This window comes from Kribbella sp. NPDC050241 (genome assembly GCF_044459685.1).
Lineage (GTDB): Bacteria > Actinomycetota > Actinomycetes > Propionibacteriales > Kribbellaceae > Kribbella.
Genome location: NZ_JBITJE010000007.1, coordinates 1 through 223,943 on the forward strand (window position 1 = coordinate 1; position 223,943 = coordinate 223,943).

220 protein-coding genes and 1 riboswitch (1 of these 221 running past the window's edge) are annotated in these 223,943 nt (G+C 68.2%); of the genes, 91 read left to right on the plus strand and 129 right to left on the minus strand.

Annotated elements, in window-relative coordinates; genetic code table 11:
* Nucleotides 1-96: 96 nt before the first annotated feature.
* Nucleotides 97-567, minus strand: coding sequence for an ALF repeat-containing protein (locus tag ACIBG5_RS28955; RefSeq protein WP_396394625.1), 471 nt, complete (start codon nucleotides 565-567; stop codon nucleotides 97-99).
* Nucleotides 568-1,514: 947 nt separating this feature from the next.
* On the opposite strand from ACIBG5_RS28955, the gene ACIBG5_RS28960 reads away from it, so the two are divergent.
* From ACIBG5_RS28960 to ACIBG5_RS28975, 4 genes are all read left to right on the plus strand, one after another.
* On the plus strand, nucleotides 1,515-2,348 hold the full coding sequence (locus ACIBG5_RS28960; RefSeq protein WP_396394626.1) for an aminoglycoside phosphotransferase family protein: 834 nt from the start codon (nucleotides 1,515-1,517) through the stop codon (nucleotides 2,346-2,348).
* 173 nt (nucleotides 2,349-2,521) lie between these two features.
* Nucleotides 2,522-3,232 carry an META domain-containing protein gene (locus tag ACIBG5_RS28965; protein WP_396394627.1) on the plus strand — a complete coding sequence of 237 codons (711 nt, stop codon included), beginning with the start codon at nucleotides 2,522-2,524 and terminating at the stop codon, nucleotides 3,230-3,232.
* A 190-nt stretch (nucleotides 3,233-3,422) separates the two neighbouring features.
* Nucleotides 3,423-3,977, plus strand: a complete 555-nt coding sequence (locus tag ACIBG5_RS28970; protein WP_396394628.1) for a hypothetical protein — start codon at nucleotides 3,423-3,425, stop codon at nucleotides 3,975-3,977.
* A 73-nt stretch (nucleotides 3,978-4,050) separates the two neighbouring features.
* On the plus strand, nucleotides 4,051-4,233 hold the full coding sequence (locus tag ACIBG5_RS28975; protein ID WP_396394629.1) for a hypothetical protein: 183 nt from the start codon (nucleotides 4,051-4,053) through the stop codon (nucleotides 4,231-4,233).
* Here the strand turns inward: ACIBG5_RS28975 and ACIBG5_RS28980 are convergent.
* Nucleotides 4,230-4,667 (minus strand): MarR family winged helix-turn-helix transcriptional regulator, encoded by a 438-nt coding sequence (locus ACIBG5_RS28980; protein WP_396394630.1) that lies wholly within the window; start codon nucleotides 4,665-4,667, stop codon nucleotides 4,230-4,232. The two genes, ACIBG5_RS28975 and ACIBG5_RS28980, sit on opposite strands and share 4 nt — an antisense overlap.
* 70 nt (nucleotides 4,668-4,737) lie before the next feature.
* Here ACIBG5_RS28980 and ACIBG5_RS28985 point away from each other — a divergent pair, with 70 nt between their 5' ends.
* Entirely contained in the window at nucleotides 4,738-5,187 is a 450-nt protein-coding gene (locus tag ACIBG5_RS28985) for a hypothetical protein (protein ID WP_396394631.1), read from the plus strand.
* A gap of 80 nt (nucleotides 5,188-5,267) precedes the next feature.
* Here ACIBG5_RS28985 and ACIBG5_RS28990 read toward each other — a convergent pair whose 3' ends face one another.
* On the minus strand, nucleotides 5,268-7,619 hold the full coding sequence (locus tag ACIBG5_RS28990; protein WP_396394632.1) for an arylsulfatase: 2,352 nt from the start codon (nucleotides 7,617-7,619) through the stop codon (nucleotides 5,268-5,270).
* Nucleotides 7,620-7,758: 139 nt separating this feature from the next.
* Here ACIBG5_RS28990 and ACIBG5_RS28995 point away from each other — a divergent pair, with 139 nt between their 5' ends.
* Together ACIBG5_RS28995 and ACIBG5_RS29000 are read left to right on the plus strand one after the other, a co-directional pair.
* Entirely contained in the window at nucleotides 7,759-7,932 is a 174-nt protein-coding gene (locus ACIBG5_RS28995; RefSeq protein WP_165555453.1) for a hypothetical protein, read from the plus strand.
* Nucleotides 7,933-8,081: 149 nt separating this feature from the next.
* A complete protein-coding gene (locus tag ACIBG5_RS29000; RefSeq protein ID WP_396394633.1) occupies nucleotides 8,082-9,449 on the plus strand; it encodes a chloride channel protein in 1,368 nt (455 codons plus the stop codon).
* A 150-nt stretch (nucleotides 9,450-9,599) separates the two neighbouring features.
* Here the strand turns inward: ACIBG5_RS29000 and ACIBG5_RS29005 are convergent, their stop codons facing one another.
* Both ACIBG5_RS29005 and ACIBG5_RS29010 read right to left on the minus strand, forming a co-directional pair.
* The gene (locus ACIBG5_RS29005) at nucleotides 9,600-10,103 is read right to left on the minus strand and encodes a pyridoxamine 5'-phosphate oxidase family protein (protein WP_396394634.1); all 504 of its coding nucleotides are present in this window, start codon (nucleotides 10,101-10,103) and stop codon (nucleotides 9,600-9,602) included.
* Nucleotides 10,104-10,128: 25 nt separating this feature from the next.
* Nucleotides 10,129-10,956 (minus strand): methyltransferase domain-containing protein, encoded by an 828-nt coding sequence (locus ACIBG5_RS29010; protein WP_396394635.1) that lies wholly within the window; start codon nucleotides 10,954-10,956, stop codon nucleotides 10,129-10,131.
* A gap of 126 nt (nucleotides 10,957-11,082) precedes the next feature.
* Between ACIBG5_RS29010 and ACIBG5_RS29015 the strand changes: the two genes are divergently transcribed.
* Nucleotides 11,083-13,989 (plus strand): AAA family ATPase, encoded by a 2,907-nt coding sequence (locus tag ACIBG5_RS29015; protein WP_396394636.1) that lies wholly within the window; start codon nucleotides 11,083-11,085, stop codon nucleotides 13,987-13,989.
* A gap of 4 nt (nucleotides 13,990-13,993) precedes the next feature.
* Here ACIBG5_RS29015 and ACIBG5_RS29020 read toward each other — a convergent pair whose 3' ends face one another.
* Nucleotides 13,994-14,761, minus strand: a complete 768-nt coding sequence (locus ACIBG5_RS29020; protein WP_396394637.1) for a phytanoyl-CoA dioxygenase family protein — start codon at nucleotides 14,759-14,761, stop codon at nucleotides 13,994-13,996.
* Nucleotides 14,762-14,845: 84 nt separating this feature from the next.
* Here ACIBG5_RS29020 and ACIBG5_RS29025 point away from each other — a divergent pair, with 84 nt between their 5' ends.
* Genes ACIBG5_RS29025 through ACIBG5_RS29035 form a run of 3 tightly spaced genes read left to right on the plus strand, consistent with a single transcriptional unit; the run spans nucleotide 14,846 to nucleotide 17,385 of the window.
* Nucleotides 14,846-15,589: a helix-turn-helix domain-containing protein gene (locus ACIBG5_RS29025; protein ID WP_396394639.1), complete on the plus strand. Its 744-nt coding sequence runs from the start codon at nucleotides 14,846-14,848 to the stop codon at nucleotides 15,587-15,589.
* A 55-nt stretch (nucleotides 15,590-15,644) separates the two neighbouring features.
* The gene (locus tag ACIBG5_RS29030) at nucleotides 15,645-16,301 is read left to right on the plus strand and encodes an RNA polymerase sigma factor (RefSeq protein WP_396394640.1); all 657 of its coding nucleotides are present in this window, start codon (nucleotides 15,645-15,647) and stop codon (nucleotides 16,299-16,301) included.
* The gene (locus ACIBG5_RS29035) at nucleotides 16,294-17,385 is read left to right on the plus strand and encodes a CU044_5270 family protein (RefSeq protein WP_396394641.1); all 1,092 of its coding nucleotides are present in this window, start codon (nucleotides 16,294-16,296) and stop codon (nucleotides 17,383-17,385) included. The genes ACIBG5_RS29030 and ACIBG5_RS29035 overlap by 8 nt, the downstream gene beginning before the upstream one ends.
* A gap of 53 nt (nucleotides 17,386-17,438) precedes the next feature.
* Here ACIBG5_RS29035 and ACIBG5_RS29040 read toward each other — a convergent pair whose 3' ends face one another.
* Nucleotides 17,439-17,936 carry a DUF1269 domain-containing protein gene (locus ACIBG5_RS29040; RefSeq protein ID WP_396394642.1) on the minus strand — a complete coding sequence of 166 codons (498 nt, stop codon included), beginning with the start codon at nucleotides 17,934-17,936 and terminating at the stop codon, nucleotides 17,439-17,441.
* Between the two features lie 340 nt (nucleotides 17,937-18,276).
* On the opposite strand from ACIBG5_RS29040, the gene ACIBG5_RS29045 reads away from it, so the two are divergent.
* Nucleotides 18,277-18,897 (plus strand): nucleotidyltransferase domain-containing protein, encoded by a 621-nt coding sequence (locus tag ACIBG5_RS29045; protein WP_396394644.1) that lies wholly within the window; start codon nucleotides 18,277-18,279, stop codon nucleotides 18,895-18,897.
* 65 nt (nucleotides 18,898-18,962) lie between these two features.
* Here ACIBG5_RS29045 and ACIBG5_RS29050 read toward each other — a convergent pair whose 3' ends face one another.
* Nucleotides 18,963-19,373 (minus strand): VOC family protein, encoded by a 411-nt coding sequence (locus ACIBG5_RS29050; protein ID WP_396394645.1) that lies wholly within the window; start codon nucleotides 19,371-19,373, stop codon nucleotides 18,963-18,965.
* A gap of 36 nt (nucleotides 19,374-19,409) precedes the next feature.
* Nucleotides 19,410-21,305, minus strand: coding sequence for a DNA primase (gene dnaG / locus ACIBG5_RS29055; RefSeq protein WP_396394646.1), 1,896 nt, complete (start codon nucleotides 21,303-21,305; stop codon nucleotides 19,410-19,412).
* A gap of 64 nt (nucleotides 21,306-21,369) precedes the next feature.
* On the opposite strand from dnaG, the gene ACIBG5_RS29060 reads away from it, so the two are divergent.
* Both ACIBG5_RS29060 and ACIBG5_RS29065 read left to right on the plus strand, forming a co-directional pair.
* Nucleotides 21,370-22,095 (plus strand): hypothetical protein, encoded by a 726-nt coding sequence (locus ACIBG5_RS29060; protein ID WP_396394647.1) that lies wholly within the window; start codon nucleotides 21,370-21,372, stop codon nucleotides 22,093-22,095.
* The gene (locus ACIBG5_RS29065) at nucleotides 22,035-22,820 is read left to right on the plus strand and encodes a TolB family protein (protein ID WP_396394648.1); all 786 of its coding nucleotides are present in this window, start codon (nucleotides 22,035-22,037) and stop codon (nucleotides 22,818-22,820) included. The genes ACIBG5_RS29060 and ACIBG5_RS29065 overlap by 61 nt, the downstream gene beginning before the upstream one ends.
* Here the strand turns inward: ACIBG5_RS29065 and ACIBG5_RS29070 are convergent.
* From ACIBG5_RS29070 to ACIBG5_RS29080, 3 genes are read right to left on the minus strand one after another with little or no spacing between them, the layout of a single operon-like run.
* A complete protein-coding gene (locus ACIBG5_RS29070; RefSeq protein ID WP_396394649.1) occupies nucleotides 22,817-24,064 on the minus strand; it encodes an NAD(P)/FAD-dependent oxidoreductase in 1,248 nt (415 codons plus the stop codon). The genes ACIBG5_RS29065 and ACIBG5_RS29070 overlap by 4 nt on opposite strands.
* Nucleotides 24,065-24,074: 10 nt before the next feature.
* Complete coding sequence (locus ACIBG5_RS29075) at nucleotides 24,075-25,301, minus strand: deoxyguanosinetriphosphate triphosphohydrolase (RefSeq protein ID WP_396394650.1); 1,227 nt, start codon at nucleotides 25,299-25,301, stop codon at nucleotides 24,075-24,077.
* Nucleotides 25,302-25,333: 32 nt separating this feature from the next.
* Complete coding sequence (locus ACIBG5_RS29080; RefSeq protein WP_396394651.1) at nucleotides 25,334-25,939, minus strand: RibD family protein; 606 nt, start codon at nucleotides 25,937-25,939, stop codon at nucleotides 25,334-25,336.
* A 72-nt stretch (nucleotides 25,940-26,011) separates the two neighbouring features.
* Between ACIBG5_RS29080 and ACIBG5_RS29085 the strand changes: the two genes are divergently transcribed.
* Together ACIBG5_RS29085 and ACIBG5_RS29090 are read left to right on the plus strand one after the other, a co-directional pair.
* Complete coding sequence (locus ACIBG5_RS29085) at nucleotides 26,012-26,560, plus strand: helix-turn-helix domain-containing protein (protein WP_396394652.1); 549 nt, start codon at nucleotides 26,012-26,014, stop codon at nucleotides 26,558-26,560.
* Nucleotides 26,557-27,819 carry an MFS transporter gene (locus ACIBG5_RS29090; RefSeq protein WP_396394653.1) on the plus strand — a complete coding sequence of 421 codons (1,263 nt, stop codon included), beginning with the start codon at nucleotides 26,557-26,559 and terminating at the stop codon, nucleotides 27,817-27,819. The genes ACIBG5_RS29085 and ACIBG5_RS29090 overlap by 4 nt, the downstream gene beginning before the upstream one ends.
* On the opposite strand, the gene ACIBG5_RS29095 is transcribed toward ACIBG5_RS29090, so the two are convergent.
* The gene (locus tag ACIBG5_RS29095; protein ID WP_360455782.1) at nucleotides 27,759-28,385 is read right to left on the minus strand and encodes a TetR/AcrR family transcriptional regulator; all 627 of its coding nucleotides are present in this window, start codon (nucleotides 28,383-28,385) and stop codon (nucleotides 27,759-27,761) included. The genes ACIBG5_RS29090 and ACIBG5_RS29095 overlap by 61 nt on opposite strands.
* Before the next feature lie 84 nt (nucleotides 28,386-28,469).
* Here ACIBG5_RS29095 and ACIBG5_RS29100 point away from each other — a divergent pair, with 84 nt between their 5' ends.
* Complete coding sequence (locus ACIBG5_RS29100; protein WP_396394654.1) at nucleotides 28,470-29,324, plus strand: alpha/beta hydrolase; 855 nt, start codon at nucleotides 28,470-28,472, stop codon at nucleotides 29,322-29,324.
* On the opposite strand, the gene ACIBG5_RS29105 is transcribed toward ACIBG5_RS29100, so the two are convergent.
* Nucleotides 29,289-30,815, minus strand: a complete 1,527-nt coding sequence (locus ACIBG5_RS29105) for a helix-turn-helix domain-containing protein (protein WP_396394655.1) — start codon at nucleotides 30,813-30,815, stop codon at nucleotides 29,289-29,291. The genes ACIBG5_RS29100 and ACIBG5_RS29105 overlap by 36 nt on opposite strands.
* A gap of 174 nt (nucleotides 30,816-30,989) precedes the next feature.
* On the opposite strand from ACIBG5_RS29105, the gene ACIBG5_RS29110 reads away from it, so the two are divergent.
* Entirely contained in the window at nucleotides 30,990-32,204 is a 1,215-nt protein-coding gene (locus ACIBG5_RS29110) for a hypothetical protein (protein WP_396394656.1), read from the plus strand.
* A gap of 40 nt (nucleotides 32,205-32,244) precedes the next feature.
* Here the strand turns inward: ACIBG5_RS29110 and ACIBG5_RS29115 are convergent, their stop codons facing one another.
* The 3 genes from ACIBG5_RS29115 to ppdK all read right to left on the minus strand — a co-directional run bounded on the left by ACIBG5_RS29115 (nucleotide 32,245) and on the right by ppdK (nucleotide 36,144).
* Nucleotides 32,245-32,523 carry a muconolactone Delta-isomerase family protein gene (locus tag ACIBG5_RS29115; RefSeq protein WP_360455770.1) on the minus strand — a complete coding sequence of 93 codons (279 nt, stop codon included), beginning with the start codon at nucleotides 32,521-32,523 and terminating at the stop codon, nucleotides 32,245-32,247.
* Between the two features lie 136 nt (nucleotides 32,524-32,659).
* A complete protein-coding gene (locus ACIBG5_RS29120; RefSeq protein ID WP_396394657.1) occupies nucleotides 32,660-33,454 on the minus strand; it encodes a class I SAM-dependent methyltransferase in 795 nt (264 codons plus the stop codon).
* A gap of 38 nt (nucleotides 33,455-33,492) precedes the next feature.
* Nucleotides 33,493-36,144 carry a pyruvate, phosphate dikinase gene (gene ppdK / locus ACIBG5_RS29125; protein ID WP_396394658.1) on the minus strand — a complete coding sequence of 884 codons (2,652 nt, stop codon included), beginning with the start codon at nucleotides 36,142-36,144 and terminating at the stop codon, nucleotides 33,493-33,495.
* 318 nt (nucleotides 36,145-36,462) lie between these two features.
* A riboswitch (cobalamin riboswitch) is annotated at nucleotides 36,463-36,689 on the plus strand.
* A gap of 91 nt (nucleotides 36,690-36,780) precedes the next feature.
* Between ppdK and metE the strand changes: the two genes are divergently transcribed.
* Nucleotides 36,781-39,036 (plus strand): 5-methyltetrahydropteroyltriglutamate--homocysteine S-methyltransferase, encoded by a 2,256-nt coding sequence (gene metE / locus ACIBG5_RS29130; RefSeq protein WP_396394659.1) that lies wholly within the window; start codon nucleotides 36,781-36,783, stop codon nucleotides 39,034-39,036.
* A 45-nt stretch (nucleotides 39,037-39,081) separates the two neighbouring features.
* On the opposite strand, the gene ACIBG5_RS29135 is transcribed toward metE, so the two are convergent.
* The 4 genes from ACIBG5_RS29135 to ACIBG5_RS29150 form a co-directional block, all read right to left on the minus strand.
* Complete coding sequence (locus tag ACIBG5_RS29135) at nucleotides 39,082-41,040, minus strand: VWA domain-containing protein (RefSeq protein ID WP_396394660.1); 1,959 nt, start codon at nucleotides 41,038-41,040, stop codon at nucleotides 39,082-39,084.
* A 1-nt stretch (nucleotide 41,041) separates the two neighbouring features.
* Nucleotides 41,042-42,439: an ATP-binding protein gene (locus tag ACIBG5_RS29140; RefSeq protein ID WP_396394661.1), complete on the minus strand. Its 1,398-nt coding sequence runs from the start codon at nucleotides 42,437-42,439 to the stop codon at nucleotides 41,042-41,044.
* 62 nt (nucleotides 42,440-42,501) lie between these two features.
* On the minus strand, nucleotides 42,502-43,779 hold the full coding sequence (locus tag ACIBG5_RS29145; protein ID WP_396394662.1) for a serine hydrolase domain-containing protein: 1,278 nt from the start codon (nucleotides 43,777-43,779) through the stop codon (nucleotides 42,502-42,504).
* A gap of 9 nt (nucleotides 43,780-43,788) precedes the next feature.
* Nucleotides 43,789-44,505 carry a Clp protease N-terminal domain-containing protein gene (locus tag ACIBG5_RS29150; protein WP_396394663.1) on the minus strand — a complete coding sequence of 239 codons (717 nt, stop codon included), beginning with the start codon at nucleotides 44,503-44,505 and terminating at the stop codon, nucleotides 43,789-43,791.
* Nucleotides 44,506-44,580: 75 nt separating this feature from the next.
* Between ACIBG5_RS29150 and mug the strand changes: the two genes are divergently transcribed.
* Entirely contained in the window at nucleotides 44,581-45,081 is a 501-nt protein-coding gene (gene mug, locus ACIBG5_RS29155; protein ID WP_396394664.1) for a G/U mismatch-specific DNA glycosylase, read from the plus strand.
* Nucleotides 45,082-45,154: 73 nt separating this feature from the next.
* Complete coding sequence (locus ACIBG5_RS29160; protein WP_396394665.1) at nucleotides 45,155-45,415, plus strand: hypothetical protein; 261 nt, start codon at nucleotides 45,155-45,157, stop codon at nucleotides 45,413-45,415.
* Nucleotides 45,416-45,641: 226 nt separating this feature from the next.
* On the opposite strand, the gene ligD is transcribed toward ACIBG5_RS29160, so the two are convergent.
* The 14 genes from ligD to ACIBG5_RS29230 all read right to left on the minus strand — a co-directional run bounded on the left by ligD (nucleotide 45,642) and on the right by ACIBG5_RS29230 (nucleotide 59,380).
* Entirely contained in the window at nucleotides 45,642-46,616 is a 975-nt protein-coding gene (gene ligD / locus ACIBG5_RS29165; RefSeq protein ID WP_396394666.1) for a non-homologous end-joining DNA ligase, read from the minus strand.
* Nucleotides 46,597-47,739, minus strand: a complete 1,143-nt coding sequence (locus tag ACIBG5_RS29170; protein WP_396394667.1) for an aminotransferase class V-fold PLP-dependent enzyme — start codon at nucleotides 47,737-47,739, stop codon at nucleotides 46,597-46,599. The genes ligD and ACIBG5_RS29170 overlap by 20 nt, the downstream gene beginning before the upstream one ends.
* On the minus strand, nucleotides 47,736-48,584 hold the full coding sequence (locus ACIBG5_RS29175; RefSeq protein ID WP_396394668.1) for an acetylxylan esterase: 849 nt from the start codon (nucleotides 48,582-48,584) through the stop codon (nucleotides 47,736-47,738). The genes ACIBG5_RS29170 and ACIBG5_RS29175 overlap by 4 nt, the downstream gene beginning before the upstream one ends.
* A gap of 3 nt (nucleotides 48,585-48,587) precedes the next feature.
* Nucleotides 48,588-49,514, minus strand: a complete 927-nt coding sequence (locus tag ACIBG5_RS29180; RefSeq protein WP_396394669.1) for an acetylxylan esterase — start codon at nucleotides 49,512-49,514, stop codon at nucleotides 48,588-48,590.
* A gap of 400 nt (nucleotides 49,515-49,914) precedes the next feature.
* Entirely contained in the window at nucleotides 49,915-51,255 is a 1,341-nt protein-coding gene (locus ACIBG5_RS29185; protein ID WP_396394670.1) for a hypothetical protein, read from the minus strand.
* 147 nt (nucleotides 51,256-51,402) lie between these two features.
* Nucleotides 51,403-51,786 (minus strand): PPOX class F420-dependent oxidoreductase, encoded by a 384-nt coding sequence (locus ACIBG5_RS29190; RefSeq protein ID WP_396394671.1) that lies wholly within the window; start codon nucleotides 51,784-51,786, stop codon nucleotides 51,403-51,405.
* An 11-nt stretch (nucleotides 51,787-51,797) separates the two neighbouring features.
* On the minus strand, nucleotides 51,798-52,718 hold the full coding sequence (locus ACIBG5_RS29195) for an NAD-dependent epimerase/dehydratase family protein (RefSeq protein WP_396394672.1): 921 nt from the start codon (nucleotides 52,716-52,718) through the stop codon (nucleotides 51,798-51,800).
* Nucleotides 52,715-53,311 carry a dihydrofolate reductase family protein gene (locus ACIBG5_RS29200; RefSeq protein ID WP_396394673.1) on the minus strand — a complete coding sequence of 199 codons (597 nt, stop codon included), beginning with the start codon at nucleotides 53,309-53,311 and terminating at the stop codon, nucleotides 52,715-52,717. Before ACIBG5_RS29200 ends, ACIBG5_RS29195 begins: the two co-directional genes overlap by 4 nt.
* Before the next feature lie 18 nt (nucleotides 53,312-53,329).
* Nucleotides 53,330-54,628, minus strand: a complete 1,299-nt coding sequence (locus ACIBG5_RS29205) for an FAD-binding oxidoreductase (RefSeq protein WP_396394674.1) — start codon at nucleotides 54,626-54,628, stop codon at nucleotides 53,330-53,332.
* Nucleotides 54,629-54,683: 55 nt separating this feature from the next.
* On the minus strand, nucleotides 54,684-55,547 hold the full coding sequence (locus ACIBG5_RS29210) for a helix-turn-helix domain-containing protein (RefSeq protein WP_396394675.1): 864 nt from the start codon (nucleotides 55,545-55,547) through the stop codon (nucleotides 54,684-54,686).
* Nucleotides 55,548-55,790: 243 nt separating this feature from the next.
* A complete protein-coding gene (gene dusB / locus ACIBG5_RS29215; protein ID WP_396394676.1) occupies nucleotides 55,791-56,912 on the minus strand; it encodes a tRNA dihydrouridine synthase DusB in 1,122 nt (373 codons plus the stop codon).
* A 3-nt stretch (nucleotides 56,913-56,915) separates the two neighbouring features.
* Nucleotides 56,916-57,608 carry a hypothetical protein gene (locus ACIBG5_RS29220; RefSeq protein ID WP_396394677.1) on the minus strand — a complete coding sequence of 231 codons (693 nt, stop codon included), beginning with the start codon at nucleotides 57,606-57,608 and terminating at the stop codon, nucleotides 56,916-56,918.
* A 1-nt stretch (nucleotide 57,609) separates the two neighbouring features.
* Nucleotides 57,610-58,995: a glycine--tRNA ligase gene (locus ACIBG5_RS29225; RefSeq protein WP_396394679.1), complete on the minus strand. Its 1,386-nt coding sequence runs from the start codon at nucleotides 58,993-58,995 to the stop codon at nucleotides 57,610-57,612.
* Between the two features lie 94 nt (nucleotides 58,996-59,089).
* Nucleotides 59,090-59,380 (minus strand): antibiotic biosynthesis monooxygenase family protein, encoded by a 291-nt coding sequence (locus ACIBG5_RS29230; protein ID WP_396394680.1) that lies wholly within the window; start codon nucleotides 59,378-59,380, stop codon nucleotides 59,090-59,092.
* A gap of 33 nt (nucleotides 59,381-59,413) precedes the next feature.
* Here ACIBG5_RS29230 and ACIBG5_RS29235 point away from each other — a divergent pair, with 33 nt between their 5' ends.
* On the plus strand, nucleotides 59,414-59,722 hold the full coding sequence (locus ACIBG5_RS29235; protein WP_396394681.1) for a DUF6703 family protein: 309 nt from the start codon (nucleotides 59,414-59,416) through the stop codon (nucleotides 59,720-59,722).
* Between the two features lie 64 nt (nucleotides 59,723-59,786).
* Here the strand turns inward: ACIBG5_RS29235 and eboE are convergent, their stop codons facing one another.
* Together eboE and ACIBG5_RS29245 are read right to left on the minus strand one after the other, a co-directional pair.
* Nucleotides 59,787-60,938 carry a metabolite traffic protein EboE gene (eboE, locus tag ACIBG5_RS29240; RefSeq protein WP_396394682.1) on the minus strand — a complete coding sequence of 384 codons (1,152 nt, stop codon included), beginning with the start codon at nucleotides 60,936-60,938 and terminating at the stop codon, nucleotides 59,787-59,789.
* 111 nt (nucleotides 60,939-61,049) lie between these two features.
* Entirely contained in the window at nucleotides 61,050-62,219 is a 1,170-nt protein-coding gene (locus ACIBG5_RS29245; RefSeq protein ID WP_396394683.1) for a YibE/F family protein, read from the minus strand.
* A gap of 181 nt (nucleotides 62,220-62,400) precedes the next feature.
* Here ACIBG5_RS29245 and ACIBG5_RS29250 point away from each other — a divergent pair, with 181 nt between their 5' ends.
* From ACIBG5_RS29250 to ACIBG5_RS29280, 7 genes are all read left to right on the plus strand, one after another.
* Nucleotides 62,401-63,390: a metal ABC transporter substrate-binding protein gene (locus ACIBG5_RS29250; RefSeq protein ID WP_396394684.1), complete on the plus strand. Its 990-nt coding sequence runs from the start codon at nucleotides 62,401-62,403 to the stop codon at nucleotides 63,388-63,390.
* On the plus strand, nucleotides 63,387-64,151 hold the full coding sequence (locus tag ACIBG5_RS29255) for a metal ABC transporter ATP-binding protein (protein ID WP_396394686.1): 765 nt from the start codon (nucleotides 63,387-63,389) through the stop codon (nucleotides 64,149-64,151). Before ACIBG5_RS29250 ends, ACIBG5_RS29255 begins: the two co-directional genes overlap by 4 nt.
* Nucleotides 64,148-65,152: a metal ABC transporter permease gene (locus ACIBG5_RS29260; RefSeq protein ID WP_396394687.1), complete on the plus strand. Its 1,005-nt coding sequence runs from the start codon at nucleotides 64,148-64,150 to the stop codon at nucleotides 65,150-65,152. The genes ACIBG5_RS29255 and ACIBG5_RS29260 overlap by 4 nt, the downstream gene beginning before the upstream one ends.
* A gap of 61 nt (nucleotides 65,153-65,213) precedes the next feature.
* A complete protein-coding gene (locus tag ACIBG5_RS29265; protein ID WP_396394688.1) occupies nucleotides 65,214-65,609 on the plus strand; it encodes a Fur family transcriptional regulator in 396 nt (131 codons plus the stop codon).
* Nucleotides 65,610-65,668: 59 nt separating this feature from the next.
* Nucleotides 65,669-66,148 (plus strand): MerR family transcriptional regulator, encoded by a 480-nt coding sequence (locus ACIBG5_RS29270; RefSeq protein ID WP_360455681.1) that lies wholly within the window; start codon nucleotides 65,669-65,671, stop codon nucleotides 66,146-66,148.
* Between the two features lie 77 nt (nucleotides 66,149-66,225).
* Complete coding sequence (locus tag ACIBG5_RS29275; RefSeq protein ID WP_396394689.1) at nucleotides 66,226-67,200, plus strand: aldo/keto reductase; 975 nt, start codon at nucleotides 66,226-66,228, stop codon at nucleotides 67,198-67,200.
* Nucleotides 67,201-67,284: 84 nt separating this feature from the next.
* The gene (locus ACIBG5_RS29280) at nucleotides 67,285-67,773 is read left to right on the plus strand and encodes a GNAT family N-acetyltransferase (RefSeq protein ID WP_396394690.1); all 489 of its coding nucleotides are present in this window, start codon (nucleotides 67,285-67,287) and stop codon (nucleotides 67,771-67,773) included.
* Here ACIBG5_RS29280 and ACIBG5_RS29285 read toward each other — a convergent pair.
* On the minus strand, nucleotides 67,770-68,864 hold the full coding sequence (locus ACIBG5_RS29285; protein WP_396394692.1) for an S-(hydroxymethyl)mycothiol dehydrogenase: 1,095 nt from the start codon (nucleotides 68,862-68,864) through the stop codon (nucleotides 67,770-67,772). The two genes, ACIBG5_RS29280 and ACIBG5_RS29285, sit on opposite strands and share 4 nt — an antisense overlap.
* A gap of 227 nt (nucleotides 68,865-69,091) precedes the next feature.
* On the opposite strand from ACIBG5_RS29285, the gene ACIBG5_RS29290 reads away from it, so the two are divergent.
* The 4 genes from ACIBG5_RS29290 (at nucleotide 69,092) to ACIBG5_RS29305 (ending at nucleotide 72,736) form a co-directional block, all read left to right on the plus strand.
* The gene (locus ACIBG5_RS29290; RefSeq protein ID WP_396394693.1) at nucleotides 69,092-69,970 is read left to right on the plus strand and encodes an ABC transporter ATP-binding protein; all 879 of its coding nucleotides are present in this window, start codon (nucleotides 69,092-69,094) and stop codon (nucleotides 69,968-69,970) included.
* A complete protein-coding gene (locus ACIBG5_RS29295; protein ID WP_396394695.1) occupies nucleotides 69,967-70,776 on the plus strand; it encodes an ABC transporter permease in 810 nt (269 codons plus the stop codon). The genes ACIBG5_RS29290 and ACIBG5_RS29295 overlap by 4 nt, the downstream gene beginning before the upstream one ends.
* A 98-nt stretch (nucleotides 70,777-70,874) precedes the next feature.
* Nucleotides 70,875-72,095 (plus strand): sensor histidine kinase, encoded by a 1,221-nt coding sequence (locus ACIBG5_RS29300; RefSeq protein ID WP_396394696.1) that lies wholly within the window; start codon nucleotides 70,875-70,877, stop codon nucleotides 72,093-72,095.
* Nucleotides 72,092-72,736 (plus strand): response regulator, encoded by a 645-nt coding sequence (locus ACIBG5_RS29305; RefSeq protein ID WP_396394697.1) that lies wholly within the window; start codon nucleotides 72,092-72,094, stop codon nucleotides 72,734-72,736. Before ACIBG5_RS29300 ends, ACIBG5_RS29305 begins: the two co-directional genes overlap by 4 nt.
* Here the strand turns inward: ACIBG5_RS29305 and ACIBG5_RS29310 are convergent.
* On the minus strand, nucleotides 72,729-73,547 hold the full coding sequence (locus ACIBG5_RS29310) for an isoprenyl transferase (RefSeq protein ID WP_396395014.1): 819 nt from the start codon (nucleotides 73,545-73,547) through the stop codon (nucleotides 72,729-72,731). The two genes, ACIBG5_RS29305 and ACIBG5_RS29310, sit on opposite strands and share 8 nt — an antisense overlap.
* Before the next feature lie 150 nt (nucleotides 73,548-73,697).
* Between ACIBG5_RS29310 and ACIBG5_RS29315 the strand changes: the two genes are divergently transcribed.
* The 5 genes from ACIBG5_RS29315 to ACIBG5_RS29335 all read left to right on the plus strand — a co-directional run bounded on the left by ACIBG5_RS29315 (nucleotide 73,698) and on the right by ACIBG5_RS29335 (nucleotide 77,174).
* A complete protein-coding gene (locus ACIBG5_RS29315; protein WP_396394698.1) occupies nucleotides 73,698-74,108 on the plus strand; it encodes a hypothetical protein in 411 nt (136 codons plus the stop codon).
* Between the two features lie 37 nt (nucleotides 74,109-74,145).
* A complete protein-coding gene (locus ACIBG5_RS29320; RefSeq protein ID WP_396394699.1) occupies nucleotides 74,146-74,823 on the plus strand; it encodes a PIN domain-containing protein in 678 nt (225 codons plus the stop codon).
* A gap of 213 nt (nucleotides 74,824-75,036) precedes the next feature.
* Nucleotides 75,037-75,639, plus strand: coding sequence for a hypothetical protein (locus ACIBG5_RS29325; RefSeq protein ID WP_396394700.1), 603 nt, complete (start codon nucleotides 75,037-75,039; stop codon nucleotides 75,637-75,639).
* Between the two features lie 557 nt (nucleotides 75,640-76,196).
* A complete protein-coding gene (locus tag ACIBG5_RS29330; RefSeq protein ID WP_396394702.1) occupies nucleotides 76,197-76,631 on the plus strand; it encodes a hypothetical protein in 435 nt (144 codons plus the stop codon).
* A 156-nt stretch (nucleotides 76,632-76,787) separates the two neighbouring features.
* Nucleotides 76,788-77,174, plus strand: a complete 387-nt coding sequence (locus tag ACIBG5_RS29335; protein WP_396394703.1) for a hypothetical protein — start codon at nucleotides 76,788-76,790, stop codon at nucleotides 77,172-77,174.
* Nucleotides 77,175-77,773: 599 nt separating this feature from the next.
* On the opposite strand, the gene recO is transcribed toward ACIBG5_RS29335, so the two are convergent.
* Genes recO through ACIBG5_RS29350 form a run of 3 tightly spaced genes read right to left on the minus strand, consistent with a single transcriptional unit; the run spans nucleotide 77,774 to nucleotide 80,367 of the window.
* On the minus strand, nucleotides 77,774-78,541 hold the full coding sequence (gene recO / locus ACIBG5_RS29340; protein WP_396394704.1) for a DNA repair protein RecO: 768 nt from the start codon (nucleotides 78,539-78,541) through the stop codon (nucleotides 77,774-77,776).
* 12 nt (nucleotides 78,542-78,553) lie between these two features.
* Complete coding sequence (locus ACIBG5_RS29345) at nucleotides 78,554-79,381, minus strand: SDR family oxidoreductase (RefSeq protein ID WP_396394706.1); 828 nt, start codon at nucleotides 79,379-79,381, stop codon at nucleotides 78,554-78,556.
* Complete coding sequence (locus ACIBG5_RS29350) at nucleotides 79,378-80,367, minus strand: aldo/keto reductase (protein ID WP_396394708.1); 990 nt, start codon at nucleotides 80,365-80,367, stop codon at nucleotides 79,378-79,380. The genes ACIBG5_RS29345 and ACIBG5_RS29350 overlap by 4 nt, the downstream gene beginning before the upstream one ends.
* A 189-nt stretch (nucleotides 80,368-80,556) precedes the next feature.
* Here ACIBG5_RS29350 and ACIBG5_RS29355 point away from each other — a divergent pair, with 189 nt between their 5' ends.
* From ACIBG5_RS29355 to ACIBG5_RS29365, 3 genes are read left to right on the plus strand one after another with little or no spacing between them, the layout of a single operon-like run.
* Nucleotides 80,557-83,658, plus strand: coding sequence for an FtsX-like permease family protein (locus ACIBG5_RS29355; RefSeq protein WP_396394710.1), 3,102 nt, complete (start codon nucleotides 80,557-80,559; stop codon nucleotides 83,656-83,658).
* The gene (locus ACIBG5_RS29360) at nucleotides 83,655-84,491 is read left to right on the plus strand and encodes an ABC transporter ATP-binding protein (protein WP_396394711.1); all 837 of its coding nucleotides are present in this window, start codon (nucleotides 83,655-83,657) and stop codon (nucleotides 84,489-84,491) included. Before ACIBG5_RS29355 ends, ACIBG5_RS29360 begins: the two co-directional genes overlap by 4 nt.
* On the plus strand, nucleotides 84,488-85,150 hold the full coding sequence (locus tag ACIBG5_RS29365; RefSeq protein ID WP_396394712.1) for an ABC transporter ATP-binding protein: 663 nt from the start codon (nucleotides 84,488-84,490) through the stop codon (nucleotides 85,148-85,150). The genes ACIBG5_RS29360 and ACIBG5_RS29365 overlap by 4 nt, the downstream gene beginning before the upstream one ends.
* On the opposite strand, the gene ACIBG5_RS29370 is transcribed toward ACIBG5_RS29365, so the two are convergent.
* From ACIBG5_RS29370 to leuA, 9 genes are all read right to left on the minus strand, one after another.
* Nucleotides 85,109-85,408, minus strand: a complete 300-nt coding sequence (locus ACIBG5_RS29370; RefSeq protein ID WP_396394713.1) for an SAV_915 family protein — start codon at nucleotides 85,406-85,408, stop codon at nucleotides 85,109-85,111. The two genes, ACIBG5_RS29365 and ACIBG5_RS29370, sit on opposite strands and share 42 nt — an antisense overlap.
* A 75-nt stretch (nucleotides 85,409-85,483) precedes the next feature.
* Nucleotides 85,484-86,941 carry a GNAT family N-acetyltransferase gene (locus ACIBG5_RS29375; RefSeq protein WP_396394714.1) on the minus strand — a complete coding sequence of 486 codons (1,458 nt, stop codon included), beginning with the start codon at nucleotides 86,939-86,941 and terminating at the stop codon, nucleotides 85,484-85,486.
* Nucleotides 86,942-86,990: 49 nt separating this feature from the next.
* On the minus strand, nucleotides 86,991-88,847 hold the full coding sequence (locus tag ACIBG5_RS29380) for an ABC transporter substrate-binding protein (protein ID WP_360447365.1): 1,857 nt from the start codon (nucleotides 88,845-88,847) through the stop codon (nucleotides 86,991-86,993).
* 64 nt (nucleotides 88,848-88,911) lie between these two features.
* Nucleotides 88,912-89,115, minus strand: coding sequence for a hypothetical protein (locus tag ACIBG5_RS29385; RefSeq protein ID WP_396394715.1), 204 nt, complete (start codon nucleotides 89,113-89,115; stop codon nucleotides 88,912-88,914).
* Entirely contained in the window at nucleotides 89,115-90,173 is a 1,059-nt protein-coding gene (locus ACIBG5_RS29390) for an ABC transporter ATP-binding protein (protein ID WP_396394716.1), read from the minus strand. Before ACIBG5_RS29390 ends, ACIBG5_RS29385 begins: the two co-directional genes overlap by 1 nt.
* Complete coding sequence (locus ACIBG5_RS29395) at nucleotides 90,170-91,279, minus strand: ABC transporter ATP-binding protein (protein WP_396394717.1); 1,110 nt, start codon at nucleotides 91,277-91,279, stop codon at nucleotides 90,170-90,172. Before ACIBG5_RS29395 ends, ACIBG5_RS29390 begins: the two co-directional genes overlap by 4 nt.
* A 14-nt stretch (nucleotides 91,280-91,293) precedes the next feature.
* Nucleotides 91,294-92,199 carry an ABC transporter permease gene (locus tag ACIBG5_RS29400; RefSeq protein WP_396394718.1) on the minus strand — a complete coding sequence of 302 codons (906 nt, stop codon included), beginning with the start codon at nucleotides 92,197-92,199 and terminating at the stop codon, nucleotides 91,294-91,296.
* 4 nt (nucleotides 92,200-92,203) lie between these two features.
* A complete protein-coding gene (locus tag ACIBG5_RS29405) occupies nucleotides 92,204-93,256 on the minus strand; it encodes an ABC transporter permease (protein WP_396394720.1) in 1,053 nt (350 codons plus the stop codon).
* Between the two features lie 330 nt (nucleotides 93,257-93,586).
* Complete coding sequence (leuA, locus tag ACIBG5_RS29410) at nucleotides 93,587-95,260, minus strand: 2-isopropylmalate synthase (protein WP_396395015.1); 1,674 nt, start codon at nucleotides 95,258-95,260, stop codon at nucleotides 93,587-93,589.
* A gap of 342 nt (nucleotides 95,261-95,602) precedes the next feature.
* Here leuA and ACIBG5_RS29415 point away from each other — a divergent pair, with 342 nt between their 5' ends.
* Nucleotides 95,603-96,271: a response regulator transcription factor gene (locus ACIBG5_RS29415; RefSeq protein WP_396394721.1), complete on the plus strand. Its 669-nt coding sequence runs from the start codon at nucleotides 95,603-95,605 to the stop codon at nucleotides 96,269-96,271.
* Nucleotides 96,268-97,560, plus strand: a complete 1,293-nt coding sequence (locus ACIBG5_RS29420; RefSeq protein WP_396394722.1) for an ATP-binding protein — start codon at nucleotides 96,268-96,270, stop codon at nucleotides 97,558-97,560. Before ACIBG5_RS29415 ends, ACIBG5_RS29420 begins: the two co-directional genes overlap by 4 nt.
* On the opposite strand, the gene ACIBG5_RS29425 is transcribed toward ACIBG5_RS29420, so the two are convergent.
* Both ACIBG5_RS29425 and ACIBG5_RS29430 read right to left on the minus strand, forming a co-directional pair.
* Entirely contained in the window at nucleotides 97,546-98,796 is a 1,251-nt protein-coding gene (locus ACIBG5_RS29425; RefSeq protein ID WP_396394723.1) for a DUF1501 domain-containing protein, read from the minus strand. The genes ACIBG5_RS29420 and ACIBG5_RS29425 overlap by 15 nt on opposite strands.
* Nucleotides 98,797-98,813: 17 nt before the next feature.
* Nucleotides 98,814-100,121: a DUF1800 family protein gene (locus ACIBG5_RS29430; protein ID WP_396394725.1), complete on the minus strand. Its 1,308-nt coding sequence runs from the start codon at nucleotides 100,119-100,121 to the stop codon at nucleotides 98,814-98,816.
* Nucleotides 100,122-100,234: 113 nt separating this feature from the next.
* On the opposite strand from ACIBG5_RS29430, the gene ACIBG5_RS29435 reads away from it, so the two are divergent.
* The 3 genes from ACIBG5_RS29435 to ACIBG5_RS29445 all read left to right on the plus strand — a co-directional run bounded on the left by ACIBG5_RS29435 (nucleotide 100,235) and on the right by ACIBG5_RS29445 (nucleotide 102,592).
* Entirely contained in the window at nucleotides 100,235-101,065 is an 831-nt protein-coding gene (locus ACIBG5_RS29435) for an EamA family transporter (protein WP_396394726.1), read from the plus strand.
* 54 nt (nucleotides 101,066-101,119) lie between these two features.
* Nucleotides 101,120-101,536: a PPOX class F420-dependent oxidoreductase gene (locus ACIBG5_RS29440; protein ID WP_396394728.1), complete on the plus strand. Its 417-nt coding sequence runs from the start codon at nucleotides 101,120-101,122 to the stop codon at nucleotides 101,534-101,536.
* A gap of 66 nt (nucleotides 101,537-101,602) precedes the next feature.
* On the plus strand, nucleotides 101,603-102,592 hold the full coding sequence (locus tag ACIBG5_RS29445; protein WP_396394729.1) for a GNAT family N-acetyltransferase: 990 nt from the start codon (nucleotides 101,603-101,605) through the stop codon (nucleotides 102,590-102,592).
* Nucleotide 102,593: 1 nt separating this feature from the next.
* Here the strand turns inward: ACIBG5_RS29445 and ACIBG5_RS29450 are convergent, their stop codons facing one another.
* From ACIBG5_RS29450 to ACIBG5_RS29480, 7 genes are all read right to left on the minus strand, one after another.
* On the minus strand, nucleotides 102,594-103,106 hold the full coding sequence (locus tag ACIBG5_RS29450; RefSeq protein ID WP_396394730.1) for a hypothetical protein: 513 nt from the start codon (nucleotides 103,104-103,106) through the stop codon (nucleotides 102,594-102,596).
* Between the two features lie 111 nt (nucleotides 103,107-103,217).
* Complete coding sequence (locus ACIBG5_RS29455; RefSeq protein ID WP_396394731.1) at nucleotides 103,218-103,883, minus strand: GNAT family N-acetyltransferase; 666 nt, start codon at nucleotides 103,881-103,883, stop codon at nucleotides 103,218-103,220.
* Between the two features lie 25 nt (nucleotides 103,884-103,908).
* Nucleotides 103,909-104,838: a GTPase Era gene (era, locus tag ACIBG5_RS29460; RefSeq protein WP_396394732.1), complete on the minus strand. Its 930-nt coding sequence runs from the start codon at nucleotides 104,836-104,838 to the stop codon at nucleotides 103,909-103,911.
* Complete coding sequence (locus ACIBG5_RS29465) at nucleotides 104,822-105,157, minus strand: cytidine deaminase (protein ID WP_131350068.1); 336 nt, start codon at nucleotides 105,155-105,157, stop codon at nucleotides 104,822-104,824. Before ACIBG5_RS29465 ends, era begins: the two co-directional genes overlap by 17 nt.
* Nucleotides 105,158-105,184: 27 nt before the next feature.
* Nucleotides 105,185-106,489, minus strand: coding sequence for a hemolysin family protein (locus ACIBG5_RS29470; RefSeq protein ID WP_396394734.1), 1,305 nt, complete (start codon nucleotides 106,487-106,489; stop codon nucleotides 105,185-105,187).
* A gap of 7 nt (nucleotides 106,490-106,496) precedes the next feature.
* Nucleotides 106,497-106,982, minus strand: coding sequence for an rRNA maturation RNase YbeY (gene ybeY, locus ACIBG5_RS29475; RefSeq protein WP_360447331.1), 486 nt, complete (start codon nucleotides 106,980-106,982; stop codon nucleotides 106,497-106,499).
* Nucleotides 106,979-107,905, minus strand: a complete 927-nt coding sequence (locus tag ACIBG5_RS29480) for a PhoH family protein (protein WP_360447387.1) — start codon at nucleotides 107,903-107,905, stop codon at nucleotides 106,979-106,981. The genes ybeY and ACIBG5_RS29480 overlap by 4 nt, the downstream gene beginning before the upstream one ends.
* On the opposite strand from ACIBG5_RS29480, the gene ACIBG5_RS29485 reads away from it, so the two are divergent.
* The 3 genes from ACIBG5_RS29485 to ACIBG5_RS29495 all read left to right on the plus strand — a co-directional run bounded on the left by ACIBG5_RS29485 (nucleotide 107,904) and on the right by ACIBG5_RS29495 (nucleotide 109,886).
* On the plus strand, nucleotides 107,904-108,068 hold the full coding sequence (locus ACIBG5_RS29485; RefSeq protein WP_360447329.1) for a hypothetical protein: 165 nt from the start codon (nucleotides 107,904-107,906) through the stop codon (nucleotides 108,066-108,068). The genes ACIBG5_RS29480 and ACIBG5_RS29485 overlap by 2 nt on opposite strands.
* 172 nt (nucleotides 108,069-108,240) lie before the next feature.
* Complete coding sequence (locus ACIBG5_RS29490) at nucleotides 108,241-108,750, plus strand: SigE family RNA polymerase sigma factor (RefSeq protein WP_396394735.1); 510 nt, start codon at nucleotides 108,241-108,243, stop codon at nucleotides 108,748-108,750.
* Nucleotides 108,747-109,886, plus strand: coding sequence for a Gmad2 immunoglobulin-like domain-containing protein (locus ACIBG5_RS29495; RefSeq protein WP_396394736.1), 1,140 nt, complete (start codon nucleotides 108,747-108,749; stop codon nucleotides 109,884-109,886). The genes ACIBG5_RS29490 and ACIBG5_RS29495 overlap by 4 nt, the downstream gene beginning before the upstream one ends.
* A 71-nt stretch (nucleotides 109,887-109,957) precedes the next feature.
* Here ACIBG5_RS29495 and ACIBG5_RS29500 read toward each other — a convergent pair whose 3' ends face one another.
* From ACIBG5_RS29500 to ACIBG5_RS29520, 5 genes are all read right to left on the minus strand, one after another.
* Nucleotides 109,958-110,674 carry a 16S rRNA (uracil(1498)-N(3))-methyltransferase gene (locus tag ACIBG5_RS29500; protein WP_396394737.1) on the minus strand — a complete coding sequence of 239 codons (717 nt, stop codon included), beginning with the start codon at nucleotides 110,672-110,674 and terminating at the stop codon, nucleotides 109,958-109,960.
* Nucleotides 110,675-110,721: 47 nt separating this feature from the next.
* Nucleotides 110,722-111,864 (minus strand): molecular chaperone DnaJ, encoded by a 1,143-nt coding sequence (gene dnaJ, locus ACIBG5_RS29505; protein WP_360447321.1) that lies wholly within the window; start codon nucleotides 111,862-111,864, stop codon nucleotides 110,722-110,724.
* Nucleotides 111,865-111,893: 29 nt separating this feature from the next.
* Nucleotides 111,894-112,916 (minus strand): heat-inducible transcriptional repressor HrcA, encoded by a 1,023-nt coding sequence (gene hrcA, locus ACIBG5_RS29510; RefSeq protein WP_396394738.1) that lies wholly within the window; start codon nucleotides 112,914-112,916, stop codon nucleotides 111,894-111,896.
* A gap of 119 nt (nucleotides 112,917-113,035) precedes the next feature.
* Nucleotides 113,036-114,139 (minus strand): Gfo/Idh/MocA family protein, encoded by a 1,104-nt coding sequence (locus ACIBG5_RS29515; RefSeq protein ID WP_396394739.1) that lies wholly within the window; start codon nucleotides 114,137-114,139, stop codon nucleotides 113,036-113,038.
* Complete coding sequence (locus tag ACIBG5_RS29520) at nucleotides 114,124-114,765, minus strand: ThuA domain-containing protein (RefSeq protein WP_360447317.1); 642 nt, start codon at nucleotides 114,763-114,765, stop codon at nucleotides 114,124-114,126. Before ACIBG5_RS29520 ends, ACIBG5_RS29515 begins: the two co-directional genes overlap by 16 nt.
* 162 nt (nucleotides 114,766-114,927) lie before the next feature.
* On the opposite strand from ACIBG5_RS29520, the gene ACIBG5_RS29525 reads away from it, so the two are divergent.
* The 3 genes from ACIBG5_RS29525 (at nucleotide 114,928) to ACIBG5_RS29535 (ending at nucleotide 118,567) form a co-directional block, all read left to right on the plus strand.
* Nucleotides 114,928-115,698 (plus strand): MBL fold metallo-hydrolase, encoded by a 771-nt coding sequence (locus ACIBG5_RS29525; protein WP_396394741.1) that lies wholly within the window; start codon nucleotides 114,928-114,930, stop codon nucleotides 115,696-115,698.
* A 118-nt stretch (nucleotides 115,699-115,816) separates the two neighbouring features.
* Complete coding sequence (locus ACIBG5_RS29530; protein ID WP_396394742.1) at nucleotides 115,817-117,352, plus strand: NCS1 family nucleobase:cation symporter-1; 1,536 nt, start codon at nucleotides 115,817-115,819, stop codon at nucleotides 117,350-117,352.
* A gap of 390 nt (nucleotides 117,353-117,742) precedes the next feature.
* Complete coding sequence (locus ACIBG5_RS29535) at nucleotides 117,743-118,567, plus strand: DUF3097 domain-containing protein (RefSeq protein WP_396394743.1); 825 nt, start codon at nucleotides 117,743-117,745, stop codon at nucleotides 118,565-118,567.
* Here ACIBG5_RS29535 and ACIBG5_RS29540 read toward each other — a convergent pair.
* The 5 genes from ACIBG5_RS29540 to ACIBG5_RS29560 all read right to left on the minus strand — a co-directional run bounded on the left by ACIBG5_RS29540 (nucleotide 118,542) and on the right by ACIBG5_RS29560 (nucleotide 126,052).
* Nucleotides 118,542-121,124, minus strand: coding sequence for a DUF3376 domain-containing protein (locus tag ACIBG5_RS29540; protein ID WP_396394744.1), 2,583 nt, complete (start codon nucleotides 121,122-121,124; stop codon nucleotides 118,542-118,544). The two genes, ACIBG5_RS29535 and ACIBG5_RS29540, sit on opposite strands and share 26 nt — an antisense overlap.
* Before the next feature lie 102 nt (nucleotides 121,125-121,226).
* Nucleotides 121,227-122,234 carry a LacI family DNA-binding transcriptional regulator gene (locus ACIBG5_RS29545; RefSeq protein ID WP_396394745.1) on the minus strand — a complete coding sequence of 336 codons (1,008 nt, stop codon included), beginning with the start codon at nucleotides 122,232-122,234 and terminating at the stop codon, nucleotides 121,227-121,229.
* A gap of 81 nt (nucleotides 122,235-122,315) precedes the next feature.
* Nucleotides 122,316-123,644: an extracellular solute-binding protein gene (locus tag ACIBG5_RS29550; RefSeq protein WP_396394746.1), complete on the minus strand. Its 1,329-nt coding sequence runs from the start codon at nucleotides 123,642-123,644 to the stop codon at nucleotides 122,316-122,318.
* Between the two features lie 207 nt (nucleotides 123,645-123,851).
* On the minus strand, nucleotides 123,852-125,057 hold the full coding sequence (gene hemW, locus ACIBG5_RS29555) for a radical SAM family heme chaperone HemW (RefSeq protein ID WP_396394747.1): 1,206 nt from the start codon (nucleotides 125,055-125,057) through the stop codon (nucleotides 123,852-123,854).
* A gap of 239 nt (nucleotides 125,058-125,296) precedes the next feature.
* The gene (locus tag ACIBG5_RS29560) at nucleotides 125,297-126,052 is read right to left on the minus strand and encodes an inositol monophosphatase family protein (RefSeq protein ID WP_396394749.1); all 756 of its coding nucleotides are present in this window, start codon (nucleotides 126,050-126,052) and stop codon (nucleotides 125,297-125,299) included.
* A 241-nt stretch (nucleotides 126,053-126,293) separates the two neighbouring features.
* On the opposite strand from ACIBG5_RS29560, the gene ACIBG5_RS29565 reads away from it, so the two are divergent.
* Nucleotides 126,294-127,100: a hypothetical protein gene (locus ACIBG5_RS29565; protein WP_396394750.1), complete on the plus strand. Its 807-nt coding sequence runs from the start codon at nucleotides 126,294-126,296 to the stop codon at nucleotides 127,098-127,100.
* Here ACIBG5_RS29565 and ACIBG5_RS29570 read toward each other — a convergent pair.
* Entirely contained in the window at nucleotides 127,097-128,623 is a 1,527-nt protein-coding gene (locus ACIBG5_RS29570) for a SulP family inorganic anion transporter (RefSeq protein ID WP_396394751.1), read from the minus strand. The genes ACIBG5_RS29565 and ACIBG5_RS29570 overlap by 4 nt on opposite strands.
* Before the next feature lie 187 nt (nucleotides 128,624-128,810).
* Between ACIBG5_RS29570 and ACIBG5_RS29575 the strand changes: the two genes are divergently transcribed.
* On the plus strand, nucleotides 128,811-129,143 hold the full coding sequence (locus ACIBG5_RS29575; protein WP_396394753.1) for a hypothetical protein: 333 nt from the start codon (nucleotides 128,811-128,813) through the stop codon (nucleotides 129,141-129,143).
* A gap of 19 nt (nucleotides 129,144-129,162) precedes the next feature.
* Here ACIBG5_RS29575 and ACIBG5_RS29580 read toward each other — a convergent pair whose 3' ends face one another.
* Nucleotides 129,163-129,651, minus strand: coding sequence for a GNAT family N-acetyltransferase (locus tag ACIBG5_RS29580; RefSeq protein WP_396394754.1), 489 nt, complete (start codon nucleotides 129,649-129,651; stop codon nucleotides 129,163-129,165).
* Nucleotides 129,652-129,761: 110 nt separating this feature from the next.
* Here ACIBG5_RS29580 and ACIBG5_RS29585 point away from each other — a divergent pair, with 110 nt between their 5' ends.
* Complete coding sequence (locus tag ACIBG5_RS29585; RefSeq protein WP_396394755.1) at nucleotides 129,762-130,523, plus strand: class I SAM-dependent methyltransferase; 762 nt, start codon at nucleotides 129,762-129,764, stop codon at nucleotides 130,521-130,523.
* Here ACIBG5_RS29585 and ACIBG5_RS29590 read toward each other — a convergent pair.
* The 4 genes from ACIBG5_RS29590 to ACIBG5_RS29605 form a co-directional block, all read right to left on the minus strand.
* Nucleotides 130,516-130,917, minus strand: coding sequence for a hypothetical protein (locus ACIBG5_RS29590; RefSeq protein WP_396394756.1), 402 nt, complete (start codon nucleotides 130,915-130,917; stop codon nucleotides 130,516-130,518). The genes ACIBG5_RS29585 and ACIBG5_RS29590 overlap by 8 nt on opposite strands.
* Nucleotides 130,918-130,922: 5 nt before the next feature.
* Nucleotides 130,923-132,296: a DUF4331 domain-containing protein gene (locus ACIBG5_RS29595; RefSeq protein WP_396394757.1), complete on the minus strand. Its 1,374-nt coding sequence runs from the start codon at nucleotides 132,294-132,296 to the stop codon at nucleotides 130,923-130,925.
* 36 nt (nucleotides 132,297-132,332) lie between these two features.
* Entirely contained in the window at nucleotides 132,333-132,608 is a 276-nt protein-coding gene (locus ACIBG5_RS29600) for a hypothetical protein (RefSeq protein ID WP_131350022.1), read from the minus strand.
* 67 nt (nucleotides 132,609-132,675) lie between these two features.
* Nucleotides 132,676-133,323: a TetR/AcrR family transcriptional regulator C-terminal domain-containing protein gene (locus ACIBG5_RS29605; RefSeq protein WP_396394758.1), complete on the minus strand. Its 648-nt coding sequence runs from the start codon at nucleotides 133,321-133,323 to the stop codon at nucleotides 132,676-132,678.
* A gap of 97 nt (nucleotides 133,324-133,420) precedes the next feature.
* Here ACIBG5_RS29605 and ACIBG5_RS29610 point away from each other — a divergent pair, with 97 nt between their 5' ends.
* Nucleotides 133,421-134,902, plus strand: coding sequence for an FAD-dependent monooxygenase (locus ACIBG5_RS29610; RefSeq protein ID WP_396394759.1), 1,482 nt, complete (start codon nucleotides 133,421-133,423; stop codon nucleotides 134,900-134,902).
* Nucleotides 134,903-134,923: 21 nt separating this feature from the next.
* A complete protein-coding gene (locus ACIBG5_RS29615; RefSeq protein ID WP_396394760.1) occupies nucleotides 134,924-135,463 on the plus strand; it encodes a DinB family protein in 540 nt (179 codons plus the stop codon).
* Nucleotides 135,464-135,479: 16 nt separating this feature from the next.
* Here the strand turns inward: ACIBG5_RS29615 and ACIBG5_RS29620 are convergent, their stop codons facing one another.
* Nucleotides 135,480-135,968, minus strand: a complete 489-nt coding sequence (locus tag ACIBG5_RS29620) for an NUDIX domain-containing protein (RefSeq protein WP_396394761.1) — start codon at nucleotides 135,966-135,968, stop codon at nucleotides 135,480-135,482.
* Nucleotides 135,969-136,134: 166 nt separating this feature from the next.
* On the opposite strand from ACIBG5_RS29620, the gene ACIBG5_RS29625 reads away from it, so the two are divergent.
* Together ACIBG5_RS29625 and ACIBG5_RS29630 are read left to right on the plus strand one after the other, a co-directional pair.
* Nucleotides 136,135-137,397, plus strand: a complete 1,263-nt coding sequence (locus tag ACIBG5_RS29625) for an ATP-grasp domain-containing protein (RefSeq protein ID WP_396394762.1) — start codon at nucleotides 136,135-136,137, stop codon at nucleotides 137,395-137,397.
* Nucleotides 137,394-138,614: an MDR family MFS transporter gene (locus tag ACIBG5_RS29630; protein WP_396394763.1), complete on the plus strand. Its 1,221-nt coding sequence runs from the start codon at nucleotides 137,394-137,396 to the stop codon at nucleotides 138,612-138,614. The genes ACIBG5_RS29625 and ACIBG5_RS29630 overlap by 4 nt, the downstream gene beginning before the upstream one ends.
* Nucleotides 138,615-138,791: 177 nt before the next feature.
* Here ACIBG5_RS29630 and ACIBG5_RS29635 read toward each other — a convergent pair whose 3' ends face one another.
* Nucleotides 138,792-139,550: an alpha/beta hydrolase gene (locus ACIBG5_RS29635; RefSeq protein ID WP_396394764.1), complete on the minus strand. Its 759-nt coding sequence runs from the start codon at nucleotides 139,548-139,550 to the stop codon at nucleotides 138,792-138,794.
* 227 nt (nucleotides 139,551-139,777) lie between these two features.
* Between ACIBG5_RS29635 and ACIBG5_RS29640 the strand changes: the two genes are divergently transcribed.
* Nucleotides 139,778-140,662, plus strand: coding sequence for an alpha/beta fold hydrolase (locus ACIBG5_RS29640; RefSeq protein WP_396394765.1), 885 nt, complete (start codon nucleotides 139,778-139,780; stop codon nucleotides 140,660-140,662).
* Nucleotides 140,663-140,671: 9 nt separating this feature from the next.
* Here the strand turns inward: ACIBG5_RS29640 and ACIBG5_RS29645 are convergent, their stop codons facing one another.
* The gene (locus ACIBG5_RS29645) at nucleotides 140,672-141,538 is read right to left on the minus strand and encodes a phosphotransferase (RefSeq protein WP_396394766.1); all 867 of its coding nucleotides are present in this window, start codon (nucleotides 141,536-141,538) and stop codon (nucleotides 140,672-140,674) included.
* Between the two features lie 128 nt (nucleotides 141,539-141,666).
* Here ACIBG5_RS29645 and ACIBG5_RS29650 point away from each other — a divergent pair, with 128 nt between their 5' ends.
* Nucleotides 141,667-142,182, plus strand: coding sequence for a hypothetical protein (locus ACIBG5_RS29650; RefSeq protein WP_396394767.1), 516 nt, complete (start codon nucleotides 141,667-141,669; stop codon nucleotides 142,180-142,182).
* A 5-nt stretch (nucleotides 142,183-142,187) separates the two neighbouring features.
* On the opposite strand, the gene ACIBG5_RS29655 is transcribed toward ACIBG5_RS29650, so the two are convergent.
* The 5 genes from ACIBG5_RS29655 to ACIBG5_RS29675 form a co-directional block, all read right to left on the minus strand.
* On the minus strand, nucleotides 142,188-144,011 hold the full coding sequence (locus ACIBG5_RS29655) for an AMP-dependent synthetase/ligase (RefSeq protein WP_396394769.1): 1,824 nt from the start codon (nucleotides 144,009-144,011) through the stop codon (nucleotides 142,188-142,190).
* A 143-nt stretch (nucleotides 144,012-144,154) separates the two neighbouring features.
* Nucleotides 144,155-146,920 carry a BTAD domain-containing putative transcriptional regulator gene (locus tag ACIBG5_RS29660; protein WP_396394770.1) on the minus strand — a complete coding sequence of 922 codons (2,766 nt, stop codon included), beginning with the start codon at nucleotides 146,918-146,920 and terminating at the stop codon, nucleotides 144,155-144,157.
* Nucleotides 146,921-147,011: 91 nt separating this feature from the next.
* Entirely contained in the window at nucleotides 147,012-148,037 is a 1,026-nt protein-coding gene (locus ACIBG5_RS29665; RefSeq protein WP_396394774.1) for an aspartate-semialdehyde dehydrogenase, read from the minus strand.
* A 193-nt stretch (nucleotides 148,038-148,230) separates the two neighbouring features.
* Nucleotides 148,231-148,416, minus strand: coding sequence for a tautomerase family protein (locus ACIBG5_RS29670; protein ID WP_393391369.1), 186 nt, complete (start codon nucleotides 148,414-148,416; stop codon nucleotides 148,231-148,233).
* Between the two features lie 53 nt (nucleotides 148,417-148,469).
* Nucleotides 148,470-148,613, minus strand: coding sequence for a hypothetical protein (locus ACIBG5_RS29675; protein WP_396394775.1), 144 nt, complete (start codon nucleotides 148,611-148,613; stop codon nucleotides 148,470-148,472).
* Between the two features lie 295 nt (nucleotides 148,614-148,908).
* Between ACIBG5_RS29675 and kduI the strand changes: the two genes are divergently transcribed.
* From kduI to ACIBG5_RS29690, 3 genes are read left to right on the plus strand one after another with little or no spacing between them, the layout of a single operon-like run.
* Nucleotides 148,909-149,745, plus strand: a complete 837-nt coding sequence (kduI, locus tag ACIBG5_RS29680; protein ID WP_396394776.1) for a 5-dehydro-4-deoxy-D-glucuronate isomerase — start codon at nucleotides 148,909-148,911, stop codon at nucleotides 149,743-149,745.
* Nucleotides 149,742-150,503 (plus strand): SDR family oxidoreductase, encoded by a 762-nt coding sequence (locus tag ACIBG5_RS29685; RefSeq protein ID WP_396394777.1) that lies wholly within the window; start codon nucleotides 149,742-149,744, stop codon nucleotides 150,501-150,503. The genes kduI and ACIBG5_RS29685 overlap by 4 nt, the downstream gene beginning before the upstream one ends.
* 32 nt (nucleotides 150,504-150,535) lie before the next feature.
* Entirely contained in the window at nucleotides 150,536-151,300 is a 765-nt protein-coding gene (locus tag ACIBG5_RS29690) for an IclR family transcriptional regulator (RefSeq protein WP_396394778.1), read from the plus strand.
* On the opposite strand, the gene ACIBG5_RS29695 is transcribed toward ACIBG5_RS29690, so the two are convergent.
* From ACIBG5_RS29695 to ACIBG5_RS29705, 3 genes are read right to left on the minus strand one after another with little or no spacing between them, the layout of a single operon-like run.
* Nucleotides 151,297-152,070 carry an ABC transporter permease gene (locus tag ACIBG5_RS29695; protein ID WP_396394779.1) on the minus strand — a complete coding sequence of 258 codons (774 nt, stop codon included), beginning with the start codon at nucleotides 152,068-152,070 and terminating at the stop codon, nucleotides 151,297-151,299. The two genes, ACIBG5_RS29690 and ACIBG5_RS29695, sit on opposite strands and share 4 nt — an antisense overlap.
* Entirely contained in the window at nucleotides 152,071-152,838 is a 768-nt protein-coding gene (locus ACIBG5_RS29700; protein ID WP_396394780.1) for an ABC-2 family transporter protein, read from the minus strand.
* Nucleotides 152,835-153,665: an ATP-binding cassette domain-containing protein gene (locus tag ACIBG5_RS29705; RefSeq protein ID WP_396394781.1), complete on the minus strand. Its 831-nt coding sequence runs from the start codon at nucleotides 153,663-153,665 to the stop codon at nucleotides 152,835-152,837. The genes ACIBG5_RS29700 and ACIBG5_RS29705 overlap by 4 nt, the downstream gene beginning before the upstream one ends.
* Before the next feature lie 131 nt (nucleotides 153,666-153,796).
* Here ACIBG5_RS29705 and ACIBG5_RS29710 point away from each other — a divergent pair, with 131 nt between their 5' ends.
* The gene (locus ACIBG5_RS29710; protein ID WP_396394782.1) at nucleotides 153,797-154,453 is read left to right on the plus strand and encodes a MerR family transcriptional regulator; all 657 of its coding nucleotides are present in this window, start codon (nucleotides 153,797-153,799) and stop codon (nucleotides 154,451-154,453) included.
* Here ACIBG5_RS29710 and ACIBG5_RS29715 read toward each other — a convergent pair.
* From ACIBG5_RS29715 to lepA, 4 genes are read right to left on the minus strand one after another with little or no spacing between them, the layout of a single operon-like run.
* Nucleotides 154,438-155,649, minus strand: a complete 1,212-nt coding sequence (locus ACIBG5_RS29715; RefSeq protein WP_396394783.1) for an MFS transporter — start codon at nucleotides 155,647-155,649, stop codon at nucleotides 154,438-154,440. The genes ACIBG5_RS29710 and ACIBG5_RS29715 overlap by 16 nt on opposite strands.
* Nucleotides 155,646-156,272 carry an MOSC domain-containing protein gene (locus tag ACIBG5_RS29720; RefSeq protein ID WP_396394784.1) on the minus strand — a complete coding sequence of 209 codons (627 nt, stop codon included), beginning with the start codon at nucleotides 156,270-156,272 and terminating at the stop codon, nucleotides 155,646-155,648. Before ACIBG5_RS29720 ends, ACIBG5_RS29715 begins: the two co-directional genes overlap by 4 nt.
* A 44-nt stretch (nucleotides 156,273-156,316) precedes the next feature.
* On the minus strand, nucleotides 156,317-157,222 hold the full coding sequence (locus ACIBG5_RS29725; protein WP_396394785.1) for an aminoglycoside phosphotransferase family protein: 906 nt from the start codon (nucleotides 157,220-157,222) through the stop codon (nucleotides 156,317-156,319).
* On the minus strand, nucleotides 157,222-159,108 hold the full coding sequence (gene lepA, locus ACIBG5_RS29730; RefSeq protein WP_396394786.1) for a translation elongation factor 4: 1,887 nt from the start codon (nucleotides 159,106-159,108) through the stop codon (nucleotides 157,222-157,224). The genes ACIBG5_RS29725 and lepA overlap by 1 nt, the downstream gene beginning before the upstream one ends.
* Nucleotides 159,109-159,222: 114 nt before the next feature.
* Between lepA and ACIBG5_RS29735 the strand changes: the two genes are divergently transcribed.
* Nucleotides 159,223-160,122, plus strand: a complete 900-nt coding sequence (locus tag ACIBG5_RS29735) for a hypothetical protein (protein ID WP_396394788.1) — start codon at nucleotides 159,223-159,225, stop codon at nucleotides 160,120-160,122.
* Between the two features lie 119 nt (nucleotides 160,123-160,241).
* Here ACIBG5_RS29735 and ACIBG5_RS29740 read toward each other — a convergent pair whose 3' ends face one another.
* Nucleotides 160,242-163,238: a S8 family serine peptidase gene (locus ACIBG5_RS29740; protein WP_396394789.1), complete on the minus strand. Its 2,997-nt coding sequence runs from the start codon at nucleotides 163,236-163,238 to the stop codon at nucleotides 160,242-160,244.
* 93 nt (nucleotides 163,239-163,331) lie between these two features.
* On the opposite strand from ACIBG5_RS29740, the gene ACIBG5_RS29745 reads away from it, so the two are divergent.
* Together ACIBG5_RS29745 and rpsT are read left to right on the plus strand one after the other, a co-directional pair.
* Nucleotides 163,332-163,784 (plus strand): SRPBCC family protein, encoded by a 453-nt coding sequence (locus tag ACIBG5_RS29745; protein ID WP_396394790.1) that lies wholly within the window; start codon nucleotides 163,332-163,334, stop codon nucleotides 163,782-163,784.
* A gap of 165 nt (nucleotides 163,785-163,949) precedes the next feature.
* Complete coding sequence (rpsT, locus tag ACIBG5_RS29750) at nucleotides 163,950-164,210, plus strand: 30S ribosomal protein S20 (RefSeq protein ID WP_360447226.1); 261 nt, start codon at nucleotides 163,950-163,952, stop codon at nucleotides 164,208-164,210.
* Nucleotides 164,211-164,423: 213 nt separating this feature from the next.
* Here rpsT and holA read toward each other — a convergent pair whose 3' ends face one another.
* Nucleotides 164,424-165,422: a DNA polymerase III subunit delta gene (gene holA / locus ACIBG5_RS29755; RefSeq protein ID WP_360447224.1), complete on the minus strand. Its 999-nt coding sequence runs from the start codon at nucleotides 165,420-165,422 to the stop codon at nucleotides 164,424-164,426.
* A gap of 73 nt (nucleotides 165,423-165,495) precedes the next feature.
* Here holA and ACIBG5_RS29760 point away from each other — a divergent pair, with 73 nt between their 5' ends.
* Nucleotides 165,496-166,059: an isochorismatase family protein gene (locus tag ACIBG5_RS29760; RefSeq protein WP_396394791.1), complete on the plus strand. Its 564-nt coding sequence runs from the start codon at nucleotides 165,496-165,498 to the stop codon at nucleotides 166,057-166,059.
* 57 nt (nucleotides 166,060-166,116) lie between these two features.
* Here the strand turns inward: ACIBG5_RS29760 and ACIBG5_RS29765 are convergent, their stop codons facing one another.
* From ACIBG5_RS29765 to ACIBG5_RS29775, 3 genes are all read right to left on the minus strand, one after another.
* Entirely contained in the window at nucleotides 166,117-168,570 is a 2,454-nt protein-coding gene (locus ACIBG5_RS29765; RefSeq protein ID WP_396394792.1) for a ComEC/Rec2 family competence protein, read from the minus strand.
* Nucleotides 168,557-169,480 carry a helix-hairpin-helix domain-containing protein gene (locus ACIBG5_RS29770; protein WP_396394793.1) on the minus strand — a complete coding sequence of 308 codons (924 nt, stop codon included), beginning with the start codon at nucleotides 169,478-169,480 and terminating at the stop codon, nucleotides 168,557-168,559. The genes ACIBG5_RS29765 and ACIBG5_RS29770 overlap by 14 nt, the downstream gene beginning before the upstream one ends.
* A gap of 150 nt (nucleotides 169,481-169,630) precedes the next feature.
* A complete protein-coding gene (locus ACIBG5_RS29775; RefSeq protein ID WP_393391328.1) occupies nucleotides 169,631-170,473 on the minus strand; it encodes a DegV family protein in 843 nt (280 codons plus the stop codon).
* Nucleotides 170,474-170,521: 48 nt separating this feature from the next.
* On the opposite strand from ACIBG5_RS29775, the gene ACIBG5_RS29780 reads away from it, so the two are divergent.
* Nucleotides 170,522-171,049 carry a pyridoxamine 5'-phosphate oxidase family protein gene (locus tag ACIBG5_RS29780; protein WP_396394794.1) on the plus strand — a complete coding sequence of 176 codons (528 nt, stop codon included), beginning with the start codon at nucleotides 170,522-170,524 and terminating at the stop codon, nucleotides 171,047-171,049.
* Nucleotides 171,050-171,711: 662 nt separating this feature from the next.
* Here the strand turns inward: ACIBG5_RS29780 and ACIBG5_RS29785 are convergent.
* From ACIBG5_RS29785 to ACIBG5_RS29805, 5 genes are all read right to left on the minus strand, one after another.
* The gene (locus ACIBG5_RS29785; RefSeq protein WP_396394795.1) at nucleotides 171,712-174,273 is read right to left on the minus strand and encodes an ATP-binding protein; all 2,562 of its coding nucleotides are present in this window, start codon (nucleotides 174,271-174,273) and stop codon (nucleotides 171,712-171,714) included.
* A 169-nt stretch (nucleotides 174,274-174,442) separates the two neighbouring features.
* Nucleotides 174,443-174,649: a hypothetical protein gene (locus ACIBG5_RS29790; RefSeq protein WP_396394797.1), complete on the minus strand. Its 207-nt coding sequence runs from the start codon at nucleotides 174,647-174,649 to the stop codon at nucleotides 174,443-174,445.
* A gap of 100 nt (nucleotides 174,650-174,749) precedes the next feature.
* Entirely contained in the window at nucleotides 174,750-175,169 is a 420-nt protein-coding gene (locus tag ACIBG5_RS29795; protein WP_396394798.1) for a secondary thiamine-phosphate synthase enzyme YjbQ, read from the minus strand.
* Between the two features lie 48 nt (nucleotides 175,170-175,217).
* Nucleotides 175,218-177,698, minus strand: coding sequence for a leucine--tRNA ligase (gene leuS / locus ACIBG5_RS29800; RefSeq protein ID WP_396394800.1), 2,481 nt, complete (start codon nucleotides 177,696-177,698; stop codon nucleotides 175,218-175,220).
* A 168-nt stretch (nucleotides 177,699-177,866) separates the two neighbouring features.
* Nucleotides 177,867-178,481 (minus strand): TetR/AcrR family transcriptional regulator C-terminal domain-containing protein, encoded by a 615-nt coding sequence (locus tag ACIBG5_RS29805; protein ID WP_396394801.1) that lies wholly within the window; start codon nucleotides 178,479-178,481, stop codon nucleotides 177,867-177,869.
* A gap of 81 nt (nucleotides 178,482-178,562) precedes the next feature.
* On the opposite strand from ACIBG5_RS29805, the gene ACIBG5_RS29810 reads away from it, so the two are divergent.
* The gene (locus ACIBG5_RS29810) at nucleotides 178,563-179,021 is read left to right on the plus strand and encodes a hypothetical protein (protein WP_396394802.1); all 459 of its coding nucleotides are present in this window, start codon (nucleotides 178,563-178,565) and stop codon (nucleotides 179,019-179,021) included.
* 4 nt (nucleotides 179,022-179,025) lie between these two features.
* On the opposite strand, the gene ACIBG5_RS29815 is transcribed toward ACIBG5_RS29810, so the two are convergent.
* From ACIBG5_RS29815 to ACIBG5_RS29835, 5 genes are all read right to left on the minus strand, one after another.
* A complete protein-coding gene (locus tag ACIBG5_RS29815) occupies nucleotides 179,026-179,910 on the minus strand; it encodes an LLM class flavin-dependent oxidoreductase (RefSeq protein ID WP_396394803.1) in 885 nt (294 codons plus the stop codon).
* Nucleotides 179,911-179,944: 34 nt separating this feature from the next.
* Nucleotides 179,945-180,844 (minus strand): helix-turn-helix domain-containing protein, encoded by a 900-nt coding sequence (locus tag ACIBG5_RS29820; protein WP_396394804.1) that lies wholly within the window; start codon nucleotides 180,842-180,844, stop codon nucleotides 179,945-179,947.
* Nucleotides 180,841-181,608 carry a phytanoyl-CoA dioxygenase family protein gene (locus ACIBG5_RS29825; RefSeq protein WP_396394805.1) on the minus strand — a complete coding sequence of 256 codons (768 nt, stop codon included), beginning with the start codon at nucleotides 181,606-181,608 and terminating at the stop codon, nucleotides 180,841-180,843. The genes ACIBG5_RS29820 and ACIBG5_RS29825 overlap by 4 nt, the downstream gene beginning before the upstream one ends.
* A 97-nt stretch (nucleotides 181,609-181,705) precedes the next feature.
* Nucleotides 181,706-183,475 (minus strand): GMC oxidoreductase, encoded by a 1,770-nt coding sequence (locus ACIBG5_RS29830; RefSeq protein ID WP_396394806.1) that lies wholly within the window; start codon nucleotides 183,473-183,475, stop codon nucleotides 181,706-181,708.
* Nucleotides 183,475-184,368 carry a hypothetical protein gene (locus ACIBG5_RS29835; RefSeq protein ID WP_396394807.1) on the minus strand — a complete coding sequence of 298 codons (894 nt, stop codon included), beginning with the start codon at nucleotides 184,366-184,368 and terminating at the stop codon, nucleotides 183,475-183,477. The genes ACIBG5_RS29830 and ACIBG5_RS29835 overlap by 1 nt, the downstream gene beginning before the upstream one ends.
* A gap of 143 nt (nucleotides 184,369-184,511) precedes the next feature.
* On the opposite strand from ACIBG5_RS29835, the gene ACIBG5_RS29840 reads away from it, so the two are divergent.
* Genes ACIBG5_RS29840 through ACIBG5_RS29850 form a run of 3 tightly spaced genes read left to right on the plus strand, consistent with a single transcriptional unit; the run spans nucleotide 184,512 to nucleotide 186,785 of the window.
* The gene (locus ACIBG5_RS29840; protein WP_396394809.1) at nucleotides 184,512-185,000 is read left to right on the plus strand and encodes a hypothetical protein; all 489 of its coding nucleotides are present in this window, start codon (nucleotides 184,512-184,514) and stop codon (nucleotides 184,998-185,000) included.
* Complete coding sequence (locus ACIBG5_RS29845) at nucleotides 184,997-186,148, plus strand: sensor histidine kinase (protein WP_396394810.1); 1,152 nt, start codon at nucleotides 184,997-184,999, stop codon at nucleotides 186,146-186,148. Before ACIBG5_RS29840 ends, ACIBG5_RS29845 begins: the two co-directional genes overlap by 4 nt.
* Nucleotides 186,141-186,785: a response regulator gene (locus tag ACIBG5_RS29850; protein ID WP_396394811.1), complete on the plus strand. Its 645-nt coding sequence runs from the start codon at nucleotides 186,141-186,143 to the stop codon at nucleotides 186,783-186,785. The genes ACIBG5_RS29845 and ACIBG5_RS29850 overlap by 8 nt, the downstream gene beginning before the upstream one ends.
* Here ACIBG5_RS29850 and ACIBG5_RS29855 read toward each other — a convergent pair.
* Nucleotides 186,782-187,777: an endonuclease/exonuclease/phosphatase family protein gene (locus ACIBG5_RS29855; RefSeq protein ID WP_396394812.1), complete on the minus strand. Its 996-nt coding sequence runs from the start codon at nucleotides 187,775-187,777 to the stop codon at nucleotides 186,782-186,784. The two genes, ACIBG5_RS29850 and ACIBG5_RS29855, sit on opposite strands and share 4 nt — an antisense overlap.
* A 164-nt stretch (nucleotides 187,778-187,941) precedes the next feature.
* Here ACIBG5_RS29855 and ACIBG5_RS29860 point away from each other — a divergent pair, with 164 nt between their 5' ends.
* A complete protein-coding gene (locus tag ACIBG5_RS29860; RefSeq protein WP_396394813.1) occupies nucleotides 187,942-188,556 on the plus strand; it encodes a hypothetical protein in 615 nt (204 codons plus the stop codon).
* A gap of 74 nt (nucleotides 188,557-188,630) precedes the next feature.
* Here ACIBG5_RS29860 and ACIBG5_RS29865 read toward each other — a convergent pair whose 3' ends face one another.
* Genes ACIBG5_RS29865 through ACIBG5_RS29885 form a run of 5 tightly spaced genes read right to left on the minus strand, consistent with a single transcriptional unit; the run spans nucleotide 188,631 to nucleotide 195,612 of the window.
* The gene (locus ACIBG5_RS29865; RefSeq protein WP_396394814.1) at nucleotides 188,631-189,647 is read right to left on the minus strand and encodes an ABC transporter substrate-binding protein; all 1,017 of its coding nucleotides are present in this window, start codon (nucleotides 189,645-189,647) and stop codon (nucleotides 188,631-188,633) included.
* Between the two features lie 26 nt (nucleotides 189,648-189,673).
* The gene (locus tag ACIBG5_RS29870; RefSeq protein WP_396394815.1) at nucleotides 189,674-191,956 is read right to left on the minus strand and encodes a glycosyl hydrolase family 95 catalytic domain-containing protein; all 2,283 of its coding nucleotides are present in this window, start codon (nucleotides 191,954-191,956) and stop codon (nucleotides 189,674-189,676) included.
* A gap of 6 nt (nucleotides 191,957-191,962) precedes the next feature.
* Nucleotides 191,963-193,624: an ABC transporter substrate-binding protein gene (locus ACIBG5_RS29875; RefSeq protein WP_396394817.1), complete on the minus strand. Its 1,662-nt coding sequence runs from the start codon at nucleotides 193,622-193,624 to the stop codon at nucleotides 191,963-191,965.
* Between the two features lie 48 nt (nucleotides 193,625-193,672).
* A complete protein-coding gene (locus ACIBG5_RS29880; protein WP_396394818.1) occupies nucleotides 193,673-194,617 on the minus strand; it encodes a carbohydrate ABC transporter permease in 945 nt (314 codons plus the stop codon).
* Complete coding sequence (locus tag ACIBG5_RS29885) at nucleotides 194,614-195,612, minus strand: ABC transporter permease (RefSeq protein ID WP_396394819.1); 999 nt, start codon at nucleotides 195,610-195,612, stop codon at nucleotides 194,614-194,616. The genes ACIBG5_RS29880 and ACIBG5_RS29885 overlap by 4 nt, the downstream gene beginning before the upstream one ends.
* 436 nt (nucleotides 195,613-196,048) lie before the next feature.
* On the opposite strand from ACIBG5_RS29885, the gene ACIBG5_RS29890 reads away from it, so the two are divergent.
* Nucleotides 196,049-196,822: a GNAT family N-acetyltransferase gene (locus ACIBG5_RS29890; RefSeq protein WP_396394820.1), complete on the plus strand. Its 774-nt coding sequence runs from the start codon at nucleotides 196,049-196,051 to the stop codon at nucleotides 196,820-196,822.
* Here ACIBG5_RS29890 and ACIBG5_RS29895 read toward each other — a convergent pair.
* Complete coding sequence (locus tag ACIBG5_RS29895) at nucleotides 196,819-197,556, minus strand: SDR family NAD(P)-dependent oxidoreductase (RefSeq protein ID WP_396394821.1); 738 nt, start codon at nucleotides 197,554-197,556, stop codon at nucleotides 196,819-196,821. The two genes, ACIBG5_RS29890 and ACIBG5_RS29895, sit on opposite strands and share 4 nt — an antisense overlap.
* Before the next feature lie 342 nt (nucleotides 197,557-197,898).
* Here ACIBG5_RS29895 and ACIBG5_RS29900 point away from each other — a divergent pair, with 342 nt between their 5' ends.
* Entirely contained in the window at nucleotides 197,899-199,173 is a 1,275-nt protein-coding gene (locus ACIBG5_RS29900) for an MFS transporter (RefSeq protein WP_396394822.1), read from the plus strand.
* A 68-nt stretch (nucleotides 199,174-199,241) separates the two neighbouring features.
* Here the strand turns inward: ACIBG5_RS29900 and ACIBG5_RS29905 are convergent, their stop codons facing one another.
* A complete protein-coding gene (locus ACIBG5_RS29905) occupies nucleotides 199,242-200,228 on the minus strand; it encodes a TerC/Alx family metal homeostasis membrane protein (RefSeq protein WP_396394823.1) in 987 nt (328 codons plus the stop codon).
* 603 nt (nucleotides 200,229-200,831) lie between these two features.
* Here ACIBG5_RS29905 and ACIBG5_RS29910 point away from each other — a divergent pair.
* The 5 genes from ACIBG5_RS29910 (at nucleotide 200,832) to ACIBG5_RS29930 (ending at nucleotide 203,582) form a co-directional block, all read left to right on the plus strand.
* Entirely contained in the window at nucleotides 200,832-201,065 is a 234-nt protein-coding gene (locus tag ACIBG5_RS29910; RefSeq protein WP_396394824.1) for a hypothetical protein, read from the plus strand.
* A gap of 13 nt (nucleotides 201,066-201,078) precedes the next feature.
* A complete protein-coding gene (locus ACIBG5_RS29915; RefSeq protein WP_396394825.1) occupies nucleotides 201,079-201,681 on the plus strand; it encodes a cell wall protein in 603 nt (200 codons plus the stop codon).
* A gap of 14 nt (nucleotides 201,682-201,695) precedes the next feature.
* On the plus strand, nucleotides 201,696-202,532 hold the full coding sequence (locus tag ACIBG5_RS29920) for a MauE/DoxX family redox-associated membrane protein (RefSeq protein ID WP_396394826.1): 837 nt from the start codon (nucleotides 201,696-201,698) through the stop codon (nucleotides 202,530-202,532).
* Between the two features lie 100 nt (nucleotides 202,533-202,632).
* Nucleotides 202,633-202,980, plus strand: a complete 348-nt coding sequence (locus ACIBG5_RS29925; RefSeq protein WP_396394827.1) for a helix-turn-helix domain-containing protein — start codon at nucleotides 202,633-202,635, stop codon at nucleotides 202,978-202,980.
* On the plus strand, nucleotides 202,977-203,582 hold the full coding sequence (locus ACIBG5_RS29930) for a mobile mystery protein B (protein WP_396394828.1): 606 nt from the start codon (nucleotides 202,977-202,979) through the stop codon (nucleotides 203,580-203,582). The genes ACIBG5_RS29925 and ACIBG5_RS29930 overlap by 4 nt, the downstream gene beginning before the upstream one ends.
* On the opposite strand, the gene ACIBG5_RS29935 is transcribed toward ACIBG5_RS29930, so the two are convergent.
* Nucleotides 203,575-204,099 carry an NUDIX domain-containing protein gene (locus ACIBG5_RS29935; RefSeq protein ID WP_396394830.1) on the minus strand — a complete coding sequence of 175 codons (525 nt, stop codon included), beginning with the start codon at nucleotides 204,097-204,099 and terminating at the stop codon, nucleotides 203,575-203,577. The two genes, ACIBG5_RS29930 and ACIBG5_RS29935, sit on opposite strands and share 8 nt — an antisense overlap.
* Before the next feature lie 39 nt (nucleotides 204,100-204,138).
* Between ACIBG5_RS29935 and ACIBG5_RS29940 the strand changes: the two genes are divergently transcribed.
* Entirely contained in the window at nucleotides 204,139-204,534 is a 396-nt protein-coding gene (locus ACIBG5_RS29940; protein ID WP_396394831.1) for a VOC family protein, read from the plus strand.
* On the opposite strand, the gene ACIBG5_RS29945 is transcribed toward ACIBG5_RS29940, so the two are convergent.
* The 3 genes from ACIBG5_RS29945 to ACIBG5_RS29955 are packed head-to-tail and all read right to left on the minus strand — an operon-like array spanning nucleotide 204,519 to nucleotide 206,585.
* Nucleotides 204,519-205,064, minus strand: a complete 546-nt coding sequence (locus tag ACIBG5_RS29945; protein WP_396394832.1) for a GNAT family N-acetyltransferase — start codon at nucleotides 205,062-205,064, stop codon at nucleotides 204,519-204,521. The genes ACIBG5_RS29940 and ACIBG5_RS29945 overlap by 16 nt on opposite strands.
* Complete coding sequence (gene sigJ / locus ACIBG5_RS29950; protein ID WP_396394833.1) at nucleotides 205,061-205,927, minus strand: RNA polymerase sigma factor SigJ; 867 nt, start codon at nucleotides 205,925-205,927, stop codon at nucleotides 205,061-205,063. Before sigJ ends, ACIBG5_RS29945 begins: the two co-directional genes overlap by 4 nt.
* A 43-nt stretch (nucleotides 205,928-205,970) precedes the next feature.
* On the minus strand, nucleotides 205,971-206,585 hold the full coding sequence (locus ACIBG5_RS29955) for a cupin domain-containing protein (RefSeq protein WP_396394834.1): 615 nt from the start codon (nucleotides 206,583-206,585) through the stop codon (nucleotides 205,971-205,973).
* A gap of 54 nt (nucleotides 206,586-206,639) precedes the next feature.
* Here ACIBG5_RS29955 and ACIBG5_RS29960 point away from each other — a divergent pair, with 54 nt between their 5' ends.
* Nucleotides 206,640-207,746, plus strand: a complete 1,107-nt coding sequence (locus tag ACIBG5_RS29960; protein ID WP_396394835.1) for an NAD(P)/FAD-dependent oxidoreductase — start codon at nucleotides 206,640-206,642, stop codon at nucleotides 207,744-207,746.
* A gap of 2 nt (nucleotides 207,747-207,748) precedes the next feature.
* On the opposite strand, the gene ACIBG5_RS29965 is transcribed toward ACIBG5_RS29960, so the two are convergent.
* Both ACIBG5_RS29965 and ACIBG5_RS29970 read right to left on the minus strand, forming a co-directional pair.
* Complete coding sequence (locus ACIBG5_RS29965) at nucleotides 207,749-208,354, minus strand: TetR/AcrR family transcriptional regulator (protein WP_396394836.1); 606 nt, start codon at nucleotides 208,352-208,354, stop codon at nucleotides 207,749-207,751.
* A 35-nt stretch (nucleotides 208,355-208,389) separates the two neighbouring features.
* A complete protein-coding gene (locus ACIBG5_RS29970) occupies nucleotides 208,390-209,394 on the minus strand; it encodes an NAD-dependent epimerase/dehydratase family protein (RefSeq protein WP_396394837.1) in 1,005 nt (334 codons plus the stop codon).
* 167 nt (nucleotides 209,395-209,561) lie between these two features.
* Between ACIBG5_RS29970 and ACIBG5_RS29975 the strand changes: the two genes are divergently transcribed.
* On the plus strand, nucleotides 209,562-210,008 hold the full coding sequence (locus ACIBG5_RS29975; RefSeq protein WP_396394838.1) for an iron chaperone: 447 nt from the start codon (nucleotides 209,562-209,564) through the stop codon (nucleotides 210,006-210,008).
* A gap of 3 nt (nucleotides 210,009-210,011) precedes the next feature.
* On the opposite strand, the gene ACIBG5_RS29980 is transcribed toward ACIBG5_RS29975, so the two are convergent.
* Nucleotides 210,012-210,239, minus strand: a complete 228-nt coding sequence (locus ACIBG5_RS29980; RefSeq protein ID WP_396394839.1) for a hypothetical protein — start codon at nucleotides 210,237-210,239, stop codon at nucleotides 210,012-210,014.
* A 211-nt stretch (nucleotides 210,240-210,450) separates the two neighbouring features.
* On the opposite strand from ACIBG5_RS29980, the gene ACIBG5_RS29985 reads away from it, so the two are divergent.
* Nucleotides 210,451-213,576 (plus strand): BTAD domain-containing putative transcriptional regulator, encoded by a 3,126-nt coding sequence (locus ACIBG5_RS29985; protein ID WP_396394840.1) that lies wholly within the window; start codon nucleotides 210,451-210,453, stop codon nucleotides 213,574-213,576.
* A 28-nt stretch (nucleotides 213,577-213,604) separates the two neighbouring features.
* On the opposite strand, the gene ACIBG5_RS29990 is transcribed toward ACIBG5_RS29985, so the two are convergent.
* On the minus strand, nucleotides 213,605-214,354 hold the full coding sequence (locus tag ACIBG5_RS29990) for an ABC transporter permease (RefSeq protein WP_396394841.1): 750 nt from the start codon (nucleotides 214,352-214,354) through the stop codon (nucleotides 213,605-213,607).
* Nucleotides 214,351-215,286 (minus strand): ATP-binding cassette domain-containing protein, encoded by a 936-nt coding sequence (locus ACIBG5_RS29995; protein ID WP_396394842.1) that lies wholly within the window; start codon nucleotides 215,284-215,286, stop codon nucleotides 214,351-214,353. Before ACIBG5_RS29995 ends, ACIBG5_RS29990 begins: the two co-directional genes overlap by 4 nt.
* Before the next feature lie 445 nt (nucleotides 215,287-215,731).
* Between ACIBG5_RS29995 and ACIBG5_RS30000 the strand changes: the two genes are divergently transcribed.
* Nucleotides 215,732-216,316, plus strand: a complete 585-nt coding sequence (locus ACIBG5_RS30000) for a dihydrofolate reductase family protein (protein WP_396394843.1) — start codon at nucleotides 215,732-215,734, stop codon at nucleotides 216,314-216,316.
* A 46-nt stretch (nucleotides 216,317-216,362) separates the two neighbouring features.
* Here ACIBG5_RS30000 and ACIBG5_RS30005 read toward each other — a convergent pair whose 3' ends face one another.
* Genes ACIBG5_RS30005 through ACIBG5_RS30015 form a run of 3 tightly spaced genes read right to left on the minus strand, consistent with a single transcriptional unit; the run spans nucleotide 216,363 to nucleotide 218,813 of the window.
* The gene (locus tag ACIBG5_RS30005; RefSeq protein ID WP_396394844.1) at nucleotides 216,363-217,844 is read right to left on the minus strand and encodes a serine hydrolase; all 1,482 of its coding nucleotides are present in this window, start codon (nucleotides 217,842-217,844) and stop codon (nucleotides 216,363-216,365) included.
* A gap of 16 nt (nucleotides 217,845-217,860) precedes the next feature.
* Nucleotides 217,861-218,295 carry a VOC family protein gene (locus ACIBG5_RS30010; protein WP_396394845.1) on the minus strand — a complete coding sequence of 145 codons (435 nt, stop codon included), beginning with the start codon at nucleotides 218,293-218,295 and terminating at the stop codon, nucleotides 217,861-217,863.
* Between the two features lie 32 nt (nucleotides 218,296-218,327).
* Nucleotides 218,328-218,813 carry a CGNR zinc finger domain-containing protein gene (locus ACIBG5_RS30015; protein WP_396394846.1) on the minus strand — a complete coding sequence of 162 codons (486 nt, stop codon included), beginning with the start codon at nucleotides 218,811-218,813 and terminating at the stop codon, nucleotides 218,328-218,330.
* A 64-nt stretch (nucleotides 218,814-218,877) separates the two neighbouring features.
* Here ACIBG5_RS30015 and ACIBG5_RS30020 point away from each other — a divergent pair, with 64 nt between their 5' ends.
* From ACIBG5_RS30020 to ACIBG5_RS30030, 3 genes are all read left to right on the plus strand, one after another.
* Nucleotides 218,878-219,558 (plus strand): hypothetical protein, encoded by a 681-nt coding sequence (locus ACIBG5_RS30020; RefSeq protein WP_396394847.1) that lies wholly within the window; start codon nucleotides 218,878-218,880, stop codon nucleotides 219,556-219,558.
* Nucleotides 219,559-219,662: 104 nt separating this feature from the next.
* Nucleotides 219,663-220,796: an FAD-dependent oxidoreductase gene (locus ACIBG5_RS30025; RefSeq protein ID WP_396394848.1), complete on the plus strand. Its 1,134-nt coding sequence runs from the start codon at nucleotides 219,663-219,665 to the stop codon at nucleotides 220,794-220,796.
* Nucleotides 220,797-220,965: 169 nt separating this feature from the next.
* Entirely contained in the window at nucleotides 220,966-221,352 is a 387-nt protein-coding gene (locus ACIBG5_RS30030; RefSeq protein WP_360447117.1) for an SHOCT domain-containing protein, read from the plus strand.
* Between the two features lie 104 nt (nucleotides 221,353-221,456).
* On the opposite strand, the gene ACIBG5_RS30035 is transcribed toward ACIBG5_RS30030, so the two are convergent.
* Nucleotides 221,457-222,125, minus strand: a complete 669-nt coding sequence (locus tag ACIBG5_RS30035) for a GPR1/FUN34/YaaH family transporter (protein WP_396394849.1) — start codon at nucleotides 222,123-222,125, stop codon at nucleotides 221,457-221,459.
* Nucleotides 222,126-222,537: 412 nt separating this feature from the next.
* Here ACIBG5_RS30035 and ACIBG5_RS30040 point away from each other — a divergent pair, with 412 nt between their 5' ends.
* Nucleotides 222,538-222,990, plus strand: a complete 453-nt coding sequence (locus ACIBG5_RS30040) for a hypothetical protein (protein WP_396394850.1) — start codon at nucleotides 222,538-222,540, stop codon at nucleotides 222,988-222,990.
* A 60-nt stretch (nucleotides 222,991-223,050) separates the two neighbouring features.
* On the opposite strand, the gene ACIBG5_RS30045 is transcribed toward ACIBG5_RS30040, so the two are convergent.
* A complete protein-coding gene (locus ACIBG5_RS30045) occupies nucleotides 223,051-223,515 on the minus strand; it encodes a DUF4395 domain-containing protein (RefSeq protein ID WP_396394851.1) in 465 nt (154 codons plus the stop codon).
* A 127-nt stretch (nucleotides 223,516-223,642) separates the two neighbouring features.
* Nucleotides 223,643-223,943 carry the 3' portion of a GNAT family N-acetyltransferase gene (locus ACIBG5_RS30050; protein WP_396394852.1) on the minus strand. The gene runs 287 nt beyond the window's last position, so 301 of the gene's 588 nt are visible here — the last part of the coding sequence; its start codon lies off the right edge, out of view; the stop codon is at nucleotides 223,643-223,645.

Sequence of the window (223,943 nt, forward strand, 5' to 3'; positions counted from 1 at the left end):
CCTGGCTCGACTTCTACAACAATCAACGCCGACACACCGCACTCGGCGGCCTCCCGCCAACCAGCCGACTGTCACCAACCTAGTGACCGAGTACAGCTAGACCTCGAACTGGCCGTGCTCCAGGAAGTACCGCGCCGCTTCCGGCGTACCTTCGTCGAGGGCCTGCTCTGCCGCCGCACGGACCGCCGCGCTGGTGGTCGGATCGGCGAGAATTCGGAAGATGGCGACCCTGTCGTCTTCGAACTGGGCGAGGCGGCAGCCGGTCTCCAGGAAGGCGCGCACGACAGTCGGTGTGCCGTCGTTGAGGGCCTGCTGCGCCGCCTTGTTGACGGCGCGGTCGTTGTACACGATGGCAAAGTGGAGGGTGGTAGCGACGGCGACCTTGTCGTCCTCGGCTTGGGCCGTCCAGCGGTCGGTCGTCAGGAAGTTGCGCTGGTCCTCGATGGTGCCGTCCATGGCCTTCTGCGCGGCGGCTTCGACCGCGCTGCCCGTGCTCGGGTCGCCGATAATGCGCATGATCGTGACCCGCACATCGTCGTCGGACATCTCGTCCACCGGCGTGGTCACGACGAACGTGTCCGTGGGCGCCTGGCAAGCGGTAGGGGCGCCGACCGAGCCGGCGGCAGACGCGGGGGTGGTGATCAGGAGCGCCGGCGTCAAGGCGATTGCCGCGACAGCCAGTGCAACCTTGGTTCGTCTCACTTGTTGACCTTCCTTGTAAGTGTTGAGAGCACGAGAGCCCTCTTGGCGATCATTGACAGGAAATCGATGCCTCGGCAAGTGAAATATCGCCAGGCGCCAAGCTGCAGAACGCGACTCCTTCAGTCCCAGAACAGGACCTCATAGCCGCCCTCGGGGTCATCCGTCCCGAGGAAAACTCGGCCTTGTTGTTGTCGCCGTCAACGTAGGCGCCGATGTCTCGAAACATGAAGCACTCCCCTTGCTTTCCGGATCTCGTTGCCACTTTCTTCGAGCCGGAAGGGTCGTGAGCGCAGAAGCGGCCACGGCCAGGGTTGGCTTTCTGAGTTTCACTCGCATTCCTCACGTCGAGACTCGGCTCGTCTGACGCTCAGTAGACGAAACAGCCTGGCAATCTGTGAGCCCACCCGCACGTGATCTGCGTCTCCCGCCCGCGGCAGCCCATGCTCCGGTCGGCCTTGGCCGGTCCGCGCACCGGGCTTCATGACGGTGCCGGGGCTGGTCGGTCAGCGGCCGACGGACCGTCCCCTGGCGAGCTCTCGAGGTTCACCGGCCAGCCAGCCCCGCTGCGAACCTCGCCATCACGCCGCCGCCCGTCCGCAAGACCCCGTCGGCACCACGGCAGACCGGCGCGCAACCCACCCACCAGGCACCGTAGCGAACCGAACACTGGGCACCCCCTCAGAATTCGTCTGCAACTCGACGGCCGACCCGCGTGCGACGGGTGGCGGACCACCGCTCGGCTAGGGTCAACGACTATGGCGATGACGTCACATGGTCCGGGGTCGGAAGTCGAAATCGTCTCTTCTGAGCCGGTGACCGGCGGTTTCAGTGATGCGCCGAAGTTCCGCCTTCGGGTTGCTCTGACCCGGTCCGGGCGACGGACCGAGCGAACGGTTCTGCTGAAGCAGACCTCACAGCTCGAGATCTCGGCGATACACGCAGCGGCGAGCGTGGCCGGCGCTGATGCCGTGCCGGAGATCATCGAGACCGGCACCAACGAGTCGGGTCCGTACCTGATGACCGAGTTCTACGAGGCGACGCCAGCAGCGGACGAGACCAGCCTCCCCGCGAATGCGATCGAGACGCTGGCCAGGGTCCACCTTCACTACCTCGACGCAGCGCCACCCGAGTCGGTGCCGGTCGTTGATGCGACCTGGTGGCGGACCAAGTGCGACATCTCGATGCAGCGACTCGCCGCGCTCCATCGACCCGTGCCGGACGAGCTGATCCCGCAAGTTGCCGCACTGCAACACGATCCCCGCATCACCAACCCCCTCGACCAGCTGCCTCGGACGCTCCTCCACGGTGACGTTCATCGGAACAACGTTCTCGTTGACGAGGATCAAAAGGGCCACATCATCGACTGGGGCGGCGCGCTCGTCGGCGCACCTGCCCTCGACATCGCGAACCTCGGCGGGCCGACGAGCAGCGGGTACCAGACCTATGTCGACACCTGGCGCCGCATCACCGGCCGACGCCCCGACACCGACCCAGGCTGGAGCAGCACCTATCTGCTCGCGGTCGTTTGGGTCAACATCAAGTACCTCGCCTTCGCCGCCAGGATCTACGGAGACACAAAGGCAGAGGAGATGATGAAGGCCGCACTCGATGCATTGAGCCAACTCGATTCGGTTCCCCAGGCGTGACGCGGACGAGATCAAGGCACTGATCCCCGCGACCGGGCTGGGATCTACCCGGTGCCAACAACGGTCAACGACGTAGGCCGCACCAACGGACTGAATGTCACGAGGCGACCCTGGCCGGTGTCCGGCCGCCCCGGGGGCTACCGGATGTGGAGAGGAGCCGAGCGTCCACCGCGGTGACGGAGGACGGCAATCCCAAGGACCTGGTCCCGAACACACGCATCCGGCTGGAGTTCGCCGAGCAGCCCAACCCGAACGAAGAGGGTCCGCGCGTGTATCACTGCTTCGGGGCGTACGCCGGGTGCAACCAGCTCGGCGCCTCTGCCGCAGCCGGTGAGCTGCTGGCCGACGGCAGGTTGTGGATCGACGGATACTTCGTCACCCAGCAGCGCTGCGAACCGCCACTCATGGTCCAGGACGAATGGCTGACAAGGTTCCTGGTCAGCAAGCCCAGCTGGCACTTGAACGACGGCCAGCTCACCCTCGCATCGGCCGGTACGGCGATCACTCTGCTGGACAGGAAGATCGCCGAACCCGACTTCCCGCTCGACGGGCGCAGGTGGAAGGTGGACACCGTCATCATCAAGGACGGCGATCTCCGCCAGTACCACCATGGGGCCGAGGAGGCGTGGATCACCTTTGACGGTGAGCGACTGACCGGCTGGACCGGTTGCAACGAACTCTCCGGCGTCGTCACCCGCACCAGAACAGAGCTGACCTTCACCGGCGTCACCACCACCGACCACGCATGCACAGGCGAAACTGCCGAGGTGGAGACCGCGATCCTGACCACCCTCAGGGCCACCGTCACCTACACCATCGACTACAACCGTCTAACCCTGCTGACCCCCGCCGGGACCGGCCTCGACCTCACCGCCAACCGCTGAGCCCGGGCCGAAGGCCCGCGGCTGTATCGGCCTAGTCGTGGCTCTACGCCCAGGCGGGTCGGCGTGGATCGATGGCCTCGGGGTGGTGGTGGGGATTGTTGGCTATCCGTGGGGTGGGTGGTGTCGAACGTTGGGCGATTCATTCGATCGACCGGTCGACCGATCCGCAGCTCCAGGGAAGGGAACAGTCATGCAATACACGCGCACATCCGGCCGCTGGCGGCGGGTGGTGAAACGGGTCGCCGCCGTGGCGGCCGTGTTGGTCCCGTTGGCGGTGGTCTCGGTCGTTACTGCTGGCCCCGCCCAGGCGGCGGCGTGCAGGACCAACGCTCACGTCTACCTGACCTCGGTGTACCCGTCCAGCTTCCGGTTCGAGAACCAGCCGGTGGACGGTGGCACCGACGACTACCAGATGTTCGCCGGGGACTGGACATCGCTGCGGGTCGGCGGCAACGGTCTGCGGCCGTACACCTCGGCGTTCTGGAACGTCGAAAGCAACGTCAGCGGGCGGTTCGTCTTCAACAGCGGGGTTGCCGGAGGCAACTGCGTCGCGAACGAGACGTACGTCAACCTTGCGAGGCACACGGTTGGAGGGGAGGTCTGGACGGTCCGCGCCAACTATCTGACCGGCAACTCGGGGCAGTTCATCCAGAACCAGGCGCACTTCCGCATCACCTTTGTGGACCCGCCCCCGCCTGACCCGTGGTACTGGCAACCGTGCTACTACGCCGAGGCGTGCTTCTGAGCAAGGAAGGGCATCTGTGTGAGCCGGGCCGCCGACCGGCTCACACCCAACAACCGAGCTGAGGAGGTTCAGCATGTCCACAACACCCGAGCACCGAACGATAGTGGCGATGCTGGCCGCGGGCAGCCCCGTTTGGTACGTCGCTGCAGTGATCAAGAGCGACCGGCACTACGTCTACACAGTTGGTGCACGACACGGTTATCCGGATCGTGCCGCGATGAGGCAGTCCCTCCAGCAATTGGCCGAGGCCGGCTAGATCTCTGCGTCGTATCCGACGAGTTCGATCAGCGCGGCCCGGAGAGCCTCCAGTCGATCCTCGCCGAGCTGGTAGGCCCAGGCGCGCTCGACAGTGCCCCCCGCCTTGTGGGACTTCGGTCGGATCGCACGCCCGGCCTCGGTGAGTACGACGAGCCACGCGCGCCGATCGTTGGGGTCCGGTCGGCGCTCGACCAGGCCGGCCGCGATCAGCTGCTCGACGCTCTGGGCCATGGTCTGCTTGCGCACGTTGGCCTTGGTAGCGAGCGCCTGGACGCTGACGCCCTCAGGCGGTACGAACGGGATCACTCGCGCGTGGGCCGCGGTGAGGCCGCCGACACCGAGCTTCTCGAGCTCCGCGTCCATCTCCGTGGACCAGCGCTGGTTCGCCAAGCGCAGCAGCAACCCGATGAGTGGTTGGGGATGCCCAGGCATATAGACAGTCTCCTGTCTTTTGGTTACGGTGGTGGACAGCTGCCTGTCTATCTTAGGAGGAACAACGACCATGAACGCACCGACACTCCCGTTCGGCACCGCGATGGCGCTGGCTGAGCGCAACCTGCGCGGTCCACTGACCCGGATCCTCACAGAGGAGGACCTCGAGCCCGGCGCGTGGTTCACGCTCAACGCCCTCGGCCTGCGGGGCGCTACCCCGACGAGAACCGTCAAGGAGCTGCTCTCCACCAGTGGGTACGACGGCCCGAGGGCCGACGCGCTGCTCGCGCGCCTCGCCGCAGGCGGACTCATCGAGGACCGCGACGAGCTGCTCCACCTCACCCCCGCAGGAGCCGAGCGCTACGCGGCCGTCCGTGACCGGATCGGCACGGCGAGCGGCCGGGTGTTCAGCCTCTTCGACCCGACCCAGGTCGAGACAGCCCGCGCCCTTCTGCAACAGCTCGCCGAGGCCGACCCGGCGACGATCGAAGCGGTCGCATTCGACGAGGCGCCGGCGTGAGAAACCCGCACGCCACACCACACGGTCCGCACCCCGCACCACACCGTCCGCTCGCTGCGCCGGCGGCCGCCAGGTAGTGGTTACTGGCGGGCCATTGCTGCGCGGAGTTCGCTTTCGCTGTCGGTGATGAGGTCGCCGGATATGTCGATGGTGACGGTTCGGAGGGTGCCGGTGAAGCGGAACGGGGACGGGTAGTCCGGCGTTACCGGGGAGCCGGGGTTGGCGCCGCAGGTGAGGGCACCGGGGTTGAGGATGAAGGGTGTCGTCACCGGTGCCTCGGCCTGGGCGACGAGGGTCTCGTCCACGTAGAGCTGCATCGTTCCCGGTGCTCCGCGGCCGTTCGCCATATCCGGTTTTCCGGTCGGCTCGAACTCGAAGCGCAGCTTGTGCGGACCGGACGGGAGCGCCTCCGGCGTGGACACCTTGTACAGGCCTCGGCCGACGTAGTTGTGCACGTAATGCAGCTTGCGGTCCTTGATGAACAGCGAGTATCCGCCGGCCGCGGTGCCCTGGCTCAGCAGAACTCCCTCGGCGCCGTCCTCGGGCAGGTCCACGTCTGCGGTGATGCTGTGCGGCCGGTTCAGCACCCGAGGGCCGGCGCCGAACGGGATCGACTGGGTGTTCGGCCGGTAGACGTACTTGTCCCGCGGTACGGCAGCCTGCGGCTTCTCGGCGACGAGCCGCGCGAGGCCGCTTCCGTCCACCGGCAGTACGCCGTACTTGCCGGCCTCGGCGTACCACATGCCGATGAGTGCGATGAGCTTGTCGCGGTGCTTGCTTGCGAGGTCGTGGTTCTCGGCGAAGTCGTCGGCCACGTGGTACAGCTCCCAGCCCGTCGAGTCGAGCTCGGTGAGCTTGTCCGCCGAGATGGGTTCACCGAAGCCTGCTCCGGCCTCGGTGAACGAGGGGCCGGGCCACGGGCAGACCGCTCGCCAGCCGTCGTGGTAGATGGAGCGGTGACCGAGCATTTCGAAGTACTGGGTGCGGTGCTTGGTCGCTGCGTCCGCGTCGTCGAACGTGTGCGCGAAGCTCACCCCCTGAAGCGGCGACTGTGTGATGCCCCGGATCGTGGCCGGCGGCTCGAGGCCGAGCGCGTCGAGGACGGTCGGCACCATGTCGATGAGGTGCGCGTACTGCGTTCGCACTTCGCCCCTGGCCTGGATGCCCTGTGGCCAGCTGACGATGAACGGGTCGGAGCTCCCGCCCCGGTAGGTCTCGCGCTTCCACCGGCGGAACGGCGTGTTGCCGGCCCACGTCCAGCCCCACGGGTAGTGGTTGAAGTGCTTGGGACCGCCGATCTCGTCGATGACCGCGAGGCTGTCCTCGAGGGACTCCGGGGCGTTGTTGAAGAACTGTGCCTCGTTGGTGGTACCGGTCGGGCCACCTTCGGCGCTGGCGCCGTTGTCGGAGATCACCATGACGATGGTGTTGTCGAGCTCGCCCTGCTCGCCGAGGAACTCCAGCAGGCGGCCGAGGTGGTGGTCGGTATGGCTGAGGAAGCCGGCGAAGACCTCCATCATCCGGCTGTACAGGCGGCGGGCCGGTGCGGGCAGGGACTCCCAGTCGGGTACGTCGGGGTCGTGACGAGACAGCTCCGCATCGGCAGGGACGATCCCCAGCGCCTTCTGCTCGGCGAACACCCGCTCCCGGTACGCGTCCCAGCCGTCGTCGAACTGGCCGGCGTACTTGTCCGCCCACTCCTTCGGGGCGTGGTGCGGCGCGTGGGTCGCGCCGAAGCACAGATGCAGGTAGAAGGGTTTGTCCGGATCGACCTGCTTCGCGTCGACGACGAACTGGATCGACCGGTCCACCAGGTCCTCGGTCAGGTGGTAGCCCTGCTCGGGCGTCGCCGGCGGCTCGACCTGGTGGTTGTCGTAGACCAGGTCGGGGTACCACTGGCTGGTGTCGCCGCCGAGGAATCCGTAGAACCGCTCGAAGCCGCGCGACAGCGGCCAACGGTCGTACGGCCCGGCCGCGGTCTCCTGGTTGCTCGGAGTGAGGTGCCACTTGCCGACCATGAACGTGCTGTACCCCTGCCCGAGCAGCATTTCCGACAGGAACCCGTTCTCGAACGGGACCACACCGTTGTACCCGGGATAGCCCGTCGCGAACTCGGTGATGCACGCCATCCCGTTGCTGTGGTGGTTGCGTCCAGAGACGATGCACGAACGGCTCGGCGAGCACAGCGCCGTGGTGTGCATGTTGTTGTAGCGCAGCCCACTGGCGGCCAGACTGTCGAAGTTCGGCGTCGCGATCGGGCTGCCGTAACAGCTCAGTTGGCCGAAGCCGGTGTCGTCGAGTACGACCATCAGCACGTTGGGAGCACCCGGCGTGGCACGGGTGGGCTTCGGCCACGCGGGGGACGACTCGTCCGCCGTTCTGCCGATCGTGCCGGTGAATCCGGTGCCGGCTTCGTACTCGTTCAGCGCCATCCGTGGCCCCCTCGCAGAATGTCCACCCACCTCATCCGAACGCCGCGCGCGTCACATCCCCCTCGTGGGGTGATTCCTCCGTGGTTGGCGGATGGGTACCTGAGTGCTACTTCCGCCCGATCGTTCGAAGGAGCACTCAATGTTCGCGATCATCGCCGCTGTGATCTTTGGGCTGGCACTCATCCTGGACTGGGCCAACGCCAGCGTGAGTGATGCGTTTACGCCTCAGACGCTGCTGATGGCCGGCCTGCTCTGCATCGCGCTGCATTTGGCCGGTGTCGGGGCCGGGCGTCGGTGGGGGCGGCGCCGCTGACCGTCGTACCGCTCCCGCCGTGCGGCGGTGAACGATCATCCGGCCGGGACGATGTGGCCGGGCGCCTCGACCACGGATCGTGAGGGAGTCTTCGGCGAGCTCAGATGGCGAGGCGGGCCGGGGTTGTTCTCGTCCGGGAGGCACGTGTCATGACCGACTCGCTACGCCCAGCGGCCGCATCGCGCGCGGCTGAGCCGCCGTCGGGCGGTCCACCGGCGATGGACCCGGCCACGGTCATCCGTTCGAAGCCGTATCTTTTCGCGCTGCTGCTCGCCGCGATCCTCGGCATTCCGATCTCGGCCGTCGCGTACGGTTTCCTCGCTCTGGTCAGCGCGATCCAGCAGGCACTGTTCGACGATCTTCCGCAGGAAATCTTCAGCGGAGGCGTACCAGCCTGGTGGCCGGTGCCCTGGTTGGTGCTGTGCGGACTGTTGACCGGGTTGACCATTCGGTATCTGCCCGGCAACGGTGGTCACTCACCCGCGTTCGGGTTCCAGACCGGTGGAGGTCCGCCGGCTGACAAGGAGCTCTTCGGCATCATCCTGGCTGCCTTGAGCACACTCAGTCTTGGCGCCGTCCTCGGGCCTGAGGCTCCCCTGATCGCCATCGGTGGTGGCCTCGCGGTGCTGACGGTGCATCTGGTCAGGAAGGACGCGCCACCGATGGCGCTGACGATCATGGCGTCGGCCGGTAGCTTCGCTGCGATCAGCACGCTGCTCGGCTCCCCCGTGCTCGGCGCGTTCCTGATCATGGAGGTCGCCGGCATCGGAGGTGCGACGCTGAGCTTGGTAGCGCTGCCGGGCTTGCTGGCCTCCGGGATCGGCGCTCTGGTCTTCGTCGGTCTGGACAACTGGACCGGGCTCGGCAGCTTCTCGCTGGCCCTCCCCTCCGTGCCGCCGGCGGTGGATCCGACGGTGGCCACGATGGCCTGGGCTCTGGCCATGGGCGCGGCTGGGGCGCTGCTGGGCTGGGTGATCCGCTGGATCGGACTGTCGCTGCGTGCGGTCGTGCACATGAACCGGGTGCTGGTGACGGCGACTCTCGGCCTTCTCATCGGGCTGATCGCCATGGCCTACCAGCTGATCTCCGACAACAGCTTCAATCAGGTCTTGTTCTCCGGCCAGGATGCCCTGCCCGCGCTGGTCGAAGACGCCGCAGACTACTCGGTCGGGGTGCTGATCCTGCTCGCCGTTTGCAAGTTGCTCGCGTACGGACTCGCGCTCAGCGCGTTCCGGGGCGGGCCGGTCTTCCCCGCCATGTTCATCGGTGCGGTGCTGGGGATCGCCGCGGCGGGTCTGCCCGGCATGAGTCTGGCGCCGGCGATCGGCATGGGCATCGGAGCGATGTGTACCGCCATGCTGCGGTTGCCGTTGACCTCGACCCTGCTGGCCACAGTGTTGCTCGGTACCGACGGTGTGTTGGTGACACCGCAGGTCGTGGTCGCTGTCGTGGTCGCTTTTGTCCTCACCAACGTGCTCCCGAATCCGGGTCGGCAACCGGCCGGACACCAGTCATGAAGGCCACCGTCGTACTGCCTGACCGCTACACCGTTCGTCCTCCTCAGCCCAGTGATGCCGAGGCGATGTTCGACATGCTGTCGGCGTACAACACGGCGAGCACCTTCAACGGTATGAGGGTACGTCGACCTTGCGGATGCGCGAAGGTCGTCAGGAGCTACCGGATTCCTGCCAGGCGACTTCGGCGAAGCTGAACAGTCGTTGCGGGGTCATCCGTAGCCAGGCCGTCGCCCAGTCCACGCTTCCGCCGTCGTTGCGGCGGCGCGTCAACTCCCACACGTCGTCCGGAACGGCGGTCAGCGCCTCGGCCGGCCCTTCCGTGAGCACCGCGGCGTGCGCATCGTGGTCACCCTCCAGGACAGACAGGGCCAGCCACGGATGCGCCTGCACGTTGCGGAGCCGGACCGCGCCGCCGACCGTGGGAAGCCAGAACGCCTGCGCGTAAATGGAGTACAGGGTCGGCGCGGCGTGTGCACGACCATCGGGCCGGGCGGAGGACGCGAGCGCGTAGCTCCGGCGCTCCAGATATCCAGCCAACTGGGGTCCGGTCATCCGTCGCTCCGGCGGGTACGCCGTACGCGTAGCCGACCCCGCCCGGTCGAACGACTCTTCCTGCAACCGCCCCAACCAGACCGCGAGCTCGGGATCCTCCACCCGCCGGATCCTATCGGGCGAGCAGTCAGGGTCGGGCCAGATAGGCGTAGTAGTTGCAGGCGGCGAAGAACGTGCCGTCGGCGGCCGAACGGCGTTGGTGTGCGAGCCACTCGTCGACCTGTGCTGCGGGTAGGAGGCCCTGCACGGCGATCAGTGGCGCGTAGGTCTCGGCCAGGTTGAGCATGAACGTGCTCGAACCGGTCTCCGCATAGACATTCGCCTGTGTGACAAGCAGTCGGAGTCCCGCCTTCGGCAGCAGGCGCGGGAGCTCGCGCATGACTCGTGCCGAGCTCATGATCATCGCCTCGAGCGCGGCTTCGACAGCCTTGCCCAGGGCCGGATCAGAGCAGTCGAAGGTGAGGGACGCGTAGTCGCCGTCGAAGACGGCAACGATGCCGTCGGGGCGAACGACACGCGCCATCTCCTTGAGTACTGCGAGTGGGTCGCGGACGTGACTGACGAGGGTGTGGGCGATGGCAGCGTCGAAGCCGGCGGTCGGGAGGTCGAGCTTGTGCGCATCGCCGACCGCGAACTGGACGCGGTCGCCCACGCCTTCGTTCGCCGCGAGCGTCTGGGCGACCGCGATGAAGTCCTGGCTCTGATCGACCCCCGTCACTGTGCCGGCGAATCCATCGCGGGAGGCGATCGCGCGGGACACGACGCCGGTACCGCAGCCGACTTCGAGGACCTCGGCCGTTCGAGACAGGTCCATCGCGTCGAGGTAGGCCTCTCGGTACGCCACGAACGTCGGATCCTTGCCGCGGAGCTCGAGCCGTTCGATGAAGCGCTCGACCGTCGCGGCGTCCTGCTCGTTGACGAACTGCATCGCGTCCCGAACCTGCTGTGTTGTCATCGCCCCTCCCCCACCGGCTGGCTCGTCCCTTCGATGCTCGCCCTCAGGCGGGGCCCGCACAATCGGAAGGTCCGTCCTACTTCCCGGCGACCGACGTCCTATCCCGGGCGCATACTCGAACTAGACATGGAGCCAGGACCGGCGTGGCCGAGGTTCGTGGGGCGGGCCGACGCCCTGCAACGCCTCGATGCGACGCTCGCGGCCGCGGCACGCGCTCGTGGCTCCACGGTCCTGGTCGAGGGCGAAGCCGGCATCGGCAAGACCCGACTCGTGTCGGAGCTGGGCGCTCGGGCGCAGCGGGCGGGTGCAACCGTACTGCGGGGGCGCTGTATCGATCTCGTCGGCAGCGGCATGTCCTACCTCCCTCTCGTCGAGGCGCTGTGGCCGCTGCGGGGATCAGCAGCGCTCGCGGGTTGCTCGCTTCCGGAGTTGTCGCGGCTTGTCCCGGAGCTGACGGAGCCGCAGACGGCTGCAGCTTCGGGCGGCCCTGACTCGCGGCTCCGACTGTTCGAGGAGACGCTCGCCCTACTCGAACACCTCGGCGCCGAAGCGCCGGTCGTCCTGGTCGTCGAGGACCTGCACTGGGCTGACCGATCAACGCTGGATCTCGTGTCGTTCCTTGCGCACGCCGCGCGTGAGCGGAGGCTGCTGCTGGTCGCGACGTACCGCAGCGACGAACTCGTCCCGGACAGCTCACTGCGACGCCTCGTCGGGGAACTACTGCGCGCGCGGGCCGCAACTGCTTTGGCGTTGGAGCCACTGGAACGTGACGAGCTTGCGCAACTGCTCGCCGGCACCGCGAAGGCACCGGTCCCGGCGGAGCTGGCGAACGAGATCTACGAACGCTCGCAGGGGAATCCGTTCTTCGCCGAAGAACTCCTAGCAGCTGCAGTCCGTGGCGAGCAGACGCTTCCCCGGGTACTTCGCGACGTACTGCTGCAGCGACTCGACGACCTCGACAGTGAGAGCCGCGCGCTCCTCCGCATCGCCGCCGCTGGGCGTGACGTCCCGTACCGGCTCCTCGCCGCGGTCGCAGGCTTGCCCGAGGAACGACTCGTCGAGGCGTTACGCAAGACGGTCGAGTACGACGTACTCGTGCCGGACCAAGCGGCTGGCTCTTTCCGCTTCCGGCACGCACTCCTAGCCGAGGCTGTCTATACGACTCTCTTGCCGGGCGAGCGCGAGGAGCTGCACGAGCGTCTCGCCCGTGCACTGCGCGCGCAGCCCGGTTCGACCGCGGCCGAGTTGGCGCACCACTGGTCGGCGGCCGGGAGACCCATAGAGGCGCTCCAATCGTCGATCGAGGCGGCGCTGGACGCGGAGGCTGTTTCCGGGCCGGCGGAGGCCCTTCAGCATTTCGACCGCGCGCTCGATCTGTGGGACCAGGTCGACGACCCCGAGTCCGTGACCGGGCACGACCTCGGCCGGGTGCTGACGGGGGCCGCCGAGGTCGCGTACTTCTCCGGCGCCGGCAAACGGGCTCCGGAGCTGCTGCAACAAGCGATCTCGCTGGCTGATGACGATGCGGAGCTCGGCCTGCTGTACGAACGGCTCGGCACGTACCTCCTTCCGGTCGGCGATCGCGACGGCGCGCGGGCGGCGTTCGAACGGGCGGTCGAGCTCGTTCCGGAGCAGCCGCCTTCCCCGCAGCGAGCCCGTGTCCTCTCCGCACTCGGCAATGCGCTGAGCCTGTCCTTGCGGCCCGTCGAGTCGCGCGCCGCCTGTGAGCAGGCGCTGGCAGTCGCCGCTGCGATCGGCGACGACTTACCCGCCCTCAGGGCGCTCGCCGTCCTCGGCCTGGACCTGCAACTCCTCGGGCGCGGCGCCGAGGGCATCGAGTGCCTTCTGGACGCCCGCCGGCGCGCGCGGGAGCGTGGCGCGGTGGTCGAGGAGCTGCGAACGTATGTGTTGCTCTCGGACGTGCACCTGATCGGCGGCCGGCTGCGCGAGGCGGCTCAGGACGCGCTCGACGGTGTTGCCAAGTCTCGCCGGTACGGGTACGAGCGGAGCAGTGGCATCGTCATCGCAGCCAACGCGGCAGAGGCGCTCCTCGGCTTGGGTGACTGGGCTCGCGCCGAGGAGGTACTCGATGCGGCGCTCCACCTGACCAGCAGTTTCCGGCCCGAGGGCGTGCACCTGATCCGCGCAGAGCTGGAGCTCCGGCGTGGCGCGTTTGCCGTCGCACGGCAGCACCTGGAAGCGGCGGGGCCGGCGGCGCTCGAGCCGCAGTTGACGGCGGCGTACTCCTGCCTCGTGGCGGAGCTCGCCCTGTGGGAACGGCGTCTGCAGGACGCGGCACGGGTGCTCGATGCCGAGCTGGGCCTCGACTCGCCGGGTGAAGTGAAGATCCGCGAGCCGAGGGTGTGCGCTCTGGCCATCCAAGCCGAGACGGACCGCGCGCAACTGGCGGCGATCCGCCGCGACACAGCGGGTGTCGACGACGCGCGCCGTCGCGCGAAGCAGCTGCTCGAACGCGCCCACCGCTCGGCCGCCGATGCAGCTGCAGTGACACTGGACGCGGCCGGCTGGCTGGCCATCGCCGAAGCCGAGCACTCCCGCGTCGAGGGCTGCGCCCAACCTTCGTTGTGGGAGGCGGCGAGCGCAGCCTGGGATCAGCTGGAGCGCCCGTACCTTGCCGCCTACTGCCGCTGGCGGCACGCCGAGGCGCTCGTCGCCGCCGGCGCTTCGCGAGCGGACGCGGCGGTCCCCGCCCGCGAAGCGCACCAGGTTGCGAGCAGGCTCGGCGCACAGCCGCTGATCAGGGAGCTCGAACTGCTCGCGCAGCGGGCCCACCTCGACCTCGCGGATCAGCCCGCGCTCCGCGACCAGGACGACGCCCTCGGTCTCACGGCGCGCGAACGCGAAGTACTCCGGCTGCTCGCCCGCGGCTACACGAATCGGGAGATCGCCGCCGAACTCACGATCAGCATCAAGACGACCAGCGTCCATGTCTCGCACATCCTGCGGAAACTCGACGTCTCGAGTCGCCTCGAAGCAGCACGGATCGCTCACCAACTGGCCGCCGAAGACTGACGACTCAACCGGTGCCGCTGACGTCGAGGATGAAGCGTTGCGCGGGACTCAGCCGCTTGTACGTCTCGACCCGGAGGTACGCCTGCTGGTCGAGCTGCTGGGGCAAGTGGCGCAGCGCGAAGTAGGAGTGCATCGCCCTGCGCGGCTTGTCGGTGCGGTTCAGGGTGCCGCCGTGCCACAGGTGGCTGTTGAAGACCACGACCGTCCCGGCCTTGCCGGTCAGCTGAATCTGCTCCGGGTGCTCGTCGCCCGGATTGGCCATCTCGTCTCCGGGCATGGTTCCGCGCCGATGCGACCCCGGTACGACGCGTGTCGCGCCGTTCTCCGCAGTGAAGTCGTCGAGCAGCCAGATCGAGTTGCACACCTCGTACGCGCCAGGCTCGACCGGGTGGCCGAAGTCCGCATGCAGACCCTGGTGCCCCTGACCAGGCAAGGCCGCGCGGCTGTTGAGGGACGACAACCTGAACACGCCGAGCACGTGCCGCATCGCGGCCAGGACGCGTGGGTGGCTGAAGCACACCTCGAACCTCGGGTCCTTGTTGACCAGGTCGGCGAGTCGGTCGGTGCCGTTCTCCTGGTGGACTTCCAGGCCCGCTCGATCGCCCTCGGCGGCGGTCAGCTCCGCCATCCGCTTGGTGAGCCCGGACACCTCCTCCGGCGTGAGGATTCCCTCCAGCGGGAGGAATCCGTCGCGGTCGAGCTGGTCCTTCTCGCCGTGCGTGAGTACGTCGTCGGTCACGCCGAGGTCGCGCAGTGCGGTCGCCATATCCATCCAAGCACTCCTTCCCAGATGCACGAATCGATGCCAGCATCGATGCGACGTATCAGGAAAACAATGCAGAAGGCGACTGCGGTTATGCACAAATCGCTTCGATTGCTCGGCGCCGGCGTACACACCGCCGGGCCGGGCAAGGACTATCCGTCGCACGCGCACACCTCGTGGGAGTTGGTGTACTACGTGCGCGGGCGGATCATCTGCCCGATCGGCGACGAGACGTACGCCGCCACGCCGGGGACCGTGCTGCTCACCCCACCGCGGACGTGGCACGCCGAGCTCAGCCGCACCGGCTACGCCAACCGCTTCCTGCAGGTCGACGCGGCTCCGCGCTGGCCCTGGCCACGCGTCTGCTTCGACGACGGCGACCGCAACCTCGGCCGGGTCTTCGATTCACTCGTACGCGAGAGCACGCAGCCCAGCGAAGACAGCGACCAGCTCTGCTCGTTGCTGCTCGGCGAACTCGACCTGCTGCTGCGCCGCGCGGCAGCTGCGCCGGTGACCGCGGCGGAGCAACTGGTCGCGCAGGCAGAGCGGATCTTCGAGGAACGCTTCGCCTCGGGAATCCGGATCGCCACGGTCGCCGCCGAACTCGGCATCTCGCCCTCGGGGCTGCGGGCATCCTTCGCACGGCTGCGCGGCACGAGCCCGAGTACGGCGCTGCAGCACGTACGGCTCCGGCACGCGCTGGGTCACCTCCGCAACTCCACGTTGCCGCTGCAGGCGATCGCAGACCTGACCGGCTACGACTCGGTCAGCCACCTCAGCCGCCACATCAAGGCCGCGACCGGCTCGGCCCCGGGCGCGCTCCGCACCGCCGACTAGGGCATGCTCTCCGGGTGGGCGGGAACCGATATCTGGGGATCGGGCAGAAGCAGGCGTGAACCGAATACAGACGGCCGCCTTCTCCCGAGAACGCCTGCCACCCGAACCGGGGCCACCGCCAGAGGCTGCCCTGAGGACCGATCCGGTCGGCCAGCGCACGGACGCCCAGCTCGTGTCCCTCAGCCGGCAGGACTTTGCCCTGCTGTTCGATCGGTATGCCGTCGCGATCCACCGGTACGTCGCCCGTCGGCTCGGCACGACCGAAGCTGACGACCTGGTCGGGCAGACGTTCCTGATCGCCTTCGAACGCCGGTACCACTACTACGAGTCCTCGGCGGGCGCGCTGCCCTGGCTCTACGGCATCGCCACCAACCTGATCCATCGACGGCGGCGAGACGAGGTCCGCCAGTACCGCGCCTACTCGCGCTCGGACCCCGGTGGATCGTTCGACGGCGCGGACATGCTCGCCGCCGAGGTTGCCGCCCGGGTCGACGCGCAGTCGGCCTCGCGCGCCCTGGCCGGAGTACTGGCCGGTCTGCGGCAAGCCGATCGCGACATTCTGCTGCTCTTCGCGTGGGAAGACCTCAGCTACCCGGAGATCGCCGCCGCACTCGACATCCCGATCGGGACGGTCCGGTCCCGACTGCACCGAGCCCGCCGTGCCCTGCGCGCGGCGCTCGGCCCCGACTTCCAGGAGAACCCTGATGAATGAGATCGACCTGCTCAAGCGGGTACGCGACGACGTACCCTCGCCGGATCCCATCGCACTCGCCCGCGCCCGTCAGCGTCTGCTGACCCCCTCCCCCGTACGCCGCTCCGTCGGCCGGCGCCGGGTGCTGGTGGCCGGCGCAGTGGCCGCGACGCTGGCCGTCGGCTTCCTGGTGAACGACGTCGTCATCAAGGACGGCGCCACGAAGCCCGGCGCGGTCGCTGACGCGAACACCTTCCTGGCCAACGCCGCCGAACTCACCAGCGCCAACCCGGACGCGCCGATCCCGCCTGGGCAGTACCGCCAGGTCACCCAGCGAAGCCAGGGGACGTGGAGATTCGGACCTCAGAACTCGTACGTCGGCACGCGCCTCGACGTGAGCGACTGGTGGATCTCAGCCGACCAGAAGCCGCCGTACACCGCGATCTCGGTGCTCAATGCAAAGAAGGAGTTCTCACCCGCAGCGGCCAAACAGCTCTGGAGCAAGATCGACCCGTTGAACATGAAGCCGGAGACGATCAAGTCGCCCTACGCCTGCGGGGTGCTCCCGAGCGGTGGCGGCATCCTTCTCCAGAAGAAGGGCTCGAAGAACATCTGCACCGGCAGCTGGTTGATGCCGTCTCCCGATTTCCTCGCCCGTCTGCCACGGGACACTGACGAACTGCTGGCGGCCTTGCGGAAGGGTGACGATCTCCCACGCGGTTTCCCGGCCCGCACTCCCCAGCGGGCGGACGAGGAGGCCTTCAACCGGGTCGCCACCGTCCTGGCTTCGGGAATCGCACCAGCCGACCTGCGGGCAGCCCTCTACCAGGCAGCCCGCAAGATTCCCGGCATCCAGCTCCAGGCCGACGCGGTGAACCTCGACGGGAAGGCCGGACGTGCGATCGGCCGGGTGCAGTTCCTGGGTGTGCGCCAGGAACTCATCATCGAACCCAGGACCGGCCAGTTCCTCGGCCTTCGCGAAGTCGCCACCATCACCGCACCCCCGAACGTCAACGGCGACCCGCAACCGCTGGTGCGTGGCGACGTAGTCACCTGGACCTCCGTCAGCACCCGAATCACGCCCACCCACCCCACGATCCGCTGACCCACTGGCACAGCTGACTCGGTAGCCTCGCTGCCGAGTCAGCTGTGCGTGGGTCAGCCGCCGAACATCTCGCGGAGGGCTGCTTCCTGTTCGGCGGAGAGGTTCGACTGGACGAGGCGGGCCGCTTTCTGGAGGCCGGTTGCTTCGAAGGTTGCCTGGACCTTGTCCAGGACGGCCTCGCTCGACATCAGGAACAGGGCCGACGTCCCGGGGGTGATCTGGTCGCGCGCGGACTTGATGAAGTCGTCCTCGATGCCTACATCGGCGAGCGATCCTGCGATGGCGCCCGATGCGGCTCCGATGGCGGCGCCGGCGAACGGCATCAGGAAGATCATCCCGAAGAGCATGCCCCAGAACATCCCGCCGATCGCGCCCGCACCGGTCAGACTGCGCAACTGCCGGGTCTTGGGCCTCTTCGCCTCCGGCTGCCACGACACCGACGCCGCGTCGTGCACCCTGATCAGCCCCTGCTTGGCCAACCCCTCCAGCGTGCCGATCGCTTGGTTGGCCCCGTCCCAGGTCGAGAACTTCCAGACGGTCAGTGTCGACATCGCGCGCCTCTCCCCTCCAGCTCCGGGTGATCGCTGCCAGCCTTCCGCCCTGATACCCCGATCGCCTCACCCCGCTCGGGTGACACCGTGCCCGCCGTCAGCCGAGGGGTTTGACCATGCGTAGGCGGCGATACAAGAGCACGCCGACGATTTCGTCTCCCGACCGGGCGATGAGGGCCGGGAGCTCGCGCGCCGATTTCACGTAGGCATCATTTGCTTCTGCCATGCCGAACCAGGCGGGCAGTTGACTCAGGAGCCGCGCAGTAGTGCTCGCCCGTTCGTCCGCCTCCACAGTCGCCGAGGGCGATGGGCGAACCTGAGGGGCGGTTACGCTCGCGGGATGTTGGTTGAGCCGGTGCGGTTGGAGTGGGGACCCGAGACGTGGGATGCGTGGCGGCCTGAGGAGATTTCCACGCTGCTTGCGGGGGTGGACGCGCGATGGTGTGTTGTGGGCGGGTGGGCGCTGGATCTGTTCCGGGGTCACCAGACACGGGCTCATGAGGATTTGGAGATCGCTACGCCGCTGTGGGAATTCGACGTACTGCGGGAGCGGCTGTCGGCGTACGAGTTCTTCGTGGCCGGACGCGAAGGGTTCTGGCCGGTCGACGGGGCCGGCGGGGCGTACTTCGAGTATCAGCAGACCATGGTGCGGGATCCGGCGAACGGGATGTGGCGCGTTGACGTGATGCGCTGCCCGGACGACGGCGCGAACTGGATCTGTGCTCTCGACCGCGCGGTTCACCGGCCGTACGACGAGTCGGTCGCGCACACATCGGACGGCATCCCGTATCTCAAGCCGGAGCTCGTCCTGCTGTTCAAAGGCTTGCAGACCCGCCCGAAGGATCAGGCCGACTTCGAAGCAAACGCGCCGCTGCTCGATGCAGACGCGCGCAGGTGGCTCGCGGAGGCGCTGATGGAGACCAAAGGCAGCGACCACCCCTGGATCAAGTCGCTGGAATGACCGCTTCCGGCTGCCGATGAACGGTGATTCGACGACGTACTGCGATTCCTTACCAGGCTCAAGGCTTAGTGAGATGTGGGCCGGACGCCGGTGATGGTGCCGTCGGGGGTGGTGGCGTAGAGGCCCTTGGACAGGTCGACGAGGACGAGTGAGTTGCCGAAGGGGTCGTGAACTACGGCGACCCGGCCGACCGGGATGTCCAAGGGCCCGGTCACGACAGTGCCGCCGTGGTCGGTGATGGTGGCGATAGCCGTGGGTACGTCGTCGACCAGCCAGTTGGGTTCGTACGGACTGGTCGTGGTCAGCACCAGTTCGCTGTCCCCGTCGGGGAGTTTGAGGCCCGCTTGGCCCAGGTCGTCGTTCCGCCAGAGGAGGCGGTGGCCGAGGGCCTCGACGTAGAAGGCAAGGCCCTCATCCAGGCTCGGCACCGGGACCTGTACGGCGTCGACTCGTCGCAGGAGTCCGTCATCGGGCATACCCCCAGCATGCGTCACGCGGCCAGGACTGAACCTTCAGAGCGCCCCGGAGATGGCCTTCTTGCGAAGGTCGGAACGGTAAGCCTCGAGCGCGATCAGCTCGCCGAACATCTTGTTGTAGTCGTCGGCTCGATCGATCGGGTTCGTCCGCTGCAGCTTCGACTTCAGGTCCTGGATCCGCCGAGCACAGGTCAACTCCTGCAATCGAGCCAGCAACGCCAACGCATAAGCCTCATCCGGTTCACGGCCCAGTCGCAGCGGGTCGACCGCGAGGGCGCTCACGACGGCGGCGGCCGGATCGTTGCCGATGGCATCGCGTACGGCGACCACCCACGCCTCAGCCGCGGGCGCGGCCGACGGCCCACCGGCCTTCGCCATCGCGGTCCGCACCGCGGCCAGCCACGGATGGGTGAAGTCGTGATCGTCCAACTCGTCGAACGTGACCCCGACCAGCGCGGGATGCTGCATCGCGATCTTCAGTACGTCCCACTCGATCACGAACCGCTGATCCCGCGGCGACGGGATGTCGACGCGAGGCGGCGGCGCGGCCTCAGGCTGCCCCACCGGAGCACGGCGGTCCCCGACCGGCTCCGGCCCTCGCGACGCAGCGCGATAAACCTCGGACCGGACCTGGTCGACCTCCATGCCGAGTTGCCCGGCCAGCTCACGGGTGAACGAGTCCACCTTCGACCGGTCGCGGATGCTGACCACCAGCTTCGCGGCCTCGCGCAGCGCGTCGATCCGCGTGTCCGCGCGGTCCAGGTCGTACTTCGACAGCACGTTGGTCAGCACGAACCGGTACAGCGGCACCCGCCGGCCGATCAGCTCCCGGACCGCGGCGTCGCCCTTCTGCAACCGGACATCGCACGGGTCCAGCCCGTCCGGCTCCACCGCGACGTACGTCTGCGAGGCGAAAGCCTGGTCGCCCGCGAACGCTTTCAGCGCGGCGCGCTGACCGGCCTCGTCACCGTCGAAGGTGAAGATCACCTCGCCGCGGAACTGGTCGTGATCCAGCAGCAGCTGCCGCAGCACGCGGGCGTGGTCGTCGCCGAACGACGTCCCGCAGGTGGCGACCGCCGTCTGCACCCCGGCCAGGTGACACGCCATCACGTCGGTGTAGCCCTCGACGACCACGGCCTGGCGGCCCTTCGCGATCTCGCGGCGGGCGAGGTCGACGCCGTACAGGACCTTGGACTTCTTGTAGATCGGGGTCTCGGGTGTGTTCAGGTACTTCGCTTCGATCCGGTCGTCATCGAAGAGCCGGCGGGCGCCGAACCCGATGACGTCCGACGACGCGTCCCGGATCGGCCACATCAGCCGGCCGCGGAACCGGTCGTACAGCCCGCGCTGACCGTCGGCGGACAGCCCGGACGCGACCAGCTCGGCGTTGGTGAAGCCGCGGCCACGCAAGTGCGCCGTCAGCGCCTCACCACCGCGCGGCGAGAACCCGACCCCGAAGTACACGGCCGCGTCCTTGTCGAACCCGCGCTGGTCGAGGAACTGCCGCCCGGCCGCCGCGTCGGAGGCGCCGAACAGTTGCTCCACGAAGTACTCCGCGGCGACCTTGTGCGCCTCGACGAGCCGCGGCCGCTGGTTCCCCGGACCGCGCTGGATCGGCGCGCCGGAGTCGTCGTACCGAAGCTGGATGCCGACCTTCGAGGCCAGCGTCTCGACCGCTTCGCTGAAGCTGATCTGGTCGATCTTCTGGATGAAGTCGATGACGTCGCCGCCCTCTTGGCAGCCGAAGCAGTAGAAGAACCCGCGCGCCGGGGTGACGTTGAACGACGGCGACTTCTCGTCGTGGAACGGGCACAACCCCTTCAGCGAACCACCGCCGGCGTTCTTCAAGGTCACGTACGAGCCGACGATGTCGTCGATCCGGGCGCGCTCGCGCACCAGCGCGATGTCCTCGTCCTTGATCCGGCCTGCCACCCCGTGAGTCTACGATCATCGGCAAGCACTCCCGGCCACGGGAGGACGAACTGGGGAAAAGTACGTGCGCCTTCTCGCTCTCGCCGCGGGGTACTGGGACAACACCAAGCAGCAGCAAACCGTCACCGCGGCCGCACTGGACGCGTTCCTGCAGGCCCGCAGCAAGGAGAGCATCGACTTCACCGTCGGCGTCTGCGCCCACCCGTACGACACGCTGAAGATCCCGGCCACGCAGTACGACGCGGTGGCCACGAACCTGATGCGGTTCCTCGGGCAGGACAACACGCTGCGGACGAACGACGGTCGCAAGATCCTGAACATCTGCGACGCCCGCGGACTCGGCGACGGCAGCAACGCGCAGGTGAAGCAATTCGTCGACGCGGTCCGGGCGAAGGCCCGCAGCCAGCTCGGCGAGGACATCTACGTGATGATCAACCAGGCCGGCTTCGACCCCGAAGCAGGTCGGCAACGCCGGGGCGGACGCGCCGTACTGCACGACCGACGGTCCGGCCGTCGAGAGCCGCTCGTACGCGACGTACCTGCAGGGTCAGCGAGCGTTCTACAGCCAGGCGCCCGGTGCGTACGGCCGCTGTGTCCGGCTGTGTCGCTGATCCGGAAGGCATTCCCCCGAGCTGATGACATAGGTTGGGGAACGTGCCACGAACCCTGCGCCCTGGTCAACGGTCCGAGCTCTACGTCGTCGACATCGCCACGGGCGAGCGTCGTCTGGTGCACAGCTCATCCACTCTGCTCTTCGAAGCGCCCAACTGGATGCCGGACGGGCAGCTGATCGTCAACGGCGACGGGCGGCTGTTCAGAGTCGGCAGTGAGCTGCAGGAGATCGACCTCGGCGGGGTGCCGGCGATCAACAACGACCATGTGGTGAGTCCGGACGGTACGACGGTGTACGTGTCGGCCGACGACGGTCACCTGTACGCCGTACCGTTCGACAGCTCAGGCCCGCGGCGGGTGACCAACGACCGCGGACCGGGCTTCCACCACTACCTGCACGGTGTGTCGCCGGACGGGAAGACGCTGGCCTACATCGGACTGGAGCAGGTCGACGGGCGCCGGATCGCCAACGTGTGGACCATCCCGGCCGCCGGTGGGGCCGACGTCCAGGTGACGAACGACGAGTACGCCGACGACGGGTCGGAGTACAGCCCGGACGGGAAGTGGATCTACTTCAACTCCGAGCGGGCTTCGACGACGCCGGGGCATGCGCAGCTGTTCCGCCTGTTGGTGACCACGGGTGAGGTCGAGCAGTTGACGTTCGACGAGCGGGTCAACTGGTTCCCGCACCCCGCGCCGGACGGGTCAGTGATCGCCTACGTCAGCTTCCCGTCCGGCACCTTGGGTCATCCCGCGGATGTGGACGACGTACGCCTGCGGCTGCTCAGCCCGGGCGAGGAGGTCCGTGAGCTCGGGACGCTGTTCGGCGGCCAGGGCACGATGAACGTGCCGAGCTGGTCGCCGGACAGCCAGTCCTTCGCGTACGTCGCCTACCCGCTCTAGACGTCCGCCAGCTCCACCGACGTGTCGGCGAGGCGGGCGGGGTCGACCTGCTTACCCGAGCGGATCAGGTCCTGGATGGTGTCGATCGTGTCCCAGTTGTTGACGTGCATGCCGGCCAGGACGTGCCGATCGTCGTCCAGCCAGAACGCGAAGTAGGCACCGGACTTCGGGTCGCCGCGCAGCACCACCTGGTACGACGTCCCGCGCGGAACCTCACCGGCGTACTCCATGCCGAGGTCGAACTGGTCGGTGAAGAAGTACGGGATCGCGTCGTGCGCGACGTCCTGGCCGAGCATCGCCTTGGCCGCCGCGACACCGCTGTCCTTCGCGTTCTGCCAGTGCTCCACCCGGACCAACCGGCCGAACAGCGGGTGGTCCCACCGCGCCACGTCTCCGGCGGCGTAGACGTCCGCCACCGACGTCTTCAGGTCGGAGCCGGTGACGATGCCGGAGCCGTTCTCCCGGGTCGCGACCTCGATGCCGGCTTCGGCGGCGAGCTCGGTGTTCGGCTGTACGCCGACGCCGACGATCACCAGGTCCGCCGGGATGACCTCGCCACCGGAGAGTCGTACGCCGGTGACCTTGTCGGTGCCCTCGAAGCCCTCGACCCCGGTGCCGAACCGGAACTGAACCCCGTGCTGGCGGTGGAACTCGGCGAACAACTCGCCGACCTCTTCACCGAGCACGGACGCCAACGCGGTCGACTGCGGCTCGACGACCGTCACCTCGGAGCCACGTTCCCGAGCGGCCGATGCCGTCTCGAGGCCGATCCAGCCCGCGCCGACCACGACGACTCGCGGCTTGGCGACGTACGCGTCGTCCAGCGCCTGCGACTCCTCGGCCGTCCGCAGGTAGTGGACCCCGGGCAGGTCACCACCAGGTACGTCGAGACGCCGCACGCGACTGCCGGTCGCGATCAGGAGCTTTCCGTAGGACACCTGAGAGCCGTCGTCCAGGGTGACGGTGTGGCCGGCGACATCGATGCTGCTGACGGTCTTGCCGAGCCGCAGTTCGATCTTGTTGTCGTCGTACCACTGCTGGTCGTGAAGTTGCGCGACCTCTGTCTCGTCCTTGCCGAGCAGCACCCCCTTGGACAGCGGTGGTCGCTCGTACGGCAGCCGGGTCTCGCTGCCGATCAGGACGATGCCTGCGGTCCAGCCGTCGTTCCGAAGCTCCTCGGCCGCGGTCGCACCTGCGAGACTCGCGCCGACGATGACAATGGGCTGCTGGTCTGCGTCACTCATACCCAGCAGATTAACCCTTCAACGACGTGTGCCAGGCAAGAGCTGACGGGTCGGTCAACGACGCGACCTGGTCGACGATGACGCGCAGCCGCGCGCCGTCGTCCGCGGCCTCGGCGAAGTCCGCGGCGAACGCGGTGTCGAGGTGCTGTGGAGCGGTCTTCCACAGGGCCTCGACAAGCTCGGTGAGCAGCTCGCGCTGGGTGGCGCGCCGCGCCTGCCGCTCGGGCGAGTTCAGCACGTGGAACATGCCGACGCCCTTCAGCAGGCCGATCTCCACCCGGATGCCGTCCGGGACGACCAGGTCCGCCTCGTAACGAATCAGCCGCGAGCGGCCGAACACCGCATGCGTCGCCTGCTCGGCGGCCGTGCAGAACCGGCCGATCAGCTGACTGGTCAGGTCCTTCAACCCGCCGAGCGCGCGCCGGCTGTCGTCGAACGGCGTCGCCGGCCAGTAGGCCAGCGAGGTCAGCCGGCGCCAGCCTGCGTCCAGTTCCGCATCCGTTGCCTCCGGCAAGTACATCTGCCGGACCGTCTGCCAGTACGTCGCCCGGTCCGCACCCACCTGCGCCAGGTCGATGTGGTGGGCAACGATCCCGTCCTCGACATCATGCACCGAGTAGGCGACGTCGTCGGCGAAGTCCATCACCTGCGCTTCCAGACACCGCTGCTCGCCGACGCCCTGGCGCAACCAGGTGAAGACGGCGAGATCATCGTCGTACACCCCGAACTTGCGCTCTCCGGCGCGGCGGGACCACGGGTACTTCGTCGCGGCGTCCAGCGTGGCGCGGCTCAGGTTGAGGCCGACGCTGCGGCCGGCCGCGTCGAACGTCTTGGACTCCAGCCGGGTCAGCAGTCGCAGCGTCTGCGCGTTCCCCTCGAAGCCGCCGATGCCGGCCGCCACCTGGTCGAGCGCGCGCTCGCCGTTGTGACCGAACGGCGGGTGGCCCAGGTCGTGCGACAGACAGGCCGCGTCGACGATGTCCGGGTCGCAGCCGAGCGTGAGGGCCAGCTCGCGGCCGATCTGCGCGACCTCGAGACTGTGCGTCAGCCGGTTGCGGACGAAGTCGTCGCTGCCGGCCGTCACCACCTGGGTCTTCGCCGCCAGCCGCCGCAGCGCCGCACTGTGCAGCACTCGCGCACGATCGCGAGCGAAAGCAGTCCGGCCCGGTCGTTTGACCGGCTCCGCCACCCAGCGCTCGGCGTCATGCTCGTCGTACCACTCGTGCTGCTTCCTCATCACCGCTCACAGTAGCGGCCGGCACCGACAGTTCAGGCGGAGACGCAGTACCGGAGCCAGACGATGCCACGTTCGAAGACCTCGGTGCCGGCATGACGTAGCGGCAGCCCTTCCAGCCCGCACCATCGCCGGCCGGATCCGACGACGACGGGGTGGACAAGGAGCGCGATCTCATCGACGAGACCGAGCTCGAGCAGTACGGCGATCAGCGTCCCACCGGAGTCGACGCGGACGGTCCTGGCACCGCGATCGCCGAGAACATCGAGCACCTCGGCCAGATCGACCCGGTCGTACCCGGTCACGAGTTCGCGGGTCGTCGCGTCAGGCGGCCGGGCCGGCGTCTGGTCGGCGTACAGGGCGAGGACATCGGACCAGTGGCCGAGCCGGCGTAGCCCCTCCCACTCGCGGACCCGCGCTCGGCTGTCCACGACGGCGAGCAGCGGCGCGGCCGGCCGTGGACCGGGATGCGGCGCGGCGCGAACCGCGGCCTCCTGCGCCAGGATCGTGTCCGCACCGACCAGCGTGACGTCCTCCTGCCACAACGTCGCCAGCGCGTAGAACCGCGCGAGGTCGGCGTCGAACCCGGACGTCCTACCGTCCAGCGACACCGCCACCTGAGCCACTACCTGAGGCCGCATGCCCCGAACGCTAGGAGCCGCCACCGACAACCGGCGTTGCAGAGACTCATTTGCAGAGACTACTCTGCAAGCATGCGACGAAGGATCGACGCCCGCAGTCTGCGCGGACTCGCCCACCCGCTGCGGATGAGAATCCTGGAGGCGATCGAGCTCGACGGCCCGGCCACCTCCACCAGCCTGGCGGCCCGGCTGAGCGAGAGCACCGGCACGATCAGCTGGCACCTGCGGCTGCTCGCCGAGCACGGCTACCTCGAGGAAGACGTCGAGCGCGGCACCAAGCGTGAGCGCTGGTGGCGGCTCGCGGCGCGGCAGACAGTCCTCGACCCGGGAGAGTTCCGCGACGATCCCGAGACCAGCGGCGCGTTGAACGTCTACCTGCGAGATCTGGTCGAGCGGTACTTCGACCGCGTCCGCGCGTACGTCGACGAGAACTGGCCCGGCGAGTGGCAGCACGCAGCCGCCCTCTCCGACTGGCGCGATCTGCACCTCACTCCGGATCAACTGCACAACCTCAACGAAGAGATCGCCGCGGTCGTCGAGCAGTACACCAGCACCGAACCCGCAGGCGAGAACACCGAGCGGGTGATCGTGCAACTGCAGTCCTTCCCGCGCAGATCATGAGCCTGCTCCGGCGGCACCGCGACTTCCGGCTGCTCTGGACCGGCGAGACGATCAGCCGGTTCGGATCCGCGACCTCGTCGGTGGCGCTCCCGCTGATCGCGATCTCGATGCTCCAGGCAACCACCTTCCAAGTAGGCCTGCTGACCGCGGCCGCCTGGGCACCCTGGTTGCTGATCGGACTGCCCGCCGGCGCCTGGATCGACCGGGTACGCCGCCGCCCGGTCCTGCTGGGTTCCTCGGCCGCATCGTTCCTGCTCTTCGCCGCGCTCCCCCTCGCCGCGTGGGCCGACGTACTCACGATCCACCTGCTGCTCGCCGCCGCGATCCTCGCCGGCGCCGCCGCGGTCGTCTTCCAGACCGCCTACACCGCCTACCTGCCCAACCTCGTCGACCCGGCCGACCACGCCGAAGGCAACGCCAAACTCCACGGCAGCGCTTCAGCCGCCCAGATCGCCGGCCTGGGCTGCGGCGGCCTGGTCGTCCAACTGGCAGGCCCGGCCAATGCACTGCTCGTCGACGCAGCAACTTTCCTGGTCGCCATCATGTGCCTGGCCGCGATCGGATTCCGGGAGCGCCGTACGACGTCCGGCCGCCAAGCCGGTGCGATCCGGGCAGGCATCGCGTTGGTGGCAAGGGATGTCTGGCTGCGGACTCTGACGATCTTCGGCGCGGTATCGAACCTCGCATTGATGGGCTACCAAGCCATCGTGGTCGTGTTCCTCGTCCGCGAAGCCGGCCTGACGGCGGGCACCGTCGGCGCGTTGGTGGCCGCCGCGACCAGCGGTGGGGTTGCCGGCGCCTTCGCGGGCCGTCGTCTCGCCGCCCGCTTCGGTACGGCGCGCGCACTGCTGATCTGTGAGCTCGGGCTACCGACCCTCGCCCTGCTCATCCCGCTGAGCAGCCTCAGCCCTTGGCTGTACCTGGCCGGTGGCTTCGGCGTCAGTCTCGGCGTCGTCGGCGGCAACGTCGTGAAGGCGACCTTCCTGCAGTCCTACTGCCCACCGGACCTGTTCGGTCGCCTGACCGCGACGAGTTCGTTCGTCAACTACGGAACGATCCCGCTGGGCGCGCTGCTCGGTGGAACCCTCGGCCAGACTCTCGGACTCGGGCCGGCGCTCTGGATCACGACCGCGGGAGTCCCACTCGCGGGCCTGGTCCTGCTCTGCTCACCGATCCGCCGGCGCCGCGATCTCCCCACTCACCACGGCAGCGTCGTACCTGCGGCCACGACCGACTCCAGCCGGGACCGGATGGCCTGACGAGCCCGGTCATACGCCTTGCCGTCGTCGTGCAGGATCGACGCGAAGTTGGCCGCCTCGTAGTACGCGTTCAGGTCGAAGGCCAACTGGTTGGCGTCGGCGTCCACCTCGCCGGCCTCGACGGCCGCCCGGACGGTCTCCTCGATCAGCTCCATCCACTCCACATGGACGTCGATGAGCGCGTCGTGCACGGCGCCGTCGCGGCCGGCGTACTCGTGCGACACCTTCTGGAAGAAGCAACCGCCCGGGAACACCCGGCTGCTCGAGTAGTGCAGCCAGGACTCGCTCAGCGCCCAGACCCGTCCGAGGCCGGGCTCGACCTCGAACGCCGGCGTCACCACCTCGTCGGCGTAGATCCGCCGCGCGGCCCGGATCGTCGCGAGCTGCAACTCCTCCTTCGACCCGAAGTGCGCGAACAGCCCGCTCTTGCTGATCCCCAGCTCGGTCGCGAGCCGCCCGATCGACAGTCCCTCGAGCCCGTCGACCGAGGCGATGTCGACCGACCGGCGCAGCACCGCGCGCCGGGTCTGGTCACCACGCACCAACCGCCCGTCGACCTTTTCCACGACTCACGATCCTAGTGCCGGTTGACGTCGAGCTTCGGACAAACTAATAATACGACCGTTCGTATAGTTTGTTGAGGAGGAGACATGAAGCAGTTGATCCGGGCCGGGCTGTCGGCCGTCGAGAGGTTCTCTCCCCGGTTGGCCGGGCGACTCGCGTTCGCGCTCTGGCGCCGGCCGCTGGGCCGCGGCCGGGTGCGCGAGTCGGAGCGGGCGATCCACGAGGCCGCGCGGGTCGAGGTCGTCGACGGCGTCGTCACCTACACCTGGGGTGACGGCCGCCGCCCGGTCCTGCTCGTGCACGGCTGGCGCTCACGCGCGTCGCGGTACGCCGGTTTCGTCGCCAGACTGCTCGAGCTCGGCTACAGCCCGGTCTCGTTCGACGCTCCTGGGCACGGCGAGACTCCCGGCCCGATCGTCTCGATCCTCGGCTACCAGCGCATCATCCGCGGACTGGAGGAACGCCACGGCCCGTTCGAAGGCGTGATCGCCCACTCCCTCGGCGTGCCGTTCGCCCTCTACGCCGTCCGCGAAGGCGTCGCCGCCCGGCGACTCGTCATGATCAGCGGCGTCGCCGAGTTCGGCTACCTGGCCGACACGTTCTGCCGCGAGCTCGGCCTCGGGCCGAAGACCAACAAGGCGCTCCGGCGGTCGATCGAGCGCGGGTACTTCGACGGCGACCAGCAGATCTGGGACAGGTTCTCGGTCGCGACCGCCGACGCGGACCTGCTGGTGATCCACAACGACGAGGACGACGTCGTGGATCCCCGGCAGGCACGGGTGCTGCTACGCGCCTACGGGCCGCGAGCGCATTTCCTGGCGACGACCGGCCTCGGTCACCGCCGGATCATGACCGATCCGGAGGTGATCACCGAGGCCGTCGCGTTCCTGCAGGACGCGCGCGGGTCAGATGTCGCGGAAGGTCTCGATCTGAGCGCCTAGCGAGTTGAGCCGGGCGGCCAGTTCCTCGTAGCCGCGGTTGATCACGTAGACGCTGCGCAGGACCGACGTACCCTTCGCGGCCATCATCGCGATCAGCGTGACGACGGCCGGCCGGAGCGCCGGCGGGCACATGATCTCGGCGCCGGAGAAGTGCGTCGGCCCCTCGACCATCACCCGGTGCGGGTCGAGCAGCTTGACCCGGCCGCCGAGCTTGTTCAGGTCGGTCAGGTAGATGGCCCGGTTCTCGTAGACCCAGTCGTGGATCAGCGTCTGCCCGGTCGCCGTCGCCGCGATCACCGCGAAGAACGGCAGGTTGTCGATGTTGAGGCCGGGGAACGGCATCGGGTGGATCTTGTCGATCGGCGCGTGCAGCTTCGACGGCCGGGTGGTCAGGTCGACCAACCGGGTCCGGCCGTTCTCGGCCAGGTACTCCGCGCTGCGGCTGTAGTCGAAGCCCATCTCCTCCAGCAGCGCCAGCTCGATCTCGAGGAACTCGATCGGCGCCCGCCGGATGGTGATCTCCGAACCGGTCACGACCGCCGCGGTGATCAGGCTCATCGCCTCGATCGGGTCCTCCGACGGCGCGTAGTCGACGTCCACGTCGATCTCCGGCTTGCCGTGCACGGTCAGCGTCGTCGATCCGATGCCGTCGATCGTGACGCCGAGCAGGTCGAGGTAGAAGCACAGGTCCTGCACCATGTAGTTGGAGCTGGCGTTGCGGATCACGGTCACGCCGTCGTACCGGGCCGCGGCCATGATCGCGTTCTCGGTCACGGTGTCGCCGCGCTCGGTCAGCACGATCGGCTTGCCCGGCGACAGTGCCCGATTCACCACCGCGTGGTACTCACCGCCGGTCGCCTTCACGTCCAGCCCGAACGGCCGCAGAGCCGCCATGTGCGGCTCGACGGTCCGGGTACCGAGGTCGCAGCCACCGGCGTACGGCAGCTGGAAGGTGTCCTCGCGGTGCAGCAGCGGGCCGAGGAACATGATGATCGAGCGGGTACGACGGGCCGCCTCGGCGTCCATGCTGCCCAGGTCGAGGTGGGCCGGCGGGACGATCTCGAGGTCGCCGGCGGCGTTCAGCCAGGTGGTCCGGACGCCGATCGAGTTCAGTACCTCGAGCAGCCGGTTCACCTCTTCGATCCGGGCGACCTTGCGCAGCGTGGTGCGGCCCTTGTTCAGCAGGCTGGCGCAGAGCAGCGCGACGCCGGCGTTCTTGCTCGACTTCACGTCGATCGACCCGGAAAGCTCCCGTCCGCCGGCGACGCGGAGGTGGACCGGACCGCCACCGAGAGAGACAATTTCAGAATCGAGGGCTTCGCCGATCCGGGCGAGCATCTCGAGGGTGAGGTTCTGATGACCCTTTTCGATCCTGTTCACCGCACTCTGGCTGGTGTTCAGTACTTCCGCGAGTTGCGTCTGTGTCCAGCCGCGATGCTTGCGGGCGTCCCGGATGAGATTTCCGATCCGGCTCAGGTAGTCATCGGTCATGGGCCGGACTTTATCTCACATGTGAGATACCTCTGCATCGACCCGCCGGTTGCAGCGTAGCCAATGTCACGCCGATGCTCACACCAGCCCCCGGACGGGCCCCTCACCGTCCGTCGAAACCGCCGCCGCCTAGAGTTACCCCAACTCCCGCCGCCACCCGGAGAGGACCAGCAGATGCCCGATGACACCTCCGCCGCGGTGGTGAACGAGTTCGAGGCGGAGTCGTGGCCGCTCGATGCGGCTGCGGACAGCCTGCACCAGGTGATCGACGGGTTCCAGAACGGTGACACCCGGCCGCTGGTGATCGGCGACGGCGAGCAGCCGGTGCTCGTGGTGCTCGCGGTCGCCGACCTGGCCGACTTCCGTGCCCGCGTCGCGGAGCTGCTCGCCAATCCGGTCGACGCCGGCTGGCTGCGGTACTACCTGCGCTCGAACTTCGACATGAGCTCGGAGCGGCTCGTCGAGTTGCTCGGCGTCGACGCCGAGCACGGCCTGTCGTCGCTGGCCAGCCAGGTGAACGTCGAGCAGGCCGCCGTACTGATGCCGGATCATCTGCGCCGGACCGAAGCCGGTGCGAACCCGCTGATGCTGATCGGCGACGGGATGATGGCGACGGCGGCGCTGGTCGCGTTCCCGGCGTTCCAGGTGCTGCTCGCGCTCGAGGGCGGGAAGGTCGACGACGACTCCTGCGCGCACGACGACGAGGAGAAGCCGACCACGCCGCTGGAGGTGCTGGCCGAGCGGCTCGGACCGGTGTCGACTCAGCTGGTCGCCCAGATCAACTCCGGCCGCGAGCCCGGCCTGCCGCGGTACGAGCTGCACTTCGAGGACGACCTGCTCGATCACCTGCGCGACCTGGAGGCGCGGGCGCAGAAAGCGCCCGGCGGCGGTGCGTACGACGAGCTGAACGCGCTGCTGCACCAGTTCGACGAGATGCGCAGCGGGCTGACCGAGGTCGAGGACGAGGAACTGGACGAGGCGCCGTACCTGGAGGCGACCGACCTCAAGGCGGCGTTCCCGGACCTGCGGGACAACTTCCGCGAAGGCTCCGACGATCCGTACCTCATCGGTCTCGACGGCCGTCCGCTCGCCGGGCTGATCACCTACGACCTGTACGAAGAGCTGCAGAAGGTCTCGGTGGAGCTCGACGGGACCGACGAGGCACCGGTGCTCCCGCTCCCCCAGCCGCGCTGGGAGAACGGGCCCCCGCTGCTGCCGTTCGATGCCGCGATCGAGGTCTGCGACGCGGTGATCGAGGACATCTCCAACGGCGAGGCGTCGATGATCTTCGTCGCCGACGAGGACGGCGAACCCGAGCTGGTCCTGGCGCCGTTGGTCTGGCTCTGGGCCTACGTCGACCACCTGGACCTCGAAGGCGCCGACATCTGAGCTTCCGCCCCTCGGCGTTCCGTGAGTGGGGAACGCGGGCTCAGCCCAGGGGGAAGAGGGGCTTCCACTCGGCGAGGGTGGCGATCTCGTAGATGTCGGCCGGGGTGTACGGGTCCTTCGCGAGGATCTCGCGGAGCTCGGCCTCGTCGGCGACGTCGTAGACGAGCAGCGCGCCGGTCTCGTCGGTGAAGGGTCCGGCGGCGACGAGCTTGCCTGCCGCCTTGAGCTCGGTGAGGTACTCGCGATGGGCCGGACGGACCTCCAGCCGGCGCTCGGTCTCGGCAACATCGAAGCGCAACTGCACGACATATTGGGCCATGCCGAAAACCCTACACGGCCTTGCCTGCAAAGGATTTGGTGCGGGAAGGGAGTCACGAGCCGCCACAGCGGCTGGTTCAGGTCAGACCCGAAAGTCGACGAGTGATCGCCCTTCCCGCCCGGATATTCTGACTACCTTACCGGCCGCAACGCAAGGGGTTGGTTAAGGAAATTACTGCGGACAGTTGAGTCACGTAACGCTTCGTGATCGAACCCCCGATCGCGTCGATCAAAGTGCCGATACACCCGTACAGTCCGTCACGCCGCTCCGCTGTCAAGGCCCGATGGCCGGAATACGATGACAAAAGCGCGAGGTATTCGGCCGTCGAATAGTCCGCCTCCCAGACGTATCTGCGGAACTCGGCAGGCCCGAATCTCCCCGACCTGTCGAACTCCTCGGAATCATCCGGTACGTCGTGCGCCGCCGGCAGACCGCCCTTCGCGGGATCGTCGGTGAACCGCTGATAACACTCGTCGGCGTCCACGAAGAACTGCTCGCTCCCCCCCGCGACGTGATGCGTCGACACCACCGCCAGCACCCCGCCTGGCCGCAGTACCTCCGCACACCGCGCCATTCGGGTCGCCGGGTCGAGCCAGTGGAACGCCGTCGCCGAGACGACCAGGTCGAACGTCCCGACCGGCAGGTCCCATGTGTCGAAGTCCGCGACGATCACCTCGACCTCAGGCAGCTTCCGTTGCGCGACCCGCGCCAGGTCAGGACTCAGCTCGACCGCGGTGACCGACCAGCCGCGCGCCACCATCGGCGCGGTCGCCTGGCCGGTGCCTGGACCGATCTCGAGCACGCGCGGCCGGGTCACCTCACCGAGGAGGGCGGCGAGGTCGTCGTACAGCTCGGCCGGGTAGGTCGGGCGGACGCGGTCGTACAACTCGGCGTCCTCGCCGAAGGTCCGGCGCAGCTGCTCCCGGCTCACGTCTGCAGGCTAGCGGTCGTGAGCCGGGAGTGACTGCTTTACAGTGCGGCGCGGCCGGCCTCGAGGCGGGCTACCGGGATGCGGAACGGCGAGCAGGACACGTAGTCCAGGCCTGCCTCGTGGAAGAAGTGGATGCTGTCGGGGTCGCCGCCATGTTCGCCGCAGATGCCGAGCTTCAGGTCCGGCTTGGTGGCGCGGCCGCGGTCGACGCCGGTACGGACCAACGCACCGACACCTTCCCGGTCGATCGACTCGAACGGCGATACCGCGAAGATGCCCTTCTCCAGGTAGCGGGCGAAGAACGCGCCCTCGACGTCGTCGCGGCTGAAGCCCCACGTGGTCTGGGTCAGGTCGTTGGTACCGAACGAGAAGAAGTCGGCCGCCTCGGCGATCTGGTCCGCGATCACCGCCGCGCGCGGCAGCTCGATCATCGTCCCGATCGGGATGTCCCACTCGACGCCCAGCTCGGCGATCACGCGTTCCACCTCGTCCCGGGCCAGGTGCAGCTCCTGGACCGCGCCGACCAGCGGGATCATGATCTCCGGTTGCGGGTCCTTGCCCTGCTGCTTCAGCTCGACGGCCGCGGACGCGATCGCCCGGACCTGCATCGCGAACAGCCCAGGGATGACCAGACCGAGCCGGACACCCCGCAGGCCGAGCATCGGGTTCTCCTCGTGCAGCCGCTCGACCGCCGCCAGCAGCGCGGCATCGTGACCCGGGTCCTGACCGCGCTCGCGGGCCAGCGCGACCTTGACCGCCAGATCCTCCATCGACGGCAGGAACTCGTGCAGCGGCGGGTCGATCAGCCGGATCGTCACCGGCTGCCCGTCCATCGCGGCCAGCAGCTCCAGGAAGTCGCCCCGCTGCAACGGCTCGAGCTCGGCCAGCGCCGCATCGCGATCACCGTCGTTGTCGGCCAGGATCAGCCGCTCGACGGCCTCCCGGCGCTCGCCCAGGAACATGTGCTCGGTCCGGCACAGCCCGATCCCCTCGGCCCCGAACCGCCGCGCCCGGGCCGCGTCGTCCGCGGTGTCCGCATTGGTCCGTACGCCGAGCCGCCGTACGTCGTCCGCATGCGTGATCAACCGGTGCACCGCGGCCACGAGTTCGTCGCCGGACTCGGGAGCCAGCGAACCTTCGAAGTACTGCACCACCGGGGACGCGACCACCGGGACCTCGCCGCGGAACACCTCGCCGGTCGTCCCGTCGATCGAGATCGTCTCGCCGGCCTCGATCACCGTACCGTGCACCTTGATGGTGCCCTGGGCAACGTTCACGTCGAGCTCCTCGGCGCCGCAGACACAGGTCTTGCCCATGCCGCGGGCGACCACGGCCGCATGCGAGGTCTTGCCGCCGCGGCTGGTCAGGATCCCCTGCGCCGCGATCATGCCGTGCAGGTCGTCCGGGTTCGTCTCGCGCCGGACCAGGATCACCTTCTCGCCGCGGTCCGCGGCCTCGACCGCGGCGGCCGAGGTGAACACGATCGTTCCGGACGCCGCACCCGGCGACGCACCGATCGCCTTGGTGATGAGATCGGTGTCCGCGTCCGCGTCGAACCGCGGGAACATCAACTGCGCGAGCTGCGCACCCTTCACCCGCTTCAGCGCCTCGTCGGTGTCGATCACGCCCTCGTCGATCAGGCTGGTCGCGATCCGGAACGCGGCCGCCGCGGTCCGCTTGCCGACCCGCGTCTGCAGCATCCACAGTTTGCCGCGCTCGACAGTGAACTCGATGTCGCACAGGTCGCGGTAGTGGCCCTCGAGCTTGGCCATGATCGCCATCAGATCGTCGTACGACGTCTTGTCGATCTGCTCCAGGTCCGCGAGCGGGACGGTGTTGCGGATGCCGGCCACCACGTCCTCGCCCTGCGCGTTCTGCAGGTAGTCGCCGTACACACCGGGCTGACCGCTCGACGGGTCGCGGGTGAACGCGACGCCGGTGCCGGAGTCCATGCCGAGGTTGCCGAACACCATCGAGCAGATGTTGACCGCCGTACCGAGGTCGGTCGGGATCCGCTCCTGCCGGCGGTAGAGGATCGCGCGCTCGGAGTTCCACGAGCCGAAGACGGCCTCGATCGCCAGGTCCATCTGGGTCCGCGGGTCCTGCGGGAACTCGCGGCCGGTGTGCTCGTGGACGGCCTGCTTGAAGGTCTCGACCAGGCGCTTCAGGTCGTCCGCGTCCAGGTCGAGGTCGTTGCGGGTGCCCTTGGCTTCCTTGGCCGCCTCGATCGCGTCCTCGAACACGTCGCCGTCCATGTCGAGCACAGTCTTGCCGAACATCTGGATCAGCCGGCGGTACGCGTCCCAGGCGAACCGCGGGTTGCCGGAGTGATGCGCGAGCCCGTTCACCGAGTCGTCGTTCAGGCCGACGTTCAGAACGGTCTCCATCATCCCGGGCATCGACACGGCCGCTCCGGACCGGACCGAGACGAGCAGCGGGTCGTCGGCCTGGCCGAGCTTCTTGCCCATCTTCTGCTGCAGTACGTCGACGTGGTGGTCGATCTCGTCGGCCAACTCCGGTGGCACCGAGCCGGTGGCCAGGTACGCGCGGCAGGCCTCGGCGCTGATGGTGAATCCGGGTGGCACCGGCAGGCCGAGGTTGGTCATCTCGGCCAGGTTCGCCCCCTTCCCGCCGAGCAGCTCCTTCATGTCCTTGTTGCCTTCGGCGAAGTCGTAGACGAGTTTCGGCACGATCACTCCCTGTGGTTCAGGCGGTGCTTCTGAGCGCGGTGAGGTGGCCCGCTGGCCCATCGACTCCAGTGGCGGGGGCGTTGCTCTCAGAGTAAGCCCAAAAACCAGTCCAGTTGAACACTGGTCTCACGATGCCGACGTGACTCTGCCCACAGGTCGAAGGCCGGAAAACCCTTCCCCCGTTGACAACGCAAGACAATCGGCACGTCCGCCAACGAAACCTTCCGGCGAATCGATCCCGGGGTTTCGTCGCGTCGACGGCGGGTACCGCGAGTGGTGTTCGTCTCGCCGTCCGGCGCGTCGCGGTGCCCGCGGGTTACGCTCGGCACTGCCGACGGTTCGCCTGGTCGGGTGGTCGACGACGAGGCGAGGCAAGAGGGAACCCGGTGTGAATCCGGGACTGCCCCGCAGCGGTGAACGGGAACGACAGCCGTCAGACAGCACTGGACGCCCGGCGTCCGGGAAGCGACGGCCAGTAGGCCGACCGGTCGGACCGACCGGACTGCCCGTGAGTCCGAAGACCTGCCGACGGTCCGCGCACCAGCCGGTGCGCGGTGGATCGGTGGTCTCGTGGGAGGACCCGTCCGGCGTCTCCGCGACCCCGCCGATCCCTGGCACGCTCGCGAGGAGAGAGACGTGAACACCATCAAGACAGTGCTGGGCTATCCGCGCATCGGCCCGGACCGCGAACTCAAGAAGGCCGTCGAGAAGTACTGGTCCGGCGACAGCGACGCGGCCGAACTGGAGGCGACCGCCCACCGACTGCGCGCCGACACCTGGCGCGACCTGGCCGGCCGCGGACTCGACGTTCTCCCCGGTAACACCTTCTCGTACTACGACCAGATGCTCGACCATGTGCAGCTGTTCGGGATCATTCCGGAGCGCTTCCGCGCCCTCGATCGCTCCGGACTCGACACGTACTTCGCGATGGCACGTGGCCACGCCGAGGTCGCGCCGCTGGAGCTGACCAAGTGGTTCGACACCAACTACCACTACTTGGTCCCCGAGCTCGCCGAGAACACGGTGTTCCGGCTCAACCCGGCCAAGCCACTCGAGGACCTGGCGGCCGCGCGAGAAGCCGGTGTGGAAACCCGTCCGGTCCTGATCGGACCACTGACCTTCCTGCTGCTCTCGAAATCCACAACTCCGGGCTTCGAGCCACTCAGCCTGCTCGACCGTCTCCTGGACGCGTACGCCGAACTCCTCGGCAGGCTCGATGCCGCGGGAGCCGACTGGGTGCAACTGGACGAGCCGGTCTTGGTCCAGGACCGCACACCGGCTGAGCTCGACGCCCTCCGTCGCGCGTACGACCGGTTGGCGAAGCTCACCGAACGCCCGCGTCTCCTGGTCGCGACGTACTTCGGAGATCCCGGTGCTGCCCTGCCGGTGCTGGCGTCCACCGCGGTCGAAGGGCTGGCGGTCGACCTCGTGTCCACTCCTGGACTGGTCGACCAACTGGCCGTCTTGCCGTCCATCCAGCGTAAGACCGTTTTCGCCGGGGTGGTCGACGGCCGGAACGTCTGGCGCACTCCCCTGGGTGAGGCGTTGTCGACCTGCGTGAAGCTGCTCGGCTCCGTCGGCCGGCTCGCCGTCTCCACCTCGTGCTCGCTGCTCCACCTGCCGTACGACGTGGATGCGGAGGACGAGCTTGATCCGCAGGTGCGGGCGCGACTCGCGTTCGCGCGGCAGAAAGTCGACGAGGTAGTCCTGCTCGGCCGTGCGCTCAGCGAGGACGAGCCCCGCGTACTGGTGAACCTCGACAATCCGTCCCGCGGCCCGTTGAACGACTCCGGCCTCGCTCGTGAGCAGGCGGTCCGCGACCGGGTCGCCGCGATCCGTCCCGAGGATCGGCAGCGAGCGCCGTACGACGAACGCCGGACCGCGCAGGAGTCGATCGGGCTGCCGGATCTCGCGACCACCACGATCGGCTCGTTCCCGCAGACCGCGGACCTCCGCCGAACCCGCACCGAACTCCGGTCCGGCCGGATCGACCAGGCGACGTACGACGAGCGGATGCGGGCCGAGATCGCGCGAGTGATCAGCCTGCAGGAAGAGCTCGGGCTGGACGTGCTCGTGCACGGCGAGCCCGAGCGCAACGACATGGTCCAGTACTTCGCCGAGCAGCTGGATGGCTTCGCGACCACCAGGCACGGCTGGGTGCAGTCGTACGGCAGCCGGTGCGTCCGGCCACCGATCCTGTACGGCGACGTGTCGCGACCCGAGCCGATGACCGTGCGCTGGGCGTCGTACGCGCAATCGCTGACCGAGCGGCCGGTGAAGGGGATGCTGACCGGGCCGGTGACGATCCTGGCCTGGTCCTTCGTCCGCGACGACCAGCCCGTCGCCGTCACCGTCGATCAGGTCGCGCTGGCCCTGCGGGACGAGGTGGCCGACCTAGCGTCGGCCGGGATCAGGATCGTGCAGGTGGACGAACCTGCGCTGCGCGAGTTGCTGCCGTTGCGATCGGCGGAGCAGCGGGCGTACCTGGACTGGTCGGTCGGTGCGTTCCGGCTGGCCACCGGCGGGGCGTCCGCCGAGATCCAGATCCACACGCATCTGTGCTACTCGGAGTTCGGTGCGGTGATCGCCGGGATCGACGGACTGGACGCCGACGTGACCACGATCGAGGCCGCGCGGTCACGCATGGAGATCCTCGGCGACCTGGCCGCCTGCGGATTCCGCCGCGGCGTCGGGCCAGGCGTGTACGACATCCACTCTCCTCGCGTCCCCAGCCAGGACGAACTCACGGATCTGATTGCCCGGGCCGTGGCGGCCGTGCCGGCAGACCGGTTGTGGATCAATCCTGACTGCGGCCTGAAGACCCGCGGCTACGACGAGGTGATCCCCGCGCTCCGGCACCTGGTCCAAGCGGCCCGGACTGCCCGCAGCTGAGTGGCCTTGCCGTGGGCACCTTGTTTGGTGCCCACGGCAACCGAGTCAGAGTTTGCGGCGGGTGCGGAGGTAGTCGCCTACTACGGCGGCGCCGAGGCCGTCGGGGTCGGGGGCCAGGACTCGGCCGCCGCTGCGGCGGGCCAATAGGTCGACGAAGGCGTTGAGGCGGGGGTCGTCGCCCAGGCGGAAGACCGTGAGCGACGCGCCGAGTTTGGCCAGGCGGTCCACCTCGAAGATCGTCTTGCGGAGCGTGGCCGGCTCGGGTGGGTAGGAGAATTCCGCCGTACCGTCCGGCTCGAGGTGCGCGGTCGGCTCGCCGTCGGTCACCATCAGGACCACCGGCTGCGCGTCCGGATGACGACGCAGATGACGGCCGGCCAGCAGCAGGGCGTGGTGCGCGTTCGTCCCCTGCTCCCAGGCGCCCTCCATCCCGATCAGCTGCGGCAACTCGACGACTCCGGCGTACCTCCCGAACGTGATCAGCTGGAGCGCGTCGTTGCGGTAGCGGGTCGAGATGAGCTGGTGCAGCGCGAGTGCCGTCCGCTTCATCGGCAGCCAACGGCCCTCCTGGACCATCGACCACGACGTGTCGACCAGCAACGCGACCGCGGCCCGGGCGCGGTGCTCGGTCTCCGCGATCTCCACATCAGCCACATCCAGCTTGACCGACCCACTGCGCGTAGCACTCCGCAGTACTGCGTTCCGCACGGTCCGAGGCACATCCCACGGCTGGGTGTCGCCGAACTGCCATTGCCGGCTGGAGCCACTCAGCTCCCCAGCCGCCCCGGCATTGGCGGCGTCGCGTTCACCCGATCCCCGAGCAGCCCGCAGTACGTCGGCCAGCGCGGTCTGCCCGAGCTGTCGCAGAGCCTTCGGCGACAACCGCAACGAACCATCGGGCGCTCGCTCGAGCAAACCCTGGTCGCGCAGCTGCCTCTCCAGCTCGGACAACCGGCGAGCATCCACCGTTGCCTCGTCGCCGAGCTGCCGGGTGAGCGCATCGAGATCGATGTCCTCGAGCCGCGCGCCCGGATACGACTGCGCCAACTGCTCGGCCAGCGCATCGAGCTCGGCGAGGTCGGACATCGCCCGCGCACCGTCGGCGAGACCGAGCGGGTCGTCACCACTCATCCGCTCCGACCCGGTCCAGTCCTCCCCCGGCCGCAGCGACTGCAGCTGGGCGTCCAACTGCGCCAGCTGCTGGGCGAGTTGCGGACTGCCGAACGCCTGCTGCGACAACTCCATCAGCTCGGCCCGCTGCTCGGCAGTCATCGAGTTCATCATCCGCTGCGCCGCGGCCGCCCGCTGCGCCAGTACGTCGATCAGTTCGTCGACGTTCTGCGGATTCTCCGGGAAGAACTCGCCGTGCTTGGCCATGAACTCGTCGAACAACTCCGGCACCTCGGGCCGGTCCTGCGCGTGCGCCGCGAGCAACGCGTTGAGGTCGGTGAGCATCTCGTTGATCCGCTCGACGTCCTCAGGCGTGGTCTGCTGCAGCGCCTCCTTCATGCCCTCGAACCGCGACCCGAGCAGCTCGCGCCCGAGCAACTCCCGGATCTCCTCGTACTTCTGCCGCGCCTCCGACGACTCCCACTGGTAGTTGGCCAGCTCCCGTACGGCGGCCGCCGTACCCGACGGGAGAGCGTCGAGCTCGGCCTCCTTGAACCGGGCGTCGTCGGACGGGTTCGGGAACAGTTCGCGCCGCTCGGCTGCCAGCGCCTCGTCCAGCAACCGCTGGACATCCCGCAGGGTGCCGTCGAGGTTGTGCCGCCGCTGGATCTCGCGGCGGCGCTCCCACATCCTGCGGGTGAGGTCGTCCAGGCCCTGGGTGTTCCGGGTGCCGCGCCGGAGAAGTTCCTCCAGCGCGGACCGCGGCGACGAGCCGTTCATCACGTCGCGGCCGATCTCATCCAGCGCGTCGCGCAGATCCGCGGGCGCCTTCAGTGGATCCGGCCCGTCGTGCCACGGCCCGTAGGACCAGCCTTCCGGTATGGACGCGGACATGTCAGATCCCGTAGATCGTCGTGTCGTTGTCGGCGTCCTTGGCCAGTCGTTTCGACAGGTACAACGCCTCCAGGGCGAGCTCGACCGCGGCAGCGATGCGGCCGGGTGACTCGTCCGGCTCGACGCCGGCGCGCGCGGCGACGTCGTGCAGAACCGGCAGCTCCGGCAGGGCGGCCAGAACGTCCCGGCCGGGCACTCGCTCACCGGTGGTGACAAGGTTGCCATCAGCAACAGCGTTGGCCAGCGGGCTGAGGTCGAGCCCGGCGAACCGCTCCCGTGCGGTGTCGGCGACCGAGCGACGCAGCAGGTACTCGAGCAGCTCGATCTCGCGCCCTTCCTCACCGGGCTCGAACTCGAGCTTGCCGCGTAGTACGGCGGGCACGGCCTCCAGATCGACCGGCCGCGCGACGGCCGGCTCCTCGCCGGTGATCGCGCTGCGCCGGAGCGCGGCGGCGGCGATCGTCTCGGCCGCGGCGACCGCGAACCGGGCCGACACACCCGAGCGCTGGTCGATCGATGTCGACTCGCGCAGGTGCCGGACGAACCGGGCCAGCACCTCGAGCAGCGGCTCGCCGACCTCGGCGGTGAACTCGGCCTCCTGCCGGATCACGTCCACCTCGGCGTCGATGTCGAGCGGGTAGTGGGTCCGGACCTCGGCGCCGAACCGGTCCTTCAGCGGCGTGATGATGCGGCCGCGGTTGGTGTAGTCCTCCGGGTTGGCCGTTGCCACCAGCAACACGTCGAGCGGCAGCCGCAGCGTGTACCCGCGGACCTGGATGTCGCGCTCCTCCATCACGTTGAGCAGCGCGACCTGGATCCGCTCGGCCAGGTCCGGCAGCTCGTTGATCGCCACGATGCCGCGGTGCGCCCGGGGCACCAGACCGAAGTGGATGGTTTCCGGGTCACCCAGACTGCGGCCCTCGGCAACCTTCACCGGGTCCACGTCACCGATCAGGTCGCCCACCGAGGTATCCGGTGTCGCGAGCTTCTCGGCGTACCTCTCGCTTCGATGGATCCAGGTGACGGGCAGTTCGTCGCCGAGCTCCGCGGCGCGGCGGCGCGACGCCGGCGTGATCGGTTCGAGCGGGTGCTCGGGCAGTTCGGCGCCCTCGATCACCGGGGTCCATTCGTCCAGCAGGCCGACCAGCGTGCGCAGCAGCCGGGTCTTGCCCTGGCCGCGCTCACCGAGCAGGACGACGTCATGCCCCGCGAGCAGGGCGCGTTCGAGTTGCGGAATCACCGTCCGGGTGAACCCGACGATGCCGGGCCACGGATCACGCCCGGCCCGGAGTTCTGTCAGCAGGTTGTCACGAATCTCGGCCTTGATCGACCGTGGGAGATACCCGGCGGCCCGGAGGTCACCAGCCTTACGAGGAAGTTCAGCAGGTGCACTAGTCACAGGTGAGACGTTAGCTCGCTCACCCCAAATCGCACCCCGAATATCTCAGCAGGCGGCCTCGCTCAGCGCTTGGGCGTGACCCGGCCGGAGGTGAAGACGTGACTCGGCGTGAACGTGGCCGGGACCCACGGATGCTCCGGCGCCTCGCGGGTGACGAAGTGATCGCCGTCCGCGGGCTCGGTCGGGCGCAGCTCGTACTCCTGCACAGGCTGCTCGGCGAACGACAGCCGGTCACCGGTGGCCTGATACGCCATCACCAGCGCGTCGTCGCGCCGTACGACGTCCAGCCGGACGCTGGCACGTTCGTAGCGGCCGACATGGCGGTCGTCCACCGGAGCGTCGGCCGGCTGCGGTGAGGCCGGGTGGCCGACCCCGGTGAAGTGCGAGAAGACCTCGGTGGCCAGCGGCTCGAACAGGGTCGTGCCGTTGCCGGAGTTGGTCAGCACGCACATGACCAGCCGTGCCTCGGGGTCTATCCGGAGGAACGCCAGCTGGGAGATCGTCGTACCGTCGTGGCCGAACAGGCCGCGGCCTTGCCAGTCATAGATCCGCCAGGCCAGGCCGAGGTTGCTGAAGCCGCCGACGCCACCGGCGTACGGGACCTGCGGCTCCTGCATCGACCGGTAGCGGTCGTCGGTCAGGTGCATCCGGGCGAACTCGAGCAGGTCGCCGGCCGACGCGGTGACTCCTCCGGCCGGACCGATGCTCCGAGGCAACTGCCACGTCTTGACCGGCGATCCGTCGGTGCCCAGGTGACCCAGCGCGGCGCGGTGCAGGATCGCCTCCTCCGGCAGCGTGACCGTCCTGGTCAGTCCGAGCGGCTCGACCAGCCGCTTGCGCAGCGACTCGTCCCAGCTGCCGCCGTCGAGCACCTCGATCAGCCTGCCGAGCAGCACGAACCCGGCGTTGCAGTAGGAGTACGCCGTACCTGGCTCGAACAACTGCTCGACGTCTGCGAGGAGACCGACGTACCGCTCGAGGCACTCGTCGCCGCGGCCGGTGTCGGTGAACACGTCGCCGTCGATGCCGCTGGTGTGAGTGAGGAGGTGACGGACGGTGATCCGCGGATCGATCGATGCCCCGGGCAACAACTTCACCACGGCGTCGTCCAGATCGAGTCGCCCCTCCGCGGCCAGCTGGACGATCATCGTCGCGGTCCACGGCTTGCTGACCGACCCGAGCTGGAAGAGCGAGTCCTCCGTCGTTTCGACCCCGGTCGACGCATTCAGCACGCCGTACGGCGCGATCGTCGTCTCACCGTCGTGCCAGATCCCGAGCACCGCCCCCGGAACCTTCGCCGTCACCGCCAGTTCACTCAACCGTGCAGACCAGTCAGGCATGCGCCCAACCTACTTCGATGCCTCCTCCAGCAGCGCACGGAGGGCAGTCCAGGCAGCGGTCTCATCGAAGTTCTCCGCCAGCAGGATCTTCGTCGCCAGGCCGGCCGAGTCCCGGTAGAACGCCAGCAGCAGGTGCTCGGTGCCGATGTAGTTGTGTCCCAGCGTCAGCGCTTCCCCGACCGCGCCGTGCAGCACGTGCGCGGTCCGTCGGGTGAACGGCGGTCGCTCGGCGTCGAGCGTCTTCGGCGGGTCGGTCGGCTCCTCCGCTGGATTCACCTCGTCGACGGCGGCGCGGACCCGTTCTTTGGTGATCCCGTGGTGCAGCAGGGCCTTCGTACCCAGCGACTCGGGCTCGGCGTAGAACGCGAGCAGCAGATGTTCGGTGCCGATGTAGTCGTGGTTGTCGCCGCGGGCCACGTCCGCCGCTGCCTTCACCACAGCCATCGCACGCTTCGTGTACCGGTTGAAGGCCGGCTTGCTGGTCCACGAGTCGGCGAAGCGCTTGTGCGCGGCCTGCTTGCTCACGCCGAGCACCGCGCTGATCTCGACCCAGGACTTGCCGGCGCCGCGGGCGCGGTCCACGAAGAAGCCGAGTGCGGCGTCGCCGGTGCTGGTCAGTTCACTGATCGTCGACGCCGCGGCGCCAAGCTGCTCGAGTTCGTCGTCGCTGCCGGCGTCCGCCTTGATCGTGTTGATGAGTTCCTGCAGGTCAGGTCCAGGAGTCATGCCGTCAACCTTAGGTTGACAATCGATTGGGCGTCAACCCTGGGTTGACGCGGCCTGGGCTGTACGGTTTGGCGCGTGCAACCTCTGCCGGATGTGATCAGTGACGGGCTGCGGGTGCTGTTCTGCGGGATCAATCCCGGGCTGATGTCGGCGGAGACCGGTCATCACTTCGCCCGGCCGGGGAATCGGTTCTGGCCGGCGTTGCACCTGGGTGGATTCACGCCGCGCCAGTTACGACCGGACGAGCAGGGTGAGCTCCTGACCTACCGCCTCGGGATTACCAACGTCGTCGACCGGCCGTCCGCGCGAGCCGACGAACTGACTCGTGCGGAGTACCTGGCCGGCGGGGAGAACCTGGTGAAGAAGGTCCTTCGCGTCCAGCCGGAATGGCTCGCGATCGTCGGCGTCACGGCGTACCGGGACGCCTTCGGCGAGCGGAAGGCTGCCATGGGCAAGCAGGACCGCATGATCGGGGACACCCGCGTCTGGATCCTGCCGAATCCGAGTGGGCTCAACGCGCACTACACCTTGCCGAAGCTCGCCGCCGCGTTCGCGGAACTCGAGCAGGTCAGTTGACAGGCCGCCTTACTGCTGCCCGACGCGACCCTGCCCGACTGACCTGACACCTGGGGTGGGCAGGATTGGGCCCATGCGTGCGAGCGAGCTGATCCAGTCCGTCGACAAGCTTCCGTACGGCGCGCGGCAGCGGGCGGCCGCACTAGCGGGCCGTCGGCTGAACGGGTCCGCGCTCCTCGATGAGCTGGCGCGCGGTGCGTCGTACGAGCGGACGCTCGGGCTGACCGTGGCGCAGGCGGCCGGGGACATCCCTTACGTGACCGCGTTGCTGCGGGACCCAGCTCCCTCGGTGCAGGCGCCTTCTCGGCAGCCAACCTGCTCCGCTACCGTCTGACGGCAAGCGAAGCCAACTGGTCCCCCGAGTCCCTGGCGAATCCGGCGACACAGCTCGTCCACGACCCGGACCTGGTCGCCGGCCTCCTCGCCTGGTCCCTGATCTCCACCGCCGGCCCGCGCTCCGGCTGGGCCCCCACCCGGCGCGCGTTACTCATTGCCCTGCGCAACCACCCGTCCACCGACGTACGTCAGCTCGCGCTCGAACTGACGACGGCGAGCGAGGATTAGTCCTCCTGCTCGGCCTTCTCCTTGGCCCGTTTGCGGCGTTTGCCTTCGTGCATGGCGATGACGCGGGCGATGGGGATGGCTCGGCCTTCCTCGAGGAGGTCTTCGGGGAGGGATTGGGGAGCTGGGAGTTGATCGGCCCAGCGGTCGGCGTCACCCAGTTGATCGACGGCGGTGCGGACGGTGAAGTCGCGCGGAGTGACCCGGTCCAGGTCGTCCCAGCCGACCGGGAACGATACCGGCGTACCGGGCCGGACCCGCGGACTGTACGCCGCGACCACCGTCGCCCCACCGGATCGCGTCGAGTCGACGAACACCTTCCCGCCCCGGTCCTCCTTGATGTACGCCGTGGTCGCGACGTCCGGGTCGATCCGCTCGGCCCGCGCCGCGATCGCCCGGGTCGCCGCAGCCGCATCCTCGATCGACACCGACTCGTCGATCGGCACGAACACATGCACGCCCTTAGCGCCGCTCGTCTTCACCGCACCCGACAGCCCTGCGTCGCTCAGCGCCTGCCGCACCAGGAACGCCGCCTGCACCGCCTTCGCGAACGTCTCGTCTCCCTCCGGCGGGTCGAGGTCGAGCACAAGATGCGTGATGCGGTCCCAATGATCCGCGCGCATCAGCGTCGGGTGGTACTCGACCGCGCGCTGGTTCGCGAACCACAGCAGCGTCCGCCGGTCGTCGCACAGCGCGTACGACACCTCCCGCTTGGACGCCTCCGCCCACACCGGCACCGTCTTGACCCAGTCGGGTGTGTACTTCGGCACGTTCTTCTGCATGAACTTCGGCTGCCCTGGCCGGATCCGGATCACCGACAACGGCCGCTCCCGCAACTCGAGCAGGATCCACTCGTGCACCGCGTCCAGATAGTCGACCAGATCTCGCTTGGTCGCGTCGGCCCCGTCGAACAAGGGCTGATCCAAGTTGGTCAGGTCGACGCCGTCCCGCGTCTCATCCGGCTTGCTCGCCATTCCCAGAGCTTAGAAGGCCGACAAGGGCTTCGAGAACCTTTTCCTCCTCGCCGGGTTCCATCGTCTGCGGGTTGAGTGCGATCGCGTCGTCGGGCAGGCGATAGGTGCCGACCGCGATCCGCGGGTCGCGGTCCCACAACGCCGTGACCAGGTCGTCCCTAGTCCAACCGGAGGTTGGCGACAATCGCACAACCGCTCGGCTGTGCGGCTGACCCGCCTCGCTCGGATAGCCGCGGGTGACGGTCACTCCCGGCAGTCCCTGCAATCCACGGATCCAGTTGTCGACAATCCGTTCGTAGCCGGCGAGCATCGCCGCCTCATCCTGCTCCAGCGTCCACTCGACCGCCGCGAGCAAACCGAGCAGTTCCTCCTTCCCGACCTTCATGCCGCGTCCGATGTCCTGGTTAGGCGATGCATGCAGCCGGCAACGGTCCACGATCCACCGGCGCCCCAGCACCAGGCCGCTGGCCTGCGGACCCCGTAGCCCCTTCCCACCGCTGAGGATCAGCGCGTCCGCCCCCACCTCTCGAGTGAATCGCCACAATGTCGACACCGGTGGGATCTGTGCAGCCGCATCAACTATCACCGGTACGCCAGCCTCCGCGGCGACGCCGATCACGTCTTCGACGGCAAGCGCGCCTGCCGCGAAGTGAGTTCCGGCGAACCACAAGACGCAGGCCGGCTTCCGAGCGAGTGCGGCCCGCAGGTCGTCGACCGACGGACCGATCTCGACGATCCGAGCCCCGGTCAGCTGGACGCCGTAGTCGTAGCCGTTCCGCTGCGAAGCGAACATCACCACCTCGGTATCGACCGGGAATGCCTGCGACTGATCGGTGATGCAGGCGGCAACGGTCAGTGTGATGGCCGCTGCCGCACCGCAGGTCACGTACGCCGCCTCGTTGTGCGTCAGCGCGGCCAGCCGCTCGCCCACGCGGGTGTGCAGTTCGTCGAGGTCGACGAAGTGAGCGGCCGCGTCGTTCATCGCCTTCAGAACCGGGGCCGGCATCAACGAGCCACCGAGCATGGTCAGCGTGGCGGACGCGTTGATCACCGGCCGCACCCCAAGCCCGCCGAGTGTGGTGGACGGACGGACCGGCGGATCTACCTCGAGCGGATCGCTCATCCGACCAGGAACCTTGACATCGGCCGGACCCCGGACAGCTCGGCCAACCACGCGTCGAGGAAGTCGTTGTCCGTCCCATCGAGGTGCGTCAGCTTGTAGACACCCACGGCAGGCAGAGCATTGATCAGCGACGCACACCAGTCCGGATCGTCCGCCGCGACCAGGCTCGTCGCGGTCACCGCAGGCGCGTGCCGGGTCGGATCGAAGTAGGACAGCGTGTTGTCGACAATCTGCACCGACGATCCGGCTCGGAAATGATCGTTGAGCTCCTCGAGCGGATACGAACTGGACCTCAGCCGCGCCTCCATCGCCCGGTAGAACAGCAGATCCGTCACCCGGAGCGCGGTGAAACCGGGCCGCCGCGCGGCCGTCAGCACGGCCAGGTCGTCGCCGGTCACCGCGACGCGCGCCGGATCGACCTCCGACAACCCCAGCAGGAACTCGGCCGCCCGAAGACAGTCCGCCGCGATCCCGCGATAGATGTACGACGCCGGATCGTCGATGCCCATTGTCAACAACCCTGGGTACGCCGCCGAGAATCCTTCGTCGGCCAGTCGCTGACCACGATGCATCAGACCGAACACGACGTACCGGCTCCGGTCGTTGGGGTGCGGTACGTGATTGACGCTGCCGTACCGCGGTGTCTGGAGCAGCGCGGGGAACGGGCCGTCACCGGTGGGGATGCTCAGGTGGCCGAAGACGCGGTACGGGCCTGTGCTCGTCAGCCGGACGGTGTAGCTTGTCGCCTCGTCGGTCGCCCGGGCCGGTACGACGTCGAGCACCGGACGAGCGGGTATTGCGGCGAGTTCCCTGTCCACCGCGGCCCAGTAGTTGTCGAAATCCATCAGTCACCGTCCCGGTTGCAGGTGCTCGGCAAGGAAGTCCTCCACGATCCGCATCACGCCGGGCAGCCCGGCGTGGTGCGCGCAGTGCGGGAAGGTGTGCAGCGTCTTCTCACAGGTCAGCGTCCGATGCAGCGTGAACCCGGTCTCCGGCGGGCAGACATCGTCCTCCAGCCCGAGGTACAGGAGCGTCGGCGCCTGCACCTTCGGCGCGAAATTGAGGCCGTCGTAGTACGCGACCGACTCCCGCACCCGATCCACGTCCTTGGGGTGCACTCGCAGGTACTCGTTGATCTCCTCGTACGGGTACGACCGGGTCAGCGTCGGCGCGGTCATGATCCCGCACAAGTACGGCGCTCCGGCCGCGACGGCCTTGATCGCGTCTGGTCGCAGCGCCGCCGTACTGATCCCGAGCCCACCGCCCTGGCTCGATCCCTGCAATCCGATCCGTGCAGTGTCGACTTCCGGACGACCGAGCAAGACGTCGACCGCCCGGACGACGTCGAGGTAGAAGCCGCGATACCCGTAGGTGTTGTGGTCGACGATGTTGTGCGTCAGGAGCCCCGGGTAGCCGGGGTTGAACACGTCGTTCGACCGGAGCTTGCCGCGTGGCGCCACCGCGAGGGCGGCGTACCCGAGCTCGGACCATTCCTTCGGGATCGTCGGCTCGGAGATGTAGCCGGGGATCGTCACCAGTGCCGGGTACGGCGCCGGCCGGTCGCGCGGGATGGTGTACCAGCCTGCGATCCGCAGACCGCCGAAGCTGGTGTAGCGCAGATCGTAGACAATCACAGTGTCCGTGGAGAGTGCCGGCATCTCGGTGAGCACCGGCTCCAGCGGGTACGACGCACAGTCCGCCAGGCCGGCCGCCCAGAAGGCGTCGAAGTCGTCCGGCAGTTCGACCTCGACGGTGGCGTTCTCAGGGTCTCTCAAGAGCATTCCTCTCGATGGGGGGTGCTGTGCAGAGCGTGCGCTGGGTGCTGGGTGCTGGGTGCTGGGTAGAGCGTGCGCCGGGTGCTGGGTAGAGCGTGCGCCGGGTGCTGGTTGCTCACACGCGTTGGGGTGCTTGCAGCGCGATGCCGTCGGAGGCTGTGAAAGGATCAGCCGCTCCGGGTTGAACCCGACGTACACCGTGCTGTCGTGGCCCAACTGGAACGGCGTCGGCACCCGGGCCTTCAACAGTTCGCCGTCGATCCTGACCGTGACGAGCACATCGGGTCCCAGCCCTCGAACTTCACACTGCCGTCGCCGGAACCACCTCCGGACTTGTCGTTCGAACAGGCGGACAGCAGGGGCGATGCGGCGGGTAGGGCGATGCGGAGCCCGGCAAGCTTCAGGATCTGGCGGCGGTTGAGCTCCATGGTTGGTGTCCCTTCAACGCTTGGGCGATGCGCAGTCGGTACAGACGACTCGGGCGTCCCTTCGGATGGTGCTGGGCGGTGCCCTCGACGCTCACCAGGCCGCCTGCGTCGAGGGTGCGGATCAGCCGGCGTCCGCTCTGATCCGTGATGCCAAGACGGTCGGCGAGCTCACCAGGAGAGATCGTCCGGCCTTCCAGTTCGTGGTCCAGGGCCGCCAGCCGGGAAACGGTGGCGGCGCTGAGCCCGACGGACTTCGCGAGCTGCTCGACGTGGTCGCCGTGCTCGCGGTAGGAGAAACTGAGCGCCTCGCGGACAGTGCTCGTCTTCGGGCCCATCGGCCCGATGATCACGCCGCTGTCCTCGATCAGATAGGCGCAAGGCTCGTCCTCCAACTCCGCCCGCACCGCGGCCTGCTCGGCGAGCAGCACGCAGTTGCGGGCAGACACGCCGACGCCGAAGCCTGCCGACACCTGCGCACCGAGCGCCGTAGCGGCCTCGGCGAGCGCGGGTACGGCGACCCAGTTGCGCGTCACGCGCTCGAACAGGGCCTTGTGGGCGAAGACGACGACGCCACGCCGGCCGCGATCCTCGATCCACGCGCCGGCGAACTCAGGGGTGTTCAGCAACAGGTTCATCAGGCCGACCCGGGCACGCTCCTCGTCGGGCGATCGCGAGATCAGGAACACGCCGGCCGCGAACCGTTGCGCGCTGGCCCGATCGGACTCGATCCGCAACGCGAGCTCGTGCAACTCGGTCCGGATCGTGGCCGGGACCGGCATACCGCTCATGATCGGGATCTGTCCGCGAAGCTGCTCGCGGACGGCGGCCCGGACGCTGATCACGTAGCTGCGATCGCCGAACCGCTCGTACGCCGAGCGGTGGAACTCGACGATGTCCTCGACGGACTGCGTCGGTGAGTACGGCAGACACTCGATCGCATCCGGATCCAGCTCGAGCGCGGTCGCCACCGCCTCGACCGCTTCCGCGGGGAACGTGTCGATGCTGACCGGCGTTCGACCCCAGCCGCGTTCCTGGGCGCGGTAGAGGGCGAGGGTCAGGTCGAGCGCGGACGAGCGGATCACGCCGACCGGCAGGCCAGGCGGGAGGAGTTCGCGGCTCTCGGTGTACGGGACCGGGCCGGCCAGGAAGCCGTCCACCCGGGTGCTGCTGAGGAACGCGGCGACCTTGGCGCGGATCTCGTCCTCGTGGTCGTAGCTGACCCACTCGAGGTCGACCCCGCGCAGCGTGCTGGCCGCGTCGCGGAACAGCTGCCCGTGCGTCGAGTGGGTCACGACCCCGATGACGATCGCCACGGCACTCCCTTTACGAACCAGGTTCGGAAATGACTCGTAAATCCGATGCCGTCCAACGTCCCTCGTGACCGGGCGTCAGGTCAAGAGATCAACAGAAAGAGATTTCACGGAGACGCAGGGTGATTCGCCGGAGCGGAAAGCGGGCCCTCACCCGATCCCTACAGCCTGGTGCTCGGGCTCGATGACGGCCACGACGCGCTCCTCGCCTCGGGGATAGGGTGCGCCGGCGTACTTGATGGCCAGATTGTCGACAATCTCCCAGGCCTCGTCGCCCTCGATCCATTCGACGACCCGGCCGCGAATGACGACCGGCTCGAACGGATTGTCGACAGGCGCGATGGACAGCGCCATCCGAGGGTCGCGGCGCAGGTTGCGTGCTTTGCGCATGGTCGGACCGGTGAACAAGACGATGCGGTCACCGCGGGCGCCGACGTACACGGGAGTGCTGTGCGGCGAACCGTCGGCGCAGATCGTGGCCAGGTGGGCGATTGAGGTGCCGTCGAGGACGCTGCGTACTTTCGGGTCAAGCATGGTGTTCTCCTTCAGCGAGAGCTTGCGGCGCGCCACGCGACGTAGTCGGCGACCGCCTTGGCGACATCGAAGGCCGGCTCGAAGCCGGTGTCGTTGGTGAGCCGGGTGATGTCGAGGTACGGGTCGTCGCCGGGACCGCCCTGCCGTCCCGGCAGGAGGTCGAGCTTCAGGCCGGGAGTGATCGCCTGCAGAGCACCCGCGAAGTCGCGGTTGGTGTACGGCCGGCCGCTGGACACGTTGTAGACGTTGTGCGGCAGGGTTTTCGCGGTCGTCAGGAGTGCGATCGCGCGGCCTGCGTCCGGCGCATAGCAGCAGTCTCCGCCGTCGTCGGCGTACAGCGGCTTCGGCTCCTCACCCCGGAGCACGGCGCTGATGTACGGCGGGATGTAGAAGAACGGTGTTTCCGGATCGACGAGCGGTCCCCAGATGGTCCCGATCCGGAGTACGACGGGCTGGGCCCCGCTGCCCTGGAGGCTGTGCATGGCGAGCGGCTCGACGGCCTTCTTGAACGCGATGACCAGGTGCGGCAGCTCTGTGGTGGGTAGGTCGAGTTCCTCGTGCCAGCGGGTTTCGGTCCGGCCGATGTACACACCGAGGCTGCTGGCGACGGCGCACCTGCGGACGCCCCAAGCGCGGGCGGCGTCGAGCGCATTGAGCAGACCAGTCGTGTCCGTGCGGAAGAAATCCACCGGGTTCTCGCCCGGAACGCTGCCCGCGAGGTGGACGATGTCGCTGATGTCGTGGCGGGCGCCGAGGGCGAGGAAGGCGTCCCGGTCGGTGACGTCGAGGGGTTCGACGATGACCTGGCCGGCGAGGAACGACGGGACCTCGGTACGGCGGTGGGTGGTGACGACGACCTCCTGTCCGAGGTCGAGGAGCGCACGGGCGGTGTGGGCGCCGATCATGCCGAGCCCGCCGGTGACGAGAATCATCGGACGACCTCGTAGTGCAGGTGGGTCACGCCGGGCGCGGGGATGGCCTCGAGCAGGCGGAGTTCCACGTGTTCGGGGAGTTCCTGGAAGAAGCTGCGCCCGGCGCCGAGCAGGATCGGCACCTGGTGGAGGATCACCTCGTCGACGAGGCCGGCCGCGAGCGCCGACGTCACCGCGCCGCCGCCCATGATGGCAACGTCCTTGTCGCCGGCGACCTCGCGTGCCGCGGCGACAGCGTCCTCGATCCCGGTCGTGATCAGGGTCTGACGCTGGTCGCTCATCCCCGGCACCGGACGGTGGCTGACGACGACGAGCGGCGCGGTCGGATGGGGTGCCCCGCCGTTGACCCAGCCGGAGTCGTCGTACGTGTTGCGACCGGCCAGGCTGGCGCCGACACGTTCGGCACTCGCGTCGAAGAACCGGACACTGGCCTCGCTCAGCTTGAAGCCGTCGAACACCTGGCTCGGTGTGTCCCCGTCGAAGTACCAGTTGAACAGCATCCCCCCGTCGCCGAGCCCACGCCCAGCGCCGGGATCGCGACCGGTGATGTAACCGTCGACCGAAACCGAGTGGGCACTGATGACCTTGCTCATGGCTGTCCTCCGTGGTGATCAGATGGCTTGCGGGAAGTCGAAGAATCGGTGCGGGTCGTAGGCGCGCTTGACCGCTGCGAGCCGCTGATAGTTGGCCGCGTGGTACGCCGACGCCCAGTCGTCGAGCGCGCTGTCGGGGAAGTTGGGGTAGACGCGGCCGGACCCATCGGCGTGCGCGGTCGCCCAGGACTCGTCGATCCAAGGATCGTCCGCGTCGCCGATGTGCTCGAGCAGGAAGCGCGTGCTGCGATGAGCGAACGCCGTCGCGTTGTCGACAATCCTGTTGTAGGCCCCGCCCATCGCGGTGAACGCCAGCTCCCGTCGGCCCGTGGTCGGAGAGAACTGGTCCAGGAGAGATGCGATGGTGCGGTCGGCCATCGAGTCGGAGAAGAACTCCGACCTCAACCGGGTGAGGCGTTCGGGTTCATCGAGTGGGTCGCCGAAGGTGCTCTTCAGGCGGCTGTACGGCAGGCCGGCGCGCAAGTCGACGGTCGCGGCCCGATCGGTGAACTGCTGCAACAGTTCCCGGGTCGTCGCCTCGTCGAGTGTCGAGGCGCCGAAGAGCGTCGCCTGGACGGGTACGCCGGGCTCGGACACCAGGGAGAGGTTGACGGTGAGTTCGTCCGGGGCGTCCGGTGCCCAGACTTGCCAGGCCGAGACCAGTTCCTCGAGAGCGATGTCTGACCAGTGCGCCTCGATGCGGGTGCTCATCGGCTCAGGAACTGTGTCGAACCGCAGTGACGTGACGACACCGAACTGGCCGCCGCCTGCGCCACGAAGACCCCAGAACAGGTCTGGTTCGTGGTCAGCGTCGCATTCCACGACGCTGCCGTCCGCGAGCACGACCTGCGCGCCGACGAGGCGATCGCAGGTCAGGCCGTACTTGCGCCCGAGCAGACCGATCCCGCCGCCGAGGGTGAGGCCCGTGATGCCGACGGTCGGACCGCATCCGCCCGGCACGGTTCGGTCGTAGGCGTGCAAAGCGGCGTACACCTGTGCCAGGCGGGCGCCGGCTCCGATCGTGGCGATGCCATCAGGTCCCACCGCGATGCCATCGAGGCCGGACAGGTCGAGCACGATCCCGTCCGTCGAGGATCGGCCCGCGAAGCAGTGGCCTCCGCCTCGTGGGGCGATGCGGTCTCCGGTGGTTGCGGCGTACTTGGTGATGCTGACGACGTCCGGGACCGAGCGGCACAGAGCTACGAGCCTTGGCCGGGCGTCCCGGTAGGCGGGGTGGAACGGGCGGCGGATCTCTTCGTAGCCCGCTGACCAGGGACTGAACAGCTCGCCGTCGAGTGCGTCGCTCCAGTCGGTCATGAGTCAGACGCTATGACCGGCCCACCGGCGGGGTCTTGAACAAATCGCGCACTGGTCAGACTCGGAGCGGCTGCCTCCGGGTAGCGAGGAACGGCTTGTACGACGCGGAGTGGTCGTGGCCGCACATGCACCGGTCAACGGTGCCGCCGAGGGGCTGGCTCGGGTTGAGGCCGAGGAGTTGGCTCGGGGTGAGGCCTGTCAGGCGGAGGCATTCCCGGCTGAGGTGCGCCTGGTCGGCGTACCCCGCGTCGATCGCCAGACCCGCCGTACCGTCCGCACCACGCCGGCCCGTGGGCGTGGCGCCGGCCTGCGCCAGCGCGAGAAACCCCTGGAACCGCAAGGTCCGTTGGAGCACCTTGGGGCTCATCCCGACCGCGTGCAGGCACCGGCGACGCAGCTGACTCGCGGAGAGCGCCAGATGGTTGGCCAGCGTGTCGATGTTGAGCGGGTGCCACGGCATCAACGCCTGCACCGCCTCGCCCACCAGCGGATCCACGCGCACCGCGGTACGAAACTCCTGCACGAGGTGGGCTTGCAACAACATGAGCGCTCGTTCGGGTGTGCCGGCTCGGGCCATCGCCTCGACGAGACGGTCCTCCAAGCTTCCCCACAGATCTACCAGGCTCACGCGCTGATCCACGAGATCGTCGAGCACCGTCGGCAAGGGCGGCGCCGTGCCCGGGTGGAACCGCACGCCCACGATCGTGGTGTGGGCGGGGATGACTTCGACCTCCGGACCAGTCAACGGGCCCACCAACTGCGGACGCCCACCAATCGGAAAGTGAATCTCCACGCCACCGGTCGGCAAATGCCGCTGCACGTACGCCGCTTCGCCGGTCCGCTGGATCCAGACCGTCCGCACCACACCCGCCAGCCCCGGCAACGGCGGCCGCTCGACGTAGGACTCCACAACGGCCATCTTGGCACTGAAACGGCCAACCACGACCGCCGTCAAGACCTTCGAACGGCATGCATGGTCACGACCGACCTCAACGCGCCCGCACACCGCGACGAGTCAGCAGAAGCCCCAAGCCCACACGACTTTCTGCCGAATCCTTGCCCTTTCGGGCATCACATCCGTTCTGCGGAGGACCTCCGGGCGTGTGACGAGCCGCGGTCCGCCGAAGGCGCCAATGCAGCCGCGGCCGGAGGCTGTGTCCTGTTAGCCGCCGGAGACGCCTAGTTCGGCTTCGGCCAGGTCGGCGGTGAGGCCGTCGGTGTCGTCCAGCCAGCCCTGTGGGAGGACGATGTGGTCGCGGGGACTGCCTTGGCGACCTCGGGGTGCGCCCAGTTCGGCGACCGGGAAGGGAACGCTCGGGTCGAGTTGGGCGAGCAGTTCGTCCAGCTGCGCCAACGACTCGACCATGCCGAGCGCGGCGCGGAGTTCGCCGCCGGCTGGGAAGCCCTTCAGGTACCAGGGGACGTGCTTGCGGAAGTCGCGCAGGCCGCGCGGCTCCCCCATCAGGTCAGCCAGCAGCTCACCGTGCCGGCGCATCACGACAGCGACCTCACCGAGGGTCGGCAGGTTCAGTGCTTCCCCACCGGAGAACGCGACCGCGAGGTCCCGGAACAGCCACGGCCGGCCAAGGCATCCGCGCCCGACGATGACTCCCGCGCACCCGGTCTCCGCCACCATCCGCAAAGCGTCGCCCGCCTCCCAGATGTCGCCGTTGCCGAGCACCGGGATGCTCACGTGCTCCACCAGCGAAGCGATCGCGGACCAGTCGGCCTGACCGGAGTACGCCTGCGCCGCCGTACGCCCGTGCAACCCGATCGCCGCGGCGCCCGACTCTTCGGCGATCCGGCCCGCGTCGAGGTACGTCTGGTGGTCGGTGTCGATGCCGATCCGGGTCTTCATCGTGACCGGTACGCCGTACGGCGTCGCGGCGTGGACCGCCGAGCGCAGGATCGCGCCGAGCAGGTTGCGCTTCCACGGCAGCGCGGCGCCGCCGCCCTTGCGGGTCACCTTCGGGACCGGGCAGCCGAAGTTCAGGTCGATGTGCGCGACGCCGTACTGATCGCACAACACCTGCACGGCACGACCGATGTACGTCGGATCGACGCCGTACAACTGCACGGAGCGGACCGTTTCCCGCTCGTCGAACGTGAGCATGTCGAGCGATTTCTGGTCACCCTCGACGATCCCGCGCGACGTGATCATCTCGCACACGTACAGCCCGGCGCCCTGCTCCGCGCAGAGTCTGCGGTACGCCGCGTTGGTGATGCCGGCCATCGGCGCCAGCACCACGGGTGTGTCGATCGTGAGGTTGCCCAGTTGCAGCATGACTCAGGCCTTCGCCACCAGCACCTGGCCGTTGCCGGAGATCTGCGCCTCGTACGGCTCGACCGCATTCGACATCGTGGTGACGTCGCAGGCGATCGGCTCGCCGGAATGCTTGACCACGGCAACATCAGCCATCGTGCAGGTCACCTTGGCCGCGTCGGGCGCCGTCCGCAGCACAGCGTCCACCACCTTGGCCTTCACGATCGCGACCGAGTCGGAGGTGAACTTGTACGACGCCGTGTACTGCTTCGCGTCGACCGTCAGCGTCCCGGTGTACGGCTTCCCGCCATACGTGACGGTGCACGTCAACGAGTGATTGCCAGGCTTCTCCACGTCGTCGATGCCCGGGCACTTCACCGTCGTGGTGGCGGACTTGCCGGCCGCGATCTGCGCCTGCTTGGCGATCGCGAACCGGATCCGGTCGGCCAGCGGCGCGTCGTTCGCCGGCTCGCCGGTCACCTTCGGCGTCGGCCAGGGCTTCGACGGTGTCGGCAGCGGGGTCAGCGCGGGCGTGGATGCGGTCGGGATCGGCGAGTTCGAGCTCGACTTGGGCGTCGACGGACCGGGGCTGTCGTCGGCCGCCTGCGGCTTGGAGTCCGAGCATGCGGCCAGCACGAACACCATCACCGCGGACAGGCCGAAGACCGTCAGTCCGAAGCGCAGGTGGTCACGACCGAGGAACCGCCGAGCCGCCATGTCAGCAGCCGACCAGGTGCTGGGCGAGGTAGCCGGTGACTTCGGTGAGGGCGACCCGTTCCTGTTTCATCGAGTCGCGCTCCCGGATCGTCACGGCCTGGTCGTCGAGGGTGTCGAAGTCGACGGTGATGCAGTACGGCGTACCGATCTCGTCCTGCCGGCGGTAGCGGCGGCCGATCGCACCGGCGTCGTCGAAGTCGACGTTCCAGTTCTTCCGCAGTTCGGCGGCCAGGTCCTTCGCCTTCGGGGACAGCTCGGCGTTGCGCGACAGCGGCAGTACGGCGGCCTTCACCGGCGCCAGCCGCGGGTCGAACCGCAGCACCGTGCGCTTGTCCACGCCGCCCTTCGCGTTCGGCGCCTCGTCCTCGGTGTAGGCGTCGAGCAGGAACGCGAGCACGTTGCGGGTCAGGCCGGCGGCCGGCTCGATCACGTACGGCGTCCAGCGCTCGCCCTTCTCCTGGTCGAAGTACGACAGGTCGGCACCGGAGTGCTTGGAGTGGGTGGACAGGTCGAAGTCGGTCCGGTTCGCGATGCCCTCGAGCTCGTCGAACTCCTTGCCGCCGAAGTTGAACTTGTACTCGATGTCGACGGTGCGCTTCGAGTAGTGGCTCAGCTTCTCCTTCGGGTGCTCGTAGAACCGCATGTTGTCCGGGTTCAGCCCGAGGCCGAGGTACCAGTCCCAGCGGGTCTTCAGCCAGTACTCGTGCCACTCCTCGTCCGAGCCCGGTACGACGAAGAACTCCATCTCCATCTGCTCGAACTCGCGGGTCCGGAAGATGAAGTTGCCCGGGGTGATCTCGTTGCGGAAGCTCTTGCCGACCTGGGCGATGCCGAACGGCGGCTTCTTCCGGGCCGTGCCCATCACGTTCGCGAAGTTGATGAAGATACCCTGCGCGGTCTCCGGGCGGAGGTAGTGCAGGCCCTCCTCGGACTCCACCGGACCGAGGTAGGTCTTCAGCAGGCCGTTGAACATCCGCGGCTCGGTGAAGGTGTTCTTGTTGCCGCAGTTCGGGCAGGCGATCTCGGCCAGCTTGACGTCGTCGGCGTCCTTGTTCTTGCGCCGGGCGTAGTCCTCGCGCAGGTGGTCGTCGCGGAACCGCTTGTGGCACGACTGGCACTCGGTCAGCGGGTCGACGAACTCCGACAGGTGCCCGGACGCCTCCCAGACCTTGGTCGGCAGGATCACCGAGGAGTCCAGGCCGACGACGTCGTCACGACTCGTCACCATCGCCCGCCACCACTGGGTCCGGACGTTGTTCTTCAGCTCCACACCCAGCGGCCCGTAGTCCCAGGCCGACTTGGTTCCGCCGTAGATCTCGCCGCACGGGTACACGAAGCCTCTCCGCTTGCTGAGGCTGACGACGGCATCGACGGTTTCCACGGGCACTTTTCGACTCCAGATAACGGGCACAGGTTGCGTACGAAGGGTCCAGGCTATCGGTCCGGGGTGGCCACCGTCGCATCCGGCCGAACGACCGCTGCTACGGCAGGAACTCGGGTACGTCGTCGTACGCGGTGGGCTCGTCGATCGCCTGGGACAGCAGCGGGACGGCGGCCACTTTCACCTCGTACGGCGACAGTGCGCGACGGTAACTGCCGATGTTCACCCATTCCATCGTCAAGGCGAGCAGTTCCGGGTCGTCCGCGTTCCGCCCGGCCCGGGCGGCGACGAACCCCTTCTGCTTCCCCAGCACCTCGACCGCGCCCCGTAGCCGCTCGAAAAACCCCGGCTGCTCCCCTGGTTCCACCCGGAACCTGATCACCACGAACACGAGGTCCACTGTAAGACCTGGAACAATGGGGAGATGAGTTCCCCCAGCGGTCAGCCGGAGAGTCCGCTCCGGCAGCGGATCACGAAGTTCAGTTACCCGTACGTGGCGAAGCTGCACGGGATGCCCACCCTTACCCTCCCCGCCATCACGCTGGTGCTGGCCCTGGCCGGAGTCTTCGCTCCGCTGGTGATCGCAATCCCGGCGCTGATCCTGCTCGCGCTGCTGCTGGCCTGGCTCGGGTTCCTGTCCTGGCCCGCCGTCGGCACCGGTCCGCGGTTCCTGCGCGTGTTCTCGATCCTCATCATCCTGCTCTTCGCGGTCTCCAAGATCGCCAGCAGCTGAGCCGGCATTTGGTCAGGGCACGGCCGGCCGATCGTTGCCGCGGGCACCTTCCTGCCCGCTGAGCTCAGCCTGAGGCCTCGAGTCCCAGGTCCAGCAGGTGTTTGCGAAGGCAGCCGAGTTCTCCCGCGATGCGTTCGGCCAGTTTCTGCTGCGTCCGTGGCATCCGCGGCCACGTGTAGACCTCCGACTCCAGATGGTGCGTCAACGGGTGACCACCACCAACGAGGCGGTTCAAGCAGTCGTCGAGTACGCCGTTCGTGCCGGTGAGCGGAGGCGGTAACGCCTTGTGCACAGGGACATGCGCATGCATCCGCCAGGCCGCATGACCCGACAACTGGTAGGCCAGCTCGACGTCGTCAACACCGGGACCGCACCACTCCCGGACCTGACGCAGGTACTTCGGATCACCCAGCTTCGCGAGCGCTCGACGCCCCGAGTAGTCGGACGGATCCGCGAGCTGGGGCGCCGCGGACAGCTGCGCCTTCACCACATCGATGCCCGCTCGCCACAGCGTTTCGAAGCCACGATCGGGTTCCTCGAACTGCACAGCCAGATGGCAGGTGTCGAATCCCAGTCCGATCGCCGATCCCCCGGCGTACGGGCTGGCATAGCGGGCGAGCCAGGCGGCGGCCTGGCCGAGCATCTCCAGGACGCAGCCCGGTTCGGGTTCGACCGCGATCCGGATCCGGCGGCCCGTGCGCGCCTCGGTCCGGGCGAGATGCCGCTCGACCCGGTCGAACGCCTCCCGCGCCGCGGCGTTGCGGGCCTTCGACCACGGCACCCGCCAGGCGAGCGGCAGCGTCGAGATCGAGCCGTACGCCGCATCGTCCGGGAGCAACTCGGCCAGGACATCGACCAGGTCGAGGGTGTAGCGGAGCCGCTCCGGCTCGGTCCAGTCCGGGCAGTAGACCCTGGTACCGACGATCTCCTCGGTGAAGAAGCTGTGCGGGATCCCGTTCAACGTGACGACTTCGAGCTGGTTGCGACCGAGCGCCCGGCGCAGCCTGTTGAGCGCGGCCGGCGAGTTCGCCAATCGGTCGGCCAGCGTGCTCGGGAACCACAGGCCGACACCGAGCACCGGCACGTCCAACTCCTTGCGAACCAAGGACGCGCAGCCGTCGAGACCGGCGATCACACCGTCCAGATCGCCGGCCGGATGGACGTTCGCGCAGTACCCCAGGTGAACGGCCGAACCGTCCCGATGCCGAAATCTCATCAGCACTCCTCACCCCGTTGCAGCCACGGAAGGTAGTTGCGAGCGGACTCTCCGTGACTTACTCAGCACTCTAGGAGCCTCGTGCTCCCGGGGGAAGAGGATGGTGCGCAGCTACACCGGTTCGTGAACGTGCTCGGGCTCGGTCGAGATCAGGTCGCGGGAACGATCGGCCACCGCCATCGCGGCCAGGGCCGTCGTGAGCGGGACCGCGGCGATGATGCCGAGGCTGCCGACCAGACCGCGAACGATCTCCATGGCCACCATCTCGGTGGAGATCACGTACCGGCCGGGAACGCCTTGGATCGCAAAGGTCATCAGCACCGGCAACGAGGCACCGGCGTACGCGAGCACGAGTGTGTTGACGACCGACGCGACATGGGCGCGGCCGATCCGCAGGCCCGCACCGACCAACTCACGCCGGGTCGCGGCCGGGTTCGCAGCGGACAGTTCCCAGACGGCCGCGGCCTGCGTGACGGTCACGTCGTCGAGTACGCCGAGCGCCCCGATGACGATGCCGGCCACCAGCAATCCCTTCAGGTCGACGCCGGGCACCAGGGCCTGCACCCCGGAGGCACCCTCCGACGCCAGTCCACTCAGTTGGCAGAACTTGGTGAAGAACCAGCCGAGCACCACGGTCAGACCCAAGGCCGCGATCGTCCCGGACAAGGCGATCGAACTCTCCGCGTTGATCCCATGCGTGAGGAACAGCGCGATCGCCATGATCACGGCTCCACCGACGACCGCGACCAGCAGGGGATTCGAGCCCTTCAGGATCGCGGGCAGGATGAACTGGGTCAGCGTGACCGCGGTGACCACCAGCGCGATCAAGGCCGCGAAGCCCCGCCATCTCGACAGCGCCACCACGGCGACCGCGAAGATCGCGGCCAGCAGGAGCAACGGCATCGTCCGGTCGTGGTCGACGTACTGGTAGCGCTGCTCGAGCGGGGCACCCTTCTGAATGCCGAGCATCAAGGACTGCCCGACCTCGATCTTCAGCGGAGCCTGGCCGGCCTTCGGCACTTGGACCGGCACCGACTTGCCCAGGTCCGGCCCGCTGGTCAGCTTCATCGTGGCCTCGTCGCACTGATCCTTCTTCTCGGCGCACGGCTTCAGCGCGGTGACCTCGCCCCTGGCCGAGTCGGTCTGGTACGACGCGACCTTCACGCCACCGCCGGGCCACATCACGATCATGGCGATCACCGCGGCCGCGAGAAGCGGCGCGAGGACCGCCGCGACCACAATGCGGACGCGCCGGGCGACGATCGCATCCGAGTCGACCACCGAGGTATCCACCACATGATCGCCATGGCCGTGCCCGTGACCATGCCCGTGACCCTGCGGAATATCGATCTTCCGGCGCCGGTTGGGACGACGGTCGGCACGGCGGCGTCCAACGCTGCGACTGGCCATGGATGAACTCCCTGTTTTGACAATCAGTTCCAACTAAATGAAAATGATTGTCATGAGATCTCGTCTTCGTGCTGTCATCGCCGGCGCCACTGCCCTGGCTGCCGTCACCCTGGCCGGATGCGGCGGCTCGTCCGCCAGCGGCTCTGCTGACGGCAAGCTCGACGTCGTGGCTTCGTTCTACCCGCTCGAGTTCATCGCCCGCACAGTGGGGGGTGATGCGGTGCACGTGACCACGCTGACCGCACCTGGTGTCGAGCCGCACGATCTCGAACTCACCCCCAAGCAGGTCGGCACGATCGCATCGGCGAAGCTCGTCGTCTACGAGAAGAGCCTGCAGCCGGCGGTCGACGAAGCGGTCGAGCAGAACGCCAAGGACGCCGGCTTCGACGTCGCCCCGGCGGCCAAGCTGGAGGCGACCGGCGCGGACTTCGAGGAGCACGAAGAGACCCAGGGCGCTGCCACGCCAGGTGACACGGTCACGCCGGCGGCCTACGTCGCCCCCGCCGCGCACTCCGACGACGCGCTCGACCCACACTTCTGGCTGGACCCGGTCCGGTACGCCGATGTCGTCAAGGCGGTCACCGACAAGCTCGTCGCCACCGACAGCGCCAACGCCGCGGGCTACCAGGAGCGGTCGAAAGCCCTGCTCGCCGACATCGGCAAGCTCGACACCGACTACAAGACCGGCCTGGCCAACTGCCGGCTCAAGACCTTCGTGACGAGCCACGAGGCCTTCGCCTACCTCGCGAAGCGATACGGTCTGACGATGGTCGGCATCGCCGGGTTCACCCCGGACGCCGAGCCGACCCCGGCCCGGATCAAGGAGGTCCAGGACATCGTGAGGGCACAGAAGGTGACCACGATCTTCTACGAGGAGCTGGTCAGCCCGAAGGTGGCCGAGACGATCGCCCGTGACGTCGGCGTGCAGACCGCCGTACTGAGCCCGATCGAGGGCCTGTCCGACGCGAACTCGCAGGAGACGTACCTGACCCTGATGCGGGAGAACCTGCAGGAGCTCCGGAAGGCGAACAGCTGCGCGTGACATCACAACCACCGGACTCCGCTCCGCCGGCCGTCCAGGTCGCCGATCTCTCGGTCGAGCTGGGTGGCCGGCTGATCCTGCGCGGCGTCGACCTGCAGATCCGCCAGGGCGAGGTGGTCGCCGTCCTCGGCACCAACGGCTCCGGCAAGTCCACCCTGATCCGGACCGTCGTCGGTCTGCTGCCCGCGGCCCGCGGACAGGTCCGCCTCTTCGGTACGCCGGTCCCCCGCTTCCGGCAGTGGAAGCGCATCGGGTACGTCCCACAGCGGATCACCGCGGCAGGCGGCGTACCGGCGACCGTGTACGAAGTGGTGTCGTCCGGACTGCTGTCGCAGCGGCGGCTGTTCACTCCGATGCACGCGTCCGGCAAGCAGGCAGTCGAGGACGCGCTGCGGATCGTCGACATGGCCGACCGGCGCAAGGACGCCGTCGCGGAGCTGTCGGGTGGGCAGCAGCAGCGGGTCCTGATCGCGCGAGCGCTGGTGTCCGACCCGGAGCTGCTCGTCCTCGACGAGCCGACGGCAGGAGTGGACCTGGCCAGCCAGCAGATCTTCGCCGACGCGATCCGGGACCGGGTCGCGTGCGGCACCACGGTGGTGATGGTGAGCCACGACCTCGGCCCGATGGACGCGCTGATCGACCGGTCCGTCGTCCTGCGCCGTGGCCGGATCGTGTACGACGGCCCGCCGCACGCCTCCCAGACCCACGCCCACGTCCACCACTCACACAGCGGCGACGAACCGGGGTGGCTCACCTCATGACCATGTTCCAACTGGAGTTCATGCAGCGGGCGCTGATCGCCGGGCTGCTCACTGGACTGTCCGCGCCTGCTATCGGCACCTACCTGGTGCAGCGGCGGTTGTCGCTCATGGGCGACGGCATCGGGCACATCGCGATCACCGGTGTGGCGCTCGGCCTGCTCACCGGCACCGCTCCGGTGTTCACCGCGGTCATCGTGTCCATCGCGGGCGCCACGGCGATCGAGCTTGTCCGCGCTCGCGGGAAGGCCAGTGGCGACGTCGCCCTCGCTCTCCTCTTCTATGGCGGCATCGCGGGCGGTGTACTGCTGATCGGCCTCGCGGGCCAAGGTGCCGCCACGCTGAACACCTATCTGTTCGGCTCGCTGACCACAGTCTCGTCCAGCGACCTGTACGTCGTCGTCGGACTGGCTGTGACCGTCCTGGTGGTCGCGATCGGACTAGGCCCGCAGTTGTTCGCGGTGTGCCAGGACGAGGAGTTCGCCCGGGTGACCGGCCTGCGGGTCCAACTGCTCAACCTGCTCATCGCAGTAATGGCTGCTGTCACTGTGACGGTGGCGATGCGGACTGTCGGCCTGCTGTTGGTGAGCGCACTCATGGTCGTCCCGGTGGCGACGGCACAGCAGATCACCCAGTCGTTCCGCAGTACGTTCGTCACGGCGTGCGTCATCGGTGTCGTCGCCTGTCTGGCCGGCATCATCACGTCGTACAACGCGAACGTCGCTCCCGGCGCGACCATCGTCGTACTGGCCCTGGCCGGGTTCGTGGTGGCGGCAACGGCCGGCACCCTGATCCGCCGCCGGCAGGGCCGGGTCGCGCCGCTGGCCGACGCGGAACCGGAGGTCGGCGTACCGGCACCGGAGCCGCATGTCGTGAGCGCCGGGCACCCACATGCGCACAATCCGCAGTGCGGCCACACCAAGGTCGAGCACGACGACCACGTCGACTATGTCCACGACGGTCATCTGCACGCCGCGCACGGTGACCATTGGGACGAGCACTGACATGAACGCCGACTTGCCGACTTCTGCGAGAATTGACGCGGACCAGAGAACAGGAGGAACGGTGGCCATCGGAACACGCTCGACCCGTCAGCGCGCGGCGGTAGCGTCGGCGCTCGACAATCTCGACGACTTCCGGACCGCCCAGGAGATCCACCAGGAGCTCCGGACCTCCGGTGAGGCCGTCGGCCTGACCACTGTCTACCGGACCCTCCAGGCGCTGGCCGACTCGCGGGAGGTCGACGTACTGCGGACCGCCGACGGCGAAACGGCGTACCGGCGCTGCTCCAAGGGTCATCACCACCACCTGGTCTGCCGCAACTGCGGCCGCACCGTCGAGGTCGAGGGGCCGGCGGTGGAACGCTGGGCCGACAAGGTCGCGGCCGAGCACGGCTACGCGGACATCAGCCACACGCTGGAGATCTTCGGCACCTGCGGGGACTGCCAGCGGCCTGCCTGAGCAGTGTGGGCCAGGTCACCTTTGCGTTTGAGCGCACTCTAAGGCGTACGGTCGAAGACATGACCACGACCGAGCTGACCGCACAGGAACGCTGGCAGGCGATCGCCGCTCACCACGGGGGCCCGGAGCCGATCGACGCCGACCTGTTGTGCCTGCTCGATCTGCCGGACGACCTGCCCGAGCGGATGACCATCGCCGAGGCCGCGGACGTCACCGGGCTCACCGCCCACACACTGCGGTACTACGAACGGATCGGACTCGTCCGCGTGGAGCGCGACGACACCGGCTACCGCAGCTACGACCGGCGGGCGCTGGCCCGGATCGTGTTCGTCACCAGGCTGCGCGTGTCCGGCATGCCGATCGGCACGGTCAGCCACTACCTCGACCTGGTCGAGGAGGGCGAGCACACGGGGCCGCAGCGGCTCGCCCTGATGGAGGAGCACCGGGCCAGGATCAAGCAGCAGTTGCACGATCTGCAGCTCGCGCTGGCGGTGACCGACTACAAGATCACCGTGTACGGCGGCACCGCCGAACCGTAAATCACCTTTTCGCCCGGCCGACGGACGCTCACGAGTCCTTCGGTGGGCGGAGCCATGCCAACTGTGGGAGCAGAGAGATGAAACTGGGAAGCACTGGAGCCGAGGTCAGCCGGCTGGGACTGGGCTGCATGGGAATGAGCTTCGCGTACGGCACCCCCGACGACCCCGAGTCGATCGCAACACTGCACCGTGCCCTCGATCTCGGCATCACGTTCCTCGACACCGCCGACCTGTACGGCTTCGGCGCGAACGAGGAGCTGGTCGGCCGGTCCATCGCCGATCGCCGGGACGAGGTGTTCCTGGCGACCAAGTTCGGCATCGTCGGCGATCCCCGCGCCGCCGCTCGCAGCGCCGTGAACGGCTCACCCGAGTACGTGCGGTCGTCGATCGACGCGTCGCTGTCCCGGCTCGGCGTCGACCACGTCGAGCTGTACTACCAGCACCGCGCGGACCCCGACGTACCGATCGAGGAGACGGTCGGGGCGATGGCGGAGCTGGTCGAGGCCGGGAAGGTGCGGTACCTCGGGTTGTCGGAGGCCTCGGCGGACACCATCCGGCGTGCGCACGCGGTCCACCCGATCACGGCGGTGCAGTCCGAGTGGTCGCTGTTCAGCCGCGACATCGAGGAAGCGGTGCTGCCGGCCTGCCGGGAGCTCGGCATCGGGATCGTGCCGTACTCGCCGCTCGGCCGCGGCCTGCTCACGGGCGCACTGCCGGCGGACCTCGCGGACGACGACTTCCGGCGTACGCTCCCTCGCTTCACCGGCGAGAACCTCGAGGCGAACCTCGAGCTGGTGGAGAAGGTCCGCGCGATCGCCCAGCGGTACGACGCGACGCCGGGCCAGGTGGCACTCGCCTGGGTGCTTGCACAGGGCAATGACGTGGTGCCGATCCCGGGTACGAAGCGGCGGCGCTACCTGGAGGAGAACTGGGCCGCGGTCGACCTGAAGCTCTCCGACGAGGACCTCGCCTCGCTGTCCGGGCTCACGCCGGCAGGCGCTCGCTACCCGGACATGAGCTGGGTCGGGCGCAGCACCGCACCGCGGGCCTGATAAACTGTTCTGCAGTAAGCCTTCCGTACCGGATCTTCTTCCGGCGGGAGGCTTTTCTGCGTTCTCACACCCTTGAGGAGATCAATGTTCGTACGGCGTGCCACCGCGGAGGACCGGGTCGTGATGGAGAGGTTGTGGCTGCTGTTCCGGCATGACATGTCCGAGTTCCAGGGCCAGCTGCCCCGGCCGGACGGGAGCTACCGGACCGAGTGGCTGGAGAAGGTGCTGAGCGGGGACCCGGAATGGGCCGGGTACCTGTTCACCGACGGCGAGAGCCCGATCGGCTTCTGCTTCATGCGGGCGCTGCAACAACCGGTGCACGTCCTGAACGCTTTCTTCATGGTGCGGCCGGTCCGGCGCAACGGTCTGGGACTGCGTGCGGTGCGGGACGTACTCGCACACCACCCTGGCCCCTGTGACGTCGCGTTCCAGGACAACAACGAGAAGGCCGTCCGCTTCTGGCAGCGCGTCGCCACCGCGGTCTCCGGCGACGTCTGGACCCAGGAGCGTCGCTCGATCCCGGGCAAGCCCGACGAGAAGCCCGACGTGTGGATCTCGTTCAAGGTGGCCTAGAACACGACCACCGAGCGCAGCACGTCGCCGTGGTGCATCTTGGTGAACGCGGCCTCGACCTCGTCCAGGGCGATCGTCTCGGAGACGAACCGGTCCAGTGGGAGGCGGCCCTGCAGGTGGAGGTCGATCAGCAGCGGGAAGTCGCGGCTCGGCAGGCAGTCGCCGTACCAGCTCGACTTGAGTGAACCGCCGCGGCCGAAGAAGTCGAGCAGCGGCATGTCGAGCGTCATGTCCGGCGTCGGTACACCGACCAGCACGACGGTGCCGGCCAGGTCGCGGGCGTAGAACGCCTGCTTCCAGGTCTCGGGCCGGCCGACCGCGTCGATCACCACGTCCGCCCCGACCCCACCGGTCAACTCCTGGACCGCCTCGACGACTCCGTCGTGGTCCAGGTCCTTGGAGTTGACCGCGTGGGTCGCACCCAGTTCCCGGGCCACCGCGAGCTTGCGCTCGTCGATGTCGAGGGCAATCACCTTCGCCGCGCCGGCGAGCCGGGCGCCGACTACGGCCGCCGTACCGACGCCACCGCAGCCGATCACAGCGACGCTGTCTCCGCGGCCGACGTTCCCGGTGTTGATGGCGGCGCCGAGCCCTGCCATCACGCCGCACCCGAGCAGGCCGGCTACCTCGGCCTTGGCGGCGGGGTCGACCTTGGTGCACTGACCGGCCGCGACGAGGGTCTTGTCGGCGAACGCGCCGATGCCGAGCGCCGGGCTCAGCTCGGTGCCGTCCTTGAGCGTCATCTTCTGCTTGGCATTGTGGGTGTTGAAGCAGTACCACGGGCGGCCGCGCAGACAGGCACGGCAGTTGCCGCAGACGGCCCGCCAGTTCAGTACGACGAAGTCCCCGGGCTCCACGTCCGTGACGCCCTCGCCGACCGACTCGACCACGCCTGCCGCCTCATGGCCGAGCAGGAACGGGAAGTCGTCGTTGATGCCACCCTCCCGGTAGTGCAGGTCCGTGTGGCAGACACCGCACGCCTGGACCTTCACCACCGCCTCGCCCGGGCCGGGATCGGGGATCGTGATCTCCTCGATCGAGACCGGCTTGCCCTTGCCTGCCGCCACTACTCCACGCACCGTCTGAGCCATGCCCAGACGCTAACCGGCTGCGGGTGGTCTCGTCATCTCACGGCGTGCCTAAGAACAGGACGTAGTCGTCTACGTATATTCCTCGTCACGCCTGATCATCACCGCTGTTTGCCCTCGCCGACCCACTACCTCCTGTCCGTAGGACACGGTCTGTCCACCGGTCGGGGGACAGGGAGTCCGCCGGGCGACGCTCCCGGGAGACGGGGCGCGGCCGGGAAGGTTGAGACATGCAGACAGACAACGCAGTGAGGGTGCGGGGGCTGGTGAAGCGGTACCCGGACAAGGTGGCGGTCGACGGGGTCGACCTGGACATCCAGCACGGTGAGGTGTTCGCCCTGCTCGGGCCGAACGGCGCCGGCAAAACGACGACCGTGGAGATTCTGGAGGGGTATCGCCACGCCGACGAGGGCGAGGTCAGCGTGCTGGGCACCGATCCGGCGCACGGGGGCCGGCAGTGGCGGGCGCGGCTCGGGATCGTGTCGCAGACCTCCCGCGACGAGGCCGAACTGTCCGTCGCCGAGCTGGTCCACCACTTCGCCGGGTACTACCCGAACCCGCGTGACCCCGACGAGGTGATCGCCGCGGTCGGTCTGGAGGAGAAGCGCCGTACCCGGACCCGCAAGCTGTCCGGCGGTCAGCGCCGCCGCCTCGACGTCGCGCTCGGCGTGGTCGGCAACCCCGAACTGCTGTTCCTGGACGAGCCGACCACCGGGTTCGACCCCGAGGCGCGCCGGCGGTTCTGGACGCTGATCGAGAACCTCCGCACCGAGGGCACCACCATCTTGCTCACCACCCACTACCTGGACGAGGCCGAGCACCTGGCCGACCGGGTCGCCGTGATCGCCGACGGCCGGATGATCGAGGTCGCGACCCCCGACACGCTCGGCGGGCGCGGCGCTCGGACCGCACGGGTCTCCTGGCTGTCTGTCGACGGGATGCGCGAGGTGCGCACCGATCACCCGACCGCCGAAGTCGCGCGCCTGATGGCCCAGTACGACGGCGAGGTGCCGGAGCTGCAGGTACGGCGGCCGAGCCTGGAAGACATCTACCTGGAACTGATCGGGGCGGTCGCGGCCGCTCCGGTCCTGGAAGGAGCGGTTCGATGAGCACGGCGTTGCCCTCCCCCCTCAAGATCGGCGTCTCGCGGACCCGCCTGGAGGTGAAGGAGTTCTTCCGGGAGCGGGAGCAGCTGATCTTCACGTTCCTCTTCCCGATCATCTTCCTCGGCATCTTCTCCGCCGTGTTCAGCGGCACCGACTTCTCCGGCGGCGTCGACGCGGCCACCTACTTCACCCCGGGAATGATTGCCTCCGGCATCTTCCTGACCAGCTTCCAGTCGCTGTCCATCGGCATCGCGATCGAGCGCGACCAGGACGTGCTGAAGCGGCTGCGCGGTACGCCGATGTCCTCCCAGTCGTACTTCATCGGCAAGATCGGCGTCGTCCTGGTCACCTCCGTCCTGCAGTTCGGGCTGCTGCTCGCGATCGCCGGACTGCTGCTCGGCGTCGACATCCCGAGCGAGCCGGAGAAGTGGCTGAACTTCGTCTGGATCTTCATCCTCGGTACGGCGTCCGGGTGCGTGCTGGGGATCGCGTTCTCCGTCGTACCGAAGTCCGGTCGGGCCGCGTCCGCGGTGGTGACGCCGGTAGTCCTGCTGCTGCAGTTCATCTCCGGTGTGTACTTCGTCTACAGCAGCCTGCCGGCCTGGATGCGCACGGTGGCGGAGATCTTCCCGCTGAAGTGGCTCGCGCAGGGCATGCGGTCGGTGTTCCTGCCGGACGGGTTCGAGGTGAACGAGCCGGGCGGTTCGTGGCAGCTCGGAACCGGTGCGATCGTGCTGTCGGTCTGGCTGGTGGTCGGCCTCCTCGTTGCCCAGCGCGTCTTCCGCTGGACCCGCCGGGACGCGGGCTGATGAAGCAGCAACCCGGTACGGCGTCGGCCCCGGTGGCCCGGCGCCGTACCGTGTCCGCCGGGGGCGCACCCCGTGTGTGGGTCCTGGTGTGGAGGAAAATGGTGACCGTGGATACGACGAAGCGGGTGGACCAGCCGGTCTGGACGCGCACGCTGGTCGGTTGGCACGTCGTGTTCTGGGTTCTGCTGGCGACGACGCTGGTGGTGTCCTTCACGGTCGACCTGAGCCCGGTCCGGCGTGCCTTCTTCGTCGGTGCGGTGGTGGTGCTCGGGGCGGCGTACCAGTTCATTGGGCTGCCCGCGATCAGGTCCCGGCGGCGGCTGCCGTCGCACACCTATCGATTGATCATGATCGCGTGCCTGATGGTGCTGGTCGGGCTGTTCCCGCAGTCGGTGTTCCTGATGTTCATCGTGTCGGCACAGATCTGGTTGCTCGGCGAGGACGTACGCGAGGGTGCGGCGTTCAGTGTGCTGCTGGTGATCGGGGTCGGCGCCGCGCAGCTGTGGAGCGCGGGGTGGGGCTGGGACACGTTCTGGGAGGTCCTGCCGTGGATGCTGGTCAGCCTGGTGGTGAGCCTGCTGTTCGGCATCTGGATCGAGAAGGTGATCACGCAGAGCGAGCAGCGGGCGGAGCTGATCGAACAGCTGGAGTCGGCCCGCGACGAACTGGCCGAGGCGCACCACAGCGCCGGCGTGATGGCCGAGCGGGAACGGATGGCCCGCGAGATCCACGACACGCTCGCGCAGGGCATGACCAGCATCGTGATGCTCGCCCAGGCGGCCGCCGTAGAGCTCCAGCGCGGCGGTACGGACGGAGCGGCGGCACGGTTGGCCGCGATCGAGGACACGGCCCGGGAGAACCTCGCCGAGGCCCGCGCGTTGGTTGCCGCGTTCACCCCGGTTGCGTTGTCGGAGGCAACGTTGACCGAGGTACTACGTCGGCAGGCCGAACGGTTCGCGGCCGAGACCGGTGTCGACGTACAGGTGTCGCTCGATCTGCCGGACGAGGAGGTCGCGGCGCTACCGCAAGCGCAGCAGGTCGTGCTGCTGCGGGCTGCTCAGGAGGCGCTGGCGAACGTACGGAAGCATGCGCGGGCGACACAGGTCCTGATCACGCTGGGGTTGTCCGACGGCCGGGTATGGATCGAGATCCGGGACGACGGGTCCGGGTTCGCGCCGGCAGCAGTGTCCGGGGGCTTCGGGCTGGCCGCGATGCGCGGGCGGGTCGAGGAGTCCGGGGGTTCGGTGCAGGTGGAGAGTGCGCCGGGCCGCGGTACCAGGGTCCAGGTGTTGATGCCGGCTGGTCAGGAGGACGTGTGATTCGGGTTCTGGTGGTCGACGACCATCCAGTGGTGCGGTCCGGGCTGACCGGCATGCTCTCCGTCACCGAGGACATCGAGGTGGTCGGCGAGGCCGGCGACGGTTCGGAGGCCCACGCGCTGGTCGAGTCGGCGCGGCCGGACGTCGTACTCATGGATCTGCGGATGCCCCGGACGGACGGGGTCACTGCCACCGGCGCGATCGTGTCCGGGTATCCGTCGACGCGCGTGCTCGTGCTGACGACGTACGACACCGACACCGACATCCTGCACGCGGTCGAGGCGGGCGCGGCGGGGTACCTGCTGAAGGACACTCCGCATGCCGATCTGCTGGACGGGATCCGGGCGGCGGCGCGTGGAGAGACCGTGCTCGCGCCTCCGGTCGCGGCGCGGCTGATGTCGCGGTTGCGTACACCTAGTACGCCGCCCGCCGCGCAGCCGTCACCGCGTGAGCTCGAGGTGCTGGCGGCTGTCGCGCGGGGTTTGAGCAACGCCGAGATCGGGCGGGAGCTGTACATCGGCGAGGCCACGGTGAAGACGCATCTGCAGCGGCTCTTCACCAAGCTCGACGTGGACGACCGGACTCGCGCGGTGACGGTCGCCTACGAACGCGGGTTGTTGCCTAACCCTCGTACTACTTGACGCTCGTGGGGTTGGCGCTCGTGGGGTTGACTTCGTTGGTGGGGTTGACTTCGTTGGGGATGGCGCCGCCGTAGCGGCGGTCGCGCTGGGCGTAGATCTCGATCGCGCGCCACAGGTCGCGACGGTCGAAGTCCGGCCACAACGTGTCCAGGAAGACCATCTCGGCGTACGCGAGCTGCCAGACCAGGAAGTTGCTCGTCCGCTGCTCGCCCGACGACCGGACGAACAGATCAACCTCGGGGATGTCCGGCGCGTACAGATGCCGCGCGATCGTCTGCTCGGTGATCCGGCCCGGCTTGAGCTTGCCCTCGGCAACTTCCACCGCGATCTTGCGCACCGCGTCGGCGATCTCGGCGCGACCGCCGTAGTTCACGCAGAACTGCAGCGTGATCGTGTCGTTGTCCTTGGTCCGCTTCTGCGCGTACTCCAGCTCGTCGATCACGCTCTTCCACAACCGCGGCCGGCGCCCCGACCACACCACCCGGACTCCCATCGCGTCCAGCTCGTCCCGCCGGCGATGGATCACCTCACGGTTGAACCCCATCAGGAACCGCACCTCTTCCGGCGACCGCGCCCAGTTCTCCGTCGAGAACGCGTACGCCGAGATGTACTTCACCCCGATCTCGATCCCACCCTTGATCACATCCAGCAGCGAAGCCTCCCCCGCCCTGTGCCCCTCCGTCCGAGCCAACCCCCGCTGCTTGGCCCACCGCCCATTCCCATCCATGACAATCGCCACGTGCTTCGGCACCAACTCCTTAGGCACCCCCGGCACCACAGCCCCCGACGGATGCGCCTCCGGCGCCACCACCACCTTCTCCCCCCGCGACCCCTCCACACCCCGACGACGACGACCAATAGGCGACATACCCCGATTTTCTCCTACCCGCTGGCCGCCGCCCCTGCAGGGGCCTGTGGATAACTCCCCGTCCGCCCGATCGAGGCCAATAGACTCGCGATCATGGATGCGATGCCTGGGCGCCCCGAGGTCTTTCTGTTGGAGGACGACGAACGGGTGGTCGTGCCTGGCGGACCCACGCTCGTCGGGCCGCACGGGGAACGCCGCGAGATCCCGGCCAAGGTGTACGACGTGATGCGGTTCGTCGAGGCGGCTCTGCTTCAAGGTCTGGCTGTTCAGGTCACACCGTTGCGGTCCGAACTGACGATCGACGAGGCGGCGGACGCGATCGAGATGGATCGCGACGAACTCCGGCTGTACGCGAGTCGCGGCGACCTTCCCATCCGGTCGTCCGAGTATGGCGACTGGGTCCGGCTGGCCGACGTACTCGCGTTGAACGCGCGCGTCAACACCGAGCGCGAGCAGGCGCTGCAGGCGATGGCCGAGGACGACGGCTCCGGCGCGGGCCGCTGACATCGCCAGGCGCCCTCGCGCGTTTCTCGATGCCAACGTGCTCCTGGGACAACTGACGACCGACATACTGCTGAGCCTCGCCTACGAGCGGCTGCTCGTGCCGAAATGGTCCGCTCAGGTCCTCGACGAGGTGAAGCGGAATCGACCGGCGGGAGTCACGGCGGAACGAATGGACGCCCGCTTCACCCAGATGAACAAGGCCTTCCCCGCCGCGCTGACCTCCGGGTACGACGCTCTGATGCCAGAGATGCACGCGGACCCGAAGGACACCCATGTACTCGCCGCAGCGGTGCACTCGCGGTCCAACGTCCTGGTCACCGAGAACCTGAAGGACTTCGACCCGCCATTAACTGGCCCGCACGCCATGAAGGTCGAGCGAACCTCAACCTTCCTGAACCGCCTCCTCGCCGAGAACCCGGACCGAGTCCTCGCCGCCCTGCACACAATGCTCCACCGCAACCGCCGCGAGCCACGAACCATGCCGGAACTCATCACCAAACTGGCCTCACAACACGACCTCAAGTCATTCGCCCACAACCTGAACTCCGTTATCCCGCCTCACCAACGCGCGGTGCCAGCCGAGGCCCCACTCGCGATCGCTCTCAACGAAACAACCCCACCAACGAGAGCGCCCCTCCATCCCACGACCACCCCCGAACCACACACCGCCCACCAACCGCCGTCGCGGATCCGCAACCTCAACCGCGGCCTCTGAGCACGTTCGTCGGGCAGCGACCAGCGAGTCACGCTGAGCGGTGCTGCTGGGGTGCCTGCGGACTTGTTCGAGCTCGAACCCAACCTGGCGCAAGCCTCCGAGACGCCCAGCCCCGCCTCACTCGCACCGTCCAGACACCTGTGGACAACTCCCCCGTCCGAACACCCTCCGTATGACACCCTTACACCAACAGCAACCCCAGATCGGAGCCAGATGACCCACCGACCGGCCCTCGGACCCGCCGCCGCAGCCATCTGCGCTCTCCTGGCACTAACCGCCTGCCAAGCCTCCCCCGAAGCCGGCCACCCCAACACCACCCCCACCTCCCCTTCCCCCACCCCAACGGCCCCTTCCACTCCTACCTGGACGCCGGAAGAGCAGCAGGCGATCACCGCCGCGACGACGCAGTACACGACGGCCCGCGCCGCGATCGACGCAGCACTCCACAGTCCATCGACAGCGAGCCGTGCAAATCTTCAGCAGGCCGGGGTCGGTGGTGAGTGGATGATCCAGGTCCTAGGCGATGTGAAGTTCAACCAGGACCGTGGTTGGTATCAGGAAGGCAAGGTTGCAGTGACCTCGCTGGCTGTCGCATCAGTCAAGCTTGATGCGTCACAACCCCAGATCCTGCTAAACGTTTGCCTGGACACGTCCAAGACGTCAATCCGCTACCAGACAACACGCAAGCCAGTGCCGGTAGGTCCAGGAAACGGAGACCGGCATAAGGCTCAAGCAGCACTGGTCTACGCGCCTCCGGCCGGTCAAACCAAGAAGATGTGGTTCCTCATCGACGAGAAGGAAGCGGGCGCGTGCTGACGTCCGTGGCCCGGCCGCTCGCGACGGTTGTCCTGCTACTGACGGCAATGTTCATACAGGGCGGCGCGGCCGCGGCAGGGAACGAGCTGCCGCCGAAGCCCCAGGGCGACTACGTACCGGTCTGCTATACCAACCACAAATGTGTATGGATTCTGCGTTCCGTCGCCGAGGGCAAACCCCCGGACACAATCCCTCCGGGTAAGAAGCCGGCTCAGAAGGCGAAGCCAGCCTGTCAGTTTGGCGGTGCTCTACAGGCGTGCACCTCGGCTCTAGGAAATTGGTCAAACAGCCAACAGTGCTACCTGCAGAGCCTCAGCCCTCAACCTCCGTTTAGCGACGCGCGTTGGCAGGGGCACACAGACGGAAGTATCTGGGGTTGTGTGCGGGAGCAGGGGTATGACCAGGGCCGACATTTGGTCACTAGGTGGGTGTGGCTGCCGGGCGAAGCCGACACTGTGGTGATTGATCCGGTTACGTTGGCTTATCGGGCGGTCGCGGCTATGCAGTTGGGTCCGCCTTTGGTGAAGTCGGCGCCTGGGGTGGGGCAGGTCGGGCTGGTGAATATGCCGGTGTGGTTGTGGGTGGAGAAGACGGAGAACACGTGGGGACCGATTGTGCGGAGTGCGAGTGTGCCGGGGTTGTCGGTGACGGCTACCGCGCATGTGAAGGCGGTCAACTGGGCGCTCGGGGATGGGAACACGGTTCGGTGTGAGGGACCGGGTACGCCGTACGACAAGGCGATGGGCATCAAGGACTCCCCCGACTGCGGGCATCGGTACAAGAAGACCTCGCGAGAGCTCCCGAAGTGCACCTACCCAGTCACCGCCACCGCGCAATGGGACATCACCTGGCAGAGCACGCTGGGCGACACCGGGCAGATCTCCATGACCCAGCAGGCCGGTACGCAACTGCGGATCGGAGAGGCAATTCCTGTGCTGGTTGATCCTGATGGAGGCGAGGTCGCGGCGCCGGCCAAGGGTGGCTGTGGATAACTCGGACTCTCGTTGCCGCGGAACGAATACATTCAGAGCATGAGTGGACTGCTTGGCGTTGACGAGCTTCGTGCGGATCTGGCTAGCGTACTGGCGAGATTCCGGGGCGGACGTACTCGGGCCTTCAGCTTTGGCGATGGTGAGCCGGAGGCCGTGATGCTCACGTACGAGGAGTTCGAGGATCTCGGCGGGGAGGCCAAGTTCGGGGCCCTGGGCGAGGCGGTGGAACCAGGTGAATTGGCGACGCGGTTGCGCGGGGTTGTAGAGGCCTGGCGGGGTGGGAGTGGGCTCCCCGTGGTGTGGGGGGAAGAGGGCGAGCCGGAAGCCCTCGTGATGTCGACCGCGCAGTATCGGGACTTGCGGGGGGATGACCAGCCGCCGGCAGGGGTGGTGGACGACCCGACCGTTCGCGTGTACGCGACTGAACCGCTGCCCGGCAGTCGGCCGCTGGATCTGGACGAGTGGGCGGCCAACGATCCGTTTACACGGGAGCTTCTCGACGAGATTCGGGCCGAGGAGAGACCGCCGAGTGATGAGCGGTGACACCAGGTACCTGATCGTCGGTCACGAGAAGTTCCACCGGGACCTGCACTTCCTGCGTCAGCAGGCGAAGGCTGGCGCAGGCTCCTACCGTCAGCTGTACCGCGAAGTCCTGCGCGAGATCGAGCGGCTCCGGGCCGGGACAGCGGACGGTCACCACGCACTCGGTTATGAGTCGGGGAAGGGTGATCTCCGGGACTGCGTGACGTCGTACCTTCAGTCGGTTCCGGAGCGGAAGGCTGACTACCGGCTGGTGTTCCGCGAGATCGGGCCGACCGCGCCCGGTGAGTTGCCACGGCGCGAGTTGCTGGCCGTCAAGGCGCGGGGAGGTCGGAACAACATCTATGCGCATGTTTGTGCTCGGCTGAATCGGGGTTCGTACGATCGGCAGCCGGGGCTTGACCGGTTTGGGGAGCGAGGGGCTGGGTCGGGTGGGAACGAGCTAGACCGGCAGGCGGAGTTGGATGTCAAGCGGGCTATTGCTCATGCGTGGGCGGGGCAGCAGCCGTTGAGGAGTTCGCGGCCGCTTGGTGTCGGCGGGCGGAGGGGCGGTTCTCCAAGCGAGGCGCCGGGGCGGCGGCCGATCGGGGCGCGGAGTGGGCCTACTGGGTGGCCGGGGTGGGAGCGGTAGGGCGGTCGGGGGTGAGGTCTAGGTGGGGGAGGGAGCGGAGTTGGTGGTCTTGGTGGTAGGTGAAGAAGGCGGCTATCAGGCCGGTGGCTTCTCGGCGGGTTCGGGGGTCGGCTTGGAGGGCGGTGGGCCAGTCGCCGGTGAGGAGGGCGGACAGGTGGGTGACGGTGGTGGGGGCCGGCATGGCTGAGGCCGGCGGGCGGCAGGAGGAGCAGACCATGCCGCCGGAGGCTGGGTTGAAGGCTCGGTGGGGGCCTGGTTCGCCGCAGCGGGCGCAGTCGGCGAAGGACGGCGCGTAGCCGGAGATCGCCAGGGAGCGGAGGAGGAAGGAGTCGAGGACGAGGCCTGGTTCGCGTTCGCCGGTGGAGAGGACGCGGAGGGCGCCGGCGAGCAGCAGGTGCTGCTGGGTGGCGGGTTCCTTCTCCTCGACGACGAGACGGTCGGCGGTCTCAAGGAGGACGGTGCCGGTGGTGTACCGGGCGTAGTCGCCGACGATTCCTTCGCCGTACGCCGCGATCGAGACGGCCTGGGTGACGACGTCGAGGGTGCGGCCGGTGGCGAGTTGGAGGTCGACGTGGCTGAACGGTTCGAGGCGGGCACCGAAGCGGGACGAGGTACGGCGGACTCCTTTGGCGACCGCGCGGATCTTGCCGCGGCCGCGGGTCAGCAGCGTCGCGATCCGGTCCGCCTCACCCAGTTTCTGGGTGCGCAGCACGATCGCCTCATCCCGATAGAGCGGCACGCGGTCAGTGTCTCATCCGGGGGCGACAATCTCCTCGAGGCCCATGGGCGCCCGCCCGGTGATGTCTTGGACGGCGGTGGAGATGTGACTGAGTTCGCCGCTGGCGATGGCGGCGTACGACGTGACCCAGCCGGCTACCTCCCAGGCGGGCGCACCGTAGCACTCGCGTGAGCGGTAGGCCTCGTCCAGGGTCTCGGGCTCGTAGCGGACCTTCCGGCCGAGCGCGTCGGACAGTACGCCGGCCGCCTCGGCCAGCGTGAAGGCGGAAGGACCCGTCAGCTCGTACGTGGCCCCAGCATGCGCCGAGTCCGCAAGGACGCGGGCCGCAGCAGCAGCCACGTCGTCGCGGGCGACTGCCGCGACCCGGCCGTCCCCCGCCGGACCCCGGATCACTCCGTCCTCACCGACGAACCCCGGTACGGAGTCCAGGTACAGGTTGTCCCGCAGGAACGTGAAGTCCACGTCCAGCGACCGGATGTGCTGCTCGGTGTGCCAGTGGTCGCGGGCGAAGGTGAACGTCGCCCCCGGTGCGGCTCCGGCGAACGACGTGTACACGATCCGCCGTACGCCGGCCGCCACCGCCGCATCGACCGTTGCCTTGTGCAACGCCACCCGATCCGCCGACTCCGTTGCGCTGAGCAACATCAGGGTGTCGACCCCGTCCAGCGCGTTCAGCAGTGCCGCGTGCTCGCCGTACGCCGCCTGCGCCACCTCGGCACCGGGGAGCGAAGGAGCCCGCGCCGGATCCCGCACGAGCAGCCGCTGGGGTACGCCGGAATCGGCCAGCAGCCGGGCGATCCGGGAACCGAGCTGCCCGGTGGATCCGGTGACGCCGATCACTTGCCCACCAGGTCCATCCCGCCGTCGGTATAGCGCTGCCCGGTCGCCGCATCAGCCGGGAACGCCGCGTCCAGAGCGGCGAGCTCATCAGCCGTCAGCGTGATGTCGGCGGCACCGAGGTTCTCGGCCAGGTACTTGCGCCGCTTCGTCCCCGGGATCGGCGCAACGTTGTTGCCCTGAGCAAGCAGCCACGCCAGTGCGAGCTGACCGGCGGTCACACCCTTCGCCGCCGCCAGCTCCCGGACCTTCTCCACCAGGTCCAGGTTGCGCTGGAAGTTCTCGCCCATGAACCGCGGCAGCCCGCGCCGCATGTCGTCCGGCTCGAAGTCGTCCGGCGACTTCAGTTGCCCGGTGAGGAACCCTCGCCCGAGCGGGCTGAACGGCACGAACCCGATCCCGAGCTCGCGCAGCGTCGGCAGTACGACGGTCTCCGGGTCGCGCGTCCACAGCGACCACTCGCTCTGGACGGCGCTGATCGGGTGCACCGCGTGCGCGGCTCGAACCGTGTCGCCGTTGACCTCGGACAGGCCGAGGTACCGCACCTTGCCCGCCTCCACCATCGAGGCCATCGCGCCGACGGTCTCCTCGATCGGGATCTGCGGGTCCTTGCGGTGCAGGTACCAGAGGTCGACGTGGTCCACGCCGAGCCGCCGCAGCGACGCATCGATCGCCTGCCGCGCGTAGCCGGGCGACCCGTCGACGACGTTCGGGAGCGCCGTGCCGCTCGCGGGCTTCTTGAAGCCGAACTTGGTCGCCAGCACCACCTGGTCGCGGCGGCCGGCCAGCCCGCGGCCGACGAGTTCCTCGTTCGCGCCGTCGCCGTACACGTCGGCGGTGTCGATGAAGGTGCAGCCGGCGTCGATGGCGGCGTGCAGGGTCGCGATGGACTCCGCCTCGTCCGTGGTCGCACCGTAGGACTGGGACATCCCCATGCAGCCGAGGCCGAGGCAGGAAACGGTCAGGTCACCGAGCTGGGATTCACGCATGTGCCGAACCTACCGTCGTCACCGGTTGCGTAGGGCAACCCCCCTCGGGCGATCACCGTCCGTGATCGCGTTCCTGCCTAGACAACAACTCCGTGACATTTCGCCACGGTCAGGCACACCCGCCGCCGCGTTCCGTATCTTCAGGCGCGAGCGAGCCGGGCGAGCGAAACACTGGGGGTGGCTGAACACATGTTTCTCCGGAGGGCGCTGCGGTATCGGTGGTCCCAGGCGCTGGTGCTGGCCGGCGTCAGCCTGCTGATCGGGACCTGCGCCGTGTTCGCGCCCTGGTACGCCCGGGCCGTCGAGCAGACCGTGACGACCGAGACCCTGACCGCGCAGCGCCTGACCGCGGCGTGGCAGATCGAGGGAGCGCCCCGCGGCCGGGCACAAGGCCCCGGCACCGATCGGCCGGAGAGCCTCGATCAGTTGGTCCCGTCCGACCTCAAGCCGCTGTTCTCGCCGCCCGTGCACGGCATCCACACCGACATCGGCTGGCGAGTCCAGCCGGCCGACGACGCGGTCGCGGGCCGGCTGATCTGGCGCGCCGGGTACTGCGAGCAGCTCGTGCTGGCCCAGGGCCGCTGCCCGACTGCCCCGAACGAGGTGATCGCCTCGACCGCGGACACCGGCACCTGGCAGTTCAAGGTCGGCACCGTTCTCACCGGCAAGTCGTCGGACGCCGGAGCCGGAGGGGGCCAGAAACTCACGGTCGTCGGCCTGTACAAGCCGAAGCAACCTCGGGCCGACTACTGGTTCGGCGCCTACCCGACCGGGCACTCCCGCAGGCCCGGCACCAAGGATCCTGGCTCCTCGGACTTCCTGTTCACTCCGCGTACGACGTTCGACGGGGACCAATGGTCGCCGCGGATGACCGCCGACACCGCGCCGATCCCCGGTGTGGCGCGGATCAACGACCTACCCCGATTGCAGAACGCCACGGTCACGGTGAACGGCAACGCGGTGGAGCAAGGCATCTACGCGGAAACCACGTCCGGACTCGCCTCACTGGTCGACCGGATCCAGAGTGAACGGAAACAGGCCACCACGATCATCCCGCTGATCATGGTGCAGGTCGCCCTGTTCGGTGTGGTCGTGCTGGCCCTGGCGCTCGGGGCTGTGGTCGACCAGCGGCGGCCGGAAATCGCTCTCGCACGTCTGCGCGGGTCGTCTGCCCGCCGTACCGCACGCTCGCTGTCCGCCGAGCTCGGGCTGCCTGTGCTGGTCGGTGGGCTAGCAGGTGCTCTCGGTGGGTTCGGACTGCTGCTGATCGTCCGGGCGACCTGGCTGCGCCACGGCTCCCCCCTCGAGTTGCCGTGGACAGTGCCGGTGGCGCTGGCCGTTGCCGTCGTCCTCTCGCTGATCGTGGTGGCGCTGCAGGTTCGCGGCGGCGTACGGCAGCCGATCTCGAGCCTGCTGCGTCGAGTGGTCCCACGACGGCGTGGTAGGGCGATCGGGGTGCTCGACCTGTGCGTCATCGTCTTCGCGGTGGCTGGTCTGGCGGCCGCGCTCACCGGTGACGGCCGTGGGCCACTGCCCGTTCTTACTCCAGCCCTGCTGGCGCTAGCGGTCGGGCTCACGTTCGCTCACCTCCTGCTGCCCATGGCAGGCCTGATCAGTCGGCAGGCCGCGCGACGCGGACGGCTGGGCCTCGCACTCGGTGCACTGCAGGTCTCCCGTCGGCCCGCGGTCACTCGCATCGTCGCAGCGGTCGCGGTGGCCGGCGGACTGGTCGCGTTCGCCGGCCAGGCGGCGTCGGTCGGCGACCACAACCGGGACACCCGGGCGGGCTACGAGACCGGAGCCGAAGCGGTACTGCGGATGAATGCCTTGTACCTGAACGAGTTCACCCGAGCGGTCGACCAGATCGATCCGGACCGGCACTGGATGACCCCTGTGGTCACGTCGCGACCGCCCGCACCGGACTCCCTGAAGTCGATGATGATCGAGCCGGACAGCTTCCGGCGGATCGCGTACCGCGGTGATCTGATGACCGATGCGGAGGGCTGGCAGACGCTGAAGGCACCCGCCGGGCTGAAGCCGATCGAGTTCCGCAGCTCTCAGCTCACCGTCACCGCCTCGACCGGTCCGATGAAGCCGCTCGCGGCGCAGACGGCGAACGGCACGCAGACGGCAACCGAGCCGCCGAAGTCGATCGTCCTGCGGGCGAACGTGGTGAGTCTGCGCAACGGGGGCCGCTACCTGGTCACCTTCCCGCCGATGCCGCTGGTCCCCGGCAAACCGCTCCAGTTGCGTGCGGCGGTCGACTGCCTGGGTGGCTGCCAGTTGCTCCGGCTCGGCATTGGTCGCGAACCACTCGACCAAGCCGGCGTCCAGGGCGACGTGACCATCAGCAACATCTCCAGCGACGACCACCCGTCCATCACGATCGGATCGCCGGACACCTGGCAACCGGTCCGGCAACTCGGCTCCGACCAAGGATCCGTCACCGCCAAGGCAGGCGGATTGTTGACAATCGCCGTGAAGAGCCTGGGCAACGACCAGTTCCTGCAGTACGCGACGGTGCCCGCGATGATCCCGGCGCTGGTGACGTCGGAGTTCCCGTTCGACGACGGCGCGAGCACGAGCCCCGCGATCGACGGGACACCGCTGACACTGGCCAAGGTCGACCGGCTGACGGGCCCGGTGGATCGCTACCCCGATCGCACCGCGGTGGTCGATCTCGAGACGGTACGGCGGCTGGCCGGGAGCGTCGACGAGGGCGGGACGGACTACGAGCTCTGGCTGAACGCGGACGGCCTGGCGTATGTCGACACGATCACTCAGAAGCTCAGCCAGGCAGGGTTCGCGGCCGAACTCGTCGACCGCCGGGCCGACCGGATCGCCTCGTACGGGCGATCGGCGAGTGCACTCGCGCTGCAGCTGACCCCGGTTGTTGGCATCGCGGGGTGGGCGCTGGCGCTCGTCGTACTGCTGCTGACCGTGGTGACGTCGTGGCGGTCGCGGGCACAGGACTACGCGAGCCTGCGGATCACCGGCGTACCGTCCAACACCACAGGTCGAGCTGCCAGGTGGGAGCAAACCGGACCGGTCGCGCTGGCTGTACTGCTCGGGTCGTTGTGTGGAGTGGTCGGCGCGCAGATCGCACTGCCGCTCATACCTCTGTTCGCTGACACCGGCGGGCCGATACCCCTGGAGCTCGCGACCAACTGGCCCGTCGCGCTGTTGCTGTGGATCGCCGGTACCGCAGTCCTCGCCGCAGCCACCCTTCTGCTCGGCACCGGGGTCAACCGACGCGCCGGCTACAGCCGGATCCGGGAGGAGCTGACGTGACTGGTCTGGCGATCAGTACGACGGGACTGGTGCACATCTACCGTGCGCACGGGCATGACGTCGCGGCGTTGTCCGGCATCGGGATCACGGTCCGCCCTGGTGAGCTGGTTGGACTGCTCGGTCCGTCTGGTGCCGGCAAGTCGACGCTGCTGCAACTGTGCGGCGGTCTGCTGACTCCGAGCGCCGGCCGGCTGCAGATCGGTGAGCACAACGTCGCCACGATGACCGAGGCCGAGCTGGACCGGATGCGCGCCGCCGACGTGGGCATCGTGCTGCAAGGCGCCGGCCGGAACCTCATCCCCTACCTGACGCCCACTGACAACATCCGCTACGCACAACGCGCCGCACCGCGCGGCCACGAGCTGCCGCAGCCGGACGACGTACTGCACATGGTGGGACTGCGCGAGCACGCCACTACGCCGTTGACGTCGCTGACTCCTGGGCAGATCCAGCTGTGCGCGGTCGCGGTCGGGATCGCGACGATGCCCGGTCTGCTGCTGGCCGACGAGCCGACCAGTCAGCTGGATCACCAGGCCCGCGACGAGGTGCTCGCGGCGATCCGGACGATCAACGCCGAGACCGGGATGACCGTGCTGCTGATCACGCACGACCCGGAGGTGGCGGCGACGCTGCCGCGGACCATCACGATCCGGGACGGGCGGATCGCGTCCGAAGGCCGGTCCGGTGAGGAGTACGCCGTGGTGGCAACCGACGGCTCGTTGCCACTCCCCCCGCACGTGGCCGAGCTGCTGCCGGCCGGGACGCTGGTGCAGGTGACCACCGACGACGGCGAGATCCGCCTCACCCCGATCGAGCAGGAGGGCCCACGGTGATCAACGTCGACAATGTGACGGTCGCGTACGGCGACTTGGTCGCGGTGGCGGACGTGTCGTTCACGGTGCCGCCCGGGTTCGTGCTCGCCGTCAGCGGGCCGTCCGGCGCCGGCAAGAGCTCGTTGCTGTGGGCAATCGCCGGCGCGGTGCCGGTGAAGTCCGGCCAGGTCGAGGTGGACGGGCTCGTCATCACCGACCGGCCGAAGTCTGCCGCGCACGGCGTCGTACTGATCCCGCAGGGCAACGGGCTCGCGCGGGTGCTGACCGCGCGCGAGAACCTGACCATCCCGCTGCTGGCCGACCGCAAGCCGAGCGGCGACGCGGAGCTCGAGGAGGTCGACCGGGCGATCACGTCCGCACTCGAGTCCGTCGGGCTCGCGGACAGCGGTGATCACCTGGTCGAGGAGCTGTCCGGTGGCGAGCAGCAGCGGGTCGCGGTTGCGCGCGGGATCGCCCAGCAGGGCAAGGTGATCCTGGCCGATGAGTCCACCAGCGAGCTGGACAGCACCAACCGCGAACGCGTCCTCGACCTGCTACGGGCTCAGGCCGACCGCGGCGCCGCCGTCATCATCGCCACCCACGACCCGAGTGTCGCCGACAGCGCCGACGGCCACGCGCTAATGGACGAAGGCCGGCTGAGCTGGGTACGACGGCTGTGAGCTTCCGACGTCGGGACCGACGAGCACCGGGTCGAGCTGGATCCTGGTGACGCCGAGCGGCGCGAGCACCTCGTGCAGCGTCTCCTCGTCCATCCGCAGCCACTCCTGCCGCGGTCCGGTCGCGGCCCGCAGGTGCGCCAGCGTCGTGAACGCGATGCCCACCCGCGGCCCCTCCGGCAACCGGCCGGTCTGCAGCGTCGCCGCCGCGCCCACCGACCGAACAGGAACAAACCAGTCATCACTATGTCGAGACTTCACACCTAGAAACTAGGCCGACCACAACCCCCGAATCCCGTGTCCTCACACGCTTCCCACAACTTCCGAACGTCGCTCTCACACGCCGAGCGCCAGCGGGATGGTGGGCGGGCCGTTGCGCAACACCGACTCCACCAGGCTGGGCAGGGATCGGGGGGCGAAGCGGTCCTCGGCGGCCTGGAGTTCGGAGAGGGTCCACCAGCGGTGGCCGTGGAGGTTCTCGGCCTGGAGTTCGGCTTCGGTGAGGGTCCCGCCGACGGTGAACGGGCCGGTGCGGATCAGGAAGACCTCGTTGAGGACACCGTCGTACCCAGTAGCGTGGCCCTCGGCAACTACCTCCTGGTGCCAGAGGTGCGGCGGGTCGTCCGGAGTCTCGAGACCGATCTCCTCCCGCAGCTCGCGGCGCAGCCCTTCGATGAGCGTCTCGTCCGCCTCCAGGCCACCGCCGGGGGTCGCCCACAACGGCCCGTCGTCGAACTCGAAGCGGACCAGGAGGATGCGGTCGTCCGGGTCGACGACGAGAGCGCGGGCGGCCGGACGCAGCCGCGGACAGGTGAGCTCGAGCTCGCGGTTCTGCTCGACCGACCGGAAACCGAAGCGCGCGTTGACCTTCTGCATCGGGGCGTTCGACAGTGCCGTCCAGGTGTGCAGGAAGCGCTGGGTGGTGCGATGTTTCGCCAACTGGTCGAGGTTCGCCAGCTTCAGGTGCGTGCCCAGGTTGTGCCCGCGGTGGTCCCGCAGTACCAGGGTGTCGTCCTGCTGGGCATGCTCGGCATCAGCCCGCGGCAGGTACATGAGCGTGTAGCCGGCCGGCGCACCGGACAGCGTGTGCGCCATCGTCACCAGCGCCAGGTAGTTCCGATCGACCCGCTGCTCGCTTGCCTGCAGCTTCTCGACCGTCCACGGCACGACCTCGCGCGTCATCCCGCCGGTCGGCACGTCCTCGTCCATTGCGGTGTGCAGATCGGCGTACGCCTGCTGATGTTCCGGCGGGCACACTCCCGCCCACGAGGTGAGCCGATAGCCGTCCAGCGTCCCGGCGGACCACCGCAGCTCGTCCAGGCGGGCCTCGTCGTACGGCAGGGGTACAACGAGATGGTCCTCGACATGCTCGACGGTGAACCCGAGTCGCTCAGCGAACGCACTGCCCGGCGACGACTCGCCCGGCACCCCGATCTCGGACTGGAAGATGGTCCGCCCGAGCTGCGCCGCGCGGGTCACGGCCCACTGCCACAGGGCCGTCCCGATCCCCCGCCGCCGATGCTGCGGCGGTACGTCGATCTCGACCTCGACGATGTCGAGGTTGTCGGTCAACCGATACTCGAACAGCATCGCGCCGAGCACCCGGTCGTCCTCGAAGGCGCCGACCGCGATCCGGCGCTTCAGCGGGCCCGGAGTGCGCAGCGAGAAGCCGAGCGCCTCCTGCCCGACCACGAGCGCGGCCTCGCGTCCCGCGACCACACCGGCCCGCAGGGCGTCGTACCACTCGTCGAACAGTGCCAGGTCGGCCGGGTCGATCTCGCGAACGATGATCACCCGGCCGACCCAACCAAACGAACGGGTCAGGCGCTAGTGATTAACCAACTCAGACCGGGGCGACCTTGCCTTGGTACATGTACATGATCACGAAGTTGTCGGCGTACGGCGCGTTCTTCAGGATCGGGTCGTCGTCCGCCGGGAACTTGGCGACCCGGGTTCCCTCCAGCGCCGGGTTGTTACCGTAGCGCTCCCACAGCGGGATGATCGGGAGCAGTTCGTTGAACGCCATCGCCGCGGCGGTGATGTTCTTCTTCTGCTCGTCGACGTTCAGGCCCTGGGCCGACTTGTCCACCACGGCCTGCAGGTCGATCGGACCCGCCGACGTGGTCTGCTTGAGCGGGAAGTTCATTCCCTTGCCGCCCTGGTTCGCCGCGATCACGTAGTTGAACGTGTACAGGTCCTGGACGAACGCGAAGTACGGGTGCGGGTGGTTCGAGGCGCCCCAGCCCTGGATGGCGATGTCGAACTTGCCGGCCAGGACGTCGGGGTTCAGCTGGGTGAAGGTGATGCCCCGCTTGGTGATGTTGAACCCGAACTTGTTCAGCTGGTCGGCCGCGTTGGTGGCGGCCGGGTTCCAGTCGGCGAACTCGGTCGGGAACTTGATGTCGTACGCGGCCGGCTTGCCCGCCGGCGTCTGCCACTTGTCACCGGACTTCTTCCAGCCGGCCTGCTGGAGCAGCTGGGTGGCCTTGTCGAGGTCCTTCTCGTAGGCCTGGAGCTTCTGCTGGTCGGCGTCGGTGATCCAGTCGGGGACGAGGATGTCGGAGAAGCCGGCCATGAACTTGCAGGGCTTGCCCGAGTCGCCGAGCGCGACGGTGCCGTTCTCGTTGCGGTCGAGGACGTAGGCGATCGCCTGCCGGACCCGGGCGTCGGAGAACTCCGGGCGAGTGGTGTAGTTGAACACCAGCGAGGGACCGGAGTACACCGGCGGGCGGAGGATCCGGAAGCCGTTCTGCTGGAACGTCTTCTCGCTGGCCACGGCGAAACCGTGGGTGGCGTAGTCGACGTCCTTGTTCATCACGACCGGAGTGATGTCGGAGGTCTCACCGTTGTACAGGACGACCTTGCTGAACCCGATCTTGTCGGCGAACAGGCCCTTGTCGTTCTTCACCAACGTCATCTGGGCGTTGGTCATGGTCTTTGGGTCGTAGTTGAACGGTCCCGACACGACCGGGTTCTCCGGCCGGAACTTCTGGAAGTCGGCGTTGACCTGCTTGCCCTCGCCGCTGTCCAGGCTGCCGTTGGCCTTGCGGAGCGTCTCGGCCTTGCTCGCCCAGTCCTTGTAGACCGAGTCCGGCAGGATCGGCGCGCGGAGGATGAAGCGCTCGAGGACCGTGGACGGCGTGCCGATGGTGAACACGACGGTGGTGTCGTCCTGCGCCTTCACGTCGGACAGGAACGTCCAGTCCTGCTGACGCATCAGCCAGCGCAGGTTGAACGTCGAGACGACGTCCTTGGCGGTGAGCGGCGAGCCGTCGCTCCAGGTCAGGCCGGACCGGAGCTTCATCGTGTAGGTCTTGGCCGTTTCGTCCAGCGTGTTGGACTCGGCCAGCAGGTACTCCCACTTCTTGTCGGCCCAGTAGTACATGCCGGCACTCGGGTAGATCAGGTCGAGGTACGGGCTCTGCTGCTGGATGCCGTCGAGGACGCCGGCGCCGAGGTTGAAGTGGCCCTTCGGCGGCAACTGGTAGGGGTACGCGCCGTGGAACTCCCCGGACTTCTTGGCGTCGTTTCCAGCGTCGTCCGGACTGCTCGGCGAACACGCCTCCAGCGACCCGATGCCGGCGATGCCGACCCCGGCGATGCCGAACAGCTGGAGCACATGCCGGCGGGAGACTGCGTTGGTCACGGCGCGCGCGCCGGACTCGTTGGTGCCGGGATCGTTGGTGCCGGTGGGACTCATCCTTCGTCCTTTCTGATCTGACCGCACGCCCATGTGGGTCAGGCACTACTGGTTTGGGGTACTGCTAACCGCCCTCGCGTTTCTCCCGCCGCCGCAGCACAAGGACCGCGGCGACGACGATGAGGCCCAGTAGCAGGCCCAAACACAAGGTGAACAGGGTGACGACGAACTCCGGTGTACCGGGCGTCAGCGTGAGTAACAGAACCCCGCTGGCCAGTACCAGGAACGCCGCCCAGCCGAGTGCCAGCCGGCCGATCTGCGGTGCCATCAGGCCACCGGCTCATCGCGGACCTCGGCATCTCCGGCTCCGTCGCGCGCCACCACGTGGCACGCGGTCGACTGACCGGGACGTACGGCGACCAGCTCGGGCACCGCACCGTCGCACAGGCCGCTCTCGAACTGCGGGCAGCGCGGATGGAACGAACAGCCGGCCGGCAGGTGGGCGAGATTCGGGATCTCCAGGCTGCGCAGCGATCCCGTGCCCTTGGTCTTGGTCAGGTCCGGATCGGGCTCGGGGATCGCGTCGATCAGCGCGCGGGTGTAGGGATGCGTCGGCGAGTTGATGAGCTGCGGTGTCGGCCCGAACTCGACGATCCGGCCCAGGTACATCACCGCGGTCTTGCCGTGCCAGCCGAAGTACTTCGCGATCGCCAGGTCGTGGGTGATGAACAGGAACCCGACCCCGAGGTCGTCGCGCAGCCGGCCGAGCATCGCCAGCACGCTGATCCGGATCGACACGTCCAGCATCGACGTGGACTCGTCCGCGATGATGATCTTCGGGTCCAGGGTCAGCGCCCGGGCCACCGAGATCCGCTGCCGCTGGCCACCGGACAACTGGTGCGGGTACTTCGACAGGAAGCTCTCCGGCGGGGTCATGTCGACCTTGGCCAGCAGCTCGGCGGCTCGCTCGGCGGCGGCCTTCGCTCCCTTGACCACGCCGTGCTTGAGCAGCGGCGCCGTCATCGTCTGCTGAACGGTCCGGGTCGGGTTCAGCGAGGCGTACGGATCCTGGTGGACGTACTGCACGCTGCGCCGGAAGTCGCGGAAGCCGTTCCGGTTCATCGACCAGATGTCGGTGCCGTCGAAGACCACCCGGCCGTCGGTCGGTCTGGCCAGGCCGGCCGCCATCCGCGCCGCGGTGGTCTTGCCGGAGCCGCTCTCGCCGACCAGGCAGAGCACCTCGCCGGGGTTGATCGACAGGTCGACCTGGTCGACCGCGCGGATCGGCCCGGCCTTGGTGTTGAACACCTGGCTGACCCCGTCCAGCGTCATCAACGGCGTACGCCCCTCGGCCGTCGCCGGCCGGCTTGTCTCCGTCGCGGTCATGAGGCGGTCCCCAAGTCGTCCTGCACTCTGTTGTCCTGCACTCTGTCGTCCTGCACTCTGCGTTCGAGATGCACGTCTTTGGAATGGATGCAGGCGACCTCGTGCCCGGAGCCCGGTTGATCGGTCACCGGGATCAGTGGCGGGTCGGTCTCCTTGCACTCCGCGGTGGCGTACCCGCACCGCGGGTTGAACTTGCAGCCCGGCGGCAGCGCGGCCAGGCTCGGCGGCCCGCCCGGGATCGACTCGAGATCCGGCAGGTCGCCGACGATCGGCGGCACCGCCTTGATCAGGCCGAGCGTGTACGGATGCCGCGGCCGGTAGAACATGTCCCGGACGCCGCCGGTCTCGACGATGCGACCGGCGTACATGGTGGCGACCCGGTCGGCGAGCTCGGCGGCCAGCGACAGGTCGTGGGAGATGAAGATCATCGAGAAGCCGAGCCGTTCGCGGACCTCGTGCAGTACGTCGACGATCGAACGCTGGGTGAGGATGTCGAGTGCCGTGGTCGGCTCGTCCAGGATCAGGACCTCCGGCTCGAGCAACAGGCTCATCGCGATCAGCACCCGCTGCCGCATTCCGCCGGACAATTCGTGCGGGTAGCAGTCCATCACCCGCTCCGGCTCCAGCCGCACCAGCTGCAGCAGTTCGGCGGCCCGCTCTTCGATCTCCCGTTTGCTGGCCTTGGTGTGCGCCCGCATCGTGTCGTACATGTGGCCGCGGATCTTCATCACCGGGTTGAACGCGTTCATCGCGCCCTGGAAGACCATCGCCGCGTCCCGCCAGCGGAACTGCCGCAGATCGCGCCCGTCCAGACCGAGGATGTCGATCTCGGCTCCGTCACCGCGGTTGAAGGTGACCTTGCCGGAAGCATGTCCCAGCCGTGGCAGCAGCCGCAGCAGGCCGAGCCCGAAGGTGGTCTTCCCGCAGCCGCTCTCGCCTACCAGCGCAAGGCTTTCGCCGGGGTACAGGTCGAGGTCGATGCCGCGGACGGCGCGCACGGTGGCGCCGGAACCGGTCCGGTACTCGACGTTGAAGTCGCGGACCGACAGCAGTGGCTTGCCCTGGCCGCCGCGCGCCGCGCGGGCGCTGGTTGTGTCCTGGGGCATCGAAGTCACCATGCTCACCGGTCCCGGAGACGCGGGTTGAGGATCTCTTCGAGTGATCTCGTCATCATCACCAATCCGAGCAGCAGCAGAATGATCGCGACGATCGGGCTCAGGATGAACGGCAGGCTGTCGTCGTTGAAGATGGCGCCCGCGATCCAGGCGCGGTTGAGCATGATGCCCCAGTTGGAGCCGGTCAGCGGCGCCAGCCCGAGCAGGTAGAGGCCGACCAGCGCGTAGATCGCGTTCGTCACGCCGATGATGAAGTTCATCAGGATGAAGCTGGCCATGTTCGGCAGGATCTCGACGAAGACGATCCGGATCGTGCCGAGGTCGAGCAACTTGGCCGCCTCGACGAACTCGCGTTCCTTCAGCGAGAGCACCTGGGACCGCACCGCCCGGGTCAGCACCGGCCAGCTCAGGACACCGACGAGGATGGCGAGCAGGATCGGCGAGTCCAGCTTGAACATCGCACCGAGCACCGCGAGCAGGATGATCGTCGGGACCGTGAGTACGACGTCGGCCGCCGTCGTGACCACGGAGTCGGTGCTGGCGCCCAAGTAGGCGGCCAGGGAACCGAGGACGATCGCGATGAAGGTCGAGATCGCGGCGGCGAAGAACCCGATGAAGATGACGGACCGGCCGCCGTCGATCATCTGGATCAGCACGTCCTTGCCCTCGTTGTCGGTCCCGAGAAAGTGCCCGGGCGACGCGAACGGCAGCAGGATCTCCTTGACGTTGGGCTCCACCTCGGGGGTGAAGAACGGCCCGATCGCGGTGATCAGCACCAGCAGCGCCACGATCACGAACCCGATGAAGCCGGCCGGGCTGCGCCGCAACCCATGCATGATGCCGGCGAAGCGGGAGACACCCGTCGTCCCGATGGCGGCGACGGCGCCGCCGGTGGCTGCAGCCTCGGTCATCTCGTCACCCCTGACCCTTGCCGGGGACCCGGACCCGCGGATCCAGCCGGCTGTAGAGAATGTCGGCGAGCAGGTTGGCCACCACCACGGAGATCGTGATGACCAGGAAGATCCCCTGCAGCACCGGGTAGTCGCGGCCCGAGATCGCGTTGTAGAGGCTGAACCCGATGCCCTGGTAGCCGAAGATCCGCTCGACGAAGATCGATCCTCCGACGACGAACCCGAGCGAGATGGCCAGCACGCTGAACAGGGGCAGTACGGCGTTGCGCCCGACGTACCCGGACCGGATCCGCGAGTCGGTCAGGCCGCGCGCGCGGGCGACCGTGACGTAGTCCTCGCCGAGGGTCTCCACCGTGGAGGATTTCATCACCAGCGCCCAGGACCCGACCGTGGTCAGCAGGTACGCCAGGATCGGCAGCATCGCGTGGTAGAAGATGTCGTTCAGGAAAGCCAGGCTGAACGACGGTTCCACCCCCGGTGTGTACGAGCCACGGGCCTCGGTCAGGTTGAAGACCTGCAGCTTCACCCCGAGGAAGACCACGATCAGGATCGCGAGGATGTAGTTCGGGATCGCGTGCAGGAAGGATCCGATCGAGCTCAGCGTGTGGTCGATCCAGCTCTCCCGGCGGTAGGCCATGATCATGCCGGCCACGATGCCGATCATGAAGCTGAGGATGGTGGCGACGCCGACGGAGAACAGCGTCCAGGGCAGGTAGGTCTTGATCACCTGCGCCACGGTGGTCCCCGGCGAGAGCAACGAGTTGCCGAAGTCGCCGTGCAGCAGGTTGAGCATGTAGGTGACGTACTGCTGGATCAGCGGTTGGTCCGGATCCAGCGAGAACAGGTTCTTGGCCTGTGCGGCAGCAGCCTCGTACGAGATACCTGTCTGCGCGATCTGGGTCTGGATGTAGGTGTCGACCGGGTTACCGGGCAGCAGCCTGACCAGGAAGAACGTTCCCGTCGTCACGATGAAGACAGTCAGCACGGCCTTGGCTAGTCTTCGCACCAGCCAGGAGTTGAAGAATCTCTTGGGGGCCGTGGGTTTCGGTTCATCCACCGGCCTCTCTATCAGCTTCGAGGCCGGAGTCTCGACCGCACCACTCACAGCTCACCTCCACGCGGGGTACCGACGGCGTGTCAACGCAGAAGCCGAATGCAGCCGTACTAACGCATGCTGTCTTGCATTCATCTGCGCGCAGTGTCGCTAGTTTGCGCAACCACATACACCGAGTCAACGGTTTCTTCGTACCCGAGGCCACGGTCACCGAATCGTGAGTATTCGGTTGCTCTGCGCACCGATTCTGACACCCTCAGTGCCGAAATTCGGTACGCCGCAACGCAAACGTCGCCCGCCACCCCTAGCGGTGGCGGGCGAACGTTTGATAAGTCAGCGAGTTGCGCGGTTGATCGCGGAGACGACGGCCTTCAGCGAGGCGGTGAGAATGTTGGCGTCGCGGCCGACACCCCAGTAGACCTCGTCACCGACCTCGCACTCGACGTACGCCGCGGCGAGCGCGTCGCCGCCCGCGGAGAGCGCGTGCTCGTGGTAGTCCAGCACCCGTACGTCGTACTTCAGCGGCTGGATCGCGTCGACGAACGCCGACACCGGGCCGTTGCCCTCACCGGACAGCTCGTGCGGAACACCATTGGAATAGACCTGAACGCGGAGCTGGTCGCCCTGCCCCTCACCGGACGACGAGTTGACGCTCAGCAGCGACAGCTTGCCGGGCGAGAGGTACTCGGCCGCGAAGATGTCCCACATCTGCTGCGGACCGACCTCGCCGCCCTCGGAGTCGGTGTGCTGCTGGATCACCCGGCTGAACTCGATCTGCAGCCGGCGCGGCAGGTCGAGCCGGTGCTCCGACTTCATGATGTACGCGACGCCGCCCTTGCCGGACTGCGAGTTCACCCGGATCACGGCCTCGTACGACCGGCCGACGTCCTTCGGGTCGATCGGCAGGTACGGCGCCTCCCAGGTGATCTCGGACACCGGCCGGCCCTCGGCCGCGGCCTGCTTGTCCAGCGCCTCCAGGCCCTTCTTGATCGCGTCCTGGTGCGAGCCGGAGAAAGCGGTGTAGACCAGGTCACCGGCGTACGGCTGCCGCTCGGGCACGCGCATCTGGGTGCAGTACTCGACCGTGCGGCGGATCTCGTCGATGTCGGAGAACTCGATCTGCGGGTCGATGCCCTGGCTGAACAGGTTCATGCCCAGCGTCACCAGGTCGACGTTGCCGGTCCGCTCGCCATGGCCGAACAGGCAGCCCTCGACCCGGTCCGCGCCGGCCATCAGGGCCAGCTCCGTCGCCGCCACCGCCGTACCGCGGTCGTTGTGCGGATGCAGGCTGATCGTGCTGTGCTCGCGCCGGGTCAGGCCCCGGCTGAACCACTCGATCTGGTCGGCGTACACGTTCGGGGTCGACATCTCGACGGTGGCCGGCAGGTTCAGGATGATCTCCCGCCCCTCCGCCGGCTGCCACTGGTCGCTGACCGCCTCGCACACCTCGAGCGCGAACTCCAGCTCGGTGCCGGTGAAGATCTCCGGGCTGTACTGGTACCCGAACTGGCAGTCGCCCAGCATGTCGTCGGCGTACTTCATCACCGTCTCGGTGCCGCGTACGGCGATGTTGAGGCACTCGGCCTTGTCCACGTTGAAGACGACCCGGCGGAACAGCGGCGCGGTCGCGTTGTAGAGGTGGATGGTCGCCTTCGGCGAGCCCTGCAGCGACTGGACGGTCCGCTCGATCAGCTCGTCCCGGGCCTGGGTCAGCACCGAGATCGTGACGTCGTCGGGGATGACGTCGTCCTCGATCAGGCTGCGGACGAAGTCGAAGTCGTACTGGCTGGCGCTCGGGAAACCGACCTCGATCTCCTTGTAGCCCATCTTCACCAGCAGGTCGAACATCCGCCGCTTGCGGGCCGGCGACATCGGCTCGACCAGGGCCTGGTTGCCGTCACGGAGGTCGGTGGACAGCCAGCGCGGAGTGCGGTCGACCGACCTGGTCGGCCAGGTGCGGTCCGGCAGGTCGATCGGCGGGAACGCCCGGTAGCGCCGGATCGGCATACCGGAGGTTTGCTGGACGGGCTTGGGCTGATTCTGCGGTGCCACGGGGGTTCTCCTCGGGAAGGTGTACTGCGGGGTCGTGAGGGACGACCGGCGTACGACCGAACTCCGCGGCGAGGGAACCGGCCTTGTCAGGCCTCGCCGCGGCAGCGAAGGAGGAGAAGCTGGTGCCGCATGATGCCAGTGAGTCTATGCACAACCACGCTCGGCCGTCGAACCGGGGGTCTCGATCGGCGAGACACGGAGCGTGACCGCGTTGTGCCGGACAGAGTGCTGAAGAAGTGCTGAAGATGTGCGTCCTGCGGTCCTTGGCGGGAGCCGTGGCGATGCAAGGATGGCCGGATGGCGGCGCGGGTGCTGGTGGTCGAGGACGCGGAACCGATCCGCACCGGCGTCGGTATCGCGCTGACCGAGGCGGGCCACACGGTGCGGACGCACGCGGACGGCGACGGCTTCGAACGGGAGCTGGCGGAGTGGCAGCCGGACCTGGTGCTACTCGATGTGATGCTGCCCGGCCGGGACGGGTTCGAGCTGCTGACGGTCGCTCGGGAGACGTCGAACGCGGGTGTGATCCTGCTGACCGCGCGTGACGGGGTCGAGGACCGGCTGCATGGGCTGCGGACCGGGGCTGACGACTACGTGGTGAAGCCGTTCGTTCTTGCCGAGCTGATCGCGCGGGTCGAGGCGCTGCTGCGGCGGATGGGCCGGCTCCGGACTGTCCTGGAGATCGGCGATCTGGCGGTCGACGTCGAGGCCGGGTTGGTACGGCGGGCCGGGCAGGAGATCGAGCTGACGGCGACGGAGTACAAGCTGCTCGCGTTCCTCGCGGGGCGCAGCGGCAAGGTGGTCGGCAAGACCCAGCTGCTGACCGCGGTCTGGGGGTACGACGATTACGCGGCCAACCTGGTCGAGGTGCATGTGAGCGCGCTCCGCCGGAAGCTGGAGGCACACGGGCCACGGTTGCTGCACACCGTCCGCGGTTCGGGCTACGTCCTGCGGCCGCCGTCATGAGGCCGCTGCGTACGGCGTCCTTGCGGGTTCGCGTGACGCTGACGGCGATCGCCGTACTGCTCGTCGTGCTGCCGGTGACAGGGCTGGTGGTGAAGGCGGTCTTCGACGCCCAGGCTGAGCGCAGTCTCGATTCGCTGCTGTCCGGGCGGGCGCAGCTGGCTCAGCAGCTCGCCCGGCAGAACGTTGCCCCGAGCAACCTCATACGGCGGATCGACGCGGACGGGGTCCGGGTCACGCTGATCCTCCGGTCGGGTCAGCAACTCGGTGCGCCACCGGTCGACCCGGGTGGGACGGTCCGGCAGGTGCGTGCAACGTTGCAGACGGGACAGCGGACGCGCGGCGCGACGTTGCTGTTGTCGGCGGACACGGCGTTGCTGTCGGACGCGAGCGCGCGACTCCGGACGGTGCTGCTGGTGTCGGGTGCGGCGGCGATCCTGATCACGGCGCTCGCGTTGATCATCGGGATGAGGTTCGCGCTGGCGCCGCTGGATGCGATGACGGGACTGGCGCGGTCGATCGTGGCGGGCCGGCGAGGTGAGCGGCTGCAGCCGGAGCGGGCCGACACCGAGCTGGGGCGTACGGCGGCCGCCTTCGACGAGATGCTGGACGCGCTCGAAGGTGCCGAGGGCTCGGCGCGCCGGTCGGAGGACCGGATGCGCGAGTTCGTCGCCGATGCCGCGCATGAGTTGCGTACGCCGGTCGCCGGGTTGCAGACCGCTGCGGAGACGTTGATCCAGCTCGGCCCTGAGGCCCCGGCCGAACGCCGCGAAGAACTCGAGCTCCTGCTGGTCCGCGAGTCCCGGCGCGCAGGCACTCTCGTCGCCGACCTCCTGGAACTCAGCCGCATCGACGCCGGCCTCCAACTCAACCTCGCCCAGGTCGACCTCCGCCACCTCGCCGAGGCCCAGGCCGCCCGCATCCGGCTGGTCGCGCCGGATGTCACCGTCCAGGTGACCGGGTCCGCGACGGTCAGCGGCGATCCGGAACGCCTGGCCCAGATCCTCGCCAACCTCCTCGACAACGCGCGCCAGGCAGGTGCGCACTCCCTGCACATCGCGGTCGCCCCGACCGGCTTCCTGGTGGAGGACGACGGCCCGGGAGTCCCGCCCGAAGTCCGCGAACGCATCTTCCAACGCCTTGTCCACGGCCCCCAGAGCAAGGGCGCCGGCCTGGGCCTCGCAATCGCCCGAGGAGTCGCCCGAGCCCATGGTGGTGATCTGACGGTTGGCGACCGCGCCGACGGTCGGCGCGGTGCTTGCTTCAAGCTCTTGCTCTCACACCCTCAGTAGGCCGTCGATGGTGGTTTTGTGGTCGGCGAGGATCTTGGCGGGTTCTGTGCCGAGGACGTCGCGGAGGACGGTGGCGTAGACGTCGCGGAAGTCGGTGGTCGCCTTCAGGTCGCCGTTGGAGAGGTCGGTGAGACTCGGCTGCTCGCCGAAGAAACCACCCGACACCTTGTCACCGACCACGAACACCGGACCCGCCGTACCGTGATCCGTCCCGTCGCTCCCGTTCGCCTGGACGCGCCGGCCGAACTCGGAGTACACGAGCACCACCGCGTTCTTCCCCCGGTCCGTCTTCCGCAGCCGTTGCACGAACGGCGTCACCGCAGCGTCCAGCTCGGTCAGCAACCGCTGCTGCGTCCCACGCTCATCCGCATGCGTGTCAAAGCCCCCGAGGGAAGCCGAGTAGGCCCGCGTCGGCACACCCGCCTCGATCAATCCCGCGATCAGTTCGAGCTGCGCCCCGAGCTGCGACGTACCGCCCGCCGATGCTCCCTGCGTGCGCTGCTCGTCCTCGTCTTCGTCCTTCTCGTGACCGGTGCGCACCGCCTTGCCGAGCACCTTCGTCGCGTCCTGCAAGTCCTGCACTGCCTTGGCCGCGCGCGCCTGCCAGTGCCCCTCCCCCGGACTCGGCTTGCCCAGCGCCGCGTACGCCGTACCGAGTGCACCCTTGGGGAGTGCCAGCCCACGCAACGGCAGCGACGCAGCCGCAGTGGTCTCGCCGGCCAGCAGCGGCGGAAGGGTGGGTTCGACCGACACGGCCCGGAGCGGATCAGCACCGGTCGCATCAAGCCAGCGGCCGAGCCATCCGGTCGGGACCGGCGACTTCGGTGACGCCGTCTGCCAGATCGCCATCGAACGGAAGTGGCTGCGATCCGGCTCGGGGTACCCGACGCCACGGACGATCGCCAGCCGCTTCTCGTCCCACAGACCCTTCAGGCCCTTCAGGCCCGGGTTCAGCCCGAGCCCGTCGCCCAGATCAAGCACCTCATTCTGCTCGTATGCCAGATCCGGGCGCGCCTTCTGGTACGCCGGATCGCTTGCAGGCACGACCGTGTTGAGTCCGTCGTTGCCGCCGTACAAGGTGATGACCACCAGCACGGACTGGTCGCTCGGCAACGGATTGTCGACCGCCGCGGCCATCAGGTCGGACCAGTTCACCTGCGTCGCCCCGACAGCCAGCGCTCCGGCTGCCGTCACGCCGCTGAGCGCCAGGAACCGCCTTCTCGTCAAGTTGTCCATCGGTCCTCCTCGGCCGCTCATCCGCTGACCACGTATTCGGGTGCGCAGGCGGCGAGTGCCGTCAGCTGCTTGGGGTCCTTCACGCCGGCCAGTGCCGTCTTGGTCCGCTCGGTCCAGGCATCGACACCGAGCAGGGTCGCGACCGCGGCCACTTTGTCCTTGGCGCCTTCCACTGTGGGGATCTCGGCCTGCTTCACCAGGTGCTGGGCCAGCTGCAGCCGGGTCACCCCGGCCGACGTCGTCAGCCAACTCGCACCAGCCGGCCAGCCGCCGACGCTCGGCGGACGGAACGGCAGCTGCCCCATGCCGCGGAGTCCGGCGAGCAGCTTGGTCTGCTCCTTCTCGGCGAGCTTCCCCGGCTGGATCCGCACGGCCCGCAGCAAGCCGGCCGCCCACTCCACCGGCTGCTTCACCAGCGCGGACTCCGGATCCCGGAACGCCGCCTCGGCAACCATTGCCGTCAGCAACGACCGTACGTTGCGCTCGGCGCCGTACGCCGTGGTCAGCCGAGCGATGGTCGCCGCATCCGGTGGCGTCGCCGACACCAGCCGGAACCACAGCCGCGCGATCACGAAGCCGGTCGAGGCGGGTTGCGCCAGCGCCAGCCCGGCAAATCCTTTGGCGTCGAAGTTCCCCGTCTTGCCGAGCAGCGTCTTCGAGCCCGAGTCAAACCGCCTCCGCTGGAACGTCGCGCCCTTCCCGTCGCGGCCGAGCACCCACCCGGTGAGGCAGCGCGCGCCCTGGGCGACGTCGGTCTCTTGATAGTGGCCGATGCCGAGCGTGAAGAGTTCCAGGTACTCGCGGGCCAGGTTCTCGTTCGGCGTACCTTTGCGGTTCTTCTGGCCGTCGAGCCAGCGGATCATCGCCGTGTCGACGACCATCGCCTGGGCCAGGTCGCCGAACCGGCCGAGCGCATGCGTGCGCTGCGTCTGGTTCTGTCCCAGCATCCACGCGGCGTTCCGGACATTCTGGTTGCTGGTCGCGAAGTGCCCGTGCCAGAACCAGGTCAGCCGCTCACTGGCCGTCCGGCTCGCGACCATCCGGTCCAGCCACCACACGGTCAGCTTCCGCTCCTGCGCCGCCCGCGCTTTCACGGCCGCCTTCCTCGCGTCCTTGTCCTTCTTGGCGTCCGGATCCTTCTTGCCCATCGGCGGCGGCGCGAGCCCCGTCGGCGGCGGCAGGGCGGCGGCCGCCGCGTCCGGCGCCGGACCCAGCAGTCGCCGCAGCGTCGCGTCGAACCCGGCCGTCAGGTCCCCGGCCGCCGGCCCGAATCCGAGCCGGTCGTTCAGCCGCCGTACCGCGGCCCGCTCGCTGATCTCGGTCATACCCCCGATCGTTTCCAGCCGGGTCCGCCCGGACCAGTCTCCGGCGGCTTTCTTCAGCCAACCCACAGGTGCGGGTAGACAGTGTCTATTGCTAGCGTGTAGACACTGTCTACGTGATCGCTCTCGGCCTCCTGACCGCATCCGCCTGCTGCCACGCGGCGTGGAACCTCCTGGTGAAGAAGACCTCCCAGACGGGTCCGGCGTTCGTCTGGCTGTGCGGTCTCGTCACCCTCCCGCTCTCGGTCGCACTCCTCATCTGGTCAGGCCTGCGCGGCAGCCTGGGGTCGGCCTGGTGGTCCGGTCTGGTGAGCATGCTTTTGCACACGACGTACGCCGTCACCTTGCAGAAGGCGTACGGCGCGGGCGAATTCTCGACGGTCTACCCGGTCAGCCGGGGCGTGGCTCCTGTCCTCGTGACGGTGGCAGCAATCCCATGGCAGGGATGGCCGGCAGCGAAGGCGTGGGGTGGCGTCGTATTGGTGGTGTGCGGCGTGCTCGTGATGGACGGGCTACGCCGCTACCGAAGGATGGCGCTCGGTCTCGGGCTGGGTCTCGCGGTCGCGACCTGCACTGCCGCCTACACGCTGTGGGACGGCTTCGCGATGACCTCGCTCGGCGCGAACCTCGTGCCGTACCTCGCGATAGCCAACGTGGCCCAGATCGTCGTGTTGTCGACAATCCTCGCGCCGCGTCGCGGCGAACTGCGTGCGGTGCTCGGCCACTGGCGGCAGGCGATACCGATCGCGATCCTGACGCCGGCGAGTTATGGGCTGGTGCTGCTCGCCCTGTCCTTCGCGTCCGTCGGCACCGTCGCGATCGGCCGCACCCTCAACGTCGTAGTCGGCGCGGTGGCCGGTCTCGTCGTACTCCGCGAGCGACTCAGCCTCACCCGCATCGCTGGTCTGACCACCGTCGTCGCCGGCGTCCTGATCGTCACCACCTGAGACGGATCAGCCCGAGTTGCCTTCAAGTGTGCTTGAAATCTTAAGCTCCTCGGTATGACACGAACTCTCGCGGACCGGATCGGCACTCACGGGCTGGGCGTCCTGGTCACGCTCAAACGCGACGGGCGGCCACAGTTGTCGAACGTCACCTATGTGTTCGACGGCGAACGGATCCGGGTCTCGCTGACCGACGGCCGGGCCAAGACGAAGAACCTGCGCCGCGATCCGCGCGCCAGCCTGTACGTCGACGGACCCGGTGGCCGCTCGTACGTCGTACTCGAGGGCAAGGCCGAGCTCAGTGCGGTGGCGGCAGACCCACACGACGCGGTCGTCGAGGATCTGGTCGACTACTACCGCACCGCGTCCGGTGAGCACCCGGATTGGGACGACTACCGCCGCGCGATGATCGGTGAGAAGCGCTTGATGTTCTCGATGGTCGTCGACCACGCCTACGGCATGCCGCAGCCCTGAGCGGGGAACTTCTCCACGGCGGATAAACCACTCGCGGTAACCGACGGCGTGGTGGACTCTGTGGGCGTGGAGATCACGAGACTGTCACCCGACGACGAGGCCGGGTGCATCGATGCCGTCGCCGTGCAGAACGCCGGCACGAAGCTGGACTGTCCGGAGATGCTGGACCTGACCCCACGAGGGTTCGCCAACATGCTGCGGTACGGCTGGGACATGAACCCCGAGCAGGCGTTTCTGGCCCGGGAGACCGACGGCACCGCGATCGGACTGCTGCTCGTGTCGGCTCCGTCGTACGACAACCTGAACCAGGTCTGGATCGACGTCAACGTCCATCCGGACCACCGCGGTCGCGGGGTCGGGTCCGCCCTGGTCGAGTACGCCGAGCAGGTGACCCGCGAGCTGGGCCGGAGCGTGGTCGGGTTCGGCGGGTACGACCTGCCGAAGGCGGAAGCGTTCGCCCGGCGGCACGGCTACGAGCAGAAGGCGATCGAGGTGAACCGTCGGCAGGACCTCGACGGCCTCGACTGGTCGAATGTGCAGAGCCTGTACGACGGCGCCGTCGCCCGCTCGTCGGCGTACGAGTTGGTGAAGATCACCGGGGCGCTGCCGGACGAGTTGCTCGACGGCATGGTCGCGGTGACCGAGTCGATCAACGACGCGCCGAAGGACGACCTCGACATGGAGGACGACGTCTACAGCCCGGAGCGGTTGCGGGCCTACGAAGAGGCGCAGATCAAGAGCGATCGGACCATCCGCCGGGTGATCGCCCGGGAGAAGGCGACCGGTGAGCTGGCCGGCCACTCGACCATCACGGTCGAGCGCGAGCGCCCGCACATCGGCATCCAGAACGACACGGCCGTGTCGCGCGACCACCGGGGCCATCGCCTCGGCGCGCTGCTCAAGTCCGCGATGCTCTTGTGGCTGCGCGACGAGGAACCGGCACTGAGCCTGGTCGACACCTGGAACGCCGAGTCCAACGACCACATGATCTCGATCAACGAACAGCTGAACTACCGCATCATCGCCCGCGTCTTCGCCTACCAGAAGACGCTGTAGTTCACGCCGGGTGGCCGAGCCCGAACAACCCGGCCACCCGGACCGTGAGCTCGTCCTCGGTGCGGCTGCCATCGACCACGATGCTGGTCAGCCCGAGCCGCCGCGTCTCCATCGCGACCTGATCGGTGAACCTCCGGTCCCGCTCCAACAAGTTGCCCAGGGCACGCTCCGGCGCGTTCGTCCGCCCGGCGATCGCCCACAAGGACCTCCGGTGCTCCACCGCCCTCCGCCGGAACTCCGGAGTCGGCAGCAACCAGAGACCCTGCCGCCGATCGGCCAGCAGAGGTTCGACCAGCGCGGGCAGCAGGCGGAATCCTTCCACCACGATCGTCTCCGGCGGCAACCGCAGCAGATCGTCGACGATGAGGTCGAACGCCTCGCCCCGGAACCAGTGGAACGTCTCGAGCATCGTCTCGGGTGACCGGCCCGCCCACCGCTCGTCCATGTCCATCGCGAGGAACTTCTCCAGGTACGGCGTATCCTCCGGCGCACTGCGGGCAGTGTGATCCGCCATCGCACGGTCGGTGTCGTAGAGCCGGACGCCGAAGCGTTCGACCAGGTGGCGGGACGGTGGACTTGCCGCCGCCGCTGCCGCCGCCGAGCCAGAAGACGTGGGACAGGTCGTTCACAGGGCCTGGACCAGGGTGACCTTCATGCGGTTGGTGAGGGTGAAGCCGAGGGAGTTGTAGAGGCGGATGGCGTTGGTGTTTCCTCCGCCGGTGTGGAGCATCGGGGTGCGGCCGGTCGCGGTGATGTGGGCTGCAACGGCGCGGATGAGGCGGGTGGCGAGGCCCTGGCCCTGGTACGACGGATGGGTGCAGACGGCACTGATCTCGGTGTGGTCCGGTAACGCGAAGCGGGTGCCGGCCATTGCGATCAGCTCGCCGCCGCGGCGGATGCCGAGGTAGGTGCCGAGCTCGATCGTGCGGGTGCGGAACGGCCCAGGATCGGTGAGAGCTACGAGCGCGAGCATCTCGGGTACGTCGTCCGGACCGAGCAGGACCGCCTCCGGGTCCTCGGCCGGGAGGTCTGCCGGCGCGACGAACTGCACCAGGTCGATGTGCAGGTCCAGCTTGAAGCCGTCAGGGATGGGGAACTCCGGGCGCATCAGCGCAGCCGTGGTTCCCGGGCCGAGCAGGACCGCCGCGTCGGCCCAGTCCTGCGGTGTCGGGTCGTCCGGCAGAGCGAGGAACGGCGCGACCGCGGGCGGATACCGACGGGCGTTGCCCAGGACCTCGGCGAAGCCGGCGTGCGGTCCGGTCAGAGCGGCGTACACAGGATTGGTCAGCACTCGGTCTTCCCCCACGACAGATTGATCAGAATCCCAGTTTGCGCAAGTGCTTCGCGTCTGTCTGCCAGTTTTTGGCGATCTTGACATGCAGGTCGAGGTACACCGGCGTACCGAGCAACGTCTCGATCTGGCGGCGGGCGGCGGCACCGACCTCGCGCAGGCGGGCACCCTTGTGGCCGATCACGATGCCCTTCTGACTGTCCCGCTCGAGGTAGATGTTCGCGTAGATGTCGAGCAGCGGCTTGTCCTCCGGCCGGTCCTCGCGCAGGCCCATCTCGTCGATGGTGACCGCGATCGAGTGCGGCAACTCGTCCCGGACGCCCTCCAGCGCGGCCTCCCGGATGAGCTCCGCGACCAGCGTCTCCTCGGGCTCGTCGGTGATGTCGCCATCCGGGTAGAGCGCGAAGCCCTCCGGCAGCAGCTTCACCAGTTCGTCCGCGACCACGTCGACCTGGAAGCCCGACGTCGCCGACACCGGGACGATCGAGGCCCACTCGATGCCGGCCGACTCCCCCAGCGCGGCGATCTCGGCCAGGTGCTCGACCATCCGGTCCGGCTCGACCAGGTCGGCCTTGGTGGCCAGCGCGACCTTCGGGGTCTTCGCGACCTTGGCCGCCTCGGTCACCAGGAACCGGTCACCGGGCCCGATCTTCTCACTGGCCGGCAGGCAGACGGCGATCACGTCGACCTCGGCCCAGGTGGCCTTCACCAGGTCGTTGAGCCGCTCGCCGAGCAGTGTGCGCGGCTTGTGCAGACCTGGCGTGTCCACCAGCACGAGCTGGGCGTCCGGCCGGTGCACGATGCCCCGGACCGCGTGCCGGGTCGTCTGCGGCTTGGACGACGTGATCACGATCTTCTGGCCCACCAGAGCGTTGGTGAGCGTGGACTTCCCGGCGTTGGGACGGCCGACGAAACAGGCGAAACCGGACTTGAACGGCTCAGGTGTGGACGACATCGCGGACCTCTCCGGTGCCTTGGGCAACTACTACGGGGATGGCGGCGCCGGCGAAGTGGCGGACCACGTTGACGTCGACGGACTCCGCGTCGGTGACCACCGCGGCGGCCTCGAGACCCTTCACACCGGATGACAGGGCCATCGCGACCGCCAGTTGCAGCGCGGTCAGCTCGACCGTGTCGAGCGCCACCGTGCAGGCGGCGTACGTCCGCCCGTCGGAGTCGCGCACGGCCGCACCCTCGGCCGCGCGGGTCCGGGCGCGGGTAGCGCGGGCGAGCGTGACGAGCTTGGCGTCCTCGGCCGAAAGGTCTGACAACACGTACTCCAAAGAAAGGGCGATCCGGGGTCAGGCGGGCTGGTGGTTCTGGTCCTGCGGCCGGGTCGCGGTCTCGACCCGTCGCACCAGCACAGTACCGACCTGGTTGCGGCGCCCCGACGGCCGCTCCGCCGTCAGCGACAATCCCTCGATCTCCACCTCGGCACCGGGGATCGGCACCTTGCCGAGCAGTTTCGCCATCAGGCCGCCGACCGTGTCGACGTCGTCGTCGTCCAGCGGTACGCCGAACAGTTCGCCGAGCTCGTCGATCGGGAGCCGGCTGGACACCCGGTACGCGCCGTCGGACAGCTCCTGCACCGAGTCCGGGTCCTCGTCGTACTCGTCGGTGATCTCGCCGACGATCTCCTCCAGGATGTCCTCGATCGTGACCAGGCCGGCCGTTCCGCCGTACTCGTCGACGACGATCGCGACGTGCATCCGGGCTGCCTGCATCTCGCGCAGCAACTCGTCGACCGGCTTGGAGTCCGGCACGTACATGCAAGGCCGCATCACCGACTCGACCCGCTCGGTCGACTCGGCCTGCGCGTTGTCGTAGACGCGGCGCATCACGTCCTTGAGGTAGACGACACCGAGGATGTCGTCCAGCGACTCACCGATCACCGGGATCCGCGAGTAGCCGGAGCGCAGCGCCAGCGAGGTGAGCTGACGCAGCTTCTTGTGCCGCTCGATGTAGACCATGTCGGTGCGCGGCACCATCACCTCGCGGACGATGGTGTCGCCGAGCTCGAACACCGAGTGGATCATCTGCCGCTCGCCGGACTCGATCACCGCGGACTTCTCGGCGTAGTCGACCAGCGCCCGCAGCTCCGCCTCAGTAGCGAACGGGCCTTCGGCGAAACCCTTGCCCGGGGTGAGCGCGTTGCCGAGCAGGATCAGCACCTTCGGCAGCGGGCCGAGCACCCGGGTCAGCGCCATCACCGGGCCGGCGGAGATGATCGCGAACCGGTCCGAGTGCTGCCGGCCCAGTGTCCGCGGGGCGACGCCGATGATGACGTACGAGACCAGCACCATCACCACGGCGGTGATCAGGACGTGCTCCCAGGTGACGTCGAAGACGTTCGACAGCGCCTGGGTGACCAGCACGATCGCGGTGATCTCGCAGCTCAGCCGGAGCAGCAGCAGCGAGTTCAGGTACCGCGGGGCGTCGGACAGCAGGTCCCGCAGCCGGACCGCACGGAGGTTCCCCCGCTCGACCTGCTCGTTGGCCCGGACCTTCGAGTACGACGACAGCGCCGCCTCGGCACCGGCGAACAATCCGGCGAGCAGCACGAGCACCGCGGCCACGATCAGCAGGACGAGGTCCTGGGAGCTCACCGGAACGTCACTCCTGTCCGGCCAACTGGTTCGCCGGCGCTCGCCAGGCTTCCAGCAGGCGGCCCTGCACTTCCCACATCTCCGCCTTCTCGGCCGGCTCGGCGTGGTCGTAGCCGAGCAGATGCAGGATGCCGTGCACGGTCAGCAGTTCCAGCTCGGCCCACGTGCCGTGCCCGGCCTTGGCGCCCTGGGCGGCCGCCACGGTCGGGCAGAGCGCGATGTCACCGAGATGACCGAGCGGAAGATCCGAGTCCTCGCCGTTGTCGGCGGAACCCGGCCGCAGTTCGTCCATCGGCCACGACATCACGTCGGTCGGACCGGGCAGGTCCAGGAACTCGACGTGGTACCGCGCCATCGTGTCCTCGTCGACCAGCTTGATCGACAGCTCACACTCCGGGTGCAGCCGCAGCGACGACATCACGAACCGGCTGAGCCGCATCAGTCCGTGCGCGTCGATCTCGACTCCGGACTCGTTGTTGACCTCGACGTTCATCTTCGCGGCTCGCCATTGCCTTCGTAGTTCTCGTAGGCGGAGACGATCCGGCCGACCAGCTTGTGCCGGACCACGTCGTGGGAGGTGAGCCGGCAGAAGGTCAGGTCCTGGACGCCTTCGAGGATCTCCTGGACGACACGCAGACCGGAGCTCGTGCCGGTCGGCAGGTCGACCTGGGTGACGTCGCCGGTGACGACCATCTTGGAGCCGAAACCGAGCCGGGTGAGGAACATCTTCATCTGCTCGGGCGAGGTGTTCTGTGCCTCGTCCAGGATGATGAAGGCGTCGTTCAGGGTCCGGCCGCGCATGTAGGCCAGCGGCGCGATCTCGATCGTGCCGGCCGTCATCAGCCGCGGGATCGACTCCGGGTCGAGCATGTCGTGCAGGGCGTCGTACAGCGGCCGTAGGTACGGGTCGATCTTCTCCGACAGCGTTCCGGGCAGGAAGCCGAGCCGCTCACCGGCCTCGACGGCCGGCCGGGTCAGGATGATCCGGTTGACCTCCTTGGCCTGCAGCGCCTGGACCGCCTTGGCCACCGCCAGGTACGTCTTGCCGGTACCGGCCGGGCCGATGCCGAACACGATGGTGTTCTTGTCGATGGCGTCGACGTACCGCTTCTGGTTCAGCGTCTTCGGCCGGATGGTGCGGCCGCGGCTGGACAGGATGTTCTGGGTCAGCACATCGGCCGGGCTCTCGGCCGTGGCGGACTTGATCATCGCGATGCTGCGCTCCACCGAGTCGGCGGTCAGCCCGTGCCCGGTCCGCACGACCGCGATCAGCTCGTCGATCAGCCGCTCGGCCAGGGCCAGCTCGGCCGGCTCGCCGTTGAGCGTGATCTCGTTGCCGCGGACCATGATGTCGGCGGCGAACTCCTTCTCGACGATGCGGAGGAACTCGTCCCGGGCTCCGAGCAGGGCCACCATGTCGATGCTGTTCGGCACGACGATCTTGTGCGACGCCTGTGCGCTGGTGGCGGTGCTCGATCGGGACAGCTCATCGCGTCCACGGCCGTTCGCGCGCGCCTCCGGTTCGATACTGCGTGGCCTGGACAGGCTCTTCCTCCTGATGCCGATGATCACTGACTGACTAACCCATGCTAGCCGTCTCCACTGACACCCTCACTTGTAATTCCCCGGAACACGCCCGAACCGCCCGAAACGAGGCCTGGCTGTTGTCAACCGGGGTGTGTTGTCAACCTGCAAGGGGGTCTCCGCGTCATCGTGTCGTGGCGCAACCAGCCGTGGTGTACGAAGAGTGCGTGACACATGAGTCCTCGTGGGATGCCGACGAGGCGTTGACGGCTGTCTACACGGCGCACTACACGTCGCTGGTCCGGCTCGGCACCCTGCTGCTGCGCGACACCGGTACGGCGGAGGAGATCGTGCAGGACGCGTTCGTCGCGATGCACGGCCGCTGGCACCGGCTGCGCGACCCCCACAAGGCTCTCGCCTACCTGCGCACCGCGGTGGTGAACCGCTGCCGCTCCCGCCAGCGCCACCTGGTGGTCGTCGACAAGCACACGCCACGCTCACTGCCGGACGCGCCGAGCGCCGAGCAGGCCGCGCTGCGGACGGCCGAGACCGACCGGGTAATCGAAGCGATGCGCACCCTGCCGGAGAAGCAACGCACCGTGATGGTGCTGCGGTACTACGGTGACCTCTCCGAAGCCGAGATCGCCGACACGATGGGCATCAGCCGGGGATCGGTGAAGAGCCACGCCGCGCGGGCGACGAAGTCGCTGCGCCAGCTCCTGGAGCAGAACGTATGAACGAACAGCCCAACGACTCGTTCGACGAGCTGATGCGGCGGTCCCTGCACGAGGAGGCCGACCGGGTCGAGCCGACCGACTCGCTGCCCGAGATCCAGGCCCGCGCCCGGGCCCAGCGCCGTACGACGTCCCGGCGCCCGTGGGTGCTGACCGCCGGCGCTGCAATCGTCGGCACGGCGGCGGTGATCGGCGCCTTCACCGTCCTCGACAACAACACGAACACCGCAGGTGACAGCGGCATCGCAGCCGGTCCCAGTACGTCGACCAGCGCCTCCGCATTGCCGTCGTCGACCACCCCACAGTCCAGCACCTCGCCGAGCCAGCCGCCGCCAGAGCCGCCGACGGCGCAGGCGACCTCGGTGCCGACGGATCGCCGCGGTACGCCGGAGCCGATGGTGAAGGGCACCCTCGTCCCGGTCTACTGGCTCGGCGACAAGACCGCGGTCCGTCCCCCTCCGGGAGCAACGACCAAGGCCACGCCGAAGGTCCGGCTCTACCGCACCTGGGCGAAGGTGAGTGGCCGGCCCGCCGTCGAGGCGGTCCGGATCATGACGTCCAAGCAGCCCGGCGACCCTGACTACTACTCCGTGTGGCGGGGCGCCGAGATCAACACCGTCACCAGGTCCGACGGCACGGTCACCGTCGACTTCAAGCGACTCCCGACGACGAAGCTCGACCCCGAGACCGCGGACGTGGCCGCCCAGCAGCTGATCTACACGGTGCAAGGCGCCCTCGACGACAGCAGCCAGCAGGTCCAGATCACCCAGGACGGCCAGGTCGGCACCCGGCTGTTCGGCCAGGTCGACACCAGTACGCCGCTCAGTCGCGCCCAGGCCGCCAACGTCCAGGCACTGGTCTGGATCACCTCCCCGGCCCAGGGTCAGTTGACCAATTCGATGGTCACCGTCGAAGGCACGGCCGCGGCGTACGAGGCGACGGTGAACTACGAGGCCACGAACCTGAAGACCCGCGAGGTACGGAAGGGCTACACGAACACCAAGGAGGGCCAGAAGTTCACGCCCTTCGCCTTCAACCTCAAGCTCACCCCCGGCCCCTGGCAGATCGAGGCCTTCCTCATCTCCCCCGCCGACGGCTCCACCACCGACGTCGACTCCAAAACCATCGAGGTCCGCTAGCAGGTTGTTCGCTCGCTAGCCGGTTCTTTGACGCCAGCGATGAAACAACCCGCCATCGGCCGGGTCGGTTGCTAGGTCCAGCGGGAGTGGGATAGGAGGGCGGCGGCTGCGGCTACGCCGGCGGTTGAGGTGCGGAGGACCGTGTCGCCGAGGCGGATGGGCTCGGCGGCGAAGGTGGCCAGCTCGGCCGGGGCGATGCCGCCTTCCGGGCCTATGACGATGACGATGTCGCCCTCGGTCGGGAGTTCGAGCGAGGCGAGCGGCGTCTTGGCTTCCTCGTGCAGTACGACGGGGAGTGCCGCGGCGGAAAGTAGTCGCGCGACCTCCGGCGTACTCGCGATGGGCTCCACGGTGGCGAACCAGGAGCGGCGGGACTGTTTGCTGGCTTCGAACGCCCAGGCCCGCCACTTCGCGTACGTCTTCGCGGACCGCTCGGGGTTGTTGCGGAACTGACTCCGCTCCGCGTTCCACGGGACGATCACATCGACCCCGACCTCGGTCAGCATCTCCACCGCGAGCTCGGCCCGCTCGCCCTTCGGCAACGCCTGCACCACCACCAACCGAGGCAAAGCCGCCGGCTCGTGCCCACGCTGCTGCACCGCCACGGTCACCCCGGCCTTGGACGCAGCCGTCACCGGGCCTTCGGCCCACGAACCACGACCGTCGGTCAACCGAATGCGCTCACCAGGGCCGATCCGCCGAACCACCGCCGCATGCCGGCCCTCTGCGCCGTCCAGCGTCAGTTCGTCGCCCACGAGTTCCGGCGCGAAGAAAACGGCAACGCCCACCAGCCCATCACCTTCCCGCGAGGCCGGCGGAGCCGGCCGAGCCTGTTTCAGTGGGCGCCGAAGGCGTCGCGGAGGCGACCGAAGACGCCCTTGTGGGCGGCTTGGACCTGACCCTGCGGACGCTCCTCGCCACGAGCCTCGGCCAACTGGCGGAGCAGATCGACCTGGGAGTCGTCCAGCCTGGTCGGGGTCTCGACGATCACCTGGACGATCAGGTCGCCGCGACCCGCGTGCCGCAGGCGCGGGACACCACGAGCCGTCAGCGTCATCGCCGTCCCGGACTGCGTGCCGGGCCGGATCTCCAGTGGCGTGGTCTCGCCCTCCAGCGTGGGCAGGTCGATCGTGGTGCCGAGCGCGGCCGCCGTCATCGGCAGCGTCACCGTGCAGTGCAGGTCGTCGCCGTTGCGGGTGAAGATGTCGTGCGGCTCGACCTCGATCTCGACGTACAGGTCGCCGGCCGGGCCGCCGCCGGGGCCGACCTCGCCCTGGCCGGACAGCTGCACCCGGGTGCCGCTGTCGACGCCACCGGGGATCTTGACCGTGACGGTGCGGCGGGACCGGACCCGGCCGTCGCCGGCGCACTCGACGCACGGGTTCGGGATCGTCGTACCGAAGCCGCGGCAGTTCGGGCACGGCCGCATGGTGCGGACCTCGCCGAGGAACGACCGCTGGGTGTGGGTGACCTCGCCGCGACCGTGGCAGATCTCGCAGGTGACCGGCTCGGAGCCCGCCGCCGCTCCCGAACCCGAACAGGTCGGGCACAGTACGGCGGTGTCGACCTTCAGCTCCCGGGTGGTGCCGAACGCGGCCTCGGCCAGGTCGATCCGCAGCGGGATCAGCGCGTCCTGGCCGCGCCGGGTCCGCGGCCGCGGCCCGCGGGTGGCCCCGCCGGTCTGGCCGAAGAAGGCGTCCATGATGTCGGTGAACGTGAAGGCCTGGCCGAAGCCCGCGCCGCCCGGGCCGGCGCCCGCGGTCGCGAACGGGTCACCGCCGAGATCGTGCAGCTGCCGCTTCTGCGGGTCGCTCAGCACCTGGAAGGCGCGGCCGATCTCCTGGAACTTGTGGTGGGCGTCCTCGGAGTCGTTCACGTCCGGGTGGTACTGGCGTGCCAGCTTGCGGTACGCCTTCTTGATCTCGTCCGGCGTCGCGTCGCGGCTGACGCCCAGGACGGCGTAGTAATCGGTGCTCATACTCCAGACCAGGGGTTGGGTTCAGTCATTTAGGAGTCCGCCAATATCTGGCTGACGTAGCGCGCGACGGCCCTCACGGCGCCCATCGTGCTCGGATAGTCCATGTGGGTCGGGCCGACGATGCCGAGCGTGGCCAGCGCCTCCGACTTTGACCCGTAGCCGGTCGCGACCACCGAGGTGGTGGCCAGTTCCTCGAACGGGTTCTCGTGCCCGATGCGGACCGTCAGGGTCTGCGGGTTGGTGGCCTCGCCGAGGAGCTTGAGCAGAATGACGTGCTCCTCCAGCGCCTCCAGCACCGGCTTCACGTTCCGCTCGAAGTCGTCGCCGTACCGGGTCAGGTTGGCGGCGCCGCCGACGGCGATCCGCTGCTCGCCGACCTCGTCGGTGAACGTCTCCAGCAGCGTCGTCACGATCGCCGCGACCAGTGGCCGGTCCGCCGGGGCGAACAGGTCGGTGACCGCGGCCAGGGACGTGGTGGCCTCGGTCAGCCGCTGCCCGGATAGTGCGGTGTTCAGCCGCGACCGCAGGTCGGCGATCAGTTGCTCGTCGACGTCGTTCGTCTGCTCGACGATCCGCTGCTCGACCCGGCCGGTGCTGGTGATCAGCACCAGCAGCAGCCGGCGCGGGGTCATCGTGACGACCTCGATGTGCCGGACGCTGGAACGGTTGAGCGACGGGTACTGCACGATCGCCACCTGGCGGGTGATCTGGGCCAGCAGCCGGACAGTACGGCGTACGACGTCGTCCAGGTCGACCGCGCCGGCCAGGAACGAGGTGATCGCCTTCTTCTCGGCCGGCGACAGCGTCTTGACCGTGCTCAGCTTGTCCACGAACAGCCGGTAGCCCGCGTCGGTCGGGATCCGGCCAGCGCTGGTGTGCGGCTGGGTGATGTACCCCTCCTCCTCCAGCGCAGCCATGTCGTTACGCACGGTTGCCGGCGACACCCCGAGGTTGTGCCGGTCCACCAGCGTCTTCGAGCCGACCGGCTCATGGGTCGCCACGTAGTCCTCGACGATGGCGCGGAGAACATCCAGCTTGCGATCGTCCAGCACGCGCACCACCTCCCTCGCCTCGACGTACGACTCAGTGACCCTTGGCACTCAGCTGAAACGAGTGCCAGTCTACCGAGCCGTAGTAGCTCGCACCGACGCGTGACGGCGTGGGACGGGTCTCAGGCGAGCTCGGGGGACGCTCCCAACGGTACGGCGGCGGGCCGGGTGGCTGTGCTCGCGACATCCACGGGCTGGTCCTGGGCAGCCGCTTCGAGCAAGGACTCGAGTACGTCGAGCACGTGGTAGGCCAGTGCACCGTCGGCCCGGTGCGGCTGACCTGTGCGGACAGCACGAGCCATGTCCGCGACCCCGACGCCCCGGCCGGCTCCGGCGTACCCACCGGCGACCGGGACCTCGGTCCAGTCGCGGTTGGCCGTGGTAGCGATCTCGACCTTGCCATCGAACCCGTTCGGGTCGGGTACCGACAGGCTGCCCTCGGTCCCGTGCACCTCGATCCGCGGCAACCGCGCGGCCCAGATGTCGAACGACATCAGCACCGTGGTCAGCGCACCCGACTCGTGCTCCAGTACGCCGGTCACGTGCGTCGGCACCTGGACCGGGAAGGTCTCGCCGGCTCGCGGACCGGTGTGAATCTTCCGCTCCTGCTTCGACTGACCGGCCCGGGCGGTGACGCGTCGGACCGGACCGAGCAAGGTCACCAGGCTCGTCACGTAGTACGGACCCATGTCGAGGACCGGACCGCCGCCGGGCTGGTAGTAGAACTCCGGCGCCGGGTGCCACAGCTCGTGCCCGGGCGTGAAAAACGATGCCGTGGCAGCCGTCGGTACGCCGATGTCGCCGCGGTCAATGACAGCCCGGGCGGTCTGGGTACCAGTGCCGAGCACAGTGTCCGGCGCGCAGCCGACGCGGAGGTTGTTCGCGGCGGCGTACTTGAGCAGCGGCTCCGCCTCGGCCCGGTCCACGGCCAGCGGCTTCTCGCCGTACACGTGCTTGCCGGCTTCGAGCGCGGCGTGGTGCACGGGCGCGTGGGCGGCGGGGATGGTCAGGTTCAGCACGATCTCGACGTCGTCCGCGGCGTACAGCTCGTCCGGGGACAGCGCGCGGATGGCGGGGTTGCCGTCGGCGATCGCCTGCGCGCGGCTGATGTCCAGGTCGGCGACCGCGACCACATCGACGCCAGGCAGCTTGGCCAGATGGTCGAGGTAGGTGCCGGAGATGACGCCCGTACCGACGATGCCGATGCCCGTCACTTGCTCGCCCACAGCAGCCCCCGCTCGACGATGGTCCGTACCTCAGGTACTTCGAGGTCGTCCAGCTTGTGGCCGACGGTGCAGACGAAGACCTTGCCCGCGCCCCAGGTCCGGGTCCAGACGGCCGGCATCACGGCACCCTCGATCCACGGGTAGTCCGGATGCGAGCGGAACGTCGTCGTGGCGAGCACGGTGTTGGTCGGGTCGTAGTGCACGTAGTACTGCTCGGTGTGGACGTCGAAGTGGGTGATGCCCTCGACGATCGGGTGTTCGGCGACGACGTCGACGCGGTAGTCGGTGAAGCCGTGCGGATGCGAGATGAACTGCCCGCCGGTGATGAAGCTGTAGTCGGCGTTGGCCCGGAACGAGTCGACGATGCCGCCGTGCCAGCCCGCGAACCCGGTACCGCGGCGGATCGCGGCCTCCAGGCCCTTGAAGTGGTCGGCGTCGATCTCGCTCATCGTGACGCACTGCAGCACCAGGTCGGTGCCGTCCAGGTCGAGGTAGCTCTCGGTGCTGTCCGAGACGGTGACCTCGTAACCGTTCTCTTCCAGGAACGGGATGAACAGGTCGGTCGCCTCGACCGGCGAGTGCCCTTCCCAGCCGCCCCGGACCACCAGTGCACGTCGTGTCGTCACGCCGACCGCCCTTCGAAAGTTTCGCTGCCGAGTTCGGAACCGTTGCGAACCGCCACCGTGACCCTAGGCGCCGCCCGACCGCCCTTCAAGTGCGATTCCGTCCCCTGGATGCGACGGGACCGGTGGTCGGAGGAGATGTACACAGCAAGTAATCTCGCTCCCATGAGTACGTGGGCCGAAGTCGGCGATCGTTGCTGGGTCCGCCGGTACGACGAATGGGACCTCAACGTCGGTCTGGTCGTCGGGGCGGACGGTGCGCTGGTGATCGACACCCGGGCGACGACCGAGCAGGCCGAGGAGTTGCGCGAGCACATCCGCGAACTGACCGGCCAGCCGGTGCGCTGGGTCGTCAACACCCACGCGCACTTCGACCACGTCGCCGGGAACAGCGTCTTCGATCAGGCCGAGGTCATCGCCCACGAGAACGCCGCGACGGCCGCCGAACTGACGGCGCAGACCTTCGCGGTGGCGAGGGTGATCGATCTCGGCGACCGCAGAGTCGAGTTGCTGCATCTGGGGAACGCGCACACCGACGGCGACGTGGTGGTCGTCGTGCCGGATGCGGAGGTGTACTTCGTCGGCGATCTGATCGAGGAGTCGGCGCCGCCGTCGTACGGAGAGGACTCGTTCCCGCTGGAGTGGCCGGACACGATCGACCGGGTGATCGGGATGCTGTCCGGCTCGTCGAAGGTGGTCCCTGGTCACGGCGCGGTCGTCGACGCCGAGTTCGTGCGCGACCAGGCCGGCGACCTCGGCACCGTCGCCAACACCATCTCCGGTCTCCACCACGGCGGCACCCCGCTGGAGCAGGCGCTCGCCCACACCGACGACTGGCCGTGGCCGCTCGAGAAACTCCAGGACGCGATCAAGCGCGGCTACGAGGCACTCGGCACCCCGCGCCGCCCGACGCTGCCCCTGCTCGGCCCCGGCTGATTCCCGAAAAGCGCACGGGCCGGGCTGTCAAGTTGTAGTTGTCCGTTGACACCGCGTCAGGTTTGCCGCACTTTGTTGCGAAGTGCGGCGCGAACCACGACCGGATGGGGTGGCAACCATGACCACGATCGAGCAGACCACTCATCCCGACGGCAGAGTCGAACTGGCCGATCCCGCCGTACTCGCGGACAGCCCGTACGCCAACGCGGAGCTCGCACCGACCCGATTGCCCGAGCGGCACTGGACGACGTACAACTATGCGGCGCTCTGGATGGGAATGGCGCACAACATCCCCAGCTACCTGCTCGCCGCGGGTCTGGTCGCGCTCGGGATGAACTGGCTGCAGGCGTTCATCACGATCACGCTGGGGAACCTGATCGTGCTGGTCCCGCTGCTGCTGAACAGTCACGCCGGGACGAAGTACGGCATCCCGTTCCCGGTCTTCGCGCGCGCCTTCTACGGCGTCCGCGGCGCGAACTTCCCGGCCCTGTTGCGCGCGTTCATCGCGTGCGGCTGGTTCGGCATCCAGACCTGGATCGGCGGCCAGGCGATCTTCGTGATCGTCGGCGAACTGTTCGGCAACGGCTGGACGGAGGCGTCCGCGGTCGGCGGGCACCCGTGGACGATGTGGCTCAGCTTCGCGTTCTTCTGGGTGCTCCAGATGGTGCTGATCTGGCGCGGCATCGAGGGACTGCGGCGGTTCGAGAACTGGGCGGCGCCACTCGTCACGGTCGCGTTCCTGGCGCTGATGGCGGCGATCCTGGTCAAGGCCGGCGGGTTCGGCCCGATCCTGTCGCAGCCGTCGAAGCTCGGCTGGGACGCCGACTTCTGGAAGATCTTCGCGCCGTCGCTGATGGGCATGATCGCGTTCTGGGCGACCCTCAGCCTGAACATGCCGGACTTCACCCGGTTCGGTAAGGGTCAGCGCCAGCAGGTCGTCGGCCAGATCATCGGCCTGCCGACCACGATGTCGTTCATCGCGCTCGTCTCGATCATCACCACGTCCGGCACCGTGCTGGTCTACGGCACGGCGATCTGGGACCCGGTCGAGTTGACCCGCCGCTTCGAGAACCCGGTGGTCGTGACGATCGGCCTGGTGATGGCGATCTTGGCGACGATGTCGTGCAACGTCGCGGCGAACGTGGTCAGCCCGTCGTACGACTTCGCCAACGCCGTCCCGCGCTGGCTGAACTTCCGGACCGCCGGCCTGGTCACCGGCGTGATCGGCGTCGTGATCCAGCCGTGGCGGCTGATCTCCGACCCGTCGATCTACATCTTCGTCTGGCTGTCCTTCTACGGCGGCCTGCTCGCCTCGGTCGCCGGCGTACTGATCGCCGGCTACTGGCTGATCGACCGCACCAACCTGTACCTCGCCGACCTCTACCTACCGGGCGGCCGCTACTGGTACTCGGCCGGCTGGAACTGGCGCGCGGTCGTCGCCACCGTCGTCGGTTCTGTCCTCGCCGTCGGCGGCGCGTACTCGAACCCCGGCGCCGGCCCGTTCCCGGAGGACGGCCTGATCCCCTTCCTCAAGCCGCTCTACGACTACTCCTGGGCAGTCGGCCTGGTCGCCGGCTTCCTCACCTATCTCCTGTTCACGGTCGCTTCCCCGTCCCGCCAACCCACCACAACCCAAGCCGCTCCCACGTACTGACCCAACACCCGCCCCTCCCCCTCTGAGCGCCCACCCCAACGGCATGCGCCTCCATCTGATGGGTTGACCCACGAGAACGTGGGTTGGCCACGCGCAGGCCGGTGGCCAACCCACCTTCTGATGGGTCAACCCACCCCAGCCCCCCGCCAGCAATCCCGCCACCCCGACGTCCCCGCGATATCGGTGCGACGCCGGCGTTTCCCTGGTTGACCCACGAGATGGTGGGTTGGCCAGCCGCGCGCCGGTGGCCAACCCACCTTCTGATGGGTCAACCCATCAGAGGGGGACGGGCGGGGAATCGGGATGGGCGCGGGGAACCGGGGTGGGCGCGGGTGGGGAAAGGGTGTGTGGCTGAGCTGGACGGGAGGGGTGGGCGCATACGGTTGGGCGGTGGCTGACAGGTATGGGAACGACGTACTGAGTGGGGACTGGCGCAAGCCCAAGAACGGGCGGACCGTCGAGGTCGAGATCGAGAAGGGCATGGTCGTCGAGGAGCCGACCTCGGGGTTCGTCGGCGCGATCGTGCGCTGGGAGCACGGTGTGGTCGATCTCGAGGACCGGTTCGGGAAGGTCCGCACGTACCCGCTCGGGCCTGGGTTCTGGCTGGACGGCAAACCGGTCAGCCTGAAACCGCCGAAGAAGGCCGGCCCGGCGAAGAAGACGCGGACCGCCTCCGGTTCGGTTGCGGTGGACAACGTCCGGGCGAAGGTGGCCCGGGCCAGCCGGATCTACGTCGAGGGACGGCACGACGCCGAACTGGTCGAGAAGGTGTGGGGCGACGACCTGCGGATCGAGGGCGTCGTGGTCGAGTACCTCGAAGGTGTCGACGACCTGCCCGGCATTGTCAACCGCTTCCAGCCCGGTCCGGGCCGCCGGCTCGGTGTTCTGGTGGACCACCTGGTCGAGGGGTCGAAGGAGTCGAAGATCGCGGCCCAGGTGACCAACCGGCACGTGCTGGTGGTCGGGCACCCGTTCATCGACATCTGGGAGGCGGTCAAGCCGTCGTCGGTCGGGATCAAGGCCTGGCCACGGATCCCGCACGGGCAAGACTGGAAGAAGGGCGTGCTGCAGTCGTTCGGCTGGCCGGCCACCGATCAGGCCGATGTCGCCGCGGCCTGGAAACACATTCTGTCGAAGGTCACCAGCTTCGCCGATCTCGACCCGGCGCTGCTCTGCCGGGTCGAGGAGCTCATCGATTTCGTGACGCTGGACTGATCTCCGGCATCCGCCGCTCGACCCAGGCCTGGATCCGCCGCCGCGCACGCCGGACGTACCAGGTCACGGCACCGAGCACGGCGGTCGCCGCCAGCACCACTCCGGCGAGCACTGCCGCGATGATCCGTACGGCGCTCTGCTCGACGAGCCCCGCGACGACCAGCAACACCACACCGAGCACGAAGCCCGCCACCGGCAACCACTGCTCGAAGACCAACGGGCGCTTGGCCGGCGTCACCTTGGCGCCGCGCACCACACGGGTCCACACCGACTGCCGCGCCGGCTCGGTGAACCAGCGCGCGCACTGCAGCAACCACGAACCGGGCTTGTCCTTGCGGCCCGCCATCGCCTTCACCCAGTCGCCGACCTGCGACCCGAGTCCGCCGGACACGTCGACCATCCGGTCCGCAAGGCCCTTCGTGGTCGCCCGGCCCTCGTCCGACTGGTTCAGCTCGTCGCGCATCGTGGTGAGCGCACCGAGACCCGCGCCCATCGGGAAGTCCCGGGCCAGCCGCTGGACGCGCTCGGCGACCGCCTCGACCTTCCAGTCCTCCGCTTTCAGGACCTGCCGTTGCGTCTCGCGGATCCAGTCCTCGTCGGCGCCGAGCATCGCGCCCAGGTGCGCGACACAGTGCAGCCGGCCCATCAGCCAGTCCCACCGCCGCCAGTCCGCCGCACCGAACGCGCCGAAGTGCCCGACCTGCGACCCGTAGAGGATGCGGTCCTTGAGGTTGTTGGCGATCGAGCCTTCCGGCTGGTCGTCCAGCAGCGGCAGCGGGATGTCCGGCCCGAGCCGGAGGAACTGGAACGGCGCACTACGCTGCTGCGGCGTCCGCGCCGACGTACAGCGCGACACGATCTCCACCTCGAGGGCGGTCTCGGCGAGGTCCCGCCCGACGGCCGCGATCAGCTCGGCGAACGTGTCGCCCAGCGCCCGCTGGATCTGCAGGTCGGTGAAGATGTCTTTCAGCCCGACCGCGACGGCCTCGGCGCCACCGGCCGGGCTCAGGTCGAGGTCGGCGGCGGTCAGCCGCTCGGTGAGTGCGTCCCGCACAGCCTGCGTTTTCAGCAGAGCATCGCTGGCCGCCTTCAGCCGCCGCTCCAGCTCGGCCCGTTGCTCCTTCGGCGCCTCGCTGATCTGGTTGCGCAGCGAGCGCAGGATCAGCCGTACGACGCGCTCCGCCGCACCTGTCCCCCACAGCCAACTGGGGTTGCCCTCGGCATCGTTCTGCAGCGGAGCCGTCGAGCCGTCCGGATCGGGCACCCACGGGTGGTCGGTCCCGAGGATCTCGTCGACCTCCTGCTCGGACAGCGCGGTCGCCGCGTCGAGGACGGTCGACTGGTCGTGGCCGGCGATCGTCACCGCCTCCCAGACGCCGCCGGCGGCGCGGCCGCGCGAGTACGTCGGCTGCAGTGCCTTGGCCGCCGCCTGCAGCCGGTCCCGCTCGACTGGTTGCTTCATGCAACGATCGAACAGCCGCTGGGTGTCGGACCAGGACGCGTCCGCCTCCAGCAGCAGCCGCTCGAGCTGCTCCACGTCGGACCGGAAGTCGACCTCGCGCGGGAACTGTACGGCGGACAGCGCCGCCACCCGCCAGCTCGGCTCCTTCGCCTCCGGCAACGCCGTCGACGCACTCCCGATCCCGGCCGATGGTACGACGTACAACACGTAGCGGCTGGCTCGCCCGGCGACCGGTCGCCGTGCCACGACATCGAGGACCGGACCGAAGGGTGCGTTGTCCAGTACGCCGCCGTCCACCAGCCAGGCACCCGACTCCGCGTTCGCGGGCTGCACGCGAGGCGGTGAGTCGGCCAGATTCGGGGTCTCGAGCACCGGGCCGAACGCGGCCGGGAACGAGGCCGACGCGCGAGCCGCGCGCGCCAGCAGCTTGGTGTCGTTCAGCCCGTTCTTGTCCGCGACCGCGAAGGCCCGCTTCGATCCGTCGTACGTCGCCGCGTTCTCACTGGTGAAGGCGAACAGGTACCGGTGGTCGGGTACGACGAAACGCTGCCCGGCGGCGTCTTTCGCCTCGAACTGCTGGACGCCGAGCCCGGACGCGGTGACGAACAGCGTGACCGGCTCCTCGGCCGCCGTCTCGCCCGCGTCGACGACGCCCTTGAGCAGACTGTCGAGCTCCTGCAGGAAGTACTTGCCGTCCAGCACCGAGGTGGACTTCTTGCCGGCCGACGGCACCAGCTTGCCGACCTCGAGCGACCCGAGCGCGACCCACTTCTGCCGCAGCCACGGCCCGTGCTCGCCGTCGGGGTCCAGGGTCGAGCCGTTCGAGATCGCTGTCGCCAGCAACGAACCGTTCAGCCCACCGGCGCTCGTCCCCGCGATCACGTCGACGACCACGCGCCGGTTCTCGTCACCGCGCCGGCACAGCTCACGCCAGCGCTCGGCCAGGACCTCGTCGTACGGCTGTGGACCGGGCGCGCTGCCGGAGCCGGACGCGCGCCGGATCAGATCCAGCTCGTGGGTCACCCCACCCATCCAGACGGCCAGGCTGACCCCGCCGTTCAGGACCAGCGCGATCCGGATCTCGTGGTCGGTCATCCGTTCCCTTTCCCTGGGGGACCTCACGGGCGTGACGCGATACGACAATCGTCGCAGCGGAGAGTGAACAACGGGGTGACATTACTCCTGGCGCGGCTCAGCTCAGGCGGAGTCGCGGACGATCAGTTCGGTCCCGTAGATCTCCGGGCTGGTGAGCTTCGCGCCGCCGATCTTGGCGAGCAGGATCTCGGCCAGCCGGGCACCCAGCTTCTCCACCGGCTGCCGCACGGTGGTCAGCCTCGGTGTGGTCGTGGTCGCGAGCACAGAGTCGTCGAACCCGACCACCGCGACGTCGTCCGGCACCCGCCGGCCGCGCTGCGACAACACCCGCAGCGCCGCGGTCGCCATCAGGTCGGACGCGACGAACAGACCGTCCAGGTCGGGGTGCTCGTCGAGCAGCCGTATCGCCGCCTGCTCACCACCGTCGGCGGTGAAGTCCCCGAACGCGACGGCCTCGGGCAGCTTGGCTTCCTTCATCACGTCCTGGTACCCGGTCAGCCGATCGAGGCCGGCCGTCATGTCGAGCGGACCGGTGATCGTCCCGAGCTTGCGGCGCCCGATCGACAACAGGTGCTCCACCGCCGTCCGCGCGCCCGCGACGTTGTCCACGTCCACACTGGCCACCGGTACCTCGACACCGATCGGCCGGGCGCTGAACACGATCGGCAACGGCAGCTGCGTCAATTCCTGCAGCACGTTGTCGCGGCCGTGGTGGCTGACGATGATCGCCCCGTCGACATGGCCGCCCCGCAGGTAGCGCAGCAGGCGTTGGTCGTCGGCCTCGGCCGGCTCGATCAGCAGCACCAGTTGCGACGACGTCGGCGCCAGCGTCCGGCTGACACCACGCAGGATGCCGGCGAAGAACGGGTCGGAGAAGACGCGGCTGTCCGGTTCGGGTACGACGATCGCGATCGAGTCGGTCTTGCGCGTCACCAGCGCACGGGCGGCGCGGTTCGGCACGTAGCCGAGTTCGCCGATCGCCCGCTCGACCGCGGCCACCGTCTGCGGCAGCACCTTCGGCGAGCCGTTCACCACCCGCGAAACAGTCGCCCGAGAGACACCCGCGAGCGCCGCGACCTGCTCCAGCGTGGGAGAACCCGAGCGGTCCATCGGTCCTCCCCGCCTCGGTTGATGTGCCTTCACACCGTAGTACTTCGGCCGGGCGTTCGCGCGCCGCCGGCGGCCGGGGTGTCAGCCACTCTTCCGGGTGTTCGCGGCCTTGTCGGCGAGGTCGAGCGCCTGCTTCCAGGCCGCGTCGGGAGGCTGCTTGCCTTCGTCGACCTTGGTCAGTGCGGCGCTGAACACCTGGTTGATCTCACCATCGCGTGGTCCCTTGTGCTGCTTGAGGATCACGTTCTTCGCGCGGTTGACGAAGATCTGCCCGACCGGCGCGTTGTTGAAGTACGGGTTCACCTGCGACTTGACCTGCGGATCGTCGTACGCGTCGAGTGTCGAGGGGAACGAGCCGACCTTCTTGAACACCTTGATCTGCTGCTCGGGCGCGGTCAGCCAGGCAGCCAGCCGGGCCGCCTCGACCGGTTGCGGCGACTGCTTCGGCACGGTCAGATACGAACCGCCCCAGTTGCCGCCACCGCCGGGGAACACGTCGGCGACGTCCCACTTGCCCTTGCCGTAGCTGCCGGCGTTGCCCTGGATCACGCCGAGCAGCCAGCCGGGGCAGGCCATCGTCGCGAACCTGTCGGTGCGGAACGCCTTGTTCCACTCGTCGCTCCAGGCCGGCAGCCCGGCGGACAGGCCGTCGGCGGTGCCCTTCACCACCTGGTCCCAGGTCTTCTTCAGCAGCGGGTTCTCCGCGCCGAGGAAGCGGTCCTGGTTGGAGTAGTAGGCCTGGATCAGCTGGTTGCGCATCGCCTCCCAGGTCAGTACGGCGGAGTCGTACCAGGCCGAGCCGGGCACCTTCTGCTTGAACTTCCGGCCGGTGGCGAAGTACGACGACCAGTCGGTGAACAACTTCGCGACCTGAGCTCGGTCGGTCGGCAGCCCGGCCTTCGCGAACAGGTCGCGGCGGTAGCAGATCGCCTCCGGCCCGATGTCGGTGCCGTACCCGATGATCTTGCCGTCCGGGGTGGTCGCACCGGCGACCTTCCAGTCCAGCCAGCGGTCCTTCAGGTCGTTGGCGCCGTAGTCGCGCAGGTCGACGAACTGGTCCGCCTTGGCCAGGTAGTTGTAGATCCAGCTGACCTCCATCGCCTCGATGTCGGCCAGGCCGGACCCGTTCGCCAGGTTGGTGTCCAGGTTCTTGATGTGCGCGTCGACGGTGGGCGCGCGGCGCTCGACGATCTTGATGTTCGGGTGCTGGGCCTCGTACTCGCGGTACAGGTCCTCGTAGCCGAACTCGTTGAAGGTGGCGATGGTCAGTTCGATCTTCGGGCCGTCGCCGGCATTGTTGCCTGAGGCATCCGACCCCCCGGACCCACCGCAGGCGGAGGCGAGCAGAACGGCAGTACAAGCACACAGCAGTGCGATGGGGCGGAGGCCGGCACCGTTTCTGGGCCGCATCAAAAGCTCCCTGGACTGGACGGAGTTGAGAGCGCTCTCGGATCGCGAAAGTGTGCTGAGTTTCAAGCGTCGCGACTGGGTATGTCAAGCACTTCGTCGTCACGCAGCGAAACGAGACCGACCAGGTCAGTACATACTTCCGCGCGTCGTCACGCAGCGAACCGCGTCGATCACCGAACGCTGACCACAGGGAGTGATATCAGAACGCTAGGGCAGCAGGTCCCGGACGACCGCGTCGGCGAGGAGACGACCCTGGCGGGTGAGGACCAGACGGTCCGCCTCCCGCGTCACCAGGTCGGGCATCCGCTCCGCCGCGGCTCTGCCTTCGTCGTCGAGTACGTCGAGTGGGAGGCCGGCGGACAACCGGATCTCGAGCAGGACACGTTCCACCCGGCGGGTCTCGGCGTCGAGGGTTTCGCGTGCGTACGCTGGACTGTCGTCGGCGCCGAGGCGGTCGGCGTACGCGCTGGGATGCTTGACGTTCCACCAGCGAACGCCGCCGACGTGGCTGTGCGCGCCGGGGCCGATCCCCCACCAGGTGTCGCCGCGCCAGTAGAGCTCGTTGTGCCGGCAGCGGGCGTCCTCGGTGCGGGCCCAGTTGGAGACCTCGTACCAGGTCAGGCCTTGGGCGGACAGCATCTCGTCGGCCAGCACGTACTTGTCGGCGAGGTCGTCGTCGTCCGGCATCGGCAGCTCGCCGCGCCGGACCCGGCGGGCCAGTTGGGTCCCGTCCTCGACGATCAGCGCGTAGGCGCTCACGTGATCAGGCTGCGCCGACAGCGCCGACTCGAGCGAGGCCCGCCAGTCGTCGAGTGACTCGCCGGGGGTGCCGTAGATCAGGTCGAGGTTGACGTGCTCGAACCCGGCCGCGGTCGCTTCCTTCACCGCGTCGAGCGCTCGGCCGGGCGTGTGCTGCCGGTCGAGAATCCTCAGCACGTGCGACGAGGCGCTCTGCATGCCGAAGCTCACCCGGGTGAACCCGGCCTCGAGGAGACCTTCGAGGTACGCCGGATCCACCGACTCCGGATTGGCCTCGGTCGTCACCTCGGCGCCCGGCGCCAGTCCGAACTCGTCGCGTACCGCGGCCAGCATCTTCCCGAGGTCCTTGGCCGGCAGGAGGGTCGGCGTACCGCCGCCGAAGAACACCGTGTCGACGGGTTGATCCAGGCTCTGGAGGACTCGCCGAGCCATCCGCACCTCGCCGATCGCGGTGTCGGCGTACGACGCCTGGGACGCGCCGCCACCGAGCTCCGTCGCGGTGTACGTGTTGAAGTCGCAGTACCCGCAGCGGGACGCGCAGAACGGCACATGGAGGTAGAACCCGAGCGGCCGCGTGGCGGCCTCGCGAACTGCGGTTTCCGGCAGCGCCCCGTCCCGGGGCGCAACCTCCCCCTCGGGCAATGTCGACGGCACCCACCCATCGTACGGACTCGATTTTGACAGGATCGCTGCGCAGTTGTGCTGGCAGACAGTAGTCACTTGATTACATTCAGATCATGGAGACCGGGGCTAGTTGCCGACGGCTACCTCTCCAATCCCTAACCACCGGCAGACACGCCGCCGTCCTGGTCAGTACGCCGTAGTCGTCCAGCGGGACGTGGTTGATCCCACGCGTCATCCCGCTCTTGGTGTGCGGCTCGGCCCGCGGTCCGTCACGGGTAGTTGAGGGTGGTGAGGAGTTGGGTGTGCAGGTTGGCGTTGGAGTAGAGGCCGCCGCCTTGGTCGCCGGTGTGGGTTCCGGTTGGGTTGGTGAAGTGGCCGCCGGCTTCTTCGACGAGGAGGATCCAGGGCGCGTGATCCCAGAGGTGGTAGCGCTCTACCAGGAAGGCATCGATCTCGCCACGAACGAGCTCGATCAGCGGGAGAGGGGTGGCCGGTGGGTTGGCCACGGCCGGTGCCAGGCGGGCTCTGGACGCGGCGTCCAGAGCCTCGATCCGAGCATCAGCCAAGCTTGACGTGGTGCTGACCTCGAGGCGCTTCGCTTCGGCCGCCTCGCGTGGCCAGGACGACTCGAAGGAACCGCCGCCACGGGTCGCCCACCAGCAGCGTCGCAGCGCCGGCGCAGTGACGACCGCCATCTCGATGCTCCCGGCAACCTCCAGCGCAATCTGAACCCGCCAGTTCGGATCATGCCGGCTGAAGTACGACGTACCGTCGATCGGATCGATGATCCAGACCCGATCGGACTCACCGAGCCGACCGAGTTCCTCGCCGAGGAGCGCATCGTCCGGTCTGGCCGCAGACAACGTCTTGCGAACCAATCGCTCGACCGCCCGATCAGCTTCCGTGACCGGTGTGCCGTCAGCCTTCAGCGTTGCCGAAACGCCGGACTCGAAGTACCCGAGCGCGACGTCCGCCGCCAGATCCGAGGTGTCGAACGCCAGTTGCAAGTCATCAGCGCCGTCCACAACCAACGACGCTATCAGCCCAGACCGTCGGCTCGACCTGCCGTACATCATCATGGACCGGGTGAGCGATGAGTCCGTGAAGGTGCGCGCTCAGATGTCCTGATGGTTGTGAGAGAGGATGCGGTGGGTAGTGCCTGAGCTTTCTGAGTGGCCTGGGGATCGGGAAGACATTGCCGGGCTGTCGGCCTGGGTGGGCTCGGTCTTGCCGGGGGTGGTTCGGGGGCCCGTTGAAGTGCTCAGGGTGAAGCGGTGGGGAGCTACCGGGTTGTTCGAGGTGGACGGCGAGTACGTCGTCGTCAAGCACGCCTCTCCGGTCGTGTACCCGCATGCTGCCGCCGTGCATCGGGCGGTTGAGCGCGCGTACCCGCAGGCGACGGCGGCGCTGCTTGCGCATGACGATCATCCTGTCTGGCAGCGTTGCGTTTTCGCGTTTGTGGGCGGCCCGACTGTCGAGAAGACGGGACCCGCTGCTCTGGTGACGCAGGCGAGGACGCTCGGTGAGGTGCAAAGCGCGATGGCCGACGCTGAGCTCAGTGGCCTGCCGCACTACGACCTGTCCGCGATTCCGGAGACTCTACTGACGGACCTCAGCCGGGTGGCCGATCTGGACGACGAGTTGGTCGCCGGGCTGCGTCGTCACCTTCCCACTCTGCAACGCGGCATCGAGGAACTGACCGCGGTCGTGCCGAGCTCGATCGATCACCCGGACGTCCAGGGCACCAACGGTCTGGTGCGAGACGACGGGTCTGTTGTTCTGCTCGACTGGGAAGAGGCCAGGGTCGGTTGCCCGATGCTCTCCCTGGATCGACTGCTGCAGGAGGCGGACGAGTTGGGCAACGTCCCCGACGTACTGTCGGCCTACCTGGACGCCGTACCGTGGGGAAGCGCTGCCGAGAGGCGCCGGCTGGCGGGGATCGCGCTGCAGGTCGCGCCGCTCAAACTGGCGGTCGAGGCTCGCGAGTACGCCCAACTCCTCGACCTACCCGATCCACACACCAGATACGTAACGCGCCTCGTCACCCGAAGCCTGTCCCGTATCCCCGACTAGTGGCCGGCGCTGAGCTGCCCGGCCAGGCGCTGGTGGCGTTCCGCGCTGGAAGGGTTCAGGCCGACGATACTGACGGTTTTGCCGTACCGCTCGTACTTCGTGGTGATCGCGTCCAGGGTCGCCACGGTCGACGCGTCCCAGATGTGGGAGTCGGTCAGGTCGATGACCACGTTCGCGGGGTCGCCCCGATAGTCGAACTGGTAGACGAGGTCGTTGCTGGAGGCAAAGAAGAGCTCACCGCTGACGGCGTACGTCTTGGTGTTCTCGTCGGGGTGAGCCACCTCGCTGACGGTGGTGAAGTGGGCGACGCGGCGCGCGAACAACACCATCGCGACGAGGACACCGACGACGACCCCGATAGCGAGGTTGTGGGTGATGACGACGATCACGACGGTCGACAGCATCACGATCGTTTCACTGCGCGGCATCCGGCGCAGCGTCTTGGGCCGAATGCTGTGCCAGTCGAACGTGCCGACCGAGACCATGATCATCACCGCGACCAGCGCGGCCATCGGGATGTCACCGACGAGGTCTCCGAGGCCGACGACGAGGATCAGCAGGAACACGCCGGCCAGGAACGTGGAGATCCGGGTCCTGGCACCGGAGGCCTTCACGTTGATCATCGTCTGGCCGATCATCGCGCAACCGCCCATCCCACCGAAGAAGCCGGTGATGATGTTCGAGACGCCCTGCCCCCAGGCTTCGCGGGTCTTCACCGAGTGTGTGTCGGTGATGTCGTCGACGAGCTTGGCGGTCATCAGGGATTCGAGCAGTCCGACGAGAGCCATCGCGACGGCGTACGGCGCGATGATGCGCACCGTGTCGAGGTTCAGCGGCACGTCCGGGAAGAAGAGTGATGGCAGGCTGTCGGGCAGTTTGCCCTCATCCCCCACGGTCGGCACAGTGACCGAGGTCAGCGCCACGAACAGCGTGACGGCGAGGATGGCGATCAGCGGGGCCGGGACCGCCTTGGTCAGCTTCGGCAGGAACACCATCACCGCGATGCCGGCCGCGACCAGCGGGTAGACCAGCCAGGGGACGTGGGTCAGATGTGGAAGCTGCGCCAGGAAGATCAGGATCGCGAGCGAGTTGACGAAGCCGACCATGACCGAGCGAGGGATGAACCGCATCAGCCGGGCGACACCGAGCACGCCCAGGACGACCTGCAGGATCCCGGCCAGGATCACCGTGGCGACGAAGTACTCGAAGCCGTGGTTGCGCATCACCGGCGCGATCACCAGCGCGACCGCTCCGGTGGCCGCGGAGATCATCGCCGGGCGTCCGCCCAGGAACGCGATCGACACCGCCATCGTGAAGGAGGCGAACAGCCCGACCCTCGGGTCCACGCCGGCGATGATCGAGAAGCTGATCGCCTCGGGAATCAGCGCCAGCCCGACGACGAGGCCGGCCAGCACCTCCGTCCGCAGGCGCCGTGGGGAACGCAGCGCCGCCAGGACGGATGTGACGTCGGTCAGGGACGGAACGGATCCGGGCGTGGCTGACTCAGGCGTCAGCGAGGTCATGCGGTCTCCAGACACAGGCACAGGCGGGCCTCAGGGCAGGCCGGCTCCTGCGCATCCTTGCGCGGGCGTCACAGCTCGAGGGTCGCTTGATCGGGACAGGCGGGGTGAGGTGCAGACAGGCGGGTGAGGAGCACCAGATCGCCTCACTGTCCCAAACTCTACCCTGACGTGTGAGAGGAGAGTTGTGATGTCGAGAGTCAAGATCGAGGTCTGCGTCCCCGACGACCACGTGTCCGCGATCCTGGCGGCGCTGGAATCCGCCGGTGCCGGACGGGTCGGCCGGTACGACCAAGTGACCAGCTTCTGGCAGATCGGCGGAACCTGGAAGCCGATGCCCGGCGCCGAACCCTTCGACGGCGAGATCGGGAAGCTGATGCACGGGACCGAGACCCGAGTCGAGTCCGAATGCGAGACCTCAGCGGCAGCAGTCGTCCTGAAGGCGCTGAAGGCGGCCCATCCTTACGAGGAGCCGATCATCCGGTTCATCCCGCTGTACCAACCCACCGAGCTCGAGCCCTGACGCTGAGGAGCAAGTGCTCTCACGTCTGTAGCGCGTCGAGGACGTAGATGTACTCCTGGATGCCGTCGTCGGACGGCGGTGCGGTTGCTTCTTGGGCGTGGTCTCGGTGGAAGCCGCACTTTTCCAGGACGCGGATCGAGCCGGCGTTGTGGGCTGCGACGTGGGCAGTCAGGGGCCGGGTTGGCATCTGGGTCAGGAACTGTGTGACGGCCTCCGTGGCGATGCCTCTGCCCCAGAGTTCGCGGCCGACCCAGTAGCCGAGCATTTGCTGGCCGTCCTGTTCCCAACTCACGACGTTTCCCGCCACCGCGCCGTCCGCCACGATCGTCCAGTGGATCTTGGTGTCGTCGCCGCGGATCTTCGCCCAGTGCGCGGTGACCTGATCCTTGTCGCGAGCCGGAACCGCGGCCATCTCGTTCGCGATGGGATCGGCCTGGTGGTCGAAGAACACCTCGACGTCCTGATCCTCGACCGGCCTGAGGCGAACCTCATGCGTCACTTCGGCCATCTCCCGCTCCTTTACCTCGGTCCCGTACGTCGACCACCCGATCGTCGCACCGGCCACCGACAGTTTGCGGGACGGTCAGATCGACCCGGCGAACTGCGAAGATGGCGGCCATGCGTTCATTCGAGGAACTCATCGCAGAAGGTGAAGCCGTCTCGGTCGAGGGCTGGGATTTCTCCTGGTTCGAGGGCCGCGCCACCGAGGAACGTCCGTCGTGGGGATACCAGAAGCTCATCGGCACCCGGATGGCGACCGCCGAGGCGGCCCTCGACATCCAGACCGGCGGCGGCGAGGTGCTGGCCGGAATCCCGACTGCGCCGTCACGGCTCGCCGCGACCGAGTCGTGGCCACCCAACCTGGAGATTGCGCGGCGCAACCTCGCGCCCCACGGCGGCACCGTGGTCGAGGTTGCGGACGACGCCCCGCTGCCGTTCGACCCGGAGTCGTTCGACCTCGTCGTGAGCCGGCATCCGACCGTGGTGATCTGGCCGGAGATCGCCCGGGTACTGCGGTCTGGTGGCGTGTATCTGTCTCAACAGATCGGCTCCGGCACCGTGATCGAGTTGACCGAATACATGATGGGGCCACAGCCTGTCGGTACAGGACGCAGTACCGAGAAGGCTGTGGCCTCAGCAGAGTCCGTCGGGCTGTCCGTCGTACAGGTCCGGCCGGAGTCGTTGCGGATGGAGTTCTTCGACATCGCCGCGGTGGTTCACTTCCTGCGCAAGGTGATCTGGATCGTTCCGGACTTCACCGTGGAGCGATATCGCGACCGGCTGCTGGCGTTGCACGAGCAGATCCAGCGAGACGGTGTGTTCGTGGCGACCAGCGAACGGTTCCTCTTCGAGGCACAGAAGCCGAGCCCCGTCAGCTAGGCCAGGTCGCCTCGGTGACCCGGCCGCCGTGGATCTCGACCGTCAGCTGCACCGGGCCGTGCGGGCGGAGGTAGAGCTCGTAGGTGCCCTGGGCAACTTCTGAGAAGACCGCGGAGTGCGCTGTCGTGCCATCGGGCTTCGGCCGAGGTACGACGGCCACATGCGGCGCAGACCCGTGCCCATGCCCGTGGTCGTGGTCGTGGTCGTGGTCGTGATGGTGATGGTGATGGGAAGGACCCGACGAGCCGGCCTTGCGGAGTTCGACCTCCTCGTCTTCGAGGTCGGCCGGCATGGCGATCACGAGGGCACCGATGTCCCCGCCGATGTCGAGCAGGACCGAGGACCCCTTCCCCGCATGGGGATTCTCGACCGCGTTGTTCCCTGGGCCGCTCATCGTGATCACGCGGCCGGGGTGCCCGGCAGCGACTGGTAGCCGCCGCCCGGAGTACCGAGGTAGGGGAAGCGGTCGAGCAGCGGGCCGTTGGTGTTCGACGTACCGTCCTTGATCGCACCGGCCGCGTCGTCGGGCTTGAACGACTTGTCGACCAGCGGGATCGTGATGCCGGCGACGGCCCGCAGTTCGACCGTCACGACGTCGTCGATCAGGCGCCGGCCGTTCGGGAATCCGGCCGCGTCACCCGCGACCAGGCCGAGTGGGTTGGGCGACTTGGCCGGCGGTACGGCGACGTTGAGGCGCAACATGTCGGCCTGGACCGGACCGGTGTAGTTCTGGAAGCCGTCGACGACATCCTTCGGGATGCCGGTCAGCAGGATCGCCGCCAGGTCCGCACGTGGCTTCTTGTACGCCGCCAACCTCGGGAACACACCCGGGTACAGCACCGGCAGCAGGCCGGCGAGCTCCGGCTTGGTGACGAATCCGGCGAACCGCTTGTCGGCCGACGGTGGCAGGCTGTTCCAGCGGTCCTTCTCCGCCATCGGCACGATGACCTCGTTGAACAGCGGGTTGCCCAGCCGTGAGACCTGCTTGTAAGGGCCGTGCCACACCGAGGTGCCGTTGCCGTCGACGATCCGGGACTGCTGACGGCTGGCCGACGCGTAGACACCGATGACGGACTTGGGGTCCAGCACCTTCGTCGGCCGGCGGCCGTCGCGGGTCAGGTCGGTGATCGGGACCTGGATCGCGATGGTGTGCACGTTGGAACCCTGCAGCCCGTTCACGCCCATAGCGGCGGCAGACGGGATCAGGTGAGCCATCTGGAAAGGCCGCAGGGTGCCGAGGTCGAAGATGCTGCCCAGGTCGGCCCAGAACGCGTCGGCGCGCTGCCCCGCGAACACCTTGCGACCGGTGCCGATGGTGTGGATCGCCTGGCGGGCGAGCCTGGCGTAGTTCGGCGTACTGCGGACTCCGACGTTGACCGGCGGGGCGGTCAGGTTCCGGGCGAGGGTCCGGGACCGGCCTTGCTCGACGCGGGTCACGGAGTAGTACTGCGGCCGGTTCCAGGTACGGTCCTTGATCGACGTGATCGGACCGGTGTTGTACAGGAACGTCTTCTTGTTCCGGATCTCGGCGCGGAAGCGGAACTGGTAGCTGATGTCGGCCTGCCCGGTTCCACGGTTGGAGATGTGGATCTGGTAGAGCACGTCGTCGCCGAACTCGTAGAAGTTCGGCCCGCCGAACGGGTTCTGGAACGGGATGAAGTTGGCGATGATCGTGACCGTGTCCGGTGCGTCCGGACTGACGAACGCGTAGACATCGGTGTTGTCGGCCACCGGATCCTTCGAGATCTCCGGTGCCTCGCGGTGCGAAGACATGACAATTCCTCCAAGAACAGATGCTGAAAGGCTGGATCAGGCGGTCGTCACGCCGGCAAGGCGGGCCGCGAGTTCACGATCGGTCACGAGCACCTCGCGGTGGCCGACCATGATCGCCAGTTGACCGGACTTCACGTCCTTGACGTGGACGACGAACGACTCGGCGTCAGCCAGGTCGCCCGGTTCCAGCGATGTCTTCGCCGCGTCCGCGGCCTTGTCGCCGACCGCACCAACCGCTGCGACCGCTCCCACCGCCGCAACCGTCCCCGCGCCCGCGAACACCAGGAACCCCCGGCGCGTTGCGTTACTCATGTGCTGACCTCCCACTGGTAGAAACCCCGTGCAGCCGACATTCGGGGCGTTCTCACCAGCGGATGGGTCAGACTTTCGGTCGCGCGGTCGCGTGGACTCCGGCAAGGATGATCCGCAGGCCGTGGTCGAACTCCGCGTCGGGGTCGGCAGTGAACAGGTCTCCGACCATCCGTGCCGTCAACGGGTAGCGGTCGGCGTCGACGGCCTGGGCGAGCTGCTCGGGGTTGTACGGATTGCCGTCGGGATACGCGACGCCGGTCTGCGCCTGCTCTTCGAGGACGAAGCCGATCGTGTAGTGCAGGAGAATCGGGAAGATCCGTACGGCGTCCCGCATCGGGAAACCGGCGTCTTCCAGGGTGCGCAACGTCAGCTCGGTCACCCGCCACATCGAGTCGTCACTGACGTTCGTGCCGGCCAGCACCCGAGCGCCGTCGCGGTACCGCAGCAGCGCCGCGCGCAGGCGGCCGGCCAGCTCGATCAGCCAGTCCTGCCACTGCGTCCCGCGCCGCGGCGCCTCGATGCCGTCGACGGCGGAGACGAACAGCACGCGAGCCATCGCGTCCAGCAACTCCTGCTTGTTCTTGACGTGCCAGTAGAGCGCGGGCGCCTGTACGCCGAGCTCGGCCGCCACCTTGCGCATCGTCAGGCCGTCGACGCCCGTGTCGTCGAGCAGCCCCAAGGCGGCCGTGGCGATGGCGCCGGCATCGAGCTTCACGTTGCCTCCTGTGTCTGCATCTGCCTTGACAGCTTAACAGTGTTCTGTTTTCCTTAACAGCATTAAAGCCAATTTAACGTTGTTAAGGAGCGAACTCATGCAGACTCAGGTGCTCATCGCCGGCGCCGGACCGACCGGACTGATGCTGGCCGGGGAACTCCGGCTGGCCGGGATCGACGTGATCGTGGTGGACGCCCTGCCGGCCCGGACGGGCGAGTCCCGCGCGGGCGGCATCCACGCTCGGACCATGGAAGTGTTCGACCAGCGCGGTCTGCTGGAGCGGATGCTGCCGCACGGGCGGCCGATCCAGGCTGGTCACTTGGCCGGGCTGCCGCTGGACTTCTCCGACTTCCCCACCCGCTACCCGCACACGCTGGCCATCGTGCAGGCCGAGATCGAACGGGAACTCGACCAGCACGCCACCTCTCTGGGAGCACCGGTGCGGTGGGCCTCCCCGGTGCTCGGGTTCCGCCAGGACGCGACTGGTGTCGACGTCGAGATCGGCGGCCCGGACGGCGGCTGGATCCGCGCCGCGTACCTGGTCGGCTGCGATGGCGGACGAAGCGCCGTACGGAAAATGGCCGGGATCGGCTTCGACGGGACCGACGCGACCATGACCGGCATGCTGGCCGACGTCGAGCTGACCGACCCGCCTGCCGGTCCCCTCTTCTCGCAGCGCGGCGGTCCTGGCGACTTCTCCGTCCTCAACTTCCAGGAGGGCTGGTACCGGTTGATCGTGCAGCGGCACGACCGCGTTCTCGACCGTGCGGTCGAGCCTGGGTTCGAGGCCTTCCGCGAGTCGTTCCGTGAGGTCGCGGGCACCGACTTCGGTATGCACAGTCCGCGCTGGTTGTCGCAGTACGGCGATGCTGCGCGGCAGGCTGATCGCTATCGCGAGGGTCGGGTGTTCCTGGCCGGCGATGCCGCCCACATCCACTACCCCGCGGGTGGTCAGGGATTGAACATGGGCGTCCAGGATGCGGTGAACCTCGGCTGGAAGCTGGCGACTGTCCTGCGCGGCGAGGCGTACGACGACCTGCTCGACAGCTACGCGAGCGAGCGGCATCCGGTGGCTGCTCGCGTTCTGCACAACACGCGGGCGCAGACCGCACTGTCGCGACCCGGCCCGCACAGCGAGGCGCTGCGCGAGATCTTCGCCGGTTTGTTCGACATCGACGACGTACGCCGGCGGCTCGGGCTGATGATCGCGGCGCTCGACATCTGCTACGACACGAAGTGCGACCACCCGCTGGCCGGACGCCGGGTGCCCGATGCCGATCTCGTCACGGCCGATGGAGCCGGTCGTGTGCACAGACTGTTGGCTGCGGGGCGTCCGATCCTGCTGGCGCTCAACGGCGGCGACGTACCGTCGGTCGACGGCTGGGCGGACCGGATCGACTGCGTGACGGCCACTTGTCCCGGCGAGCAGTGGACGGTCCCGGGCGTCGGTGAGATCAGCGTGCCCGCAGCAGTGCTCATCCGACCGGACGGGTACGCCGCTTGGGCCACCAATGGGCCCGACGACGGGCTGACCGATGCTCTCAGCATCTGGTTCGGTCCGGCCCACCTCACGACCTGACGCGGGCATAGGCTGCTGAGCATGACCGGCCTGGACGAGCAGGGACGCCCGTTGCCTCCTCTTGCGGGCGGTGAGATCGAGACGATCGTGGGTTTCCTGGAGTACCAGCGGGCGACGTTCGCCTGGAAGTGCTCCGGCCTGGACGCGGCCGGGCTACGGGCGACCGTGGGCGTGTCGACGATGACGCTGGGCGGGATGCTCAAGCACGTCGCGTTCTACGAGGACCATTGGTTCTCCTATTGCCTGCGGGGGAACGAGCGCCAGGCCATCTGGAACGACGACTACTTCGACGCCGACCCCGATTGGGAGTGGAACTCGGCCGCCGATGACTCCCCCGAGGAACTGCAGGCGCTCTGGCAGGACGCGGTGGCCCGCTCCCGCGATCTGCTCTCCGAAACCTTGGCGGACGGCGGCCTGGACCGCCCGGCAGGACGCACCCGGAGGGACGGCACCACGCCCAGCGCACGCTGGATCGTCATGCACATGATCGAGGAATACGCCCGCCACAACGGCCACGCCGACCTCATCCGAGAGTCCATCAACGGCCTCGTCGGCGAGTGACCGGAACCTCGAACACCTAGCCGGTGACCTCGCACGAACCATCTGCACCGATCGTGACGAAGCGGAGTGCCTCGTCGTGGCGGCCGTGGCTCAGCCAATGGGCGAAGGCGATGCGAGCCGTGGGCGGCATCTTGAGGTCCGAGGGATCCACTGTCAGATCGAACCAGTGGAGATCGCCCTCGGTACAGTCGACGGGAAGCGGCGCCTCGGGCCGGAGTACGGCGGTGAAGTAGTAGGTCTGGCGTAGTTCGGTGCCGGTGTCCCTAAGTGCTACATACCGCAGGGCAAGATCAGAGATCTGGTCAGGACGCACGCCGATCTCCTCTTCCAGCTCGCGGAGAGCACCGGCTGTGGGGTCATTGATCTCGCCGGGTTCGAGGTGGCCGCCGATTCCGACCCAGGAGTCCTCGTCCATCGCACGCGAGCCCTTCCGGTACAGCAGCAGGACCTGGCCGCCGCGGACAAGGAACACCGACGTCATCAGCCGGCTGGATCTCGAGCCCACGCGCGGAGGCTACACGAACGAGCTGGGTACTTAGGCGGCCGCGCACAGTACGGCGGATCCCTAGGAGGTTCTCGGGGATCGGGGATAGGGAGGAGTTCCGATATGCGGGGGCTACCTCAGACCGGCAGGGTTTGGGTCGCACGGATCCTCTCTGACAGGAGCCACGGTGTTCGACGATGTTGTGCCCAACACGCGGCCTCGCGTTCTGGTTGTCGGCGGCAAGCTGAAGCATGTGTGCAAGGCCCGGGAGCTCGGCCTGGATGTGGTTCACGTCCAGTTCCCGAACGAGTACGACCGCGGCCACTGGCCGTACGTCGATCAGGCGCTGCTGCTCGACTACGGCGACATCGACCGGCTCCTGCCGCTGGTCCGGGCGCTGCACGCGGCGTACCCGTTCCAGGCGGCCGTGTCGCTGACCGAGCTCGGGCTGCTGCCGACGGCGCGGATCAACGAGGCGCTCGGCCTCCGCGGCGAGTCGGTCGAAACCGTGGAACTGCTGCTGGACAAATGGCGGATGCGCCGGCACCTGGCCGCAAGGGACATCAGTCCGGTGGCCTCGGCGGTCGGCCGGTCCGGGCAGGACATCCGGGAGTTCGTGAAGGCGCACGGGCTCCCGATCATCGTCAAGCCGGTCCGCGAATCGGGCAGCCTCGGCGTCTTCCGGGTCCGCGGCCAGGCCGACGTCGACGTCGTCGCCGACCGCTACCGATCCCTCGACGACGTGCAGTGGGCCGCCGGCGACCTGGCCTTTGCCGACTCGTTCCACGAGTTCCTCATGGAGGAGTTCCTGGACGGCCCGGAGATCAGCGTGGAGACCCTGTCGTTCGACGGCCGGCACGTGATCGTCGCGGTGACCGACAAGGAGGTCGGCGGCGCCGGTTTCGTCGAGATCGGACATTCGCAGCCGAGCGGCCTCTCGGCCGGGACGCTGGGCGAGGTCACGCAGTTGGTGACCGGCTTCCTCGACGCGGTCGGCCTGCGCAACGGTCCAGGGCACACGGAGGTCAAGTTGACCTCGCGCGGCCCGCGGATCGTCGAATCGCACAACCGCATCGGCGGTGACCGGATCAACGAACTGGCCGAGATCGCGTACGGCGTCGACATGGAGCGCTACGCGCTGGGCGCCGGCTTCGCCCTGGTGGAACCGCTGGCCACGTCTCCCGAGCCTCGGGGCGGAGCCGCCGTACGGTTCATCACACCGGAGCCCGGACGGGTCGTCGAGGTGACCGGGGTCGACGCCGTCCGCGCGGATCCGGCGTACGTCGACCTCCGGTTGGACGTGAAGCCCGGCGACGAGGTACCACCGCTGACCTGGAACGAGGACAAGGTCGGTCACGTCATCGCCCGCGGTTCCACCGCAGCCGAAGCGATTGCCCACGGCAAGCGACTGGCCGCGGCGATCCAGGTACGCACGGAGCCCATCCCGTGAGCACCGCGCCGTCGGACCCGCCGGGCGTCGACGACGCGCGATTCCGCGACGCGCTGCGCGGCCTGCCCAGCCAGGTGTGGATCATCAGTCTCGGCATCCTGGTCAACCAGGTCGGCAACTTCCTGCCCGTGTTCATCGTGCTCTACCTGACCCAGCGCGGCTATTCCGCCGGCGCCGCGGGGCTCGTGCTCGGCGTGACGGGTCTGGGCAAGGTGCTCGGCAACGCCGTCGGCGGTTATCTCGCGGACGGGCTCGGCCGGCGATGGACGATCGTGCTGTCGGCGGTGACCACCGCTGGGCTGACTGCGATCGTGCCGTTCCTCGGACCGCTCCTGGCCATCGTCGCGGTGGCCGGGCTCATCGGCGTGACGTCGCAGCTCTACCGGCCGGCCGCGGCCGCAGTACTGATCGACTCCGTGACGACCAACCAGCAACGGCTCGCCGCCGTCGGGGTGTACCGGTTCGCGATGAACATCGGCGCTGCACTGGGCGGCGTCATCGGCGGAGTGCTGGCCAGCACCTCCTATGTGGGGCTGTTCCTGGGCAACGCCGCGGCGTGCCTGCTGTTCGGCGTGGTCGTGGCGGGGCTGCTGCGGGATGCGCCCCAGGTGGGGTCTGACGATGCGGAAAGGGAGGATGACCGGGCGGTCGGCTATCGACAGGCGCTGTCCGACCGCCTGCTGGTGCGATTCCTGCTGATGACTGTGGTCGCCGAGTTCGTCTACATCCAGTCGACCGTCGGCCTGCCCCTGCACGTCAACGACGCGGGTCTGAGCCCGCGAGACTTCGGCCTGCTGATCGGGCTCAACGCTCTGCTGGTCCTGGTGCTGGAGCTGCCCATCACCGGCTGGGTCTCGCGGTACCGGCCGGAATACGTCCTGGCGATCGGCAACCTGATCGTCGGTATCGGTCTGGCGCTGACCGGGTTCGCGACCGACATGGTCCTGTTGTCGGCGACGGTGCTGATCTGGACGTTCGGCGAGATGGTGACCAGCACGTACTCCCAGGCGTATCTGGGAAGTCTGGCTCCGCCGCAGATGGTCGGTCGCTACCAGGGGCTGCACGGCGTCGCGTACACGATCGGTACGGGCGCCGGACCGCTCATCGGCGGTGCCGTGTACGCGATCGGGCCCTGGGCGCTGTGGGTCCTGATCGGCGCGGCCGGGCTGCTGTCGGCCCAGCTCTGCCTGCCGCGCCGTCGCGCAGCGTCTCCTTGAGCAGACGGCCGGCCTCGCGTCCTGGAGCTGGGGGGGTGAGCTCGATCAGGTTCGGCGAAGTCGGCCGTCCGTACATCCAGTGTTGCTCGTCGTTGGACTAGAGACCTGTCCAGTGCGTGTCTGATCGAGCACAGCTGTGCGGCGGCCGGGTATGAGCCGGCCGCCGACAGCTTCAGATCAGGCCGGTGATGGGACGGATCGGCCCAGATGGCGGGCGAAGAAGTGGCCCGAGATCTCGGTCTCGAACCAGGGAACTTCGTGATGGCCGCCGGGGTTGGCGTGCAACGTCTTCTCCTTCGAGGCGAAGGCGTCGAACAGGGCGAACCCGGATTCGCGGTCGATCTCCGCATCGTCCCACGGGAGGATGAACTCGACCGGGATGGTGATCTGCCGTGCCGCCTCGGTCAGGGCGTCGTACACGAAGACCCCACCGAAGACCGCTGCGCTGATCCTCGGCTCGATCGCCGTCCACATCAGCCCGATCGTGCTGGCCAAGGTCATGCCGCTGTAGCCGATCGGCGCGTCGGTGCCGATCTCGGGCAGTGCCTGGAGGGCGTCCAAGGTCGCCTGCCATTCCGGTACGGCGCGCTCCGCCAGCGACGAGTTGTAGTCGATGACGATCGGGCCGATCGGTTGACCGGCCGCTCGAGCCTCGAGGAGAGCCGAGACCCACTTCCCGTCCTCCGCCGATCGCGGCCGGTCGCCGTGTCCGGGCGCGTCGATGGCGGCCACGGTGAAACCGCAGGTGGTCACGTAGTAGTGCGCACGGGCCACGAGTCCCTGCGCCTTCTTGTGCAGGCCGCCGCCGTGACCCATCAGGTGCAGTGGCGCACCGTCGGCTCCGGATTCCGGGGACCAGAGGACGCCGGTGATGTCACCCAGGACGAAGTCGCGTTCGATGACGCCGTTCGATGAATTCTGCGTAGTGAAATGCATGATGTGTCGCCTTTCGGAAGTGCCTTCAGATTCAGGCGCTCCCGGCGACACCTACGTCAGTCGCCCAACCGTGACCACGACCGGGGAGCACCCACGAGGATGCAGGTTCATGGGTCTCACCTCCTAGAGCAGTGTCACGTGCACCCGAAACCTACCAGCCCTCGCTTCCCGCCGCCCAACCATTTTCCGGCCGGTGATGGGACGGGTTGGGACGTATGCTCGCGGGCATGTTGAGTGATGGGGTGCGGGTTGTGGTCGCGGGCGGGGTCGAGCACTGGGTCCGGGTTGCGGGGGCTCATAACGGCGGGGTGCCGTTGGTGCTGTTGCATGGTGGGCCGGGTGAGAGCTGCTACTCGGTCGAGCAGTCGGTCGGGGACGAACTGGCGAAGGTCTCGACGGTGATCTTCTACGACCAGCGTGGGTGTGGACGTTCGGCCAAGCCGACCGAGCCGGATACCTACACCATGACGCGGTTGGTGGCGGACCTCGAGGAGATCAGGTCGGCGTTGGGCTTGGACCGGATCATCCCGTGGGGTGTCTCGTTCGGCTGCCTGCTTGCCGCGGAGTACGCCGTTGCCCACCCCAACAATGTCGATCGCCTGATCCTCCACGCTCCCCCGGTCGTCGGTCCGTTGCACCCGGGTCTCTGGTCGCTGCGTCCTAACGCCGTCGACACGTTCCTCGCGCCGGCCGAACGGACAGAACTGCGGACGCAACTGGACGGCCTGACCGATCCGATCCAGCGGACCCTGGCCGCGATCGGAGCGATATCGTCGAGCCAGCACGCCGCCCGGTTCTTCTACTACGACCCGGCCAACATGCCTGAGCCCGACCCTGCCGCGCCCGAGATGAACATGGAGATGGCGCTCGCACTGGTCGGCACCGAACGTCCCGACCTTGCCGACGACTTGGCTGCGATCACGATCCCCGCGCTGGTGATGATCGGACTCTGGGATCGCCACGTGGGCTTCGACATGGCCCGCGACCTCGCTAACCGCATGCCCAACGCTGTGCTATGTATCTTCGACCGCAGCGGTCACCTGATCGACGAGGAACAGCCGACCGACTACGTCGAAGCCATCAGCACCTACGTCCGCGACGCCGCCAAATGACGGCGATTTCTACAGACCATCCAGTCGCGTGGCCATCGTGTCGAGGGTCGGCCAAGGCGGACCCGTGCGCAGCGCGCGCAGGAACTCCTCTCCGAATCGCCTCCCGTTCGGGAACTGGTCGCCAATATCCCAACGCCACGCTGCGACCATCGCGAGAACGAGTTGCCGGCACTCGTCCAGCAGTCCTTGGTCAACGCCCGGGTAGTGCTCGCAGACCGCCGCTGGAACATGGGCGAGGTCGAACTCGACGGGTCCACGACAGCACGTCTCGAAGTCGATGAACAACGGGCCGTTCTTCGTGCTGAGCACGTTGCCTGGATGCGGCTCGCCGTGGAGCAGCTGCTCCACGGCGCCGCGGTCCTCGATCGCCCGTCGCAGGCTTCCCAGTCTGCTGCTGAGGAACACACGGTCCGCGTCAGCGAGCTTCGGCGAGAGATCCGGGTCGCCAACGATTTCCTCCGCCTCCGCGATCCGATCCGTGAACCGTGGGCTCGGCACATCAACCTTGCGCATGCCGGCGTGCAGCTGCTCCAGCGCCTTGGCGTAGTCGGCTGGTGAGACGTGAGGTGTCACGGGCTCGTAGTAGACCCACAGCGTCACTGCGAAGCCATCGCAGGTGTACACCAGCGGGTCCACCCGTGGCTCCAACGCACCCACCGGGCTTCCGGCCTCGGCGAGTCGTTGAGCGAGCTCGACTTCGAACTGGGCAACCTCTTGCCCCACAGGCGCGACCCGGGCAAAGACATCGCACGGCGTCAGCCGCAGCGCCAGCTTGTTCGAGTTGTGCAGAACGACGGCGTCGTTGACTGGAAGAGCGAGCGATGCGGCGATCGAAGTCGCAGCCGCTATCGCCCGGGTGATGTCGGACATCTCCATGATCTGGTGAGGCTACCTGCGTGATCTTGTTCTGTCGTTCGTATTTGGCCGGACCGCGGTGGCCGAGAGTCCCGTGCCGCCGGGAAATCCGGTGGTACGCCGAGGCGCAAGGGTCCACTGTGGTGGTCATGCACCTGACGTTCCATCACGACCCGCGCGGCGAGTGCTTCACGCTGATCCGGCGAGCGGACGGCGCGGTGTTCACCCTGTCCTCGTACTCACGCAAGCATCGCGTCCCCCACGACCTCGCGCACGCCGTCACCGAACGCGAACTCGGAATCGCCGACGGCATCTTCGGCTGCATCGCGGCAGGCGCAGTGTTCGACAGCATGCAACAGACGGCAGGCAAGAAACGCCACGACGCCAAAGTCCGCAGCACCCGAATCCTGAAAGCGCCGAACAGCATCGGCGTGAGCGAGGTCCTCACAAGCGTCATCCACGAAGCCGTCGAGAACGATCGACGTACGCCGTACGCCCAAGCCCGCGAGAGCTGGGGCATCAGCCGGGCGGACGCCTGTCCCTACGACGACACGGACCTGGACCGCGCCACCAACACACTCCGGGAACTGAGCCACTGCTGGCAGTCGAGCCTCGACCCCCTCGTCTTCCCCTGGCCGACCAAACTCCAAGCTGCCACCCGCTAGCCCGACTACTCGTACATCTTGTCCAGTACCTCGGCGTACTCGTTCTCGACGTGCTTGCGCTTCAGCTTCAAGCTGGGCGTCATCTCACCGGACTCGACCGTCAGATCACGCTCCAGGATCGTGAACTTCTTGATCGTCTCCCACCGGTTCAGCCCGGCGTTCAGCTCGTCGACGTACCCCTGCACCATCACCCGAGCCGCATCCGAGCTGACGATCTCCGCATAGGACCGTCCACCAAGACCGTTGGCGGCGCCCCACCCGACGACCGCATCAGGATCCAGCGTCACCAACGCCGACACGAAGTTCCGCTTGTTGCCATGGACAACGAACTGGCTCGCGTACGGGCAGATCGTCTTGAACCGGCCCTCGATCACCTGCGGCGCGACGTACTTGCCGCCCGACGTCTTGAAGAGGTCCTTCTTCCGGTCGGTGATGAACAGATACTCGTCCTCGAAGTGCCCGATGTCCCCGGTGTGGAACCACCCGTCGGCATCGATCACCTCGGCCGTCTGCTCAGGCTGATTGTGGTACCCGCTCATCACGCCGTCGCCCTTGATCAGGATCTCGCCGTCCTCGGCGATCTTGAACTGCGTGCCGGGGAACGCGGGACCCACACTGCCGAGCCGGTACTGCGTGGGCCGGTTCAGCGTGGCCCCGGCCGCCGTCTCCGACAGCCCGTACCCCTCGAGAATCAGCAGCCCAGCGGCGTGGAACCACTCCGCCAGCTTCTTGTCCAGCGCCGCCGACCCGGACACGAAGAACCGGATCCGTCCACCGAAACGAGCCCGGATCTTCGACAGCACGAGCCGGTCCGCGGCGGCGTACTGCGCCCCGAGCAGACCGCCCGGCTCCTTGCCCTGCTGGCGCAACGCGGACACGCGAGCGCCGACTCCGAAGGCCCAGTCGAACAGCTTGGCCTTCGCCCCACCCTCGGACGCGATCATCGTCACGATCCGGCCGTGCGCCTTCTCGAAGATCCGCGGTGCCGCGGCCATGAACGTGGGCTGGACGATGGCGGCGTTCTCGACGATCTTGTCGATCCGCCCGTCGATCGCGGTGGCGAACCCGAGCTGGAACTGGACGGCGAGCAGCACCTGACCGAACACGTGCGACAACGGCAGCCAGAGGAACTGCAGATCGTCCGGGCTGAGCACCCGCATCCCCTCGACGGCGGCGCCCTCGTACGTCCACACCGAGTGCGGCAGCCGCACTCCCTTCGGTCGGCCGGTGGTGCCGGAGGTGTAGATCAGCGTGCAGAGATCTTCTGGCTTGACCTTGGCGATCCGGCCGTCAACGGCGTCCATCTCGTCCGCACCCAGCGCGTCCAACGCGGCAAGACTGATAACCCAGTCTCCATCGCTGTCCAATGGTTCCCCGTCGATCAGCACCACCTTGCGCACCGACGGAATCTCCGCCTTGCGCTCCCGCAGCTTGTCCACCTGAGCCGCGTCCTCGGCGAAGACGACCTGTACGTCGGCGTCCGCGATGATGAACGCGACGTCGACGGACATCGTGGTCGGGTAGATCGTGGTCGTCGCGGCCGCGGCGAGGACAGCGGCCAGGTAGCACTCGACCCACTCCATCCGGGTGCTGGACGCGATCGCGACCCGCTGCTCGGGCTGGACGCCGAGGGCGACCAGGCCGGCCGCGCGGCGGCGCGCCAGTCCGTCCATGTCGCGCCAGCTGACCGACGTCCAGGAGTCACCCGACGGGTACCGGAAGGCCTCTCGGTCGGGAGTCGCGGCGACCCGGTCCAGGAACATCTGGGCCATCGTGTCCTTGCGGTTGCTGAGCAGCGCGAGCTGGCCGGAATCGGCGACAGGCGTCATAACTGGCCTCCATCGGGGGTCAAGTAACCGGAGAGTAATCGGTACCGGGCACCGCTGACCATGGGCACTCGCGTACCCACGTCAGCCTTCTGCATTACGTTTCCGCAACAGGTAACAGGTACCTACGGCCGGTGCCTCCAGTCTTACTGTCCGTTCAACCGCTGCTGATCCAGGGCGTGCCGAGCAGCCTCGGCATCGGGGTGATCGAGCGCCTCGAGGATCTCCAACGCCTCGGTCCAGCTGGCGTGGGCCGCGTCGTCGTACCCGGCTCGCTCCTCTACCTCGGCCCGCGCCATCAGGCACTCGGCCGTCTCCAGCCGACGGCCCTGCGCGCGCACGATGTCGACCGCGGTCGTGTAGCTGGCGATCGCGTCGTCGAGCCGTCCGGCCGCGGCCAGCGCGAAGGCCATCGTGTCGCTGACGACGGCACGCCCGTACTCCGAGTCCTGCTCCTGGAAGAGCTTCAGTGCCTGCTGTGCATAGTCGACCGCGGCCTCGTACTCGCCGAGCTGCGCGTAGTACCAGCCGAGGTTGTTGAGCGCGGTCCCCCGCGCGTCGGTGTGCCCGGTCTGCTCGTAGATCCGCAGCGCCCGGACGGTCTTCTCGATCGCCTCCCGATGCTTTCCCATCCTGGTGAGCACACGGGCCAGGCTGAGCGACCCGTGCGCGATGGCGGGCTGGTCGTCGAGCTCCTCCGCGATCCCCAGGGCGAGTTCGTGATGCCGGATGGCGTCGTCCCACTCCCGCATCGCCATGTGGCCGCGGGCCAGGTCGCGGCGCGACTGGGCCTGCTTGCGCAGGTCACCGAGCCGCACGGCCGCCTCGAGCGCCAGCCCTTCGGCCTCCATGTACCCGGACCGGCCGCGGAAGTCGAGATAGTCCGCGATCGCCCACACATACAGCCAGAGCCACTGATCGGCCGGCCCGGCCGCGGATTGCAGTACGGCGAGATTGTTCGGCTGCTCCGAGTCGAACCAGGCGAACGCCTCGTCGCGACTGGCCGGCAGCACGAGCTCCACCGCCGGATCGAGCTCCGGCAACGCGACCGGCTCCCGGCTCGGAGCGAGGAGTAACGCTCCAGCGAACCCGGTGTGCACCAGATAGCCGAGCAACCGCGTGAACGCTTCGGCAGCCTCGTCGGGCTCGCACAGCTCACGCGCATACGTCCGCAGCAGATCGTGCAGAACATAGCGATCCGGTGTGATCTCGACCAGCTGATGATTGGCCACCAGTACGGCGATCATGTTCCGGGCGTCGCGGATTGGCGTACCGGCCAACGCGGCGGCCGCACCCGTGGTGATCTCGCTGCCGGGATGCTGCGCCAGCAACCGGAACATCCGCGCCAGCTCGGGCCGCAGCTGCCGGTAGGACCAGGAGAAGATCGTCCGTACGTCGACTCCGTCGGTGGTCGCCAGCGCGTCGAGCGGCGCCTCGTTGACCAGTTCGACGAACGACATCAGCTCTCGCCGCGGCCGCAGCGCAATCTGGGCCGCGAGCAGCGACAGGGCCAGCGGAAGACCGGCGCAGCGGTCGATCAGGGTGTCGACGCTGGCCGGATCCTCGCGCAACCGCCGCTCACCGACTCTTGCCACGAGCAACTGTCTCGACTGGTCCGGGTCGAGTACGTCCAGCCGGATCGGCTCGGCCTGCTCAGTGGCGACCAGACCCGCGAGTTCGTTGCGGCTGGTGACGAGCGTGATACAGGTCGCGCCGGTGGCCGAGAGCGGCCGGACCTGCTCCGCCGTACGGGCGTTGTCCAGCACGACGAGAACCGAACGGTCGACGAGCAGGCTGCGGTACAACCCGACCTGTTCGTCCGCGGTCACCGGGAGGCGGTCGGCCGGGATTCCGAGTGCGGCGAGGAACCGGGGCAGCACCGAGTGCGGGTCCGCCGGCACCGCGGCGGGCGAGTAGCCGAGGAGGTCGGCGTACAGGATGCCGTCCGGGAAGCGGTCCGCGACCTGCTTGGCCCAATGGATCGCCAGCGAGGTCTTGCCGATTCCGGCCGGGCCGATGACGAGCGCGACCCGCGAGCCCGGCAGGAGGTCGTCAAGCTGCCGGAGGTGCTCGGTACGGCCGGCGAACGCCGGTGCGACGGACGGCAGCTGCCGCGGTACGACCATGCTCTCGGTGTCGGTCGCGGCGAGCAGTTCGGCATGCAGACGTTGGAGTTCGGCACCGGGTCCGACGCCGAGGAGATCGCGGAGCCGGCGCGACACCTCGCTGTACGTCGACAACGCGAGAGCCTGCCGCCCGGCCGCGTGATGGGCGCGCATGAGCTGGGCCCAGAAGCGCTCCCTGGTCGGGTATCGATGGACCAGCTCGGTGAGTTCGGGGATGACGTCGGCCGCGGCCCCCTGGGCGAGTCGGGCGTCGAACGACAGCTCCTGCGCCCGGAGGTGCTCCTCGACGAGGCGCGGAGTCATCTCTCGGGTGAGAGCGCCCGTGTCGAGGCCGGCGAGCGGCTCGCCTCGCCAGAGCGCGAGGGCCTCGGTGAGGAGTTCGGCCCTGGCCGAGGGATCCGTCGTCTGGCCCGCACGCCGGACCAGCACGCGGAACACCTCGAGGTCGAGACGGGACGGGTCCGCCCGCAGCGAGTAGCCGCCGTCGCCGGTCTGGATCATCGTCCGGTCCGTGTCGCCCAGCGCGGCTCGCAACCGGGACACGTAGATCTGCAGCGCCGCCCGCGGACTCGTCGGGAGATCGTCGTCGTCCCAGAGCACGTCGACCAGATCGTCGGCCCGCACGGTCCGGTTCAGCCGCAGCAACAGGGCGGCCAGCAGCACCGCCGGACGATGTGACGGCAGCGGAACGACGTCACCGTCGGCGGTCCGAACCTCCACCGTCCCCAGCAACCGGAACCGCAGATCCGCGGATCCGATCACAGCCCCTTGCTCCAGCTCGGTCACCTCCGCACGAAGGAGACCTCACCCTATCCTCGCGGCTGGTCCATCGCGCCCCTCCGCAGGAGGGCCGCAGATTCAAGCGAATGCTTTCCGATCAGCGCCGGGCGAGGAGCTCCGCGATCTGGACGGCGTTCAGCGCGGCGCCCTTGCGGAGGTTGTCGTTCGACACGAACAGCACCAGCCCCCGGTTGTCCGGGACGGACTGGTCCTGCCGGATCCGGCCGACGTACGACGGGTCCTGGCCGACCGCGAGCAGCGGCGTCGGCAGGTCAGCGAGTACGACGCCCGCCGCGGAACCGAGGATCTCGGTGGCGCGATCCGGCGTGATCGGCTCCGCGAACTCGGCGTGGATGCTGAGCGAATGGCCGGTGAACACGGGCACCCGGACGCAGGTTCCGGCCACCGGGAGCTCCGGGATGTGCAGGATCTTGCGGCTCTCGTTCCGCAGCTTCTGCTCCTCGTCGGTCTCACCGGTGCCGTCGGCAACGACCGATCCGGCCAGCGGGAGGACGTTGAACGCGATCGGGCCGGCGTACACCTTCGGCTCCGGGAGGGTGACGCCGTCGGTGCCGCGGGCCAGGCGGCCGCCGTACTCGATCAGTGCCTTCGCCTGGTCCTCGAGTTCGCTGACGCCGACGCCACCGGAGCCGGAGACGGCCTGGTAGGTGGAGACGATGAGCCGGGTGAGCGTCGCCTCGCGGTGCAGCGGGGCGAGGACGGGCATCGCGGCCATCGTGGTGCAGTTCGGGTTCGCGACGATCTTCTTCGGGAGGTGGTCGAGATCGGCCGGGTTCACCTCGGACACCACCAGCGGCACCTCGGGGTCCATCCGCCAGGCGGACGAGTTGTCCACCACGACAGCGCCGGCCGCGGCCACCTTCGGCGCGTACTCCTTCGAGGCCGTCTTCCCGTTGGAGAACAAGGCAAGATCCAGCCCACCGAAGTCCGCGGTCGCCGAATCCTCCACCGTGATCTCGCGGTCGCCGAACGGCAGCGTGCTCCCCGCCGACCGCGCCGACGCGAAGTACCTGACGTCGTCCACCGGGAACTCCCGCTCGACCAGCAGCTCCCGCATGACACTGCCGACCTGTCCCGTGGCTCCGAACACACCTACTCGCATGCCCGAGACAGTAATAGGTGAGCCGTGGAGTCGCGCGTGAGTTTCAGGTACCGGACCTCCAGCACTCACCAACGGGCGGTCCGCGCGAGCGTTCACGCTCAGGCGGGCCACTCCCGGACTCACCAGTCGCCGTTGGTGAGTGCTGGCGGTCCGGCTCGGCGCCCTGGGGCGGGGAGGGCGCCGGGCCGGGCACTCAGGCGTCGGCGACGAGGGTGCCGCCGTTGGCCACGTCGGTCTTCTCGATCTCGGTGAACACGATGCGGACGGACTCGCGCTTGGCGCCGAGGATGGCGATGGCGGATTCGGTGACGGCGGCGACGAACTCGCGGCGCTGGTCGAGGGTGCGGCCGGACAGGAGCTCGACGGTGATGTTCGGCATGCAGATTCTCCAGAGAGTTGGCGGTTCTGTGTTGTGGGACAGTGTTCCAGGCATCAGCCGACGGCGGCGGCCCGTCTCGCGGCGACGTCGTCGGGGTCGGTGTCCAGCGACGCGACCATGTCGTCCACCTCCGGGCGACGCTCCGGGAGTAGCAGCCCGAGGCCGACGTACACCACCAGGGAAGTTGCCAGCGGCAACGCGACGACCAGCGTGGTGTGATCCGCGCGAACTTCAGCGCCCCGGCATCGGTCAGCCGGCGGGCCTTCGGCACCAGCACCGGCGCAAGGTCGCGGGTGATGACGGACGAGATCACGTTCGCGCCCGAAGCGACCATCGCCATCGTGTGCGAGAAGAACCCAGCCAGCACCAGCGATGGGCGAGTGAGTGGAAGGTTCCACTGAACAGAACTGAGTGTCAAGTCACGGAACCCGGAACCTATCGCGGTCCAGTTCCACGGTTGACAGGAGGTTCCGTCGATTAGAACCTTGTTCCGTGAATGCTCAGCCGCCCCTCCGCATCAGGCATGCCACCCATCCCGATCAGGTGCCCGGCTTCGACACCGCCGCCTTGCGCTCGCACTACCTCGTCGACGATCTGTTCACGCCCGACACGGTCACCGCGGTGCTCACCCACCACGACCGGATCGTGCTGGCCGGCGCCCGCCCCGCGACCGGTCCGCTGACGCTCGGCACCTGGCCCGAACTCCGCAGCGAGTACTTCCTCGAACGCCGCGAGGCCGGCATCGTCAACGTCGGCGGCCCGGGCACAGTCACTGCGGACGGCACCAAGTACGAGCTGCCCACCGGAGCCTGCCTGTACGCCGGCCGTGGGGTTCGCGAGGTCGTCTTCGAGGGCCCGGATGCGGCGTTCTACCTCTTCTCGGCCGCCGCGCACACCGAGTTCCCGACCACATTGATCAATCCCGGTGAAGGCAACCGGCTCGAGCTCGGCGACCAGCAGACCGCGAACCGCCGCACGATCGACCAGTACATCCACGCCGACGGCGTCCGCAGCTGCCAGATTGTGCTTGGCGTCACCACGCTGCACGCCGGGAGTACGTGGAACACGATGCCCGCGCACACACATGACCGTCGTACCGAGTGCTATCTGTACTTCGGCCTGCCCGAGACCGAGCGGATCGTCCACCTGCTCGGCGAGCCCGAGGAGACCCGGCACCTCCTGGTCGCGGACCGCCAGGCGATCATCTCGCCCAGCTGGTCGATCCACTCCGGCGCCGGCACGTCGTCGTACAGCTTCGTGTGGGCGATGGCGGGCGAGAACCAGGCGTTCGGGGACATGGACGGCATCGACGTCCGGGACCTGCGGTGACGGCTGACCCGTTCAGCCTCCGCGGGCGTACGGCGCTCGTCACCGGAGCCCGGCGGGGTATCGGGGCGGCGATCGCGGCCGGGTACGCCGCGGCCGGCGCCGAGCTGATCCTGATGGCGCGCGACGCGGCGCTCCAGGAGACGCTCGAAGCGATCAAGCAGAACGGCGGCGGTGAGGCGACGGTTGTCGTCGCCGACTTCGCCGACCCGGACGCGGTCGAAGCAACCGCGGTCGAACTGGCGCGGACGCGGCGGATCGACATCCTGGTCAACAACGCGGGCACGATCCGGCGCGGGCCGGCGGCCGAGACCAGCACCGCCGACTGGCGGCACGTGATCGACGTGAACCTCAACTCCACCTGGGCGGTGACCCGGCCGATCGGTGCCGCGATGGCCGAACGGCGTACCGGCAAGATCGTCACGATCGCCTCGTTGCTGAGTTTCCAGGGCGGGATCCGGGTTCCGGCCTACACTGCCAGTAAGCACGCGGTCGCGGGACTGACCCGGGCACTGGCCAACGAATGGGGTCCGGCCGGGGTCCAGGTGAACGCGATCGCACCCGGCTACATCAGTACCGACAACACCACCGACCTGCGCGCGGACCCTGCCCGCGATGCCGCCATCCGGGAGCGCATCCCGGCCGGTCGCTGGGGGCGGGCGGAGGATCTGGTCGGCGCCGCGGTCTTCCTGGCCTCGGCGGCGGCCGACTACGTCAACGGGCACGTGCTCGCGGTCGACGGTGGCTGGCTGGCCCGGTGATCGGCGCAGGAGGTGACGTGAGGAGTGGCAGGATGACCGACATGAGTTCGCCCTCGGCCATCGACAAGACGCTGATGGTGCTGGACGCCGTCCTGGAGCACTCGCGCTTCACCGACGTCGTGAACGCGACCGGCCTGGCCAAGTCGACGGTGCACCGGATCATGGCGTCGCTGGTGGAGCACGAGTTCGTCGCCCAGGCCGACGACGGGTCGTACCACCCGGGACCGAAAGCGCTCCGGCTGGCCGGTCACGCCCTCACCAACGTCGACCTGGCCACCGTCGCCCGGCCGGTCCTCGCGGATCTCGTCGCGCAGACCCGCTGCACGGTGCACGTCGGCCTGCTCAACGGTGACGAGGCGATCTACGTCGCTCGTCTCGACGGCCCGAAGCCGTACCGGATGCCGTCTCGCGTGGGCAAGGCGTTCTGGCTGCACTGCACCGGCATCGGCAAGGCGCTGCTGGCCGAGAAGGACGATGAGGCCCTCGACGCGCACATCACCCGCACCGGCCTGCCGGCCCGCACTCCCCTGACCCATACGACCGCGGCGGCGCTCAAGGCCGACCTCGCCCAGGTCCGCACCCGCGGCTACGCGTTGGACGACGAGGAGAACGAACCGGGCATCCGCTGCGTCGCTTCGGTCATCCACGACCACACAGGTACGGCGATCGCCGCCGTCAGCATCTCCACCCTGTCTCTGGAGCAATCCATCGCCCAGGTGGCGCTGATGGCTCCCGCCGCGATCGAAGCCGCGCGCAAGATCTCCGCGGCCCTCGGCTACCTGGAGCCCACCCGCTAACTCGTGGCGCTGGTGTAGCGGCGGAGTCCACGGCGCCAGATCAGCCAGGCGATTCCGCTCGCGCCACCGGCAACAGCGACTGCGGCAACGACGCCTCCGCCCATGAGTGCTTCGACCGGGACGGTGGCGATCAATGCCACGGGCAACGCGTAGGTGAAGGCGACCCGCAGTACAGGGCTGTAAATCTGGACCGGATACCGAGCGAATTGCCAGACTGCGTCGTACAGCACATCGAGGTCGAGCCCGAACGCCCAGAACACCACTGACGCCAGCATCAACCGCGTCGCCCACATGACGACGGTCGCCGCGGCCACCACCACGAGCCAGCCGAGAACTCCGGTCGACGTGATCGTCAGGCCCGCCCGCGCGATCCCGCCGATCGCGATGCACAGCCCGACTCCGACCTGGATCAACGCCAACGGCGCGAAGGCTCCGAAGCTGGCCAGGAAGATAGCCGGCGCCGGCTGCAGCAGCACGGCGTCGAACTGCCCGTTCTTCACCTGGCCGCCGAACCACGCCAGGTTCGGTTCGACGAAGGTACTGCGAAGTCCGGTGACGACCTGGAACGTGCCGAGCAGTACTGTCGCCTCACCCGCAGACCAACCGCCGAGCGAGGCCGTGCGACTGAAGACCATGCCGAGAGCGGCGAGCGAGGCGGCAGCGCCGATGCAGGTGGTGACGAGTTCGAAGAACATGTCCGCGCGGAACGCCAAGGTGCGCCGCAGCGACAGGGAGAACAGCGCCCCGAAGAGCCTGATGAGCCTGAACACCTATCCTCCGAAGGCAGTGAAACGACGGACGGCGCGCCGCCAGACGACGACGGCGATCACGATGAAGGCGACCAGCCAGCCGGCCTGTGTCGCGTAGAGCTGGAGCGGCTCCCGGATGTTGCCAGCGGCAACCTCGGCCGGGGCACCCAGCATCGACCAGAACGGCAGGACGGCGCCGATCTCCCGGAGCGGACCGACCAGGTAGGTCAGAGGCGCCGCGGTGCCACCCAGCAGGAAGATCAACGTCTCCCCCACCCCGACCGCACCGTGCGCGCGCTGCATCCACACGGCCGACAGTGCCAGCGTGTAGGTGAAGACGAAGCGCAGCGCCGCGGCCAGTACGACGGCAGGCAACGCCAGCAGGAGATCGAGGCCACGCAAGGAGACGCCGGCGAACAGACCGACGATCACGATGACCGGCAGGCCGAAGAGCAGATGCCAGAACCGCAGTGCGAGGTTGGTGGCCAGCAAATCGAGGACCACCGGCCGCGGCTTCACCAGTTCGGCCGCGAACTCACCGCCGTAGATCGCGTTCGCCAGCGTGTGGTGCTCGAACGAGACCGTCACCAGTTGAACGGCGAGGAGGACAACGTAGTACGTCGTGATGCCGCTGCTCCCGGGGACGGCGGACGACCAGACGAAGAGACCTAGCAGCGGTGTCACCGTCTGGCCGGCCACCAGCGTGATCACGAAGGACCGGAAGCTCCACCACTCCACCGAGCTGCGCCAGATCCCCGCCCGAAGCAGACGAAGGGTGTGCCCGGTCACCGCGCCCCGTCCCGGTACAACCGGTCCAGTACGACGTCGAGCGCCGGATCCACGAGGTCCGGTGCAAGGGTCATGCTCAGCGCGCCGAGGTCGCCGTCGTACCGGATGCGGCCGTGGTCGATCAGGATGACCCGGCGGCACAACGCCTCCACGTCGGCCATGTAGTGACTGGTCAGCAGGATCGTTGCCCCGGTCCGGGCGGCGTACTCGGCGACGAACCGGCGGAGCGTCGCGGCGGCCGAGACGTCGAGTCCCAACGTCGGTTCGTCGAGGAACAGGACCTTGGGCCGGTAGACCATCGCCATCGCCAAGCCGGCCCGCATCCGCTCGCCGAGGCTCAACGCCCGCACCTGGCGCGGCAGCAGCGCGCTGATGTCGAGCAGCTCGACGAGTTCGTCCACGGCAACCCGGAAATCCTCGCGCGGCACTTCGTACAGCAATTGCTGATAGCGGAGCGAGTCCATGACCGTGAGCTCTGCGGGGCCGCCGATCGGCTGGCTCCCGCGGATCAGGGCGATCGTTCGCAGATAGCTTCGGCGCCGCTGCCACGGCTCGGAACCCAGCACCCGGACGTCTCCGGTGGTGGGATGCAGGATGCCGGCGAGGATCTTCATGGTCGTGGTCTTGCCGGCGCCGTTCGGCCCGAGGAAGCCGACCACCTCGCCCGCGGCCAGCCCGAAGGTCAGGTCCGTCACCGCGTCGATCTCGCGGTACTCGCGGCGTACCACCGAGCGGAGCGCCGCCCGCAGACCGGCCGCGCGGACCGGTGCGCGGTACCGCATCCCCAGCCGCTCGACCCACACTGTCCTCGCCTCGTCAACACTCATAGGCTCAACCTAGAAAGCTGATGCAAGATGAAGGGTTTGGAGGGATCTGGGTGCGTGCCTCAGGCGCTGAGAAGGCGAAAAGCCTTCATCTGGACTCGAAGCAGTACTTGCGCCCGATCGACCTTGCACGGTTGGCCGGCCTAGGGGTCACGCAGATCCGCACCTACGAGAAGGTCGGCTTCCTGCCACCGGCCGAGCGCGGACCGAACGGGTACCGCCGCTACACCGACGAGCACGTCGACGCCCTGCGGGTCGCTCGCATCGTGATCGCCGGCTACGGCTGGCAGCCTGCCCTCGACGTCATGCGCGCGATCCACGCGGGCGACCGGACGGCAGTGCTCGACCTGGTCAACGCCGCCCACGCCACCCTGGACCATCAGCGCGTCCGTACACAGGCCGCACTCGACGCGATCGAGTCAGCCCTTCGCCCGACCACCTCGCATCTGCGGACCCGCCGCCTCCGGATCACGGAAGCTGCCGCGATGGCCGGCGTCAGGCCGTCGGCGGTGCGGTTCTGGGAGCAGCAGGGGCTCCTGCAGCCGGAGCGCGAGGCGTCCACGGCGTACCGGATCTACAGCCCGGAGCAGTTGAGACGGTTGACAGTCGTTGCGCTGCTGCGGGACGTCGGGCAGCGGTTCGACGTGATTCGAGACGTCCTGGACGAGCTCTCACAGGGCCGCCCCGACCAGGTCAGACGTGCTCTGCACGAGCGCCTCGACATCCTCGAGGACCGAACGTGGCGCTGCATCGAAGCAACCGCCACGATCCACCGCTACCTGACCAACTGAGCCGTACGCCGGGCGCCGGCCCACCTGACGACGGGGACGAAGAGGACGCCGGCCACGGCGAACCAGACGCCCAGGATGATCCAGCCGGGGACTCCGAGGCCCAGTGGGAGCAGGGCCAGGATGGTTGGGGCGACCATGGTGCTGATGGACATGCTGGTGTTCCAGACGCCTTGGTACTGGCCTTGGGCGTGCTCGCCGGCGAGTTCGAAGCCGAGCAGGAACGAGCCGGAGGACTGCAGGAGCTCGCCGGCCACCTGGACCAGAGCACCGAGGGCGAGCAGGCCGACCGCGACCGCGGCGTTCCCCCAGGAGGCGCCGGCGAACAGGATCATCGATGCCAGGAGCAACAGTCCGGCAGTCCGGGTGGCCCGCGCTGCCGTGGTCAGATCCGAGATCCCGCGCGAGGACCGGACCTGGAAGAGCGCGACCACCACGGTGTTGATGATGAGCGTCACGGCGACCATCCAGCGGGGCGCCTCGGTGTGGTCCACCACCCAGAGCGGGATCGCGACGTCGAAGATGGCGTAGTGGATCGACATCGCGGCGTTCAGCGCGGCCACCGCCAGATACCCACGATCGCGCAGGGCGACCCAGACCGGTCCGTCGTCGCTTCGTTCAACCGGTGCCACAGCAGGCACCGCCAGTACGACGAACGCCGCGATCGCACTGAGCATCGCGTCGAGCACGAACATCAGGCGGTACGCCGTACCTGTGTCGAAGTGCAGGGCGAACGCACCGATTCCGGCGCCGGCCATGATGCCGATGTTGGTCACCGCCCGCAGGTAGGCACGGGCGGCAACCCGGCCTGCGCCTTGCGTGATGGCGGCGATCAAAGCGCCCCGGACGGCCCCCGCTCCCCGGTCGAAGGCAGTCAGCACGATCGACACGATCAGGAACTGCCAGAAGGTGTCCACCAGCAGGTAGAGCAGCGACACCCCGCAGAGCATCAGGCTCAGGACGACGAACAGGGTGCGCGGACCCCGGCGATCGGCCAGATGCCCCATCGGCACCGCCGACAGCAGACCGAACAGCCCGGCGACGGTGAGCCCGAGACCCACCTGCGCGATGGACAATCCGACGATCCGGGTGAAGTACAGCACGCTGACCGTCATCAGTAGCCCGTTGCCGACCCGGCTGAGCAGGGTGGCCAGTGCGAGCGGGCGAAGCGGTCCAGGTGCGGGCAGCAGGCCGCTCATGCGCGCGCCGCGACGCGCTGCGCGGTCTCACGGAGCTCATCCATCAGATCGACGCCGGAGTCCAGCATCCGCTGCATCTTCTCCGGTTCCTGCCGGCCGAACATGACGCCGATGGTGACCTCGTGCTCCGGCCGGCTCAGCACCTCGACCGGATCACCGGCAGCGATCGATCCGGTCCGCAGTACCTTCAGATAGGCGCCCGGACGGCCGGCCTGGTGGAATCGCTTGACCCAGTGCGGCTCCTGCATCCTGTGCTGGAACGTGACGCACGGGATCCGCGGCGCGCGGACCATCACCTCGACCTCGGCACCGATCCGCCAGGTCTCGCCCAGCAACGCGCCGGTGATGTCGAGGCCCTCGGTGCGCAGGTTCTCACCGAACAGACCGGTCGGGATCTCCCGGCCCAGTTGCGCAGACCACCAGTTCGCGTCCTCGTCGGCGTACGCGTAGATCGCCAGGTCCGGGCCGCCGTGGTTCTTGGTGTCACACACCCTGTCACCGGTCAGCCCGAGCTCGCCGACCTGTACGCGGCCCGCCTGCGGTCGTTTGTCGATGGCGGTGAGTCCGGTCTCCTTCGGACCCGGAATCAGTTTCTCCACAACGTTGACCGTCAGCACCCGCATACCGGGCATACTCCCTCGCCCGGCGTGCGGTCTCCACCGAATTTCTAGTCCTGGATGGCTTTCACGATCGCGATGTTGCGGGTGAGCCAATCTTGAGGCAGGGACTCGTCGGCATCCTCCAGCGTCCACAGGACGTTGAGCATCTGCCGGACTATCACCCAGTCGCGGGCGCGCTCCTCGTCCAGGCCGGCAGCGTCGATCGTCGTGTAGAAACGCTGTTTGACCGCGAACCGAAGGTCGCCGGAGGCAACGATCTCGTCCCAGCGGTTCCAGATCAGCGGCGCGACCTCGAAGTGCGGGTCGCCGGACAGCGGCTTCGGGTCGATCACCAGCCACGGCTCGCGTTCTGCTGCCAGCATATTCTCGTAGTGCAGATCGGTGTGGATCAGCCGGCCGTCGGTGTCCGGGTCGGCGACGAAGTCCTCGGACAGCACGATCGCCTGCTCGACGTACCGATGCGGCACCGGCGCCGAGGCGGGCAACTGGCGGAACCGCTCGAGCCACCGCTTCAACTCACCCGACAACGTCCGGAACTGCGGTCCGGCCGAGACATGCAGCCGCTTGTAGGTGCTGCCAACGATCTCGCAGGCGTCGAGGGCATCGATCGTGGTCAGGTCCCGCGGTTCCAGCCGCTCGAGCAGCAACGCGAACCGCCGCGGATCGGCCCGCAGCAACTGGACCACGCCGTTCCCGGCCCACGCCCGCAGCGCGAGATGCTCGGTCTCCGCCTCCCAGTGCGGGAACTGCACCTTCAGTACGGCGCGCTGCCCGTCCGCCGTCGTCACCGGGACGACCAGAGCACAGTTCCCGTACGCCGCCGTACCGTCGACGCGCAACTGCCACTCGTCGAGCAGCTCGCGGGTCAACCGGGGCAAACGATCCAGCCAGTCCGCCCAGTCCTGACCTCGCGACGCGACGACCAGTAACCCGGCGGGGATCTCGACCGGCACTACTTCTTGGCCTTCTCCCCGGTGTCGGTGGTGCGCAGAGCGGCGATGAAGGCCTCCTGCGGTACCTCGACCCGGCCGACCATCTTCATCCGCTTCTTGCCTTCCTTCTGCTTCTCCAGCAGCTTGCGCTTACGGGTAATGTCACCGCCGTAGCACTTGGCCAGCACGTCCTTGCGCATCGCCCGGATCGACTCACGCGCGATGATCCGGGACCCGATCGCCGCCTGGATCGGCACCTCGAACTGCTGCCTGGGGATCAGTTCCTTCAGCTTGCCGGCCAGCGCGACGCCGTAGGAGTACGCGTTGTCGCGGTGCACGATCGCCGAGAACGCATCGACCGTCTCGCCCTGCAGCAGGATGTCCACCTTGACCAGCGCGGCGGCCTGCTCACCGGTCGGCTCGTAGTCGAGCGACGCGTAGCCCTTGGTCTTCGACTTCAGCTGGTCGAAGAAGTCGAAGACGATCTCGGCCAGCGGAAGCGTGTAGCGGAGCTCGACCCGGTCCTCGGACAGGTAGTCCATGCCCTGCAGGTTGCCCCGCTTGGCCTGGCACAGCTCCATGATCACGCCGATGAAGTCCTTGGGGCTGAGGATGGTCGCCTTCACCACCGGCTCGTAGATCTCGGCGATCTTGCCTTCCGGAAACTCGCTCGGGTTGGTGACGACATGCTCCTTGCCGTCCTCCATCTCGACCCGGTAGACGACGTTCGGCGCGGTCGAGATCAGGTCGAGGTCGAACTCACGCTCGAGCCGCTCACGGACGATCTCCATGTGCAGCAGCCCGAGGAAGCCGCAGCGGAACCCGAACCCGAGCGCGCCCGAGGTCTCCGGCTCGTACTGCAGGGCCGCGTCGTTCAGCTGCAGCCGCTCCAGCGCGTCCCGCAGCGTCGGGTAGTCGTCGCCGTCGATCGGGAACAGCCCGGAGTACACCATCGGCTGCGGATGCTTGTAACCGCCGAGCGCTTGCGTCGCACCGTGCACGGCCGCGGTGACGGTGTCACCGACCCGGGACTGGCGGACGTCCTTCACGCCGGTGATCAGGTAACCGACCTCACCCACACCGATACTCGGCGTCTTCATCGGCTCCGGCGAGATCACCCCGACCTCGAGCATCTCGTGCACCGCGCCGGTCGACATCATCTTGATCCGGTCCCGGTGGGTCAGCTCGCCGTCGACCACCCGGACGTAGGTGACCACGCCGCGGTAGGTGTCGTAGACCGAGTCGAAGATCAGGGCCCGCGGCGGCGCGTCCTTGACGCCCTTCGGCGGCTCGACCTGGGCGACGATCTCGCTCAGCAGCTCGTCGACGCCCTCGCCCGTCTTCGCCGACACCCTCAGGACGTCCGAGGCGTTGCAGCCTATGATGTGGGCCAGCTCGGCCGCGTACTTCTCCGGCTGGGCGCTGGGCAGGTCGATCTTGTTCAGCACCGGGATGATGTGCAAGTCCGCACTCAGCGCGAGGTAGAGGTTCGCCAGCGTCTGTGCCTCGATCCCCTGGGCTGCGTCGACCAGCAGCACCGCGCCCTCACACGCCTCCAGCGACCGCGACACCTCGTAGGTGAAGTCGACGTGACCGGGCGTGTCGATCATGTTCAGGATGTACGTCGTCCCGTCCGGGGCGAGCAGGCCGCCCGGGGAGTCCGGTTTCGGCGCGAACGGGAGCCGGACCGCCTGCGACTTGATCGTGATGCCGCGTTCCCGCTCGATGTCCATCCGGTCGAGGTACTGCGCCCGCATCGAGCGGTCGTCGACCACCCCGGTGATCTGCAGCATCCGGTCGGCCAGCGTCGACTTGCCGTGGTCGATGTGGGCGATGATGCAGAAGTTCCGGATCAGCGACGGGTCGGTACGACCTGGCTGAGGCACGGTCGTGGGGCCAGCGGGCACGGAGGGGGTCCAGTTCAGCTCGGGTGACGGACAATCGGTCAATCATCCCATGCAGGGCCAGCGGATTCGAAAATCGCGAGCGGTCCGGGGCCCGGCGACCTACCGTTTGTGGGCATGGCACACGCTGCTGGGGTCCGGTTGCCCTTCGAGGAGGTGCCCGCCGGTGTGCGGGCGTGGGTCGAACGCGCGCTCGGGTCGGCGGTGGTCTCCGCCACGACCCAGCAGGGCGGGTTCTCCCCCGGCGTCGCCGCCCGCCTGGTGACCGCGTCCGGCCGCCGCGCCTTCGTCAAGACCGTCGGTACGTCGCTCAACCCGAAGACCCCGACGCTGTTCCGCAACGAGATCGCCGCGATCCAGGGCGTCGGCCCGTTGCCGACGGCCCCGGCGCTGTACGACGTGTACGACGATGGCGACTGGGTCGGGCTGCTCCTGGAGGACATCGAGGGCTGGCTGCCGTCCCACCCGTGGGAACAGCACGAGGCCGATCGTGTCCTGGACGCTCTCGCCGAGCTGACCGCAGCGCTCGACCCTTCGCCGTGGCTGCAGGCGCCGGTCGCCGCCGTACGGAGTGAGGAGTTCCTGAGCCGGTGGGACAGCGTCATCGCGGACGGGCTCGACGTACCCGACTGGGTGGGCGGACGCGAGGAGGAGCTGGCGGAGCTGTCGCGGATCGGGCTGCGGGCTCTGGCGGAGGGCAAAGCGCTGGCGCACTGGGACCTGCGGGCCGACAACATCATCCTCACCGACGACCGGGTGGTCTTCATCGACTGGGCACACGCAGCGTTGGCGCCGCCCTGGACCGACGAGGTCATCCTGCATGCGGACATGCGTGAGTCGGTCCGGTTGCCTGAGCTGCCCGACAATGTGGGGATCACCGGGTTCCTGGCCGCCATCGCGGGCGGGCTGTGGTGGGGTGCGGCCCAGCCGGCCCCACCCGGCCTGCCGACCATCCGCTCCTGGCAGCGCAAGCACGCCCTGATCCACCTGGACTGGGTACGGGAGCGGCTGTCCTGAGGTGTCGCGACCGGCGAGTGCAAGCCGCTCGTGACCGCCAAGCCCGACGAGGTCATCGCCGCAGTACAGCCCTGATCCCTGGACATCGGCTCAGCATGTGACAGCGTGCTGAGCCGATGTCAGCTGTCGACCCGGACGACGGTCGATCCGGAGCCGTCAGCGCCGTCGGAGTAGTGCAGCTGGCCGAGGTACCGCATGCCGGCGGTCAGACCGGTCCAGGAGGCTGTGACCGTGGTCTGGCCGGCTACCTGGACCTGCTGAGTGGCTGGGGTGACGGTCAGGTTGCCCTCGGACTTCTGGAGCTCCCAGTGGTTGAGCTTGACCTGTTGCTCGTTGGCTCCGCCGAACAGGTCGACGTACACGTCCACTGGTCCACCGGCGGGCTGCGCGAGGTCGACCTGTTCCTCGGCCGAGCCGCCGGTGCTGCTGCCGAGCAGCGCCGCCGTGCCGGCCTTGTAGACGAAGACATCCAGGTCGGTGCCGGCTGGGTAGTCTGCGTCGAACGTCGAGAACCTGGCGTACTTCACGCCGGCCTGGATGTTCACGGTGAACTTGGCGACGTGGTCGTTGACCTGCGGGTTCGCGGTCGGGAACGACACCCCGCCCGGGTTCTTCAGGTCGGCCTCGGCGGTGGTCGCTGCCGTCAGGCCGGCCGCGGTCGTGTTGAGTGTGCCGGAGTACCCGGCCGTGATGGGCACCTGCACCGACCCTGCGGTCCCGGTCCCCGTGACCTGCGTTGGTGCCTTGACCGTGAGCGGCCTGATCGCCAGCGTGCTGGTCACCGCATGCTGGTTCGACTTCCAGGTCAGCTTGCCGAACGAGTACTGCTCGAGCGGCGCACCCGTGTTCTCGAAGGTCACCTTGTACGTCGCCGTGCGGCCGGGCAGCGTGATCAGGATCCGCGGTGTCACGGTCACCTTGACTTTGGCCAGGCCTTCGACCTTCGGAACGTAGATCTCAGGGAGTTGGCCGACGTTCGTCACCGTGCGGGTCACGGTCTGCTTGCCGGCCAGGTCTCCGACCGCGATCGTCGGGTAGTTCAGGTCGCTCGGATCGATCTTGCCGCCTGCACACAGCTCGTGCGTCGCCGGCACCTGGCCGGAGCCGCAGACGAACTTGGCCCAGTCGGCGTACGACGAGTCGTAGACCAGGCCAGGGTCCATCGCCTTCTCCGGCTGCACCATGCCGGCGCCGTACCCGAACGGGTTGGCCTCTGAGCCCGACTCGTTGCGGATCGGTTTGCCGCTGGTGTCCTGATCGGTGCCGGTGGTCAGCAGCGCCGACTTGATCGCCATCGGCGACCAGTCCGGGTGCCTGCCCTTCAGCACAGCCGCGGCGCCGGCGATGTGCGGCGACGCCATCGACGTACCGCTCATGAACGCGTACTCGCCACCGGCCGCGCTGAAGGCGGTCGTCGCGGCGAGCACATTGGTGCCCGGCGCCATGATGTCCGGCTTGAGCAGGTCACCGTTGCCGGCCGGGGACGGTCCGCGGCTGGACGAGGTCGCGACCTTCGGTGCGGTCACGCGGACCGGCGTACCGGGGCCGATCGTGGCGGTCGGGTTCGCCGTACCGCCGACGTACGCCGTGACCGCGGGCGCGATCTGGTCGTCGAGGTGCACGGTCGGCACCGTGTGCAGGTCAGCGTCCAGCGTGCCCGGGGTGATGTTGAGCAGGATCATGCCGATGCCGCCGGCGGCCTTGACCTGCTTGCTCTTGTCCACGCGATCGCTGACGCCGCGGTCGCAGACGACGATCTTGCCATTGACCTTGGCCGGGTCGAGCGTGCCCGGCTGGCAGCGCGCGAGGGTGGCCGGGTCAGCTCCGGCGAGTCCGGCGTCCTTGGCAAGCGTCACGGGTGCTTGTGGTGTGCCGGCGCCGATGCCCGCGCCGGTGTACGTCTTGCCGTCGCCGAGCGTCACGGTGGTCTGGATGTCGCGGTCATGGGTGCCGTTGGCAACCGTCGTCACCCAGGGGTAGTTCTTTCCGACCGTACCGACACCCGGACCGGTGTTGCCGGCGCTCGTGGCCACGAACACGCCCGCCTTCGCGGCCCGCAGGAACGCCAGGCCTGTCGCATTCACGTACGTCGAGCCGGAGCCGGAGACCGAGTAGTTGATCACGTCCACACCGTCCGCGACCGCTGCATCGATACCGGCCACGATGTCCGCGTCGGTGCCGCTGCCGCCACCGCTCTGGTCGACGGCCCACAGCACCTTGTAGATCGCCAGGCGCGCGTGCGGGGCGATGCCGGAACCCTTGCCGTAGTCCCGGCCCATGACGCTCATCTCGACGCCGTGGTTGCCGCCCGCCGTACTGGCCGTGTGGGTGCCGTGGCCGCCGTAGTCCCGCGGCGACTTGAACTCCTCCGCGATCGGGCGGCTGCCGATGCCCTTGTCGAAGTACCGGGCGCCGATCACCTTGTTGTTGCAGGTGACGGGCGCCTCCTCACCGGCCTGGCAGGTGCCCTTCCACTTCTTCGCGACGATCGCGTCCGACTGCTTGCTGGTCTTCATCGGCGCGAAGCTCGCCCGCTCGGGGACGAAGCCCGAGTCGATGACGCCGATGATCACGCCGTCGCCGGCCCGGTCGACCCCACCGGCCTGCTGCCAAGCTCCACCCGTGCCGGACATCCCGAGGAAGCGTGGGGTGTCCACGGTGTCCTGCCTTTGGAGCTCGTTCGGCTCGACGCTCTTCACTCCGGACGACCTGGCCAGCTTGACGGCTTCGTCGTACGACATCTGCGCGGAGAAACCGGAGTACGTGTAGCTGTAGTCGTACAGCTTCTTCACGCCGGGGACCGTCTCCAGAAGCGTTTGGCGCTCCTCGGCCAGGTGCTTGACGTACCCGACGACCTGGCTGGCGGTCTTCACCAGCTTCCCGCCCGGCAGCACGCGTGTGGCAGGCAGTCCGGCGATGTCACCGCCATACTCGGCCACTGGTGCGTCATCGAGCTGGACGATGTACGAGCCGGTGTCGGATCGCTTGACCAGCGGATCAGCCGCCGCCGGTGTCTCACCACTCTGCAACGCGTTGGCCGCACGGGCGATGAGCGGAACACCAGCCAGCGACGCAACAAGAGCAGTGACCACGACGATCGGCGTACGACGAAACACAAATCTCCTCCGGGAGCGACGGAGCGCCCGAGTATGCCGTCCGGTAGTCGCTATGTCACGCTCGGGCAGGATGTGCGTCGGCGGAGGAGACTTATGGCGGACTTGGCGGAATCCATTGCGGTGGGGGCGTCGGCGGGGCGGCTTTACGGGCTGGTCAGTGATCTGCCTCGGATGGGTGAGTGGAGTCCGGAGTGCACTCGGGTGAGTTGGGCCTCGGGTACGCCGGGGCCGGTGGTGGGGGCGCGGTTTGTCGGGCACAACCGGGTGGGTGCGCTGCGGTGGGGCACGCAGGGGCGGGTGGTGGAGGCTGAGCCGGGGCGGCGATTCGCGTTCTGGATTCACTTCGGGCCGGTGCCGATCTCGCTGTGGGCCTATGAGTTCGCGGCGACCGCCGACGGGTGTGAGGTGACCGAGTCGTGGACGGACCGTCGGCCGGTGGTGATGCGGACGGTGTTTCAGCGTGTGTTCGGGGATCGGACGCGGCTCAACCGGCGCGGGATCCGGGTGACCCTGGAGCGGCTCAAAGCCGCGGCAGAGGTGGACTGACGTCGCCGCATTTCGCCGCGTAGGTCGCCGCCGGGGTGGCTGAGTTTGGAGCTGACGGTGGCTTGTTGGTAATCTGGCTCTTCGCGCACCCACGGGTGGTGTACAGCCGTGCGCGCGACACCTTCCTGTTAATGACCGCATACTCCTGATCGAGGCTCTGCTCACGTGGCGAACATCAAGTCCCAGATCAAGCGCAACCGCCAGAACGAGGCTGCGCGACTTCGCAACAAGTCGGTGAAGTCGACCCTCAAGACGGCTGTGCGCCGCTTCCGCGAGGCCGCCGAGACCGGCGACTCCGCGAAGGCGCAGGAGCACGCCCGCGTGGCCGGCCGCCTGCTCGACAAGGCCGTCAGCAAGGGCGTCATCCACGCCAACCAGGCCGCCAACCGCAAGTCGGCCATCTTCAAGAAGGCCGCCTCTCTCTGAGGCAGCCCGCCAACGATCGGCCCGTCCTGAGACCGGCCGATCGTTTTTGCGTGCCCGAACCTCTACCGCTCGCCCGGCACTCCTCGCCTTGCGTGGCGGACTCGGCTCGCGCGCCCGGCACTCCTCGACTCGCGTGGTCGGACTCGGTTCGCGCGCCCGGGGCTCGGCGCGCGTGGTCGGCGGTGCCCGGCGTTCGGCCGACCGACTGTCCGGTCAGCGGCGGCCGTGGGAGCGGCTGACGGTGATGACCATCCGCTCGAGGGCGTAGCCGGCGTCGCCTGAGGCACCCTTCACGTCGGCGTCGGCCTGAGCCACCGCCTTGATCGCGGTCGCCAGCCCGCCCGGGGTCCACCCACGGACCTGCTGCTTCAACTGCTTCAGCTTCCACGGCGGTACGCCGACCTCCCGGGCCAGGTCCGCCTCGCGAAGCCCGCCGGGGGCACTCGAGAACTTCGCCAACCCGCGCAGACCGCCCGCCATCGCGCTCGTCACCAGCACCGGCGCGACGCCACAGTCCAGCGCCCACCGCAACTGCTCCAGAGCCGGCTCGGTCCGGCCCGCGATCGCCGCATCCGCGACCGCGAAGCTCGTCACCTCCGCACGACCACCGAAGTACTGCCCGATCAACTCGGCCGTAACCGCCTGCCCGCCCGAGTCGGACACCAACTGGGAACAGGCTCCCGCCAGCGCGCGCAGATCATGACCGACCGCGTCGACCAGCGCCGAGGACGCCCGCTCGTCCACGCTGCCGCCGAGCAGCCGGATCTCCCCGGCCACGAACTGCGGCAACTCCCACGCCTTCGGCGCGGTCGCCACGACCTCGCTGACCGATGCCTTGCGCAACTTGTCGAGGACGCCTTTGCCCTTCTGGCCGCCCGAGTGCACCAGCACGACCAGTACGTCGTCCGACGGGCTCCCGGCGTACTCGAGCAGGTGCGGGACCATGTCGGACGGCAGGTTCTCCAGCGCTCGCATGACCAGGACGCGTTCGCTCGCGAACAGCGAGGGCCCGGTCAGCTCCGCGAACACCCCCACGTCCAGCCCGGTCGCGTCGACGTCCGTCACCTCGATGTCGGCCTCGCCTTTGGACGCCGCCTCCTTGGACACCGCGGCGATCGCCGACTTGACGGCCCGGTCCGCGAGGAACGCCTCGGCACCGGTCACCAGCAGTACGTCGCCCAGCTTGGGCGCGGAACCCCTACGAGCAGCCACCCGGCCAGCATCCCATGTCGCGTCGACAGAAACCCGCTGGAGGTCACTTGCGTCGACAGGCAAGGATGGCGGCATGACCGACCCCGTTGCCCCTGTCGACGCCCTGATCCTGGTGGACCTGCAATCGGCCTTCGTCTCCGGCGAGAACGCCGTACCCGGAGCCGATCGTCTCCTGGACCGGACCGCCGAACTGCTCGACCGTGCGCGGGAGGCTGGGGCGGTCGTTGTGCACCTGCAGAACGACGGTGCGCCCGGCGCGGCCGACGAGCCGGGGACGCGGGGCTGGGAGTTGTACCTGCCGGTGAAGCCGGGACCGCGTGAGCAGGTGATTCGCAAGCCCCGGGACGACGGCTTCGACGCGACACCGCTCGGTCAGCTCCTGATCGCGGCGGGCGTGAGGTCGATCGCGATCTGCGGCGTCATGTCCGAGATGTGCGTACAGGCCACCGCTCGTACCGCTCTCGCCCGCGGCTACCGCGTTGTCCTCCCGTACGACGCGCACGGCACCTACGACATCCCCGCTGTCACTGGCATCAGCGACGACGTCCCGGCCCAGGTGGTCTCCCGAGTAGCCGCATGGTCCCTCGGCGACGAACCGGAAAGCACAGTCCCAGCCACGGCCGTCACGTTCTCCTGACCACCTGGCTCCTGGCTCCTGGCTGCTGGCTCCTGGCTGCCGGCTGCTGGCTCGTGCTCATGGGTCGTGGGCGGCGGTGAGGGTCAGGTGGTTGGCGGGGTTGGTGACGGTCAGGGCGCCGTTCGTGCTGGTGGTGGCGGTTCGGGTGGATTGGTGGGCCAGGAGCGACAGGGTCCTGGGTGCCGGGTGGCCGTAGTCGTTGTCGCGGCCGACCGAGATCAGGGCGAGGCGGGCGCCGGTGGCGGCGATGAAGGCCGGGTCCTGCTGGGCCGAGCCGTGATGCGGAACCTTGAGGACGTCGGCTCGGAGGTCGGCGCCGGAGGCGAGGATGGCTCGCTGGGATTCGGGTTCCAGGTCCCCGGTGAGGAGGATCCGGAGGCCGGACGCTTCGACCATCATCGCGATGCTGGCGTTGTTCTCCGGTGAACCCTCGTCGCTGGAGGTCGCGGACGACGTACCCGGTGGTGGAAGTGCCGGCACGCGGGCCGGCCAGAGCGTGGTCCAACTGAGTGCCCCGACGACGCGCTTCTCGTGATAGGTGACCGTCCGCAGGCTGATCCCGTGCTGCGCGGCGAGTGCGACGACGCGGTCGTACTCCGCGCGCGGCGAGAAGTACGGCGTCACCTCGATCTCGCCCACGCGCCGGTCCTTCAGCACGCCGGCCAACCCGCCGGCGTGATCCGCGTGGAAGTGCGTGAGCACCAGCACCGGGATGTACTCGACACCGAGATCCCTCAGGCATCGATCCATCGCAGCCGGATCCGGGCCGGTATCGACCACCACCGCCGCGTTCTCACCTGCTCGTAGCGCCAAGCCGTCACCTTGTCCGACATCGCACATCACCAGCAGCCAGTCGCCTGGTGGCCAACCGATCGAACCCACCGGACGCAGTACGACGACTGCCAGCAGGACGAGCGCGAGGAGTGCCGCGATCGGGCGAGCCAGGATGCGGTGCAAGCCGATGACGATGGCCAGGCAGAGCACCGTGAGCACGGCGACGCCGATGATCGTGGCTGGCCATGAATTGGATGCGCCAGGGAGGTCTGCGCCTTCTCGAGCTATCAGGATGATCCAGCGGGCCGGCCAACCGGCGGCCCAGCCGACGAGCTGGGCTACCTCTGTGCTCACGAGTGCGACGCCCGCGGCTGCGAAGCCGAGGATGGTTGCCGGGCCGACTGCGGGACCGGCGAGCAGGTTCGCAGCGACAGCGACGAGTGAGACCTGGCCGGAGAGCCAGGCGACGATCGGCGTACAGGCGAGTTGGGCGGCGAGTGGGCACGAGATCGCCTCGGCGAGCCAGGTCGGAAGCCATCGGGACAGCGCGTCCCGCCAGCTTGGACCGAGCAGCACGATGCCCGCGGTTGCGAGCACGGACAGCGCGAACCCGGCTGATAGCGCGAGCGAGGTGTCGAGGAGCAGGAGCACGATGACAGCCACCGAGAGGCTGCGTGCCGCGCGGCGCCGGCCGCCTCCGCCGGACATCGCGGCCAGCGCGATCAGGCCCATCGCGGCCGCTCGCAACACGCTCGGCTGAGGGCGCGCCAGGATGACGAACACGACGACCGTCATCAGGCCGACCGCAGTCAGCCCGCGCGCCCGCACGCCGATCAGCCGACTGAACGGCAGGACGAACGCCAGCAGCAACGTCAGGTTGGTGCCCGAGACCGCGGACAGATGGGTCAGCCCGGTTGTGCGGAAGTCGTCGGCGAGTTCGTCGGAGAGCCCGGACTCGTCACCCATCACGAGTGCAGGAACCAGGCCCTTCACGTCATCCGGCTCTCCCGCCACCGCTCCCCGCAGGCCAGCCCGGACCCGCTCGGCCGCGCGCAACCACCAAGCGGGCTCCTCCACCACCTGCGGCTCGCCGCGAACCGACAACATGGCCGCGACATCACCGCCACGCTCGGCCGCCTCCAACCGCCCCCTTCCGTCCACCCGCTCCCCGAACCGCACTCGTCTCCAGGCCTCATCCCCGACCACCAACACTCGAGTCCGCACCCGAGTAGTGACTTCCCCACCAACCTGCGGGCTCGAGGTCCCGTTCCCGGTCGACGACGTCGTACTCCGAGTTCGAACCTCCTCGATGGTTGCCTTCACCACCACATACGGCGGGCGCCGGTTGCCCGGACTCCGGCGTACGGCCGGGTCCCCGTCGATCTTCAACCGGACGCCGACCGTTGCACCGTCCGCCGCCAATCCCTGGACCGGGCCGGCCTGCAACCCCTTCACCTGAAGGGCGGCTCCGACTCCCATCCCTGCGACCACTACGAGCACTCCCACGACAGCCCAGACCGCGCGCCTCCCGACGGACTTGGCGGACTTGAGCCGACCTCGCAGGAACATGGCGGCCGCGCAGGCGAGGGCAAGTGACATCGCTGCCGTCACCACCCCTGCGAGTGGCTGCTCGCCGACCAGTACGACGGCCGCCAGCCAACCTGCACCCGCGGGCACCAACAGCCGTAGATCAAGCGCCTCCCCCGGCTTCTCGGGAGTCTCGTCAGATGCGGACATGGGACTTCAGGGAGTCGAACTTCTTGGGGCCTACGCCCGGGACTTCTTGGAGTTGGTCGATGGTGGCGAAGGGCCCGTTCTGGGTGCGGTAGTCGAGGATGCGTTGGGCCAGGACCGGGCCCACGCCGGGGAGGGTGTCCAGTTGGGTGAGATCGGCGGTGTTGAGGTTGACGGGGGAATTGGCGGCGGCGGACGGGGACGTTGGGGTGTTACCTGGGGCGGTGGTGGCGCCGGGCGGGGTGGGGATGCCGACGAGGATTTGTTCGCCGTCGGTGACTGGACGGGCGAGGTTGAGGGTGGTCAGGTCGACGCCCGGGAGTGGGCCGCCGGCGAGGGTGAGCACGTCGGCTACGCGCGAGCCGGTGGGGGCTCGGACGAGGCCGGGACGGCGGACCTTGCCGGCGACGTCGACAACGACCACGCCGGCGGGCGACTGGCCGGTGCCCGAGCCCTGGCCGGCGGCCGAAGGCTGGCCGGCACCCGAAGATGGCTGGCCCGCACCGGTAGACGGCTGCGCGGCTCCGGGTGAGGGGTTCGCGCCTGGCTGACCGCTGCCGGGTGAGGACGCGGCGCCGGGTTGGGTGACGGGTGAGCCGGAGGTGACGGTCGTGGGTGGGCGGGCGTCGGGGAGGGTTTCGGGGCGGGCGCGGAAGACTTGCCAGGCGGCCCAGGACAGGCCGATGGCCAGTACGGCGGCCAGGACCAGGACGTGCCGTGGGGACAGGGTCCAGCGGGCGTCTCGTAATCGTTCGGGCCGGATCGATTCGGGGATCCATCCACCGCGCACGTCCTCATCACGCTCCTCCAGGTGTTCGTCGGGTGCGTGCTCGCGTGCGTTGGCGGCGAGCCGCGCCAGCGCACGCTCACGGGCTCCCGGGTCGGGCGCCGGAGCACGACGTGTGACTTTCACGCCAGAGAAAGTACGAGTCCGTGGGCCCGAGAAACTCCCGAGTTTGAAGCTGTGGAAAACCACAGGCAGAGGTCGCCCGCCCGCTGCGCGGGCGGGCGACAAAGCGGGAGGCGGCGGCGGGAAGCGGCGGCGGGAAGCCGAGCGCGGGTGTTAGCGGGGGGCTACTACTACGGCTAGGAGGCCGGGGCCTACGTGGGCGCCTATGACGGCTCCTACTTCGCGGAGGACTATTTCTTCGGCTGCGGGAAGGCGGTCGGAGAGGCCGTCGGCGAGGGTTTGGGCTTTTTCCAGGTTGGCGAGGTGGTGGACCGCGATCTGGACCGGGGTGTCACCGGCGCGTTGGACGGCGATGTCGGCGAGGCGGGCGATGGCTCGGCTGGAGGTGCGGACCTTCTCGAGCGGAACGATCCGGCCGCCGCTGATCGTCAGCAGTGGTTTGACGGCGAGCGCCGTACCGAGGAGGGCTTGAGCCGCGCCGATGCGGCCGCCGCGGCGGAGGTACTCGAGGGTGTCGACGTAGAAGTACGCCGAGATCGACGCCATTCGCGCACGAGCCGCGGCCTCGACGCCGGCCTGGTCCTCCCCCGCGGCGGCTGCGGCGGCCGCGGCCAGGACGGGGAACCCGAGGCCCATGCCCAGCGAGCGGGAGTCGACCACGCGGACCGGGATCGGCGACTCCTTGGCGCCGATCATGGCGGCCTCGACGGTGCCGGACATATCGCCGGAGAGGTGGATCGACACCACCGACTCCGCTCCGTCTTTCGCACAAGCGGCGTACGTGTCCGCGAAGGTCTGCGGCGCCGGGCGGCTGGTCGACACCGGGGTGAAGGTCTTGAGCGCCTCCGCGACCGCGTCGGTCGAGGTGGCGCCGTCGTCGTACGACGTCCCGCCGATGACGACCTGGAGTGGTACGACGGTCAGCGGGTGGCGGAGCACCTCGTGCGTGGCCAGCCCAGCCGTGGAGTCGGTGACGACGTGCACGCGGGCTGACATGAAGCGAGGTTACCGGACAGTTAAGTGCGTGTCTGCCAGACTGCGGAGATGAAGGAGACAGCGGCAGAAGTCACCGACCTGCAGCAGCTCCTCGACGCGGCGTACCAGCGCTCGACGGAGCATCTGCACAACATCATCACGGACTCGCGCCGACTGGACGCCGGCGAGCTGGTGCGGGTTCTGACCGGCATGTGCACGCTGAACCTGGCCACTGTCACCGCCCGCGGCGAGCCACGGATCAGTGCGGTCGACGGCCACTTCCTGCACGCGCGATGGGTGTTCACGACCTCCGCGTCCGCGGCCAAGGCGCGCCATCTCAAGGTCCGGCCCGCGGCCAGCGTCTCGTACGTCGACGGCGAGCGGATCGGCGTGTTCAGCCACGGTCAGGTGGAGACGTTGACCCCGGACCACCCGGACTTCGCGGAGATCGAGGCGCACCTGGTCAAGCACTACGGCAGCTCACCGTCGAGCTGGGGCGACGACATCGTCTACTACCGCCTCCAGCCGACCTGGATGGTCGGCTACGCCTTCGACAAGAAGGCGGTCCTCGAGCAGGCGGACTCCCCCAAGCACTGAGCGAGGTGGAGGCCAACCCCTCCGGTGGCCTCCACCTCGTTGTGCCGGCTCCCCACTGCACCGACCCCCCAGTTCGTCACGCTGACTCCCCTCGTTGCCAGCGTTCCAACTTCTTCTGCTGACTCCCCCTTGTTGTCAGCTGAGCTCAGAAACCTCGGCGAGCTACTCCCCGTGCCGGTTCCGCGAAGTACCGGTCTGACCGCGAGCCCGTCGAGGTCCCGGGAGGTCCCAGCAGCCGACCCACCGCGGCGGGTGACCAAACCCACCACTTCCCCGTGTCAGCCGGACCGGCACTCGTCCCCTGTGTCGTGTGCACGGCCCAATACTGGGACCTCGCCCCGGGTCCGGTGCCCTGACGGCGCACGGCACCCGGTTCAGGCAGGACAGATCCGCACTGTGCAGCACTCCGGAGCTCTCGGCAGCCGATCGGCGCCCCCACCACTCGGCCACCGGATACCCTCCGCGTTGCCTCTCCGAGCTCGACGGCAGTGCTGCGGTGAACCAAGGCCTCGTCATGGCTCACCACCCCTTCCCTGCCGCCGCTGCCGGTGTCGGACTCTGCTTCGTGGAACCTGTCCTACGGCTGTAATTCTTCGTCCGGCAGCCATGTCAGGACGAGGCAGAAGAACCGGCAGTTGTCCGGCAGCTTCAGCGGATCGGCGTCACGAAAGCGCAGCGAGTACGTCGTTCGCCAGCCGCAGCAACGCTGCAGCGGGGTCGGGCTCCGGCCAGCCGGGAGCCACCGAGGCACTCTCGCAGGACTCCTGCAGCACCGCCCACGCGGTCGGGAGCATCGGCGGGTCCATGGACCGCTGCCAGGCCAGCAACTGGCCACACAGGGCGTCGCCGTCCTCGGACTTCCCGAGGGCGTGCAGCACGGCCACGGCCTCCGGCAGGACCTCGAGCAGGTACACGACCCGCCCTTCGACCAGCAGCCGGTTGACCGCGTCGCGGATGCAGACGCGGGCCTGCTCCGCGTCGCCGGCGTCTCGGGCCATGCGGCTGCGGTAGCGCATGACCTGGTAGTCGAAATAACCCCGGTGCCCGCGGATGTCAGCATCCGCCTCGTCGAGCAGCGCCCGGGCCTCGTCGTACTGGCCGTCGTGGTACTCGACCATGGCCAGGCAGCCTGCCACCTTGGTGCGCTCCGGGTCGTCGGAGGCCTGGCTGCCGCGGGCGAGCAGCGCCCAGCGCCGCGCGTCGGACAGGTTGCCGAGCTCCAGCTCGACGCGGCTGAGCGCCATGTACGCGATCTCGTCCGGGTACACGCCCGGGTTGACCAGTGCGGCCTCCCAGGCGAGCAGCAGCTCCTTGGCCTCAGGCAGGCGACCCCATCGCAGCAGGGCGAGTCCGCAGATGGCCTGCACCGTCGCGGACCGCTGCACGTCGCCGTGCTTGCGCGCGTCATCCACGAGCGCCGGGATCTCAGCCAGGCTCTGCGTGTCGAGCAGATGCGAACCGGACGACACCCACCCGCCGCGGGCGACCAGGCCCATCTCGGTCTCGCCGGGGATCAGTGTGCGGGCCTCGCCGTAGTGCCGGCGCGCACCACGGACGTCACCGGTCAGGCTCGACAGCCGCCCGGCGATCGCGCGCAGCATGCCGCTGACTTCCTTGTCCGCGACGTTGTCCGCGCACAAGGTCGCCCAACGGATCCCGCTCTCGGCCACACTCGCCTGGTACTGCCACGCGATCCGGAACCCGAGCACGATCCTCGCTGCCACATCCCACTGCCCGAGCTCGGCCGCGCGAGCCAGCGCCACCTCGAAGAGCGCCGAGTTGGCGTTCGCAGCCCGATAGCGCCGGTCCCGATCGGGCGAGGACCACGCGCCCTCGAGCCCGGAGACGTAGTTCGAGCACCACGCCACCGCGCGGTCGCGGAACTCGATCAGGTCGTCCCCCTGCGACGACAGACCGGCGTACGCGTGCTCGCGGATCGTCTCCAGCAGCTTGTAGCGGGCGCCGTACAGCTGCTCGAACTCGTGCACCGGCTGCAGCAGCGACTTGTCCACCAGCTCGGCCAGCAGCATCGGTACGTCGGCCGCGTCGATCGGATCGCCCGTACACACGCCGGCCACCGCATCCAGCGTGAACGGCGACCCGAGCACCGATGCGCGGTAGAGCAGTTGCCGCGCGGCGTCGGACAGCGCGTCCACGCTCCAGGCGATCGTGTCCGCCAGCGTCCGCTGATGCGGCGCCCCGAACCGCCTCGGCCCAGACAGCAGCCGGAACCGGTCGTCCAGCGCGGCCAGTATCGTCTCCACCGACAGCGAACCGGCCCGCGCAGCCGCCAGCTCCAGAGCCAGAGGTAGCCCGTCCAAGCGGCGGCACAGCCGGGCGACGATCGACGCGTTCTCCTCGGTCAGCACGAAGTCGGGCCGCACCCGCGCCACCCGCCGGCAGAACATCTCCACCGCCGGGCTGGCCGCGATGTCCCCGAAGTCTCTGTCGTTGTCCGGTACGCCGAGCACCTGCACCCGGCGGACCACCTCGTCCGGCAGCCCGAGCGGGATCCTCGACGTCACCAGCACGCCGATGCCCGGGAAGCTGCGGACCATCCGGTTCGCCACCGTAGCGACCCCGTCGAGCACATGCTCGGCGTTGTCCTCGACGATCACCAGGTCACCCGGCCGGCGGCCGGACAGTACGTCGTCCAGGTCCGACGTACCGGGAGCCGTGCCGAACGCGTCCAGGATGGCCGACGGTACGGCGGCGTCCCGCTGGACGGTCGTGAGGTCGACAACCACCACCGTCGTGTCAGCACCGGAGAACTTGTCGGCCGCAGCCAGCGCGAGCTCGGTCTTGCCGACTCCACCAGGGCCGACGAGCGTGATCAGCCGGTTCTGCCGCAGCAGCCCTTCCAGCTCCAGAAGCTCTTGCTCACGGCCGACGAGGCCGTCCGGGATCGGCCGCGTCCCGCGCCAGCGCAGTCCGGTCGGTGCCGGGTCGGCCACCGAGATCACCGGTCGTACGGCGCCGTGCCCGGCCGCGGCGAGGAAGCGGTCCGCGTCGCTGGATCCGAGTCCGAGTCCCTCGGCGAGCAGCCGGACGGAGTCCTTCCGGGGACGCGCCACCCGGCCGGCTTCCATCTCACGGATGCTCCGCACGCTGAGCCCGGCCCGGTCAGCCAGCTCCTCCTGGGAGAGGCCCGACTGGACTCTCAAGTCGAGCAACAGATCGGCGAAGCTCCGCCGCCCCTCAGCCCGGCCATCCGTGTCCGACAAAGCCCGTCACCCCTCTAGAGCCTCACGTTCCTGTCACAACATAGCGTGACTGAGCGATCGGTGCCGGGTGCGTCCAGTGAGCGGTATCACACAGAACTGTTGACCAAGGCAACGGGTTTACTTCAGAACGCAATTACTGAACTCGCAGAAAATCATCCGGCCCGGTGATTCAAGCACTTGCGCGAACCGAGGCGGATTCATTGTCGCCGGCGTAGAGGGAAAGGATTCCGGCCCAGTCGTCGAGTCGGGCCCGGGTGTCCGCGCGGCCGGAATCGGCATTCGTCAGGCTGCCGTCACAAATACCGCGGGTGGCGCGGATGAGGAGTTCGGTGCCGAGGCCATGCCAGTGGTCCCGCAGAGTCTCAAGGGCTGCCATGCGGGCAATTCAATCCGAGCCGTGTTTCGCGAACGTAACGCGATCGGCAACATCACGATAAGTCACCGAAATCCCTCCCGGCGAGTTACCTGGTGATCCGTTAACCGGGAAGCCAGGAAAGCCGGACCTGCCGCCGGGGATTGTCGACATTGGTATCGACCAGGCAGATCGACTGCCAGGTGCCGAGCATCATCCGCCCGTCCAGCACCGGGATCGTCGCGTACGGCGGCATCAGCGCGGGCACCACGTGGTCGCGCCCGTGCCCCGGCGTACCGTGCCGGTGCCGCCACTCGAGGTCGCGCGGCAGCAGTTGCTCGAGCACCGCGAGCAGGTCGGTGTCGCTGCCGGCCCCGGTCTCGAGGATGGCGATCCCCGCCGTCGCGTGCGGGACGAAGATGTGCAGCAGTCCGTCGCCCTGGGCCTGATGAGCCTCGGAGCTGACGTACTGCTCACACCTGCTCGTCAGGTCGAAGACGACTTCCGCACCGCCGGTCGTGACATCGATCAGCTCAGAACGCATCTGAGCAGCCTAGCCCGTGCCACTTGGACACGGGCCAGGCCGCAACGATCAGGCCGGAACGATGTTGACCAGCTTCGGCGCGCGCACGATGACCTTGCGGATACCCCGGCCGTCCAGCGCCTTCTGGACCGCATCGGAGGCCAGCGCCAGCTGCTCCAGATCGGCGTCGCTGATGTCCGGCGCGATCTCCAGCCGGTCCCGCACCTTGCCGGCGATCTGGACCACGCAGGTGACCGTGTCCTGGACCAGCAGCGCCGGGTCGACCTTCGGCCAGCCGGCCTTGGCGACCGTCGGCTCGTAGCCCAGCGTCTCCCACATGTCCTCGGCCGTGTACGGCGCGACCAGGCTCAGCAGCACCGCCACCGTCTCGACCGCCTCCCGGACCGCCGGGTCCGCCGCGCCCGGTCCGGCGTCGATCGCCTTCCGGGTGGCGTTCACCAACTCCATGATCCGGGCAACCATCACGTTGAACCGCATCGAGTCGATCAGCTCGGCCGAGTCCGCGATCGTCCGGTGGGTGATCCGGCGCAGCTCGACATCACCGGTCGAGGGATCCGAACCCAGCGGCGCCTCGACCGATCCCGCCAGCCGCCAGGCCCGTTGCAGGAACTTCAGCGAGCCTCCCGGCGACATGTCGGCCCAGTCGATGTCGTCGGCCGGCGGACCGGCGAACACCATGGTCAGCCGGACCGCGTCGACGCCGTACAGGTCGATCTGGTCGCCCAGGTTCACGCCGTTGCCCAGCGACTTGCTCATCGACTTGCCCTGGTTGATCACCTGGCCCTGGTTCAGCAGCCGGGTGAACGGCTCGACAACGGTCAGCATGCCCATGTCGTGCAGCGCCTTGACGAAGAACCGCGCGTACAGCAGATGCAGTACGGCGTGCTCCTTGCCGCCGACGTACTGGTACACCGACATCCATCGCTCGGCGGCGGCCGGGTCGTACGGGCCGTCGGTGTACTCCGGCGACAGGTAGCGCAGGAAGTACCAGGACGAGTCGACGAAGGTGTCCATCGTGTCGGTGTCACGCTCGGCCTTGCCACCGCACTTCGGGCAGTCGACCTCGACCCACTCGCGGTCCGCGGCCAGCGGCGACACGCCCTTCGGCGCCAGGTCGGCACCGCGCAGGTCGGGCAGCTCCATCGGCAGCTGGTCGTCCGGGACCGGCACCTCGCCACACGTCGGGCAGTGGATGATCGGGATCGGCGCGCCCCAGAACCGCTGCCTGCTCAGCAGCCAGTCGCGCAGCCGGTAGTTGATCGTCCGCTCGCCCAGCCCCTTGCTGTCCAGCCAGTCGATGATCCGGGCCTTGGCCTCGTCGACGCCCAGTCCGTCCAGGCTGATCTCGTCGTTCGCGCTGTTGATCGCCGGGCCTTCGCCCGTGTACGCCTTGCCGTCGAAGTCGGGTGACGGCTGCACGGTCCGCACGATCGGCAGGCCGAAGTTCTCCGCGAACTCCCAGTCCCGGGTGTCCTGGCCGGGCACCGCCATGATCGCGCCGGTGCCGTAGTCGGCCAGCACGTAGTCGGCGGCCCAGATCTGGATGCGCTCCCCGGTCACCGGGTTGATGGCGTACGACCCCAGGAACACACCGGTCTTGTCCCGCTCGGTGCTCAGCCGCTCGATCTCGGTGGTCGACTTGACCGCGGTCAGGTACTCGTCGAAGGCGGCCTGCTGGTCAGGAGTGACCAGCTCGGCGGCCAGCTTCGCATCCGGTGCGACCACCATGAAGGTAGCGCCGAACAGCGTATCCGGCCGAGTCGTGAAGACCCGGATCGGCTCGTCCCGGCCCTCGACCTGGAAGTCCGCGAACGCGCCCTCGGACCGGCCGATCCAGTTGCGCTGCATCAGCAGGATCTCTTCCGGCCACTGCAGCAGCTCCATGTCGTCCAGCAGCCGCTGGGCGTACTCCGTGGTCTTGAAGTACCACTGGGTCAGCTCGCGCTTGGTGACCTCGTGCCCGCACCGCTCACAGCGGCCCTGGATCACCTGCTCGTTGGCCAGGACGGTCTGGTCGTGCGGGCACCAGTTCACGAACGACGCCTTGCGGTACGCCAGCCCGCGCTCGTAGAACCGCAGGAACAGCCACTGCGTCCACTTGTAGTACTCCGGGTCGGACGTGTGCAGCCGGCGCGACCAGTCGAAGCTCATGCCGTAGCGCCGGATCGACTCGGCCTGCGTCTCGATGTTGGCGTAGGTGTAGGTCGCCGGGTGCTCGTTGCGCTTGATCGCGGCGTTCTCGGCAGGCAGCCCGAAGGAGTCCCAGCCGATCGGGTTCAGTACGTCGTACCCCTGCTGGAACCAGTATCGCGACAGGAGGTCGTGCAGCGCGAAGACCTCGGCGTGGCCCATGTGCAGGTCGCCGGAGGGGTAGGAGAACATCGTGAGCGCGTAACGCCGCTCGGCCGAGCCGTCGTCACGTGCCTTGAACGGGTCCAGCTTCTCCCACACCGGCCGCCACTTGGCCTGCATGACGTTGAAGTCGTACCCACCCCGGTCGATAGGGGCGTCCTCCACCTGCTCGCTCACGGTCCTACTCCCGCACTCGTGTGTTGTTGAGCCTAAATCTGCCAGACGGCGTTCCCAGAAATGAAAAAGCCCCTCACACAGGAGGGGACGCCGCACTGACCGGCGCTCATCGGCGCCTGGATGCCAGTACGGCTAACTAAGGAGCAGGCTCACTCGCATGCCACCAGTCTAGCGCCTCGAGCCGAGACCGGACACCAGGGCGTCCAGCGCGAACACGAAGCGTGCTTCCGCATCTCGCGGTCCCTTCGCCGCCTCGGCCAGCAACGGAAACTCGGAGAGGTCGAGCGGCGCCAGCTGATCGACCGGATCACCCTCCGACGCGGTGACGACCTGGCCGACGACGAAGCCGGTCACCGCGTAGATGACGTCCAGTGCATCAGCGGGTGCGAGACCAGCAGACCGCAGGCTCCCCAACGTGGTCTCCAGCACCTGAAGGTTCTGTGCGGTGATGGCCGGCCGGGACGCGATCAGCGGGACCAGATTGGGGTGCGCGAGGAGTACGGCCCGCAGACTCTGCGCATAGTCGCGGATGCCTTCCTGCCAAGGCGTCTCGAACACCGGAGGGGCGATCGAGGCGACGAGTTGCTCGACCAGACCGTCCAGCAGGGCGTCCTTGTTCGGCACGTGGTGGTAGATCGTCATGGCCTCGACGTCCAACTCGGCGCCGAGCCGGCGCATCGACAGCGCCTTCAGCCCTTCGCGATCGGCCAACGCGAGCGCGGCCCGCAGTACGGCCTCACGGGTCAGCCCCACGCTGTGGCCACGGGTACGGCGTGCAGTCATCGGGACCCTGATTCTCGTTTGATGATTCTTACGGCGTAAGTATACCCTGAAACATACACCGTAAGAATAAGGAGGATCGCGATGACCACCATCGCCGCACCACCCCGCTCACCGGCGTACGTCAGACCGGCTCTGTACGCCGGCCTGCTGCTGACCGTCCTGGCCACGCTCGCGCCGCTGATCGACATCGTCACGATCGACGTCATCGCCGACCACGTCCGGGCGGCGTACCCGGCCTGGCCGCAGAAGTCGGTCCTTGCCGACCGCAACGCGATCGCCATCTACCTGGCCGCTGTCGGAGTCGTCGGGCTCGTCGGTTGGCTGTACGCGATCTGGGGCGTCGCCCGAGGCAAGCGCCGGGTCCGCGCGGTCAGCACTGTGCTGTTCGTCCTCGGCGCGACCATCCAACTCGTCGGCCTGTCGGTCGGCGGCGAGGCTTACACCACGATCGTGCCGCCACTGCACGGCATCATCGGCGCCCTGCCGTCCCTGGCAGGACTGGTCGCCGTTGTGGGTCTCTGGCGCCGCCGCCGGGACTGACCGGTCAGAGCAGTGCGCGTACGGCGGCGAGGTGGTCGACCTGGGCTCGCCACTCGGTGCCGCCAACACCCAGTACGGCGTGACTCGCGCCGGCTTCGGCGTACCGACCGAGTCGATCGGCCGTCTGCTCGGCAGTGCCCGTGAGCGGCAGGGACAGCGCTCGGTCGTACGGCATGCCGTAGCCGCCGGCGATCCCCGCTGCCAGCCCCCGGACGGCAGCGTCGTCGGCGCCTCCGGCCGACACCCCGCCGATGGCGATCGTGGGCACGGGCCTCGCGTACTGGTCCGCGAGCTCCTCGAGCTGGTCCCGGCCGGTGGCCACATCCTCGACCGGCACGAGCGAGGGGAACCAGCCGTCACCCAGTTGCGCCGCCCGCCGCCGAGCCACCGCGGAGTCGTTGCCAACCCAGAACCGCGGCCTCGCGACGGCGGGCGCCAACTGCACCGCCGGGCCGTCGGCACCGAGGTCAACGGGCTTCCCGGCCAGCAGGTCGGGCAACGCGCGCAGTGCCCGGTCGGTACGTCGCCCGCGCTCGGCGAACGGAACCTCGGCCGCCCGCCACTGCTCCTCGCCACCACCCGATCCGACCCCGAGGATCAGTCGTTCGCCGGAGACGTACTGCAGCGAGGCGATCTGCTTGGCAGCCCACGCCAGCGGGCGGATCGCCGGCACGAAGACGCTGACTCCGATCGCGACCCGCTCCGTGACGGCTGCCGCGGTCGCCAGCCCGATCGTCGCCTCCAGGGTCGCGGCACCGATAGCGAGATGATCGCCCATCCAGACGCTGTCCAGCCCCGCCTCTTCGGCGGACCTGGCGGCCGCGCGCAGGTCGAGGTGTTCGGTTCGCTGGACATCTACGGAGGGCAGGATGACACCGATCTTCATCATGGCAGCCAGCCTGAGACCTCAACCGAGGTTCAGGTCAAATCTCCTGAACGAACTCGGTGCCGCCGGCGCGGCGGTGCTCGCCGGGAGTGCGGCCGTAGTGGCGGCGGAACGCAGTGGAGAACGGGCGTACGTCGGAGTACCCGCAAGACCGGGCTACCTCGGTGACGGTGACCGTGGGGTCGAGGAGTAGCTGGGCGGCCAGTTCCAGGCGGAGTCGGCGGAGAGTGGTCATGATCGAGGCGCCGGTCTGCTGTTGGAAGAGTCGCTCGGCGTGGCGCTCCGAGAGGTGTGCGGCGGCTGCTACATCCCGCACGGTGATCGGGCGGGACAGGTTGTCGCGGAGGTGGCGCTGCATCGCCTCCACGACCAGAGGGCCGCGGTCACGCCGTACCGGCTCCACTGCCAGGTCCTCGTCGAGGGCGAAGGCTCGGGCGGTCTCCATGACCAGAGTCGCGCCCAGAGCGCCCAGTGCGGTGCTGTAGCCGGACACCGGCGCAGCCGCCTCCGCCGCCAGCGCTGTGATCAGTGCGGGGAGTGAGCCGGTCCGGTCTGACATCACGGGCCCATCCGAACGTGTCAGTCCGGACCACCAGCCGGGTTCATCAGAGCCTGGCCGGAACGTGAAGCCCCAGAAGGCGATGCCGAGTGGCTCGCTCCGGCTGGACTCGATCTCGTGGACGTCGCCGGGGCGGGCCAGGAACACCGAGCCCGGCTGAACGTCGTACCTCAGGTCTCCCGAGTTGAAGCGGCCCGCGCCGGAGTAGGCCAGGCAGACCTCGTGGAACGAATGGCTGTGCCAGTAGTTGCGCCAGTACTCCGGCCGGTAGTGCCCCCAGCTGAGGAAGTCCGCGCGGAACCCGTCGACCTCGCAGGACTCGAGCAGTCCGGCGAGGTCGACGAAACGGTCCGCGATCGCGACATCCGCGAGGGTCAAACAGCGCTCCTGCCGGTCGGGTCGACTCCTCGCAGCATCATGCCCTGCCCGAGCGAGTGGTCGTGCGTCTTCACCGTCGGCGGGTCCGCCGGGTCGCGGTACTGGATCAGCCAGGTGGTCCGCGCCTCGTCGCTGGTGTTCACCCCGGACCCGTGCACGGTCAGATAGGTGAAGAACAGTACGTCGCCCGCCTCGGCCGGCTGCGGCGTCGCCGCCTCGAACGGCGGATCGATCAGATGGTACGAACCCTCCGCCTCGTGCTGGCGCGGCCCGTCCTTGTGGCTGCCCGGGATCACGCGGACGCAGCCCTTCTCCACCGGCGCGTCGTCGAAGTGGAAGATCGCGGCGCCGACCCGGTGGTACTTGTGCGGGAAGAACGGGTAGTCCTGGTGCAGCGGGAACGGCGAGCCGTTCTCCGGCGGCTTCACGAACAGCTTGGCGTGGTGCAACTGGACGTTGTCCACGCCCATCACCGCAGCGGCCACGTCGGTGAACCGCGGGTCGATCACCAGCTTGCTGAACTCCGCGTCGTAGAACTGCGCGTCATGCAGATGCTGCAGTCGGGTCGCGCCGTCGGACAGTCCCATCGCGGACTTCCAGGTGGCGTCGTCGTTGCGGCTCAGCTGGGCCAGCAGCTCGTGGCTGCGCTGCCGGTAGTAGGCCGCCTCCTCCTTGCTGAGCAGGCCTTTCACCAGGACGAAGCCGTCCTCGGCGTACTGCTGTGCCAAGGTCGACAGATCGGGCTTGGCAGAGGTGACAGTCATCTCGAAGTTCCTCCTCCTCGGGTACTTCGAGACTACGAACACCGGCGTCCGGACGGCAGGATCGGACCGGACGCCGATGTTCGTCAAACGGACACGATCACAGTCCGAGCTGCCCCAGCCGCACGCTGATCCGCGGATCCGTGGAGACCACGGGGGCACTCGAGTGCACCCACGGATCGCCGTCGAAGTACGTCTCGAAGATCTTCTCGGCCGTCCGCGTCGCCAGCGCCTGCGAGGTCAGCGTCGGATTCGGGCCGCCCAGGCCGTTGGACAGCGCGGAGTTGTCCGCGATGAACAGCCGCTTCACCGCCCGGGTCTCGCCGCGCGGATCGAGGACCGAGTTGTGCTCGGACGCCCCCATCCGCATCGACGACTGGACGTGCAGGATCAGCGGAGCCCAGTCGATCCGGTAGACCTTCTTCGCGCCGGCACCGCGCAGCAGCTCGGCCGCCTTGCGGGCCATGAACTCGCGGTTGCGCAGCGTCCGCGCGGTGCGCTGCCGCTGCTTGAAGGTGACCTTCGGGATCGGCCCGTTCTCGTCGGCCGGCAACGCCGACAGCGTGACCCGGTTCTGCGCCTCGACGTCGTCGTCGGTGATCACCAGCACGCTCAGCAGCCGGTCCAGCCCGTGCGACAGGACCTCCTTCAGCTCCGGCCCCATCACCCGGCCGGCCGGTCCGTCCCACGGTCCGGTGCGGCCGCGACCGTTCGTGTACTGGCCACGGATCCCGCTGTCCGACAGCGTGCCCGCGAACGCCATCAGCGCCGGCGGCAGGCCGACGTTCTCCAGGCCGCCGTACGGCGGGTATTCGAGCCGGGCACTCGAGCCGACGCCTTTCGGGTTGCCGGTGTAGTCGTCGAAGACGCCGAACACCCAGTCGAAGAAGTGGTCGGTGTAGCCGCGGCCGACCCAGCCGTTGGGGTTCGGCAGACCGCTGTTCAACCAGAGCCGCGGGTTCTCGGTGCAGCCGCCGGACATCACCACGACCTTGGCGTCCTCGCGATGCTCGGACCCACCGGACCGCCACGTCACCCCGGACGCCGTCAGTACGCCGTGCCGCCGCTCGGTGTGGACCTGGGTGACGAAGGCGTCGGCGATCAGCTCGACCGGCTTGCCGCCCTTCGACCACACCTCCGCGGTCAGCGCCATCGGCACGTAGCTGTTGTCGGTCGACCGCTTGGCGAACTGGTTGCGCGGGGCACCGTTCGGCCGCATGCAGCCCTGGAAGCAGTAGCCGCAGAACGTGCACCCGGTGGCCTTCGGATAGACCAGCAGGTCCTTGTCCGACGTCTTCCCGGCCGTCCCGCCCGGCTGCAGGATCGCGTTCTCCTGCGGCCGGTACGCCGGGCGATGCGTGGTCTTGGTGGTCTGCACCGGCAGCCCGAGTGTCTCGGCACCGCGGAAGAACGTCTGCTCCTTGTGCCCCATCGCCGCCGTCATCACCGGCATGGTGGCCTCGACCCACTCGAAGTACGGCACCAGTTCGCCGTACGTGAAGGGGAACCGGTGGTCGACGTCGTACCCGGTGCGGTCCGGGCCGTCGTACCCCTCGAAGACGCCCGGGTACGCGCGCGGGTAGTTGCCGTAGAAGTGCTGCGTGGTGCCGCCGACGCCGGACAGCTGCCAGACGAAGGAGTTCTGCGGCCACTCCCGGTACCAGGCCGGCTTCTCCCGGTCGGACGGGCCCCAGCGCAGATAGCCGGTGAGCGGGTTGTTCGCGTCGTCCTCGAACGTCGTCCACTCCTCGCGCGGCTTCGCGTGCCGCGGGCCTGCCTCGAGCAGCAGGACGTCGAGGCCCTGCGCGGCCAGCTCCTTGGCCACCACCGGGCCACCGCCGCCGGCTCCGATCACGATGACGTCGCGCATCAGTCGCTCACCTTCTGACGGCCCTGGTAGTAACCGATGAAGTCGTCCCAGCCCTCGACCGGGCCCTGCGGCTGGTAGCCGGTCTGGCTCCAGCCGACCGGCCGCTCCCGCAGCGTGCAGCTCACCTTGTCGTAGACGGCCGATTCGCCGTACGCGCCGAAGGTGGCGAACTCGATCAGCGCGCCGCCGACGAACTTCAGCAGCCCGGACACCGACGCCTTCAGCGGCTCCGGGAACTGCAGGTCGAGCAGGGCGAGCAGATCCGCGTCGGTCTGCTCGATCAACTCGAACGCCGCCGCCTTCTCGGCGTACGAGAGGCGGGCGAACGGCGACAGATGCGGACCGTTCACGGCGAGCGGGTTCACCTGGGTCGCCATCAGGTTCAGCAGGCCGGCGATCGGGAACGACAGCGGCAGCGCCTCGTCGCTGTCCAGGTACTCCGCCAGGGCGCGATCGAGCCGGCGGAGCTGGACCGGGAGCACCTCCAGACCCGGCAGCTCGATGCCCGAGTCGGCAAGGCCCGTCACCAGGGCGGCGCCGACCGGCTGCGCGATCGCGTCCGGGAACGGGACGAAGTTGTCCAGCGAATTGATGATGAAGTCGGTTGCGCCGGCCTCGATCGCCCCCGGTGTCGGGCTCGGGGTGCCCTGGGTCCGTGAGTACGGGTCCCGGCCGGGCATCGCGAAGACGGTGAGCCCGTTCAGCGTGTCCCGGGCCAGCTCCGCCAGCACCGGCCGGATCAGGTCCACGGCGGGTGGCAGCAACGAGTTCGTCGCCGCGTCCGCGGGGGCCAGCAGGCTGCGCGCGAGCAGGCCGCCGCCTCCGACGGCCGCGCCGAGCACGCCGACCCGCGCCAGGAAGGCTCTTCTGGAAAGGGTTCGAGTACCGACCATGCGACCGTCCTCCGTTGTGGGACCAGTTGGCCTACTGGTCCCACAACGAGCCGCCACGGCCGCGAGTTACTCCTGGTTTCTCCACCTCGATCTCCACCCGTGGACGGTCCGCGAGAGGACCGTGGCCGCCTACCGTCCGTGACATGTCCTTCGGAACGTTGCCCAACGCTCTCGTCGTGGTCGCGATCGTGGTCGTCGTGATCGCCCGCCGGCTGTCCTGGTCGGAGCTGGAGAACTCCGACGCCGATGTCTGGCGCGGCCCGGTGTTGATGATCGGCGTCGGGATCTACCAGATGTACGACAAGCACCTCCACCTCGGTGTGGCCGACGTGGTTCTGCTGGTCACCGGGGCCGGCGTCGCACTGATGGCGGGCGTCGCCACGGGGCGGGTCGCCCAGGTCCAGCGGCGCGCGGGAAAGGTGTTCTTCAGGCTCGGCGCGCCCGGACTCGGCATCATGGTGGCCTATCTGGTCGTCCGGCTCGGCCTGGCGGGACTCGGGCACCTGATCGGTGCCACGGTCACGTCCGGCGGCGGTTCGCTGCTCCTCACCCTGGGCGCGAATCTGCTCACCCAGTCGTTGGTCATCCAGAGCAAGGCCCACACCGACGCGGAGGAGTACACCAGCACGTGAATGCGAAGGCGAGGCTGGCGGCGGTCCTGCCGGCGCGGCCGCACGGCGAGAGCGGCTGGGTCGGCCGGGTGCTCACCACTGGCGTCGTGATCGCCGTGCTGGCGACCGCGCGGCCCGACGATCACCGGGTCTGGATCGTGCTCAGCGCCGGACTGGCCCTGTTCATGGCCGGCACCGCCCTGATGGCGACGCGGAAGCACGTCGCCCTCGGACTGCTGACCGCGGTCGCGGTGATCGGCGCCGCGACCGCCGGAGTGGACGATTCCAACGCCCTGGCGCTGGTCCTGGTCGCGGTCTCCGACATCGCGGTGATGCAGTTCCTCCGGGACGGCGTGGTCCGCGGAAACCGCCCGATCGTTGCCGCGACCATCTGTACGGCGGCCGCCTACGCGGTCTCGGCCTGGTGGTTCGGCCACCCGGACAGCTGGTTCTTCAGTCAACTGCTGTGGACCGCCGTCCTGATCGCGTTCGGCCTCAACCGCCGTCAGTACGAGGTCCAGGCCCGGCAAACAGAGCAACTGCTCGAACAGAGTCGGCTGGCCCGGAGCGAACACGCCCGCGCAGCGGCCCTGGAGGAACGCGGCCGCATCGCTCGCGACCTGCACGACGTCCTGGCGCACTCGCTCGGCGCACTCAGTGTCCAGCTCGAGGTGGCAGAGGCGTTGCTGGAGGAACGTGGTGACACCGCCGGTGCACTCGACCGCATCCGCCGTTCGCGGCGTCTCGCCGTACAGGGGCTGGCCGAGGCGCGCAACGCGGTGGCGGCGCTGCGGGCCGACGAGGTACCGGAGCTCTCCCACGCGATCGCCGTGCTGGCGGAGCAGCACGAGAACGACCACGGCACCGCGGTCCGGCTCACGGTGCTGGGCGAGTCGCAGCGATCGGAGTCCGGCGTGACCGTGGCCTTGCTCGGCGCCGCCAGGGAGGCGCTGACGAATGCGGCGAAGCATGCGCCCGGGCAGGCGGTCGACGTCGAACTGGCGTACGGCGACGGCGTCCGGCTGTCGGTGCGTAACAAGGGAGCGACGAGTGGCGAAGGATTCGGCCTGACCGGGATGCGGGAGCGGCTGGCCCTGGTCGGTGGCACGCTGACAGCAGGTCCGGACGGGGACGACTGGCTGGTGGTCGCGGAGGTAGGCGATGAGTGACGTCATCCGGGTCGTGGTGGCCGACGACCAGCAGGTCGTGCGCGAGGGACTCGTCGCCCTGCTCGAACTGCTCGACGACATCGAGGTGACCGGCGCGGCCGCGAACGGCGCCGAAGCCGTCGATCTGGTTGCTCAGGGCAACGTCGATGTCGTGCTGATGGATCTGCGGATGCCGGTCCTGGACGGGGTCCAGGCGACCGCCCGGATCACGGCCGGCTTCCCGGACGTCGCCGTACTGGTGCTGACGACGTACGCCGACGACGCGTCGATCGCGACCGCGCTGCGGGCCGGGGCGCGGGGCTACCTGACCAAGGACGCCGGCCGGGCGGAGATCGGTGCGGCGCTGCGGTCGACCGCGGCCGGGCAGTCGACGTTCGATCCCGAGGTGTCGCGGCGGTTGATCGCCGGCCTGACGCCGGATGCGCCGGCCAAGGACGCCGCCGGACTGACGTCGCGGGAGACCGAGGTACTGCGACTGATCGCGGGCGGACTGAGCAATCCGGAGATCGCGAAGCAACTGTTCATCAGCGAGGTGACTGTGAAGACCCACATCAACAACACCTTCGCCAAGATCGGCGCCCGGCACCGTGCCGAAGCCGTCCGCTACGCGTACCGCAACGGGATCGCAGGAGACTAGATCCGGATCTCGGCGACGACCGGGCGGTGGTCGCTGCCGGTGGAGCTCATCACCCAGGCCTTGGTCGGGGTGACGCCGCGCACCATGATGTGGTCGATCCGCGCCATCGGGAACTTGGCCGGCCAGGTGAAGCCGAACCCGTAGCCGGCCGCGCCCTGGGCCGAGCGCAGTCCGGTGGTCAACGGAGCCAGGCTGCGGTCGTTCGCCGTACCGTTGAAGTCGCCCATCACGATCACCCCGGCGAGCTTCTCGTCCGAGATCTGGCGGCCGAGCGCCTTGATCGTGTCGTTGCGCTGGCCGGAGGTGAAGCCGCCGGTGCCGACCCGCACGGAGGCCAGGTGGGCGACGTACACCGCCACCTTGCCCTGCGGGGTGCTCACCTCGGCCCGCAGCGCGCGGGTCCACTTGAAGCCGACGTCGACCGACTCGCTCTGCGCCACCGGGAACTTCGACCAGAGCCCGACCGTGTCGCGGGCCACCTGGTACGGGTACGTCTTGGCGAACGCCGCCTTGTAGACCTTCATGTCCGCCGCGGTGACCTCCTCGAGGGCGATCACGTCCGCGTCGGCGGTGAGCAGATCCTGTGCCGTCGCCTTCGGGTTCGGGTTGTCCGCGTCGACGTTGTGCGACAGGACACGCACGTCGTAGGCACCGCCACCCTTGCCGGGGATCAGCAGGTTGCCGAACATCAGGCCCCACACCACCGCGGGTACCAGCAACGCGACACCGGCGATAGCGGAACGTCGTACCAGGGCCGCGATTCCGAGGATGGGTATGGCGACGCCCACCCAGGGCAGGAAGGTGTCGAGCAGGCTGCCGAGGTTGCCGACCGAGTTCGGCACCCAGCGATGGAAGAGCAGCGGAAGGGCGGACAGTACCGCGAGGACGGCGATGAACCAGCCACGACGCCACTTGCCGTTCTTCCGGCGTCCACGGCTATTGGCCCGCGACGGCGGTTTCGGTGCTGCGACAGCGGTCTGGCGGTCCGGCATGCAGCGATTGTTGCGGACACACGGTCCGGACCAAAGCCCGCCACAGGGTCCGGCGTGGCTTTTCATCCCTAGGAAGGACCGGTCCGGACCGAAATGACCAGACACGGTCATAGCATTCTGTGAGGACGGTGGTGCGAAGGGCTGAGAGCCCTGACAATGCGACTATGCCGTCTGTGCAGACCGCCGAGCCGTTCGTCGTCAAGCGTCGCGGACTCGGGACGACGAAGACTGTCCTGTACCTCGGCACGGTGCTGTTCGCGCTGATGGTGCTGCTCACCGTGCTCTGCGTAGTCGTGCAGCTGGTCAGGGGCGAACCGGTCCGCAAACCCCTCGAGGCCATCTGGCTGTCCTTCGGCGGAACGCCGCTGATCTTCGCGGTCGGCCTTCCGGTGCTGCTTCTGGTCGGTGCCGTGACAACGATCGAGGAGCGGCGCGAGGCCGACTCCGACGACGTACTGCTGTCGATCGACGCTGCCGGGATCCACCTGGGCGGTGAGCAACGCCGCATGATCGCCTGGCCCGACGTACACGGTGTCTGCCGGGTGGAACGGCACGAGGTGAACGCCGAAGGCGACGAGGTCTGGGAACCGTACCTCGTCGTGCTGGTGCACGACGAAACCTCGCTCGCCCGGAGTTCGAGAAGCTGGGGTCCGTCCTGCCGATGGCCCGGAACCGTCGAGATCCTCGGCCGGCCCCTCCCCTACGACGACCTCGTCGCAGCCGTCGCCCGGTACGCCCCCGACGTCACCGTCACCGACCGCGGCCGCGCCCTCGACTGATCCCGGCCCCGGTCTCGGACTCAGGAGTTCCTCCTACCTCCCCGCCCTGAGCGAAGCGAAGGGCGGGGAGCTTCTCAGCCCTTCGGGCTCAGGAGTTTCTCCAGGTCGGTGAGGACGTCCATGGCGCCGAGCGGGCCGAGGCCGAGGAACCAGACTTCGTCGTCGACGCGGGCTACGTGACCGTCCTTCACCGCGGGCAGCGCCTTCCAGAGGTTGCCGTTGACAACGGTGTTCTCGGCGGTGGTGTCCGGCTTGCCGTAGCTGGAGTAGAAGATCCAGTCACCGGCCGCCTGCGAGATGTTCTCCTGCGACACCTCCACCGCGAGGTCCTGTACGTCCTGGATCTTCGGCCGCGGCAGCCCGACGTCCTTCAGGATCACGCCGATGAACGACAGGTTGCCGTACAGCCGGATCTCGGCCGGCCGGAACCGGACCAGCGAGATCGTCGGCGAACCGTCCACCTTCGACTTCACCTCGTCGGCGCGCTTCTGGTAGTCGTTCAGGATCCCGGTGGCCTTGTCCTCCTCGCCGACCGCGTCCGCGACCAGCAGGAAGTTCTCCTTCCACGGGAACCCGGGCCGGATGCTCATCACCGTCGGCGCGATCGCGTTCAGCTTGTCGTACAGGTCGTTAGCGCGCAGCTTGCTGCCGAGGATCAGGTCCGGCTTCAGCGCCGCGATCGCCTCCAGGTTCAGCTCGCTGATCCCGCCGACGGTCTTGATCCCCTGCGCCTTGTCCGCGAGGTACGACGGTACGCCGGCCTGCCCCGCGGTCGTCGCCATCCCGACCGGGGTGATGCCGAGCGCCAGTACGTCGTCCAGCTCACCGCTGTCCAGTACGACGACCCGCTCAGGCTTCTTGTCCAGCTTCGCCTCGCCGAGCGCGTGCTTCACCGTCCGCGGGAAGACGCCCGGCTGCGCGTCCGAACCGAGCTTGGCGGTGTCCTCATCGGCGGTCTTGAACAGCCGTCCGCCGGTCGCGACGTCGGTGTCACCGACCCCGGTGTCGGCACTCCCGGTGTCGGTGCCACCACCACACCCGGCCAGCACCAGCATAGCTGCCGCAACGACTACCACGATGCGCGTCTTCACGGACATCGAGACTACAACAACTTTGGTTAGGCAGTCCTAACCAGGTCCATTTGTTGGGCGGCCGGCAACTCCACCGTCACCTCGCCGTCGGGCCACGCGATCCGGTATGTACCGCGCTGCGCCGCGACCACGGACACGGCCGTCAGCCGACCACCGCTCCAACTGACATCGAAGCTCAGACCACCCCGAGCCCGCAGGCCGCGGAACGATCCATCCGGCCAGTCCGCAGGCAGCGCCGGCAGCAGCCGAATCGTGTCGGTGTGACTCTGGATCAACAGCTCGGGGATGCAACCGGTCATGCCGAAGTTGGCGTCGATCTGGAAGATGTCGCCGTCGCGGTGCAGCAGGTTGTCCGAAACCAGTCGACTCAGATAGTCCCGGATCACCTCCGCCGCCTTCTCCGGGTCGAACAGCCGTGCCCACAGGGCGACCAGCCACGCGGCCGTCCAGCCACCGTTGGTCGCACCCGCGGTCCGCAATTCCAGCGAAGCACGAGCGGCCGCGGCGAGTTCCGGCGTACGTGCCGGGTCGATCTCCGCGCCCGGGTAGAGCCCGTAGAGATGCGATTGATGGCGGTGGTCGGGCTCAGATGGTGGCCAGTCGGTCGGCCATTCGAACAGCCGCCCGTCAGGCGTGATCCGCACCGCAGGCAGACGGTCTCGTGCGGCCGCGGCTCGTACGGCGAGCTCCGAGCAGAGCCCCAGTACCTCCTCGGCCTCATGCAGGTTCGCGAACAGCTCGCGGATCAGCCAGATGTCGTACGTCGAGGTGAGGTCGACGGACGCCTTCTCGCCGGACGGAAGGACGAAGTGGTGCTCGGGCGCGGTCGACGGGATGAACTGCAGTCGGCCGTCGCCGTCCTCGACCAGCATCGACAGGACGAACTCGGCCGCGCCCGCGATCAGCGGATACGCGCGGTCCCGGAGGAAGCCCAGATCCTGCTGGAAGCGGTAATGCTCCATCAGATGCGCGGTCAGCCAGACGCCACAGGTCGCACACATCGACCACACCGGGTCGTCGCCACCTTCACCCACCGGCCAGGTCGCACGCCAGATGTCCGCGTTGTGGTGCGACACCCAGCCCGGCGCGTCGTACAGGATTCTCGCTGTCTGCGCGCCCGACGTCGCCAGGCCCTCCAGCAGGTCGGTGAGTGGGTCGAAGCACTCCCCCAGGCCGGTCAGATCCGCCGGCCAGTAGTTCATCTGGGTGTTGATGTTGTTGGTCCAGTCGCTCGCCCACATCGGCCGGCGGTCGGTGTTCCAGATGCCTTGCAGGTTGGCGGCCTGGGTCCCGGGCCGGGACGACGCCATCAGGAGATACCGGCCGAAGCCGAACATCAACGCGACCAGGTCCGGATCGTTGCCCCCGGCAGCCACCGCCTTGATCCGCTCGTCGGTCGGCAGTTCGCCAGGCTCACCCAGGACCAGCTCGGCGCGGTCGTACAACGCGACGTGGTCCTCGACGTGCCGCCCACGAAGCTTGTCCAAGGCAACCGCGTCCAGTACGCCGATCGCCTCGCGCAGCGCCACCAGCGGATCACGGCCGGGCGGCACCGACCAGCCGGCGAACGTACTTGCCGCCGACAACAACACCGTCACACTGTCGGCACCGCGAACAGCGACACCCGCGTCGGTCACATCCACGGCACCGCCCAGGCTGTCCACGCGTAGGGCGACGCCGAAGCCGACGCCGTGACCGTCGCGGTACCGGATCGGGTCCGGACTCTGCCGGTACTCGATCGTCAGATCCGAGGGCGCATGGCCGACGACACCATAGGTGCCGTCGGCAACTTCCACGCGTACCGGATGCTCACTCTCCAGGCTGAGGTCGAGGTCGATCGCACCCGGCCGGTCGGCCGTGATCGTCCACACCATCACCTGGTCCGGCGTCGACACGTACGTCTCCCGCCGGAACCGCACGCCGTCGACCGTGTAGTCGACGGCGGCGATCCCGGTCCGGAGGTCCAGACTCCGTCGGTAGTCCTGTGGTTCTCCGGGCGCTTCGATCAGCAGGTCGGCGAGCGGCTGGTACGACTCCACCAACGGACCCTGCAACGCCCGGGTCCGCTCAGTCGCGGCCAGCCGATCACCGTCCTCCAGCAACAACCGTCGTACGTCGGCCAGCACCTCGGGACCGTCCGCCACCGTCAGCTCGCGCGGGCCGTCGCCGGACCACACGTCGTCCAGGTTGAGGGCGATCCGCTCCGCACCGACCCGGCCGAACACCTTGGCACCGAGGTGACCATTGCCCAGCGGCAACGCCTCGAACCAGTCCGGCGCGGGGGTGCGGAACCACAGTTCGTGGGACATGAAGGGCTACTTGCTCCCGGACTTGTACTTGTCGTACGCCTGCTGCTGGATCTCCAGGTACCGGGTCATGCCGGTGCTGTCCAGACCCTTCACGTAGGCGTCCCAGTCGGTGTCGATGTTCTTCGAACCGGTGATGAACGCCAACTGGTTCTGGTTCACGTAGGTGCTGAGGTTGGTCTGCAGGGTCGCAGTCTCACCGCTCAGGCTGGGGTCCGGCCAGACCGAGGTCTGCGGGAACCACTGCGCCTTGTCCTCGTGACCCTCGTACTGCTTGGTTGCCTCGAACAACCGCCGCTCCAGGCCGGCACCGGTGTAGATGTCCTTCGGAACCACCTGCGCGTTCCGGTAGGCCAGCGTGTTGTTGTACTGCCCCAGCGCGCCCCAGCTGATGTTCTTCGGAGCGTTCTGGACCGGGTTGTACAGCGGCTTGGTGCTCGCCTCGAGCGCGATCTCACCGGTCTTCGGCTTGTTCCAGCCGACACCCTCCGGACCCATGTTGGAGATCATCTGGCCCTCGTCGGTGAAGATGTAGTCGAGCATCTTGACCGCTGCGACCTGCGCCTCCTTGCTGGCCTTGTTGGTCAGCATGAAGGTGTAACCGGTCGAGGTCGGGTGGTTGTAGCCCGTGTAGCTCTTGCCCTCAGGACCGGTCAGCGGCGGCACCGAGTCGTACTGCTTGTCCCGGCCGTCCTTGGAGTCGAGCTGGACGAAGATGCCCGGCCACAGCACCGGCACCGATCCGAGCACGACCGCCTTCGGGTTGTTGCCCTGCGCCTGCAGCGCCTGCGCGTTCTGGGTGAACGCGGCCTGGTCGATCAGGCCTTCCTTGTAGAGGGAGGCGATGTACTTCAGGCCTTCCTTCCACTGCGGGCTGCTGACCGGAGTCACGACCTTGTCGCCGTTCAGGGTGAGCAGCGAGCGCTGACCGTTGTTGGCACCGACCGGGTCATACGCGAACGCGTTCATCAGGTACGCGATCAGGCTGCTGTCCTGGACGTCGGTGGTCATCGGGATCTCGTCGGCCTTGCCGTTGCCGTTCGGGTCCTGGGTCTTGAACGCCTGCAGCACCTTGCGCAGGTCCTCGGTCGTCTTCGGCGGCTGCAGATTGAGCTTCTTCAGCCAGGTGCTGTTGATCCACAGTTTGTCCGGGTAGGTGCAGTGGAAGCAGTCCGCCCACTGCGGCAGCGCGTAGATGTGACCGTCCGGCGCGGTCGACATCTCCTTGTACTCCTTGTTGGAGTCCAGCACCTTCTGGATGTTCGGCGCGTTCTCCTTGATCAGGTCCTCGAGCGGGACCGCGACACCCTGCTGACCGAGCTTCAGCACCTCGGCCTGGGTGAACGCGTCCACCCACGGGATCAGGAAGAACAGGTCCGGGTAGTCACCGCTGGCCAGTGAGATCTGCCGCTTCTCCTTGGCCGGTCCCGCGTCGTACGTCGTGGTCTGCCAACGGAACTGGATCTTGAACTTGTCGCTCATGATCTTGGTGACCTGGTTGGTGTCCAGGTTGGTGCTGGAGTCGGACGGGGTGAACGTGTCGATGATGACCTTGCCGTCGGCCGAGGTCTCGTTCGCTGCACCACCCTTGTCCTTGTCCGAGCTGCACGCCGCCAGGGCGAGCACACCGGCCGCGGCCAGCGCGACGACCTTGCTCACGGATGAGCGCATTGCTGTGTTCCCTTCTGAAGTGGGCCCATTCAGCCCTGAATGGACCCGTTAGCCCTTGACCGCGCCGACCATCACGCCCTTGGTGAAGTGGCGGGCGACGAACGGGTAGATGATCAGTACGGGCAGGCTCGAGATGACGATGAGCGCGTACTTGAGAACGTTGGCCAACTGCTGCTGTTCGAGCTGCTGGGCCAAGCTGGTGGTCGTGGTCGAACCGGTCATCGTGTTCAGGATGAGCACGTTCCGCAGCACGATCTGGAGCGGATACAAGCCCGGGTCCTTGAGGTAGACCAGTGCGTCGAAGTAGCTGTTCCACTGGAAGATCGCGTACATCAGCGCGATCACCGCGATCACCGGTTTGGACAGCGGCAGCACGATCGACCAGAGGAACCTCAGGTCACTGGCCCCGTCGATGGTGGCCGCTTCGTACAGCTCGTCCGGGATCGTGCTCCGGAAGAACGTGCGCGCGATGATCACCTGCCAGACCCCGATCGCGCTCGGGATCACCATCGCCCACCGGGTGTTCAGCATGCCCAGGTCCTGCACCACCAGGTACGTCGGAATCAGGCCGCCGGAGAACAGCATGGTGAAGATCAGCAGACTCATGATCACGTTGCGGCCGAAGAACGTCCGGCGCGACAACGGGTAGGCGATCGCGATGGTCAGCGTGACGCTGATCAGGGTGCCGCCGATCGCGTAGATGAAGGAGTTCAGGTAGCCCTTCATGATCAGCGGATCGCTGAAGGCCTCTTTGTACGCACGGATGCTGGGCTCGACCGGCCACAGCAGGACCCGGCCGGCACTCACCGCGGACGCGCTGCTGAACGAGTTCGCGACGATGTAGATCAACGGCACCGCGACGATGATCAACGCGATCCAGAGCATGATCTTCACGCCGATCAGGAAGATCCGGTCGGTCTTGGTCTCCTCGATCGCGGTGCGCTCCGACCGCCCGGACGCCGTACGCCGGAATCCCTGCAACGTGACGCTCATGACCAGAGTCCGTTCCCTGTGATGCGCTTGGCGGCGAAGTTCACGCCGAGCAGGAGGAAGAGGTTGACCACCGAGTTGAACAGCCCGATCGCAGTGGCCATGCTGAAGTCGGCGTTCAGCAGTCCGGTCTTGTAGACGTAGGTGGCGATGATCTCGGACTGTGCGGTGTTCAGCGGGTTCTGCAGCAGGAAGGCCTTCTCGAACCCGATCGACATGATGTTGCCGACGCCGAGCACCAGGATGATCACCGCGGTCGGCATGATCCCGGGTAGGTCGACGTGCCGGATCCGCTGCAACCGGCTGGCGCCGTCGATCCGGGCCGACTCGTGCAGCGCGGGATCGATCCCGGACAGAGCGGCCAGATAGATGACGGCCGAGTAGCCGGTGGTCTGCCAGACGTCGGACCAGACGTAGATGTGGCGGAAGTAGTCCGGCTTGCCGAGGAAGTCGATCTGCGGGACCCCGAACAGGCCGATCGCGTCGTTGACGAATCCGAGCCGCGGCGACAGCACCAGGATCGTCATCGAGACAACCACCACGGTGGAGATGAAGTACGGCGCGTAGGTGACCAGCTGGACGGTCTTCTTGAACCGGCCGTTGCGGATCTCGTTCAGCGCGACCGCCAGGATGATCGGGATCGGGAAGCTCGCGAGCACGGTGTAGGCGGCCAGGATGAAGGTGTTCTTCACCAGCGTCCAGAACACCGGGTTCTGGAAGAACAGCTCGAAGTTCTTGAAGCCGACCCAGTCGCTGCCCCACGGGCCCTTGATCGGGCTGTAGTTCTTGAACGCGATCACGCCGTTCGCGATCGGGATGTACTTGAAGATGACGAAGTACGCGAGCGGTACGACGATCAGCAGATAGAGCTGCCAGTGCCGGCGCAGGCTGCGGCGGGCCGCGGTCCGCCGGCTCGGGCGAGGCGGCGGGGTGCGTTTCACCGCCTCGGTCCTGGCCGGTGCCGCCGGCGCCGGCTTCACCTCGAAGGTTGCGCTCACTCCGCATCCTTTCCGTCACGCTCTGGGGTGGAACCGATATCCGATAGGATCTCGGGTTTCGCTATCCCGGAGAATGACACAGAACCCCCGGCAGCGGAAGACTTCTGCACCGGGTCGATACCGGACCTTGACCGACGCGCTCAGATCGCTTGCCTACAAGGGTTCCCTCGTGTTGCTGAGAGCAACGACCCTCGGCGAACGCCGAACGATCCACTGGCATCGCCAGTGGATCCGGGCGGACAGCGGTCCCGGCAGAAGTCGCTCTGAGCCAGCGGCTTCGGTCCGGACCGGAATTTATTTCTCCTGTGAACTATGTCGCAGTCAACCCGCCGTAACCCGCCCATGTCAAGACCTGACCGAGCAGTTGCCGCTCGAGCATCGCTTGCCGCGCGCTGAGCGAGGCAGTAGGGACCCGAAGGGTTGCGATAGTGCGGGCATGGAACTCGTGGTGCGGGGTGAGCTGGTCGAGGTCGACGGGACCGTGGTGGGAGCGGCCCGGATGCGGTGGTGGGACGAGGCGGACGGGACTCGGCTGTATCTGCTGACCGGATCGGTCGAGCCCACGCACCAGGGGCAGGGAATCGGGCGGCGTCTGCTGGCTTGGCAGGAGGACCGAGCCCGGGAGCATGCGGCGGCTGACGCCGGGATCGGTAGGCCGATGTTCGGTGGGAATCCGGAGTCGGAGCGGCAGTTGGCGTTGCTCGAGGCGGCGGGGTATCGGGTCGCCTTCACCAGGGTCCGGATGACGATGCCACTCCACGCGCCCGCAGAAGTCGCCTTACCGGCCGGGGTCGAGCTGCGGCCGGCGTCGGCGGCCGATCATCGGGCGGTGTTCGAGGCGAACGCCGACGTGTTCGGGCGGAGCACGCTCGGGTACGTCCAGGACACCTTCGAGGAGTTCGAGACCGATGTGGCCGAGGACTTCCCGGAGTACGCGCTGTGGACGCTGGCCTGGGACGGCGATCGCCTCGCCGGATGGGTGGTCAGCGGCGTCGACGACACGCCCTGGGTCGGAGTCCGCCCCGACTGGCGGCGACGCGGCTTGGCGTCCGCACTGCTGCGCGCCAACCACGTCGGCCTCTGGGAGTACGGCGTACGCACGGCGTCTCTGTGGACGATCCTGGAGAATCCAACCGGCAGCGTCGCCCTCTACGAAAGCCTCGGCTACCGGACCGTGGAGCGGCAGCCGAGGTATCGCAAACCGTTCTAGTCCACGATCGAGCCGCAGCTGAGGTTGAGGACGGCGCCGGTCATCGGGGCGGCGTGGTCGGAGGCGGCGAACGCCGCTGTCCGCGCAACCTCGGCCTTGCGCGGGAGCCGCCTGAGGGCGGTGCGCTCGAGCAGGTGGTCGAGACCGTCCTCCGGGATGTCCCACTCCGGGTGTGTGTCCGGGGTGAAGTTCGGCCGCAGCGCCACCACGCGTACACCGTACTTGCCGACCTCGCCGGCCATGGACCGGGTCAGGCACTCGATCGAAGCGCAGGCCAGGCTGAACCCGCCCATCTCGAACCCGGACTCCCGCGCGGCCGACGAGGACAGCAGGACGATCACGCCGGAGCGCTGCACGATCATCCGGCGGGCGACCGCCGTCGACGTGACGAAGTTGGTCCGGGCCGCGTCCTGGACCGGGCGGACGAAGTCCTCGACGTCCATGTCGACCAGCGGGATGTCCTGCTTCACCCGGATGCTGACGCCGTTGAAGACGACGTCGATCGGACCCTCGATCGACGCCACGTGATCGTTCACCGCCTGTACGTCGTACGCGTCCAGCACCGTGACCGAACCGATCGCCGTACCGATGTCCGCGGCGACCTTCTCCAGGTTGGCGAGGGTACGGCCGGCCAGGTGGACGGTGGCTCCTTCGGCGGCGAACGCCCGCGCGACCGCGCCACCCATCGCGCCGCCGGCGCCGTACACGATCGCGACCTTGTTCTCGAGCAGCATGGCTGTTCCTTCCGGTAGGACTGACTGTCTACCGGGGGACGAAGCCGACAGGCCGTTCTCGACATCCCTGACACAGAAAAACCTGACCCGACCATCACGGGGGAACGGCCGGGCCAGGCATTACTGATGGTACTCCTCAACACCACTCTGAGGCGGGAAATTGAGCGGCGGACTCGCCGCCGGTGCCCTACCCTGAGCCCATGCAACGTAGCTCCTGAAAGCGCACCACCGCCGCTGTTCCGGGCCACTACCGGTAGGCCGCCGTAGTGCGTCACGTCAAGCGTTTGACCTACTCGGGTCGCGCCTTGTCACGCCCGCACACGCTTTCGGGAGCTACCCGCGATGTCTCACCCTGTCTTCCGGTCCGCCGACCCCGTTCGGACCTACTACGCCTACAACGCCGCCTGGGCGTTCTTCGGCGCGCTGACCTCCACGCTCAGCATGGTGTACTACGTCCGCGAAGCCGGACTGAACCCACTCCAGATGGTCCTGGTCGGGACCACGCTGGAACTGGCCTGCTTCCTCTTCGAGATCCCGACCGGCATCGTCGCCGACCTGTACAGCCGACGGCTGTCGATCATCATCGGCGTCGCGCTGATCGGCGCCGGCTACGTGCTCCAAGGCCTGGTGCCGGCCTTCCTCGCGATCCTCGCCGCCCAGGTGCTCTGGGGCCTCGGCTACACCTTCACCTCCGGCGCCGACCAGGCCTGGATCACCGACGAGATCGGCACCGACCGGGTCGGCTCGGTCATGGTCCGCAGCCAGCAGGTGGGCCTGGCCGCCACGATCGCCGGCATCGTGTCCGCGGGTGCGCTCGGCCTGATCAGCCTGCCGCTCCCCCTCGTCCTGTCCGGCGCCGGGATGATCCTGGTGGCGCTGGTCCTGGCGGCGTTCATGCGCGAGGCCAACTTCCACCGGACTCCGGCCGCGGAACGGGAGACCTTCCGGGAGATGGCCGACACCTTCAAGCACGGTCTTTCGGTCGCCCGGCGGCGTCCCGTCGTCCGGACGCTGGTCCTGATCAGCCTCATCTCCGGCCTGTCGAGCGAGGCGTTCGACCGGCTGTGGTCGGTGAAGATCCTGGACTTCAGCTTCCCGACGGTCTTCGGTACGTCGGACCCGGCGTTCTGGTTCGCCGTGCTCGCGCTGGTCGGGACGCTGCTGTCCCTGATCAGTTCGCTGGGGTTGAACAAGCTGTCTCCCGAGCGGGTCGGTGCCTCGCATCCGAACGGCGTACTCGCGCTGCTCAGCCTCCTGCAGGTGGTCGGCGTCATCTCGTTCGCGCTGCTCGACCACCTCTGGCTGGCGCTGGCCGCGATGTGGCTGCGGACGATCGCCGACACCCTCGCGTGGCCGATCGAGTCGGCCTGGCTGAACCGCCACGTCGACTCCCGGTCGCGGGCGACGGTGATCTCGATGGTGTCCCAGGCGAACGCGATCGGTCAGGTCGCCGGCGGCCCGCCGCTCGGCGCCCTCGCGGGCCGGTCCGGCCTCCGCGCCGCCCTGCTCACCTCCGGGCTGATCCTGACGCCGATCCCGGCCCTCTACCTGCGCCTGCGCGAGGTACGCCGTCCGGAGGAGGCGGACGCCCAGCACTCACCAACCACACGCCCCTGAGCGGCTCACCGCTCAGCGGAAGCCGTCGGGCCGCCGTCGGTCGAGGTTGGTGAGTGGTGGCGGTCCGGTCAGTCGTCGATCCGGACCTTCACCTCGACCTGGCGCCGGTCGTACGACGACTTGATCAGGCTGGCGACCGTGGTCACGAACAGGGTGCCGGCGATGAAGCCGAGCGAGGTGAGGATGCCGATGTGCGGCAGGTGGATCGCGCCGATGTCGTCGATGCGCGAGCCGTGCAGCGCCTCGATGATCAGCTTCACACCGATGAAGGCGAGGATCACCGACAGGCCGACGTTCAGGTAGATGATCCGCTCCAGCAGGCCACCGATCAGGAAGTACAGCTGACGCAGGCCCATCAGAGCGAACGCGTTGGCGGTCAGCACGATGTAGGCGTCCTGGGTGAGCCCGAAGATCGCCGGGATCGAGTCGAGCGCGAAGATCACGTTCGCCATCCCGATCGCGGAGATCACGATCACCAGCGGCGTCAGCATTCGCCGGCCGTCGACGCGGGTGGTCAGGTTGGAGCCGTCGTAGTCGTGCGACAGCGGCAGGATCCGCCGCAGCCCGCGCAGTACGACGTTCTCCTGGAAGTCGGTCTCGTCGTTCTCACCCTCCAGCGCCAGCCGGATCGCGGTGTAGACCAGGAACGCGCCGAAGATGTAGAACACCCAGCTGGCCGCGGAGATCGCGGCCGCGCCGGCCAGGATGAAGATCGCCCGCAGCAGCATCGAGACCACGATGCCGATGTAGAGCACCTTGTCCTGGGCCAGGCTCGGTACGGCGAACCGGGCCATGATGATGACGAAGACGAACAGGTTGTCGACACTCAGGCTGTACTCGGTGATGTAGCCCGCCACGAACTCGCCGCCGGTCTGGCCCGGACTGAACACGAACAGGCCGACGGCGAACAGCGCGGCCAGGCCGACGTAGAACAAGACCCACCGGGTCGCGTCCTTGATCGTCACCGTGTGATTGCGACGCGCGATCACGATCAGGTCGAAGGCGACGATCGCCAGCAACCCGATGATGGTGAAGACCCAGACAGCAGGGGACATGACAGAGACCATGACTAACCTCCGGACGACGGCACACAGCTTGGTCCGGAGGTCTCTTCCGCCCGGAACTCCGGGCCGGCAGCACCGGTTCGGCCGCCCAGGCCTCCCGTGATGACGACGCTGCCGCTTCGGGCGCACTGGGGGCGGCGCCCGAGAGGAATACTCCCCTCCACAAACACACCGATCCTATCCGGTACCGATGCATCGCACCGTGCACCAGGTCACAACCAGCGCGTTCGCCAGGATCGTATACCGCATACAGACTCCAGCGCCAGGGGGTTGAAGCATTCGACTCCGATCGAATACCTACCCCGGGTTCCAGGCAAAAAGTTTCCGTTTCGACCTGAGCTCTGGGAGATTCCCCCTGGGCAGAGTACAAAGTTTCTGTAGGTCTTACCGCCCCTAGACCTGGAGGAATCTGTCATGGCCGGACTCAACGGCGAAGTCTCATGGTTCTGTTGCGGCAACGCATGGGGACCCTGCGCGAGCACCGGACGAGGTGCTTGCGGAACCTGCCACTCGGGCAACTTCCAGCACGCGTGGCCGAACGCCTCGGACGCCTGTTTCGCGATCACCCACCCCGACACCTGCGGAGTCACCGGGATGTCCCGGCGGACCTGCGGGTTCCGCCACTCCACGACCAACCTGTGCAACGGATCACGGGTGGTCACGTCGATCGCGGACTGCGGTCCGCAGACCGACCTGTTCTGCGGTGAGCGTGCCTGCTGCGGCGGCACGTGCGCCTCCAACAGGATCGTCGACCTGACTCCGGCCGCGTTCTCCGCGATCGCGAGCCTGAGCGCCGGCCTGATCCCCTGCACGATCAACGTCGGCTGAGAGGTGAGCTGAGATGACCACAACGATGGACCGCAGGTCCTTGCTCACCCACGCCGCACTCGGCGCCACCGGCCTGGTCGCCGCCAGCGCCATGGGCTCACTCGCCCCCGAGACCGCCTTCGCCGCGGCCACGCAGTACCCCGAACCCGGACAGCCGGACCCGAACTTCGCCGAAGGCCTGATCATCGGCCGGAACCAGGATCTCCTGCAGGTACAGGGATCCGACGGCCGGCTGCACCGGATCCAGCTGACCGGGGTCACGAGCGTCTGGAAGCTCCGGCCCACCACGCTCGACCAGGTCCGGGTCGGCGACGGCCTGTACGCCCGCGGCGTCCTGATGCCGGACGGCACCCTGGCTGCCGAGTCGGTCTGGGTGAACATCGTCAACCTGACCGTCAGCATCACCTCGATCGGGCGGTCCGCGCTGCAACTCGAGCACCACGGCCAGAAGGTCGTGGGGCATGTGCAGCCCGGTCTCACCGCGGCCGTCTACAACGGCACATCCGCGGTATCGGACCTGTCGATGCTCAAGGTCGGCCGGCATGCCCAGGTGATCGGTGCCTGGCGACCGGGCACCAACGAGATCGACATCGCGACCGTCTACGCCGCGAACTGACCGGGAGGGCCGTGATGTTCGCACATCAGGTGGCGGCTGCCCAGCCGCTACTCATCGGATTACTCCTGCTCTGGTCGTCGTACGGCAAAGTCGCCGGGCGGGACAGCGCGGAGCAAGCACGACGGACCGCCTTGCCCCGGCTGGTCGGCGAGACGCGCGCGGCACCGGCGTACCGCGCGGTCGGTGCGATCGAGGCCGTGATCGCATTGGCCTTGTTGTTGCCGCCGGCATGGACTGTCGAGACGGTGGCGGCGGTGGCGCTGGCGGCAGGGTTCACCGGGTACTTGATCTACGCCAAGATCGTGGTGCCGGATGCGTCCTGTGGGTGCATCGGCTCGTCGGCCAAACCCGTTGGCCGGCGCGCGATCGGGCGCGCGGTGTTGCTGCTGGCAACGGCTTTGGTGGCGATGGCGGCAGGTGATGAATGGTGGTCGGTCAGCTCCGTCGCGGTTGTGGCGGTGCTGGTGCTGGAGGCTGCCGCGTTCGTCATGCTGTCGGCCGAACTGGATCGGTACTGGCTGCTTCCGCTGCGTCGGCTGCGGGTGGAGATCACCCATCCACTCGCCGGCACCGCGACCAACGACATACCGCTCGCCGCTACTCAGCGACGGCTGTTGCTCAGTCCGGCGTACCGCGCGGTCAACGGGCTGCTGCGATCCGACATTCACGACTACTGGGACGACGAGGACTGGCGGTTCGTCAGCTACACCGCCAGGTACGACGGCCGCCCGGCGACCGCCGTCTTCGCCGTACCGCATCACGACAACACACCGGAATCGGTCCGAGTCGCCGTCGTCGACGACACGTCGGGTCAGACCCTGTACCGACCGACCCTGCTGGCCACCGCCTAGGAGACTGTTCTCAAGCCCTCTTCTCGACAGTGCTCGGTTGTGATGGAACTGTCACAGCGGCTAGGTTGTGACAGTACCATCACACAAGAGAGGCGCTGAGATGGCGATCGGGCAGATGGACGACCTCGGCGCGGCCGTTCGAGCCGAGCGACGGCGGCGGCAGCTGTCGCAGGCTGCCCTGGCGGCGCAGGCCGGAGTCTCGCGCGAGTGGCTCAGCCGCTTGGAGAACGGAGCCCCTCGGCTGGAAGCGGACAAGGTCATCAGCGTCCTGCGGATCCTTGGTTTCAGCCTCCTCGCGCAGGACGAGCAGCCGACCCAGTCGGACATCGCGAAGGCGCAGAAGGTCGCCTGGACGATGGCCCTGGAGGCTCAGCCGCTCACGGATGACGGCTTCCAGCGCGTGCTGCGCAAGATCGTCGCGCATCGGATCGGTCGCTCCGCCGCGTGACGGAGCTCGGCGGCTCGGAGGACGGCCAGACGCCGGTCGACGCCGACGATGCTCAGTACCTGACCGAGGAGTTCTCGTGGATCCGAACCCGGGACGAGCTGAACGAGGCCGAGGCGTCGAACATCACCGACGGACTGCTCTGGCTTGGCGATCAGGACCTCGAGCCGACGGATCTGCTCAACCACACCTTTCTTCGTGAGACTCACCGCCGGATGTTCGGTGATGTGTGGACATTGGCGGGACGACTTCGTCAGCGCGACACCACCATCGGCCTTCCACCGGCGCGCATTCAGGAGGAGTTGCAGGTCCTGCTCGGCGATGCCGGATTCTGGATCGAACAGGGAACCTTCGGTTCTTCGGAGACCTGCGTTCGATTTCACCATCGGCTCGTGTTCATCCATCCGTTCGTGAACGGCAACGGCCGGCATGCCCGACTCGTCGCGAGCGCACTCGCGGATTCCCTGGGCCTCGGTCCGGACCATCTCACCTGGGGCGCACGCCGCGGCCTCCCGGCGAGCGAGGCCCGCCGCCACTATCTCGATGCTCTGCGTGCTGCGGACGGCGGAGACTACGCAGCTCTCCTCACAAACGCTGTCAGCTGAAGGTTGGGCGACCGAAGTTGGCGTAGGTGGGGGTGGGGTGGGTGAGGGCTTGGAGGGCGAGGGTCAGGCGGCGGGTCATGGAGGGGCGGAGGTTGGGGGTGGCTTCGGGGAGGGTGAGGAAGTGGTGGGTGCGGACCTCGGTGGGGTCTGGGGTGAGGGCGGACAGGTGGTGGTCGTCGAGGGTGCCGCCGTCGAAGACGAAGGCGAGTGCGTCGGTCCAGACGCCGAGCACCGGGACCCAGTCGACGACGAGGAGACGGCCGATCTCCAGGTCCAGGCCGATCTCCTCCTTGACCTCGCGACAGCAGGCGTCGTACGGCGATTCGTCGTACTCGGCGATGCCGCCGGGGATGTCGAGGGTCGGTTTGTAGGTCGGTTCGAGGAAGAGGATGCGGCCGGCCTCGTCGCGGATCAGTGCGCCGCCGGCCACGGTTTTCCGCGGCAACCGCGCCGCGATTCCGGGGTTGAACTCCTTCTCCGGTTCACCTTCGGCGGCCAGGTCGTCCTGTCGGTTCACGGGTCTAGTGTCGTACAGACTTCAGCAGGAGGAGGACACATGCTCCGGGGACGTTCGCCGAAGGGTCATTGGTTCGGGACGGTGATCGACGCGCCGGATCCGCAGGCGCTCGGGTTGTTCTACCACGCAGTGCTCGGCTGGGAGATCCACAAGAACGAGCCGAGCGAGTTCACCCTGGCCGTGCCGGGGAACTCCGAGACCTACCTGGCCTTCCAGTCCCAGACGTCGGCCGAGTGGGTCCGCCCGACCTGGCCGGCCGAGGACGGCAAACAGCACATGATGATGCACCTCGACATCGAGGTCGGCGATCTCGAGGAGGCCGTCGCGCATGCCCTGGAGCTCGGTGCCACCCTGGCCGAATTCCAGCCACAGAAGGACGTCCGCGTCCTGCTCGACCCGGCCGGCCATCCGTTCTGTCTCTACTCCGACGGCTGACCGAGCTCGCGGGTCATCCAGATCAGGTCGCCGCGTTCCGGGTCCTCGGTGACCCGGTCGCTGCGGTGGAAACCGAGCTTCTCGAGCACCCGGAACGACGGCGCGTTCCACTCCCGCACGGTGGCCCACAACCGCCGCCGCCCGGTGGCTTCGGCCGCCTCGACGACGGCTCGACCCGCCTCGGTGGCGTAGCCGTGACCGTGTGCCCGCCGGGCCAGCTCGTAGGCGATCTCGGGCTCGTCGAACGACCCTTGCCCCACCGTCAGCCCGCAGTACCCGACGAACTCGCCGGTGTCGCGCCGCTTGATCGGCAGCAACCCCAGCCCGGGCTCGGTGCCCAGCGGGTTCGCCACCAGCCACCCGCGCATCTCCTCGACCGTCGGCCGTCCGTCGGCGTCGATCCGGCGTACCGCTCGTTGATCGCGCTCGGTCCACAGCCCGCGGTGCTCCTCGGCGTCCGACGGCTTCCATCGCCGGAGTCGCAGGCGCTCGGTCACCAGCTCGGCCGGGAAGTCGCTGTACGTCGTCATGCTGCGAGCTGTCCTTTGACATAGGCGAGCTTGTCGGGGTTCAGGACGGCGCGGATGGTGCTGATCCGGTCGTCACGGATTTCCGGGACAAGTATGACGGTGAGCTCGCCGGACTCGTGGACCAGGATCGCGGGCTCGCCATTGATCTCGCCCACGGCAACGGTCGCGGCCAGCGCCCGTTGGGTCTTCCCAAGGCCGGTCAGGTAATGAGCGGCTTCGAGGCGGCCGAAGATCGGATGGCGGGCAGCGGTTGCCTTGCCGCCGCCGTCAGCCCAGACCGACGCGTCCTCGGTCAGGATCTGCTCCAGCCCGGCCACGTCGCCCTCGACGGTTGCGGCCAGGAACCGCTCCACCAGCTTCACCCCATCCGCGGGACTCGCGGAGAACCGGCGCCGCGCGTCGCCGACCCGGGCCAGCGCCCGGTGGTAGAGCTGCCGGGCGTTGGCCTCGTCGATCCCGAGTACCTCGCCGATGTCACGATGCGAGTAGTCGAACGCCTCCCGCAGGACGAACACGGCCCGCTCCGGCGGTGTCAGCTTCTCCAGCAGCACCAGGAAGCCCATGGTCATGGTGTCCCGGCGTTCCGCCAGCTCCAGGGGGTCATTGCCCGTGGCAACAGGCTCCGGCAGCCATGGGCCGACGTACCGCTCCCGCCGGGCCCGGGCCGACGTCAGCCGGTTGATGCACAGGTTAGTGACGACCGTGGTCAGCCAGGCGGCCGGCGTACTGACACCCTCGGCCGACCGCCAGCGCAGGTACGCGTCCTGCACGACGTCCTCGGCCTCACTCGCCTCACCGATGATCCGGTAGGCGATGCCGAACAACCGGGGTCGCTGTGCCTCGAACTCGGCCAGGCCATCCATGACGCCGATTGTGCCGGTCGGCATCAGTTCCCCAGGAAGGGGATCAGTCGACATCAGTTCCCGGGAAGGGGATGAACTGTTGCCGCTCACCTTCCCGTACGGCGAGCTCGTGCCGCCACACCTCATTGTCGACAAAAGTATTGTCGAACTTCTCCGCCGTCGCGAGCACCTCGGCCGGTTCCGCCTGACCACGCCGGATCCGGTCGCCCAGCCGGAAGTAGTCGAACCGGTTGTTCCCGGGCGCCTTGACGATCAGCACGTCCGCTCCGACCTCCAGCGGCGTACCCCAGGCGTGCGGCATCAGCGGCGGGACGAGCAGGTAGTCGCCCTTCTCCACCGTGACGATCTGGTCGCCGGCCAGGATCCGCAGCGCGCCGTCGAGCAGGTAGAACATCTCCGGCGATTCCTTGTGGAAGTGCGGCGGCGGACCGTCCACGCCGGCTCCGAGCGTGGTGCGGACGACGTTCATGATGCCGTTGGTGTGCTCGGCGTCGGCGATCAGCCAGGTCATGTTCGGCGGGTCGCCGAGCCGCTCGGCCTCCGCGCCGCGCATCAGGACAGCCTTCTGCTGTGGCATGTCTTCCTCCTCGTAGACGATGCCGACCTGACCAGACAGCCCGCGGAGTTCGTGACAGCCCGTGGACGTGACCGTCGTCACGTCACATTCGGGCCGCCTCGAGGTGTCAGGAGTCATGTCGAAAGGAGTGCGCACATGTCACCGCACATCGTCGTACTGGGAGCCGGGTACTCCGGGATGATCGCGGCCAAGCTGGCTGCTCGCCGTACCGGTGCGCCGGTCACGCTGGTCAACGCCCGCGACACCTTCGTCGAGCGGGTCCGGATGCATCAACTGGCGTCCGGCCAGGACCTGCCGGAGCGCCCGATCAAGGAGTTGCTCGAAGGCACCGGGGTCGACTTCGTCGCCGATCGCGTCATCCACATCGACGCGGACCGGCGGACCGTCGTACTGACTGGGCAGGAGCTGCCGTACGACGTACTGATCTATGCGCTGGGGAGTCGCACCAGCCTGAGTTCGGTGCCTGGGGCAAGTGAGTACGCCTACACCGTGGCGGATGTCGATAATGCAACGCGGCTGCGGGAGCGGCTGGAGAAGGAGGGGTCGGTTGCCGTGGTTGGCGGTGGGCTGACCGGCATCGAGGTCGCGACCGAGATCGCCGAGACCTACCCGGGTCGGGAGGTGCGGCTGGTGACGAGTAGCGAGCTCGGCGCCGGGTTGTCGGATCGTGGGCGACGCCATCTCCACAAGACCTTCAAGCGTCTCGGGATCTCGCGCGTCGAAGGTGTGCGAGTGGCGTCGGTCGATGGTGAAGGTCTGCCCCTGGACGGCGATGATCGGCTCGAGGCCGATGTGGTGGTGTGGACGACCGGGTTCGAGGTGTCGAGGCTGGCTGCGGCGGCGGGGTTCGCAGTCGACTCACGGGGCCGGATGATCGTGGACGGGACATTGCGGTCGGTGTCGCATCCGGACGTCTACGCGGTCGGCGACGCGGCCGCCGTACGACGGACCACCGGCCAGGAACTGCGGATGGCCTGCGCAACCGGGATCCCGGCTGCGGCGCATGCGGTCCGTGCCCTGACCGATCGTCTGGCCGGGCGCGAGCCGCGGGATCTGCACTTCCGCTACTTCAACCAATGCATCAGCTTGGGTCGCAACGACGCACTGATCCAGTTCGTCCGGGCAGACGACTCGCCGGTCGAGGCGGTACTCATTGGACGCGCGGCCGCGAAGTACAAGGAGACGATCGTCCGCGGCGCCTACCTGGCCCAGCGCCATCCAGCGCTGACCGCCTTGACCTGAGGTCAGCTGCCTTTGCCTGCGCGGAGGATGAGGTCGAGGGAATCGACGGGCGGCGGGCCGACGGGCAGGGCGGGTTGGTTTGCTGGGCGGAGGGCGTCGAGGAGGAGGGCCAGGTAGCGGCGCCACAGGTTGGGGTCGATGGCGCGGCTCATTTCGAACGCCGGTCCGAGCAGGGCGAAGATCGCGGCGACGTCCTGGACCGCGGCGTCGGGGCGGATCGCGCCGGCGCGGTACGCACGGTTGAAGAGTTCGGTGACTGCGGCAACGATCTCGGGCCAGATGCGGGCCTGGGCCTCGTCGTCGCCTTGCCCGGTGAGGGTCTCGTACAGTCCCCGGTCGGCGGCCTGCCGGGCACCCGTGCGCTCGAAGAACTGCACGAGCGCATCCCATGGGTCCTCGACCTCGAGCGCCTCCCGTGCGTCGACCGCGATCTGTTCGGTTGCTTCCCGCAGCACCTCGGCCGCGATCGCGCGCTTGTTCGGGAAGTTCCGGTACGCCGTCCCGGTGCCGAGGCCCGCATGCCGGGCGATGTCGTCGAGCGTGGCGCCGAACCCCTGCTCGGCGAACACCTCCCGCGCGGCATCGACCAGCCGCTCACGGTTCCGCACGGAGTCTCGCCGGGCGCTCCTCGGGGTGGCGTCGTTCACGCGGCTACCACGCCGTGCGCGATCAGGCTCTGGGCACACTCCACGACCGTCTGGGCCGCGGGGCGCGCCTTCCAACCGAGCACACGCTCAGCCTTGGCCGTGGTGTGCCGGTTGCGGCGTCCGAGCGAGATGGTGATCGCCCGCAGCGATGGGTCGGTGATCGCGGCAAGCCGCACCACGAAGTTCGGGAGCCGGCGGGTGGGCACCTTCGCTGCCTGCGGGCCGAGCGCCTCCTTGAGCGCCGCCGCGATCTCACGCATCCAGACGAACTCGCCGGTGCCGAGGAACCGCTGACCCGCCGCCTCCGGCGCAACCATCGCGCGGATGTGCAGATCCACCAGGTCGCGAACGTCCACGACCTCCAGACCGATCTTCGGCGTACCCGGCATCTTGCCCGTCAGCATCCGCTGGATGATCTGCGTCGTACCGACGTTGTCCGCCGTCAGGATCGGCCCGAACACCGCACCAGGGAGCACCGTCGTCAGCTCGGTCGGGCCGTCGTACCCCTCCATGAAGTCCCAGACCGCCTTCTCCGCAAGGGTTTTCGAACGCCGGTACGCCGGTAGCGACGGAGAGTCGACGGTCCACAGTGTCTCGTCCGTGACGCCGTCGTCCGTGTACGACGCCGGACTCGCGGCGTTCGCGGCCGAGGTCATCACCACGCGCTTCACCCCCGCACGAGTCGCGGCCCGCAGCACCCGCAACGCCCCATCGCGCGCCGGCACGATCAGCGCATCCGGATCCTTCGAACCCTCATCCCCGAGCGGCGAGGCGACATGCAGCACATAGTCGACACCCTGCATCGCCGCATCCCACCCGTCGTCCCGCATCAAGTCCGCAACCGCGAATCCCACCCGCTCCCCCACCACATCCCGGACCGACTGCTCCTTGCTCGCGGCACGAACCGTCGTACGCACGTCGTACCCAGCGTCGAGCAGCGCGACGATCGCCCATCCCCCGACGTACCCCGTCCCACCGGTCACGAGCACCGTCTCAGCCATCTCCACCCTCCAACTCCCTTAGCGGAGATCCCGTCTCCGTTTTCACCGTAGCACAGAACCGGAGACGACCTCTCCACTTAAATCGATCAGGTTCGAAGAAGCTCAGGCCGCAGACGGGTTCCTAGCATGGGAAGTGTTCTCAGCGGATCTCGTAGACAGGAACTCCGATGAACGCGAAGAAGGCCGCAGGCTCGAAGGGCACGTCGTACGAAGGGTTCACCGCCGAGGAGCGGCGGGCGATGAAGGAGCATGCGCGGGAGATGAAGGCGGCCGCGCTCGGGGCGGACCAAGAGGCGGCCCAACTGGAGAAGATCGCCGAGATGCCGGAGGCGGAGCGTGCGATGGCCGAGCGGATTCACGCCATCGTCAAGGAGAACGCGCCTCAGCTCATGCCGAAGCTCTGGTACGGGATGCCCGGGTGGGCCAAGGACGGCAAGGTGGTCTGCTTCTTCCAGAACGCGGGGAAGTTCAAGTCGCGGTACAGCACGTTCGGCTTCAACGACTCGGCGAACCTCGACGACGGCGAGATGTGGCCGACCGCCTTCGCGTTGACCAAGCTGACCGCTGCCGGCGAGAAGCAGATCACCGCCCTCGTGAAGAAGGCCGCGAGCTGATCCCTACGGCTGGGGTGGCGGGGCGAGAATCGTGATGCCGTGCCGGGCGGCTGTCTCGGTCAGCGCAGCCAGATCCGGCGGTACGGCGGGGGCCGGCGGCAGCGTGAGCGCCTGAGCGGGCTCTCCGACCTCGGCTGCGAACTGCTCGAACCCGCCAGGCAGGTGCAGCGTGATGAACCGTGCCGTGGGGGACGTCACGACGTACGCGTGGCTGATTCGCCGCGGCAGCACCGCTACGGTGCCGGGGCCGGCGGCGTGTTCCCGTCATGGCTGGGGATCGTTTCGGGGATCGCAGGGATCACCAGCCAACCGTGCCGCACTCAGCACCGCCGACCCCGGCTTTCCGGAACGTTCTCGTCACCTGGCGCCTCTTTGTTTCCGTTGATCCCACATCGCGAGGCGACCGGCCGCCCATGGCAAGATCGGGCGGGTGCAGATCGGGATGCTGGGATCATTCGAGGTTCGGTCGGACGACGGGGTCGTCGCCGACGTGCCGGGCGCCCGGTTGCGGGGGCTGTTGATCGCTCTTGCGCTCAGTCCGGGGCAGGTGGTTCCGAAGGCGACGCTTGTCGACTGGATCTGGGGTGAGCAGCCGCCCGCCGAAGCGGCGAATGCCTTGCAGCGCTTGGTCTCCCGGCTCCGGAAGGCTTTACCGGACGCGTCGGTGGAGGGACAGACCGACGGCTACCGGCTGATGGTGGAGCCCGACACCGTCGACGCCATCCGGTTCGAACGCCTCCTCAACCAGGCCCGCACCGACCAGGGTCCAGCCCGGATACGACTGTTGCGCGAGGCCCTCGCCTTGTGGCGCGGCGCGGCCCTGCAGGACGTCGGTTTGCAGGACAGTACGGCGTACGACGCGGCAGTCACGCGGCTCGAAGGGCTGCGCCTGACCGCCCTCGAGGATCGCTTCGACGCGGAGATCAGCCTCGGCAACGGCGCGGAGATGGTCACGGAACTGACCGACCTGGTTGCCGCGCACCCGGTCCGGGAGCGGCTCGTGGCGGCGCTGATGCGAGCCCTCGCCGCGGCCGGCCGCAACGCCGACGCGCTCCTCCTGTACGAGAGCACGAGAGAAGCCCTGGCCGACGAGTTGGGCGTCGACCCCTCCCCCGAGCTGTCCGCCGTACACGTCGCGCTGCTGCGGGGCGAGTTGGGACGGCGGGAGGAAACCCGGACCACCAATCTGCGTGCCGAGCTGACCAGTTTCATCGGCAAGGACGCCGACGTCGCCACGGTTCGCGAGCTCGTCGCCGGCCATCGGCTCACCACCTTGGTCGGGCCGGGCGGCGCGGGGAAGACCAGACTCGCTGCCGAAACCGCGCGAACGCTGGTCGGTGACCTGGCCGACGGTGTGTGGTTCGTGGAACTGGCGCCCATCGGCGCGGACGGCGACGTGGCACAGGCGACGCTCGCCGCGCTCAGCCTGCGGGACGGGCTGCTCACCGATGCGTCGGACACGGAGCCGACGGATCGGGTCATCACCGCATTGCGCGAGCGCGAGGTGCTGCTGGTCCTGGACAACTGCGAGCACGTGATCGAGTCGGCCGCGACGTTCGCGCATCGGGTGCTCGGGGAGTGCCGGCGGCTGCGGATCCTCGCTACGAGCAGGGAGCCGCTCGGCATCACCGGTGAGGCGCTGTGGCACGTCGTACCGCTGGCCCTGCCCACAAGCGACGCGGACCTGGGCGCGATCGAGTCTTCTCCGGCTGTCCAGCTGCTGCGCGACCGGGCAGCCGCCGTACGCACGGATATCGCAGTGGATGCCCACACGCTGTCGACCATGGCGCGGGTCTGCCGCGCGCTGGACGGGATGCCGCTGGCGATCGAACTGGCCGCGGCGAGGCTCCGCACCATGTCCCTCGATCAGCTCGCTGACCGGCTCGATGACGTGTTCCGCTTGCTGACCGGCGGCAGTCGTACGGCGCTGCCGCGGCAACGGACTCTCCGTGCGGTGATCGACTGGAGCTGGGAGCTGCTGTCCGACGCCGAACGGACGGTCCTACGCAGGCTCTCGGTGTTCTACGGCGGTGCGAGCCTGGAGGCAGCCGAGCGAGTCTGCGCCGGCGATGCGGTCGAGGCGGGTGACGTGCTCGAGTTGCTGACCGCACTGACCGAGAAGTCGCTGCTGGTCGCCGACACTGACAAGGCGCCGCGGTACCGGATGCTCGGCACCATCAAGGAGTACGCCGCGCAGCGGCTCGCGGAGGCGGGTGAATCGGAGCTGGCGCGCCATGCGCATCTCGCCTACTTCACCGAACTCGCCGAGACCGCGGAGCCGCACCTTCGCCGCGCCGAGCAGCTGGAATGGCTCGCCACGCTCGCGGCCGAGCACGACAACATCAGTGCCGCAATGCGTGCTGCGGTAGCGGCCGGCGAGGCGCAGGGGGCGATGCGGCTGGCCGCGTCCGCCGGCTGGTACTGGTGGCTCGCCGGAGACAAGACTGAGGGCAACGAACTGATCATGGCGGCCATCGAGACACCCGGCGAGGTGACCGACGAGATCCGTGCCATGGTGTACGCCCTGGTCGTGCAGTTCCTGACCTCGGGGCCGGGCGACGAGCACCAGGTCGCGGAGTGGATCCACAAGGCCTACCGATACACCCAGCAGAGTAAGGATCCTCATCCGGTGCTCGGGTTGATCGCGCCGCTGGAGAGGATGTTGCAGGCGCCGGACCAGATCCTGCCCGCGTGGGAATCGCTGCTCAGCCACGAGGACCCCTGGGGACGCGCGATGGCCCGGCTACAGCTCGGCAAGATGAGGATCATGCTCGGGCGCGACGGGCAGGATGCGGACAAGGATCTCGAGCTGGCGCTCGCCGAGTTCCGGGCGGTCGGCGAACGGTTCGGGATCTCGTTCGCCCTGGCCGAGCTGGCGGACCGCATCGCCACGCGGGGCGAGTTCACCGCCGCGTGCGAGTACCTCGAACAGGCGGTCGGGGTCGTCACCGAATTCGGTGCTGTCGACGATGTCATCCGGCTGCGCGCGCGACAGGCTCAGCTGTACTGGCTGCTCGGTGACGTGGAGTCCAGTGAGGTGGCAATGGCGGACGCGCAGCGCTACGCGGACCGGATCCCCTGGCCTGGTGCGCTGGCCGTGCTGGCACTCGCGAAGGCGGAACTAGCCGGCTGGCGCGGAGACGCCGAGGAGGCACGTCGGCAACTCGAGGTCGCGACGACCGTTCTTGGAGACGAGGCGGATCAGGCGAACATCCGCGCGGTCGTCCAGAGTCAGCTCGGCGACTTCGCCGACGATCTCGAGCAGGCCCGCGGACACCGAGCCGCCGCCTTCCAGGCGGCGTCCGAGGCCGGCCACGCACCCTCGCTCGCGCACGCCATCGTCGGGGTCGCGGATCTGGCGATGCGCCGCGAACAGTACGAGCAGGCAGCGCGGCTGCTCGCGGCGAGCAACGGCGTACGCGGTCTGCCGGATCTTTCCAACCCGGCCGCGGTCAGGATCGAGCACGACGTACGACGTCACCTCGGCGACGAACGGTTCGCCGAGGTGACGCAGGAAGGGGCGGAGTCGAACTGGTCTGAGCTGGTCGAGGTCACACTCGCCTCGTGAGGGTGCGGCACGGCACCACCCCAGTTCGTCAGGCTCGCTTCGCGAAGGTCGAACGCGCCCACAGATATCCGACCAGAGCGATTCCGACGCACCACGCGAGGGCGGGGATCACGTCGCTGGCGGCCGGTGCGCCGTTCAGCAACCCACGCAGGGTTTCGATGATCGGGGTGAAGGGCTGGTACTGCGCGAACTGCTTGAGGCCGGCCCCCATCTTGTCCGCCGGGACGATCGCGCTGCTGAAGAACGGCAGCATGACCAGCGGCACCGCGGCCAGTCCCGCGGTTTCCGGAGACTTCGCAAACAGTCCCAGGGCGACGGTGAACCAGCCGGCCGCGAATCCGAGCAGTACGACGAGACCGATCACACCGAGCCAGTCGACGAAGCTCGCCGACGGGTTGAATCCCAGCAGGAACCCCACCCCGACGATCGCGGCGATGGCGATCAGATTGGTCAGCAGACTGGCGATCACGTGACCGGTCAGCACGGCACCGCGGGACACGTCCATGACCTTGAACCGGTTGATGATGCCCTTGGTCATGTCGGAGTTGACCGCGGTTGCGGTGGCCCCCAGCCCGTAGCAGACGGCCAGCAGCATCAGTCCAGGTGTCGCATAGTCGACGTAGTCGACGCCGACGTTGAAGGCGTCGCCGAGCATGTACACGAACATCAACATGATCACGACCGGCATCAGGACCGCGTTGAACACCGAGGTCGGGTTCCGGGTGATGTGCTTGAAGTTGCGACGCAGCATGACGATCGAGTGGTTCTGGGCGCTCATTTCGCGACTACCTCCGTGTTGTGGCCCGTCAGGGCGAGGAAAACGTCATCAAGATCGGGTGTGTGGACGGAGAACTCCTCGGCGCTGATCGAGTACTCGTCGAGCCGGTCGAGCACGGCCCGCAGCGACCTCGTCCCGCCGTCGCTCGGAACCCGCAGGTCCATTGCTTCGTCGTCTCGCGTCGAGTCGGTGAAGATCCGCGCGGCCGCGTCGAGTTCCTCGACGGTGCCGAACCGGAGCCGGACGTGCGTCCCGGGCAGCTGGCGCTTGAGCTCGTCCGGAGTGCCCTCGGCAACCAATCGGCCCTGGTCGAGTACGGCGATCCGGTCGGCGAGCTGATCGGCTTCGTCGAGGTACTGGGTGGTCAGGAAGATGGTCACGCCATCGGCCACCAGCCCGCGGATGATCGTCCACATCGTGCGCCGGCTGCGTGGGTCGAGGCCGGTGGTCGGCTCGTCCAGGAAGATGATCTTCGGATTCCCGACGAGCGTCATCGCCAGGTCCAGCTTGCGGCGCATACCCCCGGAGTACGTCGACACCGGCTTCTGCGCCGACTCCACCAGATCGAACCGCTCCAGCAGCCCCGCGATGACCTCCTCGCCGGAGTTCACCCCGAGCAGATCCACCATCAGCTGGAGGTTCTCCTCCCCGGTCAGCAGCTCGTCCACCGCCGCGAACTGACCGGTGACCCCGATGACCGACCGCACCGCCTTGGCCTCGGTGTCGATGTCGTGGCCGGCAACCCGTGCCGTTCCACCGTCCGCCTTCAGCAAGGTGGTCAGCACGTTCACCGTGGTCGTCTTGCCCGCGCCGTTCGGACCGAGCAGCGAGAACACCGTCCCGGCCCGAACCTCCAGATCGATGCCATCGAGCACGACCTTGTCCCCATAAGCCTTACGCAGTCCCGAGACTGCAATCGCTGAGCTGTTCATGCAGCAACCATCGCGACACGCCCAGACACCCCCCTGACACGCCACTGACACGCCCACTGACACGGCTTCCAGGCCTACGTCTCGCGGAGCGTAGGAAGGTGGTTACGACCTGGTCGTCCCTGTCTGACGGCGGCTGAAAGGTCGTTGAAAGTGGCGGCGCTCAGGATCGGCGTACAGAGGATCTCGGGAAATCCGCGGGGCGATGTCGGATCGGGGGTGGGGGTGTTCGTGGAAAATCGCCGCCTTCGGCGAGGCCGACACGCTGTTGGTCACCACCGTACTTTTCCTGCTCACCATCATGCTTGTCTCACGCCTGCGGAAGCAGGTCATGACGCATGAACACCCCATGCCGGCCCGCCAGACGTACCTCTCAACGGACCTGGGTCGCGTAGGCAGCCTAGGAGCCGCTTACGGCACCCTGATCGGTGCACTGAAGGAGAACATCATGACCGCTGTCTACACCTTCGATGTCTTCGCCACCCTCGACGGATTCGGCTCGTACGGCGAAGGCGGCGACTGGGGAGGCTACTGGGGCAAGCAAGGGCCTGAGTTCCTCGACCGCCGTCTTGCCTTCTACGGCGAGACGCCGCGATTGGTGCTCGGGGCAACCACCTACCGGCAGTTCCTGGAGATTCTGGGCCCGAGCATCGAGGAGTCCGACGTACGTGACCCGGTGAACACCATGATGAGGAGCCTGCCGACGACGGTGGTGTCGAAGACACTGGAAGGACCCCTCGCCTGGAAGAACGCGACGCTCGACAACGGCGACGCCGTCGACGTCGTCGCCCGGCTCAAAGAGGAGTCCGACGTACCGATGTGCTCGGCCGGCAGCCTGTCCCTGAACCGGTCGCTGATGGCCGCCGGCCTGGTCGACCGCGTCCAGCTGACGATCTTCCCGGTGATCTCCGGTCAGACCGGAATTGACCCCGTCTTCCAGGGTGCGGCCGACTTCGACCTCGAGCTGATCGAGCAACGGACCCTCGATGGCCACACCCAAGAGCTCACCTACCGCCCCATCCTGCACACCTGAGCCGCCCGCCCGTGGCCCCGCCTCAGCCCACTCTGATCCTTATCGGTCACGCCGACGGGAGGGTGCTCATGAGCTGCGCGGCGTCGTCGTTCTCGGGGTCGAGGTCAACGGCGCGTCGGAGGGCACTCCTCGCCAGGTCGAGCTGTCCGTCGAGCTGATGGGCCCATCCGGTCATCGTCCAAGCGGCGGACGAGTCCGGACGCAACTCGGTCCACACTCGCAGCAGCGGCCAGACCAGGTCTGTGCGGCGCAGCTCGATCGCTCCCCACACAGCCTCGTCGAACCCCTCGTCGTCGAGATTGAACTCGGCCGGCTCGAGCGCAGCCAGTCGGTGGTACGCCGCCTCTGCGGCATCCGGACCCGATGTTTTCAGCGCCTCGGCGACAGGGCCGACGACCGGGGGCAGCAAGGCGCGCATGGCCACCACCCCCTCGGGCGTCGCACCGGAGAGGTGGTGATCGGCGAGGGCGACGTCGAGCGCTGCCTTCGCGATCAGCGAGGCAGGGATCGCGTTGGAGTTCGCGAGTACGACGACGCCGGTACGCCGCTCCGGAACCAGCACGAGCCTCGACCTGAACCCGGGGTCCATGCCACCGTGACTCACCGTTCGGTGCCCGCGGTAGCTGCCGATGGCCCAACCGAGTGACCTCGCCTCGTCCGACGGAGGGTTGCCCACCGACACCACGGGCTGCCACATCAGGTCGAGCAGCCCAGGATCGAGCCGCGCCCACCGCCCGTCGGAAGCCACTGCGGCCGGCTCGAAGTGCGCCACCATCCAGCGACACATCTCGACCAGGTTCGAATGCAGGGTCGAGCTCGGGGCATGGCGCCTGGTGTACGGATAGGAGCGACCGGGCACCGACAGCGGCATCCCGACGTGCGGTGAGGCAGCCAGGTGCGCGGGTACCTCGCCACGCAGGAAGGTGCTGTTCCGCATCCCGAGTGGCGCCAGGACATCGCGCCGTACGGCGTTCTCGAACGTCGTACCCGTGACCCTGGACAGCAGGAGGCCGAGAAGCTCGAACCCGGCGTTGGAGTAGGAGAACGCCGAGCCGGGCTCCGCCTGCAGCCGCCAGTCCGACAGGCTGCGAGCGAACTCGCTCAGGGCGTCGTCGCCGAGCTGAGGGTCGTGCCAGCCGTAGTCGACGACGTCGGGAAGACCGCTCGTGTGGCTCAAGAGACGCCGGGCTGTGACGTCGCCTGCCCGACCGTCGGCCAAGGTGAACTCAGGCACCCAATCGGTGATCGGAGCATCCAGATCGAGCACCGGTTCGCCGGTGTCCCGAGCGATCGCCAGCGACACGATCGCGGTCGCGACGAAGGGCTTGGACACCGACGCCAGGTGGAACATCGTCTCCGGCGTGACCGGCGCACCGGTACCGACGTCACGAACGCCGAACCCACGCGCGACGACCTCCTCGTCGCGAACCACCGCGACGGCCAGGCCTGCCACGTCGTGCGAGCCGAGAAAGGACTCGACCAGCGGCCACAACCCTTCCTCAACGCTCCCCCGAAGACCCATCTCCATGCCCACCCTCCCCGACTCAGTCCAGACAGAACTCGTTGCCCTCGACATCCAGCATGGGAAGGCACGACTCGTTGAAGCCATCGGCCCGCAGTAGTTGTACGCGTGTCGCGCCGAGCGCGACCAGCCGTGCGCATTCGGCCTCGAGCACAGCCACGCGCTCTTCACCCACAAGCCCGGTGCCGACCCGCACGTCAAGATGCACCCGGTTCTTGACGACCTTACCTTCGGGAACGCGCTGGAAGTAGAGCCGCGGGCCTACACCTGTGGGATCGCCGCAGGAGAACCCCGCCCCCTGACGCTCAGGCGGCAGCGAGCGATGGAAATCGGCCCACGTGGCAAATCCCTCCGGTGGCGGCGGTACGACGTATCCCAACACCTCGCACCAGAAACGAGCGACGCGCTCGGGTTCCGCGCAATCGAAGGTGACTTGGAACTGCCTGACCGATGCCATCCGTCCATCGTGCTGGACATCGAGAGACTCTGCTAGGAGTTTTTCGCCGCCCGGGCTCGGTACGCCGCGACCGTCGTACGACTCGCGCACGCGTTGGAGCAGAACCGGCGCGTCCGGTTCCGTGACTGGTCCACGAAGTAGTTCCCGCACCCAGCCGCGGCGCACCGCCCCAGCGTCACCGCCGGATCCCCCGCCGCGACCAGGGCGAGCTTGGCGGCGATCAACTGGCCGGCCCAGCGCTTGGCCGGGGTGCCGTTGCGACTGAAGTGGATGTGCCAGCCACCGTCGTGGTCGGACAAGTGCATGTCAGGCGGATAGTCACGCAGCAGGCGGTGTACGGCGTCCGGGGCGGCACCGTCGACTGACTGCGCCAGGGCCGTGCGCACGAGATCCGGCAGGTCGCCGTACTCACCGTCCGGCGGCGGAGTGATCTCGTGCTCTGCGAAGAACACGGCGACCAGTTCACCGTCCTCGTTGAGCGTGCCGGTGTTGGCCAGCTCGACGGCCAGGCGCGTCACGTTCCCAATGTAGTCGCCGTATTCCACTTGACCACCTACATCATCGATTCCTATGGTAGGCGTCATGCTAACTGATGACGCCTACGTAGCCCGACGCCTGCACCTGCTCGGGGAGTGGGTTGCCGCACTCGCCGTCGTGGACCCGGACTCCGAGCCGGAGTTACACGCCGAGATCGCCGTCGACCGCTGGTTCTTCCAGATCGAGGGTCATGAGGAGGCCGAGAAGGCGGTCGCGGCACTCGATCCCGCGTCGCCGACGGCGCAGTTGCTCACGGCCCGAATGGCGTACAGCCGCCTGCTGTTCCAGCGCGACCCCCGCGCCGACGACCGCGCCGTGGCCGAGGCCGGCTACCGCGCGGCGGCACAGAGCGACGACGAGAAGCAGCGCGGTTGGGCGGAGTACCACTGGGGCGTCTTGCTGGACAACATCGATGGGGACTCGGCCGGCGCCCTCGCACGCTACGAGACAGCACTCGAGATCGCGACGAAGTCCGGCGACGGCTACTTCGAGTCGTACATCATCCGGCACCTCGCGCATCTCATGGAGCCCGCGGAGCGGATCGCGATGCTGCGCCGCTCACTCCACCTGCGCGCCGCGCTCGGAGCCAGGCCCCAGACAATCGCCGCCCAAGCCGCCCTCGCCGAAGACCTCCCCGAAGACGACCCCGAACGCGCCGATCTCATCCGGACCTTCCGCCCGGGCGCGGAAGAACTACGCATCGGCTGGCTCCTGCCCACGAACTGATCGGCCCCGGGGTGACCTCCTGGCGCCAACGGATCAGGTAGAGGATTCTTGGCCTCACCGCCCACTCGTTCTCGTTGCCACCGGCCACACCTTCAGGAGACACGATGCCGGACCGGACGGATCTGCTGGTCGTCGGCGCGGGGCCTTATGCCTACTCCGCGGCGGCCCTTGCCCGTGACAACGGCATCGAGACCCGGATCGTGGGCCACCGGATGGCGTTCTGGCGGAAGAACATGCCGGTTGAGATGTTTCTGCGGTCAGGCCCCGACTGGCATCTCGACGGAAACGGCGTGTACACGTTCGAGGCGTTCTTCGAGGATCGGGGCCTGCGCCCCGCAGACTTCGACCCGATCCCGATCTCGGTCTTCCTCGACTACACGGAGTGGTTCCGCGAGTGCAAGAGGCTCGACCTCGACGAGCGCCTCGTGACCGGCCTGAGCAAGCCGAACGCGGGCTTCGTGGCAACGATGGACGACGGTACGACGATCACCGCGGACAAGGTACTCGTCGCACCCGGCATCGGCTACTTCCTCAACCTGCCGGAGTGGTACGCCGATGTCCCCCCGGCTCGCCGCTCGCACACGTCTCAACTGGTCTCCTTCGATGCGCTCGCCGGTGCGCGGGTCGTGATCATCGGCGGTCGGCAAAGCGCCTACGAATGGGCGGCTTTGCTCTGTGATCACGACGCCGCGCAGGTGGACGTGGTGCATCGCCACAGCACACCGGCGTTCGCCAAAGTGAGCTGGCGCTTCGTCGACCAGTACGTCAATCAGACGCTGACACACCGGGGATGGTGGCGAGGACTCTCGGTCGAGCGGCAGCGAACGATCGCAGCCGAGTTCTGGCAGGTCGGCCGTCTCACCCTCGAACCGTGGCTCGTGCCGCGGATCCCGGACGCCGTCGTGACCAGTCATCCGGGGTGTGCGGTGGTCAGCACGGCAGTCAGCGAACACGACGTGACGCTGACTCTCTCCGACGGCGCGGCGCTGACAGCCGATCACGTGGTCTTCGCCTCCGGCTACCGGGCCGACCTTGCTCGCGTGCCTTACCTGGGCGATGTCGTGGATCGGATCTCGGTCACCGAGGGCTTCCCCGCCTTGTCCGAGGGCCTCGAGACGTCCCTGGCCGGGCTCTACATGACAGGGTTCCCGGCGACCCGCGACTTCGGCCCTTTCTACGGCTTCACCAAGGGCTGCCCGTCAGCCGCCCGCATCGCCGTCGACGACATGCTGGGATGACCTCCCTGCCGATGGCAACGGAGTTCATCCACCATGGGTGACGCCCCGGACAGTCCGGACCTGCTGCAATGCGACCGAGACGCCCATCGGAGGCGCAGGTCATGAGGCTCGACCTGGGTGAGCCGGCTGGCGCGTCCGCTCATCTCTGGAGGGAATGACCGTGGACGCAATGACGAATGACTTCGGGGAAGTTCTTCTGTGGAGCTTCTGGTTCTTCATCTGGATTGCCGCACTGATGGTGTGGTTCCGTTGTCTGTGGGACCTGTTCAGCGACCGCTCGCTCAGTGGTTGGGCCAAGGCCGGCTGGGCGATCCTGCTCATCTTCGTGCCGTGGGTGGGGGCACTGATCTACCTCATCGCTCGGGGCCGGAGCATGAACGAGCGCCGGCGGACGCAGTTCGAGGAGCAGCAGGCCGAGCAGAAGAAGTACATCCAGGATGTCGCAGGCACGTCCAAGAGCCCGACCGACGAGATCGCCAGCGCCAAGGAACTGCTCGACTCCGGAACGATCACGCAGGCGGAGTACGACTCCATCAAGACCAAGGCACTCGCCTGAGCACGTACCAGCGCGAGGCCTAGCCTCCCGGGGTACAGGTCGGAGGCCCTTTCCCGAACGGGACAGGGCCTTCGACCTGCGGTGAAGCTCAGGGGCGAGGCGGCTCAACCATGGACGAGCGGTGGTCCGAGCGGAAGCGCGCCACCGCCTGTCGCCTGCGAAGCCGAGTTGAAGAACAGGTAGACACCCACCGCGGCGAAGAGGAACACCACCACACCTGCGATGTGGAGCACGCCTGCTGATTCCTGCAGGGTGCCGATCAAGACCAGCACCAAGGCGATTTCGATGAGCGCGAAGAGCACCGTGTACGCGCTCGGCAGCCGGAGTGTGGCCAGGGTCAGCATCCCGATCACGACCAGCCACGAGATCAGGAACAAGCCTTGTGTGTCGAGGGCGTCCGCGGCGACGATGCCGAGCCAGTTGTGTGTGAGGCCCAGTACGAGCATGGCGTAACTGAGCCAGAACCCCGCGAAGATGCCGAACACCCCGGCTACCGCGCTCTGACCGACGCCTGCCGCCCAGACGGCGGCGATCACCAGGCCTAGTCCGGTGGCCGCGACGATGATGGAGAGCGAGGCCCCGACCGCCGCCGCCGGCACGTAGCCGACAAGGACGAGACCGAGCGCGACCGATCCCACGATGAAACTGGGGAGACCGATCAGAGACGGGTCCCCAGTCACCGCTGGAACCGCGGCCTCAGCCTCAGCGGCCGCAGCGGCAGGTTGGGCGCGGTCCTGGTGAGCGCCGAACGCATCGGCGTCGATGGTGGTCATGGCGAACTCCTTTCGGGCGTATCCCGGACGGAATCAGTCTCTCCACTTCGCACCCGGCAAGCTGTCTCGTTTTGAGGCACTACCCGGCCCCACGCTCACGCACTGCTGATCGAGTTGGCCGCGTGAGCAACCGAGATCGCAGCCACGCTGAACGCAAAGTGCTGGTAACCAATCGAGCCGCGCACCGGCTTGCTCAACGGAAGGTACTTGTTCGCCCGGCTTGCTTGCTGCGGACAACGAAGCCCTCAACGCGGCATCCCGGTACGCACTAGTGGACATACCGGTCCCTGCGGTCCGAGCGGGAGATCAGTTTCGAGGGCGGGATCGCACCCGAGATCATCAAGTCCGCTAGATTCACCGGTCATTGGGGATGGCAGGGCCCCCACGATCGAGAATCGGAGTTCGCAGGACGATGAACGGCCGAATCGACTATCACGAGGTGGAGCCGCTCACGGTCTGGCTCGACGGCAAGGAGCAGCAGTGCTCCGTCGACGAGACCTCGACCACCGACTCCCACTGGACGCTGGTCCTGACAACGCCGGACGGCAGGACCTGGACCAGCTCCGGCCAGGGTCTGTGGACAGCGTTCGTCGAGCTGCGACGTCAGATCGAACCACTCGGCTACCGGCTGTGCTGTGCGGGCGCGAGGGCCGACGCGTTCCTGCGCCGCGGCCGGTCGTACGACGGCTACATCGTCGACCTCTGGAGCCGCCGAACCTTCTTCGGCATCCGGCACGAGGCCTCGTTGTTCGACTACGCCCCCGCAGACAAGGTCACCACCATCGATCAACAACTGGCCCGCTACGACCGCTGGACAGACACGCCTTGGTGGCGAGCCCTCCTCCCCGGCAACCCAGTCCGCTGACGTCACTTCGTACACAGGTCGGCGGCCCATGATCGACTATCACGACGGCTCCGGATGGGCTCAGGCCGGTTTCGGGCGACGGATCAGATGGTAGGCCTTGCAGCCCAAACACAGCCCGGTGGATGCGTTGAGGGCTGCCACGCCGAAGGCGAGAGCGGTGAGGCCGTAGCCGGCGACATCGAAGCCGAGTACAAAGGCGGCCAGCGCCAGAGCGGTGAACACGAACCCGACGAACTGGGCGAATCTCGGCGGCCGAGCATCCTCCAACTCGGCTGGCGCTCCGATCCGCGGCCAGATGACACGGGCGAAGATCTGCGCCCACAACGACCACTGAAAACTCACGAACGCAGTGAACGCAAACACGGCGACCTGGGAGGCGAGCAGGCCGAGACCCAATGGTCGAGCAACGTCAACGATGAGCAGCACGACGGCGAGCACGCTCGCTGTGGCCCCGGCGCTGAATCGCAAGAGGCGCGGATCGACATGGGCGCGCAGCGGGCACGCGCCAAAAGTGCTGCCGGGCATGTGGTTCTCCAGAGACTGAGATGCCAGCCAGTCCGATCCAGGTCAGAGTACTCGGCCCACACCACCTAAGCCGTGCGTAGCATCAATGCTCAGCAGCCGTCGTCTCCGCGTGGAGCGAGGGACCGGTTCAGTCGCGCGTGCTCGGGGCGACCTCGCACACCATCACGCAGTTGCCCAGGCCCTTGGGGCGGTCGTAGGTGAAGCCCTCGCGCTCGTACATCGTGCGGGTGCCGTTGTAGAGGAACGACGAGTTCTTCTTCCGGACCCCGCCGGTGTCGTGCGGGTAGCCCTCGACCAGGCCGCCGCCGGCCTGCGCGATCAGCTCGACGGCTCCGCGCAGGGCGATCGCCGCCAGGCCGTGACCGCGAAAGCTGCGCTCGACCAGGATGCAGGTGACCCGGTAGTCGGGCAGTCGCTCGGCAGTGGCG

Coding starts and splice junctions, on each gene's coding strand:
- ACIBG5_RS28970 (WP_396394628.1), top strand. CDS start 3,423: ATGCAATACACGCGCACATCCGGCCGCTGGCGGCGGGTGGTGAAACGG.
- ACIBG5_RS28975 (WP_396394629.1), top strand. CDS start 4,051: ATGTCCACAACACCCGAGCACCGAACGATAGTGGCGATGCTGGCCGCG.
- ACIBG5_RS28980 (WP_396394630.1), bottom strand. CDS start 4,667: ATGCCTGGGCATCCCCAACCACTCATCGGGTTGCTGCTGCGCTTGGCG.
- ACIBG5_RS28985 (WP_396394631.1), top strand. CDS start 4,738: ATGAACGCACCGACACTCCCGTTCGGCACCGCGATGGCGCTGGCTGAG.
- ACIBG5_RS28990 (WP_396394632.1), bottom strand. CDS start 7,619: ATGGCGCTGAACGAGTACGAAGCCGGCACCGGATTCACCGGCACGATC.
- ACIBG5_RS28995 (WP_165555453.1), top strand. CDS start 7,759: ATGTTCGCGATCATCGCCGCTGTGATCTTTGGGCTGGCACTCATCCTG.
- ACIBG5_RS29000 (WP_396394633.1), top strand. CDS start 8,082: ATGACCGACTCGCTACGCCCAGCGGCCGCATCGCGCGCGGCTGAGCCG.
- ACIBG5_RS29010 (WP_396394635.1), bottom strand. CDS start 10,956: ATGACAACACAGCAGGTTCGGGACGCGATGCAGTTCGTCAACGAGCAG.
- ACIBG5_RS29015 (WP_396394636.1), top strand. CDS start 11,083: ATGGAGCCAGGACCGGCGTGGCCGAGGTTCGTGGGGCGGGCCGACGCC.
- ACIBG5_RS29020 (WP_396394637.1), bottom strand. CDS start 14,761: ATGGATATGGCGACCGCACTGCGCGACCTCGGCGTGACCGACGACGTA.
- ACIBG5_RS29025 (WP_396394639.1), top strand. CDS start 14,846: ATGCACAAATCGCTTCGATTGCTCGGCGCCGGCGTACACACCGCCGGG.
- ACIBG5_RS29035 (WP_396394641.1), top strand. CDS start 16,294: ATGAATGAGATCGACCTGCTCAAGCGGGTACGCGACGACGTACCCTCG.
- ACIBG5_RS29040 (WP_396394642.1), bottom strand. CDS start 17,936: ATGTCGACACTGACCGTCTGGAAGTTCTCGACCTGGGACGGGGCCAAC.
- ACIBG5_RS29045 (WP_396394644.1), top strand. CDS start 18,277: ATGTTGGTTGAGCCGGTGCGGTTGGAGTGGGGACCCGAGACGTGGGAT.
- ACIBG5_RS29050 (WP_396394645.1), bottom strand. CDS start 19,373: ATGCCCGATGACGGACTCCTGCGACGAGTCGACGCCGTACAGGTCCCG.
- ACIBG5_RS29070 (WP_396394649.1), bottom strand. CDS start 24,064: ATGAGTGACGCAGACCAGCAGCCCATTGTCATCGTCGGCGCGAGTCTC.
- ACIBG5_RS29075 (WP_396394650.1), bottom strand. CDS start 25,301: ATGAGGAAGCAGCACGAGTGGTACGACGAGCATGACGCCGAGCGCTGG.
- ACIBG5_RS29080 (WP_396394651.1), bottom strand. CDS start 25,939: ATGCGGCCTCAGGTAGTGGCTCAGGTGGCGGTGTCGCTGGACGGTAGG.
- ACIBG5_RS29085 (WP_396394652.1), top strand. CDS start 26,012: ATGCGACGAAGGATCGACGCCCGCAGTCTGCGCGGACTCGCCCACCCG.
- ACIBG5_RS29090 (WP_396394653.1), top strand. CDS start 26,557: ATGAGCCTGCTCCGGCGGCACCGCGACTTCCGGCTGCTCTGGACCGGC.
- ACIBG5_RS29100 (WP_396394654.1), top strand. CDS start 28,470: ATGAAGCAGTTGATCCGGGCCGGGCTGTCGGCCGTCGAGAGGTTCTCT.
- ACIBG5_RS29105 (WP_396394655.1), bottom strand. CDS start 30,815: ATGACCGATGACTACCTGAGCCGGATCGGAAATCTCATCCGGGACGCC.
- ACIBG5_RS29110 (WP_396394656.1), top strand. CDS start 30,990: ATGCCCGATGACACCTCCGCCGCGGTGGTGAACGAGTTCGAGGCGGAG.
- ACIBG5_RS29115 (WP_360455770.1), bottom strand. CDS start 32,523: ATGGCCCAATATGTCGTGCAGTTGCGCTTCGATGTTGCCGAGACCGAG.
- ACIBG5_RS29135 (WP_396394660.1), bottom strand. CDS start 41,040: ATGTCCGCGTCCATACCGGAAGGCTGGTCCTACGGGCCGTGGCACGAC.
- ACIBG5_RS29145 (WP_396394662.1), bottom strand. CDS start 43,779: ATGCCTGACTGGTCTGCACGGTTGAGTGAACTGGCGGTGACGGCGAAG.
- ACIBG5_RS29150 (WP_396394663.1), bottom strand. CDS start 44,505: ATGACTCCTGGACCTGACCTGCAGGAACTCATCAACACGATCAAGGCG.
- ACIBG5_RS29160 (WP_396394665.1), top strand. CDS start 45,155: ATGCGTGCGAGCGAGCTGATCCAGTCCGTCGACAAGCTTCCGTACGGC.
- ligD (WP_396394666.1), bottom strand. CDS start 46,616: ATGGCGAGCAAGCCGGATGAGACGCGGGACGGCGTCGACCTGACCAAC.
- ACIBG5_RS29170 (WP_396394667.1), bottom strand. CDS start 47,739: ATGAGCGATCCGCTCGAGGTAGATCCGCCGGTCCGTCCGTCCACCACA.
- ACIBG5_RS29175 (WP_396394668.1), bottom strand. CDS start 48,584: ATGGATTTCGACAACTACTGGGCCGCGGTGGACAGGGAACTCGCCGCA.
- ACIBG5_RS29190 (WP_396394671.1), bottom strand. CDS start 51,786: ATGCTTGACCCGAAAGTACGCAGCGTCCTCGACGGCACCTCAATCGCC.
- ACIBG5_RS29195 (WP_396394672.1), bottom strand. CDS start 52,718: ATGATTCTCGTCACCGGCGGGCTCGGCATGATCGGCGCCCACACCGCC.
- ACIBG5_RS29200 (WP_396394673.1), bottom strand. CDS start 53,311: ATGAGCAAGGTCATCAGTGCCCACTCGGTTTCGGTCGACGGTTACATC.
- ACIBG5_RS29205 (WP_396394674.1), bottom strand. CDS start 54,628: ATGACCGACTGGAGCGACGCACTCGACGGCGAGCTGTTCAGTCCCTGG.
- ACIBG5_RS29210 (WP_396394675.1), bottom strand. CDS start 55,547: ATGGCCGTTGTGGAGTCCTACGTCGAGCGGCCGCCGTTGCCGGGGCTG.
- dusB (WP_396394676.1), bottom strand. CDS start 56,912: ATGCTGCAACTGGGCAACCTCACGATCGACACACCCGTGGTGCTGGCG.
- ACIBG5_RS29220 (WP_396394677.1), bottom strand. CDS start 57,608: ATGGCGGCTCGGCGGTTCCTCGGTCGTGACCACCTGCGCTTCGGACTG.
- ACIBG5_RS29235 (WP_396394681.1), top strand. CDS start 59,414: ATGAGTTCCCCCAGCGGTCAGCCGGAGAGTCCGCTCCGGCAGCGGATC.
- eboE (WP_396394682.1), bottom strand. CDS start 60,938: ATGAGATTTCGGCATCGGGACGGTTCGGCCGTTCACCTGGGGTACTGC.
- ACIBG5_RS29250 (WP_396394684.1), top strand. CDS start 62,401: ATGAGATCTCGTCTTCGTGCTGTCATCGCCGGCGCCACTGCCCTGGCT.
- ACIBG5_RS29260 (WP_396394687.1), top strand. CDS start 64,148: ATGACCATGTTCCAACTGGAGTTCATGCAGCGGGCGCTGATCGCCGGG.
- ACIBG5_RS29270 (WP_360455681.1), top strand. CDS start 65,669: ATGACCACGACCGAGCTGACCGCACAGGAACGCTGGCAGGCGATCGCC.
- ACIBG5_RS29275 (WP_396394689.1), top strand. CDS start 66,226: ATGAAACTGGGAAGCACTGGAGCCGAGGTCAGCCGGCTGGGACTGGGC.
- ACIBG5_RS29280 (WP_396394690.1), top strand. CDS start 67,285: ATGTTCGTACGGCGTGCCACCGCGGAGGACCGGGTCGTGATGGAGAGG.
- ACIBG5_RS29285 (WP_396394692.1), bottom strand. CDS start 68,864: ATGGCTCAGACGGTGCGTGGAGTAGTGGCGGCAGGCAAGGGCAAGCCG.
- ACIBG5_RS29290 (WP_396394693.1), top strand. CDS start 69,092: ATGCAGACAGACAACGCAGTGAGGGTGCGGGGGCTGGTGAAGCGGTAC.
- ACIBG5_RS29295 (WP_396394695.1), top strand. CDS start 69,967: ATGAGCACGGCGTTGCCCTCCCCCCTCAAGATCGGCGTCTCGCGGACC.
- ACIBG5_RS29300 (WP_396394696.1), top strand. CDS start 70,875: ATGGTGACCGTGGATACGACGAAGCGGGTGGACCAGCCGGTCTGGACG.
- ACIBG5_RS29315 (WP_396394698.1), top strand. CDS start 73,698: ATGGATGCGATGCCTGGGCGCCCCGAGGTCTTTCTGTTGGAGGACGAC.
- ACIBG5_RS29325 (WP_396394700.1), top strand. CDS start 75,037: ATGACCCACCGACCGGCCCTCGGACCCGCCGCCGCAGCCATCTGCGCT.
- ACIBG5_RS29335 (WP_396394703.1), top strand. CDS start 76,788: ATGCTCACGTACGAGGAGTTCGAGGATCTCGGCGGGGAGGCCAAGTTC.
- ACIBG5_RS29350 (WP_396394708.1), bottom strand. CDS start 80,367: ATGCGTGAATCCCAGCTCGGTGACCTGACCGTTTCCTGCCTCGGCCTC.
- ACIBG5_RS29355 (WP_396394710.1), top strand. CDS start 80,557: ATGTTTCTCCGGAGGGCGCTGCGGTATCGGTGGTCCCAGGCGCTGGTG.
- ACIBG5_RS29380 (WP_360447365.1), bottom strand. CDS start 88,847: ATGAGTCCCACCGGCACCAACGATCCCGGCACCAACGAGTCCGGCGCG.
- ACIBG5_RS29385 (WP_396394715.1), bottom strand. CDS start 89,115: ATGGCACCGCAGATCGGCCGGCTGGCACTCGGCTGGGCGGCGTTCCTG.
- ACIBG5_RS29390 (WP_396394716.1), bottom strand. CDS start 90,173: ATGACCGCGACGGAGACAAGCCGGCCGGCGACGGCCGAGGGGCGTACG.
- ACIBG5_RS29395 (WP_396394717.1), bottom strand. CDS start 91,279: ATGCCCCAGGACACAACCAGCGCCCGCGCGGCGCGCGGCGGCCAGGGC.
- ACIBG5_RS29400 (WP_396394718.1), bottom strand. CDS start 92,199: ATGACCGAGGCTGCAGCCACCGGCGGCGCCGTCGCCGCCATCGGGACG.
- leuA (WP_396395015.1), bottom strand. CDS start 95,260: ATGCCGATCCGGCGCTACCGGGCGTTCCCGCCGATCGACCTGCCGGAC.
- ACIBG5_RS29415 (WP_396394721.1), top strand. CDS start 95,603: ATGGCGGCGCGGGTGCTGGTGGTCGAGGACGCGGAACCGATCCGCACC.
- ACIBG5_RS29420 (WP_396394722.1), top strand. CDS start 96,268: ATGAGGCCGCTGCGTACGGCGTCCTTGCGGGTTCGCGTGACGCTGACG.
- ACIBG5_RS29425 (WP_396394723.1), bottom strand. CDS start 98,796: ATGGACAACTTGACGAGAAGGCGGTTCCTGGCGCTCAGCGGCGTGACG.
- ACIBG5_RS29430 (WP_396394725.1), bottom strand. CDS start 100,121: ATGACCGAGATCAGCGAGCGGGCCGCGGTACGGCGGCTGAACGACCGG.
- ACIBG5_RS29440 (WP_396394728.1), top strand. CDS start 101,120: ATGACACGAACTCTCGCGGACCGGATCGGCACTCACGGGCTGGGCGTC.
- ACIBG5_RS29450 (WP_396394730.1), bottom strand. CDS start 103,106: ATGGCGGATCACACTGCCCGCAGTGCGCCGGAGGATACGCCGTACCTG.
- era (WP_396394732.1), bottom strand. CDS start 104,838: ATGTCGTCCACACCTGAGCCGTTCAAGTCCGGTTTCGCCTGTTTCGTC.
- ybeY (WP_360447331.1), bottom strand. CDS start 106,982: ATGAACGTCGAGGTCAACAACGAGTCCGGAGTCGAGATCGACGCGCAC.
- ACIBG5_RS29485 (WP_360447329.1), top strand. CDS start 107,904: ATGTCGATGCTGTTCGGCACGACGATCTTGTGCGACGCCTGTGCGCTG.
- ACIBG5_RS29480 (WP_360447387.1), bottom strand. CDS start 107,905: ATGGTGGCCCTGCTCGGAGCCCGGGACGAGTTCCTCCGCATCGTCGAG.
- ACIBG5_RS29495 (WP_396394736.1), top strand. CDS start 108,747: ATGAACGAACAGCCCAACGACTCGTTCGACGAGCTGATGCGGCGGTCC.
- dnaJ (WP_360447321.1), bottom strand. CDS start 111,864: ATGAGCACCGATTACTACGCCGTCCTGGGCGTCAGCCGCGACGCGACG.
- ACIBG5_RS29525 (WP_396394741.1), top strand. CDS start 114,928: ATGAGTACGTGGGCCGAAGTCGGCGATCGTTGCTGGGTCCGCCGGTAC.
- ACIBG5_RS29530 (WP_396394742.1), top strand. CDS start 115,817: ATGACCACGATCGAGCAGACCACTCATCCCGACGGCAGAGTCGAACTG.
- ACIBG5_RS29540 (WP_396394744.1), bottom strand. CDS start 121,124: ATGACCGACCACGAGATCCGGATCGCGCTGGTCCTGAACGGCGGGGTC.
- ACIBG5_RS29545 (WP_396394745.1), bottom strand. CDS start 122,234: ATGGACCGCTCGGGTTCTCCCACGCTGGAGCAGGTCGCGGCGCTCGCG.
- ACIBG5_RS29550 (WP_396394746.1), bottom strand. CDS start 123,644: ATGCGGCCCAGAAACGGTGCCGGCCTCCGCCCCATCGCACTGCTGTGT.
- ACIBG5_RS29570 (WP_396394751.1), bottom strand. CDS start 128,623: ATGACCTCGCTGACGCCTGAGTCAGCCACGCCCGGATCCGTTCCGTCC.
- ACIBG5_RS29575 (WP_396394753.1), top strand. CDS start 128,811: ATGTCGAGAGTCAAGATCGAGGTCTGCGTCCCCGACGACCACGTGTCC.
- ACIBG5_RS29580 (WP_396394754.1), bottom strand. CDS start 129,651: ATGGCCGAAGTGACGCATGAGGTTCGCCTCAGGCCGGTCGAGGATCAG.
- ACIBG5_RS29585 (WP_396394755.1), top strand. CDS start 129,762: ATGCGTTCATTCGAGGAACTCATCGCAGAAGGTGAAGCCGTCTCGGTC.
- ACIBG5_RS29590 (WP_396394756.1), bottom strand. CDS start 130,917: ATGAGCGGCCCAGGGAACAACGCGGTCGAGAATCCCCATGCGGGGAAG.
- ACIBG5_RS29595 (WP_396394757.1), bottom strand. CDS start 132,296: ATGTCTTCGCACCGCGAGGCACCGGAGATCTCGAAGGATCCGGTGGCC.
- ACIBG5_RS29600 (WP_131350022.1), bottom strand. CDS start 132,608: ATGAGTAACGCAACGCGCCGGGGGTTCCTGGTGTTCGCGGGCGCGGGG.
- ACIBG5_RS29610 (WP_396394759.1), top strand. CDS start 133,421: ATGCAGACTCAGGTGCTCATCGCCGGCGCCGGACCGACCGGACTGATG.
- ACIBG5_RS29615 (WP_396394760.1), top strand. CDS start 134,924: ATGACCGGCCTGGACGAGCAGGGACGCCCGTTGCCTCCTCTTGCGGGC.
- ACIBG5_RS29635 (WP_396394764.1), bottom strand. CDS start 139,550: ATGCATTTCACTACGCAGAATTCATCGAACGGCGTCATCGAACGCGAC.
- ACIBG5_RS29640 (WP_396394765.1), top strand. CDS start 139,778: ATGTTGAGTGATGGGGTGCGGGTTGTGGTCGCGGGCGGGGTCGAGCAC.
- ACIBG5_RS29645 (WP_396394766.1), bottom strand. CDS start 141,538: ATGGAGATGTCCGACATCACCCGGGCGATAGCGGCTGCGACTTCGATC.
- ACIBG5_RS29650 (WP_396394767.1), top strand. CDS start 141,667: ATGCACCTGACGTTCCATCACGACCCGCGCGGCGAGTGCTTCACGCTG.
- ACIBG5_RS29655 (WP_396394769.1), bottom strand. CDS start 144,011: ATGACGCCTGTCGCCGATTCCGGCCAGCTCGCGCTGCTCAGCAACCGC.
- ACIBG5_RS29665 (WP_396394774.1), bottom strand. CDS start 148,037: ATGCGAGTAGGTGTGTTCGGAGCCACGGGACAGGTCGGCAGTGTCATG.
- ACIBG5_RS29670 (WP_393391369.1), bottom strand. CDS start 148,416: ATGCCGAACATCACCGTCGAGCTCCTGTCCGGCCGCACCCTCGACCAG.
- ACIBG5_RS29690 (WP_396394778.1), top strand. CDS start 150,536: ATGACCGACATGAGTTCGCCCTCGGCCATCGACAAGACGCTGATGGTG.
- ACIBG5_RS29705 (WP_396394781.1), bottom strand. CDS start 153,665: ATGAGTGTTGACGAGGCGAGGACAGTGTGGGTCGAGCGGCTGGGGATG.
- ACIBG5_RS29715 (WP_396394783.1), bottom strand. CDS start 155,649: ATGAGCGGCCTGCTGCCCGCACCTGGACCGCTTCGCCCGCTCGCACTG.
- ACIBG5_RS29720 (WP_396394784.1), bottom strand. CDS start 156,272: ATGCGGGTGCTGACGGTCAACGTTGTGGAGAAACTGATTCCGGGTCCG.
- ACIBG5_RS29735 (WP_396394788.1), top strand. CDS start 159,223: ATGGCACACGCTGCTGGGGTCCGGTTGCCCTTCGAGGAGGTGCCCGCC.
- ACIBG5_RS29745 (WP_396394790.1), top strand. CDS start 163,332: ATGGCGGACTTGGCGGAATCCATTGCGGTGGGGGCGTCGGCGGGGCGG.
- ACIBG5_RS29760 (WP_396394791.1), top strand. CDS start 165,496: ATGACCGACCCCGTTGCCCCTGTCGACGCCCTGATCCTGGTGGACCTG.
- ACIBG5_RS29765 (WP_396394792.1), bottom strand. CDS start 168,570: ATGTCCGCATCTGACGAGACTCCCGAGAAGCCGGGGGAGGCGCTTGAT.
- ACIBG5_RS29775 (WP_393391328.1), bottom strand. CDS start 170,473: ATGTCAGCCCGCGTGCACGTCGTCACCGACTCCACGGCTGGGCTGGCC.
- ACIBG5_RS29780 (WP_396394794.1), top strand. CDS start 170,522: ATGAAGGAGACAGCGGCAGAAGTCACCGACCTGCAGCAGCTCCTCGAC.
- ACIBG5_RS29790 (WP_396394797.1), bottom strand. CDS start 174,649: ATGGCAGCCCTTGAGACTCTGCGGGACCACTGGCATGGCCTCGGCACC.
- ACIBG5_RS29795 (WP_396394798.1), bottom strand. CDS start 175,169: ATGCGTTCTGAGCTGATCGATGTCACGACCGGCGGTGCGGAAGTCGTC.
- ACIBG5_RS29805 (WP_396394801.1), bottom strand. CDS start 178,481: ATGACTGCACGCCGTACCCGTGGCCACAGCGTGGGGCTGACCCGTGAG.
- ACIBG5_RS29810 (WP_396394802.1), top strand. CDS start 178,563: ATGACCACCATCGCCGCACCACCCCGCTCACCGGCGTACGTCAGACCG.
- ACIBG5_RS29815 (WP_396394803.1), bottom strand. CDS start 179,910: ATGATGAAGATCGGTGTCATCCTGCCCTCCGTAGATGTCCAGCGAACC.
- ACIBG5_RS29825 (WP_396394805.1), bottom strand. CDS start 181,608: ATGACTGTCACCTCTGCCAAGCCCGATCTGTCGACCTTGGCACAGCAG.
- ACIBG5_RS29830 (WP_396394806.1), bottom strand. CDS start 183,475: ATGCGCGACGTCATCGTGATCGGAGCCGGCGGCGGTGGCCCGGTGGTG.
- ACIBG5_RS29835 (WP_396394807.1), bottom strand. CDS start 184,368: ATGGTCGGTACTCGAACCCTTTCCAGAAGAGCCTTCCTGGCGCGGGTC.
- ACIBG5_RS29840 (WP_396394809.1), top strand. CDS start 184,512: ATGTCCTTCGGAACGTTGCCCAACGCTCTCGTCGTGGTCGCGATCGTG.
- ACIBG5_RS29850 (WP_396394811.1), top strand. CDS start 186,141: ATGAGTGACGTCATCCGGGTCGTGGTGGCCGACGACCAGCAGGTCGTG.
- ACIBG5_RS29855 (WP_396394812.1), bottom strand. CDS start 187,777: ATGCCGGACCGCCAGACCGCTGTCGCAGCACCGAAACCGCCGTCGCGG.
- ACIBG5_RS29860 (WP_396394813.1), top strand. CDS start 187,942: ATGCCGTCTGTGCAGACCGCCGAGCCGTTCGTCGTCAAGCGTCGCGGA.
- ACIBG5_RS29870 (WP_396394815.1), bottom strand. CDS start 191,956: ATGTCCCACGAACTGTGGTTCCGCACCCCCGCGCCGGACTGGTTCGAG.
- ACIBG5_RS29875 (WP_396394817.1), bottom strand. CDS start 193,624: ATGCGCTCATCCGTGAGCAAGGTCGTCGCGCTGGCCGCGGCCGGTGTG.
- ACIBG5_RS29880 (WP_396394818.1), bottom strand. CDS start 194,617: ATGAGCGTCACGTTGCAGGGATTCCGGCGTACGGCGTCCGGGCGGTCG.
- ACIBG5_RS29890 (WP_396394820.1), top strand. CDS start 196,049: ATGGAACTCGTGGTGCGGGGTGAGCTGGTCGAGGTCGACGGGACCGTG.
- ACIBG5_RS29895 (WP_396394821.1), bottom strand. CDS start 197,556: ATGCTGCTCGAGAACAAGGTCGCGATCGTGTACGGCGCCGGCGGCGCG.
- ACIBG5_RS29900 (WP_396394822.1), top strand. CDS start 197,899: ATGTCTCACCCTGTCTTCCGGTCCGCCGACCCCGTTCGGACCTACTAC.
- ACIBG5_RS29905 (WP_396394823.1), bottom strand. CDS start 200,228: ATGTCCCCTGCTGTCTGGGTCTTCACCATCATCGGGTTGCTGGCGATC.
- ACIBG5_RS29910 (WP_396394824.1), top strand. CDS start 200,832: ATGTCCCGGCGGACCTGCGGGTTCCGCCACTCCACGACCAACCTGTGC.
- ACIBG5_RS29915 (WP_396394825.1), top strand. CDS start 201,079: ATGACCACAACGATGGACCGCAGGTCCTTGCTCACCCACGCCGCACTC.
- ACIBG5_RS29920 (WP_396394826.1), top strand. CDS start 201,696: ATGTTCGCACATCAGGTGGCGGCTGCCCAGCCGCTACTCATCGGATTA.
- ACIBG5_RS29925 (WP_396394827.1), top strand. CDS start 202,633: ATGGCGATCGGGCAGATGGACGACCTCGGCGCGGCCGTTCGAGCCGAG.
- ACIBG5_RS29940 (WP_396394831.1), top strand. CDS start 204,139: ATGCTCCGGGGACGTTCGCCGAAGGGTCATTGGTTCGGGACGGTGATC.
- ACIBG5_RS29945 (WP_396394832.1), bottom strand. CDS start 205,064: ATGACGACGTACAGCGACTTCCCGGCCGAGCTGGTGACCGAGCGCCTG.
- sigJ (WP_396394833.1), bottom strand. CDS start 205,927: ATGGATGGCCTGGCCGAGTTCGAGGCACAGCGACCCCGGTTGTTCGGC.
- ACIBG5_RS29960 (WP_396394835.1), top strand. CDS start 206,640: ATGTCACCGCACATCGTCGTACTGGGAGCCGGGTACTCCGGGATGATC.
- ACIBG5_RS29970 (WP_396394837.1), bottom strand. CDS start 209,394: ATGGCTGAGACGGTGCTCGTGACCGGTGGGACGGGGTACGTCGGGGGA.
- ACIBG5_RS29975 (WP_396394838.1), top strand. CDS start 209,562: ATGAACGCGAAGAAGGCCGCAGGCTCGAAGGGCACGTCGTACGAAGGG.
- ACIBG5_RS29985 (WP_396394840.1), top strand. CDS start 210,451: ATGCTGGGATCATTCGAGGTTCGGTCGGACGACGGGGTCGTCGCCGAC.
- ACIBG5_RS29990 (WP_396394841.1), bottom strand. CDS start 214,354: ATGAGCGCCCAGAACCACTCGATCGTCATGCTGCGTCGCAACTTCAAG.
- ACIBG5_RS29995 (WP_396394842.1), bottom strand. CDS start 215,286: ATGAACAGCTCAGCGATTGCAGTCTCGGGACTGCGTAAGGCTTATGGG.
- ACIBG5_RS30000 (WP_396394843.1), top strand. CDS start 215,732: ATGACCGCTGTCTACACCTTCGATGTCTTCGCCACCCTCGACGGATTC.
- ACIBG5_RS30005 (WP_396394844.1), bottom strand. CDS start 217,844: ATGGAGATGGGTCTTCGGGGGAGCGTTGAGGAAGGGTTGTGGCCGCTG.
- ACIBG5_RS30010 (WP_396394845.1), bottom strand. CDS start 218,295: ATGGCATCGGTCAGGCAGTTCCAAGTCACCTTCGATTGCGCGGAACCC.
- ACIBG5_RS30020 (WP_396394847.1), top strand. CDS start 218,878: ATGCTAACTGATGACGCCTACGTAGCCCGACGCCTGCACCTGCTCGGG.
- ACIBG5_RS30025 (WP_396394848.1), top strand. CDS start 219,663: ATGCCGGACCGGACGGATCTGCTGGTCGTCGGCGCGGGGCCTTATGCC.
- ACIBG5_RS30030 (WP_360447117.1), top strand. CDS start 220,966: ATGACGAATGACTTCGGGGAAGTTCTTCTGTGGAGCTTCTGGTTCTTC.
- ACIBG5_RS30035 (WP_396394849.1), bottom strand. CDS start 222,125: ATGACCACCATCGACGCCGATGCGTTCGGCGCTCACCAGGACCGCGCC.
- ACIBG5_RS30040 (WP_396394850.1), top strand. CDS start 222,538: ATGAACGGCCGAATCGACTATCACGAGGTGGAGCCGCTCACGGTCTGG.
- ACIBG5_RS30045 (WP_396394851.1), bottom strand. CDS start 223,515: ATGCCCGGCAGCACTTTTGGCGCGTGCCCGCTGCGCGCCCATGTCGAT.